This is a genomic window from Variovorax sp. LjRoot290 (assembly GCF_964253985.1).
GTDB lineage: Bacteria > Pseudomonadota > Gammaproteobacteria > Burkholderiales > Burkholderiaceae_C > Variovorax.
This window is the reverse complement of the sequence record NZ_CAXURW020000001.1, coordinates 2,570,706-2,789,986: the sequence shown is the minus strand read 5'-3', so window position 1 is coordinate 2,789,986 and position 219,281 is coordinate 2,570,706. Positions and strand designations below refer to the sequence as shown.

At 67.2% G+C, this 219,281-nt stretch carries 217 protein-coding genes, 2 tRNA genes and 3 pseudogenes (2 of these 222 cut by a window edge); 98 read left to right on the top strand and 124 right to left on the bottom strand.

The genetic code is table 11. The features are described 5' to 3' along the window. The 10 genes in view from ACSQ9A_RS14025 to ACSQ9A_RS13980 are tightly spaced (at most 44 nt apart) and all read left to right on the top strand, a layout consistent with a single transcriptional unit that may run on beyond the window. Window positions 1–484: the 3' portion of a hypothetical protein gene (locus ACSQ9A_RS14025; RefSeq protein WP_436304062.1), read on the top strand. It extends 200 nt beyond the left edge of the window; the window shows 484 of its 684 coding nt (coding positions 201–684); the start codon falls outside the window, past its left edge; the stop codon is at window positions 482–484. Between the two features lie 29 nt (window positions 485–513). Next, window positions 514–882: a hypothetical protein gene (locus ACSQ9A_RS14020; protein WP_244504004.1), complete on the top strand. Its 369-nt coding sequence runs from the start codon at window positions 514–516 to the stop codon at window positions 880–882. Between the two features lie 24 nt (window positions 883–906). After that, on the top strand, window positions 907–1,890 hold the full coding sequence (locus ACSQ9A_RS14015; RefSeq protein ID WP_436304061.1) for a cytochrome D1 domain-containing protein: 984 nt from the start codon (window positions 907–909) through the stop codon (window positions 1,888–1,890). 44 nt (window positions 1,891–1,934) lie between these two features. After that, on the top strand, window positions 1,935–2,480 hold the full coding sequence (locus tag ACSQ9A_RS14010; RefSeq protein WP_093110138.1) for an SRPBCC family protein: 546 nt from the start codon (window positions 1,935–1,937) through the stop codon (window positions 2,478–2,480). Between the two features lie 23 nt (window positions 2,481–2,503). After that, on the top strand, window positions 2,504–3,523 hold the full coding sequence (locus ACSQ9A_RS14005; protein WP_436304060.1) for an AAA family ATPase: 1,020 nt from the start codon (window positions 2,504–2,506) through the stop codon (window positions 3,521–3,523). A gap of 15 nt (window positions 3,524–3,538) precedes the next feature. Beyond that, the gene (locus ACSQ9A_RS14000) at window positions 3,539–4,411 is read left to right on the top strand and encodes a DUF58 domain-containing protein (RefSeq protein ID WP_436304059.1); all 873 of its coding nucleotides are present in this window, start codon (window positions 3,539–3,541) and stop codon (window positions 4,409–4,411) included. Next, on the top strand, window positions 4,408–5,292 hold the full coding sequence (locus ACSQ9A_RS13995) for a calcium incorporation protein MxaA (RefSeq protein ID WP_436304058.1): 885 nt from the start codon (window positions 4,408–4,410) through the stop codon (window positions 5,290–5,292). The genes ACSQ9A_RS14000 and ACSQ9A_RS13995 overlap by 4 nt, the downstream gene beginning before the upstream one ends. A 7-nt stretch (window positions 5,293–5,299) precedes the next feature. Then, window positions 5,300–6,301 (top strand): vWA domain-containing protein, encoded by a 1,002-nt coding sequence (locus ACSQ9A_RS13990; RefSeq protein ID WP_436304057.1) that lies wholly within the window; start codon window positions 5,300–5,302, stop codon window positions 6,299–6,301. Beyond that, window positions 6,298–6,849, top strand: coding sequence for an MxaK protein (locus ACSQ9A_RS13985; RefSeq protein WP_436290370.1), 552 nt, complete (start codon window positions 6,298–6,300; stop codon window positions 6,847–6,849). Before ACSQ9A_RS13990 ends, ACSQ9A_RS13985 begins: the two co-directional genes overlap by 4 nt. Continuing rightward, complete coding sequence (locus ACSQ9A_RS13980) at window positions 6,846–7,844, top strand: vWA domain-containing protein (RefSeq protein WP_436304056.1); 999 nt, start codon at window positions 6,846–6,848, stop codon at window positions 7,842–7,844. Before ACSQ9A_RS13985 ends, ACSQ9A_RS13980 begins: the two co-directional genes overlap by 4 nt. Here the strand turns inward: ACSQ9A_RS13980 and ACSQ9A_RS13975 are convergent. Then, window positions 7,726–8,193, bottom strand: coding sequence for a transposase (locus ACSQ9A_RS13975; RefSeq protein ID WP_436304055.1), 468 nt, complete (start codon window positions 8,191–8,193; stop codon window positions 7,726–7,728). The genes ACSQ9A_RS13980 and ACSQ9A_RS13975 overlap by 119 nt on opposite strands. A gap of 20 nt (window positions 8,194–8,213) precedes the next feature. Here ACSQ9A_RS13975 and ACSQ9A_RS13970 point away from each other — a divergent pair, with 20 nt between their 5' ends. From ACSQ9A_RS13970 to ACSQ9A_RS13955, 4 genes are all read left to right on the top strand, one after another. Beyond that, window positions 8,214–8,540, top strand: coding sequence for an ArsR/SmtB family transcription factor (locus ACSQ9A_RS13970; protein ID WP_212733699.1), 327 nt, complete (start codon window positions 8,214–8,216; stop codon window positions 8,538–8,540). Beyond that, window positions 8,537–9,001 carry an SRPBCC family protein gene (locus ACSQ9A_RS13965; protein WP_436304054.1) on the top strand — a complete coding sequence of 155 codons (465 nt, stop codon included), beginning with the start codon at window positions 8,537–8,539 and terminating at the stop codon, window positions 8,999–9,001. The genes ACSQ9A_RS13970 and ACSQ9A_RS13965 overlap by 4 nt, the downstream gene beginning before the upstream one ends. A 40-nt stretch (window positions 9,002–9,041) precedes the next feature. Then, on the top strand, window positions 9,042–9,455 hold the full coding sequence (locus ACSQ9A_RS13960) for a GFA family protein (RefSeq protein ID WP_436304053.1): 414 nt from the start codon (window positions 9,042–9,044) through the stop codon (window positions 9,453–9,455). 251 nt (window positions 9,456–9,706) lie between these two features. After that, window positions 9,707–10,519, top strand: a complete 813-nt coding sequence (locus ACSQ9A_RS13955; RefSeq protein ID WP_436304052.1) for a class I SAM-dependent methyltransferase — start codon at window positions 9,707–9,709, stop codon at window positions 10,517–10,519. A 298-nt stretch (window positions 10,520–10,817) separates the two neighbouring features. Here ACSQ9A_RS13955 and pqqE read toward each other — a convergent pair whose 3' ends face one another. The 5 genes from pqqE to pqqA all read right to left on the bottom strand — a co-directional run bounded on the left by pqqE (window position 10,818) and on the right by pqqA (window position 14,103). Continuing rightward, on the bottom strand, window positions 10,818–11,963 hold the full coding sequence (gene pqqE / locus ACSQ9A_RS13950) for a pyrroloquinoline quinone biosynthesis protein PqqE (RefSeq protein WP_436304051.1): 1,146 nt from the start codon (window positions 11,961–11,963) through the stop codon (window positions 10,818–10,820). Further along, on the bottom strand, window positions 11,960–12,250 hold the full coding sequence (gene pqqD, locus ACSQ9A_RS13945) for a pyrroloquinoline quinone biosynthesis peptide chaperone PqqD (protein WP_093110149.1): 291 nt from the start codon (window positions 12,248–12,250) through the stop codon (window positions 11,960–11,962). The genes pqqE and pqqD overlap by 4 nt, the downstream gene beginning before the upstream one ends. After that, window positions 12,247–13,011, bottom strand: a complete 765-nt coding sequence (gene pqqC / locus ACSQ9A_RS13940; RefSeq protein WP_436304050.1) for a pyrroloquinoline-quinone synthase PqqC — start codon at window positions 13,009–13,011, stop codon at window positions 12,247–12,249. The genes pqqD and pqqC overlap by 4 nt, the downstream gene beginning before the upstream one ends. 23 nt (window positions 13,012–13,034) lie before the next feature. Further along, complete coding sequence (pqqB, locus tag ACSQ9A_RS13935; RefSeq protein ID WP_436304049.1) at window positions 13,035–13,955, bottom strand: pyrroloquinoline quinone biosynthesis protein PqqB; 921 nt, start codon at window positions 13,953–13,955, stop codon at window positions 13,035–13,037. Window positions 13,956–14,028: 73 nt separating this feature from the next. Further along, the gene (gene pqqA, locus ACSQ9A_RS13930) at window positions 14,029–14,103 is read right to left on the bottom strand and encodes a pyrroloquinoline quinone precursor peptide PqqA (protein WP_010100094.1); all 75 of its coding nucleotides are present in this window, start codon (window positions 14,101–14,103) and stop codon (window positions 14,029–14,031) included. Window positions 14,104–14,226: 123 nt separating this feature from the next. Between pqqA and ACSQ9A_RS13925 the strand changes: the two genes are divergently transcribed. Genes ACSQ9A_RS13925 through ACSQ9A_RS13915 form a run of 3 tightly spaced genes read left to right on the top strand, consistent with a single transcriptional unit; the run spans window position 14,227 to window position 17,292 of the window. After that, on the top strand, window positions 14,227–15,264 hold the full coding sequence (locus ACSQ9A_RS13925; RefSeq protein WP_436304048.1) for an alpha/beta fold hydrolase: 1,038 nt from the start codon (window positions 14,227–14,229) through the stop codon (window positions 15,262–15,264). A gap of 4 nt (window positions 15,265–15,268) precedes the next feature. Beyond that, a complete protein-coding gene (locus ACSQ9A_RS13920) occupies window positions 15,269–16,648 on the top strand; it encodes an ATP-binding protein (protein ID WP_436304047.1) in 1,380 nt (459 codons plus the stop codon). Beyond that, window positions 16,645–17,292 (top strand): response regulator, encoded by a 648-nt coding sequence (locus ACSQ9A_RS13915; RefSeq protein ID WP_093110154.1) that lies wholly within the window; start codon window positions 16,645–16,647, stop codon window positions 17,290–17,292. Before ACSQ9A_RS13920 ends, ACSQ9A_RS13915 begins: the two co-directional genes overlap by 4 nt. 297 nt (window positions 17,293–17,589) lie before the next feature. Here the strand turns inward: ACSQ9A_RS13915 and ACSQ9A_RS13910 are convergent, their stop codons facing one another. From ACSQ9A_RS13910 to ACSQ9A_RS13900, 3 genes are read right to left on the bottom strand one after another with little or no spacing between them, the layout of a single operon-like run. Further along, the gene (locus tag ACSQ9A_RS13910; protein ID WP_436304046.1) at window positions 17,590–18,942 is read right to left on the bottom strand and encodes a DUF5666 domain-containing protein; all 1,353 of its coding nucleotides are present in this window, start codon (window positions 18,940–18,942) and stop codon (window positions 17,590–17,592) included. Next, the gene (locus ACSQ9A_RS13905) at window positions 18,939–19,799 is read right to left on the bottom strand and encodes a DUF6502 family protein (protein ID WP_436304045.1); all 861 of its coding nucleotides are present in this window, start codon (window positions 19,797–19,799) and stop codon (window positions 18,939–18,941) included. The genes ACSQ9A_RS13910 and ACSQ9A_RS13905 overlap by 4 nt, the downstream gene beginning before the upstream one ends. Before the next feature lie 30 nt (window positions 19,800–19,829). After that, on the bottom strand, window positions 19,830–20,033 hold the full coding sequence (locus tag ACSQ9A_RS13900; RefSeq protein ID WP_436304044.1) for a hypothetical protein: 204 nt from the start codon (window positions 20,031–20,033) through the stop codon (window positions 19,830–19,832). Between the two features lie 521 nt (window positions 20,034–20,554). Here ACSQ9A_RS13900 and ACSQ9A_RS13895 point away from each other — a divergent pair. Both ACSQ9A_RS13895 and ACSQ9A_RS13890 read left to right on the top strand, forming a co-directional pair. Next, window positions 20,555–20,890 (top strand): hypothetical protein, encoded by a 336-nt coding sequence (locus ACSQ9A_RS13895; RefSeq protein ID WP_436304043.1) that lies wholly within the window; start codon window positions 20,555–20,557, stop codon window positions 20,888–20,890. 1,249 nt (window positions 20,891–22,139) lie between these two features. Next, window positions 22,140–22,721, top strand: a complete 582-nt coding sequence (locus ACSQ9A_RS13890; protein ID WP_436304042.1) for a hypothetical protein — start codon at window positions 22,140–22,142, stop codon at window positions 22,719–22,721. 634 nt (window positions 22,722–23,355) lie between these two features. On the opposite strand, the gene ACSQ9A_RS13885 is transcribed toward ACSQ9A_RS13890, so the two are convergent. Then, on the bottom strand, window positions 23,356–23,646 hold the full coding sequence (locus tag ACSQ9A_RS13885) for an acyl carrier protein (RefSeq protein ID WP_436290380.1): 291 nt from the start codon (window positions 23,644–23,646) through the stop codon (window positions 23,356–23,358). A 487-nt stretch (window positions 23,647–24,133) separates the two neighbouring features. Here ACSQ9A_RS13885 and ACSQ9A_RS13880 point away from each other — a divergent pair, with 487 nt between their 5' ends. After that, complete coding sequence (locus ACSQ9A_RS13880; protein ID WP_436304041.1) at window positions 24,134–24,433, top strand: hypothetical protein; 300 nt, start codon at window positions 24,134–24,136, stop codon at window positions 24,431–24,433. 328 nt (window positions 24,434–24,761) lie between these two features. Here the strand turns inward: ACSQ9A_RS13880 and ACSQ9A_RS13875 are convergent, their stop codons facing one another. From ACSQ9A_RS13875 to ACSQ9A_RS13840, 8 genes are all read right to left on the bottom strand, one after another. After that, a complete protein-coding gene (locus ACSQ9A_RS13875) occupies window positions 24,762–25,418 on the bottom strand; it encodes an HAD family hydrolase (protein WP_436304040.1) in 657 nt (218 codons plus the stop codon). A 25-nt stretch (window positions 25,419–25,443) separates the two neighbouring features. After that, window positions 25,444–27,345, bottom strand: a complete 1,902-nt coding sequence (gene pabB / locus ACSQ9A_RS13870; RefSeq protein WP_436304039.1) for an aminodeoxychorismate synthase component I — start codon at window positions 27,343–27,345, stop codon at window positions 25,444–25,446. Then, entirely contained in the window at window positions 27,346–27,879 is a 534-nt protein-coding gene (gene fae, locus ACSQ9A_RS13865; RefSeq protein ID WP_093111717.1) for a formaldehyde-activating enzyme, read from the bottom strand. It lies immediately after the preceding gene. Between the two features lie 30 nt (window positions 27,880–27,909). Continuing rightward, window positions 27,910–28,740, bottom strand: a complete 831-nt coding sequence (locus ACSQ9A_RS13860; protein ID WP_436304038.1) for a formylmethanofuran dehydrogenase subunit C — start codon at window positions 28,738–28,740, stop codon at window positions 27,910–27,912. Then, window positions 28,737–29,666: a formylmethanofuran--tetrahydromethanopterin N-formyltransferase gene (fhcD, locus tag ACSQ9A_RS13855; RefSeq protein WP_436304037.1), complete on the bottom strand. Its 930-nt coding sequence runs from the start codon at window positions 29,664–29,666 to the stop codon at window positions 28,737–28,739. The genes ACSQ9A_RS13860 and fhcD overlap by 4 nt, the downstream gene beginning before the upstream one ends. Then, entirely contained in the window at window positions 29,663–31,342 is a 1,680-nt protein-coding gene (locus ACSQ9A_RS13850) for a formylmethanofuran dehydrogenase subunit A (RefSeq protein WP_436304036.1), read from the bottom strand. Before ACSQ9A_RS13850 ends, fhcD begins: the two co-directional genes overlap by 4 nt. Beyond that, complete coding sequence (locus ACSQ9A_RS13845) at window positions 31,339–32,580, bottom strand: formylmethanofuran dehydrogenase (protein WP_436304035.1); 1,242 nt, start codon at window positions 32,578–32,580, stop codon at window positions 31,339–31,341. Before ACSQ9A_RS13845 ends, ACSQ9A_RS13850 begins: the two co-directional genes overlap by 4 nt. 232 nt (window positions 32,581–32,812) lie before the next feature. Next, complete coding sequence (locus ACSQ9A_RS13840) at window positions 32,813–33,541, bottom strand: HisA/HisF-related TIM barrel protein (RefSeq protein ID WP_093111707.1); 729 nt, start codon at window positions 33,539–33,541, stop codon at window positions 32,813–32,815. A gap of 27 nt (window positions 33,542–33,568) precedes the next feature. Between ACSQ9A_RS13840 and ACSQ9A_RS13835 the strand changes: the two genes are divergently transcribed. The 3 genes from ACSQ9A_RS13835 to ACSQ9A_RS13825 are packed head-to-tail and all read left to right on the top strand — an operon-like array spanning window position 33,569 to window position 36,226. Further along, complete coding sequence (locus tag ACSQ9A_RS13835; protein WP_436304034.1) at window positions 33,569–34,555, top strand: ATP-grasp domain-containing protein; 987 nt, start codon at window positions 33,569–33,571, stop codon at window positions 34,553–34,555. After that, window positions 34,542–35,627, top strand: coding sequence for a hydantoinase/oxoprolinase family protein (locus ACSQ9A_RS13830; RefSeq protein ID WP_436304033.1), 1,086 nt, complete (start codon window positions 34,542–34,544; stop codon window positions 35,625–35,627). The genes ACSQ9A_RS13835 and ACSQ9A_RS13830 overlap by 14 nt, the downstream gene beginning before the upstream one ends. Beyond that, window positions 35,627–36,226, top strand: a complete 600-nt coding sequence (locus ACSQ9A_RS13825) for an amino acid kinase family protein (protein WP_093111702.1) — start codon at window positions 35,627–35,629, stop codon at window positions 36,224–36,226. Before ACSQ9A_RS13830 ends, ACSQ9A_RS13825 begins: the two co-directional genes overlap by 1 nt. Window positions 36,227–36,245: 19 nt before the next feature. On the opposite strand, the gene ACSQ9A_RS13820 is transcribed toward ACSQ9A_RS13825, so the two are convergent. Genes ACSQ9A_RS13820 through ACSQ9A_RS13800 form a run of 5 tightly spaced genes read right to left on the bottom strand, consistent with a single transcriptional unit; the run spans window position 36,246 to window position 41,670 of the window. Beyond that, window positions 36,246–36,950 (bottom strand): (5-formylfuran-3-yl)methyl phosphate synthase, encoded by a 705-nt coding sequence (locus ACSQ9A_RS13820; protein ID WP_436304032.1) that lies wholly within the window; start codon window positions 36,948–36,950, stop codon window positions 36,246–36,248. After that, the gene (locus ACSQ9A_RS13815) at window positions 36,947–37,528 is read right to left on the bottom strand and encodes a DUF447 domain-containing protein (protein ID WP_436304031.1); all 582 of its coding nucleotides are present in this window, start codon (window positions 37,526–37,528) and stop codon (window positions 36,947–36,949) included. Before ACSQ9A_RS13815 ends, ACSQ9A_RS13820 begins: the two co-directional genes overlap by 4 nt. 8 nt (window positions 37,529–37,536) lie before the next feature. Then, window positions 37,537–38,973 (bottom strand): DUF6513 domain-containing protein, encoded by a 1,437-nt coding sequence (locus ACSQ9A_RS13810; protein ID WP_436304030.1) that lies wholly within the window; start codon window positions 38,971–38,973, stop codon window positions 37,537–37,539. Then, window positions 38,952–39,605 (bottom strand): flavoprotein, encoded by a 654-nt coding sequence (locus tag ACSQ9A_RS13805; RefSeq protein ID WP_436304029.1) that lies wholly within the window; start codon window positions 39,603–39,605, stop codon window positions 38,952–38,954. Before ACSQ9A_RS13805 ends, ACSQ9A_RS13810 begins: the two co-directional genes overlap by 22 nt. A gap of 19 nt (window positions 39,606–39,624) precedes the next feature. Beyond that, window positions 39,625–41,670, bottom strand: coding sequence for a sigma-54-dependent Fis family transcriptional regulator (locus ACSQ9A_RS13800; protein ID WP_436304028.1), 2,046 nt, complete (start codon window positions 41,668–41,670; stop codon window positions 39,625–39,627). 294 nt (window positions 41,671–41,964) lie between these two features. On the opposite strand from ACSQ9A_RS13800, the gene ACSQ9A_RS13795 reads away from it, so the two are divergent. Then, the gene (locus tag ACSQ9A_RS13795) at window positions 41,965–42,396 is read left to right on the top strand and encodes a dihydroneopterin aldolase (protein ID WP_436306294.1); all 432 of its coding nucleotides are present in this window, start codon (window positions 41,965–41,967) and stop codon (window positions 42,394–42,396) included. A gap of 82 nt (window positions 42,397–42,478) precedes the next feature. Here the strand turns inward: ACSQ9A_RS13795 and fae (ACSQ9A_RS13790) are convergent, their stop codons facing one another. From fae (ACSQ9A_RS13790) to ACSQ9A_RS13710, 17 genes are all read right to left on the bottom strand, one after another. After that, on the bottom strand, window positions 42,479–42,991 hold the full coding sequence (fae, locus tag ACSQ9A_RS13790; RefSeq protein WP_436304027.1) for a formaldehyde-activating enzyme: 513 nt from the start codon (window positions 42,989–42,991) through the stop codon (window positions 42,479–42,481). Window positions 42,992–43,064: 73 nt separating this feature from the next. Beyond that, window positions 43,065–44,003 (bottom strand): triphosphoribosyl-dephospho-CoA synthase, encoded by a 939-nt coding sequence (locus tag ACSQ9A_RS13785; protein WP_436304026.1) that lies wholly within the window; start codon window positions 44,001–44,003, stop codon window positions 43,065–43,067. After that, window positions 44,003–44,938: an ATP-grasp domain-containing protein gene (locus ACSQ9A_RS13780; RefSeq protein ID WP_436304025.1), complete on the bottom strand. Its 936-nt coding sequence runs from the start codon at window positions 44,936–44,938 to the stop codon at window positions 44,003–44,005. The genes ACSQ9A_RS13785 and ACSQ9A_RS13780 overlap by 1 nt, the downstream gene beginning before the upstream one ends. 51 nt (window positions 44,939–44,989) lie before the next feature. Continuing rightward, window positions 44,990–45,997: a methenyltetrahydromethanopterin cyclohydrolase gene (mch, locus tag ACSQ9A_RS13775; protein WP_436304024.1), complete on the bottom strand. Its 1,008-nt coding sequence runs from the start codon at window positions 45,995–45,997 to the stop codon at window positions 44,990–44,992. Next, window positions 45,994–47,145: an ATP-grasp domain-containing protein gene (locus tag ACSQ9A_RS13770; RefSeq protein WP_436304023.1), complete on the bottom strand. Its 1,152-nt coding sequence runs from the start codon at window positions 47,143–47,145 to the stop codon at window positions 45,994–45,996. The genes mch and ACSQ9A_RS13770 overlap by 4 nt, the downstream gene beginning before the upstream one ends. A gap of 14 nt (window positions 47,146–47,159) precedes the next feature. Further along, a complete protein-coding gene (locus tag ACSQ9A_RS13765; protein ID WP_436304022.1) occupies window positions 47,160–48,077 on the bottom strand; it encodes an NAD(P)-dependent methylenetetrahydromethanopterin dehydrogenase in 918 nt (305 codons plus the stop codon). A gap of 36 nt (window positions 48,078–48,113) precedes the next feature. Further along, window positions 48,114–49,169 (bottom strand): beta-ribofuranosylaminobenzene 5'-phosphate synthase family protein, encoded by a 1,056-nt coding sequence (locus tag ACSQ9A_RS13760; RefSeq protein WP_436304021.1) that lies wholly within the window; start codon window positions 49,167–49,169, stop codon window positions 48,114–48,116. Between the two features lie 192 nt (window positions 49,170–49,361). Continuing rightward, complete coding sequence (locus ACSQ9A_RS13755; RefSeq protein ID WP_436304020.1) at window positions 49,362–50,531, bottom strand: acyl-CoA dehydrogenase family protein; 1,170 nt, start codon at window positions 50,529–50,531, stop codon at window positions 49,362–49,364. Between the two features lie 4 nt (window positions 50,532–50,535). Further along, window positions 50,536–51,066: a nuclear transport factor 2 family protein gene (locus tag ACSQ9A_RS13750; RefSeq protein WP_093111676.1), complete on the bottom strand. Its 531-nt coding sequence runs from the start codon at window positions 51,064–51,066 to the stop codon at window positions 50,536–50,538. Next, complete coding sequence (locus ACSQ9A_RS13745; protein ID WP_093111673.1) at window positions 51,063–51,443, bottom strand: VOC family protein; 381 nt, start codon at window positions 51,441–51,443, stop codon at window positions 51,063–51,065. The genes ACSQ9A_RS13750 and ACSQ9A_RS13745 overlap by 4 nt, the downstream gene beginning before the upstream one ends. Beyond that, the gene (locus ACSQ9A_RS13740) at window positions 51,440–52,198 is read right to left on the bottom strand and encodes an SDR family NAD(P)-dependent oxidoreductase (RefSeq protein WP_093111671.1); all 759 of its coding nucleotides are present in this window, start codon (window positions 52,196–52,198) and stop codon (window positions 51,440–51,442) included. The genes ACSQ9A_RS13745 and ACSQ9A_RS13740 overlap by 4 nt, the downstream gene beginning before the upstream one ends. Next, a complete protein-coding gene (locus ACSQ9A_RS13735; protein ID WP_436304019.1) occupies window positions 52,195–54,348 on the bottom strand; it encodes an acetate--CoA ligase family protein in 2,154 nt (717 codons plus the stop codon). Before ACSQ9A_RS13735 ends, ACSQ9A_RS13740 begins: the two co-directional genes overlap by 4 nt. 3 nt (window positions 54,349–54,351) lie before the next feature. Next, a complete protein-coding gene (locus tag ACSQ9A_RS13730) occupies window positions 54,352–55,113 on the bottom strand; it encodes an enoyl-CoA hydratase/isomerase family protein (protein ID WP_436304018.1) in 762 nt (253 codons plus the stop codon). Next, window positions 55,097–56,200: an acyl-CoA dehydrogenase family protein gene (locus tag ACSQ9A_RS13725; protein WP_436304017.1), complete on the bottom strand. Its 1,104-nt coding sequence runs from the start codon at window positions 56,198–56,200 to the stop codon at window positions 55,097–55,099. Before ACSQ9A_RS13725 ends, ACSQ9A_RS13730 begins: the two co-directional genes overlap by 17 nt. Before the next feature lie 9 nt (window positions 56,201–56,209). Then, window positions 56,210–57,397 carry an acyl-CoA dehydrogenase family protein gene (locus tag ACSQ9A_RS13720; protein ID WP_436304016.1) on the bottom strand — a complete coding sequence of 396 codons (1,188 nt, stop codon included), beginning with the start codon at window positions 57,395–57,397 and terminating at the stop codon, window positions 56,210–56,212. A gap of 20 nt (window positions 57,398–57,417) precedes the next feature. Beyond that, window positions 57,418–58,380 carry a flavin reductase gene (locus ACSQ9A_RS13715; RefSeq protein ID WP_436304015.1) on the bottom strand — a complete coding sequence of 321 codons (963 nt, stop codon included), beginning with the start codon at window positions 58,378–58,380 and terminating at the stop codon, window positions 57,418–57,420. An 18-nt stretch (window positions 58,381–58,398) separates the two neighbouring features. Next, window positions 58,399–59,490: an LLM class flavin-dependent oxidoreductase gene (locus ACSQ9A_RS13710; RefSeq protein WP_436304014.1), complete on the bottom strand. Its 1,092-nt coding sequence runs from the start codon at window positions 59,488–59,490 to the stop codon at window positions 58,399–58,401. Window positions 59,491–59,589: 99 nt separating this feature from the next. Here ACSQ9A_RS13710 and ACSQ9A_RS13705 point away from each other — a divergent pair, with 99 nt between their 5' ends. After that, window positions 59,590–60,501 (top strand): LysR family transcriptional regulator, encoded by a 912-nt coding sequence (locus ACSQ9A_RS13705; protein WP_093111657.1) that lies wholly within the window; start codon window positions 59,590–59,592, stop codon window positions 60,499–60,501. Window positions 60,502–60,509: 8 nt separating this feature from the next. Here the strand turns inward: ACSQ9A_RS13705 and ACSQ9A_RS13700 are convergent, their stop codons facing one another. Further along, complete coding sequence (locus ACSQ9A_RS13700; RefSeq protein WP_436304013.1) at window positions 60,510–61,391, bottom strand: SMP-30/gluconolactonase/LRE family protein; 882 nt, start codon at window positions 61,389–61,391, stop codon at window positions 60,510–60,512. Window positions 61,392–61,498: 107 nt separating this feature from the next. Between ACSQ9A_RS13700 and ACSQ9A_RS13695 the strand changes: the two genes are divergently transcribed. Next, the gene (locus tag ACSQ9A_RS13695; protein WP_436304012.1) at window positions 61,499–62,734 is read left to right on the top strand and encodes a CaiB/BaiF CoA transferase family protein; all 1,236 of its coding nucleotides are present in this window, start codon (window positions 61,499–61,501) and stop codon (window positions 62,732–62,734) included. On the opposite strand, the gene ACSQ9A_RS13690 is transcribed toward ACSQ9A_RS13695, so the two are convergent. Next, the gene (locus ACSQ9A_RS13690) at window positions 62,701–63,948 is read right to left on the bottom strand and encodes a DUF1254 domain-containing protein (protein ID WP_436304011.1); all 1,248 of its coding nucleotides are present in this window, start codon (window positions 63,946–63,948) and stop codon (window positions 62,701–62,703) included. The genes ACSQ9A_RS13695 and ACSQ9A_RS13690 overlap by 34 nt on opposite strands. A gap of 217 nt (window positions 63,949–64,165) precedes the next feature. Between ACSQ9A_RS13690 and ACSQ9A_RS13685 the strand changes: the two genes are divergently transcribed. Then, complete coding sequence (locus tag ACSQ9A_RS13685) at window positions 64,166–65,125, top strand: Bug family tripartite tricarboxylate transporter substrate binding protein (protein ID WP_093111651.1); 960 nt, start codon at window positions 64,166–64,168, stop codon at window positions 65,123–65,125. Between the two features lie 14 nt (window positions 65,126–65,139). Here the strand turns inward: ACSQ9A_RS13685 and ACSQ9A_RS13680 are convergent, their stop codons facing one another. Next, window positions 65,140–66,060 carry a LysR family transcriptional regulator gene (locus tag ACSQ9A_RS13680; RefSeq protein WP_436290410.1) on the bottom strand — a complete coding sequence of 307 codons (921 nt, stop codon included), beginning with the start codon at window positions 66,058–66,060 and terminating at the stop codon, window positions 65,140–65,142. A 106-nt stretch (window positions 66,061–66,166) separates the two neighbouring features. Between ACSQ9A_RS13680 and ACSQ9A_RS13675 the strand changes: the two genes are divergently transcribed. Genes ACSQ9A_RS13675 through ACSQ9A_RS13665 form a run of 3 tightly spaced genes read left to right on the top strand, consistent with a single transcriptional unit; the run spans window position 66,167 to window position 70,027 of the window. Next, window positions 66,167–67,876, top strand: a complete 1,710-nt coding sequence (locus ACSQ9A_RS13675) for an acyl-CoA dehydrogenase family protein (RefSeq protein ID WP_436304010.1) — start codon at window positions 66,167–66,169, stop codon at window positions 67,874–67,876. Window positions 67,877–67,914: 38 nt separating this feature from the next. Further along, a complete protein-coding gene (locus ACSQ9A_RS13670; protein WP_436304009.1) occupies window positions 67,915–68,889 on the top strand; it encodes a Bug family tripartite tricarboxylate transporter substrate binding protein in 975 nt (324 codons plus the stop codon). A 7-nt stretch (window positions 68,890–68,896) separates the two neighbouring features. Further along, window positions 68,897–70,027 carry a CaiB/BaiF CoA transferase family protein gene (locus ACSQ9A_RS13665; protein ID WP_436304008.1) on the top strand — a complete coding sequence of 377 codons (1,131 nt, stop codon included), beginning with the start codon at window positions 68,897–68,899 and terminating at the stop codon, window positions 70,025–70,027. Here the strand turns inward: ACSQ9A_RS13665 and ACSQ9A_RS13660 are convergent. Then, window positions 69,996–70,295, bottom strand: a pseudogene (locus ACSQ9A_RS13660) (LysR substrate-binding domain-containing protein); the annotation flags it as partial. The gene ACSQ9A_RS13665 and the pseudogene ACSQ9A_RS13660 sit on opposite strands and share 32 nt — an antisense overlap. On the opposite strand from ACSQ9A_RS13660, the gene ACSQ9A_RS13655 reads away from it, so the two are divergent. Both ACSQ9A_RS13655 and ACSQ9A_RS13650 read left to right on the top strand, forming a co-directional pair. Next, on the top strand, window positions 70,296–70,775 hold the full coding sequence (locus ACSQ9A_RS13655) for a pirin-like C-terminal cupin domain-containing protein (RefSeq protein WP_436304007.1): 480 nt from the start codon (window positions 70,296–70,298) through the stop codon (window positions 70,773–70,775). It abuts the pseudogene before it with no gap. 52 nt (window positions 70,776–70,827) lie between these two features. After that, a pseudogene (locus ACSQ9A_RS13650) lies at window positions 70,828–70,902 on the top strand (isochorismatase family protein); the annotation flags it as partial. Window positions 70,903–71,023: 121 nt separating this feature from the next. On the opposite strand, the gene ACSQ9A_RS13645 reads toward ACSQ9A_RS13650, so the two are convergent. Genes ACSQ9A_RS13645 through ACSQ9A_RS13615 form a run of 7 tightly spaced genes read right to left on the bottom strand, consistent with a single transcriptional unit; the run spans window position 71,024 to window position 78,033 of the window. Next, window positions 71,024–72,304 carry a TRAP transporter large permease subunit gene (locus tag ACSQ9A_RS13645; RefSeq protein WP_436304006.1) on the bottom strand — a complete coding sequence of 427 codons (1,281 nt, stop codon included), beginning with the start codon at window positions 72,302–72,304 and terminating at the stop codon, window positions 71,024–71,026. Next, complete coding sequence (locus ACSQ9A_RS13640) at window positions 72,301–72,897, bottom strand: TRAP transporter small permease (RefSeq protein WP_436304005.1); 597 nt, start codon at window positions 72,895–72,897, stop codon at window positions 72,301–72,303. Before ACSQ9A_RS13640 ends, ACSQ9A_RS13645 begins: the two co-directional genes overlap by 4 nt. Before the next feature lie 36 nt (window positions 72,898–72,933). Continuing rightward, on the bottom strand, window positions 72,934–73,968 hold the full coding sequence (locus ACSQ9A_RS13635) for an L-idonate 5-dehydrogenase (protein ID WP_436304004.1): 1,035 nt from the start codon (window positions 73,966–73,968) through the stop codon (window positions 72,934–72,936). Window positions 73,969–73,977: 9 nt separating this feature from the next. Beyond that, window positions 73,978–74,940, bottom strand: coding sequence for a tripartite tricarboxylate transporter substrate binding protein (locus tag ACSQ9A_RS13630; RefSeq protein ID WP_436304003.1), 963 nt, complete (start codon window positions 74,938–74,940; stop codon window positions 73,978–73,980). A gap of 5 nt (window positions 74,941–74,945) precedes the next feature. Beyond that, window positions 74,946–75,968: a TRAP transporter substrate-binding protein gene (locus tag ACSQ9A_RS13625; protein WP_436304002.1), complete on the bottom strand. Its 1,023-nt coding sequence runs from the start codon at window positions 75,966–75,968 to the stop codon at window positions 74,946–74,948. 38 nt (window positions 75,969–76,006) lie between these two features. Next, window positions 76,007–76,774 (bottom strand): SDR family oxidoreductase, encoded by a 768-nt coding sequence (locus ACSQ9A_RS13620; RefSeq protein ID WP_436304001.1) that lies wholly within the window; start codon window positions 76,772–76,774, stop codon window positions 76,007–76,009. 11 nt (window positions 76,775–76,785) lie between these two features. Next, complete coding sequence (locus ACSQ9A_RS13615) at window positions 76,786–78,033, bottom strand: enolase C-terminal domain-like protein (RefSeq protein WP_436304000.1); 1,248 nt, start codon at window positions 78,031–78,033, stop codon at window positions 76,786–76,788. 265 nt (window positions 78,034–78,298) lie between these two features. On the opposite strand from ACSQ9A_RS13615, the gene ACSQ9A_RS13610 reads away from it, so the two are divergent. The 4 genes from ACSQ9A_RS13610 (at window position 78,299) to ACSQ9A_RS13595 (ending at window position 81,468) form a co-directional block, all read left to right on the top strand. After that, window positions 78,299–79,024 carry a GntR family transcriptional regulator gene (locus ACSQ9A_RS13610; RefSeq protein WP_436303999.1) on the top strand — a complete coding sequence of 242 codons (726 nt, stop codon included), beginning with the start codon at window positions 78,299–78,301 and terminating at the stop codon, window positions 79,022–79,024. An 85-nt stretch (window positions 79,025–79,109) separates the two neighbouring features. Further along, window positions 79,110–79,580 carry a MarR family winged helix-turn-helix transcriptional regulator gene (locus tag ACSQ9A_RS13605; protein ID WP_436290419.1) on the top strand — a complete coding sequence of 157 codons (471 nt, stop codon included), beginning with the start codon at window positions 79,110–79,112 and terminating at the stop codon, window positions 79,578–79,580. A gap of 149 nt (window positions 79,581–79,729) precedes the next feature. Next, window positions 79,730–80,692 carry an alpha/beta fold hydrolase gene (locus tag ACSQ9A_RS13600; protein ID WP_436303998.1) on the top strand — a complete coding sequence of 321 codons (963 nt, stop codon included), beginning with the start codon at window positions 79,730–79,732 and terminating at the stop codon, window positions 80,690–80,692. Between the two features lie 161 nt (window positions 80,693–80,853). Continuing rightward, complete coding sequence (locus tag ACSQ9A_RS13595) at window positions 80,854–81,468, top strand: retropepsin-like aspartic protease family protein (protein ID WP_436303997.1); 615 nt, start codon at window positions 80,854–80,856, stop codon at window positions 81,466–81,468. A gap of 5 nt (window positions 81,469–81,473) precedes the next feature. Here the strand turns inward: ACSQ9A_RS13595 and ctlX are convergent, their stop codons facing one another. Beyond that, window positions 81,474–82,403, bottom strand: a complete 930-nt coding sequence (ctlX, locus tag ACSQ9A_RS13590; RefSeq protein ID WP_436303996.1) for a citrulline utilization hydrolase CtlX — start codon at window positions 82,401–82,403, stop codon at window positions 81,474–81,476. A 14-nt stretch (window positions 82,404–82,417) separates the two neighbouring features. Further along, window positions 82,418–83,467, bottom strand: coding sequence for an ornithine cyclodeaminase (locus tag ACSQ9A_RS13585; protein WP_093107830.1), 1,050 nt, complete (start codon window positions 83,465–83,467; stop codon window positions 82,418–82,420). A 147-nt stretch (window positions 83,468–83,614) separates the two neighbouring features. On the opposite strand from ACSQ9A_RS13585, the gene ACSQ9A_RS13580 reads away from it, so the two are divergent. Further along, entirely contained in the window at window positions 83,615–84,037 is a 423-nt protein-coding gene (locus ACSQ9A_RS13580) for an Lrp/AsnC family transcriptional regulator (RefSeq protein WP_093107398.1), read from the top strand. A 34-nt stretch (window positions 84,038–84,071) separates the two neighbouring features. On the opposite strand, the gene ACSQ9A_RS13575 is transcribed toward ACSQ9A_RS13580, so the two are convergent. The 4 genes from ACSQ9A_RS13575 to ACSQ9A_RS13560 all read right to left on the bottom strand — a co-directional run bounded on the left by ACSQ9A_RS13575 (window position 84,072) and on the right by ACSQ9A_RS13560 (window position 88,203). Continuing rightward, window positions 84,072–85,382, bottom strand: a complete 1,311-nt coding sequence (locus tag ACSQ9A_RS13575; RefSeq protein ID WP_436303995.1) for a methyl-accepting chemotaxis protein — start codon at window positions 85,380–85,382, stop codon at window positions 84,072–84,074. Between the two features lie 113 nt (window positions 85,383–85,495). Further along, the gene (locus tag ACSQ9A_RS13570) at window positions 85,496–85,705 is read right to left on the bottom strand and encodes a hypothetical protein (protein ID WP_436303994.1); all 210 of its coding nucleotides are present in this window, start codon (window positions 85,703–85,705) and stop codon (window positions 85,496–85,498) included. A gap of 54 nt (window positions 85,706–85,759) precedes the next feature. After that, a complete protein-coding gene (locus ACSQ9A_RS13565; RefSeq protein WP_436303993.1) occupies window positions 85,760–87,148 on the bottom strand; it encodes a phenylacetate--CoA ligase family protein in 1,389 nt (462 codons plus the stop codon). A gap of 107 nt (window positions 87,149–87,255) precedes the next feature. Next, window positions 87,256–88,203: an adenylate/guanylate cyclase domain-containing protein gene (locus tag ACSQ9A_RS13560; RefSeq protein ID WP_093107405.1), complete on the bottom strand. Its 948-nt coding sequence runs from the start codon at window positions 88,201–88,203 to the stop codon at window positions 87,256–87,258. A gap of 193 nt (window positions 88,204–88,396) precedes the next feature. Here ACSQ9A_RS13560 and ACSQ9A_RS13555 point away from each other — a divergent pair, with 193 nt between their 5' ends. After that, a complete protein-coding gene (locus ACSQ9A_RS13555; protein ID WP_436303992.1) occupies window positions 88,397–88,840 on the top strand; it encodes a hypothetical protein in 444 nt (147 codons plus the stop codon). A gap of 31 nt (window positions 88,841–88,871) precedes the next feature. Here ACSQ9A_RS13555 and ACSQ9A_RS13550 read toward each other — a convergent pair whose 3' ends face one another. The 9 genes from ACSQ9A_RS13550 to ACSQ9A_RS13510 form a co-directional block, all read right to left on the bottom strand. Beyond that, on the bottom strand, window positions 88,872–89,804 hold the full coding sequence (locus ACSQ9A_RS13550) for an LD-carboxypeptidase (RefSeq protein WP_436290427.1): 933 nt from the start codon (window positions 89,802–89,804) through the stop codon (window positions 88,872–88,874). Further along, window positions 89,801–90,877: a tRNA adenosine(34) deaminase TadA gene (tadA, locus tag ACSQ9A_RS13545; protein ID WP_436303991.1), complete on the bottom strand. Its 1,077-nt coding sequence runs from the start codon at window positions 90,875–90,877 to the stop codon at window positions 89,801–89,803. Before tadA ends, ACSQ9A_RS13550 begins: the two co-directional genes overlap by 4 nt. Continuing rightward, window positions 90,867–91,061, bottom strand: coding sequence for a hypothetical protein (locus tag ACSQ9A_RS13540; protein WP_093107413.1), 195 nt, complete (start codon window positions 91,059–91,061; stop codon window positions 90,867–90,869). Before ACSQ9A_RS13540 ends, tadA begins: the two co-directional genes overlap by 11 nt. Window position 91,062: 1 nt before the next feature. Then, window positions 91,063–91,707, bottom strand: a complete 645-nt coding sequence (locus ACSQ9A_RS13535; RefSeq protein WP_436303990.1) for an FMN-binding negative transcriptional regulator — start codon at window positions 91,705–91,707, stop codon at window positions 91,063–91,065. A gap of 62 nt (window positions 91,708–91,769) precedes the next feature. Beyond that, window positions 91,770–92,081: an ankyrin repeat domain-containing protein gene (locus ACSQ9A_RS13530; protein WP_436303989.1), complete on the bottom strand. Its 312-nt coding sequence runs from the start codon at window positions 92,079–92,081 to the stop codon at window positions 91,770–91,772. Window positions 92,082–92,086: 5 nt separating this feature from the next. Beyond that, a complete protein-coding gene (locus ACSQ9A_RS13525) occupies window positions 92,087–92,602 on the bottom strand; it encodes a GlcG/HbpS family heme-binding protein (RefSeq protein ID WP_093107832.1) in 516 nt (171 codons plus the stop codon). A gap of 117 nt (window positions 92,603–92,719) precedes the next feature. Further along, on the bottom strand, window positions 92,720–93,343 hold the full coding sequence (locus ACSQ9A_RS13520) for a response regulator transcription factor (RefSeq protein ID WP_093107417.1): 624 nt from the start codon (window positions 93,341–93,343) through the stop codon (window positions 92,720–92,722). Further along, window positions 93,340–94,800 (bottom strand): sensor histidine kinase, encoded by a 1,461-nt coding sequence (locus ACSQ9A_RS13515; protein WP_436303988.1) that lies wholly within the window; start codon window positions 94,798–94,800, stop codon window positions 93,340–93,342. Before ACSQ9A_RS13515 ends, ACSQ9A_RS13520 begins: the two co-directional genes overlap by 4 nt. 33 nt (window positions 94,801–94,833) lie before the next feature. Then, window positions 94,834–95,877, bottom strand: a complete 1,044-nt coding sequence (locus ACSQ9A_RS13510) for an aliphatic amidase (protein ID WP_436290431.1) — start codon at window positions 95,875–95,877, stop codon at window positions 94,834–94,836. Between the two features lie 145 nt (window positions 95,878–96,022). Here ACSQ9A_RS13510 and bglX point away from each other — a divergent pair, with 145 nt between their 5' ends. Continuing rightward, window positions 96,023–98,296 (top strand): beta-glucosidase BglX, encoded by a 2,274-nt coding sequence (gene bglX, locus ACSQ9A_RS13505; RefSeq protein WP_436303987.1) that lies wholly within the window; start codon window positions 96,023–96,025, stop codon window positions 98,294–98,296. Window positions 98,297–98,302: 6 nt separating this feature from the next. Here bglX and ACSQ9A_RS13500 read toward each other — a convergent pair whose 3' ends face one another. From ACSQ9A_RS13500 to urtA, 7 genes are all read right to left on the bottom strand, one after another. Continuing rightward, window positions 98,303–98,644, bottom strand: a complete 342-nt coding sequence (locus ACSQ9A_RS13500; protein WP_436303986.1) for a zinc ribbon domain-containing protein — start codon at window positions 98,642–98,644, stop codon at window positions 98,303–98,305. A gap of 14 nt (window positions 98,645–98,658) precedes the next feature. Further along, on the bottom strand, window positions 98,659–99,891 hold the full coding sequence (fmdA, locus tag ACSQ9A_RS13495; RefSeq protein ID WP_436303985.1) for a formamidase: 1,233 nt from the start codon (window positions 99,889–99,891) through the stop codon (window positions 98,659–98,661). A 24-nt stretch (window positions 99,892–99,915) separates the two neighbouring features. After that, on the bottom strand, window positions 99,916–100,605 hold the full coding sequence (gene urtE / locus ACSQ9A_RS13490) for an urea ABC transporter ATP-binding subunit UrtE (protein WP_093107429.1): 690 nt from the start codon (window positions 100,603–100,605) through the stop codon (window positions 99,916–99,918). Window positions 100,606–100,618: 13 nt separating this feature from the next. Beyond that, on the bottom strand, window positions 100,619–101,365 hold the full coding sequence (gene urtD, locus ACSQ9A_RS13485) for an urea ABC transporter ATP-binding protein UrtD (RefSeq protein ID WP_093107431.1): 747 nt from the start codon (window positions 101,363–101,365) through the stop codon (window positions 100,619–100,621). A 9-nt stretch (window positions 101,366–101,374) separates the two neighbouring features. Further along, window positions 101,375–102,580 (bottom strand): urea ABC transporter permease subunit UrtC, encoded by a 1,206-nt coding sequence (gene urtC, locus ACSQ9A_RS13480; RefSeq protein WP_436303984.1) that lies wholly within the window; start codon window positions 102,578–102,580, stop codon window positions 101,375–101,377. Window positions 102,581–102,590: 10 nt separating this feature from the next. Continuing rightward, entirely contained in the window at window positions 102,591–103,505 is a 915-nt protein-coding gene (urtB, locus tag ACSQ9A_RS13475) for an urea ABC transporter permease subunit UrtB (RefSeq protein ID WP_093107435.1), read from the bottom strand. Between the two features lie 160 nt (window positions 103,506–103,665). Next, window positions 103,666–104,928: an urea ABC transporter substrate-binding protein gene (gene urtA / locus ACSQ9A_RS13470; protein ID WP_436303983.1), complete on the bottom strand. Its 1,263-nt coding sequence runs from the start codon at window positions 104,926–104,928 to the stop codon at window positions 103,666–103,668. Window positions 104,929–105,169: 241 nt separating this feature from the next. Between urtA and ACSQ9A_RS13465 the strand changes: the two genes are divergently transcribed. From ACSQ9A_RS13465 to ACSQ9A_RS13455, 3 genes are read left to right on the top strand one after another with little or no spacing between them, the layout of a single operon-like run. Further along, complete coding sequence (locus ACSQ9A_RS13465; RefSeq protein WP_436303982.1) at window positions 105,170–108,550, top strand: hybrid sensor histidine kinase/response regulator; 3,381 nt, start codon at window positions 105,170–105,172, stop codon at window positions 108,548–108,550. After that, on the top strand, window positions 108,534–109,427 hold the full coding sequence (locus tag ACSQ9A_RS13460; RefSeq protein ID WP_093107439.1) for a response regulator transcription factor: 894 nt from the start codon (window positions 108,534–108,536) through the stop codon (window positions 109,425–109,427). Before ACSQ9A_RS13465 ends, ACSQ9A_RS13460 begins: the two co-directional genes overlap by 17 nt. 37 nt (window positions 109,428–109,464) lie before the next feature. Continuing rightward, window positions 109,465–110,517, top strand: coding sequence for a DUF72 domain-containing protein (locus tag ACSQ9A_RS13455; RefSeq protein WP_436303981.1), 1,053 nt, complete (start codon window positions 109,465–109,467; stop codon window positions 110,515–110,517). On the opposite strand, the gene ACSQ9A_RS13450 is transcribed toward ACSQ9A_RS13455, so the two are convergent. After that, the gene (locus ACSQ9A_RS13450) at window positions 110,482–111,072 is read right to left on the bottom strand and encodes a TetR/AcrR family transcriptional regulator (protein WP_436303980.1); all 591 of its coding nucleotides are present in this window, start codon (window positions 111,070–111,072) and stop codon (window positions 110,482–110,484) included. The genes ACSQ9A_RS13455 and ACSQ9A_RS13450 overlap by 36 nt on opposite strands. 111 nt (window positions 111,073–111,183) lie before the next feature. Between ACSQ9A_RS13450 and ACSQ9A_RS13445 the strand changes: the two genes are divergently transcribed. The 5 genes from ACSQ9A_RS13445 (at window position 111,184) to ACSQ9A_RS13425 (ending at window position 115,420) form a co-directional block, all read left to right on the top strand. Then, entirely contained in the window at window positions 111,184–112,206 is a 1,023-nt protein-coding gene (locus ACSQ9A_RS13445; RefSeq protein ID WP_436303979.1) for an NAD(P)-dependent oxidoreductase, read from the top strand. Beyond that, window positions 112,203–113,192: an NAD(P)-dependent oxidoreductase gene (locus ACSQ9A_RS13440; protein ID WP_436303978.1), complete on the top strand. Its 990-nt coding sequence runs from the start codon at window positions 112,203–112,205 to the stop codon at window positions 113,190–113,192. Before ACSQ9A_RS13445 ends, ACSQ9A_RS13440 begins: the two co-directional genes overlap by 4 nt. Window positions 113,193–113,230: 38 nt before the next feature. After that, window positions 113,231–114,367, top strand: a complete 1,137-nt coding sequence (locus tag ACSQ9A_RS13435; protein WP_436303977.1) for an alpha/beta fold hydrolase — start codon at window positions 113,231–113,233, stop codon at window positions 114,365–114,367. Window positions 114,368–114,433: 66 nt separating this feature from the next. After that, window positions 114,434–114,913 (top strand): tetratricopeptide repeat protein, encoded by a 480-nt coding sequence (locus tag ACSQ9A_RS13430; RefSeq protein WP_436290437.1) that lies wholly within the window; start codon window positions 114,434–114,436, stop codon window positions 114,911–114,913. A gap of 30 nt (window positions 114,914–114,943) precedes the next feature. Then, complete coding sequence (locus ACSQ9A_RS13425) at window positions 114,944–115,420, top strand: tetratricopeptide repeat protein (protein ID WP_436290438.1); 477 nt, start codon at window positions 114,944–114,946, stop codon at window positions 115,418–115,420. A gap of 6 nt (window positions 115,421–115,426) precedes the next feature. Here ACSQ9A_RS13425 and ACSQ9A_RS13420 read toward each other — a convergent pair whose 3' ends face one another. Further along, window positions 115,427–116,323: an SDR family oxidoreductase gene (locus ACSQ9A_RS13420; protein ID WP_436303976.1), complete on the bottom strand. Its 897-nt coding sequence runs from the start codon at window positions 116,321–116,323 to the stop codon at window positions 115,427–115,429. 26 nt (window positions 116,324–116,349) lie between these two features. Further along, complete coding sequence (locus ACSQ9A_RS13415) at window positions 116,350–117,090, bottom strand: SDR family oxidoreductase (RefSeq protein WP_093107453.1); 741 nt, start codon at window positions 117,088–117,090, stop codon at window positions 116,350–116,352. A 151-nt stretch (window positions 117,091–117,241) separates the two neighbouring features. Here ACSQ9A_RS13415 and ACSQ9A_RS13410 point away from each other — a divergent pair, with 151 nt between their 5' ends. After that, entirely contained in the window at window positions 117,242–118,135 is an 894-nt protein-coding gene (locus ACSQ9A_RS13410; RefSeq protein ID WP_436303975.1) for a LysR substrate-binding domain-containing protein, read from the top strand. 9 nt (window positions 118,136–118,144) lie between these two features. Here the strand turns inward: ACSQ9A_RS13410 and ACSQ9A_RS13405 are convergent, their stop codons facing one another. Next, window positions 118,145–118,726 (bottom strand): 2'-5' RNA ligase family protein, encoded by a 582-nt coding sequence (locus tag ACSQ9A_RS13405; RefSeq protein ID WP_436303974.1) that lies wholly within the window; start codon window positions 118,724–118,726, stop codon window positions 118,145–118,147. Window positions 118,727–118,731: 5 nt separating this feature from the next. Beyond that, entirely contained in the window at window positions 118,732–120,075 is a 1,344-nt protein-coding gene (locus ACSQ9A_RS13400; RefSeq protein WP_093107458.1) for an MFS transporter, read from the bottom strand. A 174-nt stretch (window positions 120,076–120,249) separates the two neighbouring features. On the opposite strand from ACSQ9A_RS13400, the gene cyoA reads away from it, so the two are divergent. From cyoA to ACSQ9A_RS13360, 8 genes are all read left to right on the top strand, one after another. After that, on the top strand, window positions 120,250–121,308 hold the full coding sequence (cyoA, locus tag ACSQ9A_RS13395) for a ubiquinol oxidase subunit II (RefSeq protein WP_436303973.1): 1,059 nt from the start codon (window positions 120,250–120,252) through the stop codon (window positions 121,306–121,308). 13 nt (window positions 121,309–121,321) lie between these two features. Then, complete coding sequence (gene cyoB, locus ACSQ9A_RS13390; protein ID WP_436303972.1) at window positions 121,322–123,325, top strand: cytochrome o ubiquinol oxidase subunit I; 2,004 nt, start codon at window positions 121,322–121,324, stop codon at window positions 123,323–123,325. After that, window positions 123,318–123,959, top strand: a complete 642-nt coding sequence (cyoC, locus tag ACSQ9A_RS13385; protein ID WP_436303971.1) for a cytochrome o ubiquinol oxidase subunit III — start codon at window positions 123,318–123,320, stop codon at window positions 123,957–123,959. Before cyoB ends, cyoC begins: the two co-directional genes overlap by 8 nt. Further along, window positions 123,956–124,336 carry a cytochrome o ubiquinol oxidase subunit IV gene (gene cyoD / locus ACSQ9A_RS13380; protein ID WP_093107466.1) on the top strand — a complete coding sequence of 127 codons (381 nt, stop codon included), beginning with the start codon at window positions 123,956–123,958 and terminating at the stop codon, window positions 124,334–124,336. Before cyoC ends, cyoD begins: the two co-directional genes overlap by 4 nt. A gap of 29 nt (window positions 124,337–124,365) precedes the next feature. Then, window positions 124,366–125,106, top strand: coding sequence for an SURF1 family protein (locus ACSQ9A_RS13375; protein WP_436303970.1), 741 nt, complete (start codon window positions 124,366–124,368; stop codon window positions 125,104–125,106). Then, complete coding sequence (locus tag ACSQ9A_RS13370; protein ID WP_436303969.1) at window positions 125,090–126,388, top strand: ATP-binding protein; 1,299 nt, start codon at window positions 125,090–125,092, stop codon at window positions 126,386–126,388. Before ACSQ9A_RS13375 ends, ACSQ9A_RS13370 begins: the two co-directional genes overlap by 17 nt. After that, window positions 126,378–126,917 carry a response regulator transcription factor gene (locus ACSQ9A_RS13365; RefSeq protein WP_093107472.1) on the top strand — a complete coding sequence of 180 codons (540 nt, stop codon included), beginning with the start codon at window positions 126,378–126,380 and terminating at the stop codon, window positions 126,915–126,917. The genes ACSQ9A_RS13370 and ACSQ9A_RS13365 overlap by 11 nt, the downstream gene beginning before the upstream one ends. Before the next feature lie 117 nt (window positions 126,918–127,034). Beyond that, window positions 127,035–127,778, top strand: coding sequence for an EAL domain-containing protein (locus ACSQ9A_RS13360; protein WP_093107474.1), 744 nt, complete (start codon window positions 127,035–127,037; stop codon window positions 127,776–127,778). Window positions 127,779–127,782: 4 nt separating this feature from the next. Here the strand turns inward: ACSQ9A_RS13360 and ACSQ9A_RS13355 are convergent, their stop codons facing one another. Further along, entirely contained in the window at window positions 127,783–129,669 is a 1,887-nt protein-coding gene (locus ACSQ9A_RS13355) for a GspE/PulE family protein (protein WP_436303968.1), read from the bottom strand. Window positions 129,670–129,674: 5 nt separating this feature from the next. Beyond that, entirely contained in the window at window positions 129,675–132,815 is a 3,141-nt protein-coding gene (locus tag ACSQ9A_RS13350) for a PAS domain-containing protein (RefSeq protein WP_436303967.1), read from the bottom strand. A 227-nt stretch (window positions 132,816–133,042) separates the two neighbouring features. Between ACSQ9A_RS13350 and ACSQ9A_RS13345 the strand changes: the two genes are divergently transcribed. Then, window positions 133,043–133,321 carry a hypothetical protein gene (locus tag ACSQ9A_RS13345; RefSeq protein ID WP_436303966.1) on the top strand — a complete coding sequence of 93 codons (279 nt, stop codon included), beginning with the start codon at window positions 133,043–133,045 and terminating at the stop codon, window positions 133,319–133,321. Window positions 133,322–133,362: 41 nt separating this feature from the next. Here the strand turns inward: ACSQ9A_RS13345 and ACSQ9A_RS13340 are convergent, their stop codons facing one another. After that, complete coding sequence (locus ACSQ9A_RS13340) at window positions 133,363–134,166, bottom strand: DUF6065 family protein (protein ID WP_436303965.1); 804 nt, start codon at window positions 134,164–134,166, stop codon at window positions 133,363–133,365. 21 nt (window positions 134,167–134,187) lie between these two features. Next, a complete protein-coding gene (locus ACSQ9A_RS13335; protein ID WP_436303964.1) occupies window positions 134,188–135,465 on the bottom strand; it encodes a S8 family peptidase in 1,278 nt (425 codons plus the stop codon). Between the two features lie 654 nt (window positions 135,466–136,119). Between ACSQ9A_RS13335 and ACSQ9A_RS13330 the strand changes: the two genes are divergently transcribed. Then, window positions 136,120–137,319: an IS256 family transposase gene (locus ACSQ9A_RS13330; protein ID WP_436297126.1), complete on the top strand. Its 1,200-nt coding sequence runs from the start codon at window positions 136,120–136,122 to the stop codon at window positions 137,317–137,319. Window positions 137,320–138,082: 763 nt separating this feature from the next. On the opposite strand, the gene ACSQ9A_RS13325 is transcribed toward ACSQ9A_RS13330, so the two are convergent. The 3 genes from ACSQ9A_RS13325 to ACSQ9A_RS13315 form a co-directional block, all read right to left on the bottom strand. After that, on the bottom strand, window positions 138,083–139,219 hold the full coding sequence (locus ACSQ9A_RS13325; RefSeq protein ID WP_436303963.1) for an IS110 family transposase: 1,137 nt from the start codon (window positions 139,217–139,219) through the stop codon (window positions 138,083–138,085). 127 nt (window positions 139,220–139,346) lie between these two features. Further along, on the bottom strand, window positions 139,347–140,615 hold the full coding sequence (locus tag ACSQ9A_RS13320; RefSeq protein ID WP_436303962.1) for a type II toxin-antitoxin system HipA family toxin: 1,269 nt from the start codon (window positions 140,613–140,615) through the stop codon (window positions 139,347–139,349). A 4-nt stretch (window positions 140,616–140,619) separates the two neighbouring features. Beyond that, window positions 140,620–141,309, bottom strand: coding sequence for a helix-turn-helix domain-containing protein (locus ACSQ9A_RS13315; RefSeq protein WP_436303961.1), 690 nt, complete (start codon window positions 141,307–141,309; stop codon window positions 140,620–140,622). A gap of 210 nt (window positions 141,310–141,519) precedes the next feature. Here ACSQ9A_RS13315 and ACSQ9A_RS13310 point away from each other — a divergent pair, with 210 nt between their 5' ends. Genes ACSQ9A_RS13310 through ACSQ9A_RS13300 form a run of 3 tightly spaced genes read left to right on the top strand, consistent with a single transcriptional unit; the run spans window position 141,520 to window position 142,865 of the window. Continuing rightward, complete coding sequence (locus ACSQ9A_RS13310; RefSeq protein WP_436303960.1) at window positions 141,520–142,116, top strand: DUF6088 family protein; 597 nt, start codon at window positions 141,520–141,522, stop codon at window positions 142,114–142,116. Next, on the top strand, window positions 142,109–142,429 hold the full coding sequence (locus tag ACSQ9A_RS13305; RefSeq protein WP_436303959.1) for a nucleotidyl transferase AbiEii/AbiGii toxin family protein: 321 nt from the start codon (window positions 142,109–142,111) through the stop codon (window positions 142,427–142,429). The genes ACSQ9A_RS13310 and ACSQ9A_RS13305 overlap by 8 nt, the downstream gene beginning before the upstream one ends. Before the next feature lie 28 nt (window positions 142,430–142,457). After that, on the top strand, window positions 142,458–142,865 hold the full coding sequence (locus ACSQ9A_RS13300) for a nucleotidyl transferase AbiEii/AbiGii toxin family protein (protein WP_436303958.1): 408 nt from the start codon (window positions 142,458–142,460) through the stop codon (window positions 142,863–142,865). A gap of 506 nt (window positions 142,866–143,371) precedes the next feature. On the opposite strand, the gene ACSQ9A_RS13295 is transcribed toward ACSQ9A_RS13300, so the two are convergent. Beyond that, window positions 143,372–143,956: a TetR/AcrR family transcriptional regulator gene (locus ACSQ9A_RS13295; RefSeq protein ID WP_436303957.1), complete on the bottom strand. Its 585-nt coding sequence runs from the start codon at window positions 143,954–143,956 to the stop codon at window positions 143,372–143,374. 132 nt (window positions 143,957–144,088) lie between these two features. On the opposite strand from ACSQ9A_RS13295, the gene ACSQ9A_RS13290 reads away from it, so the two are divergent. From ACSQ9A_RS13290 to ACSQ9A_RS13260, 7 genes and pseudogenes are all read left to right on the top strand, one after another. After that, window positions 144,089–144,934, top strand: coding sequence for an alpha/beta fold hydrolase (locus tag ACSQ9A_RS13290; protein WP_436306293.1), 846 nt, complete (start codon window positions 144,089–144,091; stop codon window positions 144,932–144,934). A 59-nt stretch (window positions 144,935–144,993) separates the two neighbouring features. Next, complete coding sequence (locus ACSQ9A_RS13285; RefSeq protein WP_436303956.1) at window positions 144,994–145,782, top strand: SDR family NAD(P)-dependent oxidoreductase; 789 nt, start codon at window positions 144,994–144,996, stop codon at window positions 145,780–145,782. 35 nt (window positions 145,783–145,817) lie between these two features. Beyond that, a complete protein-coding gene (gene acuI / locus ACSQ9A_RS13280) occupies window positions 145,818–146,804 on the top strand; it encodes an acrylyl-CoA reductase (NADPH) (protein ID WP_436303955.1) in 987 nt (328 codons plus the stop codon). Between the two features lie 98 nt (window positions 146,805–146,902). After that, window positions 146,903–147,721 carry an alpha/beta fold hydrolase gene (locus ACSQ9A_RS13275; protein ID WP_436303954.1) on the top strand — a complete coding sequence of 273 codons (819 nt, stop codon included), beginning with the start codon at window positions 146,903–146,905 and terminating at the stop codon, window positions 147,719–147,721. A gap of 105 nt (window positions 147,722–147,826) precedes the next feature. Further along, window positions 147,827–148,823: pseudogene (locus ACSQ9A_RS13270) on the top strand (NADP-dependent oxidoreductase). A gap of 132 nt (window positions 148,824–148,955) precedes the next feature. After that, the gene (locus tag ACSQ9A_RS13265) at window positions 148,956–149,780 is read left to right on the top strand and encodes an SDR family NAD(P)-dependent oxidoreductase (RefSeq protein ID WP_436303953.1); all 825 of its coding nucleotides are present in this window, start codon (window positions 148,956–148,958) and stop codon (window positions 149,778–149,780) included. Between the two features lie 107 nt (window positions 149,781–149,887). Continuing rightward, the gene (locus tag ACSQ9A_RS13260; RefSeq protein WP_436303952.1) at window positions 149,888–150,100 is read left to right on the top strand and encodes a hypothetical protein; all 213 of its coding nucleotides are present in this window, start codon (window positions 149,888–149,890) and stop codon (window positions 150,098–150,100) included. A gap of 180 nt (window positions 150,101–150,280) precedes the next feature. Here ACSQ9A_RS13260 and ACSQ9A_RS13255 read toward each other — a convergent pair whose 3' ends face one another. The 3 genes from ACSQ9A_RS13255 to ACSQ9A_RS13245 form a co-directional block, all read right to left on the bottom strand. After that, window positions 150,281–150,484 (bottom strand): type II toxin-antitoxin system RelE/ParE family toxin, encoded by a 204-nt coding sequence (locus tag ACSQ9A_RS13255; RefSeq protein WP_436303951.1) that lies wholly within the window; start codon window positions 150,482–150,484, stop codon window positions 150,281–150,283. Window positions 150,485–150,487: 3 nt separating this feature from the next. Beyond that, on the bottom strand, window positions 150,488–150,772 hold the full coding sequence (locus ACSQ9A_RS13250; protein WP_436303950.1) for an antitoxin of toxin-antitoxin stability system: 285 nt from the start codon (window positions 150,770–150,772) through the stop codon (window positions 150,488–150,490). A 127-nt stretch (window positions 150,773–150,899) separates the two neighbouring features. Beyond that, a complete protein-coding gene (locus tag ACSQ9A_RS13245; RefSeq protein WP_436303949.1) occupies window positions 150,900–151,067 on the bottom strand; it encodes a hypothetical protein in 168 nt (55 codons plus the stop codon). Between the two features lie 285 nt (window positions 151,068–151,352). On the opposite strand from ACSQ9A_RS13245, the gene ACSQ9A_RS13240 reads away from it, so the two are divergent. Then, window positions 151,353–152,378, top strand: a complete 1,026-nt coding sequence (locus ACSQ9A_RS13240) for an IS30 family transposase (RefSeq protein ID WP_436295365.1) — start codon at window positions 151,353–151,355, stop codon at window positions 152,376–152,378. A 52-nt stretch (window positions 152,379–152,430) separates the two neighbouring features. Here the strand turns inward: ACSQ9A_RS13240 and guaA are convergent, their stop codons facing one another. Beyond that, the gene (gene guaA / locus ACSQ9A_RS13235; RefSeq protein ID WP_436303948.1) at window positions 152,431–154,044 is read right to left on the bottom strand and encodes a glutamine-hydrolyzing GMP synthase; all 1,614 of its coding nucleotides are present in this window, start codon (window positions 154,042–154,044) and stop codon (window positions 152,431–152,433) included. Window positions 154,045–154,054: 10 nt separating this feature from the next. After that, the gene (guaB, locus tag ACSQ9A_RS13230; RefSeq protein WP_436303947.1) at window positions 154,055–155,524 is read right to left on the bottom strand and encodes an IMP dehydrogenase; all 1,470 of its coding nucleotides are present in this window, start codon (window positions 155,522–155,524) and stop codon (window positions 154,055–154,057) included. Window positions 155,525–155,673: 149 nt separating this feature from the next. Here guaB and ACSQ9A_RS13225 point away from each other — a divergent pair, with 149 nt between their 5' ends. After that, entirely contained in the window at window positions 155,674–156,192 is a 519-nt protein-coding gene (locus ACSQ9A_RS13225; protein ID WP_093107519.1) for a DUF4124 domain-containing protein, read from the top strand. 125 nt (window positions 156,193–156,317) lie between these two features. Here ACSQ9A_RS13225 and ACSQ9A_RS13220 read toward each other — a convergent pair whose 3' ends face one another. Together ACSQ9A_RS13220 and ACSQ9A_RS13215 are read right to left on the bottom strand one after the other, a co-directional pair. Further along, window positions 156,318–156,650 carry an RnfH family protein gene (locus tag ACSQ9A_RS13220; protein WP_436303946.1) on the bottom strand — a complete coding sequence of 111 codons (333 nt, stop codon included), beginning with the start codon at window positions 156,648–156,650 and terminating at the stop codon, window positions 156,318–156,320. After that, window positions 156,650–157,096, bottom strand: a complete 447-nt coding sequence (locus ACSQ9A_RS13215; protein ID WP_093107523.1) for a type II toxin-antitoxin system RatA family toxin — start codon at window positions 157,094–157,096, stop codon at window positions 156,650–156,652. Before ACSQ9A_RS13215 ends, ACSQ9A_RS13220 begins: the two co-directional genes overlap by 1 nt. Window positions 157,097–157,158: 62 nt before the next feature. Between ACSQ9A_RS13215 and smpB the strand changes: the two genes are divergently transcribed. The 5 genes from smpB to ACSQ9A_RS13190 all read left to right on the top strand — a co-directional run bounded on the left by smpB (window position 157,159) and on the right by ACSQ9A_RS13190 (window position 159,986). Then, complete coding sequence (gene smpB / locus ACSQ9A_RS13210) at window positions 157,159–157,635, top strand: SsrA-binding protein SmpB (protein WP_093107525.1); 477 nt, start codon at window positions 157,159–157,161, stop codon at window positions 157,633–157,635. A 10-nt stretch (window positions 157,636–157,645) separates the two neighbouring features. Then, entirely contained in the window at window positions 157,646–158,221 is a 576-nt protein-coding gene (locus ACSQ9A_RS13205; RefSeq protein WP_436303945.1) for a putative colanic acid biosynthesis acetyltransferase, read from the top strand. A 52-nt stretch (window positions 158,222–158,273) separates the two neighbouring features. Continuing rightward, window positions 158,274–158,783, top strand: a complete 510-nt coding sequence (locus ACSQ9A_RS13200; protein WP_436303944.1) for a sigma-70 family RNA polymerase sigma factor — start codon at window positions 158,274–158,276, stop codon at window positions 158,781–158,783. 17 nt (window positions 158,784–158,800) lie between these two features. Next, window positions 158,801–159,523 (top strand): anti-sigma factor family protein, encoded by a 723-nt coding sequence (locus ACSQ9A_RS13195; protein ID WP_436303943.1) that lies wholly within the window; start codon window positions 158,801–158,803, stop codon window positions 159,521–159,523. A gap of 73 nt (window positions 159,524–159,596) precedes the next feature. Beyond that, window positions 159,597–159,986, top strand: a complete 390-nt coding sequence (locus ACSQ9A_RS13190; protein ID WP_093107533.1) for a COG4315 family predicted lipoprotein — start codon at window positions 159,597–159,599, stop codon at window positions 159,984–159,986. A gap of 3 nt (window positions 159,987–159,989) precedes the next feature. On the opposite strand, the gene ACSQ9A_RS13185 is transcribed toward ACSQ9A_RS13190, so the two are convergent. The 13 genes from ACSQ9A_RS13185 to ACSQ9A_RS13125 all read right to left on the bottom strand — a co-directional run bounded on the left by ACSQ9A_RS13185 (window position 159,990) and on the right by ACSQ9A_RS13125 (window position 176,585). After that, window positions 159,990–160,418, bottom strand: a complete 429-nt coding sequence (locus ACSQ9A_RS13185; RefSeq protein ID WP_093107535.1) for a YXWGXW repeat-containing protein — start codon at window positions 160,416–160,418, stop codon at window positions 159,990–159,992. Between the two features lie 71 nt (window positions 160,419–160,489). Further along, entirely contained in the window at window positions 160,490–161,359 is an 870-nt protein-coding gene (locus ACSQ9A_RS13180; protein ID WP_436303942.1) for a DMT family transporter, read from the bottom strand. A 34-nt stretch (window positions 161,360–161,393) separates the two neighbouring features. Beyond that, complete coding sequence (typA, locus tag ACSQ9A_RS13175; RefSeq protein WP_093107539.1) at window positions 161,394–163,226, bottom strand: translational GTPase TypA; 1,833 nt, start codon at window positions 163,224–163,226, stop codon at window positions 161,394–161,396. Then, window positions 163,223–164,242: a tRNA pseudouridine(55) synthase TruB gene (gene truB / locus ACSQ9A_RS13170; RefSeq protein ID WP_436303941.1), complete on the bottom strand. Its 1,020-nt coding sequence runs from the start codon at window positions 164,240–164,242 to the stop codon at window positions 163,223–163,225. The genes typA and truB overlap by 4 nt, the downstream gene beginning before the upstream one ends. A 2-nt stretch (window positions 164,243–164,244) precedes the next feature. Further along, window positions 164,245–164,616: a 30S ribosome-binding factor RbfA gene (rbfA, locus tag ACSQ9A_RS13165; RefSeq protein WP_093107543.1), complete on the bottom strand. Its 372-nt coding sequence runs from the start codon at window positions 164,614–164,616 to the stop codon at window positions 164,245–164,247. Between the two features lie 21 nt (window positions 164,617–164,637). Beyond that, the gene (gene infB / locus ACSQ9A_RS13160; protein ID WP_093107545.1) at window positions 164,638–167,553 is read right to left on the bottom strand and encodes a translation initiation factor IF-2; all 2,916 of its coding nucleotides are present in this window, start codon (window positions 167,551–167,553) and stop codon (window positions 164,638–164,640) included. A 24-nt stretch (window positions 167,554–167,577) separates the two neighbouring features. Beyond that, window positions 167,578–169,062: a transcription termination factor NusA gene (gene nusA / locus ACSQ9A_RS13155; RefSeq protein WP_093107547.1), complete on the bottom strand. Its 1,485-nt coding sequence runs from the start codon at window positions 169,060–169,062 to the stop codon at window positions 167,578–167,580. A 17-nt stretch (window positions 169,063–169,079) separates the two neighbouring features. Continuing rightward, window positions 169,080–169,694, bottom strand: a complete 615-nt coding sequence (rimP, locus tag ACSQ9A_RS13150; protein WP_436303940.1) for a ribosome maturation factor RimP — start codon at window positions 169,692–169,694, stop codon at window positions 169,080–169,082. Window positions 169,695–169,863: 169 nt separating this feature from the next. Then, window positions 169,864–171,069 (bottom strand): YbfB/YjiJ family MFS transporter, encoded by a 1,206-nt coding sequence (locus tag ACSQ9A_RS13145; RefSeq protein WP_436303939.1) that lies wholly within the window; start codon window positions 171,067–171,069, stop codon window positions 169,864–169,866. A gap of 20 nt (window positions 171,070–171,089) precedes the next feature. After that, the gene (locus tag ACSQ9A_RS13140) at window positions 171,090–172,712 is read right to left on the bottom strand and encodes an ABC transporter ATP-binding protein (protein ID WP_436303938.1); all 1,623 of its coding nucleotides are present in this window, start codon (window positions 172,710–172,712) and stop codon (window positions 171,090–171,092) included. After that, window positions 172,709–173,734 (bottom strand): ABC transporter permease, encoded by a 1,026-nt coding sequence (locus ACSQ9A_RS13135; protein WP_436290467.1) that lies wholly within the window; start codon window positions 173,732–173,734, stop codon window positions 172,709–172,711. Before ACSQ9A_RS13135 ends, ACSQ9A_RS13140 begins: the two co-directional genes overlap by 4 nt. Window positions 173,735–173,744: 10 nt before the next feature. Then, window positions 173,745–174,779 (bottom strand): microcin C ABC transporter permease YejB, encoded by a 1,035-nt coding sequence (locus ACSQ9A_RS13130; RefSeq protein ID WP_093107557.1) that lies wholly within the window; start codon window positions 174,777–174,779, stop codon window positions 173,745–173,747. Window positions 174,780–174,788: 9 nt separating this feature from the next. Next, complete coding sequence (locus tag ACSQ9A_RS13125; protein WP_436303937.1) at window positions 174,789–176,585, bottom strand: extracellular solute-binding protein; 1,797 nt, start codon at window positions 176,583–176,585, stop codon at window positions 174,789–174,791. Window positions 176,586–176,622: 37 nt separating this feature from the next. On the opposite strand from ACSQ9A_RS13125, the gene fabI reads away from it, so the two are divergent. Together fabI and ACSQ9A_RS13115 are read left to right on the top strand one after the other, a co-directional pair. After that, window positions 176,623–177,417, top strand: coding sequence for an enoyl-ACP reductase FabI (gene fabI / locus ACSQ9A_RS13120; RefSeq protein WP_093107561.1), 795 nt, complete (start codon window positions 176,623–176,625; stop codon window positions 177,415–177,417). Between the two features lie 82 nt (window positions 177,418–177,499). Continuing rightward, entirely contained in the window at window positions 177,500–178,417 is a 918-nt protein-coding gene (locus ACSQ9A_RS13115; RefSeq protein ID WP_436303936.1) for a DNA ligase, read from the top strand. 24 nt (window positions 178,418–178,441) lie between these two features. On the opposite strand, the gene ACSQ9A_RS13110 is transcribed toward ACSQ9A_RS13115, so the two are convergent. Continuing rightward, window positions 178,442–178,999, bottom strand: a complete 558-nt coding sequence (locus tag ACSQ9A_RS13110) for a fasciclin domain-containing protein (RefSeq protein ID WP_093107565.1) — start codon at window positions 178,997–178,999, stop codon at window positions 178,442–178,444. 120 nt (window positions 179,000–179,119) lie between these two features. After that, the gene (locus tag ACSQ9A_RS13105; RefSeq protein WP_436303935.1) at window positions 179,120–181,417 is read right to left on the bottom strand and encodes an Orn/Lys/Arg decarboxylase N-terminal domain-containing protein; all 2,298 of its coding nucleotides are present in this window, start codon (window positions 181,415–181,417) and stop codon (window positions 179,120–179,122) included. A 110-nt stretch (window positions 181,418–181,527) separates the two neighbouring features. On the opposite strand from ACSQ9A_RS13105, the gene ACSQ9A_RS13100 reads away from it, so the two are divergent. The 5 genes from ACSQ9A_RS13100 to ACSQ9A_RS13080 all read left to right on the top strand — a co-directional run bounded on the left by ACSQ9A_RS13100 (window position 181,528) and on the right by ACSQ9A_RS13080 (window position 183,992). Beyond that, window positions 181,528–181,953: an NfeD family protein gene (locus ACSQ9A_RS13100; RefSeq protein WP_093107569.1), complete on the top strand. Its 426-nt coding sequence runs from the start codon at window positions 181,528–181,530 to the stop codon at window positions 181,951–181,953. A gap of 30 nt (window positions 181,954–181,983) precedes the next feature. Further along, entirely contained in the window at window positions 181,984–182,913 is a 930-nt protein-coding gene (locus ACSQ9A_RS13095) for an SPFH domain-containing protein (RefSeq protein ID WP_093107571.1), read from the top strand. A 36-nt stretch (window positions 182,914–182,949) separates the two neighbouring features. After that, window positions 182,950–183,040: transfer RNA gene (locus tag ACSQ9A_RS13090), tRNA-Ser, on the top strand. 140 nt (window positions 183,041–183,180) lie between these two features. After that, on the top strand, window positions 183,181–183,477 hold the full coding sequence (locus ACSQ9A_RS13085) for a hypothetical protein (RefSeq protein ID WP_093107573.1): 297 nt from the start codon (window positions 183,181–183,183) through the stop codon (window positions 183,475–183,477). 134 nt (window positions 183,478–183,611) lie between these two features. Next, a complete protein-coding gene (locus ACSQ9A_RS13080; RefSeq protein WP_093107575.1) occupies window positions 183,612–183,992 on the top strand; it encodes a response regulator in 381 nt (126 codons plus the stop codon). Between the two features lie 45 nt (window positions 183,993–184,037). On the opposite strand, the gene ACSQ9A_RS13075 is transcribed toward ACSQ9A_RS13080, so the two are convergent. From ACSQ9A_RS13075 to ACSQ9A_RS13060, 4 genes are all read right to left on the bottom strand, one after another. Beyond that, window positions 184,038–185,252 carry a branched-chain amino acid ABC transporter substrate-binding protein gene (locus ACSQ9A_RS13075; RefSeq protein WP_093107577.1) on the bottom strand — a complete coding sequence of 405 codons (1,215 nt, stop codon included), beginning with the start codon at window positions 185,250–185,252 and terminating at the stop codon, window positions 184,038–184,040. 123 nt (window positions 185,253–185,375) lie between these two features. Next, on the bottom strand, window positions 185,376–185,783 hold the full coding sequence (locus ACSQ9A_RS13070) for a hypothetical protein (protein WP_436303934.1): 408 nt from the start codon (window positions 185,781–185,783) through the stop codon (window positions 185,376–185,378). Next, complete coding sequence (locus ACSQ9A_RS13065; protein ID WP_436303933.1) at window positions 185,783–186,220, bottom strand: DNA polymerase III subunit chi; 438 nt, start codon at window positions 186,218–186,220, stop codon at window positions 185,783–185,785. Before ACSQ9A_RS13065 ends, ACSQ9A_RS13070 begins: the two co-directional genes overlap by 1 nt. Next, window positions 186,217–187,719 carry a leucyl aminopeptidase gene (locus ACSQ9A_RS13060; protein ID WP_436303932.1) on the bottom strand — a complete coding sequence of 501 codons (1,503 nt, stop codon included), beginning with the start codon at window positions 187,717–187,719 and terminating at the stop codon, window positions 186,217–186,219. The genes ACSQ9A_RS13065 and ACSQ9A_RS13060 overlap by 4 nt, the downstream gene beginning before the upstream one ends. 21 nt (window positions 187,720–187,740) lie before the next feature. Between ACSQ9A_RS13060 and lptF the strand changes: the two genes are divergently transcribed. The 6 genes from lptF to ACSQ9A_RS13030 all read left to right on the top strand — a co-directional run bounded on the left by lptF (window position 187,741) and on the right by ACSQ9A_RS13030 (window position 192,751). After that, complete coding sequence (gene lptF, locus ACSQ9A_RS13055) at window positions 187,741–188,838, top strand: LPS export ABC transporter permease LptF (RefSeq protein WP_093107585.1); 1,098 nt, start codon at window positions 187,741–187,743, stop codon at window positions 188,836–188,838. Then, on the top strand, window positions 188,835–189,944 hold the full coding sequence (gene lptG / locus ACSQ9A_RS13050) for an LPS export ABC transporter permease LptG (RefSeq protein WP_093107587.1): 1,110 nt from the start codon (window positions 188,835–188,837) through the stop codon (window positions 189,942–189,944). Before lptF ends, lptG begins: the two co-directional genes overlap by 4 nt. An 8-nt stretch (window positions 189,945–189,952) precedes the next feature. Next, entirely contained in the window at window positions 189,953–190,321 is a 369-nt protein-coding gene (locus ACSQ9A_RS13045) for a sirohydrochlorin chelatase (protein ID WP_093107589.1), read from the top strand. A 63-nt stretch (window positions 190,322–190,384) separates the two neighbouring features. Continuing rightward, entirely contained in the window at window positions 190,385–191,326 is a 942-nt protein-coding gene (locus tag ACSQ9A_RS13040; RefSeq protein WP_093107591.1) for a CysB family HTH-type transcriptional regulator, read from the top strand. Beyond that, complete coding sequence (locus ACSQ9A_RS13035; protein WP_436303931.1) at window positions 191,323–192,483, top strand: pyridoxal phosphate-dependent aminotransferase; 1,161 nt, start codon at window positions 191,323–191,325, stop codon at window positions 192,481–192,483. Before ACSQ9A_RS13040 ends, ACSQ9A_RS13035 begins: the two co-directional genes overlap by 4 nt. 109 nt (window positions 192,484–192,592) lie before the next feature. Continuing rightward, window positions 192,593–192,751 carry a DUF3309 family protein gene (locus ACSQ9A_RS13030; protein ID WP_093107595.1) on the top strand — a complete coding sequence of 53 codons (159 nt, stop codon included), beginning with the start codon at window positions 192,593–192,595 and terminating at the stop codon, window positions 192,749–192,751. Between the two features lie 58 nt (window positions 192,752–192,809). On the opposite strand, the gene hrpA is transcribed toward ACSQ9A_RS13030, so the two are convergent. After that, window positions 192,810–196,685 (bottom strand): ATP-dependent RNA helicase HrpA, encoded by a 3,876-nt coding sequence (gene hrpA, locus ACSQ9A_RS13025; RefSeq protein ID WP_436306292.1) that lies wholly within the window; start codon window positions 196,683–196,685, stop codon window positions 192,810–192,812. A gap of 135 nt (window positions 196,686–196,820) precedes the next feature. On the opposite strand from hrpA, the gene argA reads away from it, so the two are divergent. Next, window positions 196,821–198,167 carry an amino-acid N-acetyltransferase gene (gene argA, locus ACSQ9A_RS13020; RefSeq protein WP_093107599.1) on the top strand — a complete coding sequence of 449 codons (1,347 nt, stop codon included), beginning with the start codon at window positions 196,821–196,823 and terminating at the stop codon, window positions 198,165–198,167. Here argA and ACSQ9A_RS13015 read toward each other — a convergent pair. Genes ACSQ9A_RS13015 through ACSQ9A_RS12975 form a run of 9 tightly spaced genes read right to left on the bottom strand, consistent with a single transcriptional unit; the run spans window position 198,154 to window position 208,775 of the window. Then, the gene (locus ACSQ9A_RS13015; protein ID WP_436303930.1) at window positions 198,154–199,647 is read right to left on the bottom strand and encodes a M81 family metallopeptidase; all 1,494 of its coding nucleotides are present in this window, start codon (window positions 199,645–199,647) and stop codon (window positions 198,154–198,156) included. The genes argA and ACSQ9A_RS13015 overlap by 14 nt on opposite strands. A gap of 10 nt (window positions 199,648–199,657) precedes the next feature. Beyond that, window positions 199,658–201,166, bottom strand: a complete 1,509-nt coding sequence (locus tag ACSQ9A_RS13010) for a M81 family metallopeptidase (protein ID WP_436303929.1) — start codon at window positions 201,164–201,166, stop codon at window positions 199,658–199,660. 20 nt (window positions 201,167–201,186) lie between these two features. Then, window positions 201,187–201,516 (bottom strand): AzlD domain-containing protein, encoded by a 330-nt coding sequence (locus ACSQ9A_RS13005; RefSeq protein WP_093107605.1) that lies wholly within the window; start codon window positions 201,514–201,516, stop codon window positions 201,187–201,189. Continuing rightward, window positions 201,513–202,205: an AzlC family ABC transporter permease gene (locus ACSQ9A_RS13000; protein WP_093107607.1), complete on the bottom strand. Its 693-nt coding sequence runs from the start codon at window positions 202,203–202,205 to the stop codon at window positions 201,513–201,515. Before ACSQ9A_RS13000 ends, ACSQ9A_RS13005 begins: the two co-directional genes overlap by 4 nt. Further along, on the bottom strand, window positions 202,205–203,614 hold the full coding sequence (locus ACSQ9A_RS12995; RefSeq protein ID WP_436303928.1) for an amidase: 1,410 nt from the start codon (window positions 203,612–203,614) through the stop codon (window positions 202,205–202,207). Before ACSQ9A_RS12995 ends, ACSQ9A_RS13000 begins: the two co-directional genes overlap by 1 nt. A gap of 37 nt (window positions 203,615–203,651) precedes the next feature. Then, the gene (locus ACSQ9A_RS12990) at window positions 203,652–205,301 is read right to left on the bottom strand and encodes a dipeptide ABC transporter ATP-binding protein (protein ID WP_093107611.1); all 1,650 of its coding nucleotides are present in this window, start codon (window positions 205,299–205,301) and stop codon (window positions 203,652–203,654) included. 10 nt (window positions 205,302–205,311) lie between these two features. Further along, on the bottom strand, window positions 205,312–206,184 hold the full coding sequence (locus ACSQ9A_RS12985; protein WP_436290479.1) for an ABC transporter permease: 873 nt from the start codon (window positions 206,182–206,184) through the stop codon (window positions 205,312–205,314). Between the two features lie 5 nt (window positions 206,185–206,189). Next, window positions 206,190–207,131 (bottom strand): ABC transporter permease, encoded by a 942-nt coding sequence (locus ACSQ9A_RS12980; RefSeq protein ID WP_093107615.1) that lies wholly within the window; start codon window positions 207,129–207,131, stop codon window positions 206,190–206,192. 18 nt (window positions 207,132–207,149) lie between these two features. Further along, window positions 207,150–208,775, bottom strand: a complete 1,626-nt coding sequence (locus ACSQ9A_RS12975; RefSeq protein ID WP_436303927.1) for an ABC transporter substrate-binding protein — start codon at window positions 208,773–208,775, stop codon at window positions 207,150–207,152. Window positions 208,776–208,951: 176 nt separating this feature from the next. On the opposite strand from ACSQ9A_RS12975, the gene ACSQ9A_RS12970 reads away from it, so the two are divergent. The 9 genes from ACSQ9A_RS12970 (at window position 208,952) to ACSQ9A_RS12930 (ending at window position 218,620) form a co-directional block, all read left to right on the top strand. Next, entirely contained in the window at window positions 208,952–210,367 is a 1,416-nt protein-coding gene (locus ACSQ9A_RS12970) for a PLP-dependent aminotransferase family protein (RefSeq protein WP_436303926.1), read from the top strand. Window positions 210,368–210,375: 8 nt separating this feature from the next. After that, window positions 210,376–211,581, top strand: a complete 1,206-nt coding sequence (gene dapC / locus ACSQ9A_RS12965; protein WP_436303925.1) for a succinyldiaminopimelate transaminase — start codon at window positions 210,376–210,378, stop codon at window positions 211,579–211,581. 21 nt (window positions 211,582–211,602) lie between these two features. Next, on the top strand, window positions 211,603–212,427 hold the full coding sequence (gene dapD, locus ACSQ9A_RS12960; RefSeq protein WP_093107623.1) for a 2,3,4,5-tetrahydropyridine-2,6-dicarboxylate N-succinyltransferase: 825 nt from the start codon (window positions 211,603–211,605) through the stop codon (window positions 212,425–212,427). A 45-nt stretch (window positions 212,428–212,472) separates the two neighbouring features. After that, window positions 212,473–213,621: a PilT/PilU family type 4a pilus ATPase gene (locus ACSQ9A_RS12955; protein WP_093107625.1), complete on the top strand. Its 1,149-nt coding sequence runs from the start codon at window positions 212,473–212,475 to the stop codon at window positions 213,619–213,621. A 15-nt stretch (window positions 213,622–213,636) separates the two neighbouring features. After that, window positions 213,637–214,818, top strand: a complete 1,182-nt coding sequence (gene dapE / locus ACSQ9A_RS12950) for a succinyl-diaminopimelate desuccinylase (protein WP_436303924.1) — start codon at window positions 213,637–213,639, stop codon at window positions 214,816–214,818. Next, complete coding sequence (gene prmB, locus ACSQ9A_RS12945) at window positions 214,815–215,681, top strand: 50S ribosomal protein L3 N(5)-glutamine methyltransferase (RefSeq protein WP_093107629.1); 867 nt, start codon at window positions 214,815–214,817, stop codon at window positions 215,679–215,681. Before dapE ends, prmB begins: the two co-directional genes overlap by 4 nt. Continuing rightward, window positions 215,678–217,639, top strand: coding sequence for an ABC-F family ATP-binding cassette domain-containing protein (locus ACSQ9A_RS12940; protein ID WP_436303923.1), 1,962 nt, complete (start codon window positions 215,678–215,680; stop codon window positions 217,637–217,639). Before prmB ends, ACSQ9A_RS12940 begins: the two co-directional genes overlap by 4 nt. A gap of 25 nt (window positions 217,640–217,664) precedes the next feature. After that, window positions 217,665–218,231, top strand: a complete 567-nt coding sequence (locus tag ACSQ9A_RS12935) for a hypothetical protein (RefSeq protein ID WP_093107633.1) — start codon at window positions 217,665–217,667, stop codon at window positions 218,229–218,231. Window positions 218,232–218,395: 164 nt separating this feature from the next. Beyond that, complete coding sequence (locus tag ACSQ9A_RS12930) at window positions 218,396–218,620, top strand: hypothetical protein (protein ID WP_436303922.1); 225 nt, start codon at window positions 218,396–218,398, stop codon at window positions 218,618–218,620. A 100-nt stretch (window positions 218,621–218,720) separates the two neighbouring features. On the opposite strand, the gene ACSQ9A_RS12925 is transcribed toward ACSQ9A_RS12930, so the two are convergent. Together ACSQ9A_RS12925 and ACSQ9A_RS12920 are read right to left on the bottom strand one after the other, a co-directional pair. Further along, window positions 218,721–219,023, bottom strand: a complete 303-nt coding sequence (locus tag ACSQ9A_RS12925; protein ID WP_139191694.1) for a hypothetical protein — start codon at window positions 219,021–219,023, stop codon at window positions 218,721–218,723. Between the two features lie 245 nt (window positions 219,024–219,268). Then, window positions 219,269–219,281 (bottom strand) — tRNA-Lys (locus ACSQ9A_RS12920); it runs 63 nt beyond the window's last position.

Here is a 219,281-nt window from a genome sequence, read left to right as displayed (position 1 = left end):
CGTCACGGTGGGCCTGAGCGCCAAGGCCGACGGCAGCTGCTGCGATGCCAAGGGTGCATTCCTGAGCGGAGAGCGCAAGCTGCAGGTGCCCGATGTGCCGGCAGCCGCCGGCAACCCCGTCATCCTCTACTTCCTCGAGCATGACGTGCGCGAGATGAAGCGCCTCACCGGGGGCTCCGAGAATCATTTCCGCAAGCGCCTGCGCATGGCGGTCTACCAGGGTGCCGAAGTGCGCGACGCGACGATGCGCTACCAGGGGCGCACGGTCAAGGGCAAGGAGATCGTGTTCAGCCCGTTCCTGGACGATCCGAACCGGCCGAGGTACGAAAAATTCGCGAAGAAGAACTATCGCTTCCTGCTCTCGGCCGCAGTGCCCGGGGGCGTCTATGGCATCCGGACGCAGATCCAGGGCGAAGGCCTGGCCGCCAAGCCCCTCCTCGTCGAGGAACTCCTCATCGAGGGTGCCAAGGCGCCGGCGCGCTAGCGCCACTCTTTCGAAACCTGGCGAACCTCATGAAGAAAACCCTCCGCCTTCTCTGCTTTCTCGGCCTGCCGATGGCCGCGCATGGCGCCGCGCTCGCGAACGATTTCCCCACCGTGGACCGAGTGCTCTACGTGCAGGAATGCATGGCCGCACATCCCGGCACCAGTACCTTCGAGATGATCAACAAGTGCTCGTGCGCGCTCGACGCGCTCGCCAAGGAGGTGAAATACGCGGACTACGTGCAGCTGAGCACCGCGAGCAAGGCCACCACCATCGGCGGCGAGCGCGGCGGCTACATCCGCGATTCGGAAAAGCTGCAGGCCGACATCAAGCGCTACCGCGCGCTCCAGGCCAAGGTGAAAAAGGGCTGCTTCATCGGCCCGGCCAACGGACGCTGAACGGCGCCCGAAAAGCGCACAGCCATGACGGGCACCGCAACACCTGTGCGCCACGGATGGATCGCTGCCTTGATGCTGTGCACTTCGGCCTGGTCCTCGCCCTTCGCCTACATCACCAACCAGGGAAGCCATGACGTGTCCGTCATCGACCTCGCCTCGCAGCAGGTCGTGGCCACCGTCGCCGTCGGCCGGTCGCCGGCCGGCGTGGTGGCGTCCGACCGTGCGGGCCGCGCCTTCGTGTCCAACCCCGACAGCAAGACCATTTCGGTCATCGACATGCGGCAACAGAAGGTCGTGAACACGCTGGCTGCGGGAGACGGCCCGGTGGGCCTCGACATCTCGGGCGATGGCCGGCACCTGTACGTCGCCGACTGGTACGGTGCCCGGCTGCTGGTGTTCGACGCGCGCGGCAGCGGCGCCGCGCCGCCCCTGGCCTCGATTCCAGTGGGCCGGGCGCCCGCCGGCGTGGCCGCGCACACCGACAGCGCCACCGTGTTCGTGGCCGAGCGCGACGACGACAGCGTGGCCGTGATCGACACGGCCAAGCGGCGAGTCCTGGCGCGCGTGCGTGTCGGCAGCCACCCCTTCGCGCTGCTCTACGACGCGCCGCGCGCACGGCTCTACGCGCTCAACGTGCAGAGCGACGACATCTCCGTGATCGACATGCGCGACACGCGGCGGCCGGCCGTCATCGCGACCGTGAAGGTCGGCAAGTCCCCGTACGGCGCGGCACTGGCGCAAGGCGGTGCGCTGCTGTTCGTGACCAACCAGCGCGACGACACCGTCAGCGTGGTCGACGCCGATTCGCTGCGGGTGCGGCGCACCCTCCCCGGCTTCGCCTATCCCGAGGGCATCGCCGCGCACGCGGACCGCGTCTATGTCGTGAACTGGATGGACGACAACGTGCAGGTTCTGGATGCCGGCAGCGGACGCAAGCTCAAGACCATCGCCACAGGGCAGAACAGCCGCGCGTTCGGCGCCTTCATCGGCGCGCCGATCGATCCCTGAGGATTATCAGAGCGACCCTTTTCTCAACCCATCGCAGAACATCCATGCTGACACACGCTCCCGGCCGACGGGCTCTCTCGATCCTCGCCGCGTCCCTGCTTCTTGCCGCATCGGCCTCCAGCCTGGCCCACGGCCCGACGCGCCAGAAGGTGACCGAAAAAGTCACCGTCGAGGCGCCGGCCGACGCCGTCTGGGCCAAGATCAAGAACTTCAACGCGCTGAAGGACTGGCATCCGGCCGTGGCGGAAAGCACCGCCGACAAGGGCAACACCGAAGGCTCGGTGAGAACCCTCAAGCTCAAGGATGGCGGCACGCTCGTCGAGGCGCTCGAAAGCTACGACGACGCGCAGAAGAAGTACAGCTACCGCGCCAAGGACGGCGGTGCGCTGCCGGTGACGAACTACACCTCCACGCTCTCCGTCGTCGCCGACGGCGGCAAGTCCGTCGTGGAGTGGCGCGGCGCCTTCTATCGCGGCTTTCCGAACAACAACCCGCCGCCGGAACTCAACGACGAGGCTGCGCTGAAGGCCGTCACCGGCGTCTACCGCAGCGGACTCGGCAACCTGAAGAAGCTGATGGAATCCAAATAGCGGGCCCGCTCGGAACCAGCACCATGGGCTTTCAAGAACAACTCGAAAACTGGCGCCATCTCGCGCTGCGCGTCGAGGACGAGGTCGCGAAGGCGGTGATCGGGCAGACGCAGACGATCCGCCTCATCAACGTCGCGCTGTTCGCGCGCGGCCACGTGCTGCTCGAAGGCGATGTCGGCGTCGGCAAGACCACGGTGCTGCGCGCCTTCTCGCGCGCCATCGGCGGCGATTTCGAGCGCGTCGAGGGCACGGTCGACCTGATGCCGGGCGACCTGGTCTATCACACCTACGTCGATGCCCAAGGACGCCCGCGCATCGATCCGGGACCTCTGCTGCGCCACGGCGAACGGCTGGTCACCTTCTTCTTCAACGAGATCAACCGGGCCCGGCCGCAGGTCCAGTCGCTGCTGCTGCGTGCGATGGCCGAGCGCACCGTCTCCGCCTTCGACCGCGAGTACAGCTTTCCGCACATGACGGTCTTCGCCGATCGCAACAAGGTCGAGCGCGAAGAGACTTTCGAGCTGGCGTCGGCGGCGCGCGACCGCTTCATGTTCGAGCTGAACATGCCCAAGCCCGCCGACCGCGGCATTCGCCAGTCGCTGGTGTTCGACACCGCATTCCACGACACCGAAGGCCTGATCGACAAGGTGGCGCCGGCCATCCTGCCCTGGGACCGGCTCAACGCCATCGGCGCGCAGGTGCAGCGCACGGTGCGCGCCAGCAAGACCATCGAGCGCTATGTGCTCGACCTGTGGGAGGCCAGCGAGACGCCGCAAAAGTTCGGCATCCGGCTCGACGGCGTGGACATGGATCGCCTGATCCTCGCCGGCGCCAGCCCGCGCGGCATGAGTGCGCTGCTGCGCGCGGCGCGCACCGTGGCCTGGCTCGAGGGGCGCGCGCACCTGGAGCCCGCCGATCTGACGGCTGTGCTGCCTTCTGTGCTCGGGCACCGGATCTTCTTCACGCCGGTCTACGAGCTGCGCCGGGCCGAGCTGTCGGAGGCGCTGGTGATGCAGATCATGGACAAGATCGCCGCGCCTTGAAACATCGAGGCAGCGATGGACCGCGTCGACGAATTCCACTATCGGCTGCCGCTTCGCTTCGGCGGTTGGCGCCCGGGTGCGCAGCGCGGCCTGAGCCAGGGCAGCGGACAGGAGTTCGCCGCGCACCGGCGGCTCTTCGACCATCCCGATCCGCGGCGCATCGACCTGCGCGCCAGCGTTCGCGACGGCCGCGGCGACTGGCTGGTGCGCATCCACCGGCTGCGCGTGGCGATCCCCGTGCATCTGGTGGTGGATGTCTCGGCCTCGATGCATTTCGGTGCCGACAGGCGCAAGCTCGACGTGGTGGCCGATCTCGCCGAGGCATTGGGCTACAGCGCATTCCGCACCGGCGACTCGGTGGGCCTGCTGGCTTTCGACCAGCGCGAGCGCGACGATCTGTTCGTGCCCGCGCGCCACAGCCGCGGCAACGGCAGCCTGATGGCGCGCATGCTGCGCGACTGCCGTGCGGCACCGGGCATGGTGCCGCACGGCAGCGCGCTCGACGGCCTGCGGCGCACGACCGAACGCCTGGTCGGCCGCGGCGGCCTGGTGTTTCTTGCCTCCGATTTCCATTGGCCGGTCACTGCCCTCGGTGAGCTGCTCGATCAGCTGGCGCCGGCCTGCGTCGTCCCGGTGGTGGCCTGGGACCCGGCCGAGACCGAGCCACCGCACGAGCGCGCGCTGGTTGCCCTCAGCGATGCCGAAACGGGCGTGCGGCGCAGCCTGTGGATGCGCGAGTCACTGCGCACGCGATGGCGCGAGGCTGTCGCAACACGGCGCGCCGAACTCAGGACCTTGTTCGACGCGCACGGCATGCCGCCCTTCCATCTGCACGGCAGCTTCGACGCCGAGGCCCTCACACGCTACTTCATGGAGACGGCGGCATGAAGGCCATCCGGGCGGCGGTGATGGCGGTGGCGCTAGGCGCCAGTACCGGTGTTGCGCTGAGTGCCGACCCGGTCGCCGCCACGGTCGAACAGCCGCGCAGCTTCGGCCATGTGCTGGGCGACGTCCTGACGCAGCGCGTGCTGCTCGAGCATGCGGGCCGCCCCCTCCAGGCCGGCGCCCTGCCGGCCGCAGCACGGATCGACCTCTGGCTGGAGCGCAGACCTCCGCGGATCGAAACCGATGCGCAAGGACGGCGCTGGCTGGCCATCGACTACCAACTCGTCAACGCGCCGCGCGCGCTGAGCGCCATTGCGCTGCCGGCAATGAGCATCGCCACTGCCTCGGGCCCGACGCTCGCGCTGCCCGCGTGGGCAGTCAGCATCGCGCCGCTGACGCCGCCGGACGTGTTCGGCCAGGGCGATCTGCAGCCGCTGCGCCCTGACCGCCCGGTCGCTGCGCTTCCGACCGATGCCATCGAGCGGCAGATGAGGCTTTCGCTCGCCACCTTGCTGGGCGTGCTGCTGGCTTGGTTCGCCTGGTGGGCCTGGCGCAACGCGCGGGAAGCGCGGCACCTTCCTTTCGCGCAGGCCTGGCGCGAACTCAAGCGCATCGGCGACCCGGGGAGCGCGCAAGCCTGGCGCGTCGTGCATCGCGCACTGAACACCAGTGCCGGGCACGTGGTCCACGGCGCCAGCCTGCCGCGGCTGCTGGCCGAGGCGCCCTATCTGCGCCCGCTCCAGGCGCGGCTCGAGGACTTCTACCGCGAATCCACGAGGCGCTTCTTCGCCGGCGACGCTGCCGCAGCAGAGAGCGATTCCCCCTACCCGCTCAGACCGCTGTGCCGGGCCCTGCGCGATGCGGAGAAGCGCCACCGGCGCTAGGCGAACCATGCGCTTCGACTTCGCCCAGCTCTGGATGCTCGTTCTGCTGCCGCTCGCGCTGCTGCCGCTGCTGCGCCGGCGCAGCGATACGCTGGACTTCCCGTACCTGGCCTGGCTGCCGGCCGACCGCATCGGCCGCGTCGCGGGTTTCCTCTGGCGCGGCTTCGCGGTCGCAGCCATCGCGCTGACCGTGCTCGGACTCGCCGGTCCCGGGCAGTCGGGCGCCCAGGTGCAGCGCACCGGCCGAGGCGCCGAGGTGCTGATCCTGATGGACCGCAGCAGCAGCATGGATGCGACGGTTCACACCAACGGCCTGCAAACGGCGGGCCGCATGTCGCAGGAGCCCAAAGCCAAGGTCGTGCGTGACCTGCTGAGCGACTTCGTCGCGAAGCGGCCCGACAACCGCTTCGCCTTCATGACCTTCAGCACGGTGCCGATCGCCGTCGTGCCCTTCACGCAGAAGACGGACACGGTACAGGCCGCGCTCGCCGCCAGCGCCATCGGGCGCGGCCTGCCCGAAACCCGCATGGGTGTCGCGCTCCTGGCCGCCATCGAGGAATTCGAAAACCGCAGCTACTCGGGAAGCCGCGTGATCCTGATCGTCTCCGACGGCGGCGCCCAGCTCGACGAGGCCACGCGCCAACGCATCCAGGCAGGCCTCGCGCGCGAGAAGATCGGCCTGTACTGGATCTACGTGCGCAGCGGCCCGAACTCTCCCAACCTCAACACCGGGACGGCATCGGCCTACGGCCTCGGCGAAGAACTGGCGCTGCACCAATTCTTCAAGACGCTGAGCACGCCCTACCGGCTGTACCAGGTGGACGACTCCAACGCCATGGCCGCGGCGATGGCCGAGATCGACCGGCAGCAGAACTTCCCGCTGACCATCCACGAGCGGGTACCGCGGCGCGACCACGGTGGCGCCTTCTACCTTGCAGCGATGCTGTGCTGCGCCGGCCTGCTCGCCTGCCGCGCGCTGCAGCTTCAAAGCTGGCGGGCAAGCCCATGAAGCGACGCACCGTTCACCTGGTCTTCGGCGTTCTGAGCCTGTGCTGCGCGGGCGCGGCGCTGGAGCGGGGCTTGCGTTTGCGACAGACGACGGGCCTCAATGCCGAGATCGCCCGCATCGCCGATGCGCCTGCCGGCAAGGATGCGACGGGGATTCCTCTCCGGTCTGCGCGCGAGCTGCAGCTGGCGCAGGCGCTGGCCCTCTCGAAGGCCGGCAATCACGACGCCGCGCTCAAAGGCTATGCGGGCCTGCTCCAGAATGGCGAACGCGACCTCATCGCGCAGCAGGCGCTCTTCAATCTCGGCAACATGTACCTGCGGCAAGGCCTGGCGCAGCAGACTGGCGCCGAGCCGCTGTTCGAACTGGGCAAGCAGCGATTGCGCGACCTGCTGCGCGCGGCGCCGCAGGACTGGGATGCGCGCTACAACCTGGAGCGCGCGCTGCGCCTGGCGCCGGAAGAGCAGGAAGCCTTTTCCGCCGAGCAGCAACAGTCGGTCGAGCAGCGCCGGGTCCGGGTCCCCGGATTCGTCGCCGGGGACTTGCCGTGAACGCCGCCTGGCGGCGCGTCGGCAGCAGCGGCAGCTGGCCGCTGTTGGCGGCCTTGCTGTTGCTCGCACTGGCGGTCTGGCCGCCGCGTGTGCAGCTGCAGCGCCCGGTGTTCGAGTGGCAGGTCAGCTTCGACATCACGCAGAGCATGAACGTCGAGGACGTCGAACTCAACCATGCTGCGGTCAGCCGGCTGACGCTGGCGCGCGCAGCCATGCGCGATGTGCTGGGTGCGTTGCCGTGCGGTTCCAAGGTGGGCTGGAGCGTCTTCGCGGACTACCGCTCGCTGGTGATCCTCGCGCCGATCGAGGTCTGCAGCCACTACGAAGAGCTGCTGGCCTCGCTCGAACGCATCGATGCCCGCATGCGCTGGGCCAACGCCAGCAACGTCGGCAAGGGCGTGACCTGGGCCGTGCGCGGCGCCAGGACCATCGGCCCGCACACCAGCTTCGTCTTCATCAGCGACGGGCAGGAGTCGCCGCCGCTGCGGGCCAACGAAACACCGCCGATGGTCGACGTCACGCCCGGCGAGGTGCAGGGCTGGCTCGTCGGCGTCGGCGGCGACGTGCCGGTGCCGATTCCGAAGACCGGCAGCAGCGGCGAGCCCGCCGGCTACTGGAAGCCGGAGGACGTGGTGCAGGGCTCCGCCATCGGCGGCACGCAGAACCACGAGCATCTTTCCGAGCTGCGCCAGGACCATCTGCAAGCGCTGGCCAAGCTCGTCGGCGTGAACTACCGGCGCCTGCGCACACCGGACGCGCTGAGGACGGCCATGCTGGACCGCCGCTTCGCACAGAGCCAGGCGGCAGACATTGACCTGCGCTGGATCCCGGCCGTGCTCGCCTTGCTGCTGCTGGCCTGGCGATTCGCGCCGGATTTCAGCCTGCTGCGTCGCTGGCAGCCACTGCGGTTACGCGTCCGCCAAGATCATTCAGATGGGCCGTGTTCTTCTGCAGGCCCCGAAAGCGCACCCTCTGCAAGCCGAACTGGCGCTTGACCACCCGGAACGGGTGCTCCACCTTCGCCCGAATGCTGGCCTTGCGGTGCTCTTGCCTCTGGGCTCGAATCTTCGCTCTGCCCTCGGGCAACTTGGCGATGTCGCTGGGCCGCGCCGCGATGTGCCATTGCAGGTCGTCGCGTTTGACGCGGCCTTGCGCTCCGCGATAGCCGGAGTCGGCCCATACAGCTTCTTCCTTACCGTGCAGCAGATCGGCTACCTGCTCAACGTCTGCCTCATTGGCTGGCGGGCGAACTGGCCTCTGCTTCGGCGAAAGGGAAATCGCCGTCCGGGTTGAACGGGGTTTGGCAGAAGTCAAACAAATTAGCGTTGACTTATTAATTAGCATTCGCTAATATAAATCCCATGATGCAAACCGCCCCCCTCGACACCGTCATGCGCACGCTTGCCGACCCCACCCGGCGGGCCGTCTTCGAGCGGATCGCGCACGCGCACGAAATCAGCGTGGTGGAGTTGACCCAGGGCAGCGGCGTGACGCAGTCCGCCATTTCGCAGCACCTGGGCTCGCTCAAGCGGGCGGGCCTGGTGGTGGACCGCGCGCAGGGCCGCAACGTCTTCTATCGCGCCGACCCCAAAGGCCTGGCGCCGCTTGCCGACTGGATGGGCCACTACGGCGTGTTCTGGCGCAAGCGCTTTGCCGACCTCCGAACCCTCTTGAAAGAAATCGACCCATGAACGACGCCGCCTTGAAATCCGCCACGCAAGACATCGTGGTCGACGAAGTGTTTCCCCACGCGCCCGAGACCATCTGGAAGATCTTGACCACAGGCACGCTGATCGCACGCTGGCTGATGGAGCCGCGCGGCTTCGCGCCCGTGCAGGGCACGCGCTTCACGTACCAGACCAAGCCGGCCGGCGCTTGGGACGGCACCATCCACTGCGAAGTGTTGGAGGTCGTCCCGAACGAGCGCTTCGTCTACGCCTGGAAGGGCGGCCATGAGAGCAACAACGGCTACGGTTCGCGGCTGGACACGCTCGTCACCTTCACGCTGGCCAAGGTCCCGCAAGGCACGCGATTGAAGCTCGTGCATTCAGGCTTCGTGACGCCCACCAACGACACCGCGTTCCAGAACATGCGCGATGGCTGGCGCAAGGTCGTCCCCAACCTGAGCAACTTCGCCAACGGGCCGCACTGACGCGCGACCTCAAACACCACCTTAAGACAGGAGGAAGAACATGAGTGACGCCTATACCGGCGGATGCGCCTGCGGCGCGATCCGCTACGAGATCCCCGGCGACCCGCTGGTGATGATCCACTGCCAGTGCCGCGACTGCCAGCGCATGAGCGGCACCGGCCACGGCTCTTATCTGACCTTCGCCGGCGCCGGCGTGAAACTCACGGGCGATGCTACGCAATGGGACATGGTTGCCGACAGCGGCAACGTGAAGACCCGCGGCTTCTGCCCCCGATGCGGCTCACCGGTCTACCTGGGGTTCTCGGCCATGCCGCAGATCTTCACCGTGCACGCGGCAAGCCTGGACGACCCGAGCCGCTACAAGCCGCAGCTGGTGGCCTACCGCATGCGCGCCCTGGCGTGGGACCACCTCGACCCCGAACTGCTGGCATTCGACAAGATGCCGCCGGGATGAGCGAAGTCGGCGGGACTCGCCGGTATTCGGCGCTCGGGCATGTCGGTCCGATGCAGCTCGAGAACTATCAAGAAACTTAGGCCGGCGTCCACAGAACGGGCGGCAGCGCGCGCTAGCTCTGGTCGGTGAACTACACGTTTTGCCTGTCCGGGTGAGGTCGTCCCAGCTACCCTTCAAAGACGTTGACGTTGCAATCAACAGCGTCATAGCATCTGGCAGGCACTGCGCCCAGCCGTGCGAAGGAACTGCCGATGAACACCACTTCTTCGAGCTTCGTCGCCGCCGAAGGCGATGGCTACGAACAGCTGATGGGCCGTTGGAGCCGGCGCCTCGCGCTGCCTTTCCTGGACTTCGTCGGAACCGCGGACGGCGACCGCGTACTCGATGTCGGCTGCGGCACAGGCCATCTGGCCTTTGCGGTGGCCCGCCGCACCGGCGCTGGCGAAGTGCGGGGCGTGGACATCGCTGAGCCCTATGTCGAACATGCCAGGCGCCACAACCAAGATGCGCGCATCGTCTTCAATGTGGCCGACGCCTGTGCGCTGCCCTTCCCGGAGCAGAGCTTCGACCGCGTTCTCTCGCTCCTGGTCTTGCACTTCGTTCCGGAGGCAGGTAAGGCCATTGCCGAGATGCGGCGCGTCGCCAAGCCTGGAAGTATCGTCGGTGCGGCTGTATGGGACGCGCGTGGCGGCTGGGTCGCCAACCGCTTGTTCTTCGACACGGCCGCTGCACTCGACCTGGAAGCGAGGGCGCGCCGCGCCCGCAACTACACACGGCCGATGACGCGGCCCGGCGAACTGGCCCGGGCGTGGCGCGACGCCGGGTTCAAGAATGTGGTTGAGACGACACTCTCCATCCGAATGGAGTTCGCTTCGTTCGCGGACTACTGGGCGCCCTTCGAGGGCAAGGACGGTCCTGGCGCAGAATACGTCGCCACGCTTGGCCAGGTCGAGCGCGCGCGGCTGCGCGACGCTGTCGAGGCAGCCTATCTCGACGGCGAAGCAGATGGCCGACGCTCCTACGCAGCGCTCGCTTGGGCCGTCAAGGGCACGGCTCCTGCGTAGAGCGCGTCTCTTCGGTGGCAGACCCTGCCAATGGAGAAAAGCGGAGGCCTGCTATCAACTTGCAGGACCCATGCACGGAAGCGTACGCGAAAGAGGCATTGAGACAGTCCTTTCGTCACCTCTTCGCGTCGTCGTAGCAGTCAAGTTCGCATATTCAAACTGCGCTGCGCAGCCAGTTCAAACTGGCCTGGCAGATCTGCGCATAAGCCTGGGCCGGCAGCGACGCCCCTGCCCCCTCCAACGTTGGTCGCGGGTCGACAGCGGCGAAAGAAAGCGGCCCGCGACATGCCGCACGCCCTCACGCACCCGGCGTGACGGGTGCGGCGAGGCGGCGCGAATTGGCGGGATCGCGAAACACCAGCGGATGTTCGACCGGGCCGGCCGGGTCGCGCGCAGCCGCGCGCTGCACCGCCTCCACCACCCGGTGGTGGTCGGGGCTCTTCGCGCACACCGGATCGGCGGCGGCCGCGTCGTTGGCCAGCAGGTAGGCCTGGCAGCGGCAGCCGCCCAGGTCCTGTTCGCGCATATCGCAGCTCGCGCAGGGCTCCTTCATCCAGCCGGTGCCGCGGTAGCGGTTGAAGCCCTCCGAATCGAACCAGATCTCGCGCAGGCTGTGCGCCTTCACGTTCGGAAACTCGAGGCCCGGCAGCATCTTGGCGGTGTGGCATGGCAGCGCCGTGCCGTCCGGTGCCACGGTGAGGAACATGCTGCCCCAGCCGTTGACGCACTTCTTGGCGCGCCCCTCGTGGTAGTCGGGCGCGACGAAGAAGATGCGCATGCGCTCGTCCAGCCGGGCGCGCCAGGCATCGGTCACCTCTTCGGCGTGGCGCAGTTGTTCATGCGTGGGCAGCAGCTGGTCGCGGTTCAAGAAGGCCCACGAGTAGTACTGGGTGTTCGCGAGTTCGAGGTACTCGGCGCCCATCTCGTGCGCCATCTCGATGATGCGGTCGATGTGGTCGATGTTCATGCGGTGGATCACCACGTTCAGCACCATCGGCCAGCCCTGGTCCTTGATGATCTTCGCCACCCGGTTCTTCAACTCGAAGGTCTTGGTGTGCGAGAGGAAGTCGTTCATCTCGCGCGTGGAATCCTGGAACGACAGCTGCACGTGGTCGAGCCCCGCGGCCTTCAACGCGGCGGCGCGATCCGCGCTCAGGCCCACGCCGGAGGTCAGCAGATTGGTGTAGTAGCCCAGCCGCTTGGCCTCGGCGACGATGATCTCCAGGTCGTCGCGCAAGAGCGGCTCGCCGCCCGAGAGGCCGCACTGCACGGCGCCGAGCTCCCGGCCCTCGCGCAGCACCCGCAGCCAGTCCTCGGTGCCGAGCTCGCTGTCCTGCTGCGCGAAATCGACCGGGTTGAAGCAGAACACGCAATGCAGCGGGCAGCGGTAGGTCAGCTCGGCCAGCAGCCAGAGCGGCGGCCCGGGGCGTGGCGGCTGCGTCATGCGTCCCACCGCAGCCAGTTCTGCTGCGCCGCCATCTCGACGAAGCCCCGCACTTCGGGCTCGAGCCCGGTGGTGTCGAAGGCCTGCTCCAGGTCGGCCACGATCGCGGCGATGCTGCTTTCACCGTCGCAGCGCTTCATGATCTCGCCCGCGCTGCCGTTGAGCCGCACCATGCCCTCGGGATAGAGCAGCACGTGGCAGTCCTGCACCGGCTCCCATTGCAGGCGAAAGCCGGGACCGACGCGGGGCCTGCTCTCGGGGGTCAACACTTTCTTGTTCTCGCTCATGCGCTGTTCACGCCGTAGCGCGTCGCCATCGCATCGTTCATGGCCCACAGGATGTCGAGCTTGAACTGCAGCACCTCCAGCGCGCGCTCCTGCAGCGCCCGGGTGTCGAAGTGATCGAGCGTGATTGCCAGGCCCTGCTCGACGTCGCGCCGAGCCTGGCTCACGCGGTTGCGGAAGTAGTCCAGCCCGGCCGGCTCGATCCATGCATAGTGCGCCGGCCAGGTGGCCAGGCGCTGCTTGTGAATCTCGGGCGCGAAGAGTTCGGTGAGCGAGGAGCACACCGCCTCCTGCCACGGCGCACGGCGCGCGAAATTCACGTAAGCATCTACCGCAAAGCGCACGGCGGGCACCACGTGGCGCAGGTCGCGCACCTCCTCGCGTGCCAGTCCGACGGCCTCCGCGAGGCGCAGCCAGGCCTCGATGCCGCCCTCATCCTTCACGCCGCCGAGTTCGAAGCCATCATGGTCGAGGATGCGCTGCACCCAGCCGCGGCGCACTTCCTGGTCGGGGCAGTTCGAGAGCACCGCCGCATCCTTGATCGGGATCGCGATCTGGTAGTAGAAGCGGTTCGCCACCCAGCCGCGGACCTGCTCGGGCGTGGCCCGGCCGCTGTTGAGCATCACGTTGAACGGATGATGGATGTGGTAGCTGCGGCCGCGCTCGCGCAGCCGGACTTCGAATTCCTCGCGGCTCCATGCCGGCGCGCTTTTGTCGCTGTCGGTGGCCGGGCGAACCGGGTCTTGAATCCTGTCGGCATGCATGGTGTGTGTGGGGCTCCGCGCTCTCAGAGCTGGATCGTCATCCCGTCCTCGCAGGCCTCGATGCCCGCGCGCCGCAGCGCGGCATGCTCATCGGAGTCCTCGTCTAGGATGGGATTGGTGTTGTTGATGTGGATCAGCATGCGCCGCGTGCTCGCGGGCAGCCGCGCGAGCCATTCGATCATGCCGCCCTCGCCCGACTGCGGAAGATGGCCGATCTCGCGCGCCCGCTTGGCGCCGACGCCCAGGCGGATCATCTCGTCGTCGGTCCAGAAGGTGCCGTCCACCATGACGACGTCGGCATTCGCCATGGCGTCGAACACCGGCGGCGTGATGGCGCCCAGGCCCGGCGCGTAGAACACGCTCCTGCCGCTCTTGCGGTCGCGAATCGTGACGCCGATGTTGTCGCCGGCAACCGGATGCTCGCGGTGCGGCGAATACGGCGCCGCCTTGCCGCTCAGCGCCAGCGCGCGAAAGACCAGATCGGGCACGCCGGGCACCTCGAAGGCGCTGCCGTCGATCGCGATCGGGCTTCGCGCCACGCCGCAGTAGTGGGACAGCACGCGCAGCACCGGATTGCCCTGGCTCAGGTCTTCCGCCACCGGGTCGGTGCACCACAGCGGCAGCGGCGTGCCGCGCTCGCGCAGCATGAAAAGCCCCGTGGCATGGTCGACCTGCCCGTCGATCAGCACCACACCGGCGATGGCGCTGTCGCGCAGCTTGCGCGCCGGCTGCAGCACCGGGTTGCTGCGGATCTGCTCCAGGATATCGGGCGAGGCGTTGAACAGGACGCCGTCGTCGCCCTCGTCGGGCCGCACGAAGATCGAGGACTGCGTGCGCGGCTTGGCGCGCACCGTGCTTGCGCGCACGCCTGCGCAATTGGGGCAGTTGCAGTTCCATTGAGGAAAGCCACCGCCGGCGGCCGAGCCCAGAACAGTGATGCGCATCGAAGAAGAGAAAAAAGGGGGCGAAACAACCCGCCCCGGGAGTGCCGGGGCGGGTTGTCACGAGGCGCGCAACTCAGCGGGCGCTGACGTACATCGTGATCTCGAAGCCGAAGCGAAGATCAGTGGCCGTCGGGGTTTCCCATTTCATGTGTGTGTCTCCTGGAAGCGTTGCACGGCGCCGGTCGGCCGCCGCGGGGATCCGTGGTGTCCCTGGCGCATCTTGGACTGCGGGGCCGCCGCGCTCCAGCCATGAAATCATGAATCGCACTTCATGATTTTCATGAATAGCGGCGAAGGGGCCGGCGCTTACCATGGCCCCGTGCTCCCTTCTGGCCTGTACCCCGAATCGCCGCCCCTGCGCACCCATGCACTGGCGGTGCCGCACGGCCATGTGCTGCATGTGGAGGAAAGCGGCGATCCGGCGGGCATTTGCGCGCTCGTGCTGCACGGCGGGCCCGGTTCGGGCAGCTCGCCGCTCTTGCGCCGCTTCTTCGATCCGTCGCGCTTTCGCGTGATCAGCGTCGACCAGCGCGGCGCCGGGATGAGCCGTCCGCGCGGCGCGACCGCGCACAACCGCACGGCCGAGCTGCTGCAAGACCTGCGCATGGTGCGCGAGCAGCTCGAGGTGCCGCGCTGGCTGGTGGCCGGCGGCTCCTGGGGAGCCACGCTGGCGCTCGCCTATGCGGGCTTCGAGCCGCAGGCGGTGGCGGCCCTGCTGCTGCGCTCGGTGTTCCTCCCCACGACCGAGGAGATCGAGGCCTTCTTCCAGGACACGCCGGGCCGCGCGCCCGCCGCCTGGGCGCGGTTCGCGGCGGTGGCGCCGGCCGATCAGCGCCACGACATGCTGGGTTTTCTGGCCCGCGCCCTCCAGCAGGCGCCGACCGTCGACAACGCGGACCTGCACCGGCGACTCGCCCTCGCGTGGTGGCGCTGGGAGCAAACGCTGGCCGGCGGCGCGGCCGCGCCATCCGACGGGATCGAACCCGAGCTAGAAATGCTGGACGCGCTGGTGGACCGCTACCGCGTGCAGAGCCACTACCTGATCCACCGCTGCTGGCTCGACGCGCCCCCGCTGCTCGATCGCCTCGGCGCGCTGCCGCAGGTGCCTACCTTGCTGCTGCATTCCCGCGACGACCGCGTCTGCCGGCCGGACGCCGCGCAGGCCGTGCATGAGCGCCTCGTGCACGGCCAGCTTCGATGGGTCGACGGTGCGGGCCACGATCCGGCGCATCCGGCGATGGCCTCTGCGATGGTCGCCGCACTCGACAGCTACGCGCTGCACGGCCGCTTCGGCGCTAGGGCCTGTTAACGACATGACGCTGCGCCTGAAGATCAACCTGATCGTGAGCCTGCTGACCCTGCTGTTCGTCGCCGCCATGCTCGCCCTGCAGCTGCGCGCCATGCGCGAATCGGTGCAGGAGGAAGTGGTGGCGGCCAATCGCGTGGCTGCGCAGCTGCTGAACCGGACGGCGTGGCTCTACGCGGCCCAAGGCACGCCGGCAATGCTGGCTTTCCTGCAGGGCGTCGGCCGCGTGCGCTCCAACGACATCACGCTGCTCGATGACGAGGAGCAAGTGCTGTACAGCTCGCCGACCTCGGTCTACAAGGCCGGCCGCGATGCGCCGCACTGGTTCGCCGGCCTCGTCTCGCCTGCGCCGACGCAAATGTCCATCGCCTTTCCCGGCGGCAAGCTTATCGTGCGTTCCAACGCCTCGCGCGCGGTGCTCGATGCCTGGGACAGTGCCGCGCTACTGATGCTCAGCGCGCTCGGCCTGCTGCTGATCGTCAATGCGCTCGTGTTCTGGCTCGTGGGACGCGCCACACGCCCGTTCGCGGACATCGTGGACGCGCTGAACCAGCTCGAGAGCGGGCGTTTCGATGTCGCGCTGCACGCCCTGCCCGGGACCGAGGCGGCGGCCATCGGCGCCGCCTTCAACCGCATGGTCGGCATGCTGCAGCAGCACATCGAGACCGAGCGGCGGGCAGTGCGGGCGGAGAGCCGCCTGTCCGAAAGCCGCGAACTCGGCCGGTGGGTCGACCAGAAGATCGAACAGGAACGACGGCTGATCGCGCGCGAACTGCACGATGAGCTCGGGCAGTCGGTCACTGCGATGCGCAGCATGGCCTTGTCGATCGCCAAGCGCATGCAGGCACTCGATCCACAGGCAGAGCAGGCGGCGCGGGTGATCGCCGACGAATCGGCGCGTCTCTACACCGCGATGCACGGCATGATTCCACGCCTGACCCCGCTGGTGCTCGACAAGTTCGGACTGGTGGCCGCGCTCGAGGATCTGGTCGAACGCACGCGAACGAGCCACAGCGAAGTACAGATCGAATGGCAGCTCGGGCTCGAACTCGACCGCGTGCCGATGGACACCGACGCGGCGCTCGTGCTGTACCGCGCCGCGCAGGAGGGCATCACCAACGCGCTGCGGCACGGACAGGCGCGCCGGATCGTGCTTGCCTTGCATCGCGACGAAGAAGCGGTGAAGCTCTCGCTCACCGACGACGGGCGCGGCCTGCCGGGCCCTGAAGCCACCCGGGAAACGGGCGCGGGCCACTATGGCCTGCGCTGGCTCGCCGAGCGCATCGAAAGCCTGGGTGGCGAATTGCGCCTGGAACCCGCCGCGCCGAACGGTGCCCAACTGACGGTGCGCCTGCCCTTGCCGGCGGCCGTCGCGGAGAACCCATGACCCAAGCGACCCAAGCAATCCGAGTGATGCTCGTCGACGACCATGCGCTGGTGCGCATGGGCTTTCGCATGCTGCTGGCCGACGCGCAGATCGACGTCGTGACCGAAGCCGACACCGGCGAGCAGGCCTGCCAGGACTATCCGCAGGTGCGGCCCGACGTGGTGGTGATGGACCTGTCGATGCCCGGCATGGGCGGCCTTGAAGCCCTGCGGCGCCTGCTCGCCCACGATCCGAAGGCGCGCGTGCTCGCGCTGTCGGCGCACGAGGACACCGCTCACCCGCGCCGCGTGCTGCGCGCGGGTGCCCTCGGCTACCTGGCCAAACGCAGCGCGCCCGAGGCGCTGATCGCCGCGGTGAAAGCGGTGGCGCGCGGCGAACGCTACATCGACGCCCATACTGCGCAGGCGCTGGCGACAGCGCAGATCGAGGGCGACGCCAATCCGGCCGAATTGCTCAGCGAGCGCGAGTTCTCGGTCTTCATCCAGCTCGCGCGCGGCATGACCGTGGCGCAGATCGCCGCCACGCTGAACCTCTCGATCAGCACGGTCGGCTCGCACCTCTACCGCGTTAAGCAGAAGCTGGGCGCGAGCAACCAGGCGGAGCTGACCTGGGTCGCGCTGCGCTGGGGACTGATCCAGGTCTAGATAGCGCGCGGACGCCGCGCGTTCAAACCTCGGAAGGCGCTCGTGCTCTGCCCGAACCAGCATGTTCATTTCTGATTGCCCGACGACAATGTCACGCCATGACCGTTTTCATCGATAGGCGGAATACCAGCCTTGAGGCTCGAAGGTGAGCGTCGCGGATGCGGCTAGGGTAGGACGGCTTAGGCCAAAGCCGAAGTTCAAGTGGCCGCTTGACCAAGCTCGACAGGCCCTTCGGACATGCGGGATCACTCGGCCAGGTAGGCGTCCACCCATCAGTTCACGCGATCGGTCATGTGCCTATGGATTGAAGCTGACGCGCGTGGCGATCAGCACGCCATCGACGACCTGCGCGCCCTCGACGCTCACGCGCACCCCGTTGCCCAGGTTCGACGCGGTGCCGTTGACGAACACGACGCCCGGGCCGCCGGCATTCACGGGTTGTCCTCGTACCCGGAAGCTCGAGGCGGAGCTGAAGTTGCCGATGGCCCCGATCAGGATGAACGATGCCGGCCCGCCGGTGCCAGGGATATGCCTGATCTTGAGCTTGGTGGCCTTGAGGATGCCGTTGGACATCGTGCCGGCAACGTCCACCTTCACACCATTGCCGACCGAGTCCGCGAGCCCGCCGGTGATCTGCGCGGAAGAGGCGTCCACCGGCGTGCCCAGCACCCGAAGCGAACCCAGTCCCGCGTAGTCGGTGACGACGCCTGCGAGCTGGACCGGCGTGGCGTTCGCCGTCGGCACCGGGTACCACCACTGCACGAGGGTGGCAGGCAGGCGGCCCGGCAGGGCGGTGCTCGCACGCACGCGCACGAGGGTGCCGTTGGCAGGCGGGCGCCCGTCGGGGCTGCCACTCAGGGCCGCGACGCTGTAGTCGACAACGAAGCTGCCGAGCGTGAAGGTGCGTCGTGCCTGATCGAGGTTCTGGACCGTGCCGGTGAGGATCGGTGCCGAGGGGCCGTGTTGCTCCACGCGCGTCGCACGCAGCACGCCGGGTGCCGCCGGCAGGCCCCAGACCTGCAGCGTCGTGTTGGGTGCGATGGCAGCAAGCCCGCCCGCATCGGCCCAGACGGTGGCGTTGTCGGTGGTCACCGTGGTGCCCATGATGACGAAGCTGCCCTGCGTCAGATCGACCGATGAAAGCGGGCCGCGAATATCGGCAGCCGAATCGACCCGGCGGGCCGTGCCGCTCGTGAAGTCGGCGTTGACCGGCCCGCTGACCTTCACGCTCATGCCCAGCTGCAGGGATGCGGCATCCTCGAGGTTGATGACGGCGGTGTCCGTGTCGTAGCGCAGTCCGCTGACGATGATGCTGCCGGCGCCATCGACCCCGCCGATGCCGGCCGCATCGGCGGTGCTCACGCCGGTGCCGCCGGAGCCCACGCCCGAGCCACTGTCGCCGCTGGAGGCCGTCGAGGTGCCGTTCGAGCCGCCGCCGGCGCCGGAGCTGCCCGAGCTGCCGCCGCCCTGGCCGTCGCCTGCTCCGCCGGCGGGGCTGCCCTCGCCACTGGGAATCAGTCCGCCACTGAATCCCGCGCTGCCGGCACTCCCGAAAGCTGCGCCGCCGCCACCGCCTCCACCGCCGCCGCAAGAAAGCAGCAAGCCGATCAGCAGTGCCAAAAAGCCGTTGCGCAGCAAGGTGCTCGTCATGCCTTTCTTCGCGATCGTTTGGAGGGAGCGGGGGCCGACTTTTTAGCGTACTCGGGTGTGCCGTTTTCGTAGTAGGTGTAGATGCCGATCCTGATGCGACCCGAAGCTGTCTTTTCGGCCTCGTCGAAGGCGCGCGTCATCTCCCGGGTCAACTCGCCGTGAAGTTCGTTCCACCGCTCGCGCACGAGCTCGTGGATGCGTTCGCAGTCCTCCAGCGCAATCCCGGTTGCGAATACCGATCGTTCGAGCAAGGGCGGCTCTGCGCCGAGCGTGTTGGCCACGCTCGCGAGCAGGTGGTCGCGCGTGTTGTCGCCCAGGAAGGCGAGCATCGTCTTCAAGTCCTTCGCCGGAACGAAGGCGGTGGCGTTGAGCTCGGCGCGGCCCTCGTGCTCGATCGCCATGTTCAAACGCACCAGCTCGTCGAGGATGGTGCGGTGGTGCACGTTGCCACGGCTGGCGCGCCGGGCGACGGTTTCGAACGATGACGCCGGGGCTTCGGCCACGATGGGCAGGGACCGGTGCGCAGGGTCCTCGTCGATCATGTGCAGCCACAAGGTCAGGGTCTTGGCCGCAGCCGACATCCCGGTGTGCGGCAACGGATCTTCCGCTTCACGCACCATGGCAGTCACCGCCTTGCGGTTCAAGCCTGTCGTCACCGACAGCTGACTGATGTTCGGCTCGGCGCCCTTGGATTTGAGCCAAGCGCTGCGCGCTTCGTCAACCAGCACGTCGCGCAGCAGTTCCTCCAGGTGGGCATGCTTGACGCCGAAGGCCAGCGCGAGCCTGACCAACGGCCGCATGACGCGTGCGCAAGCCGAGAGGACCCAGGAGAGTTGGCCTTCTGTCGTCTGCGTCATCTGTCGCAGATCGATCGACGCCGGGCTTGATCACGCTTGGCGTCTTTCGATCCAGTGGGTTTCGTGGCCATGAAGTCTGTCTCCCAGCGCTGCAGCCTGTTGCAGCCTCTCTCTATTGCGAGGCGTGTCAGGAACCCACAAGCCGCCGTTGACCTGGGTAGGAGCTTCCCGCAGCACCTTGTCAGTCCAGCGCAGCCTGATCTCGAACAGCGCGCGCAAGGTTTGGTGCGACACGTGGATCCTTGGACGGGGTGAGATCGGCGTTAACACCCAGTTACCAACTGGACCAGCGACATCCGCCGAAGTCTTACAAAAGTCCTCGCCACTATAAGACAAGAGTAGTACAAATGTGAAGCCTTCACATTTGCCGCGCCGTCGCAGGAGAGCGAGATGTCAAAGTCTGTCACACGCAGAAAGGGCCCGCTAGCGAGGAAGAGGCGCCGTCTTGCTGCACTGCGGCACCGCGGCGCGCGGGCACGAAGGTCCATCGAACCTTGCGAGCGAAGTGCCCGCAGGGCAAGGGCTGCGGCGGTGCGGGTCCGCAAGGCAGTTCAGGGCCGCATCGTTCGAGCGTTCCGAAAGCAGATCGAAGGTTCGGGCGCCGGTCCCGACGACACCGACCTACTGATGTTTGCAAGGATCGCCGTCGCCGAACACCGATTGGGGCGAAGCCTGGCTCAAGCCAAAGCGCAACGCTACCGCGGCGCGCGGGCGCACACCGAACCCGCAACCGTCCTTCGTCCAGGAGCGCATCAATGACAGCCGCTGCCGTTTTTGTTGCCGAGACTAAGAGTCCCTCTTCGAGCGTTGCCTTCGGCAACCTCATCGATCTCGCAAGATTGCAAGCAGGCACCTCGGCGGAAATCTGTGAGGCCTGCAGCACCATCAACACGGGCTCCGCGCGCTTCTGCAAATGCTGCTCTCACAAGCTGCCTGCGTTCTATGCAGCCAGCAAGAATTCGGGCGAACAGGTACCGCCGCCGAAGCCGCCGCGTGGCCTCTCGAAGCGGGCATGGGCCATGGACTTCGTGGCGTTCTGGGTCGTGATCAATTCGCTCGTGATCATCACGAAGTTCATCCCTATTCTGTAGCGCCCCAAGCGCTGCTGTCCTGTCCGGGGGAATGCCGGTATGACGAAGTTCTGTGAGTCGTGCCACACGCCCAACAGGGACCGCGCCAGGTACTGCTGCGGCTGTGCCGGCAAGTTTTCGGGCATTCGCTCGGGCACGACGACCTTCGACACTACCGTCAGCGAGCCGCGCTGGCTGCAAACGGCTTCGCCCTCTTTGTTGCCATTGAACGCTGCTGTTCTGAAGCAGAAAAGTCAGCGCGCGCCGAGACGCATCGGCTTTATCCCCGTGCCGCACGGCGTCGACGTCTCCATCGTCTGGCTGTTGATCGTCCTGGCGCTGTTGTATGGAGCCTTCGTCTTCTGGTACTTGGGCCGTTCTGCGATGAGCGGCCCGACGCTTTCGAGCGCGATCTCGTCTCTGCTGCAGTCGGCCAACCTGCCCACGGAACGAACGGAAGCGCCTCCGTCGCAATCGCCCCTCGTGCCGGTGGGCCCGTCGACGGCAACTTCTCCCCCGCCTTCTGCCGGCTCTGTGAACCGCGCGGCGAAAGCTGTTCCCCAGCCGCCTGCAGCCTCTGTGGATCAGACGATGGCCACTGCTGCGCCGCCGGCGGCGCCTGCGGACCAAACAGTGGTGGTCACTCAATCGGCCGCGCCGGCAACGGAAGGCGCAAAGCAGCCCGAATCGCCGCACACTCCATCAAGCGTGCCTGCCCAGGATGCACCGACTGACTCGGTCGCCCAAGACGACCTCGCTCCGCAGCAGGCTCCAACAACCGTGATGACGGTCCGCATTTCGCCTAGATCGGCGCGTGTCGCACCGACGCCGACACCGGGGCCGGTGCCAAGAGTGCAACAACCCCCAGAGCCCAGAACTGCCAGGACAGACGCGTTCGAAGCCAAGGCTGCCACGCCGGCCACTTCGGCACCGGCACCGGCGCCTGCCGTGGCGCTGGTGAGGCCGCCTGCTGCTGAAACGCATCTCAGCGTCGGCGACGCGCGGCCATTGGCGCGTCCAGATACACGGTTCCAAGCCGCCGCTCCTCCTGCGGCACCAAGAAGCTCGGCTGCATGCGACCGGTACAACCCCTTTGGGGAGGCGCCTTGCTTCAACACCAGGAACGCAAGTCAGTTGGTGCGATCGCCCCTGGTCGGGGGCTCAGGGTCACCTCCGGGGGCGACCGGTTTTTCTGGCGCGGCCAACTCAGCTGTGATCCCCAAAGGTTCGGGCGGAGGCGGGACCGTTGGAATAGCCAGCGCAGACCCGGGTGGTAGCGGCGCCGGCGGCGGAGGTGCTGGTGTTGGCGCAGGCGCTGCTGGCGCAGGTGGCGGCGGCGCAGGTGGCGGCGGCGCAGGTGGCGGCGGTGCAGGTGGTGGTGGCGCAGGCGGTGGTGGCGCAGGCGGTGGCGGCGCAGGCGGTGGCGGCGCAGGTGGTGGCGGCGCAGGCGGTGGCGGCGCAGGCGGTGGCGGCGCAGGCGGTGGCGGCGCAGGTGGTGGCGGCGCAGGCGGTGGTGGCGCAGGCGGTGGTGGCGCAGGCGGTGGCGGCGCAGGCGGTGGCGGCGCAGGCGGTGGTGGCGCAGGCGGTGGTGGCGCAGGCGGTGGCGGCGCAGGCGGTGGCGCAGGCGGTGGCGGTGGTGGTCCCGGCAGCGGCGGTGGTGGTCCCGGCAGCGGCGGTGGTGGTCCCGGCGGCGGCGGTGGCGGTCCCGGCGGCGGTGGTGGTGGTCCCGGCGGCGGCGGTGGCGGTCCCGGCGGCGGTGGTGGGCCTGGCAGATAAGGGCCAGCAGAAGCGACCGTCGCGCCCAGCTCCACAGGTTCCGCAGGATGAATGGTGCGCCGGACCGACCAAGTAGGCGGCGTCCTGCGGGGTGCACCGAACCCTTCCGATGCGGTTGCACTGGAGGAAGGTCAAGCTAGCGTTTCGAGTTCGGGAAAGCCGGAAACGGACACCCCGAACGCGCGGAGGCTCTGCCCAGAGACGAAAGTCCGGGCAGGGCTTCTTGTAGCGAACCTAGCTCCACAGGCTACAGCTCGGGCCGGTCATGGACCGTGTTGGACTGCAATCATTCAGCCGTCAGGGCGTCAAGTCACGATCTCCCAATGGACCGCGTCCTGACGAAATGTGGCGCACTGGAGCACGCGTCGAAGCTTGTCGATTGAATGCGCGCCGCAGCCACCAAGTGGGCGGCAAACCAGGCAACTGAGCAAGTCATGGCAGCGCGGAACTCGGCGCCAGGCCTCCCGTTAGTCGCGACTGCAGCCTTTGAGCTCATGGTGCCTATTTCGCCTTCAGGTAGGCACGAACCTTGGGCGCGCCATGCGCGGCTCAACTTGCCCTCCGCGAGCAGCGCGGGATGGCCCCGCCGTGGAGAGTTCGACCTCTATCTCACCGACGACGGGCTTGCTGCCATCAACGAGCCCTGGCCTCGCCAAGAGGCAGCGTTCGAGCGATGACGGATATGCCGCTATTGACGGCGACCTCGGCTGTCACTTGGCTTGCGTCATCCGGATCTTGTCGTCGACTACCGCCGCGAGCCCGGCCAGCGTGTCCACGCTGTTCGTCTCGTCATCCGCAATAGAGATGGAGAAGCGGTCTTCGATCGCGAACACGAATTCGATCAGCGTCAGCGAATCGAATCCCTTGTCGCGCAGGGGCGCGTGTGGTTCGAGCGCTGCCGCTTCGCTGCCGTATAGCTTGAGGATCAGATCCCGAAGTTCGTTCAGCGAACTTGGGCCCGAGCTCACGTCAACCATGGTGTTGTTCAGTGACGAGTCCATGCGTATTCCCGGTCAAGTACATCTTGGCACCTATGTGAAGAGTATGTGAAAAGTTCACATCCGCCGAATATTGCCGTACATTGCGCCTGATGCGACGTAAGACAGCACGCTCTTACGTGGGGGACAGCCCCAACCGACGGAAAGGAGAAAGCCAGGTGTCCCGTAAAGCACGTGCCCTCATCGAAATCAGGCTGCGGCGCTCGAACGACGTAGTCCAGCAAGAGACTGTGGCCGTTGTCCATGAGCTGTGGCGGCCGGACACACCTCATAACCGGGAAAAATTGGCCTTCGTTGCACACCGGGGAAATCGTCTCTTTGGTAACGATACCCACTGAGTCGAACGACGATTGGCATGACCGTCGTTCGCGCCGTTGCATGCCCGTGACCACATCCTAGAGGTGGTCCGGCTGCCGCCGGCAGCTGACTCTTGGTACAGCGTTGCCCCAACTCCGAGTTGCAGCTCGTGCAGCTTCCCAGGGAGATCAATATGAACAATGAGATTCAGAGGAAATTCGACTATCGAGGCGCGGTCATCACCATCGAGGTGACTGGTGATGGCGAGCAGATTTCCGCGCATGCCGATGTCCATCGGGGCGGCGAGTTCGCGGGCCGGGTCGCGTTGACCACGAGCCAGGCCGAACGGGAGATCATTTTTGACAAGCTCGACTGCAAGGCGAAGAAGCTCGTCGACGGCCAACAAACGGGATGCGACGACAGCCAGCGGCCATTGGCTCCTCTTTCCATAGCGGCGCATGGTCATCCTCGTCCGCACAGCCTCATGGACTGACAAGACGCTGATCGACTGCGGGCGCTTCTATCTGGGCCGAGCGCACGCCTGACGGCTCGTCTTCGCGACGTGAAGCCAGACGCTGTACTACCGCAGCACGCCATCCGAGCTCCCGCGCCGAGCTTTGGCGGAAGGTTCGAGACGCGATCGCGCCGCTCAAGGCCGCCAAGCTCCGCCTGGTTCATTCCAGTTCCCGCCCAGGCTGATGTGCAATCAAGGGGGCCGCGACCATGTGCTGGAGGGACTGACGTTGAGAGTTCACGGCGAAGGCCGGCTCCTGGCCGACTGTAGCCGGTCGCGCTGCCGGAGGACTCCCGACATCGGCCCTTCAGGCGCGTTCGAGAATTTCCCAGCCGGCATGCAGGGCCAGGGCGCGCAGGCGCTCGTCCGGGCACACCGCCACCGGATCCGAGACCGCGTCCAGGAGGGGCAGGTCGCTGATCGAGTCGGAATAGAACCACGACTGCTCGAGGGCCTCGAGGCTCATGCCTCGCGCGGCCAGCCACCGGCTCACATGCATCAGCTTGTGGGCGCCGAAGCAGGGGTCGCCGTTGATCGCCCCGTCGAGCGCATCGTTGACGACCAGCGACTGCGTCGCCAGCACGTCGGCAACGCCGAACAGCCGGCCAAAGGGCTCGGCGATGAGCCAGGTGGTGGCGGTCACGATGGCGCAGAGGTGGCCCGCGTCCTGGTGCCTGCGCACCAGCGCGCGCATCGCCTCGGGCACCTGCGGCGCCATCTCGGCCTCGAACTCGCTCGCCCATTGCCGCAGCACGGCGAGGCCGAAGCGCGCCAGCGGCGCGACGCTGATGCGATGCAGTTCGCGGATGTCCAGCGTGCCGGCCACGTACTGCTGGCAATAGCCCAGGTAGACCGACTCCGCATCCGCCGGCAGGACGCCGCGCGCGATCAGGAAGCGCGTCCAGGCCATGCCGCTGTCGAACGGAATCAAGGTGTGGTCGAGATCGAACAGCGCCAGCTTCATTTCCGGGCCGGGATCGAAACGCGCATCACGCCGCCGAAACCTCATGCGCCTGGAGCTGGAGCTGCGCCGGCAATGCGCCCCGCAGCGCGTTGCACACCACGAGCGCCTGCGCCGCCTGCAGGTCTTCCCGGCGCAGCGTGCGTTCGGCGGCGCGCCACGCGGGATCTTCCAGCAGCACCTCGCGCATCACGCCGGGCAGCGCGCCGTCGTCAAGCGGCGGCGTCCACCATCGCCCATCGATGCGCGCGAACAGTGTGCTGCGTCCGCCTTCGGCGAGCCGGCCGTCGGCCGTGAAGAACAGGCTGTCGAAGGCGCCGGCGCTTTCTGCGGCACGCACGCCGGCGTCGTAGTGCCGGCGCAATGTGGTCTTGTGCGCAGCCAACGGGTTCGCATCGGGCAATCGCTCGTCGGCGATCAGCAGCTTCACCGCGCCGCCGGCCAGGGGCGCCAGCGGTGCGTGCGTGAGACGAAGCCGCCCGTCATGCGCCAGCGCCAGGCGCAGGCGCGAGGGCTGCCGCGGCGCGAGTGCCGGCAGCGCGTCGCGCAAGGCCACGAGCGATGCGTCGCGGTCGAAGGCGAAGCCCAAGGAGCGGGCGCTGCGCGCCAGCCGCGCCAAGTGTCGCTCCAGGTGCCGGATGCCTTCTGGGGTGGCATGCATGGTCTCGAACAGCTCGAAGCCGGGGTCGAGGCCGGTGAGAAAGCGGGCCTTGAGCCGGCACTCTTCGAACTCGTCGGCAGCGCGGCTGTCCTGCACGATGCCGGCGCCGATGCCCAGCCGCAGCGGCCGCGACTGCCCGGCCTCGGCGCCGAGCGTCAGGGTGCGGATCGCCACCGACAGGCAGAAGTCGCCGATGCGCGCGCCGTGCGCCGGCGCATCGACCCAGCCGATGGCGCCGCAGTAGAGCCCGCGCGGCGTGCTCTCCAGTGCGGCGATCCATTCCATCGTGCGGTGCTTGGGTGCGCCGGTGATGGAACCGCAGGGAAACACCGCGCGCAGCAGCTCGGGCATGCCGACCTCGGCGCGCAGCCTCGCCTGCACGGTCGAGGTCATCTGGAACACCGTGGCGTAGGGTTCGACGGCGAACAGCGCCGGCACCTTCACCGAACCGATGCGCGCCACGCGGCCGATGTCGTTGCGCAGCAGGTCGACGATCATCACGTTCTCGGCGCGGTTCTTGGGGTCCACCGACAGCAGGCGCGCCATCTCGCTGTCGCCCTCGGGCGCGCCGCCGCGCGCCGCCGTGCCTTTCATCGGACGCGCTGTCAGCACGCCGGCATCGTGGCGCAGGAAGAGTTCGGGCGAGCACGAGAGCACGTGCGTGACATCGCCCTCCTCCTCCTTCTCGCTCTGCGGCAAGGCGATCAGCGCGCCGTAGGCCACGGGCTGGCGCGCGCGCAGCCGCCGGTACAGGCTCACGGGCGAACCGTAGCTTCGGCCTTGCAGGCGGTAGGTGAAGTTGACCTGGTAGGTCTCGCCCGCCCGGATGGCGGCGTGAATGCGCGCGATGGCATCGGTGAAGGCGGCCTCGTCTAAGCTGGACACGAGCTCCATCACGCCGGCTGCCTGCGGCTCGCCGGCTTCGGACGATTCGCTCTGTTCGCGCTCCGCGAGCCAGGTGGCGACATCGTCGGCCGAGAGCCTCGCGCATTGGCGAAACATCAGCACCCGCAGCGCCGAAGCATCTTCCGATGCGAGCCGCGCCTGCCCGGCATGCAGCAGCTTGGCACCCCACTCGTAATCGGCCAGAAGGACCGCGTGCAGGCCCTGCCGCAGATCGGCATCGACCTGGTCCCACACGGTGTCGAGACTCGCCGGGTCGGTGCACCGGTGCTGGCGGACATAGCCGGTGTACAGCCGGCTGGTCGGCCGCTCGCGCGTCGAGGCGCAGTCGTCGAGCAGCGCGAAGCTGAGACAGTCCCTAGGCATTCAGCTCCAGTCGTCCATGTCGTGCTTGATCCGGTGGCGGTTGGCGATCAGTTCGTCCACGGTGGGCTCGTTGTTCAACGCGCGCCGGATCGCGAGCTTGGTGGCCTCGTAGTTGGTGCGATACATGTCTTTCTTGTCGAGATTGTCGTCCCTGGCGCATCGCGGATCGATCCACACCAGGCTGATGATGCACAGCTCGTTGGCCAGGTCCTTGGGAATGATGCCCTCGATCAGGCAATCGACCACCGCGTCGGCGGTCGCGCTTTGCACCACCCCGCCGAAGAGCTCGATGTTGGCCGAATCCTTGAGCGTGACCTTGGGCACCATGATGGTCGCCGGTCGCACGAGCTGGTTGCAGGCGCGAATCGCGAACATCGCCGTGTGGCCCTTGCTCTGCGCCATCATGCCGGCGAAGGCGGCGCCCACCGGCCCGTCGACAAGGCCGATCAGGATCTCCGGCATGGCATCGGTGAACTGGCCGTCCTTGGCGAGCACGGTGGCCTCGCCGGCGTGGAAGAGATGGGGATGCGTCACAGAAACTCCAGATGTTAGAAGAGCCGTGGGTCACGGGTTCACGTAGATCAGCTCGCCCTTGCCATCGGCTGCGAGATCGCCCAGATGGCGCTCGATGCGGCGCGCTGGCAGTTCGCCGAAAGCTCCGCCATGGCGCGCCAGATCGCGCGCCAGCAAAGCCCAGAACACGGGGGTCGCGGCGCGATTCGCCACGAAGGTCGGCATCGTCTCGACGCCGATCGGCACGGCCGCGCCGGGCCCCGCAAACACCACGCTGCCGCGACGCATGCCATGGCCCGCATGGACGCCGACACGGCCACCCACGGCGATGGTGCCCGCGACCATGCGCGAACCGAGGAAAGCCCCCACGTCGCCATGGACCAGGGCGGTGCCGCGCCGCATGCGGTCGCCGAAGCGCTCGCCCGCATTGCCGCGGACGATAAAGGTGCCGCCGCGCATGCCGTCCATGCTGCCGGGCAAGGTGCTGGCGGCGAAGTCGCCGACATCGCCCTCGACGGTGAGCGTGCCGCCCGCCATTTCGCAAGCAGCCAGCAGGCCTGCGCGGCCCTCGATCTGCAGCTCGCCCGCGCGCATGCAGCCGCCCGCATAGTCGCCGGCATGGCCCTCGACGCGAATGCGGCCGCTGTCCATCTGCCAGCCGATGCGGTCGAAGCGTTCGAGACTGCCTTCGAAATGCAGCACGCCCTCCTCGCGCGGCGCGATGTCGAAGAGTTCCGCCAACGCCAGCGTCGTGTTGCCATGGCCGACCGGCAGCCGCTCGACCTGCTCGATCGGGAGCCCTGCAAGCACGGCCGGCGTGATGCCGCGCAGATCGACGCGCAGCGCAGGCGCCTGCCGCAGCCTGAAATGCCACCCGCTCATTGGTCATCTCCCGCGGCGAGCAGCCTGCGCAGATGGAAGTGGAACGGACCCAGCTTGCCGCCGTAGTTGCCGGCGGAAATGCGCAGCAGTCCGCCGGGCTGTCCGATCGCCACGGCGGCCTCCATGCCCACGCGCATGGCCGCGCCCACGTCGGCCTCCGTCAGGCCATCGATCACGATCTCCATCACGCAACCGATCTGCTGCGCCGGCCCGCCGTGCGCCAGTTCGCTATGCGCCACCAAACCTACCAAGGTGGGGCAAAAGGCGTCGTTGGTCGACGCGCTGAGCGCCGGGTACTTGCTGCCAACCTTGGAGCCCGAGCGCACCACGCCGCCGGGGAAGGGCATGATGACGTTGGGCAGCTGCTTCATCGCCGCCACCGCGGCCTCGGCCACGGCCAAGGCCGCATCGGTATCGCGCGCCAGCAGCAGCAGGTTGCCGCCGCCGACGGCCTTGACCACCGCCGTGGTTTCCTGCGCGACGAACTCGCCGTCCATCACCGGCACGCGCCAGTAGCGAACACCGGCGATCACCTTGCTGGTCTGCCAGCCGTCACCGAAGAAGCGCAGGTTCTTGCCCAGGGCCACGGCTTCGCCCTCCGCGATGCCGGCGAACACCGCCGTCGTCGGGCAGGTCAGCACACATTGGCCGACACGGCGTTCGATCTGCTTCGCCAGCTCCTTGCCCGACATCGAGAAGATCAGCACCGCAATGCCCGGCCGGCCATCGGGCGTTTCCTCGGGCGCCAGTTCGCGCTCGATGCCGGCTTCGCAGCCGCAGGCGATCACCGAAGTCGCGAAGCCGGTGGCCGACACCGCCGCGTGGCGCGCCCAGACGGGGTTGTGCGCCGTGATGACGATGCGCGTGGCCTTCATCGGGAATGCCTCGGCGAAGCCGTCGTCGATCGCGACGCCGTTGACGATCATGAGGTCCCCTCGAAACAGGCCGCCGGCAGCAGGCGCCCACCGCGGCAGCACTGGCACAGTTCGTCGTGGCCGATCGCGAGGTGATCGAAGTTGACCGACCCTTGCGCGGCGAGGTGCCGGCGCAGCCGTTGCTCGATGCCGCGGTCGTACTCCGGCGCGACGAAGTGGGTGCCGCCCACGGGCACCGCCGTCACGCGGCCGGCGCGCGATACCAGGACGCCGTCCTTGAACACGTACGCGGGCGTCGCGAACATGGCCTCGCGGTTGCCGTCCTCGCGGTACACCGCGATGTCGGCTGCCGCGCCCGCGCCCAGGTGGCCGCGGTCGCGCAGGCCCAGCAGGCGGGCGGGACCGGCGCGCGTCATGATCGCAATCTCGTAGAGCGACAACTCGCGCGTGATCGAGCGCAGCGCGGCGTGCGCAGCCACCTCGGGATGCAGCTTGGCCAGTTGCTCCTCCCGAAAGCTGCGGTCCATCAGCAGGCGGATCAGGTGCGGATAGCTGGTGAACGGGCCGCCGTTGGGATGGTCGGTGGTCAGCACCACGCGCCATGGGTCGTCGACCAGCAGGAAGATCTCCAGCCCGATCACCCACTGCAGCGCATTCACGTAGCTCTGCTCGCGATACCGGAAGGGCACTACGCCACAGCCTGCCTCGCATTCGATGTCGGCACCGATCCATTTGCGTGGATCGGCCAGGCCCGACTGCGCGTGCTGCCGCATGGTGTCGCCGGAGGCCGTGACGGTCTGCCCGAACATGATCTGCCCGACGTCGATGCTGACGTTCTTGTGCGCGTTCACCACCTCCGCGAGTTGCAGGGCGGCCGAGGAGAACTTCTTCGGCCCCTCGGTGCCATAGGCATGGAACTGGATGTGCGTCAGGTGTCCGGGCAAGCCCTCCAGCGCGGCGATGGTGTCCAGCGTGGACTGGATATTGCCGGCCACCCCGAGGTTGCTGCCGTGGATGTGCAGCGGATGCGGCACCCCCAGCTCGCGCAGCGCGCGCGCCAGCGTGTGCACCACCTGCCTGGGCGTGATCTGCCAGTGCACGTGGTTCTCGTCGACGTCGAGCTTGCGCTGGTTGAACTTGAAGGCCGAGATGCCGCCGGGGTTCACCACCTTCACGCCCATCGCCTTGCTGGCGTTGATGGTCCAACCGGCGTAGTCGCGGATGCGTTCGAAATCCCAGCGCTCGGCCAGCATGCGCAGGAACAGCTCGTCGTTGCCGAGCATCACGTAGGCGCCATGGTCGAGGATCGGCGTGTCGCCCATTTCCATGTGCGTATGGCGCGCATTGCAGGCCATCATGGCTGGCTCGAAGGCGGCCGTGTAGCCCATCTCGACGTAGCGGTAGCCGGTGGCCAGCGTGCCGGGCGTGCAGGTGCCGCAGGAGGCCATCTCGAGCGCGTTGTCGGGCAGCGCAAGAGGGTTGGCGTTGGCCCGATGGTCTTCCGGCATCAGCATGCGCGCGAGATTGACCTTGCCGCCGCCGATGTGGGTGTGCATGTCGATGCCGCCGGCCATCACGATGCAGCCGCTCGCGTCGATGTCCTCGGTCGCGGCGCCATGCGGCGCCGGCTCGACGATGCGGCCCTCGCGCACATGAAGATCGCGCACCTCGTCGCACCCGTTCGCCGGATCGATGACGCGGCCGCCGCGCAGGCAAAGGGTCGTCATTGCGCAAGCCCTCGCCTCAGTGCCCGTACCGACTGGGTCAGGCGCCGGACGACGTCGCTCACGCTGGGCAGCCCGTCGTCGTACAGCGGCCGCAACGGCAGCAGGACCGAGCCGTCGGTGCGGAAGAGATGGCCGCCGGACCCGATGCCCGGCGTCGACACGGGGATGAACACCAGCTCGCGGGCAGGCATCGCTTCCTGCTGTAGCCGCATCTGCGGATGGCCCAGGACGATGCGCGGCAGGTCCACCGGCGGCGGCCCGGGTTCGGGGCCGAAGCTCGACACCCACAGCAGCGTGTCCACCGCGCCATCGGCCAGCAAGCGCTCCGCATCGAAGCACAGCGGCTCATGCTCGAGTCCCGCAGGCCCGGCACGCGAGCGCAAAGGCAGGCCGGACAGCCAGGCGAACACCTGGTTCACGGTCGCGGCGCCGTCGTCGCCGCCCAGCGACAGCGAGGCCGCGCGCGTGCTGCGGTTGAGTGTGGCGACGATGCGCTGGATGCCTTCGACGATCAGCGCGCCGTGGGCGGGCAGGCATCCGGGCTCGTACACCAGCACCGCATAGCGGGCTGCATGCAGACGCTCCGACAGTGCTGCGAGGTCGGCCGGCACGCGCGCATCGTCCGCAGCGAGACGGCCGGCCACGAGCGCCGCGAGCAGCGCCACGGTGTCGAACAGATCGCCGTGCAGCGGCAAGATCTCGGTGCGCGCGCCCTCCGGCCCGCCCACGCCGCAGCGGCGGAAGAATTCCGGATAGCGCGGCGTGGGCTCCCCGGTCATGCAGACGATGAGGTCGGCCCGGGTCCTCACTTCGGCCAGCGTGGTCGAGAAGCCGCCGCGATCCTGCAGCGCGCGCAGGCCGTGCATCAGCGCCGGTCCGCGGGCCGGGTCGCAGATGGCACCCGTTTCGCAGGCCAGCGCATAGAGTGCCCGGGCGCCCGCGACATCGGTGCCGAGGCCGCCGAACAAGGGCTGGCGGCTGGCCGCGAGCAAGGATGCGGCGGCGGCCAGCGCGGTATCGAGATCGCAGTCGCGGCCGTCGACCCGCGGCCGCTCGGTTGCGGCCGCGCCGCCGAATGCGGCCAGCGCACTGCGCGCGCGCGGGCACTCGCTGCCGGTCAGCCTGGGCGGCGTGCCGGGCGGCCCGAGCTCCACGCCGAAGCTGTCGCACAACAAGGGGCAGAAAGGACAGGTCCACGGGGCTTGGCCGGGCTGCGCGCTTGCGTCGACTGGAGTCATGGGCAGGCAACCACGCAAAGCACGTGCCATTCACCCGCCAGGCGAGCCGTGCCTGGACGAAGCCCGGCTGACACACACGTTATGAGACAGAGTGTTGCGCTTTCGGGCGGTCAATGCGCGCCGGCAAGCGCCGATGGCAGGGCGCGCGAGCCGCTCGCGGGATGGCACGGTTCGTGTGTGCAGGGCGCTGATGGCATGCCCCCGAACCTTCCTCCCACCGGGCGTCCTCGGTTCAGCGCCGCATCCGCGGCAGCTGCAGGTCGTGCAGCGCGCTGGCCACGAGCCAGGCATCGGCGCCCGCCGCGCTGGCGCGCGCCAGGTCGTCCTCGCTGCGGATGCCGCCTGCACCGATCAGCATGGCGCGCGGCGCCAGGCGGCGCACCTCCTGCAAGGTCTCCAGGTCCGGCCCGGCGCCGGAGCCGACGCGCTCGAGCGTCATCACGATCAGCCGCTGCGGCCACAACTCCACCGCGTCCCAGCAGCCGGCGGCGTCGAGGCGCTGGCCGTCGCGCCGGTCCAGCGACAGCGCGGCCCGGACTTCGTCTTCACCGGCGCCGTTGCCGAAACAGCGCGCCAGCGCCTCGCGCGAACGCAGGGATTCGCTGCCATACACGAACACGATGCGCGAGGCGAACGGTGCCAGCTGGCGGCGCAATGCCTGGCCGGCCGATGCATCCGCCAGGCCCGCGTCCAGCCAGAGCTCGATCTCGGGCAGCGCCTGCAGCAGATCGACCAGCACCGCAATCTGCGTGGCCCGGCCCTGCAAGGCATCGAGGTCGGCCACGTACAACTGCCGCGCCGCACAGTGATCGCACAGGATGCGCGCCACCGTCACCGGATCGCTGCTGGCGCACAGCGCCGACACGATCGGCCGGTACGCTTGCCGGTCGCCGCGCACGGCACGCACCACCTGGCCTTGCAGCAGGTCGATGACGGGGATCAGGTTCAATTCGGAGATCATGGGTAAGCACCCGGAAGGAGGATGGAAATGACGACACGCGTGTTTGTTTACGAGTATCTCAGCGGCGGAGGCTGGACCGACTACGGCGATGACGCGGCGGCCGACGAGCTGCTGCCGCTGGGGCTGTCGATGCGCGATGCCATGGTCGCAGACCTGATGCGCGTTCGCGATTGTTCCGTGTCGGCGGCCACCTGCGTCCCCGTGAACACCCTGCCCGCCCGCGCCGCGCCGCTGCGTCCGCTCGCGGGCGAATCGGCCTTCGCCTTCGTGGCGCGGCAGAGTGCGCTGCACGACATGGTCTGGCTGGTCGCGCCCGAGACGGACGGCCTGCTGGCGCGCTTCCAGCGCATCGTGGGCGATGCGCGCTGGCTGGGCTGCAGCGCCGAAGCCATCGAACTCACCGCCGGCAAACACGCCACGCTCGTGCACCTGGCCGCGCACGGCGTGACGACACCACTGGCCTTCGAGCATGCGCCCGAGATCGAGCGCTGGGTGGTCAAGCCCGACGACGGCGCGGGCGGCGTGGCCACCCACGTGCACACCCGCCGCGCGGCTGCGCTCGAGGACCAGGCCCGGCGCGCGCAGGCCGGCGCGGCCGTCACGCTCGAGCCCTGGGTCGAAGGCGAGGCCCTGAGCCTGTCGCTGCTGTGCACAGAGCAGAATGCCGAGATGCTGAGCGTCAACCGCCAGCGCATCGCGCTCGATGCGCAAGGCAGACTTTCCTTCGAAGGCGTGACGGTCGATGCGCTGGGCCGCGACGATCCGCGCACGCGTCCCCTGGCCACCTTGGCCATGCAGGTGGCGCGCGCCATCCCGGGCCTGCGCGGTTTCGCCGGCATCGACCTGGTCTGGCATCCGCAGCGCGGGCCGGTGGTGATCGAGGTCAATCCACGCGTCACCTGCGCCTATGTCGGGCTCTCGGCGGCCCTGGGCCGCAACCTGGCGGCTGAACTGGTGGCGAGCCGCTTGCACGGCGACACCCAGGATCGGGAACTTGCGCGTGCCCACGTCTGAACGCACCACCATCGGGTGGGACATCGGCGGCGCACACGTCAAGGCCTGCCTGCTGCAAGGCGGCGAGGTCGTCGACGTGGCGCAATGGGGGTGCCCTCTCTGGCAGGGCCTGGACCATCTGGTGCGCGCATTGCAAGCCGCGCGCACGCGCTGGCCCGCGCTCGAGGCCGCGCAGCATGCCGTGACCATGACGGGCGAGATGGTCGATCTGTTCCCCGACCGCGAGGACGGCGTTCGAAGCATTGCCGCCACGCTGGCGGCCGCGCTGCCGGTTCCGCCGAGCGCGCTGCATTTCTTTGCCGGCGATGCCGGCTGGTGCGCCGCCGCGGAGGTTGCCAGGCAATGGGAGTGCGTTGCCTCGGCCAACTGGCTCGCGACGGCGCGGCATGCCGCGCTCACGCTGCCGGAGGGCGTGCTGGTCGACATCGGCAGCACGACCACCGACCTGATCGCGTTCGGCAACGCGCGCGTGCTGACCACGAGCCGCAGCGACGCCGAACGCCTGGTGAGCGGCGAGCTGGCCTACCACGGCGTGGTGCGCACACCCCTGTGCGCACTGACCCAGCGCATCACATGGCGCGGCCATGCGCGCCATGTGATGAACGAATTCTTCGCCACGACCGCCGACGTCTACCGGCTCAGCGGCGAGCTGGATCCGGCGCACGACCTGCACCCGAGCGCCGACAACGCCGCCAAGAGCCTGCCGGCGACGCGCCAGCGTCTCGCACGCATGGTGGGACTGGACGAACGCGATGCTGCCGCCGATGAATGGCTCGATCTGGCACGGGCTTGGCGCAGCGCTCAGCTCGAAGCACTGGCCGCGCAGTTGCGCCGCGTGCTGGCCGCGCATGCGCTCTCCCGTGAAGCCGTGATCGTCAGCGCGGGCTGCGGCGCCTTCCTGGTGCCCGAGCTCGCAGCCGCAGCCGCCGAAGCGGCCCCGCGACGGCTCGCCGCCTATGGCAGCGATGTAGCCAAGGTGGCCCGCCAGGCGGCGGCGGGCACCGCGGGCTGGGCGCAAGTGTGCGCTCCGAGTGTCGCGGTGGCGGCGCTGTTCGAACGGGAGCACGACTGATGTGGGTCGTCAAGATCGGCGGCAGCCTCTGTGCCGACCCGGTGCTGCTGGAGTGGCTGGATCTGCTCACGCAGATCGGCGGCGGCCGCGTGACGATCGTCTGCGGCGGCGGCAGCTTCGCCGACGAAGTGCGACGCGTCCAGGCGCACTGGCAGTTCGATGACCTGGCCGCCCACAACATGGCGGTGCTGGCGATGGCGCAGACCGCCTACCAGTTGCACGCGCTGAATCCCACACTGCAACTGGCCGCGCGCAGGACCGACATCCCCGATCTGCTGCACCAGGGAAAGACCGCGCTGTGGCTGCCCCTCGAGCTGCGGCGCGACCAGCCGGACGCACGCACCGGTTGGGACGCCACCTCCGACACCATCGCGCTGGACCTGGCGAAGCACCTCAACGCCGAGCAGCTGGTGATGGTCAAGTCCTGCGCCATCGACCCGGGGCTGACACTGGCCGAGCTGGGTGATACCGGTGTGGTCGACCCGCAATTTGCCGAGCTGTCCGACGACGCAGCCTTCCCGATCACCTTGCTTCACAAGAGCCAGGTGGCGACCATGCGCGCGCTGCTGCTGGGCGAAGCCACCTACGCTGCGCGCTGAGCGCCGGCGCAGGAGAAGATCAAGCGGGCATGGGCTCGTCGACGGCCTGCCCGTGCAGCAGCGCGGCCAGCGCCGCCAGCCGCTGCGGGCACAGCGCCGTCTTGCGGTCGCCAACGCAAACGGCACTGCGAAAGCCCGCGAAATCGGGCGCCAGCGCCTGCAGCAAGGGAATATGCGTCGTGCGCAGCGCGCCCGCCAGCCCGACCAGCCGGCCCGAGGCGCGCACCAGCGCCAGAAAGTGGCGCAGGTCCGCCATCGGGACCGCATCGAACAGGCTGCCGGCCTGCTTGTCGGCGGTGTCGGCCATGAGCGCCGGAAACTCGAGCCCACAGGCATGCGCGACCAGCGCAGCATCCAGGCCGCGGTCGGCAACGAAGACCGGCACCACCGGCCAGTCGCAGGCCGCCAGCGCGTCGAGCACGGCGAACGCCTCCGGCCCCCGCTCGATGCCGACCTTGACGTAGTCGACGCCGCAGGCGCCGACGGCCTCGACCTGAGCGCGGATGCGAGGCAGCGCTTGCATCGGCAGGTCGCCGATGGTCGCGCTCACGGGCCGTGCGATGTCGTGCGCTCGCAATGCACTCACAATGGCGGCGATCGTCGCCACCGGCAAGCCGCCCAATGCGCCCTCGCCGGGCTCCTTCAGGTCGATGAAGTCGGCCCCGCCGCGTGCCGCGAGCAGGGCCTCCTGCACGCTGCGGACACTCACGAGCATGCGCGTCATGATGTCCGCTCCTGCGCGCGGGCATGGTGCTGCGCGACCGCGGCGCGCAGCCATTCCCACGCTTCGCGCTCCTCGGGTCCGGCAGTCTTGTCGATCGCGATCTGCAGATAGCTCATTTCGGTTTCCACTTTCTCGGGTGCCAGCATATGCAGGCGACTGACCAGCACGGCCCCTTCAATCACCGCGGCCTGGGCGCGGTTGAAGCCGGCGAAGGGTGCGTGCGTGGCCTCGTGCACGGACATCATGCGCAACACCGGCCGCTGCGCGTCGTCGCGGCGCTCGGCCAGCTCCAGTTCGACGTGGCGCAGCGCACAGGCCAGCCGCACGCCGTCGATGCGGTCGGCCGCATGCGTGGGCCAGAGCTTGCGGCCGGTCACGCAGCCAGCGAACACGCGGGTGTCGCACACGATGTTGAGTACCGCACGGCCGGTGGCCACGATGTTGTCGTGCGTGGTGGAGGGCTTGAACGGCATCAGCACGATGCCGCCTTCCTGGTACCGAACTCCCATCGGCGCCACATGCGCCAGCCCGCCGGGCGCCACGGTAGTCACCACGGCTTCGAAGATCTGGTCGTTCATGGGAGTGCTCATGGCCCGGGCTCGGCCGCATTGGTTGTCGGCGCCTTCATGGTGCTTCCCGGCGCGCACCAGCGCGCCAGGTCTTCGGTGGCCCGCGGCGCGGCGCAGCCCCAGTCCAGCGGCTGGTCCTGCACGTAGCGCTTGCCCAGCTGCCAGGCGATCTCCGCGCGCGCCAGCTCGACACCCATGTAGAAGGCATGGTCCGCATCGTCTTCCAGCTTGAGCTGCGGCCAGAGTTCGAAGGCGCCCTGCCCCAGGCGCATGCCGTCGCGGTTGTACACGTGCAGGCCGAGGGGCGAGATCTGCACGCGGAAGTTCGGGTCGCGCACCTGCGCGGCGATCTCGCCGATTTCTTCCGGCGTGTCGGGAAACGGATGCTTGGCGTGCACCGTCATCAGCGCGTCGCTCATGCCCTTGGGCAAGGTGCCGTGCTGAGCCGCCGCATGCATGATGCGGCGCGCCCAGTCGGCCTCGCACACCGCGCGGCGCGCATGCTGACTGACCTGGGTCGTCAGGACAGCGGCAACGTTCAGTTCGGCGGCGATGCCGAACAGCACGGCATTGATGCCGCTCGTGTCGGCCTCGGTGAGCTCGGTCAGGTTGCCGACGCCGAGCATGATCGGCGCGTCGGGAAAACGCGCGCGCAGCCGGTGGTAGCGCACGATCGAGGCGGTCAGCCCGAACGGTATCGGATCGAGGATCGAATCCGCCAGGAAGGCGCGCCCGCGGCGCTGCATCTGCACCACCGCTTCGTACAGCGACTCCTCGTCGGCCGGAACGCGCGGGATCAGCACCGGCGTCGCGGCGACCTCGTCGGCGATCCACAGGCTGTCCAGCGTGAGGCTCAGCAGATAGTCGGCGCCGGCCTTGCCGCCGCGCAGCAGTTCCTGTGAATCGCTCGAATCGACGCTGACCTGGAAGCCGGCGGCCTTCAGCGCCTGCACGCTCTCGGCCAGATGATCGAAGCGCGTCTCGGGCAGGCAACCGAGGTCGATGACGTTGGCGCCGTCTGCAGCCAACCGCTGCGCCCGCTCGATGATCTGCGCCACCGACAGCCGCGGCGCATCGACGATCTCGGCGAAGATCGCAACCTGGTACTCGTTCAGGTCGATGTGCTGCGCAGCCCGGTTGAAGTGGCGCGGCAAGTCCTTCAACTCCTGCGGACCGCGCTCCACCGGAACGCCGTAATGAAGACTCAAGGCCTCGACATCGCCACGGCAGCGGCCCGGCACGATGATGCGATCGGCACGCCGCTTCTCGCCTTCGCCTTCGCTCAACACGGGCGCCGCCACGCGGCGGCGGATCAGGTCGGCCGTCATGAGCGCCGCCACCTGCAGCCCGATCTCTCGCACTTCCCATGTGAACGGGGCCGCCTCGATGCCGGCCAGCACCCGCGTGAGGCTGGCTTGGGCGAGGCGCCCGGTCAGGAAGACGATGTGTTCCATGCGAGAGAGAGTTCCTTCAGTCGTGCATCGAGCACGGCTTCAAGTTCGGCCGGTGAAGAGACCACCCGGCAGAAGTCGATGCCGCGCAGCCGCTCCACGTTGTCCAGTTCGATGCGCCGCGGGCGCAGCGTCACCCAGTCGTGCGGCGACTTGGTGACCACCACCGGTTCCGTATCGCATGCAAACACGATGCCAGGGATGCCGAGCTTGCCGGCCTGGGCGAACATGTTGGTCGGCAGCGTATCGCTGATGCCGAACGCGCACTTGGCCACCGTGTTGCTGGTCGCCGGCGCGACCACGACGGTGTGATAGATGTCGTCGTAGAGCATGCCCACCGGCACGCCGCTGGCCGTCTTGTCGCGGAACACGCGAAAGCGCGGTTTCAGCGTCTCGATGTGCAGCTTGTAGATCGGCAGCACTTCCTCGGCAGCGGCCGAGAGGAACAGGTCCACCGCCGGCAGCCGCGCCGCGAGCGCGAGCGACTCCTCGAGGAAATGACCGGAGCCGGTGATGCACCAGGCCAGGCGCGAACGCGGCGGCGCTGCAGGCAGCTGCGGCTCGCCGGCTTCGAGAGCCAGGCCGGCGCCGCGCGGGTCGATGGCGACCGCATCGGAGCGCCCCAGATTGGCCATGGCCGATGGATGCGCGGACTCAGTCCGGCGGGGAGATCTCGATGTGGAGCTTGTGGAGTTTTCGGTACAAGGTGTTGCGGCTGACATCGAGCGCCTTGGCGACGTTGCTCACGTTCCAACGATGCTGCTCCAGCATCTGCAACAGTACCTGCCGCTCGTTGGCCTGAATCGGGTTGAGTTTGACCGCGGGCGCAGCGTCGGCAGATGCCGTGTTCGCCTCGGCATCCATCGCCTCGGCGACGGCGGGCAGCGCAGCATGGGCGTGCAGGGACGACGGCGCCTGCCTCGCCGCGAGCGAAGGCAGGTGCTCCCTCGTGATGGTCTTGCCGTCGGCCAGCGCGGCCGCGGTGCGCAGCACGTGGCGCAGCTGCCGCAGGTTGCCGGGCCATGGATGGGCCATCAGCAGGCGCTCGGCCTCTTCGCCCAGCCTGCACGCACTGCCGCCTTCGTCCGCCAGCACGGCCTGGATCAGCTCGCGCTTGTCGCTGCGGTCGCGCAAGGGCGGCAGGTCCAGCTCGATGCCGGCCAGCCGGTAATAGAGGTCCTCACGGAATCGGCCTTCGCGCACCAGGCTCGGCAAATGGCGATGGCTCGCGCTCACGAGCTGGAAGTCCACAGGATGGGTTTCCTCGGTGCCGAGCGGCGTCACCTGGCGCTCGTCGAGCACACGCAGCAGGCGGGCCTGCAACTCCAGCGGCATGTCGGCGATCTCGTCGAGAAACAGCGTGCCGCCATCGGCCTGCAGGATCTTGCCGCGTCGTCCGCTGCGCTGCGCGCCGGTGAAGGCGCCGGCCTTGTAGCCGAAGAGCTCGGATTCGATCAAGGTTTCGGGCAGGCTTGCGCAGTTGACGGCGACGAAGGCGCCCTCGGCATGCGGACTGGTCTCGTGGATCGCTCGCGCGAAGACCTCCTTGCCGGAACCGGTCTCGCCGCACAACAGCACCGGGGTGCGGCGCGCTACCACGCGCCGCGCGGTGTCCAGATGGGCCACGAGCCGCGCGTCCTTGAAGGTGCGGATGATCGGCGCGCCACGCCCGGCAGACACTCGCGACGGCACGCGAAAGCCTTCGCCCTGCGCCTCGTCCAGTGCCACGATGCCCATGCCCGCCACACGCGCACGCGCGGGCGTGGAAGCGTCCGACGCCGGCCGGCGCGCCACCGCGAAGAAGCGCAGCGCCGCCTTGGCGCGGTAGGCCACGACCGGGTGGAAGGAGGAGGACAGGCTGCGCTGCAGGATGTCTTCGAGCGAGGTCTGGAACAGGTCATCGATGCGCTGGGAACGAATCTCGTCCATCGATTGCAGGCCGAGCTGGAACAAGGCGCTGCGGTTGGCCGCAAGAATGCGCCCGTCCTCTCCGACCGCGAGCTTGCCCTCGTGCAGCGTGTAGACGAATTCGGGCCGGCTGTGGAAATGCAGCGGATGCGCATTCGAGAAACGCTTGTCGATGAGCCGGTTCTCGATCATGCGCGCCGTCATGCCCAGCAGGACCAGCACATGCTGCTGCATCAGGCTGGAGCGGCTGGTCACGTCGAGCACCGCGATGATCTCGCCGGTCGGATCGAGCACCGGCACCGCCGAACAGGTCAGCTGCGTGAACTGGCTGAAGAAATGCTCTTCCCGCCGCACGGAGATCGGATGCGCGGCCGCGAGGCAGGTGCCCATGCCGTTGGTGCCGGCTTCGGCTTCGCCCCACATGCCGCCGGCATGCAGGCCCATCGGCTCGACCTCGGCAGCGAACTCGGGCGAAGACACCATGTGCACGATCACGCCGTCGGTATCGGTCAGCACCACGGCGGACTCGGGGTCCGCGAGCTGCTGATAGAGCGTGGTCATCTCGTAGCGTGCGCATTCGATCACGTCGGCATGCTGGTTGCGCCGGCTTTGCAAGGCCGCAGACTCAATCACCACCGGTTCGCGCGCGCGCCCTGGGTCGAGCTGGTACTGATTCAGGCAGCGGCTCCACGAGCGCGTGACCAGATCGTTGCCCTCCTCGTGAAATCCACGTCTCACGACATCGAGCACACGGTCGGCGTGTCGATCACCTTGCCGCGGCATCAATGTCATTGGAGTTCTCCGGCGCGTTCCATCGTGTCTCCTTGGTTGGCTCATTGTTGTGCTTGCCGGCATGCCGCGCACCCGGTGAAACACCGAGCCGGGGCAGCGCCGGAGCAGGTCCGTTCACTGGCCTGCATTTTGCGTTGATGAATCCCGCATGGGGGGCTTGACTCGCCAGCGGACACACTTTCAAACACATTCGAATTCACCTGGAGACATCACTTGAACACCAGCCTGCGTCCCTCCATCGACCACCCTTCCAATGTCTCCCAGGTCTCCGACACCGCCGATGCGACTGCACCGATGGACCTGATCTTCATCGAGGGCTTCAACGGCGAGACGGTGATCGGCATCCACGAGTCCGAACTGCACCGCCCGCAGCCGCTCCTGATCGACGTGTACGCAGGCGTGCCTCGCGCGCATGCCTGCGACACCGACTGCATCGGCGACACGATCGACTACAGCGTCGTGCGCGAACGCCTGCACAGGCTCCTGGTCGAACACCGGCTGCAACTGCTCGAGGCTTTCGCCGAGGCCATCGCCGACATTCTCATCGACGAATTCCGCGCGAGCTGGGTTCGCGTCAAGGTCGTGAAGCCGCGCAAGTTCGACGACGTGCAATCGGTCGGCGTTCAGATCGAGCGCCACGCGCCGACGTACCGCACGTCGAGATCGGCTCACAGCGCGACGGTGCTGAAGTTTCTCGCCAGCGGCATGGTGCCCGCCAAGCGCTGAGCGCGCCGCGCCTCGCTCCGAGGCGAAGGAAAAGAAGCCGGCCCGGTTCACGCGCCGGCTTCTTCTCGTTAGTGCTTGCGGCCTACAGGTGCGCCGCGAACGGATGCGCAGTCGTGCCCTTCTTGTCCACCACTTCGGCGGCTGTGGGCGAGCCCGAAACGGCGCGCTGGATCGCCTCGCGCGTCGCCTGGTAGTTGTAGTCCTGGATCTTCTTGTCGTCGTCGGCGAGCCAATGGATGAATACGCCGACGCACAGGAACAGGTTGTCCGCCTCGGCCATGGGGATGGTGCCATCCTCGACGCTGTCGACCACCGCCAGCGCCACCCCGCGCTGCGCCGGTCCGAACATCTGCACCGCCTGCTTGGCGCCCTTGATGGTCACTTTGTTGAACATCACGGTCGCCGGCTTGGTTAGCAGGTTGGGGGCCACCACAGCGAGCAGCGAGGTAAAGCCATCCTTGTTGTTGGTCAACGCGTGGGCGAAGGCGGTTTCAGCGGCGCTGCCGCGCGGGCCGATGATCAGGTCGATGTGGGCGACTTCATTGCCCTCGCCGACGAGCGATTCGCCCACCATCAGTCGATCGATTTTTGCCATGGTTTCGGGTCTCCTCTAAGGTGATACGGTCGTTACGACACCGGCCAGGATGACCAGCGCAATGTCATGGGTATCACGATCCGTGCCATCCGTTCGCTGCTTCGCGCGCGGGCGTCGCGCACGAGCCGATCCAGCCCGCAAGCAGCAGCGCCGCCACCGTGAAATCGGCGCTCGTCCCCGGGTTGATGCGTGCGGCCTTCAGTGACAGATCCCAACCGGCGAAGTCGGGCTCGGCATCGAGCACGGCGCCTGCGCGCTCGCGCTCACGCCAGGCCTGCGCCGCCGTCATGACAGTCTGTGCCACGCGCTCGCCGTGATTTCGCACAATGTGTGAATCCGCAAAGCCGCTCAGGCAAGCCAGGTAAAGCCGTTGGACGGAAGCCACAGTGGCGGCATCGGGCGGCGCCTCGCCGTCGACCGGCCCTTCGCCGCAAGTCATGCCGTGGACCGGCGCCTGGAAGGCCAGTGCAAACAGATCCGCAAAGCCGTCGCGGTACTGCCGCGCGATGAGATCGCGCTCCGCAGCCAGCGCCATCGCAGCACGCAGGTCGATGCTCGGATCGTCGTGCACATCCTCCGCCGGGGCGTTTCCCAGGCCGCCGGGGCGCGCGCGCGCAATCGCGCGATAGGCCGCGCGTGCATCATCGATGTCGAGCGCGGCCAGCACGGACTCGACCGCAGCATGCAAGGCCGCACAGGTCGTGGCGCCGGGGTGGCGCTCCATGGCCAGCGCGATCGGCGCGCACAGCAGCAGGATGCCGAGGTTGGTGTTGCATCCGGCGACCGCCCAGGTCGCGGTCACGGCGCGCTCGATGCGCCCGCCCACACGCAAGCCGGGTTCGAACAGCGCGCCCGCCGCCGCTTGCGCGCTGGCGATGAACATCGAGGCCTCCATGCCGTGCCCCGGAGAGACGAGGCTGACGTTGCCCGGCTTGCGCACCGCGACGTCGAGCCAGCAGGCCCGCAGGAAGCAGGCCCGGGCCCTTTCGATCGCCGCCTGCTGCGCGCTCATCAGGCGCGGCGCTCCGGAGCCACGCCCTCCTCCAGGCGGCGGCGCGCCTGCGCCATCTTGCGGTCCAGCAAGTCGTCGACGATGGCCCCGGCGATGTTGAAAGCCGTCACGCGCTGCAGCCCCTGCCAGGCAGCGACGCCATTGACTTCCAGCACCTGGATCGGCGGCCCGCTCGCCGCTGCGATGAGGTCCACGCCCGCGTAGTCCATGTCCAGCGCGAGCGCGGCGCGTTCGGCCAGCTGCGCGAGCGGCTGCTCCAGTTCGGCAGGCTCGCAGCGCGCACCCTGGGCCACGTTGTGGACCCAGTGCGCGCTCACGCGCCGCATCGCGGTCAGCGCGCGCCCGCCCACCACCAGCACGCGCCAGTCGAAGCCCGGCGCAGCCACCGGCGGAACGAAGCGCTGCAGATATGCCAAGCCCGCGTAACGTGCGTCGGTGTCGGGCATCGGGTGATGCACGCCGTCGACCTCGCCCACCAGCTGCAGGTCCTTGCCCTGCGAGCCGAACAAGGGCTTGAGCACCAGCGCATGGCCCGCAGCCGTCTCGCGCATCGCAATGCGCCGGGCCTGGGCCGCCGATTCCGTCGCCCAGGTGGCGGGGGCCGGAATGCGCGCGGCATGCAGCAGCAGGCTGGTCATCGACTTGTCCACCGAACGCTCGATCGCGCGGGCATCGTTGTAGACCGGCACGCCCAGCTCGCGCAGCGCGTGCAGCACGCCAAGGCGCTTCGTGACCTGCTCGAAACTGCCGCCGGCAATGCCCCGGACCAGGACCGCGTCGGGCAGTTCGCGCCCGTAGCCGGGAATGACCAGGCCATGCCATGCCGCAGTGGTGTCGATCTGGCAGGCCGCCAGGTCAACGCAGCGCCCTACCGCACCGCGCGTGCGCAGCGCGGCTTGCAGCTGGCGCGTGTGCCAACCGATTTCGTCACTCATGATGACCACGCGAATGGTCATGGGCTCACCCCGCGCATGCGATCCATCATTTCAGGCCTCCTGCAGCCACAGGCGCTGCAGCAGCGCCATGTCGGACGCCCCGCCGTGCCAGGTGTTGCCGCTGTCGAGATTGCTGACCCATACCTCGGCCGGGGCGAACAGCGCGCCATCGATCTTGTAGAAGTCGTACGCCACCTCCTTGAAGATCTCCGCGAACGAACGCCCGTAGTCGCGCGAGTTGCGCGAGGGCAGCGCACGGGCCAGCGCGCGGGCCGCGTCGTCGTCGCCGCGCACCGTCAGATGCACGCGGCCGCCGTACAGGATCGCGTCGTTGGTGCGCCCCATGGCCTCGACGCCATCGCTGCTGGGCGACGGCAGCGGAGCGCTGGCGTCGCCATCGACGATGTCCGCCAGCGCATAGCCCAGTTCGTGCGCCTTGTGCAGCGCCACTTCGAGCACGCGCGCCACCACCTGCGTGGTGCCCGCGAGACTGGTGGTGGGCGTGAGGATCAGCGTCAGCGCCTGCGCGGGCAGGTCGCAGTCGCGCAGCAGCTTGTCGACCACGATCTTCGGCGGCGTGCGATCGACTTCCAGCACGAGCACGCCGAAGTCCGCGCGATCGCGGTAGCCCAGCTCGGCGAAGAGTTTTTCCTTGACCGCCAGCGCGCGCGCCGGACCGGAGCCGAGCGAGAAGAACTTCTTGCCGCCGGTCTCCTCCTTGGTCGCCGACAGGCTCCAGCCCGCGTACTGGCTGCCCAGGCATGCCAGTACCGGCTGCGAACTGCGCACGTCGAGCCAGGTCGGCCAGCCTTCGGCGCTGCCGCCGCTGCGCAGGTGCACATGCCCCAGTCCACCCATGCAGATCTCGCCGATCCGCAGCCCGGCAGCCACGCTGCCGCGCGCCTCGATGCCGGCATCGACGATGTGGACCCCGGTGTCGTCGCGGCGCACATGCAGGCCCAGCGCATCGGCATCGGCCAGCAGGCGTTCGACCAATGGCTGCGCCAACAGGTTGACGCTCAGGCCCGCGGCCGCCGCCGGCGAGGAAGTGTTGCTCATGCCAAGGTCTCCAGTGATTGCAGCAGCCGCTCGCGGCCTTCGTTCAAACGCGTGCGAACCTGCTGGGCGCTGCTTGCGCTCGCCGTCAGGGTGCACACGGGGTCGTCGATGCCGAAGCGCTGGCCGGCATCGGGGAGGTCGCGGATGCCGGGCCATGCGGCGAGCCGCTGCGCTGCCGGCGCGTCCAGCTGCAGGGCTCGCGGCGCGAACACGATCTCCATGCCTTCGACATCTTGCGCAGGCAAGGGCGTTGCCGGCGGCAACTCCCCGTCCATGCAGGCTCGCAAGTGCGCCTGCATCAGGCCCGGCGAGCCGGCCGGCCGACGGTAGAGGCTCATGCTCGCCGGCGGCCTCGGATTGACTTCCAGCACGCCGATGGCGTCGCCGTCGCGCATGAAATCGAGACTGCACAGGCCGCAGAGCTCGAACTCCGCGGTGAGCGCCAGCGCGATGGCCGTGACGCGGCGCGCCATGTCGGCCGCTACGGGGACCGGGCCGACCGCGCCGCAAAAAACAAAAGGCCGCGCGCCGAAACTGCGCACGCTCAGTTCGTTGAAGCCGAGCACATGGACATCGCGTCCATTGGCGATGAAGGTGGCCGACATCGGCAGCCCCGGCATCTCGCGCTGGTAATAGCGGTGCGCGCTGGGCCGCTCGTCCTTCGGCCAGGGCGCGCGGCGAACATGCCAGCCGCCGCAGCCATGTGCATCCTTCATCAACCACCCTGCAGGATTCTCGGGAGGCTCGAAGCTCACCTGCGGATGCGGCATGCGCTCGGCCGCGAGAAAGCCGAAGAACACCACCGGATCGCGCAGGCGGCGCACCGCGGCCGCTGCAGTGCCGATCAGCGGCAGTATGGCCGCGCCCTGTTCGAGCAACGCGGGCTCCCCCTCGAAACCGCTGCCCGCCACCCATCCCACGACCGGCCCCCCGCCTTCACGTTCGCGCGCCAGCTCGCGCAATGCGGCCAGGACTCGCGCTGCATCGATGTGCAGGCTTCCGGGCGCACCGATCGGCAGCCAGCGCGAAGCGGCGCGACGCGTGTCGACGTCACCGAACAGATCGAGCGCGACCACGTCGAAGCCGTCGTGCGCTGCCGCCTCGGCCATGGCACGCGCGGAGATTGCGGCGACTGCGAGCGTGCGCATCGCGCGAGCGCGCCTCACGCCGTCTTGCCGGCCTGCTCGGCCAGGAAGGCGCGGGCAACCGCGAAGGCCTCGGGGAAGCTCAGCACCTGCGCCTTCTCGGCCTCGCACATCTGCACCAGCAAACGATGCTGCGTCTGGTACTTGACGTTGCCCACCGCCAGCGCGCCGATGCCGACGGCCTGCGTGCCGGCCAATGGCTTGGCGTCGTCCATCACACCGACGCCGGCGATGCCTTCGGGCGGCACGGCATTCACGTCGGCCGCGACCTTGAGCCGGGTGGCGACGCCGAGCGCCTCGTTCGATACCACCTGAACGCCGGCCGCCGCGCAGGCCAGCAGCACATCGGCCTCGGCGATGGACCTGCGCACCGCGGCCGGGTCGCCGCCGGACAGGCCGTGCAAGGTCACGCCGAAGCGCCGCCCGGTTTCCTGAGCGGCTTCCTCAGCCGCGTCGATGCCGTTGCGGCTGGACAGAAAGACCTCGGCGCCGGCCTGCGCGGCGATCACGCCGGCCACGCGGCCTACCGGGCCCGTGCCGCCCAGAATCACCACGCGCTGGCCTTCCAGACCTTGGGGCTGGTGGCGCTTCAAAGCGGCCTCGACACAGGCCACCATGGCCGCGGCGGTGGTGTAGGCGCCGCTCGGATCGGCCATCAGCGAGACGACGAAGGGCTTGACCATCGAGGTCCTCGCGCGCTCGAGCATGTCGGCGGCCAGCTGCGCATCGCGTCCGCCGATGAAGATGCCGGTGCGTGCGACGCCCTTCGGCCCGCGCGAAAAAATGGTGTCCTGCGTCAGTGCAGTGATGCGATCGAGGTCCACCTCGCAGTAGGGCACGATGATCTGATAACCCGCATCCGCCGCCATGTTGATGTCGAAGGGACTCATCTGGCGGCCGGGCGTGAACATGTGGAGGATGCGGGGACGTTCCATGGGAGCTTTCGGTGTGGATGGTTGTCTGCGGCGTGTTCAATCGATGCGCGGGTCCGAGCTGACTTCGCACACCATCGCCGCGTGGTTGCGGCCGGACACGATGCGCAGCTTCAGATGGGCGTCGACCTGACCGGCTGCCTGCGCGGCTTCGACCAGCGCTTCGGCGCGCGCTTGCGAAGGCAGGATGGCGAAACCCGTGGGACCCCACGAGCTTTGACCGATCGCGGCCGACGGCCCGGTCTTCGCATCGCGGCTCGCCTCGGCGATCCACTGCATCAGGCGGCCGACCGCCGGGCTCGTGAAGGCACCGCCCTGCGCCGGCGCGAAGTGCTCGCCGAGCAGCTGCTGCATCCGGCGGATGCCTGCGGCGAACGGCGCGAATTCCGCGCTCGCCGCCCCCGGCAGGATGCGCATCAGGACCTGGTGGCAGATGTCGGCGGCGCTGGCCTGCGGCAAGGGCGGCAAGGCGGCAATGGCCTTCTTTTCCGCGCTGCCCGACAGGCCCCGATGCGAGGGGTCCTGGGCCACGACGATGCGCCACGCCTCGGGGAAGGCAACGCGCGACAGCAGCGGCGCGGGCAGGCCGTCCGTGCCGGGGCCGCCATCGACGAGCAAGCCTCCGGCGTCGAAGCCCGCGATCCCGACGCCCGATCGCAGGCCGCGGCCGAGCCACTGCGCCAGCGTGGCGGTGTTCAGATCCAGGCCATGCCAGTGCGCGAAGGCCCGACCGATGGCGCACGCGAGCTGTGTGCCGGAGCCGAAGCCCGCGTGAGGCGGCAACACCTGCCGCAGCCGCAGGGACAGCGGCGCATGGCGGCCGCTGCGCTGGCGCAGCAACTGCAGGAAGGCGCCGGCGCGATCGAGTTCCGCTTGCGCGGCCGGCGTATCCCCCGTCATGCGGTCCGAGGCCGCCGCTGCCAGCTCGACCTCGGTCGTGAAGCCATCGATCACCAGCCCAAGGCTGCCGAACGCGCGCCCCAGCGAGCCGGCGGGATCGAGAAAGCCCAGATGCAGCCGCCCGGGCGCGTCCACGCACACCGTACGCACGCTCAGGTGGGGCCTGGAAGCAAGGGCGGTGTCGGGTGGGGTCATGGGCGGTGTCGTGCGACGAAACGAAGGTTGGACCTGCTTGTCAAAGCAAGGGCCGTTCCGCCGGCACGCCCACAGGGCCACACCGCGCCTTGGCTCGTGGTGCGCGCCGCTGATGTCCCAGGACTGGAACAGTGTGTCACACGCTGCGGTAGCAGCGGCGACGAAGCTCCCTTTCAGGCCCGACCTGGTAGTTCATGACCCAACCGCGTCCTGTGCGGCCAGTGCGATGGTTCGCTTGGCAATGTTGACGAGGTGGATCTGACTCGTTCCCTCGTAGAGCCGGAACAGGCGCACATCGCGGTAGAAGCGCTCAGCCACATTGCCGGCCATGTAACCGCTGCCGCCGAAAACCTGCACGGCCCGATCTGCGACACGGCCGCACATCTCGGAGGCGAACAGTTTGCACATGGACGCTTCCATCGTGACGTCGGCGCCGTCGTCCCGCTTGCGTGCGGTCTCGAGCACCAGCGCACGCGCCGCATGCACCTCCGTGTTGCTCTCGGCGATCATCTGCTGCACCAGCTGGAACTCGCCGATCGGCTGCCCGAACTGGTGGCGCGATTGCGCGTGCTTCGCCATTTCCTCGACGAGCCGGATCGCGGGACCGGTGCACAGGGCGGCGAGGTTGATGCGCTGCTTGTTCAGCGTCTTCATGGCGGTGCGGAAGCCCTGCCCTTCGATGCCGCCGACGATGGCGGAGGCTGCAACCCTGACCCGGTCCAGCACGACCTCGCCCACCGGGGAGCCATGCTGGCCCAGCTTGCGATAGGGCGCCGAAGTCGACAAGCCCGGTGTGCCCCGCTCGACGAGAAATGCGGTGATGCCCTTGGCGCCTTTCGCGTCCGGGTCCGTCCTGGCGAAGACGGTGAACAGGTTGGCGATCGGTGCATTGGTGATGAAGCATTTCTTCCCGGTGATCAGGAAGCTGTCGCCGTCGCGCACCGCGACCGTCTTCTGTGCCGTCGCGTCGGAGCCGGCTTCCGGCTCGGTCAACGCGAAGCAGCCGGTCATCTCGCCGCTGGCCAGCCGCGGCAGGTAGGTCTTCTTCTGCCCGGGCGTCCCGTCGACCACGATGGACTCCGACGCGATGCCGGTGTTGCCGCCGAAGCGCGCCCGGAACGAGGTCGCCACCTGCGAGACCTCGATGTTCACCAGCGACAACTCCTCCGTGCTCAGGCCGGCGCCGCCATAGGCCTCGGGGATGCTGTGGCCGAACAGCCCGATCTCGCGCATGCGCTGCACCAGCGCCTCGGGGATCTCGTCGTTGCGGTCGACCTCCTCCTCGAGGGGCAGGCACTCGGCGCGGACGAACTGCCGAACTTCGGCGAGCAGGGCCGAGAATTTTTCCGGGTTGCGGATCACGTGTCTATCCGACGCGGACTTCCCGCAGCAGCGCGTACACCGAATCCCCGGGCGCTGCGCAACCCACCGGCTGTCGCACACCGAACAGGGCCTCATCGGCAAGCGCGAGCTCCGGGCGCTCGCGCTCCTCGATCCAGTCGTACACGACCGTCCTGGCGGCGATCCGCCACTCGCCGTGCCGGCGTTCGAAGCGGTCGACGTAGCGTCCGCACAAGAAGGTCTGCTTGGAGTTCCCGGCAGGAGCCTGCAGCGCAAGAAAATAACTCTCCACCGCAGCGACACCATCATGCAGCTCGATGGAGACATTGCTCACCTGGTGCACGCGCCGGCCGCCCAGGCGCAGGCGTTGCAAGGCCTGATCGATGAAACCCGTGGCGCTGCCGTTCCAGGCGCCGTGGCAATCCGTGGCGTCCTCCCAGTAGGCGGATCGCAGCGCCGCCTCGTCGGCACGGTCGATGCCGCGGCAGTAGCGATTGAGGCACTCCCGGATCGCCTCGCGATCGAGCAGGGCCTGCAGCTGCGCAGCGGAGCTCATTGCGCCGGGGTGGCCGCGCGCTTGAACAGCTGCACGACGTTGCCTTCGGGGTCGCGCAGCGACATCACCGCACCGTGCGCCCCCATGTCACGGATGCCGAGCACCTGGCCGCCCGCGCCGGCGATGCGTTCCTCGGCCCCGGCGAAGTCCTCCACCTCGAACACCATCACGAGCCCGGACCTCGCCGGCGCCGCTTCTTCCTTGCACGCCACGGCCACACTGGTGTTGCCCACGCCGTACTGGAACCAGCGGTCCTTGTCCCGGAACTTGAGCTTGAGCCCCAGCGCGGATTCGTAGAAGGAATGCAGTTCGACCGGCCGCTGCGCCACCACGTACACGTTCTGCAGCCGTTTGGGAGCGCTGTCCGTCGCGCTCACAGCGAAGTCTCCGACGCGCCGCCGTCCAGGCGCAGCACATCCGCGCTGATGAACCGGGAGCCGTCGCCGGCCAGGAAGCAGATCGCGTCGGCGATGTCTTCCACCGTGCCGAGCCGGCCGAGCGGCGTGCGCGCGATACGCTTCGCATCGAGTTCCGCGTTGCGGTGCTTCGCCGTGCCTTCGGTCGGCACCGCACCCGGCGCGACCGCATTGACGCGGATGCCGCGCGCGCCCAGGTCGGCGGCCGCGGCCCGGGTGATCCCGAGCACGCCGGCCTTGAGGCCGCTGTACACCACCGACCGGGCCGGCGACTTGAAGGCAGCGATGGACGCCACATTGATGATGGAGCCGCCGCGCTCCGGGTCCATCGCCTCGGCGGCGGCCTGGATGCCCCAGATCACCGACTTGAAGCCGATGTCGACCATGCGGTCCATCACCTCGGGCGTGATCTCCGCCAGCGGCTGGTAGCGCACCCAGGCGGCGTTGTTGACCATCACGTCGAGCCGCCCCGCGTCACGCGCGAAGCGCAGCACGGCTTCGCGCATGCCGTCGCGGGTGGAGACATCCTGCGCCAGGGGCATCGCCTTGCCGCCCAGCCGATGAATCTCGGCAACGGTTTCTTCGACGAATTCCTGCTTGAGGTCGTTGACGCCGACGGTGGCGCCGAGCCGGGCCATGGTCAGCGCCGTGGCCCGGCCGATGCCGTGGCCGGCGCCGCTGATAAATGCCACGCGGCCTTCGAGAGAGGGATTCATGGATTGCCTTTCGTTTCCGGCACCAGCAGCGCATCGAGCGCGAACGCGCCCTGCCCCTGGTCCATCACCACCAATGGATTGATGTCGATCTCCGCGACGACATCGGCGTGCTGCGCAGCGAATTGCGAGAGCGCCGCGACGGCGCGCGCCGCCGCCGCCACGTCCGCCTTTGCCCGGCCGCGCGCGCCGTCGAGCAAGGGGAAGGCCCTGAGCGAGCGCAGCATCTGCGTCGCCTGCTGTTCGGTCACGGGCGCGATCTGCAGAGCCACGTCACGCAGCACCTCGGCAAAGATTCCGCCCAGGCCCACCATCACGACCGGCCCGAAGACCGGGTCCTTCTTGGTCCCGAGGATCAGTTCGATGCCGCCCTGCGCCATCTGCGCCACCAGCACGCCAGCGATCCGGGCTTCTGGCGCCTTCTGCGCGACGCGCGCCAGCAGGCTGTCGTACTCGGTCGCGAGTTGCGCCTCCGAGCGCACGCCGACCACGACGCCGCCGACCTCGGTCTTGTGCGGAATGTCGGGCGACACGATCTTGAGCACAACCGGAAATCCGATTTCGCGCGCCGCCGTCAGCGCCGCATCCCGGCTGGCCGCCGTGACTTCCTTCAGCACGGGAACGCCCGCCTGCGCGAGCGCCGCCTTGGCGCTCGCCTCGTTGGCGAATGCTTCTTGCGGCAGCGCATCGGTCGAAGACAAGGTCGCTGCCGTCGCGGCCTGTTCGCCCCGCGTACCGAGCCGCACCAGCGCCGCCAGGGTCGAGCAGGCCGCGTCGATGGTTTCCACCGTGGGGAAGCCCATCCGGTTCAGTTGCGCGATCGTGTCGCGCGGCGCTTTGCAGCACAGCAGGATGAGCCGCGACGGATGGTCTAGCCGCACCTGCTCCAGCGCGGCGATATACACGTCGCGCAGCCGCGGCATCTGGAAGGCATAGGCGGACTGCAGGATCACCGCATCGCACACGGGGTCTTCCGCCACCGCGGACAGCACCTGGACCAGCAACTCCGGCCGGCTCGACACCTGCGCGGTCATGTCGACCGGATTGCCGGGCGATGCGTACGGCAGCGCCGAGAGGATGCGCTCCTGCGCGCGCGCCGAAAGCTTCGGCAGATCCAGGCCCTGGGCGCTGGCCGCATCGGCCATCAGCACTCCGAAGCCGCCGGAGGCCGTCACCAGCGCGGCGCGCTTGCCCTTCGGCGCGCGGGCAGTGCCAACCACCGAGACGGCGTGGCCAACGTCCAGCAACTGTTCGATGCTCGGCACCCGGATGGCGCCGCCGTTGCGCAGCACCACGTCGAACACCGCGTCCGAACCGGCCAGCGCGCCGGTGTGCGAGGCAGCCGCTTCGCTGCCGGCGTGGGACACGCCGACCTTCAGCACGATGATCGGCTTGCCGGCCTCGCGCGCCATCGCCAGCGCCTGCACCAGCTTGCCCGCGTTGCGGCAGGTTTCCATGCAGCACAGGATCACCGAGGTGGCCGGGTCGGTGGCCAGCGAGGCGATGCCGTCGGCGATGTCCACGTCGCATTCGTTGCCTGTGGTGAGCAGGCGGCTGATGCCGATGCCGCGATCGACAGCGAGCCGCATCGTGTAGCTGCCGAGGTTGCCGCTCTGCGACACGATACCGACGTGGCCCGCGGTGGGGAACGCCGACTCGAGCGCCACCGAAAAAGTGGCGATGCTCTTTTCCGCGACACCAATGGAGCCCAGGCAGTTCGGGCCGACCACGCGCATGCCTGACGACCTGGCGACCTTGCCGATCTCGGCCTGCAGCCGGCTGCCCGCTTCACCCATCTCGGAGAAGCCGGAGGAGAGGATGACCGCCGCGCGCACCCCGCTCCTCGCGCAGTCCTTGATCGCCTCCAGCACGCTCTCGGGGGGAACCGCCATCACGGCCAACTCCGGTGCCTCCGGCAGGTCCGCCACGCTCGCATAGGCCTGAAGCGACTGCACCGTGCCGCCCTTGCGGTTGATCGGATAGATCGCGCCGCGGTAGCCGTACTTCAGGAGGAACTGCAGCGGCCGCCCGCCGATCTTGGTCACGTCCTCCGACGCGCCGAAGATCGCGATCGAACGCGGCTGGAACAGCGCGTCCAGACCCCTTCCCACTTCCACGACTTCCACGACTTCCGCGACTGCAACGACGGTCATGGCTCAGCGCCCCTTGTAGACAGGCTGGCGCTTTTCCAGGAAGGCCTGGCGCGCTTCCTTGGCGTCCTCGGTCTTGGACAGCGCCATGGTGATGTTCTGCTCGAAGCGGTAGCCGTCGCGCTGCGGCATCAAATCCATCATGTTGGCGGCCTGCTTGGCGTAGGCCAGCGCAAGCGGGCTCTTGGATGCCATCTCCTGCGCGAGGCGCAGGGCCGCGGGCAGCAGCTCGTCCGGCGGCAGCACTTCGTCCAGCACGCCCCGGCGGTACAACTCGGCGGCGGGCACGCGCATGCCGGTGAAGAACATGCGACGCGTGAAGGAGCGGCCGAACATGGTTCGCAGCATCGACACCCCACCGGCCAGCCCCACGTTGATCTCCGGCATCGCGAAGCTCGCGTCCTCGGAGGCCAGGAAGATGTCGCAGGCGGCCATCAGGCCGAAGCCGGCGCCCAAGGCCGGACCATTGACGGCGGCGATCACCGGCTTGGCACACTCGCGGATCGCGTTGCCGGTCTCCCGCGTCAGGCGGTTATGGCCGAGGAAGTCGCCGGCCTTCTCCGGGTCCGGCCGATCCTTCAGGTCGGCGCCGGAGCAGAAATACTTGCCCGTGCCGGTGAGGATGGCCACGCGGATGTCGGCGCGTTCGGAGACCTCGTCGAACACATCGATCAGGCGCTGCCGCGTCGCGCGGTCCAGTGCGTTGACCGGCGGCTTGTTCAGCCGCACGACGGCGATGTGCTCGGAAACTTCAAGGCTGACGTTCATGGTGAACTCCTGGAAAGGTTGGTTGCGGCGCGAGCAGCCGCGCCGCATGCGTGAGGCGGTCGCCGTAGCGGAATTCGGAGGCGAGCAGGCGCTGGGCGAGGCGCGTGGCCAGGACCTCCTCGCTCACGCCCATGCCGCCATGCATCTGGATGGCGCTTTCAGCGCAGGTGCGGGCGGTTTCCGCCAGCGCCACCTTCATCAGGCGCAGGGTGCGGCGCAGGTCAGCCGCGTCGCTGTCGTATTCCTGGAAGGCGTGCATCAGCAGACCCTTGGCGCCGAGGTAGCGCACGTACATGTCGGCCGTGCGGTGCCTGAGCACCTGGAAGGACGACAGCGTCACGCCGAACTGGCGCCGCTCCTTCAGGTGGTTCACGGTCTGCTGGATCAGCGTGGCCAGCGCGGCCACGGTGTCCGTCGCCGTCAGCAGGAGGGCCGCGTTGTCGGCCTGGACCAGCGCGCGCTGAGCCTCGGCGCCGCGCGCGATGCAGGCCAGCGCCGGCTCCCTCAGGTGCTCCAGCCGGAAGTCGGCGCCGCGCCGCCCTTCCATCGTCCGGTAAGTTGTCGTGGGCGCGGGGATGCGCTCCTTGTCGACCAGGAAGATCGCCGCCTCGCCCGTCCCCTGCAGCACCGCGGGCACGAGATAGTGCGTGGCGGCCAGCGACACATCGACGCCCTGGACCACGCCGGTCAGCTCGCAGCCGATGTCCAGCTGCTTCGCCTGCACCGCGATGTCGTCCAGCGATGCGGACAGCGCGGTCAGCGGCGCGATCTTCGCGCTGCCCTCGCACACGGCTTCTAGCCAGCGCGCAGAAGCTTCGGGCGCCGCAGCCTGCAGCAGGATGGGCGCGACGGCACAGGTCTCCACCACCGGCAAGTGCAGCCCGTGCGTAGCGAGGCCTTCGACGATGGAGGCAAGGTCGGCCAGCGCGCCGCCGACGCCGCCGGACTCTTCGGGCACGACCGTACAGGCCCAGCCCATTTCCCGGATCGGGTCGGTCTCGGCGAAGTCCTGTGTCGCGGCGTGGTCCTGCGCGAAGCGGTCGGCCGCATCGAGCAGCATGCCGGGAAACAATGGCGTGAATGACATGGACACTTTTCAGGCTCCCAGCAATTCGTTGGCGACGACGTTGCGCTGCACTTCGGAGGTGCCGCCGGCAATCGTTCTCGACCTCGTGAACATGTAGTTCTGCACCCAGGTGGCGCCGGGCACGCCCTCGCCGTCATGGGCGAGGAAGCGGTGGGCCGCCTCCGGCCCGACCGCATCGAGCGCGATGGAGGTCAGGCGCTGGGCGACGTCGCTGCACATCAGCTTGATCACCGACGGCTGCACGCCGAGCGGACGCTGGTGCTTCAGGTCGTCCGTCGCATGGGCCAGGATGACGCGCGCACCCTTGACGTCGGCTTCGGCCAGCAGCAACCGGTAGCGCAGGTTGCTGAAATCACGGCGCCCGACGGCGGCCTTCGCAGCCTCTTCCACCACGCGCGTGACTTGCCTTCGCACCAACTCCAGCCGCGCGACGTTGGCGGGCGGCAGGCGCTCGCGTTCCAGCAGGTACTTGGCGCAGGTCCAGCCCTTGCCGGCCTCGCCGATCAGGTTGGCGGCGGGCACACGCACCTCGTCGAAGAACACCTCGTTCAGATGGTGCCAGCCGTCGATGGTGCGGATCGGGCGCACCGTGATGCCCTTGCTGTCCATCGGCACCAGGATCAGCGAGATGCCGTCCTGCTTCTTCGCCTCCTTCGAGGTGCGCACCAGCATGTAGATCATGTTGGCTTCGTGCGCGTGCGAGGTCCAGATCTTCTGGCCGTTGATCACGTAGTCGGTGCCGTCCAGCCGCGCGCTGGTGCTGAGCGAGGCGAGGTCCGAGCCCGAGCCCGGCTCCGAGTAGCCCTGGCACCACCAGTCGGAGCCGTCCAGGATGCGCGGCAGGAAGCGCGCCTTCTGCTCCTCCGTGCCGAAGCGGATGATGACGGGGCCGATGTGGCCCAGACCGTGGTGGTACAGCGGCGGGCAATCGGCCTCGGCCATCACCTCCTCGAAGATCAGCCGCTGCTTGATGTCCCAGCCGGTGCCGCCGTATTCGCGCGGCCAGCTGGGCGCGCCCCAGCCCTTCTCATGGAGGATCTTCTGCCACCCCATGTACTCGCGCTTGGTGACCTTCTGGCCCGCTGCGACGACGGCGCGGATCTCCGGCGGGCAGGCGCGGCGGGCAAAGTCCTCCAGCTCGCGGCGGAACGCGGCGTAGGCATCCGCCTCGCCATCGGCGATTTCGGTGTTCGACATGTTGTCTCCTGTCCTGTTTTCTATGAGCGGCTGGGCTCGGCGGCCACGTCGCCGCCCGTGCGCAGCTTCGTGATCAGCTCGTCCAGAGCGGCAGCGGCCCCGTCCGCGTCACGCTGCCGAAGGCAGAGCACGACCTTGCGCCGAAGCGGAAACAAGTCCGGCCGCGGCCGCACCGGGACCACGTGCGTCAAGCGCTCGCGCAGGATGGTGGTCATCGTCTGCGCCATGAGCATGAGGGCTTCGTTGTGCCCGGCTGCCGCGATGGCAGAGAAGAAGCGACTGGCCGACTCGATGCGTTGCGCGAGCGAGTCCGTGGCCTGATGCCGCTCGATGCCGTCGACGGCGGCCTCGATCGCATCGATCTCGCCTTCGGTGGCGCGCTCGCACGCCAGCCGCAGCAGCGTCCCATACAGCGTGCGATAGGCTTCGTCGAGATCGGCCGAGCCGAGCCGCCCCTGGATCACCAGCGTGCGAAGCGACTCCGCCAGCATCATGTAGGCACCCTTGTAGAACACCAGCGCCTGGTCGGCGGGGCCTCCGCTCATGTGCTTCACTTCTCCGATGAAGACGTCGTGGTCGCCGGCCTCATGACGGGCGTGGACGCTGCACTCGAAGCTTGCCAGGCAGTCTTCGATGATCGGCATTCCGAGAGGCCCCGAGCGCCAGGCCACGCCCTCGAACTTGTCCGCGATCTTGCTCGAGGCAAAACGACTCGACAGCGCATCCTGGCGCTCGGACAGGATGTTGATGGCGAACGCATCGGCTTCGGCGAACGCACCCAGCAAGCTGCTTGCCTTGCGCAGACTGAACAGCACCAGCGGCGGCTCCAGCGATACCGAGCTGAAGGAATTGCAGGTCAGGCCTGCGGGCCGTCCGTCGGCGGCACGCGTCGTGATGATCGCCACCCCCGTCGGAAAGCAGCCGAGCAGCTGTCGAAACAGCGTCGGTTCGATGGCATCGCGGTGCAAGGTCGTGCTACTCATGGCGTACGCCTGCGCGCCTCAGGCGGCGGCGACCTCGGTGGCCGGCTTGGCCACGTGCGGCGGGTCGTTGGCGATCTCGCGCTGCACGGCGGGCATGATGACCTTGGCCCACAGTTCCAGGTGCTTCAGCATCGTCGGGTGGTCGAAGTCACCCATCTGCGTCTGGAAACAGTAGTGCACGGGCTTGATGGCGCGGATCTCGCGCACCACCCGCTCGATCACCGTGTCCACCGAGCCCACGGGCAACAGGGCACGCATCTCGTCCAGGGTCGGCTCGCCTTCCGCCATCGTCTCGGCCACCTGGTAGTCCTCGGCGATCTGCGCCGTGCGGCGCTTCAGGCTGAGTGCCACGCGGCGCTGGTAGCGGGCGCAATCGAGGTAGCGATCCACTTCGGCCTTGTTTTCGCTGGCGTAGGCCGCGCGCAGCACGCCGACCGGCACCTGGGCCGGGTTCTTGCCTTCACCCAGGGCCACCTTGTCGATCAAGGCGCGGGTGGCCTGCAGCTTCTCCACGCCGCCGTCGCCGCCGGAGACGAACACGTGGTGGTCGCCACGCACGGCGCGGGCAAGGAAGGTCGGGTCCACGCTGGTCACCCACAACGGCGGCATCGGCTGCTGCACCGCGCGCTGGCTGATCGCGCTCTCGGGCTGCTGGTAGAACTGGCCGTCGTAAGCGAACTTCGGCTCCTTCAGGCCCAGCTCCAGCATGTCCAGCATCTCCAGCGTGCGCTGCTTGGAGGTCTCCAGCGAAACGCCGAAGCGCTCGAACTCGAAGTGCTGGTAGCCGGAGCCGATGCCCAGGTTCAGGCGGCCGTCGGACAGCTGGTCCACCATCGCGACGTCGGCGATCAGGCGGGCTGGGGTGTACAGCGGTGCGACGACAATGCCGGTGCCCAGGCGAATGTCGCGGGTGACGGCGGCGCAGTGCGCGATCATCGTGAGCGGCGACGAGCACATGCCGTAGTTGCTGAAATGATGTTCTGCGAACCAGGCGCCGCCGAAGCCCAGTTCGTCCGCCAGCCGCGTCTGCTCCACGGCATCGCGCAGGATCTGGTGAGAGGTTTTGTGCTTGTTTCGCTGCTGCATCAGAATGAAGATTCCGAAATCCATGACGAGGCTCCTGGTTGGCTTGGTTGCGTGGAGCGATCTTAGGAACGGAGTGCCTGCGCCGCGCACCACGCCGCGCACACCTTCTTTGCGTTTTCTGAAATGAAGGCCCTCGATTCGCTGCGGATCTTCGTGACGACCCTGCGGAAGGGAAGCCTCTCGGCCGCGGGGCGCAGCCTGAGTCTTTCGCCCGCCACCATCTCGCGCCGCATCAGCGCGCTGGAGGAAGAGCTGGGGGTGCAACTGGTGGACCGCACCAGCCGCAAGCTCAAGGTCACCGAGGCGGGACAGGCCTTCCTCGGGCGCGCGGAGGTGGTGCTGGAGGCGATGGCGGAGGCGGAGGAAGCCGCGCGCAGCTCGAAACTGCTGCCCGAGGGCCGTCTGCGCATCCACTCGCGCACGCAGATCGGCCTGCGCGTGATCGCGCCGCTGCTGCCGCGCTTCGCCCAGCGCCATCCGGACATCCAGCTGGAGTTCGAACTCTCCGAACACCCTGTGAACCTGGTGGAGCACGACTTCGACATCGACATCCGCACCGGCGAGTCGACCGATTCGAGCTTCGTGATCAAGCGGCTGCTCAGCAGTGACGAAGTGCTGGTGGCCAGCCCATCCTTCATGAAGGTGCACAAGCGCATCCGCCACCCGCGCGACCTGCCGGAGGTTCGCTGCCTCACCTACCGTCGCGAGCACGAGGCCACCACCTGGAAATACATCGACGAACAGGGAGAACAGCAGGAGCTGGTGATCCAGGGCGTGTTGAGCTCGAACAACGGCGAACTGCTGCGGCTGGCCGCCATCGGGGGCATGGGGATCGCGCTGCTGTCGGAGCCCACGGTGCGCAGCTGCATCCAGGACGGCTCGCTGTTGCGGCTCCTTCCCGATTACCGGTTCGCGGTGCGCGGGTTCTCCAACGGCATCTACGCAGTGTTCCGCCAGAGCCGCGCGCTGCCGCTGAAAGTGCGCGCCTTCGTCGACTTCATCGCCGAGGCGCTGCGCGAAGGCGACGCGGCCTGAGGCCGGTTTCAGTCCGCGAAGCGGTGCGCCGGCATCCCGGCGGCGGGCATCCCGCTCAGCTCGAACAGGCCGCCGTCCTGCGGCAGGAGTCCCGCGAGATGCGTGCTCCTGGAGATCGACGTGACATAGGCCACTTCGAACTGCGGGCCGCCGAAGCACAGGCTGGTCGGATGCGTTGCCGGCAGTTCCACCATCCGGTCGAGCCGTCCGTCGGGGGCGAAGCGAGCCATCTTCCCGATCCGCGTCAGCACGGTCCAGACGAAGCCCTGAGCATCCACGGTCGCGCCGTCGGGGCCGGATCCGTAACCCTCGGTCTGCACGAAGACGCGCTGGTTGAACAACGGACCTTCCGGCGCGTAGTCATAGGCCCAGATCGTGCGGACCGTGCTGTCGGCCACGTAGAGCGTGCGGCCGTCGAGGCTGAAGCAGGGGCCGTTGGTCAACCCGAACCCGCCCGCAATGCGCTCCACGCAGCGGTCGGGCCGCAGCCGGTACAGGCCGCCGAGGACAGCGTCGCCCGGCTGGCGGTTGATGTGCATGGTGCCGGCGATGAAGTTGCCCCAGGGGTCGCATTTGCCGTCATTGAGGCGCACGTCCGGGTGATCGATGTCGATGCGCGCCAGGATCTCCAGCTTGCGCGTGGCGAAGTCGTAGCGAGCGAAGCTGTTCTTCAGCGCCGCGACCACCGAACCGCTCTCGCAAGGTGCAATCGAGCCGACCGGCGCGGGCAGGCCGTGTTGCTCGGCCTCCCCGGTGGCAGGCCACAGCCGCCGTAGCGTTCCCGCCAGCGAGTCGATCCAGCAGACGGCATGCGCGCGCGCATCCCAGCACGGGCTTTCGCCCAGCAGGTCCTTCGTCTCGCCGACCCTTCGAATCTCCACGGTCATCATGGGGTCGAAGTTTGGCGACGATCCGGCACAGGCGGCGGCGCGCCCTGCAAAGCAGCTTTGCAGTTCCTGCGTTCCCGTGGTCCCACTCGGCTCCTAGAGTCGCCCGGATGAACGAACGAGCCGCTCCTCCCCCGCCCCTGCAGGGCATTCGCGTCATCGAACTCGGCAACTACATTGCGGGCCCCGGCACCGCGATGACGCTGGGCGACCTCGGCGCGAAGGTGGTCAAGATCGAATCGCTGGAAGGCGACATGGCGCGCCACACGGGCCACTTCGGCCACGCCATGCTGCGCGCCTACAACCGCAGCAAGAAGTCGATCGCCCTGGACCTGCGCAATCCGCGCGGGGTGGAGATCGCGCTGCGCCTGATCGAGCGTGCCGACGTGGTCGTGCAGAACCTGCGGCCGGGCGCCGCCGAGGCACTCGGATTGGGGGCCGATGCATTGCGCGAGATACAGCCGGGGCTGGTCTACGTCTCGATCAGCGGCTTCCCCGCGGGCGCGCCCTCGCGCGACCGGCCCGGCTACGACATCGCGGCGCAGGCGGAAAGCGGCCTGATGTCGGTGACCGGCGAGCCGCAGGGCCTGCCGCAGAAGGTGGGCGCCACCATCATCGACACGGCCACCGTGCAGGTGGCGGCGCAGGCGATCCTGGCTGCGCTCTTCCGGCGCGTGCGCACCGGCATCGGCGAAACCATCCGCATCTCGCTGCTGGAAGTGGCGCTGAACCTGCAGCTGCCGAACTGGAGCGACTACCTGGCGCGCGGCGTCGAGCCCACCCGCAGCGGCGACGGCCAGCCGCTGAGTGCCCCGGCGGCAGACATCTTTCGCACGCACGACGGCATGGTCGTGGTCTCCGCCTACGTGCAGGCGCACTGGGTGCGCCTGTGCGAAACCATCGGTTCCCCCGCGCTGGCGACGGACCCGCGCTTCCTCACCAACGAGCTCCGCGTCGCGAACCGGCCGGCCATGAAGGAGGCCGTGAGCGAACGGCTTTCGCGCTACGGCACGCGCGAGTGCGTCGACCTGCTCACGCGCAACAACATCGTGGTGGGTGTCGTGCGCAGCTACAGCGATGCCCTTGCGGGCGAAGACTTCCGGGCCAGCAGCATGGTCATCGAGGCTGCGCCGAACGGGGATCGCCCTGGCTATCGCAGCTTCGGCCTGCCCTACGACCTGTGCGACACGCCGCGCCTCCAGACCCAGGCCGCACCGGCCCACGGCGCGCACACCGAGGAATTGCTGCGGGAGGCGGGATTGAGCGACGCCGAGATCGCGGCTCTGCGCGAGGCCGGCGTCGTGAAGGCCGATCAGTCCACCCGCTCCACTGGCGGCAGCTTGTAGCGCCCCTCCAGCAGGCGCTGCTGCGGGTGGTACATCCGCAGGATCAGGTAGAAGGGGGCGTCCGGCGCTGGCAACCAGTTCGACCCGGGCGTGGCAGGCCGCCGGTGGCCCACGTGGATCGTCAGTGCGCCGTCCGTGTCCCGCTCCAGGCCGCTGCGGCTGCCGAGCGCATGCCGGCCGAACGGATGAGCGGCCAGGAAGCGGTCGTCGCCATACACCGTGATGGACCAGAACGCATCCACCGGCAGGTCGCCGCCGTCCTCGAACCGGATGCGGTATGCATTGCGCCCGTGCAGCAGCTCGCCGTGCCGGTCGTAATCGGCCGGCGCGTAGATCGCCTCGTCCGCGGCCAGCGCGCCGATGCCTTTCCAGGCGGTGGCTGCGCGCAGCATATAGTCGTTGCCGAAGCGGCCCAGGCGGGTGGAGAAGCGCCACGGCGCCTTGGATGCGGTGTGGGTGTGGCCTTCGATCAGCGCCATGCCTTCGCGATACGCCCCGCGCAAGCCCTCGATCGCGGCGCCGCGCAACTCGGTGAGCACGCCATCGGGTGGCAGCGCGATGTTCGCGGCAGTGAGCAACTCGAGAGGCGCGCGCTGCGACGGCGGCGGCGGAAAGTCATTGAACGCCCGCGCCAGGTTGGAAAAGAAGTCGAGCGCCGCATCTCCCGTGTCCTGCCACTGTGCCAGGCTCGCGAACGGCGCCGGCGCGGGCGCGCCGTGCAGCCGGAACCCGGCTTGCATCGCACGCGCCGCAGGCAGGTCCGCCTCGCCGTCCACGATCACGCGGCCGAGCAGCCACACCAATGCGGAAGGACAACGAACGGCGATCGTGCCTGCCGCTGCGAGCGACTCCGGCGCGTCCGGGCCCAGGAGTGCATAACGAGCGCCCTCGGCGGGCACGTTGCGCGTGCCGAGGTTCTGGAAGTTGTTGGTGTAGACATCCAGGAGCTCCACGACGAAGAAGCGGCTGCGCGCCGGGATCTCCAGCACCACGGGCCCATGGCGAAGGTCCAGCAAGGCGTTGCTGTAAAGCAGGTCGACGGTCGGCGTGTTGAAGTCGCGGTCGCTGTGGGTCCACTGCCGCGTGCTGTGCGCGATCGTGTTGAACGGCGCCCGACCATGGCCCGGCTTGCCGGACATCGCCTGTCGCCGGCAGGTCTGCAGCGCCTCCAGCAGCGGATAACCAGCGATCACGGCCGGCAGCGCGGCCTGCATGGCCCACCGGGCCTGGATGGATGACGGCGTCGCCGGAACTGTGGATGTCATTCGATGAAGTGAACCAACGGATGGACGCAGGATAGGCCGCGCAGGCCTGCCCCGCGTGCACGACATACAAAGCAGCTTTTCATTCCCTGCACGTCCGCGCGCTGTACCCGACCATAGACTGAGTCCAGGATTTACCTGCCCCTCCGAGGGGACAAAAGGAGACAAAGTGAGCTATCGGAAATTCATCTCGGGACTGCTGTCCGGACTGGTCGTGGCGCTGGGTTCGGCCCAGGCGCAGACGGCCACCAAGATCGTCGTTCCCTTCGCCGCCGGTGGCGGCACCGACCAGTACGTCCGCATCCTTGCGGCCGAACTGACGAAGCGCGGGACCCAGGTCATCGTGGAAAACAAGCCCGGCGCCAGCGGAATCGTCGCCGCAGACTACGTGGCGAGGTCGCGCCCGGACGGGCTCACCGTGCTGGTGTCGTCGCTGGGAACCCTGGCGAACAACACCGTCCTCTACGAGAAGCTGCCCTACGATCCCAACAAGGACTTCGCGCCGGTCACGCAGATCGCCTACCAACCGGCGATCATCGTCGGCCGGGCCGACCTGCCGTACACCAACATCAAGGAGATGGTCGCGTACGCCAAGGCCAACCCCGGCAAGATCAACCGCGGCTCCCCGGGCGCGGCGATCCTGACCAACCTCGCTCCCATGAGCTTCGAGAAGGCCGTCGGCATCAGTACAACCCATATCCCCTTCAACGGCGATGCCCCCGCCGTGCAGGCTCTGCTCGGCGGCCAGATCGACATCCATGGGACGTCCATCACCGGCTCCTTGCCGCATATCCGCAGCGGCAAGCTCCGCGTGTTGGGCGTGATGGACAGCCGCAGGCTGCCGCAGGTGCCCGAGGCGCCGACGTTCAAGGAGATGGGCTACGACTTCGACGCCACGCTGTGGTACTCGCTCTCGGTGCCGTCCGGCACGCCGAAAGACGTGATCGACCGTCTGAACAAGGCCGTCAACCAGGTGATCGCCGACCCGGAGTTCATCACCAAGGCCCGCGCCATTGGCATGGAGCCGCGCGGCGGCACGCCCGAGGAACTGGCGAAGTTCGTGCGCACGGAGCACGATCGCTGGGTCCCGCTGCTCCAGAGCCTGAACCTGCCCAAGCAAGTCCACTAGGTGATTCAAAGGCCTCAAAGGCCGCCCGGGGGCGACGCTCCCGATTGGCGACGCGGACCCAAGCTCCGCGCCACTTCATCGAGCAGCCGCGGCACCAGCACGTTCTGCGACGACGCGAGCCATACGCCGTAGGCCTCCGACGACGTGCTCGCGCCCTCCAGCGGACGAAACACCGCCCCCGGCAGCGCGCAATGGCGCATCGCGTCGGGCACCAGCGCCACGCCCATGCCCTGCGACACCAGCGACACCACGGCCAGCCAATGGCGCACCTCCTGGCGCACCTCGGGCCAGAAGCCGGCGTCGGCGCAGATCGACAGGATGCGCTCGTGGTAGTCGGGCGATGCGCTGCGCGAGAACAGAACGAAGGACTCGTCGCGCAGGCCGGCGAGCGCGACCTTGCGCTTCTTCGCCAGCCGGTGCTGGGCCGGCAGGCAGGCGACGAAGGGCTCGGACACCAGCAGCCGGCACTGCAGTTCGGCCGGAACGCGGCGTGTGTGGACGAAGCCGACGTCCAGGCGATCATGCAGAAGCTCGGCCATCTGTTCGCCGGAGTTGAGCTCGGCCAGCGTCACGCGCACCGCCGGATGCGCCGCCTGGAAGCGCGTCAGCGCCTGCGGCAGCCCGCGGTAGAGCATGGCGCCGACGAAGCCGATGCGCAGCCGCCCCGCGGATCCTTGCGCCACGTGCCGCGCCTCCATCCGCGCCTCGTCCGCATCGCGCAGCAGCGCGCGCGCCGAGGCCTGCAGCGTCTGGCCCGCGGCGGTGAGGCGCACCGCCTTGCTGTTGCGCTCGAAGAGCTGCGCGCCGACCGATTCCTCCAGCTGGCGAATGGCCACGCTCAGCGGCGGCTGCGAGATCGCCAGCCGCCGTGCGGCCCGGCCGAAGTGCAGCTCTTCGGCCAGGACGATGAAGTAGCGCAGGTGGCGAAGCTCCATGGCGAGGTCCCTTCAACAATAGCCAGATCAGATCGATCAAGACCAATTTGATATTAGACAAGAATCGTCGCCGCACCAAGAATGCGGGAGAACAAGGAGACAAGCCATGCCCAGCCACGCTGCGACCGCCGACGGCACTGCCGTCCATCCCGTACCCGACCGCCACGGCCGGAGCCTCTACGCCGACGACACCGAACTGCACAGGCTGCTGGCGCTCTACCTGCCGGCCGACCTGCTGGCGCACATGCAGCCGCACTTCGAGCGCCTTGGGGCCCTGGCCGGTGGCCGGCTCGACGAGCTCGCGCACACCGCAGACCAGAACCCGCCCACGTTGACGCTGCGCACCCGCACCGGCATCGACGACCCGCGGGTCTACAAGCACCCGGCGTACGTCGAGATGGAAAGGCTCGCGCTGAGCGAGTTCGGCCTCGCCGCGATGTCGCACCGCGAGGACACGCTGGGATGGAAGGGCCGCATGCCGCCGCTGGTCAAGTACGTGCTGACCTATCTCTTCGTGCAGGCCGAGTTCGGCCTGTGCTGCCCGGTGTCGATGACCGATTCGCTGGCGCGCACCCTGAAGAAGTTCGGCAGCCTCGAGCTGGTCGATCGCTTCATGCCGCGTTTCCGCTCGCTCGACTTCGACACGCTGGCGCAGGGCGCGATGTTCATGACCGAGCAGGCCGCGGGCTCCGACATCGCCGCCACCGAAACCCGCGCCTGGCAGGACGAAGAGGGCCAGTGGCGCCTGGGCGGCGACAAGTGGTTCTGCTCCAACCCCGACGCCGACTTCGCGATGGTGCTGGCGCGCGTCGACGGCGGCCCGCCGGGCATGAAGGGCGTGTCGCTGTTCCTGCTGCCGCGCCGTCTCGACGACGGCAGCGCCAATCGCTATCGCATCCTGCGGCTGAAGGACAAGCTGGGCACGCGCTCGATGGCCAGCGGCGAGATCCGGCTCGAAGGCGCCCTGGCCTACCTGGTGGGCGAGCAGGGCCGCGGCTTCGTGCAGATGGCCGACATGGTGAACAACTCGCGCCTGTCGAACGGCGTGCGCTCGGCCGGCCTGATGCGCCGCGCGGTGGCCGAGGCCGAGTACATCGCGCATGAGCGCCGCGCCTTCGGCAAGCGGCTGGAAGACATGCCGCTGATGCAGCGCCAACTGCAGAAGCTGCGGTTGCCAGCCGAGCAGGCGCGCAGCATGGTGTTCCAGACCGCCCAGGCGCTGGCGCGCTCCGACGGCGGCGAGACCGCCGCCTACCCGCTGCTGCGCATCCTCACGCCGCTCATCAAGTTCCGCGCCTGCCGCGATGCGCGCAAGGTCACGGGCGACGCGATGGAAGTGCGCGGCGGCTGCGGCTACATCGAGGAGTGGGCCGACCCTCGCCTGCTGCGCGACGCGCACCTGGGCTCGATCTGGGAAGGCACCAGCAATATCGTCGCGCTCGATGTGATCCGCGCGGTGAAACGCGAAGGCTCGCTGCCGGTGCTGCAGGCGCACTTCGAGGCGCTCCTTGATGACGCGCCACTCGCGCCTGCCTTTGCCGCCGCGCTGCGCGATGCGCTCGCGCGCGCCGCCGCGCTGGCCTTGCTCGCCGCCGCAGACGGCGGCGACCGCCTCGCGCGGCAGGCGGCGTCGGCGCTCTACCACGTGGCGAGCGCCATCGCGATGGCCTGGGAAGGCGCGCGCGGCGGCTCGGCACAGCGCATCGAATGGGCGCAGCTCGTGCTGCTGCACCGCGTGCTGCCGCGCGACCCGCTGGCTGCATCGGAGCTGCCGCGCGAGTGGAGCGTTGATTCGCCAGCGGCCCTCACGGCCTGACCCCTTCTTACCCACACAACGACGGAGACAACAAACCCATGCGACTTCTCGCCACACTCGTGCTCGCCAGCGCCGCGGCCCTGCCCTTGCTGCCTGCGGCACAGGCTGACACCTTTCCCGACAAGCCCGTCACGCTCGTGATCCCGTTTCCGCCGGGCGGCCCGACCGACGCGATGGCGCGCACGCTTGCCGCGGAGATGAAGGACCGCCTCGGCCAACCCATGATCGTGGAGAACCGCGCGGGCGCCGGCGGCAACATCGGCGCCGACTACGTCGCGCGCGCCACGCCCGACGGCCAGACGCTGCTGTTCGGCACCTCGGGACCGTTGGCTATCAACGCCAGCCTCTACCGCAAGGTGAGCTACGACCCGGTGAAGAGCTTCGCACCGGTGATCCAGGTCGGCCATCTGCCGAATATCCTGGTGGTGAACCCCGCCGTGCCGGCGAAGAACGTGAAGGAACTGATCGCCTACGCCAAGGCCAACCCCGGCAAGCTGAGCTACGCCTCGTCGGGCAACGGCGCGTCGTCGCACCTGGCCGGCGTGCTCTTCAACACCTCGGCCGGCGTCGACCTGCAACACATCCCGTACAAGGGCACCGGGCCTGCGTTGAACGACTTGCTGGGCGGCCAGGTGAGCATGAGCTTCACCGACGTGCTCACCGCCCTGCCCTATGTCAAGGCCGGCAAGCTGCGCGCGCTGGGCGTCACGACGGCCGAGCGTTCGCAGGCGCTGCCGGATGTGCCGACCGTCGTCGAGCAGGGCGTGCCCGGATACGACGTGAGCGTCTTCTTCGGCATCGTCGCACCGGCCGGCACACCGCCCGAGCGCATCGCCAAGCTCAACCAGGCCTTCGTCGAGGTGCTCGACACGCCCAAGGTGAAACAGCTCTTCGCCTCGCAGGGCCTGGAGCCGGCGCCCGCCCACACACCGCAGCAACTGGGCAAGTTCATCCAGGCGCAGATGGGCAAGTGGGCCGGCGTGGTGAAGCAGTCCGGCGCGCAACTCGACTGACACCGCCATGAACGCATCGCTTTCCTCCGCCGGCGCGCTGGCCGGCATCCGCGTGCTGGACATCTCGCGCATCCTCGGCGGGCCCTACTGCGGTCAGATCCTCGGCGACCACGGGGCCGACGTGCTCAAGGTCGAGCCGCCGCAAGGCGACGACACACGCACTTGGGGCCCGCCGTTCAAGGATGGCGTGGCTTCGTACTACCACGGGCTCAACCGCAACAAGCGCACGATGCACCTCGACCTCGGCAGCGCCGAAGGGCGCGAGGCGCTGCTCGCGCTTGTGGCCGAGGCTGACGTACTGATAGAGAACTTCAAGACCGGCACGATGGAGCGCTGGGGCATCGGCTACGAGACTCTGGCGCAGCGCTTCCCGCGGCTTGTGTGGTGCCGCGTGTCGGGCTTCGGCTCCGACGGCCCGCTCGGCGCCCTGCCCGGCTATGACGCCGCGGTGCAGGCGATGACGGGCATCATGAGCATCAACGGCGAGGCTGACGGCGGGCCGCTGCGCGTAGGCCTGCCGGTGGTCGACATGGTGACGGGCCTCAATGCGGTGATCGGTGTGTTGCTGGCGCTGCAGGAGCGCCAGCGCAGCGGGCGCGGGCAGTTCGTGGAGGCGGCGCTGTACGACAGCGGCCTGTCGCTGCTGCACCCGCATGCGGCAAACTGGTTCGTCGACGGCAAGGCGCCGAAGCGCACCGGCAATGCGCACCCCAACATCTACCCCTACGACGCGCTGGCGACCGGCACCGAACCGGTTTTCGTGGCGGTCGGCAACAACGGACAGTTCGCGGCCTTCTGCCGCTGCATCGGGGTGCCCGAGCTGGCGGACGATCCGCTGTACGCCACCGCCGGTGCCCGTTCCGTGAACCGCGAAGCGCTGAAGGCAAGGCTCGAAGCCGCGATGAAGGGCTTCGACGGCAACGCGCTGGTCGACACGCTGATGGCCGCCGGCGTGCCCGCCGCGCCGGTGCTGCCGGTCGACGCGGCGCTGGCGCATCCACACACAGCGCACCGCGGCATGGTGGTGGAGATGGCCGGCGGCTACCGCGGCATCGGCGCGCCCGTCAAGCTCGGCCGCACACCGGCGACGTATCGCCACGCGCCGCTTACTCCGGGCGAGGGCTTTGAAGCGCGCTGAGATTCACTCGTCGGGTGGCCCGCGGCTTCGAGGTCGGGCGAGCTTGCTGCCCCAAACGCTCCTGCAGGAACTCGAGAAAGCGCTGCGTCTTCGCCGGTAGCAAACGGGTCTCGGTGAGTGCGTAGACGGGCGTCGGGTTGGCCTGCCACCCTGGTAGAACCCGTCGCAAGCGACCGGCCACCACATCCTCGGCGGCCACCTCCTCCAGGCAGCAGTATCACGCCCAAGCCAGGGTCGCCAAGCGCCGGAACATGGCGACGCTGTTGACTTGATCGACCCCTTCCTGGGAATCGACCATGCGTGGATGAGTGCTCCCACGTTCCCGCCGCATCCGCACGCCGGCTTCTCCGCGGTGACCTACCTGTTCCTCGATTCGGAGACTGGCATTGCCAACCCCGATTCGCCGGGCAACAGCACGCTGATCCAGCCGGGCGGAGGCGCAGGCGCCGAACTGCAGCTGCTGTTGGCCGCGGGACAGCGAGCCTACGTCATGCCGATCAACGGCCGCGCGGAGGTCAATAGTGAGAGCTTCGGCCTCGACAACCTCAGTGTCCCGATCCTTCCTGCCGCGACCGAAGCGACGACGCACAAGCTCGTCGCCAAGCCTGGCGGGGCCAAGGTCGCAGTGTTCATCGGCGAACCACTGCACGAACCCGTGCTTTCGAACGGGCCCATGGCTTTTGCGAGCCAGGAGAGTCTGACTGCGGCAACCGCCGCTTACCAACGTGGCGATTTGGGGAGGCTGTAACAGGTCGCCACACACCCGGGGCGTGGCCCCATCACTACCTAGGAAATACACCATGAAGTTTGAACGATTCACTGCCGACGACGCCGCCTTGCTGCTGATTGACCATCAGGTCGGCACCATGGGCTGGCAGCCAATCGCTGAGCGCTGCTCGAGCCGCAGCGATTGGCATGCAGTCTGCTCTGGTTGTGATGTTTCAGTAGGTTGTTCAACGTCCGCTTGTTCCCCGTGGATGGCGCCGTGCAGCCACTTCAGCCGCCGAACCACTTGGCCGGCACGGTGACGAGTTGCGGGAACAGCACCATCAGGAACAGGATCGCGAACTCGGCCGCCATGAAGGGCAGCACGCCCCTGGTCACATCGTCCATCTTCATGCGCCCGACACCGGCTACCACGTTGAGCACGGTTCCGACCGGCGGCGTGACCAGGCCGATCGAGTTGTTGATGATGAAGAGCACACCGAAGTAGACCGGGTCGATGCCCGCCTGCTTGATCACGGGCATCAGCACCGGCGTCAGGATCAGGATGGTCGGCGTCATGTCCATCGCCGTGCCGACGATCATGCACAGCACCATGATCGCGATCAGCAGCATCGTCTTGTTGCCCATGAAGGGCTCGAGCAGCCCGATTACCTTGCCCGGCAGATCGGCCACCGTGATCAGCCACGCCGACACCAGCGCGGCCGCCACCAGGAACATGATGACGGCCGTGGTCTTGGCGGCACTCACGAACACGGCGTACAGCTGGCCGACCTTTAGTTCGCGGTACACCACCGTGGCGACGAAGAAGGCGTAGACCGCCGCCACCACGGCCGCCTCGGTCGGCGTGAATACGCCGAAGCGCAGGCCCACCAGGATGATCACCGGCAGCATCAGGGCCCAGGTCGCCTGGCGCAGCGCCGTCCAGATCTCGCGCGCCGATTTGCGCGGCGGCGGCACGATCTTTTCCTTGCGCACCAGGAACATCCAGGTGAGCCAGAGCGAAGCACCGATCAGGATGCCGGGGAAGATGCCGGCCAGGAACAGCTTGGAGATCGACACGTTGGCTGCGACGCCGAAGATCACGAAGGCGATCGACGGCGGGATCACCGGCCCGATCACGCCCGAGGCCGCGATGAGTCCGCCGCAGCGCGCTTTGTCGTGGCCGGCGGCCACCATCATCGGCAGAAGCAGCGCCGTGAGCGCGGCCGCATCCGCCACTGCCGACCCCGACAGGGCCGACAGCAGGATGGCTGCGAGGATCGCCACGTAGCCCAGCCCGCCCCTGATGTGGCCGACGAGGGCCAGCGCGACGTCGATGATGCGCTTGGACAGGCCGCCCACATTCATGATCTCGCCGGCCAGCATGAAGAAAGGTACGGCCAGCAGCGGGAAGCTGTCGGCGCCGTTGACCACGTTCTGCGCCAGGATCTGCGCATCGAACAGGTCCAGGTGCCACATCAGCGCCACGCCGGTGGCCAGGAGCGCGAAGGCGATCGGGATGCCCAGCGCCATGGTGCCGAGCAGCGCGCCGAGGAAGATGGCGACGGTCATGTCCTGCTCCTGGCCTGCTCGTTGGCGGCAGGCGCCGACTCCGCGTTCTGTCGCGCCAGCTGCGCCTGGAGTTCCTCGAATTCGGCGGTCTCCTCCGACTCCTTGACCATCACCAGTTCGTCGTCGCGCAACTGCCCGCTCAAGGTGCGCCACAGCTCGCGCAGCAACAGCACACCTGCCGACACCGCGAACACGACGCCGGCAAGATAGAAGATGCCGATGGAGGCACCCGTCACCGGCGCCTCGACCTCCCAGTTGATCTTGACCTGTGCCAGGCTGCCGGAGAAGAGCAGCCAGGTGACGTACAGCATCAGCAGCTGGCCCAGGACCAGGCAGACTTTCTTGCCGGCCACCGGCAGACGCGAGACGAGCATGTCGCTGCCGAGGTGCCCGTGCTCCTTCAGCGCGACGATGGCGCCGAGAAACACCAGCCAGACGAACAGCCAGCGCGACACCTCTTCCGACACGGTGATGCCGGTATTGAACGCATAGCGCAACACCACGTTGCCGAACACCAGCACCACCATGATCGCGAGCGCCAGCGCGACCAGCGCATCGAGCAGCTTGCAATAGCCATTGATCAGTCGGTTCATCGACGTCCCCTCATGACGCGCCGTGCGCGCCCGGTTTCATTCAAAACTGAGCAGCACCTTCATGGCCTGCGAGCGATCGGCCGCCAGCGCAAAGGCGCGCGCCGAGTCGCGGTAGGACAAGGTCGCCGAGATCAGCGGCTTCACGTCGACCAGCCCCTTGTTGAGCAGCTCCACCGCCACCGCGAACTCCTCGTGGAAGCGGAAGGCCCCGCGCAGGTCGAACTCCTTGGCCACGATGGTGTTGATCGGCAGCGTCATCTCGCCGCCCAGCCCCAGCTGCACGATGATGCCGCGCGGGCGCAGCGCATCGAAGGCGCCGACCAGCGCACGCTGGTTGCCGCTGGCTTCGAACAGCACGTCGAAATGCCCCTTGTCGGCCGTGAAGCGCGCCAGGCCATCGGGCTCCTCGGCAACGTTGACCACTTCGTCCGCGCCGACCTTGAGCGCCTTGCCCAGCGTGTGCGCACCGACGTCGGTGGCCACGATGTGGGTGGCGCCCGCGCGCCGCGCCGCGATGATGGCCAGCGCGCCGATCGGCCCGCAGCCGGTGACCAGCACGCTCTTGCCCAACAGCGGCCCCGCGCGGCGCACCGCATGCAGCGCCACCGACAGCGGCTCGGCCATCGAGCCCTCGCCGTCGCTCACCGTGTCGGCCAGCCGATGCGCCTGCCAGTGCTCCACCACGATCTGCTGGCGGAAGGCGCCCTGCACGTGCGGCGTGCGCATCGCGCTGCCGTAGTAGCGCATGTCCAGGCAATGGTTCTGCAGGCCCTGCTGGCAGTAGCGGCAGAGGCCGCAGGGCCGGCTCGGGCTGATGGCGACGCGCTCGCCGGCCGCGAAGCTGCCTGCGCCGGCGCCCACGGCCTCGATCACGCCGGCCACCTCGTGGCCCAGCACCATCGGCTCCTTGATGCGGATGGTGCCGAAGCCGCCATGCTGGTAGTAGTGCAGGTCCGAGCCGCAGATGCCGCCGCAGCGCACGCGCACCTGCAGCTGGCCGGGGCCGAGTTCGGGGGTGTCGACTTCTTCGACGCGCAGGTCGCCGGGGGCGTGGATGACGAGGGCTTCCATGCGGGCGCCCTACTTCTTGATCTCGACGGTCGCCAGCAGCGACTTGAAATAGGTCGATTGGCTATTCATGAAGGCCTGGAACTGTTCGCCATCCATATAGGCCGGCTGCAGGTTGGCCTTGGTCAAGGCTTCGCGAAACGCGGGGTCCTCGGAGGTCTTGCGCGCCGCCTCGCGCAGGTACCGCACCACCTCGGGCGGCGTGCCCGCAGGCACGCCCAGGCCACGCCAGGTGCCCAACACCAGGTCCACGCCCTTCTCCTTGAAGGTCGCGACCTTTTCGTAGGGGGCCGCGAGCCGGCCTTCGGCCATGGACACCAGGACGCGGACCTTGCCGGCCGCCACGTGCGAACCGATCTCGGCCGGGCTCACGACGATCGCATCCACATGGCCGCCCGCCAGCGCGAGCACGCTCGGTGCGGCGCCCTGGTAGGGCACATGGTTGAAGCGCACGCGTGTCTTCTGTTCGACGGCGGCGGCCGCGAGGTGCCAGATGGTGCCGGTGCCGGCGTTGCCCATCGACACGGCGCCGTCCTGCTTTCTCGCGGCGGCCAACAGGTCGTCGATCGACTGCCATGGCGAGTCGGCGCGCACGGCGATCAGGCCCGGATCGCCATTGAGCCGCGCAACGGCGATGAAGTCGGCGGTCGTGACCTTGGTCATCCCGAGGTGCGGAATGATCGCCAGCTCGGAGATCAGCACGCCGATCTTGTAGCCGTCGGCTGGTGCGCGCTGCACTTCCGTCATGCCGATGCCACCACCAGCACCTGGCTTGTTGGTGACGACGAAGGGTTGCGGCACGCTCTTCTTGGCAGCTTCGGCGAAGAGCCGGGCCATCACGTCCGTGCCGCCACCCGCCGACGAGGGCACGACGATCTCGATAGGCCGGCTCGGATAGTCCGCGGCCGGCGCGACAGGGGACCACAGCGTCGCCGCGATCGCGGCGATGGCGCCAAGAATGTTTCGGGTGTTCATGGTCTTCACTTTCCGGAACGAATGCGTTCCACCTCGGCCGTCATTTCCTTGCCCAGTTCGCCTGTCGTCTGGCGATGCTTGTCGATCACCGGCTTGAGCTTGTCGCGCATCCGTGCACGTTCCTGCGCCGAGACTTCGGTGATCACCATGCCCCGGCTCTTGAGCGTGTCGAGCGCCTTGGCATCCAGCTCGCGCGACACCTGGCGCTCGTAGCTCTTCACCTCGTTCGCCGCGTCCGTCAGCACCTTGCGCTCATCGGCCGACAACTGGTCCCAGAACTTCTTGCTCATCAGCACGAGCAGCGGCGAGTACGCATGGCGCGTGGTGGAGGCGTACTTCTGGACCTCGTAGAACTTGGTCACCTCGACGGAGATGAACGGGTTCTCCTGGCCGTCGACGGCCTTCTGCTCGAGGGCCGAATACAGTTCGGGGAAAGGCATCGGCACGGCGTTGGCGCCCATCGCATTGAAAGACTCGATGAACACCGGAATCTGCTGCACGCGGATCTTCAGTCCCTGGATGTCCTCGAGCTTGGCGATCGGCCGCTTGCTGTTGGTCAGGATGCGAAAGCCATGATCCCAGTAGGACAGGCCGACCAGCCCTTTGGCAGGCAGCTTGTCGAGCAGCTTCTTGCCGACCGGGCCGTCCAGCGCGGCGTCGACCTCCTTGAAGCTGTCGAACAGGAAGGGCGTGTCGAAGACGCCGAACTCCTTGTCCATGCCGGTCAGAAGGCCGGGCCCCATCATCGACATCTCGATGGTGCCGCCCTGCATCGCCGATGCCACCACGGCTTCACCACCGAGCGTGCCGCTGCCGTAGAGCTTCACGTTCAGTTTGCCGCCGCTCTTGCTCGCGACCATCTCGGCAAAGCGCTTGGCGCCGATCCCGTGCGCCGAGTCCGCCGTGTTGGCAAAAGCGAACTTGATGTTGCGCTCCTTGATGTCCTGCGCAAAGGCCGTGCCCGCGGCGCCGACGCAGGCGCCGGCAACGGTCAATCCAACAACGACCGCGCGAATGCTTCGTTTCATCGACTGTCTCCTGAATGGAATGTGTAGTTTGGGAACGCTTAGAGAACGGAAACCATGCCGCCATCGACGTAGATGATCTGGCCGCTGACGTAGTTGGAAGCGCTGGACGCCAGGAACACGGCCACGCCCACCAGTTCGTCGGGGCGGCCCCAGCGACCGGCCGGCGTGCGGCCCTTGACCCAGGCATCGAAGCTCGGGTTGTCGATCAAGGCCTGGTTCATGTCCGTCAGCATGTAGCCGGGCCCGATGGCGTTCGCCTGGATGTTGTGGCCGGCCCATTCGGCAGTCATGGCGCGCGTCAGCATCTTGATGCCGCCCTTGGCCACGGTGTAGGGCGCGACGGTTGCGCGCGCCAGTTCGCTGGTGAGCGAGCCGATGTTGATGACTTTGCCGCGGCCGCGCGGGATCATGCGGCGGGCCGCCTCGCGGCCGACAACGAAGGCGCTGGTCAGATTGGTCTCGATCACGCGGCGCCAGTCTTCCGTCGCGAGCTCGACCATGGGCTTGCGGAACTGCACGCCGGCGTTGTTCACGAGGATGTCGATCTCGATGCCGGCCGCGTCCAGCTGGTCGAACGCGCCGACCACTGCGCCCTCGTCGCAGACGTCGAAGGCATATGCCTCGACCGCATAGCCCTTGCCGCGCAGCGCTGCGGCCGAATCGGCCAGCCGTGCCGCATCGACGCCGTTGAGCACGATCCGTGCGCCGGCGGCGGCAAGGCCCTCGGCGATGGCGAAGCCCAGGCCGCGCGAGGAACCCGTGACGAGCGCGGTGCGGCCCATGAGATCGAAGAGTTGAATGGACATGGTCTCTGTTCCTAGGGCGTTTGAAGCGTTCCGTCGGCCAGACGCGTTTGCGTCCATGTGGTCACGACGTTCTCGCACGGGTATTTGCGGGCTTCCTCTTCGTCGATGTCGACGCCGAGGCCCGGCTTGTCGTTTGCGTAGACGTAGCCGTTCTCGAACGCCGGCAGGCCCGGAAAGACGTCGAGCAGCGCATCGCGCGGCCCCTTGAGTTCCTGGATGACGAAGTTGGGCGGCTCCGTGCCCGACCATTCCTGCACGCCGAAATTGCGCGCCGCCAGGTCGATGTGGATGTTGGCCGCGTGGCCGAGCGGTGACATGTCGCCCGGGCCGTGCCATGCCGTTCGCACGCCGAACTGTTCGGCAAAGAGCTGGAGCTTCCTGCCGGGCGTGATGCCGCCGATCTGGCTCAGGTGGACGCGGATGTAGTCGATCAGCTGGTCGGTGATCAGCGTCTTCCATTCAGACGGGTTGTTGAACAGCTCGCCCTGCGCCAGCGGGATGCGGGTCTTGTCGCGCAGCTGGCGCAGCCACTTGCCCTCTTCGAGCGCAATCGCATCCTCGAGAAAGAACAGATCGAACCGCTCCATCTCGCAGGCGAACTGGATTGCCTCGATCGACTTCAGCCGCTCGTGCACGTCGTGGCAGAGCGAGACGTCGAAGCCCACCTTCGCTCGGATGCCTTCGAACAGCTTGATCGTGTCGCGCATGTACGTCCTGCTGTCCAGGTAGATGCCATGCGCAGCACCCCTCGGCGCCGTCGCGGGGGCCGGTCCGAAGGCGCCGCCGCCGTAGCCGCCGCTCTGGCAGCGGATGTGGGTGATGCCCTGCTCCCGGTACTTCTGGATGTTGTCGCAGAGCTCGGCCAGGTCCCGGCCGTCCGCATGCCGATAGATCGGCACGCCCTCCCGGCACTTGCCCCCGAACAGCTGGTAGAGGGGCATGCCGGCCATCTTCCCCTTGATGTCCCATAGCGCCATGTCGACGCCCGAGATGGCGTTGTTCTCGATCGGTCCGTTGCGCCAGTAGGCGTTCTGGTGCATCAGCTGCCACAGCTCCTCGATCGCGCTCACGTCCCGCCCGATCAACAAGGGCCGGAGGTATTCCTCGACCAGGCATTGCACGGCCAGATGCCGATAGGAGAAGGTCGCGCAGCCGAGGCCGTACAGCCCGGCCTGGTTGGTTTCCACCTTGACGACGAGGAGGTTGATCCCCTCCGGGGCCGTAAGGATGACTTTGACGTCTGAGATCAGGGTTGCCATGACAAAAAGAATACTGTGATATTTCACAAAAGTTCTTCGTGTTTACCCTATTCACACCCATCCCACCCTTCGGCAGTCGTTCATTGGAGAAAACGACGCTATCTCTGCAGAAAATCTTGAATATCAGGCTATGCTTACCATGGAACGTGCGATGGGCACGGACCCCCTTCAGACCACGAGCCGCATGCCTTCAACCACCCGTCCGCGACCGCGTCTGGCCGCAAAGAGTGCTTCGGTCCAGGACCCGTCTCGCCGACGAAGTTCGGTGAGCCTCTCCGACCTGGCCTATGCGCGCATCGAAGAACTGCTGGTCTGCTGCGAACTGAGGCCGGGACTGTTCCTGGCGACGCACGATCTGCAGGGGATGGTCGGCTTCGGTCGTACGCCGGTTCTTCAGGCCGTCAATCGGCTGGCCGCCGATACGCTGGTGCACGTGACGCCACGACATGGCTTGCAGATCGTGCCGGTCGACCTTACGCGCGATCGCGTCCTGCTGCGCTTGCGGCGCGACATGGAGCGTTTCGTGATCCGGTTGGCCACCGAGCGATCCGGTTCTTCACAGCGCAACCAGATGCTGCATCTCAAGCGCCAGTTGGCCGAACACAGGGACGGCATGACGCTCGAGCAGTTCAACGTGGTGGATCGGCGCATCGACCAGCTCTTTCTCGCGGCCGCCGGCGAACCTTTCGTCGAAAGCACGCTGCGGCCGCTGCACACCATCTTCCGTCGCATCGGCTGGATCTATCACACGCATGCGGAGCGGGGTGCCAACTTGCAGGACACGGTGGACGCGCACATTGCCGTCCTTGATGCAGTCGCCACTGGCAATGTTGATGATGCGATTTCGGCCTCCGATCGCCTGGTGGACTTTGTCGAAGGGATGTTCGAAGTGCTTGAGCGTGAAGTCGAGCCGGCGCTTCTGGACTGCCGGCTTGGCGAACTGGACGAGACATTCTTGCGATCGGACTCCTCCCATAGGGAAGGTACGTAAGCCACCTTCAATCGATAGGACGACTTCTCTCGGCAGCACGAATAAATATCTTGCTATTAGATAGTGTGCTATTTATAATTCGCCCATGGCAAGCAAATCACCCGTCGCAGCCCCCTCCGAGGCGTATTCCCTGGCCCTGGAGCAACAGCTTTGCTTTGCGCTCTACTCGACCATGCTGGGCTTCAACAAGGTCTATCGTGGATTGTTGAAGGACCTCGGCCTGACATACCCGCAGTATCTGGTCATGCTGGTGTTGTGGGAGCGCGACCGATTGACGGTGTCCGAGATCGGGGAACAACTGTTTCTGGAGTCGCCCACGCTGACGCCGTTGCTCAAGCGTCTCGAGTCGGCGGAGCTCATCGATCGGCGTCGCTCGACATCGGATGAAAGGCAAGTCGTCGTGTCGCTGACGAGCAAGGGGCGCGCTCTGCGGGCTCGAGCGAAAGCGGTTCCCGCGTGTGTCGCTTCCGCCGCCCGGTGTTCGGCGGATGAGTTGCGCTCGATGCGCGAGCGACTGCTGGAGATACGGACGAACTTGTTCAAGAACGCCTCCTGAACACATCGTGACGGGCACAGCACTGTGCCCTTCTTTCCGGCATATACATAGCACACGATTTACTTGTACACGTTTTACATGGCGGCGTCGCGCACCGACATGCACCCCAAGACGCGAAACCTTGAAACCAACCTCCAACGAAGCCTGCTATGAAGACTCTTTCCAAAATCGTCGCCTTGTCCATCATCAGCCTGGCCGCGAGCACAGCGCTGGCAGCCGCCGACAAGCCGGAAACCGCACAGCCTCGTGGCAGCAAAGTTCCGGCCAGCGCTCAAGCCAAGCCGGCCGGCAGCTACATCACCACCAAGGACGGTACGCAGATCTACTACAAGGACTGGGGCTCGGGCCAACCCGTGGTCTTCAGCCATGGCTGGCCGCTCAACTCCGACAGCTGGGAATCGCAGATGCTTTTCCTGGCCTCGCAGGGCTTGCGGGTCATCGCGCATGATCGCCGCGGCCATGGCCGTTCCAGCCAGCCCTGGAACGGCAATGACATGGACACCTATGCCGACGACCTCGCCACCCTGATCGAGAAGCTGGACCTGAAGAACGCAGTGCTGGTCGGCTTTTCGACCGGCGGCGGCGAAGTGACGCGCTACATCGGCCGTCACGGCACGAAACGTGTGGCCAAGGCGGTGCTCGTGGGTGCGGTTCCCCCGCTCATGCTGAAGACGCCGGCCAACCCCGGCGGCCTGCCGATCGAGGTGTTCGACGGCATCCGCGCCGGCTCGATCGCGAATCGCTCGCAGCTCTACAAGGACATCGCCTCGGGCCCGTTCTTCGGCTTCAACCGGCCGGGCGCCAAGCCTTCGCAGGGACTCATTGATTCATTCTGGATGCAGGGGATGATGGGCGGCCACAAGAACACCTACGACTCCATCAAGGCGTTCTCGGAAACCGACTTCACCCAAGACCTGAAGAAGTTCGACGTGCCGACGCTCATCGTTCACGGTGACGACGACCAGATCGTGCCGATCGACGCGTCCGGCCGCGCATCGGCCAAGCTGGTCAAGGGCGCCAAGCTGATCGTCTATCCGGGCGCCCCGCATGGTCTCACCGACACGCACAAGGATCGTCTCAACAACGACCTGCTCGCCTTCATCAAGGGCTGATCAGCGCCAGGCATGCCCGCGCCGTCGGTGCGCGGGTGATCCGTTCATAAGACCGTCGATCGCCTCCAACGAACCGTTCAGCCGACGTGGAATTTGGATGACGCTGCGCCGCTACCGGATGAAGCATTGTCTGAGACTGTTGATCAGAGCGAGGTCACGCCATGTCGAAGCACTCGAAATCCAAACAGGCGCTGCGATATCTCGGAGCACAAGCGGCGATTGCCCTCGGCGTCATGAGCATGCACCCGGTTGTCGCGGCGGAATCCATCTTCAAATGCGGCAAGACCTACACGAACGTGCCGCCCAGCGCGCGGCCGGCGCAGCCTCGGTCCGATGCCTGCGTACTGGTCGACACCGCAGATCAGCCCAAGGGAAAGACGACAAACATTGCAGTCGACGGATCCCGGCAGATCACCGTTCCCGTCGGCCAGGACGGCCGCTTCTGGATTCATGGCTCCGTCAACGGCTTCCCCGTGCGCTTCGTGATCGACAAGGCCGCCACGGTCAATGCCGGCGTCGCCGTGACCGAAGACTTCGCCGCACGGGCAAACCTGATCGGAGGTTCCCCCGCGCACATGCAGACGGCCGGGGCCGTCATGGATGCGCGTCGCATCGAGCGTGTGCCCATGACCTTCGGGCCCTTCAGCGTGCCGCAGGCCACCGTGGTCGTGGGCTCGCTGGGCCGCAAATCGACGGACGCCCTCCTCGGCCGGGAACTGCTGTCGCTCTTCGACGTCACTGCCAACGACCGTGAACTGACGATCGTGGGCAGATAGAGCGATCACGCGCCCCTCAGAGACAGGTGGATGCCGGCGATCATGCAGCGCACCGAGCCGCCCGCCATTTCGATCGTCGGCACCGACAGGGGAACGAGCCGGGCCGAGCGCTGGATGGTCGTCTTCTGCTGAGCGGTGAGGCTCTCGAGGGCCCGCTGCGACAGCGCCAGGATCCGGCCGTCGCGGCCCGACAGTTCGATCGCGTTGCCGGCGAAGTCGGCGATCTGCCGGGCGCTCAGCGCAATGACCTCGCGCCCCGACTCCTGCAGCCGGGCGCGCAGTTCGGCGGCCCTTCGCTGGTCGGGAACCATGTCGAAACCCACCATCGCAAACTCCGTCGCCACGCACATCAGCACATTGGTGTGATAGATCGGGCGGCCGGCCTCATCCGCCGTATCGAACAGCATCGGCTCGAAGTTGAAATGGGTGCTGAAGCGCTCCAGCGCCACCGGATCGGCACGGTTCGAGCGCGCCGTGTAGGCCACGCGCGCAAGGTGATCGAACACCATCGCGCCGGTGCCTTCGAGGAACAGGCCATCCTGCTCCAGACCGGAATAATCGATCACGTCCTGCACGCGGTACCTGGACTTGAGCATCTCGATCACGTCGGCACGGCGTTCGCGGCGGCGGCTCGGCGCGTGCATCGGATAGATGGCGACGTGCCCGCCCGGATGCGTGGAGAACCAGTTGTTGGGAAAGACCGAATCCGGCGTGTCGCGGTCTCCCTGGTCTTCGAACAGGTGCACGCGCACGCCTTCGGCTTCGAGGCGCTCCACGGCGGCCGTGACCTCGCGATGCGCTGCGCCGCCCACGGCCTGCGCGGCCTCCTTCGCGGCCAGGCTCTGGAACGCGTTGTCGGCGGCGGTTTCCGGGTTCGGCGTGAACCGGTGCGGGCGGACCATGACCACGGCGGCAGGCGCCTGGATGGAAGGCATGGCGATGAGCCCGTTCATGCGACGCGGCGCATGACGGCATGCGAGGCGCCGCTGCGCGTATGGCGGAACAGGTCCTTCGGATCCTCGGCCCAGGGCACCAGCTCGACGCTCATGCCGAGATTGCGCTTCTCGGTCTGCGCGTGCACGTAGCGCAAGGTCGAGTAATCCTCCAACGCGAAGCCCACGGAGTCGAACACCGTGACCTGGTCAGCGCGCTGGCGGCCCGTTTCGGTGCCGGCGAGCACGCGCCACAGGTCGACGACCGGGAAGTCCTGCGGCAACTGCTGGATGTCGCCCTCGATGCGCGTCTGCGGCTCGTATTCGACGAACACCTGAGCATTTCGCAGAACGTCGGCGTGCAGTTCGGTCTTGCCCGGGCAGTCGCCGCCGATGGCGTTGATGTGCATGCCCGGCTCGATCATTCCGGGCGTGAGGATCGTGGCGTAAGCCTTGTCGGCGGTGACGGTCGTCACGATGTCGGCGCCGCGGACCGCCTCGGCGGTGGAACCGGCGCGAATGATCTTCAGAGACGGGTACGCCGACAGATTGCGGACCAGCTTGTCCGTCGCACGGGCGTCGACGTCGTAGACGGCGATCTCCTCGATGCCCAGATGGCTGTGGAAGGCGAGCGCCTGGAACTCGCTTTGCGCGCCGTTGCCGATCAGCGCCATGCGGCGCGCATCGGGCCGTGCCAATGCGCGCGCCGCCACGAGCGAGGTCGCGCAGGTGCGCAGCGCGGTGGCGACGGTCAGTTCCGACAAGAGCACCGGGTAGCCGGTCTCGACCTCGGCCAGCACGCCGAAGGCCATGACCGTGTACAGGCCACGCGTGGTGTTGCTCGGATGGCCGTTGACGTACTTGAAAGCGTAGCGCTTGGCGTTGGACACCGGCATCAGTTCGATGACGCCGATCTCCGAGTGATTGGCGACGCGGGCGGACTTGTCGAACTCGGGCCAGCGCACGAAGTCCTGCTGGATGGCATCGGCGAGCTCGCCGATGAAGCGGGGCACTCCAATGTCCTGAACGAGGCGGGACATGGTGGGGACGTCTACGAAGCGGGTCATGAAGGGCTCCTGGAAATTGCGATTGCTGCGCGCAGCCATGCCGCAATTGTTCCGTCGCGGGGTGCCATAATGAACCATCCAACTTGGCAAATTCCTCTTAGAGGATTACATTTTGCTAAGTAGAAATAGCACTTTGAAGATCTGACAATGGACGACACCGACCGCCAACTCATCGCGCTGCTGCGCGACAACGCGCGCATGTCCGTGGTTGCGCTGGCAAAGAAGCTGCGCGTCGCCCGGGCCACGGTGCAGAACAGGATCGCCAAGCTGGAGAGCGACGGAACCGTCGTCGGCTACACGGTGCGCTTGCGGCCGGAGGCGGAGGCCCATCGCATCCGGGCGATCACGAGCATCGAGGTCGAGGGCCACCACGGGCCCGATGTGCTCAAGAAGCTGCGCGGGCATCCGAATGTCGTTGCCTTGCACACGACGAATGGCCGCTGGGACCTGATGGCCGAGTTGCGTGCCGACACCCTGGAGGCGTTCGACAAGGTGCTCAATGCCATCCGCTCGATTCAGGGCATCTCGAACACGGAGACGAGCATCTTGCTGTCCACGCACAAGCTGTAAGCGCGATCAAGGCCATCGGCTGGCAGCTGCGGGTCTAGAAGGTCTCCCAGTCGCCGCTGCCGGCTGGCGTGCTCGTGGCGGCCAGTTGCTTGCGCTGCGGCGCGGCAATGGCCCGCCGCGCCGGTGGCTGTGCCGGCCGCACCGGCTGGACGACAGGCCGCGTTTGCACCGGCATCGGCTTGGGCTGGGCCACGACGGGCTGTTCGTCGTCGTCGAGCTTGAAGGTGCCGACGACCTGCGAGAGGTTCCCCGCCTGCTCCTGCATCGATTGCGCCGCAGCCGCGGCCTCTTCCACCAGCGCCGCGTTCTGCTGCGTCACCTGGTCCATCTGCGTGATCGCCTGGTTGATCTGCTCGATGCCCTGCGTCTGCTCGTGGCTCGCCGCCGTGATCTCGCCGATGATGTCGGTCACCCGCTTCACGCTGCCCACGATCTCTTCCATGGTCTTGCCGGCTTCGCCGACCAGTTGGCTGCCGGCATCGACCTTGCCGACTGAATCGTCGATCAGGCCCTTGATTTCCTTGGCCGCGGCGGCCGAGCGCTGCGCGAGGTTGCGCACTTCGGAAGCCACCACCGCAAAGCCACGGCCCTGCTCGCCGGCACGCGCGGCTTCGACCGCTGCGTTCAAGGCCAGGATGTTGGTCTGGAAGGCAATGCCGTCGATCACGCCGATGATGTCGACGATCTTCTTGGACGAGGCATTGATCGAGGCCATGGTCTGGACCACCTGGCTGACCACATCGCCGCCCTTGACCGCCACCTCGGAGGCCGAGAGCGCCAGTTGATTGGCCTGGCGCGCGTTGTCCGCGTTCTGCTTGACGGTGGAGGTCAGTTCTTCCATCGAGGCCGCGGTCTGCTCCAGCGAGCTGGCCTGCTCCTCGGTGCGCGAAGACAGATCCTGATTGCCGGCAGCGATTTGCCTGGATGCCACCACGATCGAGTCGGTCGACGCCTTGATGCGGGTCACCACGTCGGTCAGGGTGTCCTCCATTTCGCCCATGCCGCGCAAGAGGCGTCCGAAATCGCCGCCGCGCTCGGTTTCGAATTCCTTGCTGAGGTCGCCCGAAGCCACGGTCTCCGCGATGAAGATCGCTTCGCCCAGCGGCTGCATGATGCTGCGCGCGAGCCAGAGGGTGCAGCCGACGCCCGCCAGCAGGGCGACGAGCCCGAGGCCCAGCATGAGGTTCTGCGTCGAATCGATACGCCGCGCGAGTTCCGGGGTGATGGTGCCGCTGCCAGCGATGTCCTGGAGGCACGCGATGCCGATCGCGACCCCTGTCGCCATCAACAGCAACACGATCCCGAACCCCATACCCAGTTGGGTACTGATCTTCCAATTGCGCATGTGCTTTCCCCGTCGCGGCCGCCAAACTGGGCCGGGTTGTCAGGCATATCGGCAGCGCGGAGCCGAAACTTGAGGGGCTCAGGCCTAGGTATAAACCCGAGGTTTCGGGCGCCCTACGCGTCCAACGGCACGCCGCCGCCGAAACGGGCCACCCATTGGTCCCACAGGTCCTGGTTGACGCTGGCGAACGGCCGTTGCCAGGCGGTCAGCATCTGGAGCTGGAAGTTCTGAGCCTGCATCAGGCTCTCGATGAAGGCGGCCTGCCAATCGAGGACGGGCTGAAAGTTGCCGTAAGGGATGGGAAATGGACTCGCGATGGTCATGCCGGTCTCCATGTTGGATGCGTGGACCAAGCCTAGTGGATGCCGCCCCGTGCTTCAAGCATGCGCGCCGACCACCCGCTGCACCTTGCCGCTGCGGCCGCGGCGTCCCGTCTCGCCGCTTCGGCAATGGATGTGCACGCCGGCCGCGCCTTGCCGCACCAGAAAGGCCGAGAGTGCCGCCCGGGCGCGCCGCAAGCTCGTGTCCGCGGCCTTGCCATGCAATCCCGTGCGCAGCAGCAGGTCGCAAGGCCCCTGCTGCTCGAGCTGGAAGTCGAACAGGCCCGCATCGTCTTCCAGCACCGTGCTCACGGCCAGCGGCAGGATGCGCACCATCCGCGCACCGGGGCGGCCAAGCCGCAGCGTGTCGTCGTTGCGGCCCTGAACCTCGATCACCGGATGATGGGAGCCGCAGGCGCAAGCCGAAGCGCGCTGCGTGACGCGGTCGCCCAGGTCGTAGCGGATCAGCGGCTGCACGTGGTTCGCGAGGTTGGTCAGCAAGGTGGTCGCGCCGGCCTCACCGACGGGCACCTGGCGACCACCTTCGTCGACCGATTCGAGGATCGCCCAGTCGCAGTTCAGATGCAGGCTGCCGCAACGGCATTCGGCGGCGAGCGTCAGGAACTCCGAGGCGCCGTAGCTGTCGACCACCCGGCAGCCCAGGGCCTGTTGCAGGAAATCGCGCGTCGCCGTCGAGAGGTCTTCGCCGCCGGTCCACAGCTCGCGCGGCGCCGTCTCGAGCCGGCCGGCAAGGCGCTCCTCCGCCAGCAGCACGGCCACGCTCGGATAGGTGGCGATGACAGCGGGTGCCAATGCATTCAGTTCTGCCACCAGCTTGCCGGCGGGCTGCAGGAACGAGATGCCGCGGAGGCTGCCGGCCAGCGCAGGATTCAGCCGCCGCAGCCGCTCGATCGACACCGTGCTGGCGAAGTGGCCGCAGGTCGCACCGACGAAGGCGATGCCTTCGCCGACGGACCACGGGTCCATCATCCGCTGAAGCGGCCGCAGCACCGGCCGCCGCCAAAATTCGAGCGCGTCGTACACCGCCATCGCCCGGGCGTCCTGCACGAAGACGGCCGGCTCGCCGCTGCTGCCCGAGCTCTCCCACACCACGTAGCGGCCGAGGAAAGGGTCCGCGATGCGAGAGCGGTCGGAGGCGAAGCGGCGCAGCGCATCGAGCCGCAGCGCGGGATCGGTGACCCAGTCATCGAACCGGCGCATCAATTCGGCCTTCTGCGCAATCGGCAGCTCTTCGAGGCGCAGGCGCGCCGGATCGCGGCCCGCGAGCAGCTTGCGGTACAGCGCCGATCCGCGCGCTGCGGACCTCAGCAGATCGGCCAGACGCCGCGCCCGCCGGCCCGCCAGCGCCTCTGCGCTCGCATGCGAGGCCACGGCCACGTCGGCGGCGACAAAGCTCGTGAGCCAGGGATCGAAGGGCGGCAGCATGGCGCGGCGGAGAAAGAGGCCGCCATGGTGGACGCACTCGCCGGCAATGCCAAGAAGATTCGCGCGCGGCGCGATGCCGGCAGGGGTTTAGGGCCTGTTAGCAGGCCCTACCGCAGGTCGCGGCGCGCCAGCAACACGTTGCCGCCGGTGGTGTTGAACGAGATGGTCGGTGCGCTGAAGTCGCTCAAGGGTGCACCGAGCCCGATTTCGCCGCTGCCGTGCAGCACGCATTCGTCGCGCCGCAGCGCGATCTCGCCGCTGGCGCCGGCCGTGCCGTGAAAGCGGACCCAGGTGCCGTAGGTGCTGACGTCGACCAGCACGCAACTGCCCTGCCGCGCTTCGATGCGCGCGTGCAGCCGCGACACGCGCGGATCGTTGACCACGAACTGGGCTTCGTCGACGCGCCCCAGATGGATAGGCAGCTCCGCGGCGCGAAACATCGAGCGCACGTCCAGCCATGCGAGTTCGATCTGCCCGAAGGACGAATCGGCGCCTCGCGCCGGCGGCGCCAGGGAGGCCGGCATCGTGAGGAACTCCGAGACCTCGTCCTGCCAGTCGATACGGTGGACGATCGGCATCTCGTTCTTGCCGCGGATGTTGATCGGGCCGAGGCTGCGGTGGCGTACCTCGCCGCCCACCAATTCGTCGATGACCGACTCCGTGGCCCAGATCTGGCTCGGGCCGGCCAGATCGCTGAGCCGCGAAGCCAGGTTGACCGCGTCGCCATAGCAGTCGCCGTCGACTTCGACCACCTCGCCGCTCGCCACGCCGATCTGAAGCTCCATCCTGAGCGGTGCGGGCCAGGTCTGAAGCCGCTTCTGGTGGTTGCGCTGGAGTTCCAGCACGGCCCGGGTGGCGGTCGCACCATTGGCGAATATCGCAAAGACGCCATCGCCCAGCGATTTCACGACGCGGCCGCCGTGCGCCTCGCAAACACCCCCGATCCACTGAATCAGTCTTGTGACAGTGTCAGTTGCACGTGCATTCCCCATGGCCTCGAAGACCCGGGTGCTCCCCGTCAGGTCAGCAAAAACGACAGTGGGGTGGGCGCTCATTGTGTGCAATTTTTGGTAGCTCTCGCCGAGGGATTATGTCAAAGCATCAGAAAAACGCCCTTTCAGCATGTCAAATCGACCGGGAAGCCGCTACGCCTGTTGCTTTTTCATTTCGATACAGGCGCTTGGCGCTCATTTCACCCGTCAAGTAGAACTTAGGTATCAATTCTTCGACCAGTGCATGAACTGATTCGTGAAGTATGTTGTTTTTGAACATGAAATGATGTTTCCACACTTGTGTGGCGTCCTGCGCGGCTTTAACGTAGCAACCCTCAAGGCCTCCGGCAAAACGCCTTCGTCTTTCATGGTGTCACTTAGCAGTTTCTTCCGCTTTCTGTCGTTCCCGAGCCTCGGCTTGCGCCGCTCGGCGGACCGTCAGATGGGCCAGATCCGTACTGCGATGCTGTCGCTGCTGCAAGTCCACGGCGGCCATTCCGTTCAGCGGGTTGCCCAGCGCGTTCGCTTTGCCGGCGATCTCGAGGCGCTCTGGTACCTGCGCCAGGACGTGCTGACCGCGCTGAGCGCGATCGATGGCGAGGTCGCCGCCCGCCGCCAGATGAGACAGATCAACCGCCTGTTCAAGGGCGGCCTGCCCGGCGCGATGGGGCCCAGACCGCACCACCGCATCACCACCTGATGGGCTGTTGCATAGCAGCCTTTTTCTTTTTTCAATGCGCGTGCCGGTGTCCCCACACCATGAAGACGTCGCGTGCGTCTGCCGCCAGTTCCACCTTGGCCCCCACGGGCAACAGCACCTTCGTCGGCACATGACCGAAGGGTAGGCCCGCCAGCACCGGTACCTTGATCAGTTCGCGCAGCCGTGAAACGACGGTCTGCATGCTGAAGCCGCGATCGTGCGGCACTTTCTTGGCGCCGGTGAACTGCCCGAAGATCACCGCCTTCTGACGGCCCAGCACGCCCGCGTGGCGCAACTGGTCGAGCATGCGTTCGACGCGGTAGGGATGCTCGTTCACGTCTTCGAAGAAAAGCACGCCCTTGTCGATCTGGGGAAAGTACGGCGTGCCCAGCAGGCTGGTGAGCACGCAGAGATTGCCGCCCCACAGCACCGCATCGTGAATGCCGCGAAAGCCCGGCATCGCCGCGGCATCGCGCGCCGGCATGCGCCAGCCTGTGCCTTCGCCCCGCCCGCTCAGCAGATCGTCGAAGCAGGCTTCCATGATGTCGTCGGCGCCATCCTCGGCACCGAAGTCCTCGCCGAGCGCGGGGCCGGCCCAGCTCACGGCGCCGGTTTTCACGAGAAGCGCGTTCTGCAGGGCCGTGAAATCGCTCAGTCCCACGAACTCGGTGCCGCGCTCGATCGCGCGGGTCACGGCCTTGTAGGGGATGGCATCGAGGATGCGCGTGAGCCCATAGCCGCCGCGCGAGATCAGCGCCACGTCGGCGCGGCTGCCCGCGGCGCGCGCGATGGCGGCCAGGCGGGTGGCATCGTCGCCGGCAAAGCGCTGATGGCTGTCGAGCGCGGCTTCGTCCAGTTCGACTTCATGGCCCAGCGCCTGCAGGCGCTTCACGCCGCGCCGGAATGCGGCCTTGTTGCGAACCGCGCTGGAGGGCGAGTAGATGTAGATGTGTTTCTTTTTCACGGGGCGAAGTATCCCATTGCCTCCTGTGCCAGCCGGGACGCCTGTGCTGCGTCAGGGCCCGAGACGCCCCGCGGAGTCGGGCCCAGGACACGCAATGCGGCTTCGTATCCGCGGTCGGGAAAGGGCGCGCGCCATGCGTCGGCCACGGGCTCGCCGGCGTCGGGCGCCAGCAGCGCCAAGGGAAAGCGCGCGGGCATGGCAGCGCGCAGCAGCGACGCGAGTTCGGAAGCGCCGGCGCTGTGCACCAGGACCAGCGGGCCGGGCTGCAGGCGCTCCAGCCATTCGAGCAGCACGTCGCGATGCCAGGTCCATTGGTGCACGGCCTCCCGTTTGGGCTTGTCGCTTTGGCCGAAGCCGATCAGGTCGGGCGCCAGCACGCGCAGCGTCTGCAAGGCCGCGAGATGGCGGAAGAAGTAGCTCCATTCGCCCGGTCCGTGCAGGCAGAGGCAGGTGCAAGCGGCGCCACTCGGCCCTTCGTCCAGGTAGTGCATGCGCAAGCCCTGCAGACTCGGCAGATCGCTCACGTAGTTCGGCGCGAAGCTGTAGCCGGCGAGCGCGCCGAAGCGTTCGACCGGCGTGCGCAAGGCATCGTCGCGCAGGGGTTCGGCCGCTTCGCGCGCCGCGCTGCGGCGGCCCTTGAAGAAATCCTGCAGCAGATCGCCGCATTCCGCTGCAAGCACGCCGCCCTGCACGTGCGTGCGATGGTTGAGTTGGCTCTGCGCGAACAGGTCGAGTACCGATCCCGCGGCACCGGTCTTCGGATCGGCCGCGCCGAACACGACGCGGGCCAGCCGCGCATGCAGCATCGCGCCGGCGCACATGGCGCAGGGCTCGAGCGTCACATAGAGCTCGCAGCCGTCGAGGCGATAGTTACCGAGCGCCGTACCGCCCGCGCGCAGCGCGTTCATTTCGGCATGCGCGCTGGGGTCGTGCTGCGCGACCGGCGCGTTGCGTCCGCTGGCAACGAGCCGGCCGTCCTTCACGAGCACCGCGCCCACCGGCACTTCGCCGGCCTCGGCCGCCAGCCGCGCTTCGGCCAGCGCGAGCTGCATCCAGTGCGCGTCATTTGTCATCGGTCAGGGGGCGCGGCTGCTGCATCGCGGCGTCCAGCGATTGCTTGAACTGCTCTTGGACCTGCTGGCTTTGCGTGCGTGCGTCGGCGGCCGGTGCGCCCGCGACGCCGCCCATCTGCTTCCTGGCCAGCAGCCCGACGATGGCGAGCGCGAGCACCAGGCCGATCAAGCCGAGGGCGCGCATCTCAGCCTTCCTCCGTCTGCGCCGCGCCGGTCTTCATGCCGAGCCGCTGCATCCACGCGGCCAGCGCCTGTTCGTCGGGCGTGCCCTCGCTGTAGCGCGCGTGCATGGCGGCATGCGATTCGCGCCGGTGCTGGTTGAGCTTGACCTTGCACTGCAATGCCGTCACCTGCAGCTCGAAGCCGACGATGCCGTTCAGCATCTTGTTCTGGAACTCCTCACCGAGTTCGCGCCACTGCTGGGCGTAGGCCGGCTCGTGCTGGCCGATCAAGCGCTTGAGCAGCGCATCTTTTTCAGCTGGCGTCTCGATCAGCCGGGCCTGGACCGTGCAATGCACCGCCAGGTAGTTCCAGGTCGGCACGCGCGCGAGGTCGGGGTAGACCGAGGGCGACATGTAGGCATGCGGCCCCAGGAAACTCACCAGCGCCTGCGGCCGCGCCTGCAGGTAGCGCCAGTGCGGATTGGGCTTGGCGCAATGGCCAAAGAGTGCGAAGCCGCCCTCCCCGCGGTCGTCGAGCACCAGCGGCAGGTGCGAGACGTAGGGCAGCCCGTCGTCGTCGGTCGAGATCAGGCTGGCGAAAGGATGCGCGCGCATCAGTTCCGCGGCGATGGCACGGTCTTGCGAATTGAACTGGGGTGGCATGTACATGGAGCGGCCCTGCATCGAGGATCGCCCGATTGTCCCCGAGCCGGGGGCCCGTTCGCAGGCCCCTACTTTGCGCCCGCGGCCTTGAGCTTTTCGTCGAGCCTCGCGCCGGCCTTGGCCAGCAAGCGGATCGCCTCGCGCTGGCGCGCATGCGTCGCCACGTGCAAGGGCGTGTGGCCGCGACTGTCGCGCGCATCGAGAGCGGCGCCGCCCTCGATGAGCGCTTTCAGCCGCGGCAGGTCGCCGCGCCACGCCGCCTGGTGCAAGCCTTCATAGGCCAGCACCTCTGCGGCGGCCGGCGGCATCTGCGCCGCCGCAGGCGGAGCCAGGCCGCCCGCGGTCAGCACGAGCGCAGCGAAGACAAGGACGGCCTTCATCGCCTTCAGCCCAACTGCGCCTTGACCTTCTCGATCCCCGCGTTGGCGCACTGCTCGTCCAGGTGACCACCCGGCGCGCCACCGACACCCACGGCGCCGATGACTTCGTTGCCGGCCTTGATCGGCACGCCGCCGCCGAGCAGCAGGAAGCCGGGGATGTTCACCAGGTTGGCCGCGCCGGGGTTCTTCTGTGCGTTCTCCATCATCGCCAGCGTCGGCGCCTTGGCCGAAGCCGAGGTCCAGGCCTTGCGCTCGCTGGCGCCCACGGTGTGCGAGCCCGCGTTGTCGGCGCGCTGCACCGCGCGCACCACGCCGGCGCGATCGACCACCGTGGCCGCCACCGAATAGCCGTTGGCCGCGCAGGCTGCCACGGTCGCCGCGGCGAGCTGGTTCGCGAGTTCGAGCGAGATGTTCTTTTCGCTGCGGACGGCGGGGCTCGGCGTCTGGGCTTGGGCCTGGGCGCTCATCGCGGAAGCGGCGAGCAGGACGGCGAGGCTGCCGAGGCGAAGGGTCGAATGCATGTAGGTCTCCGAAAGGGGTTGATCGATTTGCGCCGGCGCCTTGCCGGCCGCAACGCAACTGTAGAAACAGGCCCTTCGAAGGAACATTCGTACGGCTACGCCGGCCGCTCCGTAGAACTACGGAGTGCTGTCGACGAGCGCTGCGTAGCGCCGGATCAGCTGCGCCAGCGAATCGCAGCCGAGCTTGGCGAACAGGTTGGCGCGATGCGTCTCGACCGTGCGCGGCGACAACGCGAGCGCACGCGCGATCTCCTTGTTGGTGAGTCCGGCCACGATGAAGCCCAGCACCTCGCGCTCGCGTTCGGAGAGCTGGGCATGGCGCTCGCGCGCCGCCTGGTCGGCCTGCGCCCGTTCGCGCGAGCGGATGTGCTGGCGCACCGCGTGCTGCAGCGCCTCGAGCAGCTGTTCGTCGTCGACCGGCTTCTCGAGGAACTCCGCCGCGCCGGCCTTGAAGGCGCGCCGGCACATCTCGACCGTGCCGTGGCCGGTGAGCATGATCACCGGCTGGTCGACGCCCTGGGCGATCAGCGTTTCGAGCAGCGCGAGGCCGCCGATGCCGGGCATGCGCACGTCGAGCACGATGGCGCCGATGCCGCCGCGGTCGAAGCCCTCGAGGAAGGCCTGCGGATCCGCCCAGCCTTGCGTGCGCAGGCCCACCGTGCCGATCAGCAGGGCCAGGCTCTCGCGCACGGCGAGGTCGTCGTCGATCAGGTGGATGAGCGGAGAGAGCGGCTCGTTCATGACGAAAGCGGCAAGCGCAGCGTGAAGCGGGCACCGCGCGGCGCGGCCGCTTCCGCGGCCAGCGTGCCGCCCACGCTCTCGGCCAAGGTCTGGCACAAGCTCAGGCCCAGTCCCAGGCCGCCTTCGCGCGTGCTGAAGAAGGGCTCGAAGATGCGCGGCAGGATCTCCGGCGCAATGCCGCGCCCGTTGTCGCTCACGGTCAACACACCGTATGCGCCGTTGCGAACCACGGTGAGCCGCAGTTGCCGCTCGCCGGCCGGCAGTTCTTCGAGCGCCTGCAGCGCGTTCATCAGCAGGTTGTGGACGATCTGCTCCAGTGCCACCGGCTCGGCCCGTACGCTCACCGGCGCCTGTGCCGCACCGTCGAAGGCCGGCGCGATCGCGCGCCTGTCGAATTCCGGGCCGAGCAGGTGCAGCCCGTTGCGCACCACCTCCTGCAGGATCACCGGCCTGGCCTCGGTCGCATGCCCGGGGCGCTCGATCACGCGGCGCAGGCGCGCCACCACGTCGGCGGCACGGCGCGCCTGTTCGGCGGCCTGCTTCATCGCCGCGCGTGCGGTGTCGAGCTCGGGCGGGTCGTCGTCGAGCAGCCGGCGCGCGGCCTGCGTGTTGGCGAGCACCGCGGTCAACGGCTGGTTGAGCTCGTGCGCCATGCCCGCCGCGAGCTCGCCGAGCGCATTGAGGCGCGCGACCTGGCCGAGCCGCAGCAGCTCTTCGGCACGCCGCCGCTCGATGCGCTGGCGCCGCAACGCGTAGCTGCCGGCCAGCACCACCGCCATCGCGAGCGCCCAGGCGGCCATCCAGGCCCAGGGCAGTTCGCGCCATGAGACCTGGCGCTGCGCCGCCAGGTCGAAGGCCTGGCTTTCCGAGGCCAGCACCTTGCGGAAGCTGAAGGGCCAGCCCTGCGAGGCCGCGGGCTGTCCGGCCTGCAGCACGAACTGCTGGCCCGCATGCTCGAGCACCACGCGCACCGGGCTCTGCTTCGGGTCCATCGGCCAGTCGCGCCAGGGCACGGTGCTCGCGAGGTCGATGTCGAGCGCATAGCTGGTCGGCTCGGCGCCGATCACGAGCCGGTAGCGGCCGTTCGCGAAGTCCTGCGTTGCAAGCTCGGGGCGCCGCAGTTCGCGCGACTTCGCCTCGGCCGCCGCCAACGGAGGGTCGGCCCAGGCCGCGCCGGCATCGCGCCGCTGCACGCCGAGGATCGAGGGGTAGACGGACGGCAGGCGCTGCTCCGAGCGGGCCCCGTCCGGCGCGGTTTCCAGCAATGCGAGCGTGGCCAGTACCGCGTCGTACTGCACCACCTGCTGGCTCATGAGGCGGTGCGCGATGCGCCCGTTGGCCTCGAACTCCTCATGGAGCTGCCGGAGTTCGGCGCGCGCGATCCAGACCGCACCGGCGCCGGCGAGCAGCAGCCATGCGAGCCACCAGCCACCCTGCGTACGCAACCATTGCCTCATGGCGCGGATTGTGCCCGCGCCGGCAGCGTGTCTTCAGCGATAGAGGTTGGCGGTCTCCTCGTTGGGGATGCCGTCGATCGGCGCTTCGGCGGTGCCGACCGTGGAGCGCGTGAGTGCCTCGACCCTCTCGCGCGTGGCCTGCGGGTCGGCGATCCATTGCGCGTAGAAGTCGTAGGGGCAGTCGGCCACGCCCTTGTCGCCTTCGTGCGAATTGAGGATGCCGGTGTAACCGCGATGCAGCAGCTTGAACAGGTGGTTCTCCGACTGGCCGTTCTTGCGGAAGTCGCGGATCAGGCTTTTCGACAGCGCGGCGTACTGCACGCCCATTTCCTCTTCGCCGCACTCGCCGAGCGTGCGGCCGTCGAAGCCGATGATCGCCGAGTGGCCGAAGTACGAGTACACGCCGTCGAAGCCGGATGCATTGGCCACCGCCACATAGGTGTTGTTGGCGAAGGCCATCGCCTTCGAGATCAGGATCTGCTGTTCCTTGGCCGGGTACATGTAGCCCTGGCAACGCACGATGAGTTCTGCCCCCTTCATCGCGCAATCGCGCCAGATCTCGGGGTAGTTGCCGTCGTCGCAGATGATGAGGCTGATCTTCAGGCCCTTGGGACCCTCGCTCACGTAGGTGCTGTTGCCCGGGTACCAGCCCTCGATCGGCACCCAGGGCATGATCTTGCGGTACTTCTGGACGATCTCGCCCTGGTCGTTCATGAGGATCAGCGTGTTGTAGGGCGCCTTCTTCGGATGCTCCTCGTGGCGCTCGCCGGTGAGCGAGAACACGCCCCACACCTTGGCCTTGCGGCAGGCGGCGGCGAAGATCTCGGTCTCGGCGCCCGGCACCGTGGCCGCGTTCTCGTACATCTCGGTGCTGTCGTACATGATCCCGTGCGTGCTGTATTCGGGAAAGATCACCAGGTCCAGCCCCGGCAGGCCGGTCTTCATGCCCTCCACCATCTTCGCGATCGCCTTCGCGTTCTCCAGCACCTCGGCGCGCGTGTGCAGACGCGGCATCTTGTAGTTGACGACCGCGACGCCGACGGTGTCCTTGCTGCTCGAAATATCGCCGTGAATCATGATCGGTCCTTGTCTGTGGCCATGGATGCGATCCATTCTGCGAAGCCGGCGGACGGCGGCGAATACGTTGATTGACGTAGGGACAGCCGGGGCCCGAGAGCCCGACGATTTTCCGAGCCATTCGGCTCACGCGAAAATGCGGGCAATGAGCGTCTGCAGATTCCCCCGCCTCGTCTTCGCCCTCCTCTTCCTTCTCGCCTGCATCACCGGTTGCGCCACGGGCCCCACGCCCGGCGGATTGACCCCGATGTCGATTGCGCGCGTCGAGTCCCTCATCGTGCGCATGACGGTGGAAGAAAAAGTCGGCCAGCTGAGCCTCTACGCGCCCGCGGGCATCGACATCGTGGCCAATCCGCAGGCCGCGCGCCAGAGCCAGGAGCAGCAGCTGGCCGACATCCGCGCCGGCCGCGTGACCGGCCTCTTCAACAACGCGGGCCTCGAAGGCAAGCGCCGGGCGCAGCAGGCTGCGGTCAACGAGTCGCGCCTGGGCATTCCGCTCCTCTTCGGCGCCGACGTCATCCACGGCTTCCGCACCGTGTTCCCGGTGCCGCTCGCGGAGGCGGCCAGCTGGGAGCCGGCCCTGGCCGAACGCACGGCGCATGCATCCGCCGTCGAGGCCACGGCCGACGGCTTCCGCTGGACCTTCGCGCCGATGGTCGACATCGCGCGCGACGCGCGCTGGGGCCGCGGCGTCGAGGGCGCCGGCGAAGACGTCTACCTGGGCCGCCAGTTCGCGGCCGCGCGGGTGCGCGGCTTCCAGGGCAAGGACCTCGGGCGCGCCGATGCAATGCTCGCCACGCCCAAGCACTTCGCCGGCTACGGCGCGGCCGAGGGCGGGCTCGACTACAACACGGTCGATCTCTCGGAGCGCACGCTGCGCGAGGTCTACCTGCCGCCCTTTCGCTCGGCCATCGATGCGGGCGCGCTGTCGATCATGAGCGCCTTCAACGAGATCGGAGGCATCCCCTCGAACGCCAACCGCAACCTGCTGACCGGCGTGCTGCGCGGCGAATGGGGCTTCCAGGGCTTCGTCGTTTCCGACTACACCGCCGACGAGGAACTCATCGCGCACGGCTTCGCGGCCGACGGGCGCGAAGCCGCCAAGCGCGCCTTCCTCGCGGGCACGGACGTCAGCATGCAGAGCGGCCTGTACATGCAGCACCTGCCCGGCCTGGTGGCCTCGGGCGAAGTGCCGATGTCCCGCCTCGACGACGCGGTGCGCCGCGTGCTGCGGATCAAGCTGCGGCTGGGCCTGTTCGACCAGCCCTTCCGCGGGCTCGAAGACGCGGCCAGCCCGCGCTTCGACAGTTCCGCGCACCAGGCGCTGGCGCGCGATGCTGCCGGACGCTCGATCGTGATGCTCAGGAACGACGGCGACGTGCTGCCGCTGTCGAAGTCGGGGCAACGCATCGCGCTCATCGGCCCCTTTGCCGGTGCCTCCGACCTGTTCGGGCCCTGGATGGTCTTTCCCGGCCAGGCGTCGCCGGCCGGCATCGAGGAGGCGATCCGGAATTCGCTCGCCTCGCCCGAACTGCTCACAGTGGTGCGCGGCTCGGACGTCGATGCGCCGATCGCGGGCGGTATCGACGCCGCAGTCGCTGCGGCGCGCGAGGCCGATGTCGTGGTGCTTTCGATCGGCGAGAACGAGCAAATGTCGGGCGAGGCCCGTTCGCGAAGCGACATCGAGATCCCGCGGGCGCAGCAGGAGCTCGCCGACGCTGTCGCAGCCACCGGCAAGCCGGTGGTCGTGCTGCTGCGCAACGGGCGCGCGCTGGCGCTCAGGGGCGCGGTGCGCAATGCGCGCGCGATCCTGGTCACCTGGTTCCTCGGTTCGCAGACCGGGCCGGCCATCGCCGACGTGCTGTTCGGCGACGTCAATCCCTCGGGCCGGCTGCCGGTGAGTTTTCCGCAGACGCCGGGCCAGGTGCCCTACTACTACAGCCACAAGCGCACCGGCCGGCCGCAGCTCGCCGATGCGCCGGCCACCTTCTACAAGGCACGCTACCTGGACGCGAGCAACGATGCGCTGTTCCCCTTCGGCCACGGGCTGGGCTATGCACGCGTGCGCTACCAGGGCCTGGAACTGAGTAGCCCGGGCCGCATGGCCTGGGACGGCACGCTGACCGTGCGCGCGCGCATCACCAACACCGGCAAGCGCGAGGCCGAGGAAGTGGTGCAGCTCTACATCGGCAACCGCGCCGCCAGCGTCACGCGGCCGGTGCGGGAGCTCAAGAGCTTCCGCAAGGTGCGCGTGCCAGCGGGCCAGACGATGGCGGTCGAGTTCACGCTCTCGCGCGCCGACCTGATGTTCATCGGCCAGGACCTGCAGCCCACGGTGGAGCCCGGCAACTTCGACCTGTGGGTCGGACCGTCGGCGGTCGGTGGCCTGAAGACCAGCTTCAGGCTGGCGCCCGAGTGAAGCGCTTCAGTGACTGATCATCCAGGGCCGCTTCGAGGGAAAGGTCTTGGCGCCGTTCGGTGCCTTCACCGTGGCGCCTGAGCGCGCGCTCGAGCAGCAGCCACAGCCGGCCGGGTGCCTGAGTCGCGCGTAGTCGCGCGAGATTCGCGGTTCGTGCGAGGCGCGTTCGTTGGTCTCGATCGCACGCCGCGTGCTGCCGGCCATCAGAGCCAGCTGTGGCGCATTCGCGAACACGCGCGGCGAGGCCTCGCCGCAATGCGGGCAGGCCGCAGGCTCGTTGCGTGCCGCCAGCGGGCGAAAGGCGTCGAAGCCGCCGCAGCGGCTGCAGGCGTAATCGTAGGTGGGCATCGATTCCGCCCGCCTCAGCGCAGGTCGTGCGACAGCGGCATGTCGATCGAGCCGTCGATCATCTTCGTCGGCCCTGCCGCGTTCGGATTGATGTCGAAGTCGAAGATCTGCGTCGGCAGCCAGAGCGTGGCGCAGGCGTTGGGCACGTCGACCACGCCGCTGATGTGGCCCTGCACCGGAGCCGTGCCGAGGATCGAATAGGCCTGCGCGCCCGAATAGCCGAACTTCTTCAGGTACTCGATGGCGTTCAGGCAGGCCTGGCGGTAGGCGATGTGCACGTCCAGGTAGTACTGCTTGCCGGCCTCGTCGACCGAGATGCCCTCGAAGATCAGGTAGTCGTTGTAGCTCGGCGTGATCGGGCTGGGCTTGAAGATCGGGTTCTTGATGCCGTACTTGGCCATGCCGCCCTTGATCAGGCTGACCTTCATGTGCACCCAGCCGGCCATCTCGATCGCGCCACAGAAGGTGATCTCGCCGTCGCCCTGGCTGAAGTGCAGGTCGCCCACCGAAAGGCCCGCACCATCCACGTACACCGGGAAGAAGACCTTGGAGCCGCGCGACAGATCCTTGATGTCGCAGTTGCCGCCATGCTCGCGCGGCGGCACGGTGCGCGCGCCCTCGGCGGCGGCCTTGGCCCTCGCCTCGCCCGTCATCTTGCCCATGTGGGCGGTGGCGGCGAAGGGCGGGTTGGCCAGGCCCGGCACGCGCTCCGGGTCGGTCGCGATGAAGTCGATCTCGCGCTTGTTCCACACGTCCAGCATCGGTTTGTCCGGCAGGCAGCCGATCAGGCCCGGATGGATCAGGCCCGCGAAGTTGACGCCCGGCACATGGCGCGAGCTGGTGAACATGCCCTTGAAGTCCCAGATCGACTTTTGTGCTTCGGGGAAATGGTCGGTGAGGAAGCCGCCGCCGTTCTTCTTCGAGAAGAAGCCGTTGAAACCCCAGAGGCTGTCTTGCTTGGCGCCGATGTCCAGCAGGTCCACCACCAGCAGGTCGCCGGGCTCGGCGCCCTTCACGCCCACCGGGCCCGAGAGGTAGTGCACGGTGCTCAGGTCGATGTCGCGCACGTCGTCGGCGCTGTCGTTGTTCTTGATGAAGCCGCCGGTCCAGTCGAAGGTCTCGAGGATGAAGTCGTCGCCCGGGTTGACCCAGCATGCCATCGGGATGTCCGGATGCCAGCGGTTGTGGATCATCTCGTTCTCGGTGGGCGACTGGGTGAGGTCGACCTTGATCAGGGTGTCGGTCATGCGTGCTCCTTCTTTGGGGTTCGGTTAAACGGAGAGGTAGGCCTTGATGTGGTTCACGTCGGTCTTGTCGCGCGCGGTTTCGTGGACCAGGCGGCCGCCTTCGATCACGAACAGCCGATCCGCGACGTCCAGCGCGAAGCTCAGCACCTGTTCGGACACGACGATCGTGATCTGCCGCATCTTTCGGATCTCGTTGAGCGCCTTCGCGATGTCCTTGATGATCGAAGGCTGGATGCCTTCTGTGGGCTCGTCGAGCAGCAGCACCTTGGGTTCGGTGACCAGCGCGCGAGCGATGGCCAGCTGCTGCTGCTGGCCGCCCGAGAGGTTGCCGCCCTTGCGCCGCTTCATGTCGAAGAGCACCGGGAAGAGCGCGTAGATCTCCTCGGGAATGCGCTTGACCTTGGCGTTCTCCAGGCCGGTCTGGATGTTTTCCTCGACCGTCAGCGTCGGGAAGATCATGCGGCCCTGCGGCACGTAGGCGATGCCCTTGGCCACGCGGCGGAAGCTCTCGTCGCGCGACACGTCCTGGCCCGCGACCTCGATCCTTCCGCTCTTGATGGGCAGCACGCCCATCAGGCTCTTGAACAGCGTGGTCTTGCCCATGCCGTTGCGGCCCATGATGGCGACGGTCTCGTTGGCCCTGGCCTCGAAGGAGATGCCGTGCAGCGCCTCGCTCTGGCCGTAGGCGACGTGAAGGTCTGTCACTTGGAGCATGGGTCTCTTTCTCTCAATGACCGAGGTAGACGTCGATGACTTTCGGGTCGGCCTGCACCTTCTCCATCGGCCCTTCGGCCAGGATCTTTCCCTGGTGCATCACGGTCACCTTGTGCGCGATCTGCTTGACGAAATCCATGTCGTGCTCGATCACGATCACCGCGCGGTTCCTGCAGATGCGCTTGAGCAGCTCGGCCGTCAGCTCGCGCTCGCGCGCGCTCATGCCGGCGATGGGTTCGTCGAGCATCAGCAGCTCGGGCTCCTGCATCAGCAGCATGCCGATCTCGAGCCACTGCTTCTGGCCGTGCGAGAGCAGGCCGGCTTCGGTATGCAGCTTGCCGGCCAGGCCGATGTCATCGGCCACCGCCTGCACCTTGGCCTTGACTTCGTCGTCGCACTGGAAGGCCAGCGCACCGAACACCGAGCGCCCCTTGGGGAAGGACACCTCGAGGTTCTGGAACACGCTCAGGTTCTCGTAGATCGAGGGGGTCTGGAACTTGCGCCCGATGCCCAGGCGCACGCGCTTGTGCTCGGCCATCTTGGTGAGCTCGGTGTTCTGGAATTTGATGCTGCCGCTCGTGGCCCTGGTCTTTCCGCAGATCAGGTCGAGCAAGGTGGTCTTGCCGGCGCCGTTGGGGCCGATGATCACGCGCAGCTCGTTGCGATCGATGTAGAGCGTGAGATCGTCGATGGCCTTGAAACCGTCGAAGGAGACGCTGAGGTCTTCCACTGCGAGCGCGAAGTCGGTGTTGCTGCTCATGAAGAATCCTCAGGCGCTCTGGCTGCCGACACCGTCGGGCAGCGAGGGTTCATCGACGGTGCGGCTCGCCTTCGGCGGCGGCTCCGGATAGTGGGCCTGCGCGGCGGCCAGCTGCTCGGCATGCAGTTTCCGCTCGGCCGCGCGGCGCAGCCACCAGGGCTTGATATGGCTCTCCCACAGCCCGGCCAAGCCCATCGGGAAGGCCAGCGTGACGCCGATGAAAAGCGCGGCCATCAGGAACAGCCACAGATCCGGAAAGCTCTCGGAGAAGAAGGTCTTTCCCGCGTTCACCAGCAGCGCGCCGTACACCGCGCCTACCAGGCTCATGCGCCCGCCGACGGCCGCGAAGATCACCATCTCGATCGAGGGCACGATGCCGACGAAGGACGGCGACATGAAGCCCACCTGCAGCGCGAACATCGCACCGCCGATGCCCGAGAGTGCGGCGGCCAAGCAGAAGGTGAAGACCTTGAAGTTCGAGACGTCGTAGCCCGAGAAGCGCACCCGGTCTTCCTTGTCGCGCATGGCGAGCAGCAGCGTGCCGAGCTTGCTCTTCTGGATCCACAGGCACAGCAGGATGCTGGCCATCAGCAGGCCAACGCAGAGGTAGTAGAGGATGTACTTGGCGCTGTCGGTGCGCGTGTCCCAGCCCAGCACCGTCTTCAGGTCGGTCATGCCGTTGACGCCGCCGGTGTAGCCCTGCTGGCCGATGATCAGCACCGACAGGATCAGCGCCACCGCCTGCGTGATGATCGCGAAGTACACGCCGCCCACGCGGCGCTTGAACATCGCGAAGCTGATCAGCCAGGCCAGCGCCGTCGGCACCGCGATCACTAGGATCACCGTCAGCGGCAGGCTCTTGAAGGGCAGCCAGAGCATCGGCAGCTCGGTGATCTGGTTCCAGTCCATGAAGTCGGGGATGCCCGGCGTCGACTGGATCTTGGTGGTCTCGGGGTCCGAGGCCTCCAGCTTCAGGAACATCGCCATCGCGTAGCCCCCGAGCCCGAAGAAGACGCCCTGCCCCAGGCTCAGCACGCCGCCGTAGCCCCACACCATCACCAGGCCGACGGCGACGAAGGCGTAGGTGAGGTACTTGCCGACCAGGTTGAGGCGGAAGATATCGAGCGTGGCCGGCAGCACGACCGCCAGCAGGACCGCCAGCACGATCACGCTCCACAGGCCCGAGCGCTTGAACGAATCGAAAAGCGAAGTCATGTGAGAAGTCCTAGCGCCGCACCTTGACGGCAAAGAGACCTTGCGGGCGCATCATCAAAATCAGCACGATCAGCGAGAGCGTGAGCACCTTGGCCATCGAGCCGGTAATGAAGAACTCCGAGATCGACTGTGTCTGCGCGATGCCGAAGGCCGACACCACCGTGCCCAGTAGGCTGGCCGCGCCGCCGAAGGTGACGACCAGGAAGGCGTCGACGATGTAGAGCTGGCCCGAGGTCGGCCCGGTCGAGCCGATGGTGGTGAAGGCTGCGCCCGCCACGCCGGCGATGCCGCAGCCGATCGCGAAGGTCAGGCGGTCGGTCTTCCTGGTGTCGATGCCGGTCGCGTTGGCCATCTGGCGATTCGCGACCGTGGCGCGCACGCGCAGGCCCCAGCGGCTTCGGTGCAGCGCGATCAGGATGCCCGCCGTCACGAAGGCGGTGAGCGCCAGCACGAAGAGGCCGTTGATCGGGATGTCCAGCCCCTCGGCCGGCGCCCACGAGCCCATCAGCCACTCGGGCAGCGTCGGGCTCACTTCCTTGGGCCCGATGCCGGTGCGGAAGATCTGCTGCAGCCCGAGGCTGATGCCCCAGGTGGCCAGCAGGGTGTCCAGCGGGCGCTTGTAGAGGTGCCGGATCAGCCCCCACTCCACCAGCCAGCCGGCGATGAAGGCGAACACGAAGGCCATCACGATGGCGAGCGGGAAGTAGTACGGCAGCAAGGCCGGCGCATGCGCCTCGGTGAGCGTCGAGCCCAGGTAGATCGTGTAGGCCCCGATCGTCATGAACTCGCCGTGCGCCATGTTGATGACGCCCATCTGGCCGAAGATGATCGCCAGCCCCAGGCCCATCAGCAGCAGCACCGCGAACAGGCTCAGGCCCGCGAAGCCCTGCATCAGGCCGATGTTCAACATGTCCGAAAAGTTCATGTCACTGATCCCGTTGAAAGCGTAGGACGCGGGCGACACTCGCGGCAAGCGAAGCGAAGCCCGTTCGGGAGACACCGCGGAACCGGCTTTGCCGAGCCACCGGTGTCGCCCCCTTGAGGGGGGAGGCGGCTACACGAAGTGAGCAAGCAACGGGGGTGGGCTACTGATAACCCTTGGGGAACGGATCCGGCTTAATGAGCTCGCTCGACTCCGCCACCACCTTGAAGCTGCCGTCCGGCATACCCTGCCCGATGCGCGCCTTGCTCCACAGGTGGTGGTTCGGGTCCAGCTTCACGTAGCCTTCGGGGGCGGTCTTGAGTTCGATGCCCGGCGAAGCGGCGACCACCTTGTCGACGTCGAAGCTGCCGGCCTTCTCGACCGCGGCCTTCCAGAGCCAGGGCCCGAGATAGCCGGCCTGCGTGACGTCGCCGATCACCGAGTCCTTGCCGTACTTGGCCTTGAAGGCGGCGACGAACTTCTTGTTGTTGTCGTTCGGCAGCGTCTGGAAGTACTTCATCGACGAATAGAAGCCGGCGAAGTTCTCGCCGCCCACGCCCGTCATCTCGTCCTCCGTCACCGCCAGCGTCAAGAGGAACTGCTTGTCGCCGCTGATGCCTGCGGCCTTGAGCTGTTTGTAGAAGGCGACGTTGGAGCCGCCCACCACCGCCGCGAAGATGCAGTCCGGCTTGGCGACCTTGATCTTGTTGATCAGCGAGTTGAAGTTGGTGTGGCCCAGCGGGTAGTACTCCTCGCCCTTGACCGAACCTTTCTGGAAGTTCTCGATGTGCTTGCGCGCGATCTTCATCGAGGTGCGCGGCCAGATGTAGTCGGAGCCGACCAGGAAGAAGGTCTTGGCCTTCTTCTCCTTCGCGCCCCAGTCCAGCCCCCAGATGATCTGCTGCGTGGCTTCCTGGCCGGTGTAGATCACGTTCTTGCTCTGCTCCAGGCCTTCGTAGAAGGTCGGGTAGTACAGGAGGCCGTTCTCCTTCTCGAACACCGGCAGCACCGCCTTGCGCGAGGCCGAGGTCCAGCAGCCGAACACGGTCGCGACCTTGTCGTTGACCAGCAGCTTCTTCGACTTCTCGGCGAAGGTCGGCCAGTCGGAAGCGCCGTCTTCCTTGATCACCTTGATCTTGCGCCCGAGGATGCCGCCCATGGCGTTGATCTCGTCGATGGCGAGCTGCTCGGCCTGGATCGAACCGGTCTCGGAAATCGCCATCGTGCCGCTGGACGAATGCAGCTGGCCGACCGTCACTTCGGTGTCGGTCACCGCGAGCTTGGTGGTGTTCACCTTGGCCGTCGGGAATTGCTGGCCGAAGGCGAGGCCACCGAGGCCCAGCATCGGCAGCGCGGCGGCGCCCTGGATCAGGCGGCGGCGCTGCAGCAGCAGCGACTCGGGGGAGGCGTTGGGGTCACGGGACATATCGAACTCTCCAGGCGGGTTGTGAAAAGGCTTTGGGTTGCTGCGCACCACCGCTGTGCATCCAGCCGGCGGTGCGACCAGCACCATGGCCGCCACTCTAGGAAGAGGACCCGGCGATCCGAATACGTCAATCAACGTATCGGGGCCCGCGCCGCCCGGCGCCACACTGCCCGCCTTGCCCACGGCCCAGCAGGAGCGCTTCTTGCAACGCATGCCTTCCACTGCCGAGCGCCGGAACACCATGCAATCTGTGACAGGCCAGAAAATCTTCAGGATTCGCCGCGACTACAACGCCTGGGTCGCCGACGAAACCCTGGAGGACTACGCGCTGCGCTACACGCCGCGCAGCTTTCGCAAGTGGTCGGAGTTCCGGGTCGCCAACACGGCCTTCGGCGCCACCTCCTTCCTCGCGCTCGAAGCCATCGGCGGCACCATCGCGCTGAGCTACGGTTTCTCCAACGCGGTGTGGGCCATCCTGGTGGTGGGCCTCATCACCTTCCTCACCGGCCTGCCGATCGGCTACTACGCAGCCAAGTACGGGCTGGACATGGACCTGCTGACGCGCGGCGCCGGCTTCGGCTATCTCGGCTCCACGCTGACTTCGCTCATCTACGCGAGCTTCACCTTCATCTTCTTCGCGCTGGAGGCGGCCATCCTCGCGCTCGCGCTGCAGCTCTACTTCGGCTGGCCGCTGCCGGCGTGCTACCTGGTCTCGTCGCTGGTGGTGATCCCGATCGTGATGTACGGCATCACGCTGATCTCGCGGCTGCAGCTGTGGACGCAGCCGATCTGGATGGTTCTCTTCGTCTGCCCCTACATCGCAGTGCTGCTGAAGAACCCGCAGGCCTTCAGCGATTTCACCAGCCTCTCGGGCCGCATTTCGAGCAGCAGCGGCTTCGACGCCATCATGTTCGGCGCCGGCGCGACAGTGGCCTTCTCGCTGGTGGTGCAGATCGGCGAGCAGGTCGACTACCTGCGCTTCCTGCCGGAGAAGACGCCTGCCAACCGTCGCCGCTGGTGGGGCGCGGTGCTCGTCGCCGGCGCCGGCTGGATCGTGCCGGGCATGCTGAAGATGCTGGGCGGCGCCTTCCTGGCCTTCCTGGCACTGCAGCATCAGATCCCGAGCGAGCAGGCGGTCGAGCCGACGCAGATGTACCTGGCCGGCTTCGGCTACGTGTTCGGCAACCCGGCCTGGGTGCTGGGCGCGACCACGCTCTTCGTGGTGGTGTCGCAGATCAAGATCAACCTCACCAATGCCTATGCGGGCTCGCTGGCCTGGTCGAACTTCTTCGCGCGCCTCACGCACAGCCATCCGGGCCGCGTGGTCTGGCTGGTGTTCAACGTGATGATCGCGGTGCTGCTGATGACGCTGGGCGTCTTCGCTGCGCTCGAGAACGTGCTAGGCCTCTACAGCAACCTCGCCATCGCCTGGGTCGGCGCGCTGGTGGCCGACCTGGTCATCAACAAGCCGCTGGGCTGGAGTCCGAAGCACATCGAGTTCAAGCGCGCGCACCTCTACGACATCAATCCCGTGGGGCTTGGCGCGATGCTGGTGGCCGCGGTGCTGGGCATCGTGGCCTATGCCGGCGCGCTGGGTCCGCTGGCCCAGGCCTTCTCGCCCTTCATCGCGCTCCTGACCGCCCTCCTCGTCTCGCCGCTGCTCGCCTGGTGGACGCGCGGGCGCTACTACCTCGCGCGCAGCGGCGACACGCCCTGGGCGCCGGGCCAAAGCGTGAAGTGCTCGGTCTGCGAGAACGCCTTCGAATCGGAGGACATGGCCCATTGCCCGGCCTACAACGCGCCGATCTGCTCGCTGTGCTGCACGCTGGAGTCGCGCTGCCACGACCGCTGCAAGACCGGTTCGCGCGCGGCCGAGCAGGTCAACACCTGGTTGACGGCGCTGCTGCCGCCCGCGCTCTCGGCACGGCTCAACTTCCGCGTGGCGCGCTATCTGGTGGTGGCGAGCTCCTTCATCCTGCTGCTGGCCGTGATCATGGGCGTGGTGTACGAGCAGCAGCTGATCCAGAGCACGGTGGAGCGCGGCGCGCTGCGCGATGCCTTCCTCAAGGCCTTCGCGCTGCTCTCGCTGGCCGCGGCGCTGGGCGCCTGGTGGGTGGTGCTCGGCAGCGAAAGCCGCGAGATGGCGCAGGAGGAATCGAATCGCCACAACCACCTGCTCACGCTGGAGATCGAGGCGCACCAACGCACCGACGCCGCGCTGCAGGCGGCCAAGGACGCGGCCGAGGCCGCCAACCAGGCCAAGACGCGCTACGTGGCCGGCATGACGCACGAGCTGCGCACGCCGCTCAACAGCATCCTCGGCTACTCGCAGATCCTGTTGAAGGAGGACGGCAAGCAGATCCCGCCGCGCGACGCGCTGCAGACCATCCACCACAGCGGCGAGCACATGCTGAGCCTGATCGACGGCCTGCTCGACCTGGCGCGCATCGAAGCCGGCCGGCTGCAGCTGGAGCGCATGCCGCTGCCGCTGCCCGAGTTCCTCGACGAGGTGGTGCGCATGGTGCGGCCGCAGGCCGAGGCCAAGGGCCTGGCCTTCGTCTTCACGAAGAGCGGGCGGCTGCCGGCCTGGGTGCAGGCCGATGCCAAGCGGCTGCGGCAGATCCTGATCAACCTGCTCGCGAACGCGGTGCGCTTCACCGATGCCGGCACGGTCACGCTGCACGTCGATGCGCGGCGGCAGGTGCTGCGCTTCGACGTCGTCGACACCGGCATCGGCGTGGCGCCGCAGGACCACCAGCGCATCTTCCTGCCCTTCGAGCGCGGCGCCGCGGGCCGCCAGCGCGGCGAACCGGGCACCGGACTGGGCCTGACCATCACCGGCCTCTTGACCTCGCTGATGGGCGGCGAACTCACCTTGACCGCGAGTTCGGCCGCCGGCAGCACCTTCAGCGTGCGGGTCTACTTGCGCGAGGTGCCCGATCCCGGACCGCAGGCCGAGCCGCAACGCCAGATCTCCGGCTACTTCGGCCCACGCCGCACGCTGCTGGTGGTGGACGACCAGCCGGTGCAACGCCAAATGCTGGCCGGCATGCTGGCGCCGCTGGGCTTCGACGTGCGCGAGGCCGCCAGCGGCACCGAGTGCCTCGACAGCCTGCGCGAGCACGTGCCCTCGGCCATCCTGCTCGACATCAGCATGGACGACATGGACGGCTGGCAGACGGCCGCCCTCGTTCGCGCCGCCGGCTTCGACGCGGTGCCGATCGTGATGGTCTCGGCCAACGTGTTCGAGAACCAGGGCGAGCGACTGCGCATGGCCGGCTGCCAGGCCTTCATCGGCAAGCCGGTGATCGAGTCCGAGCTGATCATGACGCTGGAGCGCCACCTCGGCCTGGAATGGATGGTGCCCGGCCATGCGCCGCCGCCGGCCGAAGCCGCGCCGCCGCCGCAGCTGGGCCTGCCGGAAGACGCACGCACCGAGCTGATGAGCCTGGTGCAACTCGGCCACGTGCGCGGATTGCAGCGCGCGCTCGACCGCCTCGCGTCCGAAGACGCGACGCTGGCCGCCAGCTGCAGCTACCTGCGCCGCCTGGTCATGCGCTTCGAGCTCGAGGATTTCAAGAAAGCCCTTTCGGAGGATCTGCTGCATGTATCCAACCCCTGAAAGCGAACGGCCCGTGGTGCTGGTGGTCGACGATGCGCCGAGTAGCCTGGGCGTGCTGTGCGACACGCTGGAGGCCAGCGGCTACACGGTGCTGGTGGCCGGCGACGGCGAGTCGGCGCTGCGCCTTCTGGAACTGGTGGTGCCCGACGCGATCCTGCTCGACGGCCTGATGCCGGGCTTGTCGGGCTTCGACACCTGCCGGCGCATCAAGGCCAACGCGGCGCTGGCGCACATCCCGGTGCTCTTCATGACCGGGCTGTCCGAAACGCCGCACGTGGTCGAAGGCTTCGAGAGCGGCGGCGTCGACTACGTGGTCAAGCCGATCCGCGCGCAGGAGGTGCTGGCGCGCCTGCACACGCATGCGCGCAACGCCCACATCGCGCGCATGGCGCGCGACGCGGTCGACGTGGCGGGCATGGGCGTGGTGCTGATCGACGCGCAGGGCCGCGTGGCCTGGCGTTCGCCGCAGGCCGCGCTGTGGCTGCATGCGCTGGGCGAGCCTTCGGCGCCCGGCCAGCTGCCCGCGGCGCTGGACCCGGTGCTCGCGGGCGGCGCGAGCGTGGTGCTTTCGACCTTGGCAGGCACGCGCCTGTCGGTGCGCAACCTGGGCACCGCGACGCTGGGCGAAACGATGCTGCTGCTGGCGCCGCACAAGGAAGGCGCCGCCGGCACTTCGCGCCTGGCCGATGCGGCGCTGACGCCGCGCGAGACCGAGGTGCTGTCCTGGCTCGCCAAGGGCAAGACCAACCGCGACATCGGCGAGATCCTCGGCATGAGCCCGCGCACGGTCAACAAGCACCTGGAGCACATCTTCGAGAAGCTGGGCGTCGAGACGCGCTCGGCTGCGGCGGCGTTGGCCAGCGGGCAGCTGGGCTAGGGCTTGCTGGAGAATGTGGCGCTCGCCCTGCCACACGATGCAAGACTCGCTTTTCGACGACCCGAACGAACCCGCGCCCGCTTCGCCCGCGCCGAAGAAGCGCGCAGGCCAGGCTGCTGCGGCCAAGGTCCAGCCCGCGCCGTCCGATGCGGCGCAGCAGGCGCTAGCGAAGGCGCTGCCGCCGCAACTGCGGCTCGGCACCTCTTCCTGGTTCTTCCCGGGCTGGGCCGGACTGGTCTGGGACGGCGAGTACGAGCAGTCGGTGCTGTCCAAGCACGGGCTCAAGGCCTATGCGCAGCATCCGCTGTTGCGCACCGTCAGCGTGGACCGCAGCTTCTACCGCGCGCTGTCGGCCAGCCAGTTCGCTGCCTACGCGCAGCAGGTGCCGGAAGACTTCCGCTTCGTCGTCAAGGCACCGAGCGTCGTCGCCGATGCGCTGGTGCGCGGCGAGGACGGGCGTGGCATGCAGCCCAATCCGGCCTTCCTCGATTCGGCATTGGCGGTGCAGGATTTCGTGCAGCCGGCGCTCGACGGCCTGGGCGCCAAGATCGGCGCGCTCGTGTTCCAGCTCAGTCCGCTGCCGTCGTCGATGCTGTCGCAAATGCCTGAGTTGTTGCAGCGCCTGCGGCACATGCTGCAGGCCTTGCCCGCGCTGCGCCCGAGCGCGCCGGACGGCGTGATCGCGGTCGAGGTGCGCAATCCCGAGTTCCTGACCCCGGCCTTCGCCGACGTGCTGCGCGAGGCCGGCGCCACCTACTGCCTCGGCCTGCATCCCAAGATGCCGCCGATCGGCGAGCAGTTGCCGGTGCTGCGCGCGCTGTGGCCGGGCCCGCTGGTCTGCCGCTGGAACCTGAACCGGCTGCACGGCGCCTACGGCTACGAGGAAGCCAAGCAGCTCTACGAGCCCTTCGACAAGCTCGTGGACCCGGACCCCGAGACACGCGGGACGCTGGCCCGCGTGATCGCCGCCACCAGCGGCGCGGGCCATGCGGCCTACGTGACGATCAACAACAAGGCCGAGGGGTCGGCGCCGCTGTCGGTGCTGGCGTTGGCGCTATGCCTTGGCAGCCAGCCAGCAGACGATCAATGAGGCCAGGCTCGCCGCCGCCGCGGCCTCGTCGATGCGCCCGCGGACCATGTCGCGCGCGATCGCGTCGCCGGCGCCGATGATGCCGACGCAGCGCAGGCGCAATTCGTCCTCGGGCAGCCTCGAATAGGGCGCGAGCGCATCGCGGTAGAGAGCGACGTAGCTGTCGATCAGCTCGCGCTGGAAGGCTTCCATCTCCTCGTCGCCCTTGAGCGCGGCCGAGATTGCGTGCCATTCGGGTCCCACCGAAGTGAAGCAGTTCATGTAGGCGGTGCTGACCACCCGCGCCACCTCTTCCAGCCGGCGCGGCGTTCGTTCGAGCGCGAGCAGCAGCGCCGCGACCTGGCGGTTGTCGATCTGCTCGTAGAGCGCGATCAGGAGGCCCGAGCGTGTCTTGAAATGTTCGTAGGCGATCGGCTTGCTCACGCCCGCGCGCTCGGCCAGGTAGCCGAGCGTGAGGGCGTCGGTGCCCTGCTCCCGCACGATGGCGAGCGCGGTCTCGAGCAGCTGTTCGCGGCGCTCGGCCTTGGACAGCTTTTTGGGCAAAGGGTCGTTCATGGGGCGGGCTTGACAGCGTCTTCGGCCTGGATTCTACTTTCCGTAACTTACCAATAGTAAGTTACTTGACGTAGATTGCATCTTACCCAATCCCAGACAGGAGTTCCCACCATGCCAGCGCGTTCAACAAAACCCGTGCTCATCATCGGCGGCTCGGGCGTCGTCGGCGCCCAGGCCGCGAAGGCCTTGCGCCGCCTGCACCCCGAACTCCCCATCTCCATCGGCGGGCGAAACCTGGCCAGGGCCGAGGCGGTGGCGCGAGAAATCGGCCATGCAGACGCGGTGGCGATCGACCTCGCGCGCGCCGACCTGGGCCAGCCCGCCGGCAAGCGCTACAGCGCCATCGCGATGTTCCTGAAGGACGACACGATGCATTCGCTGGACTATGCGCAGGCGAACGGCCTGCCCTACCTCAGCGTCTCCAGCGCCAGCTTCGAGATCGGCCCCGAGGTGGCCTGGTTCATCCGCAGGCCGGCCAGCGCACCGGTGCTGATGGCCAGCAACTGGCTGGCCGGCGTGGCCACCTTCGCAACGCTGCAGTTCGCGGCCGGATTCGAGCGCGTCGAGACGATCGAGATCTCACTGGTACTCGACGAGCAGGACATGGGCGGTCCGGCGGCCTACGTGGACTACGAGCGCATCACGCAGGCCGCGGCGAGCGCGCAGATCCTGAAGAACGGGCAGTGGATGTGGGCCACCGGCGAAGACGCCGCGCGCCGCTTCAAGGACTCGGAAGGTGTCGAACAACAGGGCCAGGCCTACGCGCCGCTGGACGTGCTGAGCCTGGGCGCCGCCACCGACGCCCATTCGATCCGCGTGGACCTGGCCGTCGGCGAAAGCGCCTCGCGCCGGCGCGGCGAGCCCTTCTCCACAGAGATCATCATCGAGATGAGCGGCCGGCTGAAGAGCAACGGCCAGCCGGGCCGCACGCGCCATGTGCTGGTGCATCCGGGCGGCCAGGCGCCCGTGACGGCCGTGGGCGTGGCGCTCGGCATCGAGCGCCTGCTCGGCCTGGCCGGCGGCGCCGCGGCGCCGCCGGGACTCTACCTGCCCGACGTGCTGATCGAGCCGGGCTATGCGCTTCGGCGCCTGCAGGAGGCCGGCTTGCAAGTCGTCGAGGGAGGCCTGACATGAAGCCCGTCCTGTTCATCGGCGGCTCCGGCCTGGTGGGCAGCCGGGCCGTGCGCACGCTGCGCCAGCTCCAGCCGGACCTGCCGATCGCGATCGGCGCTCGGGACATGGACAAGGCCGGTGCGCTCGCACGCGAGATCGGCGGCGCCGGCGCCGTGATGATCGGCCTGGCCCGCAGGGACCTTGGCCTGCCGGCCGATGCAGGCTACAGCGCCGTGGTCGTGCTGCTGAAGGACGCTGGCCTGCACTCGATGCGGTTTGCCCAGGCCCGCGGCCTGCCCTATGTGTCCTTCTCCGATTTCGTGTTCGACATCGGGCCGGAGGTGGCGCTCCATGTTCGCAAGCCGAACAGCGCGCCCATCCTGTTGCTGGGCCAGTACCTGGGCGGCACGGCGGCGCTCGCCGCGCTGCATTTCGCGCGCGAGTTCCGCCGCGTCGATTCGATCGCGATCGGCGGGCTGCTCGATGCCGACGACCTCGGCGGGCCGGTTGCGCAGGCCGACATCGAACGCCTGGGCCACGGCACGCCGCGCCCGCTGCTGCGGCATGAAGGCCGCTGGCTGTGGGCGAACGAAGCGCAGGCGAAGCGCCGCTTCGTCGATGCCGACGGCGTCACGCACGAGGGGCAGGCCTACCCGCTGCTCGACGTGGTGAGCCTCGCGGCCGCGACCGGCGCGCCGTCGATCCGGGTCGATCTCGCCCTCAGGGAGGGCCGGCGCCGCGCGGCGCCCTCGCACGAGGTGATCGTGGAGATCGCGGGTGAGCAGCAGGGTGGCCGGCAAGGCGTCACGCGCCACGCGCTGATCGACGGCGACGTCTACTCGGGCCTCAGCGCGCGCGGCGCGGCCCTGGCGGTCGAGCGTCTGCTCGGCCTGGCCGGCGGCTCGGCGGTCGTGCCGGGGCTTTACGACCCCGAGGAGTTGCTGGATCCGGCCTATGTGGTCGAGCGGCTCCAGGGCTTCGGCACGGAAATCCGGCGCTTGCCTTAGCCGGTCCGGCCGGGTACCGGCCATCTGGTCGATTGACCATGGGAGACAAACGTCCTCAACTAAAGGCTGTGCAGAAATCGAGTTATTTATCCGCCGCCGGCCCGCCGCGCCCGCGACAGGAAATCCGCTTCGCGCGCGGCCATGACCGGGTGCAGCTGGCCTATGCGATGTCCGGCAGCGGCCCGCTGCTGATCAAGGCCGCGACCTGGCTGTCGCACCTGGAGTACGACTGGGAGAGCCCGGTCTGGCGCCACGTGCTGCACGGGCTCTCAGCCAACGCCACCTTCGTGCGCTACGACGAGCGCGGCTGTGGCCTGTCGGATTGGGAGGTCGACGATCTCGGCTTCGACAGCTGGCTGAGCGATCTCGAAACCGTGGTCGACGCGCTGAGCACCGAGCGCTTCGGCCTGCTCGGCATCTCGCAAGGTGCGTCGATCGCGATCGCCTACGCGGCGAAGCATCCGGATCGCGTCAGCCACATGGTGCTGCATGGCGGCTATGCGCGCGGGCGCCTGGTGCGCAGCAACACGGCCCTGCAGCGCGAAGAAGCCGAGATGATGTGCAAGCTGGCCGAACTGGGCTGGGGCAAGGAGGACGCGTCGTTCCGCCAGTTCTTCACCAGCCAGTTCATTCCGGGAGGCTCGGCCGAGCAGCACCGCTGGTTCAACGAGCTGGAGCGCATCTCCAGCTCGCCCGCCAACGCCGCGCGCTTCATGCGCGAGTTCAACCGCATCGACGTCACGCATCTGCTGGCCGAAGTGCGCTGTCCCACCTTGGTGCTGCACAGCATGCGCGATCTTCGCGTGCCCTTCGTCGAGGGTCGGCTGATCGCGAGCGGCATCCGCGGTGCGCGCTTCGTGCCGATCGACAGCGGCAACCACCTGCTGCTCGACGAGCCCGGCTGGGCGCATTGGCTCGCCGAGGTGCGCAGATTCCTGCCCACCGCTGCGCCGGCGCACGACCCGGTGTTCGATGCGCTCACCGGCCGCGAGCGCCAATTGCTCGAACTGCTGGCCCAGGGCCGCGACAACGCCCAGATCGCAGCGACGCTAGGCCTGTCGGAAAAGACGGTGCGCAACCACCTGACCAGCGTGTTCGCCAAGCTGGAGGTCGACAACCGGGGCCGCGCGATCGTGCTGGCGCGCGACTCGGGCTTCGGCAAGCTGACCGCGTGATGCACCGCGCCGGCGATGGCGCAAATCTTCAAGACCAGGCCGGCGCCGCTGCCTATTCTCGGCAGCATGACCAAGACGACCTTCAGCCTCGCCGCCTGCATCCTTCTCGCCGCGCTCGCGATGCACCAGAGCGTGCATGCCGTGGACTCGGCATCGCTGCCGGCGTCGATCCGCCTTGCGAACGCGAGGGCGCTGATCGAAGCCAAGGACTGGAAAGGCGCCATCGCGGAACTGCAGGGCGTGGACGCCCCGAACAATGCCGACTGGAACAACCTGATGGGCTTCAGCCTGCGCAAGGCCAGGACGCCCGACTATGCGGCCGCAGAACGCTTCTACGACACCGCGCTGCGCATCGAGCCCAGCCACCGCGGGGCGCTCTCGTATTCCGGCGAGCTCTACCTGGTGCTGGACAAGCTGCCCAAGGCGGAGCAGCGGCTGACGACGCTGAAACTGGTCTGCAACAACGCATGCTTCGAACAGGAGCGGCTCAGCCAGGCCATCGAGCGCTACAAGGCAGCCGGCAACAAGTACATCCCCGAGCCCTGAGATCTGCCGCGGCGCTGCAAAATGGCGCCCATGAGGATGCTCCATCGATTCGCCGCCTGCGTCCTGCTCGCCGCCCTCTCGCTGCAGCCGGCGCTCGCGGCCGATACCGACTCGACGCCGCCCGCGCTTCGGCTGGCGGCCGCCAGGGCGCAGATCACGGCCAAGAACTGGCCGGCGGCCATTGCCGAACTCAAGCGGGTGAACGACCCGCGCAGCGCCGACTGGAACAACCTGATGGGCTATAGCCTGCGCAAGAACAAGTCCGCACCGGACCTGGAAGGCGCGGAGCACTTCTACGACGCCGCCCTGCGCATCGACCCCAACCACCGCGGCGCGCTCGAATATTCGGGCGAGCTCTATCTCGTGAAGGGCGATCTGCCGAAGGCCGAGGAGCGCCATGCGCGGCTGGTGAAGCTGTGCACCGTGCCCTGCGAGGAGCTCGATGACCTCAGCAAGGCGATCGAGAAGTACAAGGCCGCGGGCGGCAAGTACGTTCCGGAGGAATAGCCGCTCTCAGGCCCGGATCGCGGGCTCGAGCAGGTCCGCGATCCCGATACGCGCCGCGAAGGCTTCGCGCACGCGCTCGGCCACTTCGGTCACGGCACCCGCGCCGTCGTCGATGAAATCAATCACCGAGCGGAACGGCCGCTCGCCGGCCGGCAGCCCGATGATGCGCGCGATCTCGTCCGCCACGGCTTGCGGGTCGGCATGCGCGGGCATCAGTGCGCTGAGCTTGGCGCCCACCTGGTCCATGAGCCCGTCGTAGCGCGCGTAGGCCGCCACGGTCGCCGCATCCGCCGGCTTGCCCGCACTCGGGAAATGCGCGGTGCCGCTGGTGAAGGCGCCGGGCACCACGATCGAGGTCTCGATGCCGAAGCGCGCGAGTTCGTAGGACATCGTGACAGCCAACGAATCCATCGCCGCCTTGGCTGCCGCATACGGCCCCATGAAGGGCGGGAAGCCGCCACGCACCGTGGTGCTGCTGACCCACAGCACGAGCCCGGACTGCCGGCCGCGCATCACGGGCAGCACGGCCTTGTTGACACGCTGCGTGCCGAGCACGTTGGTGTCGAACACCTTGACCATCTCCTCCGGCGTGAAGGCCTCGGTCGGCCCGACCACGAGATGGCCCGCGTTGTGGACGACGACGTCGAGCCGGCCCTGTTCGCCGACGATGGTCGCAACCGCTTCGTCGGCGGAGGCCTGCGAGAGCACGTCGAGCTCGATCGCGCGGATGTCGTGGCCGCCTGCAAAACCCCAGTCGCGCAGCTCGCGCACGCGCGCTGCGTTGCGGCCGGCGATGTCGCGCATGCTGGCGTAGACGACGTGGCCCTGCGCCGCGAGCGCGCGGGCCGTGAGATGGCCGATGCCGGTGGAGGCGCCGGTCACGAGGATGACGGATTTCTTCATGGTGTTGCTTTCTGTGTGAGAGGAGTTCAGACCAGGCCGCCGTTGGCGCGCAGGGTCTGGCCGTTGACCCAGCCGGCCTGCGGGCCGACGAGCAAGGCCACCGTGTTGGCGATATCTTCGGGCGTGCCCAGGCGTTCCAGCGGCACGGCCTTGGCGAAGCGCTCGACGGCTTCGGGCGACTTGCCGTCGAGGAACAGCGCGGTGGCCGTGGGGCCCGGCGCGACGGCGTTGACCGTGATGCCCTTGCCGCGCAGCTCCTTGGCGAGGATGTTGGTCATGACCTCGATCGCGGCCTTGGTCGCGCCATAGATCGCATAGCCCGGCAGGCCGAGGCCGATCACGCTGGTCGAGAAGTTGAGGATGCGCCCACCGGTCTGCAGGCGCGTCGTCGCCTCGCGCATCGTGTTGAAGCTGCCCTTGACGTTGACCGAGAACAGCCGGTCGAAGGTGGCGTCGTCGGTGTCGGCCAGCTGCGGCAGCGCCGGCGGCATGACGCCGGCGTTGTTGACCAGCACGTCGACGCGGCCGTAGGCGGCGATCGCTTCGTCGAAGAGGCGGCGCGCCGCGGCCGGATCGGCCACGTCGGCCTGCACCGCGACGGCCCGGCCGCCGGCGGCGGCGATGCCGTCCACGACCTTGGCGGCTTCCTGTGCGTTGCCGGCGTAGTTGACGACCACGGCATAGCCGTCGGCGGCGAGGCGGCTGGCGATGGCGGCGCCGATGCCGCGGGATGCGCCGGTGACGATGGCGACTTGCGATGTGTTCATGGCTGAGCTCCTGGAAGGGTTGGTTGAGGGCTGGTCCGCTTGCTTCTTCGCGGGTCAGTGGGATGGATTGTTCTGTTTAACCAGAAGCAGATAAATGCAGTAGATTCGCCATCACTGTCCAAAAATCACAAACAATCAAGGAAGGCTGAAGATGGACCGCCTCGATGCCATGCGCGTCTTCGTCCGCATCGTCGACCTGCAGAGCTTCACGCGCGCGGCCGACGACCTGCAGCTGCCGCGCGCGACGGTCACGCACACCATCCAGCAACTCGAAAAGCGCCTCGGCGCACGCCTCCTGCACCGCACCACGCGGCATGTGAGCGCCACGCTGGATGGCGAGGCCTACTACCAGCGCTGCCAGCAACTGCTGTCGGATTTCGAGGAATCGGAGTCGGTCTTCCGCAGTTCGGCGGCCAAACCCAAGGGCAAGCTGCGCGTCGACCTGCAGGGCACGCTCGCCATGCATTTCCTGCTGCCGCACATCGGCGAGTTCTTTGCGCGCTACCCCGACATCGAAGTCGAGATCGGCCTCGGCGACCGGCTGGTGGACCTGGTGCGCGAAAGCATCGACTGCGTGCTGCGCGCCGGCGAGCCGCGCGAGTCGAGCATGGTGGGCCGGCGCGTCGCACTGCTCGAGCAGGTGACCTGCGCCAGCGCCGCTTATCTCGAACAATTCGGCGAACCCCGCACGCCGGAGGAGTTCCGGGCCCACCGCGCGGTCAACTATGCGAGCGGCAGCGGCAAGGTGCTGCCCTTCGAGTTCATGGTGGACGGCGAGCGGCGCACGATGCAGTTGCGCGGCTCGGCGACGGTGAGCCATGCCGATGCCTACGCGGCTTGCTGCGCGGCCGGCCTGGGCTTCGCGCAGATGCCGCGCTATCACGTGGAACGGGAGCTCGCGGCCGGGACGCTGCGCGAAGTGCTGGCCGAGTTCCGGCCTGCGCCGATGCCGGTGTCGGTGATGTATCCGCATCACAGGCAGCTGTCGCCGCGCGTGCGGGTCTTCGTGGACTGGGTCGCGGACCGGATGCAGCGCGGCGGCTGAACTCCGCGCTCAGCCGCCCAAAGGCAAGCGCGCCAGCACCTCGTGCCGGCTCTGGCCGATCAGGCTGCGCACGAGAACGAACTCGTGCGCGGTCCAGGTGATGGACTCGATCGGTCGCGCGGCGACGTGGCGGTCGTCGTACAGCAGCGTCAGGTGCGGCGTGTAGTGCTCGCGGCCGCCGTGACCGAGGCCGATCTGCGCCATCGCGCGGTCCAGGGCTTGCTGCAGCGTCTTCACGGTCACCAAGCCGTCTTCGCCCAGCAGCACCAGCGGCATGTTGCGTGCCTTGCGCGAGAAGCTGCCGACGCGGTCGAAGCCGAGCTTGAAGGACGGCATGGCGGTCACCGCTTGCGCGACCCTGACCGACGCGTCGGCAAGCTCCTGCGGAAAGCGCGCAAAGGTGCCCACGACGTGCAGCGTCACATGGAAGCGCTTTGCGCCGAGCGGCTTGCCCTTCAGCCCGAAATCGCTCTGCAGATCGCGCACGAGCTTCTCGATGCGCGCGATGGCGGCCGCGTCAGGGAGCAGCGCAAAGAACAGCCGGTCGGTCGACGGTGGCCGAGCTGCCACGCCGTCGAACGATGGCTGCACGGGCGTCACGGCTGCTCGCGGGCCTCGAGCGCGCGATTGATGCCCAGCGCCGCCAGCGTGCACGCCGCGCCGGACAGCAGATAGACGCTGACGTAGGCGAGCCCGAAGTGCGCCGACAGGCCCAGCGCCACCAGCGGTGCGAACGCGGCGCCGATGAGCCAGGCCAGGTCCGAGGTGAGCGCAGCGCCGGTGTAGCGGTACTTGGAGATGAAATTGGAGGTCACGGTGCCCGAGGCCTGGCCGTAGGACAGGCCCAGCAGCACGAAGCCGACCAGGATGAAGACGTCCTGGCCCACGGTGCCGCCGTCGAGCAGGATCGGCGCGAAGCCGCTGAAGACCGCGATCAGGATCGCGAGCGCGCCCAGCGTCTGGCGCCGACCCACGCGGTCGGCGATCCATCCGGAGGCGACGATGCCGCCGGCCGCCAGTACCGCGCCGACGATCTGGATGCCGAGGAATTCGGTGATGGACTGCTCCGAATACAGCCGGATCCACGACAGCGGGAACACGGTGATCAGGTGGAACAGCGCATAGCTCGCCAGCGCGGCGAAGGCGCCGATCAACAGGTTGGAACCCTGCGCGCGGACGAGCTCGACCACGTCGGTGGGTTCCAGCTCCTGCTCGTCGAGCAACACCTCGTACTCGTGCGTGACCACCAGCCGAAGGCGCGCGAACAGCGCCACCACATTGATGGCGAAGGCCACGAAGAAAGCGTAGCGCCATCCCCACGAAAGGAAGTCGGCCGGCGACAGGCTGGCATACAGGAAGGCGAACAGACCGCTGGCGATGATGAAGCCGACCGGCGCGCCGAGCTGGCCCAGCATCGAATACCAGCCTCGGCGGTTCGGCGGCGCGTTGAGCGCCAGCAGCGAGGGCAAGCCGTCCCAGGAGCCGCCCAGCGCGAGCCCTTGGCCGATGCGGAAAATCGAGAGCAGCACGATGGCCGCGAAACCCGCGGTCTCGTAACCGGGCAAAAATGCGATGCCGACGGTGGAGGTGCCCAGCAGGAACAGCGCCATGGTCAGCTTGGTGCCGCGCCCCCAGCGGCGCTGGACCGCCATCGAGATCACGGTGCCGAAGGGCCGTGCGATAAAGGCGAAGGAAAAGATCACGAAGGCGTAAAGTGTTCCTTCCAGCAGGTCCTCGAACGGAAAGAACAGGGCCGGGAACACCAGCACCGACGCGATGCCATAGACGAAGAAGTCGAAGTACTCGGATGCGCGCCCGATGACCACACCGACCGCGATTTCCCCGGGCGCCACCTTCGAATGGTCGGCAGTGATGAGGCGAGCATCCCTCTCGAGGGTCTCGGACGAGGGTTCGGAAGGGGCGTGGCTGATGCTGGACATCGTGCGTGCTTCGGGTTCAGGGGGGGCTTGCAAGGTCGCTCAGGGTCGCATCAGATGCGGTTTTACGCCATAGGACAAAACGTCCAATCGCCAAACAGGGTCGATGGACGTACATTTTGCGCTCATCCGCAATCCGCGTTTTCCCGCGGCCTACGTTTTTTCCTCGCTCCAGGCATGCCACTCCTCAAGACCCTTCGCGGACCGGCCCTCCTCGTGCTCGCTGCCCTGCTGGCGGGCTGCAACATGGTGGTGCTGAACCCGTCCGGCGACGTGGCCGCCCAGCAGGGCCGGCTGATCGTGGTGTCCACGATGCTGATGCTGCTGATCATCGTGCCGGTCATCGCCCTGACCTTCTTCTTCGCCTGGAAGTACAGGGAGTCCAACACCGAGGCCACCTACAAGCCGGACTGGGACCATTCGACGCAGCTCGAACTGGTGATCTGGGCCGCGCCGCTCCTGATCATCATCGCGCTCGGTGCGCTGACCTGGATCAGCACGCACACGCTGGACCCCTACCGGCCGCTCGACCGCATCGACTCGCGACGTCCGGTGCCCGATAACGCGAAGCCGCTGGTGGTGGAGGTGGTGGCGCTCGACTGGAAATGGCTGTTTCTTTATCCGGAGCAAGGCATCGCCACGGTCAACGAGGTCGCGGCGCCGGTGGACGTGCCGATCCAGTTCCGGATCACGGCTTCGTCGGTCATGAACTCCTTCTACATCCCCGCGCTCGCCGGCCAGATCTATGCCATGCCCGGCATGGAAACCAAGCTGCACGCGGTCATGAACAAGGCCGGCACCTACGAAGGCATCTCCGCCAACTACAGCGGCGCCGGCTTCTCGGGCATGCGCTTCAAATTCCACGGCATGAGCCGTGCCGACTTCGATCGCTGGGTGCAGAAGAACAAGGCCGAAGGCCAGGCGCTCAGCCGCGAGGGCTACATGCAGCTCGAACGCCCGAGCGAGCGCGAGCCGGTGCGCCGCTACGCCAGCGTGGCGCCGGGCCTGTACGACGCCATCGTCAACCGCTGCGTGGAGCCCGGCAAGATGTGCATGAAGCACATGATGGCGCTCGATGCCAGCGGCGGCGCAGGCCGCGGCGGCTTGTCCCCGCTGGCCATGACGACCGTACCGCGCGGCGAGCAAGGCCAGCCGATGCGCACCCTCGCCGCTGAAATCTGCACCATCGACAACCCGACCGGGGCGCCGCTCGCCGTCCGGACGACGATCCAGTAATCCGTTCATCACGATGCCCGACCATCCCGATCTGACCAAGCTCGTCTTCGGACGCCTCACCTGGGAGGCGATCCCCTACCACGAGCCGATCCTCATGGCGACCTTCGTCGCCGTCGTGCTGGGCGGCCTCGCCCTCCTGGGCGCGCTGAGCTACTACCGCGTCTGGGGCACGCTGTGGCGCGACTGGATCACCAGCATCGACCACAAGAAGATCGGCATCATGTACATCGTGCTCGGCCTGGTGATGCTGCTGCGCGGCTTCGCCGACGCGATCATGATGCGGCTGCAGCAGGCGATCGCCTTCGGCGACGCGGCGGGCTACCTGCCGCCGCACCACTACGACCAGGTCTTCACGGCCCACGGCGTGATCATGATCTTCTTCGTCGCCATGCCGCTGGTCACCGGGCTCATGAACTACGTCGTGCCGCTGCAGATCGGCGCGCGCGACGTGGCCTTCCCCTTCCTCAACAACTTCAGCTTCTGGATGACCGCGAGCGGCGCGGTGCTGGTGATGATGTCGCTGTTCGTCGGCGAGTTCGCCAAGACCGGCTGGCTCGCCTATCCGCCGCTGTCCGGCATTGCCTACAGTCCCGACGTCGGGGTCGACTACTACATATGGTCCTTGCAGGTCGCCGGGGTCGGCACCTTGCTGTCGGGCGTGAACCTGATCGCGACCATCGTGAAGATGCGTGCGCCCGGCATGACCCTGATGAAGATGCCGGTCTTCACCTGGACCGCGCTCTGCACCAACGTGCTGATCGTGGCCGCCTTCCCGGTGCTCACCGCGGTGCTGGCGCTGTTGTCGATGGACCGCTACGTCGGCACGAACTTCTTCACCAACGAGCTCGGCGGCAATCCGATGATGTACGTCAACCTCATCTGGATCTGGGGCCATCCGGAGGTGTACATCCTGATCCTGCCGGTGTTCGGCGTGTTCTCGGAGGTGGTGTCCACCTTCAGCGGCAAGCGCCTGTTCGGCTATGCGTCGATGGTCTACGCGACGGTGGTGATCACCATCCTCTCGTACCTGGTGTGGCTGCACCACTTCTTCACCATGGGGTCGGGCGCCAGCGTCAATTCCTTCTTCGGCATCACCACGATGATCATCTCGATCCCGACGGGGGCGAAGATCTTCAACTGGCTGTTCACGATGTACCGCGGGCGCATCCGCTTCGAGGTGCCGATGCTGTGGACGATCGGCTTCATGGTCACCTTCGTGATCGGCGGCATGACCGGCGTGCTGCTCGCGGTGCCGCCGGCCGACTTCGTGCTGCACAACAGCCTGTTTTTGATCGCGCACTTCCACAACGTGATCATCGGCGGCGTGGTGTTCGGCGCCTTCGCCGGCATCACCTACTGGTTCCCGAAGGTCTCCGGCTTCAAGCTCGACCCGTTCTGGGGCAAGTGCTCGTTCTGGTTCTGGCTGACCGGCTTCTACTTCGCCTTCATGCCGCTGTACGTGCTCGGGCTGATGGGCGTCACGCGCCGGGTGAGCCATTTCGAGGATGCGTCGCTGCAGATCTGGTTCCAGATCGCCGCCTTCGGCGCCTTCCTGATCGCCTTGGGCATTCTCTCCTTCCTCATCCAGCTGGTCGTCAGCTTCCGCAAGCGCGAATCGCTGCGCGACACGACGGGCGACCCGTGGAGCGGCCGCACGCTGGAGTGGTCCACCTCCTCGCCGCCGCCGGCCTACAACTTCGCCTTCACGCCGCGCATCCACGACAACGACGCCTGGTGGGACATGAAGCAGCGCGGCTACGAGCGGCCGCTGGAAGGCTTCACCCCGATCCACATGCCGAAGAACACCGCCGCCGGCTTCGTGCTGGCCATGCTCAGCGCCGCCATGGGCTTCGCGCTCATCTGGCACATGTGGCTGCTGGCCGGCGTGTCCTTCGCCGCGCTCCTGCTCGCGACCATCATCCACACCTTCAACTACAAGCGCGACTATCACATCCCGGTGGACGAGGTCGTCCGCACGGAAGGCGATCGCACCCGACTCCTGGCCGGCCATGTCTGAGATCACCGTCCCCTCCCCCCACGGCGCCGTGAGCGCCGCACCGAACCCGCTCTTCCACGTCGTGGACGAGCACCATCCCGAGAACGGCACGCTGCTCGGGTTCTGGCTCTACCTGATGAGCGACTGCCTGGTCTTCGCCTGCCTGTTCGCGATGTACGGCGTGCTGGGCCGCAGCTATGCAGCAGGCCCCTCGGGTGCCGACCTGTTCGAGCTGCCGCTGGTCGCGCTCAACACCTCGCTGCTGCTGCTGTCGTCGATCACCTACGGCTTCGCGATGCTCGAGATGCTGAAGAAGCGCACCGGCGCGACGCTGGCCTGGCTGGCCTTCACCGGCCTGCTGGGCGCGGGCTTCATCGGCATCGAGCTCTACGAGTTCGCGCACCTGATCCACGAAGGCGCCGGCCCGCAGCGCAGTGCCTTCCTGTCCTCCTTCTTCACGCTGGTGGGCACGCACGGCCTGCACGTGACTTTCGGCATCGTCTGGCTCGTCACGCTGATGATCCAGGTCGGCAAGCACGGGCTGATCCCCGAGAACCGGCGCAGGCTCCTGTGCCTGTCGATGTTCTGGCACTTCCTGGACGTCGTGTGGATCGGCGTCTTCACCTTCGTCTACCTGATCGGATCATTGTCATGAGCGATGCGCACGACGTTCACGAACACGACCCGCACGTCGAAGCGGACCTGCACATCAGCCTCAAGGGCTACCTGACCGGCTTCATCCTGTCGGTGATCCTGACCGCCATCCCCTTCTGGCTGGTGATGGGCAAGGTGTTCGACAAGCCCGGCCTCACGGCCTTCGTCATCCTGGGCTTCGCGGCCGTGCAGATCGTGGTCCACATGATCTACTTCCTGCACCTGAACGCCAAGTCGCAGGGCGGCTGGAACATGCTCGCGCTGATCTTCACGATCGTGCTGGTCGTGATCACGCTGAGCGGCTCGCTGTGGGTGATGTTCCACCTCAACCACAACATGATGCCGGCCTCGATGCACGAGATGCGCAACGCGCCTTGAGCGCAACGCGTTCCAGGCCGGCACTGGCGATGCTCGCCGTTGCCGGCGCCCTGCTCTTCATCCTGTTCCTGGCCTTGGGCACGTGGCAGCTCGAGCGGCGCAGCTGGAAGCTCCAGCTGATCGATCGCGTCGAAGGGCGCGTGCATGCGCCGCCGGCGGATGCACCCGCGCCCGCGCAATGGCCGCGCGTGAATGCGGCCGACGACGAATACCGGCACGTGCGGCTGACCGGCCGCTTTCTCCACGAGCGTGAAACCCTGGTCCAGGCCTCGACCGTGCTCGGCGCCGGCCACTGGGTGCTGACGCCGCTGCAGACCGCGCAGGGCTCGGTGGTGCTGGTCAACCGCGGCTTCGTGCCGCCGCAGCGGCGCGAGCGCGCGAAGCGCACCGACGGTGAAGCGGCGGGCGAAGTCAGCCTCATCGGCCTCTTGCGCATGACCGAGCCCGGCGGCGGCTTCCTGCGCCGCAACGATCCCGCAGCCGATCGCTGGTTCTCGCGCGACGTGCAGGCCATCGCCGCGGCGCGCGGCCTGGCGGAGGTGGCGCCCTTCTTCGTGGACGAGGATGCGCCTGCGCCGCAGCCGGCGAATGCAGCGGCCGAACCGCGCTGGCCGGCCGCCGGCTTGACGGTGATCGCCTTCCCCAACAACCATCTGGTCTACGCCATCACCTGGTATGCGCTGGCCCTCATGGTCGCGGGCGCGGCCTGGCTGGTGGCGCGCACGGAGCGCATCGCAACGAGAGCAAAGAGGGATGCAGCAGAACACTGAACCCGGCGACTCGGCAGGCCTGAAGAACATGCAGCAGCTGATCCAGCTGCGCTGGATGGCCGTCGGCGGCCAGATCCTGACCATCGCCATCGTCCACTTCGGCTTCGGCATCCGCCTGCCGCTGGACCACATGGGGGCGGCGCTGGCTTTTCTCGTGGCCTTCAACCTCTTCAGCCTGCTGCGCTGGCGCCGGCGGCAGGAGGTCGCGGACGGCGAGCTCTTCATCGCACTCCTGGTCGACGTCGGCACGCTGACCGTCCAGCTCTATCTCAGCGGCGGCGCCACCAACCCCTTCATCTTCCTGTACCTGCTGCAGGTCAGTCTCGGCGCCGTGCTGCTGCGCCCCGGCTACACCCGCACCATGGTCGCCGTCACCGCCGCCTGTTTCATGGGCCTGACCTTCGTCCATCGCCCGCTGGCGATTCCTATGGACAATGCGCGCGGGCTCGCCAGTCCGTACATCCAGGGGCTTCTGATCTGCTTCGCGCTCAACGCGGCGCTGCTGGCAATCTTCATCACGCGCATCAGCCGCAACCTGCGGGCGCGCGACGCGCACCTGGCGGACCTGCGCCAGCGCGCCGCCGAGGAGGAGCACATCGTGCGCATGGGCCTCTTGGCCTCCGGCGCGGCCCATGAACTCGGCACGCCGCTGGCGACGCTGTCGGTGATCCTCGGCGACTGGCAGCGCATGCAGCCCTTTGCCGCCGAGCCCGAGCTACGGCAGGAGATCGAGGAGATGCAGGCCCAGGTGGCGCGCTGCAAGACCATCGTGAGCGGCATCCTGCTGTCGGCCGGCGAAGCGCGCGGCGAGTCGCCGGTGCAGACCACCGTCCGCGCCTTCCTCGACGGCCTGGTCGCGGAATGGCGCACCACGCGCTCGCCCGGCGCGCTGGCCTACGCCAACACCTTCGGCGACGACCTGCCCATCGTCTCGGACTCCGCGCTCAAGCAGACCATCTACAACGTGCTCGACAACGCGCTCGAGGCCTCGCCGGGCTGGGTCGGCCTCGATGCGGCGCGCGATGGCGACGATCTGGTCCTGACCGTGTCCGATGCCGGCCCGGGCTTCGCACCCGGGATGCTGGCGCAGCTGGGCAAGCCTTATCAGTCAAGCAAGGGGCGCCCCGGCGGCGGCCTGGGCCTGTTCCTGGTCGTCAACGTGGCGCGCACCCTGGGCGGCAGCGTGGCGGCGCACAATCGGCCGGAAGGTGGTGCCGCCGTGACACTGCGCCTGCCGCTGGCGGCGATCCAATTCGAGGAGATCGCAGGCAATGGAAACTGACGAACGACTGCTGCTCATCGTCGAGGACGATGCGGCCTTTGCGCGCACCCTGTGCCGCTCTTTCGAGCGCCGCGGCTACACGGTGCTGCAGGCCACGGCCGCCGAGCAGGTGACGGAGATCCTGAAGACCCACTCGCCAGGCTATGCGGTCGTCGACCTCAAGCTCGCCGGCGGCGCCTCCGGGCTGGCCTGCGTCCAGATGCTGCATGCGCACGACGCGCAGATGCTGATCGTCGTGCTCACCGGCTACGCCAGCATCGCGACCGCCGTGGAAGCCATCAAGCTCGGTGCCTGCCACTACCTGGCCAAGCCCTCCAACACCGACGACATCGAGGCCGCCTTCGGCCGCGCCGAGGGCGATGTTGAGGTCGAACTGACCGAGCGCTCGACCTCGATCAAGACGCTCGAATGGGAGCGCATCCACGAAACGCTGGCCGAGACCGGCTTCAACATCTCCGAAACGGCCCGGCGCCTCGGCATGCATCGGCGCACGCTGGCGCGGAAGCTCGTGAAGCAACGGGTGAAGTAATACCAAGGTGCGACTTTTCGCTCGCCTGTGGTCACTTTGTATTTTTGCGCCACCGGACTACACAGGCTCGCCAGCACAATGCAGCCTCTACCAACACCGCCTGCGAGGTCCATGCCAGTGACAGCCGAAACAACCGCCGTTGCCGACTCCCCTGGCTTCGACTCGGGGTTCACGATGGCCTTCCAGCCGATCGTCGACCTCGCCCGGCGGGAAATCTTTGCCCATGAAGCGTTGGTGCGCGGCCTGTCCGGAGAAGGCGCGTCCGAAGTGCTTGGGCGCGTGGGCCCGCAACAGCGCTTTGCCTTCCACGAAGCCTGCCGCGTGCGGGCCATCGAGATGGCCTCGGCGCTGGGCATGGAATCCAAGCTCAGCCTTAACGTCATGCCCAACGACGTGGCCGGGCAGGAAGAATGCTTTCGTACCGCCATGGCAACGGCCAAGCGCTGCAACTTTCCGATCAACCGCCTGATGTTCGAGATCACCGAGGGCGAGCGCGTCGAGGACCTGCCCGGTCTCGCGGCGGCCTTCCGCACCTTCAAACGCTACGGCTTCACCTCTGCCATCGACGACTTCGGCTCCGCCTACGCCGGCTTCGAGCTCCTCGCGGCCTTTCAGCCCGATGTGGTGAAGATCGACATAAGCCTGGTGCGGGACATCCACATCGATCCCGTCCGGGTGACCATCGTGAAAGGCTTCGTCGCCACCTGCGAGGAGCTTGAAATCAGGGTGATCGCGGAAGGTGTCGAAGCTTCGGAAGAAGTTCGCGTGCTGCGCGCGCTGGGCGTGGATCTGTTCCAGGGCTACCTGTTTGCCAGGCCTGCCGTCGCGGCGTTGCCGTCCGTGGCATGGGACGCCGCGTGAGCCTTCACACGTTGCTGGTCGCGCGCACTTCCTCGATCGTCGTTTGCCCTGAAAGAACCTTGGCGATGCCGTCCTGACGCAGGGTGCGCATGCCTTCGCGCAGCGCCGCTTCCTGCAGTTCTTCCGCGCGAGCGCCGTTTTGCACCAGGCGGCGCAGCGTTTTCGACATCACCATCAGCTCATGGATGCCGACGCGTCCCTTGAACCCGGTGTCGTCGCAGTGCTTGCATCCGGCGCTCGCGAAGCGCATGAGCCGCCCATCGCGGGCATGGCGGCGCTGCCAGGAATTGAGCACGGCCTCCCGTTCGGCCGGCGAATCCTTCTTCGCGAACGCGTGCAGGTAGTCGGCCAGCAGTTCCTCGGTCTCTTCCGGGCTCGCGGGGCGGCTGCTGATGCAGTGGGTGCAGAGGCGGCGCACCAGCCGCTGCGCCAGCACCGCCAGCAGCGAGTCGGCAAAGTTGAAGGGGTCCATCCCCATGTCCAGGAGCCGCGTCACGGTTTCGGGCGCGCTGTTGGTGTGCAGGGTCGAGAGCACGAGGTGGCCGGTCAGCGATGCCTCGATCGCGGTCTTGGCGGTTTCCTCGTCCCGGATCTCGCCGACCATGATCACGTCCGGATCTGCGCGCACGAAGGCCCGCAAGGCCTTGGCGAAGGTCCAGTCGATGCGGGGGTTGACCTGCACCTGCCGCAAGCCCGCCTGCGTGATCTCTATCGGGTCTTCGGCGGTCCAGATCTTTCGTTCCGGCGTGTTGATGTGCATGAGCGCCGAGTGCAGGGTCGTGGTCTTGCCCGAACCGGTGGGGCCGACGCAGAGCACCATGCCGTAGGGGCGCTCGACCGCCGCGGTGAAGCGCGCAAGATTGCGCTCCGAAAGCCCGAGCTGGTCCAGCGCGACGGGCTTGGCCGAAGCAAGAATGCGCATCACCACGTCTTCCAGGCCGTTGCTGGTCGGGACGGTCGCCACGCGCAGTTCGATGTGATGCTGCGGCGAGAACTTGGCGAAATTGATCTTGCCGTCCTGCGGCTTGCGCTTCTCGCTGATGTCGAGGTCGCACATGATCTTCACGCGTCCGACGATCGCGTTGCGGTAGCTGGATGGGAGTTCCAGATAGGTGTAGAGCCTTCCGTCGCGGCGAAAACGGATGCGGGTTTTCTCCTGCCCCGGATAGCTCTCGATATGGATGTCCGACACGCCCTCGCGGTGCGCTTCGAGAATCATGCTGTTGATCATCCGCACCAGCGAGTTGTCCGATTGCTCGATCGGCGCCTCTTCGTCGACCGGAGGCGCGCGGCCTTCCTTCTCGAGGGTCTCCAGCAGTTCGCTGGTGCCGGCCAGGTCGAAGTCGATGGCCATCGGGTCGGCAGCTGCCGAGCGTCCGTCCGCCGGCGCGCCGATCTTCTCGTACGCCTTGTGCAGCACGCCGTCCAGGTCGCCGCACTGTCCGAGCACCGGGACCACCTTCATCTCGGCGATGAACTCCACTTCGTCGATGGCGGCATGCCGGCCAGCCGGATCGTCGAGCGCGAGGATGAGACGCCCCTCGTGAATCATCAGCGGCATCACCTGCAAGCGCCGCGCGACGCCATGGCTGATCTTGCGCAGGGCTTCGGCAGCGACCGGGAACAGATGCAGATTGACGAGGGGGTAGCCCATCTTTCGCACCAGCGCAGTCTGCAGCTGGGCACGGCTGACCACACCCATGCGCACCAGGGTCTCGCCCAGCGGCACGCTGCGATCGAGCTGCTGCTGCGCCAATGCGGCGCTCAACTGTTCGTCCGTGACCATGCCCAGGGACACCAGCGCCTGACCTATCCGCACGATCGGCATGCGGCCTTGCGCTGCGATCTCTTTCAACAACTGCTCTGGCGTAACAACTTCGGCAGACGGCATGGCCTCTAGCTCCTGTTCGATTGGCGCTGGGGATTCTGGGCCACCCCGGCGAAATTGTCAGCGGAGAACTCGAACCTGTTGCGCCCGGCCGCCTTTGCGCCATAGAGCGCGGCGTCCGCAAGCGCCAGCAGTTCTTCGGCCGTGACGGAAGAATCGGTCGCTTCATGAAATGCGATGCCGATGCTCGTCGTGACATCCAGCAGCCGGCCATCGACCTGGAACTCCGGAGCGTTGACCCGTCCGACGATCTTCCGCGCCACCGCCGCGGCCGCCTCCTGCGTGCTCGGGTTCTCGAGCACGATGACGAATTCGTCGCCGGCGAGCCGCGCCACGGTGTCGGTGCTGCGCACGCTGGCCAGCAGGCGTCCTGCGTATTCGCTCAGTACCTCGTCGCCAGCCGCGTGGCCGAGCGTGTCGTTGATCGATTTGAAATGGTCGATGTCCAGAAACATCAGCGCGATGGTGCTGCCCGTGCGCCTGGCACGCGCAATGGCGTTCGGCAGATACTCGTTGAAGGCGAGCCGGTTCGGCAAGCCGGTCAGCGTATCGACCCGCGCCAGCTCGATCAGCTGGCGCTCCACCTGCTTGAGCGCAGTGATGTCCAGGCTGAGCGAGAAAATGCCATGCGTCGAGCCGTCGACGCCGATGTGGGGCACGTAGATGACGTGGGTGATGCGATCGAAATCCTCTCTCTTGGTCTTGGCTTCAAATTCGACACGCTCGCCCGCCAGCGCACGCTCGAGCATGGCCTTGCGGGCCAGGTACAGCTCGGGGCCTGCCACGTCGCGGATATGGCGGCCCACGAGCGCGGACGGATCGAGTCCCAGCCATTCGCGGTAGGTCGCGTTCGCGAAAGTGATCTTCTGCTCGCGGTCGATGTACGTGATCAGCGCCGGCAGGTTGTCCGTGATGGTGCGCAAGCGCATTTCGCTTTCAGCCTGGCGCAGCTCCGCTTCCTTCAGCGCGGTGATGTCGAAGGTCATCAGGTAGAAGCCCAGCACCTGCCCCTGCAGATCCTTGTCCGGGATCAGATTCACCTGGAAGTAGCCGTCCTTGCCGCGAAGCGGCGCCTGGACTGGAAAGCGCACCGCCTTTCCTGCCAGCACCATGGGAATGTGCGGCACGTGCTGCGCGTACACCTCCTCGCCCACCGCGGACCGCAAGGTCACGCCGTCGAGCGGACCATCGCCCAAGCCGGCCATCTGCCGCGCCCGACTGTTGCCGAAGTGGCAGTTCTCCTCGCGATCGAAATAACCCACCAGCGCCGGAATGCTGTCGGTGACGTCGCGTAGCCGCTTCTCCTGCTCGCTGAGCGCCTTGCGTACCCTGACCTCGTCGGTGATATCGAAGGTCATTGCGAACACGCCCTGCACCATGCCGACATCGTCCTGGTCGGGGATGTAGTGGGCCTTGTAGGTCCGGTCGCCGATGCCCAGCGCCGAATCGCCGCTTTTTTCGACGATCACGGTTTCGCCCGCGAGCGCACGGCGGTAGTAAGGCTCGACCACGGCGAAGTCCGCCTTCCCGCGAACCTCGGGCATCAACCTGCCGGCCATCGCGTCGTTCTTGTGCAGCGCCTTGATGTGGGCGTTGACAAAGGTGTACCGCAACGAAGCGTCGACGTGCGAAACCAGTGCCGGAATGCTGTCCGCAATGGTGCGGATCTGCGCCTCGCTGTGCGCGAGACTGAGCTCGATGCGCTTGCGCTCCGTCACGTCGGAGGTCATCGCGTAGTAGCCGCGGACCGATCCCGATCGATCGCGATCCGGGATGAGATCGGTCTGGAAAAAACGCGCCTGCTCGCCGCCCCTCACCGAGCCTCTTCGCTCGAAAGTCACGGGCTCGCCGGCCAACACCCGCTGGAGGTAGCGGTCCGGAATGACGCTGTCGTCCGCGCCGTGCATGCCTTGCGCGGGTTGGCCGACGAGCTCGGATGCGCTGCGGCCCAGCTTGTCGCACAGGCGGGCATTCACGAAGCCGAAGCGTCCATGGGCATCCACATGCGACACCATGGCGGGGAGGTGGTCGGTGATGTCGCGCAGGAATTTTTCGCTGGATTGCCGCTCTCGCATCAGCTCGTCGAAGGTTCGCGAAAGATCGCCGATCTCATCGCGCGGGTAACTGCGTGGCGTTGCAACTTCGGCGGGTGCGGCTTGCGCATCCCGCATGTGCCGGTGCAGTTCCGTCAGCGGCTTCAGCTGGCGTCGCACGACGACCAGCGCCAGCGTGCCCGCCAGCAGGGCAAGCACGAGCGCCCCGCCCCAGGCCGCGCGCTCGATGGCATCGATCCGGGCGAAGGCCTCCTGGCGCGGATACATCGAGCCCAGAACCCAGTTGGCGTGGCGGATGCGCTTGAAGGCGTACAAGCCATGCACGCCGGCATCGTTGAGCCCCTCGGTCTTGCCCTCGAAGCCCCCGATCGCGCGATCGATTTCAGGGTTGCCAGCGTCCTCTGCGCTGGAGCGGTTCAGGACGCGCGCCTCGCGGGGATGGTCGACCACGACGCCGTCCGTGGTCGTGATGAACAGGTAGCCGGTCTCGCCGAACTTGATGTCGGCGAGCGAGCCCAGAATATTCCGTTCCTTCAGGTTGATGGAGCCCGAGATCACGAACTGCACGCCTCCGGTACCGTCCATCACGGGTTCCGTGATCGCCACCTGCGCCAGGCCGTTGATCCGGTTGCGGTACGGTTGCGAGATCACGCCGGCCATGGATCTGACCGTGTCCGAAAAATACGCACGGTCCTTGATGTTCAACCGGCCGATCTGTTGCGCGCCGTTGAAGTTGGCCACCAGATTGCCATCGAGGTCCAGGAGGGCGACGTTGTCGAAGGCTGCTCGAAGGGACTCGTGTTGTTTCAGGAAGGCCTGCAGCGGCGCACCGTTCGTGAATCCCTGCGTCTCCACGCTTTCGGCGAAGGTCTTCAGCAGGGTTCGCCGGCTCGCGAACTTCTGGTCTACCGCCTCCGCAATGGTCGATACGCGCGCGAACTGCTCGTTCGCAATCGACGCCTGCATGCTGGCCTTGACCAGGTGCAACGCGATCGTCGCAATCGTGAACGTGGCTGCCAGCACCACCGCAGCGACGCCCAGACTCAGGCGCGTATTCAGGCTGATGCGGCGGTTTTTTAGAACGGATGGATTCATTCGATAGGCGAGCCGGCGCACCGACGTGGCAGGAGCTTCCCTGATCTGCGCTGCGCAAGCAAGCAGGGAGCATTCCTGAATACCAATGATCTACACCACACTTCGAAGACACGCGACTCGCCGCATGGTTGCGCGCTGCAGGTCCAGGTCAAAGCCAGCTCGAGCAACCCGACTATTCTTGGCGGGGATAGCATGGATCCGCCAGCCCCGCCAATCAGATCGCCGCGATGAAACACCCTCTCGAACCGCGCACGGCCTCAGTGCTCACCCGCTTGGCTGTCAGGCATCCAAAGCTGAAGCTCCAGTTCATCGTCACGCTCGCGCCCGGCGCGAAGGCGGCCGATGTCGTGCCGTTTGTAGCGACGCAAGAGATCGAAGTGATCCGCATGGTCGCCGGCGAGATGACGGCACGCCAGGTACTGGACCTGGCGGCGCATCCGATGGTGGAGTGCATCGAGTACGACGGACTGGCCGAGGCGCTCGATGCGTTCGCTGACGGCGGCTGAGCCCGTCGCTCTTCCCATCGCGTCGTTGTGCCGGCATGGGCTCAAGGTCCGGCGCCGTTGCTCTGAGCCTCGAAGAGTCGGCCCTGCTCGCTGCGCGCAAGCCTCCGATAGGCGCTGCGATCGCGGCCATGCGCGATGTGCCATTGCAGCAACTCGTTGTGCAGCGCGTGGGCCGTGCTGCCGTCGCGCGGAAGTATCTCGGGATCGACGCGACGGGCGGCGCGGGCGACAAAATTCACCTGAGCGACGGTGTCGCCGGCGCGCACATGCAGCGATCCTTCGGCAGGCCGCAGCAACACCAGGTTCACTGGATGCGCGTACCAGTCGGTCTCGACCAGGCCGACGTGCATTGCCACCGGCACCGGACGGTTGATCGGCTGGCCGAAGAAGCTGTCCACCTGCGGCGGCGTGCGCAGCAACCAGGGCAGGTGCAACTTGAACAGGTGCGCCTGGTCTTCACGATCGAAGAAACTCAATCCGGGATGCACCGGGCGTATCTCGCGGCGCTGCCCTTGCTCGTCGTCGAAAGGCAAGGCGTCGAAGGTGAACGCATTGCCTGTGAAGCGGCTTGACGGCCGGTCGCACACGTAGAACGTCCGTCGGTCGCCGGCGACATCGGCCGCGGGTGGCGGCCTGAAGGCGCGCGCGAGCGGCGGCACCTCAGCCGGCAGGCACAGGCCGAAGTCGAACGGCGCAGGCACCAGCAGGCCGAGCCCGGCGGCCGCGGTAAACGGCAGGCACTGCTCCTGCACGCCGTAGCCTGGGCGTCCAGGTGACCGGGAGGCCGCCTGCGCGCGCCGCGGCAGCGGCGCGTCGGGCACCAGCGGAAGGATCAGCACCTGCATCGGCTGCTGCGTCGCCGCGCCTCAGGGCCGCAACTGAACCGCTGGCGCCGGCACCACCGCCAGTGCGGCCTGGTCCACGTCGACGCGGCCGTAGCCGTACTGCGAGTCCCAGCCCGGGTTGCCGAGGTTGTCGGCGCTCGCCCCGAGCAGGTTCCATATCTGCACGTTGGTGGCGAATCGGTGCGCGCCCCAGATCACTGCCGCAGCGCCGGCGACATGCGGGCAGGCCATGCTGGTGCCGCTCTTCTGACCGTAGCCGCCGCCGGGCACGGTGGACAGCACCTGCACGCCCGGCGCGCAGATCTCGACCTCCGGCCCGCGGCTGCTGAACGGCGCGATGACGTTGTTGCTGTCGATCGCCGAGACCGCGACCACATTCCTGTAGCGCCCCGGAAAGCCCACCGAAGTCGGCTGGCCGGCCGGCGGCGGTCCGGCGTTGCCGGCTGCCGCGACCAGCAGCACACCGGCGTTGAACGCGGCGTTGCAGATCGCTTCAAGCGCCGCTGGCGCGCTGCTCGCGCCCAGACTCATGCTGACGATCTGCATCTTGTTCTGGATCGCCCAGTTGATGCCGGCGATGATCCAGCTGAACTGGCCGCTGCCGCTGTTGGCCAGTACCTTGATCCCATAGAGCCAGGCCTCAGGTGCCACACCGACGACGCCGGCGCCGTTGATCACCGCAGCGATGGTGCCTGAGCAGTGCGTGCCGTGGCTGTTGCCGTCCATCGCCGTTTCGCCCGGCACGAAGCTGATCGCGCTGCGCACGTTCGGCCGCAGATCCGGATGGTTCCAATCGATGCCGGTGTCGAGCACCGCGACCTTGATGCCGCGACCGCGCGAGCAACCCCAGGCCGGCACCGCCTGGATCTGCGAGACGCCGATCGGCACCGTCTCGGCCTGCACCGACGGCTGCCCCTCGAACACCAAGTTCTGCAGCGGGAGCGCATGGGCCCAGCCGTCGTCTTCGACCGCGGAGACGTCGGGGTTGCTCTTCAGCGCCTTGATCTCGCTATCCGACAGCTTCAACGTGACGATCGGTGCCTCGTAGAGGTTGATGTCGAAGCCGATGCTGTCGCTCTCGATCGATGTCGGCAGGCCCGGGGCGCCGACGGTGAACGCGTCGGCGCCGGCGACATCGTAGATGAAAAGGTTGCCGGCGCGTGGACAGCTCGAGGCAAGGATCTCCATCTTGTCGGCCGACTTGTTGCGCCGCGTCTCCTTCGGCTTGAAGGTCACGATGACCGACTTGCGCGCGTCGCCGTCAGAGGACGACGCTGTACTCCTCTTGGTCTTTGCCATGGTCAGGTACTCCTCGGGTGGTTCTTCACGGTGGCGCTCGGGGTAAGACGCCTCAAGTCAGGTTAGTCGGCCGTTCGGGTGTGCGCGTCCACAAGACGATGGAGACCCCCATCCATGGGCTGAAGGAAGCACTCCGCAGCGCAGCCACTATTCTTGAATCAATCGTTTGGATACGGTTGAGGGCGCGATCCAATAGTCCTCAATAGATGCCAATCATCCCGATCGATGCGCTGGAGTAGCCGCCCGCAAACCGAGTCCATCTCCCGCGCCAGCAAAAGCGTTCGTTTTTCGACGGTAAAAGTGACGGTAAAGTACGATGCCCCGACCTCTCAAAGCAAGCATCCATGCGGGTTTTCGGTCATCGGAAATCATTGAGTGGGAATGAATTGAGGTTCTTTGGGGCCTGTCCAGGCGTCCTCCGCCCCTCGCACAGCGTGTCGTCCGAGTGTCGGGGGAGCCGGAAGCCTCAGTCATGCAGAGTTGATGTCCCGGGAAGTGGTGTAAGTCTTCTTTCACTCGCTGCGCGGCAAGGCGCGTAGGGCGTAGCCCGAAGCGGCTTGCCGCGCAGCGACCGCTCCCTTCGGGGGTGGCCATCGTGAAGTCCGGATAAGTTTGGGGTGCGACCCACCAAACCTGTCCATAAAGGAAATCACAATGACCACCGCCACTATGGCATTAGCCGAGCTCGCCGAGAAGGGAGCCGACGTCGACGTCCTGCGCCAGATGGTGCAGTTCATGGCCCAGCGCCTGATGGAGCTCGATGTCGACGGCCGCTGCGGCGCCGCCTACGACGAGAAGAATCCCGCCGAACGGCTCAACAGCCGCAACGGCTACCGCGAGCGCACCTGGGACACGCGCGCGGGCAGCGTCGAGCTGAAGATCCCCAAGCTGCGCCAGGGCAGCTACTTCCCCGAATTCCTGGAGCCCCGGCGCACCGCCGAGAAGGCGCTCACGGCCGTCATCCAGGAAGCCTACGTGCAAGGCATCTCCACCCGCTCGGTGGACGACCTGGTCAAGTCGCTCGGCATGAGCGGCGTCTCCAAGAGCCAGGTCAGCCGCCTGTGCGGCGAGCTCGACGAGCGCGTCAACGCCTTCCTGGGGCGTCAGATCGAGGGCGACTGGCCCTACCTGTGGATCGATGCCACCTACGTGAAGACGCGCGAGGCCGGGCGCATCGTGAGCGTGGCGGTGATAGTGGCGGTGGGCGTGAACACCGACGGCCAGCGCGAGGTGCTGGGTTTGAAGGTCGGCGCCTCGGAGGCCGAGCCCTTCTGGACCGAGTTCCTGCGCAGCCTGAACCGTCGAGGTCTTCGCGGTGTGAAGCTCGTGATCAGCGACAGCCACGAGGGCATCAAGGCGGCCGCCGCGAAGGTGCTGAAGGCCACCTGGCAGCGTTGCCGGGTGCACTTCATGCGCAACGCTCTGGCGCATGCCGGCAAGACGCAGCGGCGCATGGTCTCGGCCGCCATCGGCACGGTGTTCGTGCAGGACTCGGCCGATGCAGCGCGCGCGCAATGGCGGTCGGTGGCCGATCAGCTCCGAGACAAGTTCCCCAAGCTCGGCTCGCTGATGGACGACGCGGAGAACGACGTGCTGGCCTTCATGACATTCCCACGGGCGCACTGGACGCAGATCTACTCGACCAACCCCCTGGAACGGCTGAACGCCGAGATCAAGCGACGCACGAACGTCGTGGGCATCTTCCCCAACGACGCCTCGATCACGCGGCTCGTCGGCGCCATGATGCTCGAGCAGAACGACGAGTGGTCCCTCAACCGGCGCTACATGCAGTTGGAGGGCTTGCAGACCCTGAGCGATACTGCGCCCACTCGGCTGTCCGCAGTGGCACGCTGAGTACCGTGCAGCTCAGCCTTCTCCGGGCTGTGGAGCTACACCACGGAATGGGACGCGACCCATGCAGATCGGACTGGACGCCCATCTGCGGATTCCGGCTGAGTGAATGTGCGAACGACACGGTCAAACAGAGAAAACAATATCTCGATTCCATAGCCAAAGACGAATGGAATGAAGAGAGGAGGCAACGCGAGATTCCCCGAGCGAACGGCGCGGCGATCATTGTTTCGGTTGTGGTGTACCAAGCGAGCCTTTGCTGCGCTTGCTGCGGTTACATAACTCTAGAGTTGGCGCCGTGAAGTGACACCACAAAACGAGTGGAGAGTCGGCAGGTTGCGATTCAACGAACGCCGAGGTTTGTAACAGCATTCTGCACATCTTCGGCTTCCCTTCTATGGGGACTCTTTTGTCAAGCCATTTTTTTGATCAACAGTCTTTCATGGCGGCGGCCTCCCGGGTGTTGCTGAGCGGATGAGACAGTTGAGCCGTGGCATTGGTAACGCATCCTGATCCGAGGTCGGGGTGTTCCGAGCGTTCGAGCCAATGCTCGGACGACCTTCTATCCGTGCAGGGCGTGAACGCCCTGCACCTCATGCTGCATGCGCGCGAAGCACACTGGCAATACCCCCGTTACCGAGGCGCCCCATCTTTCGTGACGGTCACTTCTACGCAGTGACCCTGGGAAGCCGCGGGCGCGTCGACCTTTGATCCCGATGAATGCGTTCCTTGGGCTGCGTGCGTTGGAGCAAAGCTGCTCGGGAATTCAGGCAGCGGCTGGCTTAAGCGCGGCACCGGCAGGAATCTCGCCGGACTGCAAATAGCGCCACAGTGCGATCGCCAGTCTCCTCGCCAAGGCGATGATGCCTACGCGACGCATGCGCTTGCCCCCGCCAGCGAAGCGCCGGTTGAACCACTGGGTCAGGGCGCTGTCGGGCTGCAGGCGCAGCCAGCTCCAGGCGAGTTCGACCAGCAACGCGCGCGCTCGCTTGTTGCCCGCCTTGCTGATGCCTTGCTCGATCTGGCTGTCGCCGCTGGCATAAGGCGTGGGTGCCAACCCCAGGCAGCCGGCGAGCTCGCGCCGGTTGGCGAAGTGCCGCCAGCCGAACAGCTCCTTGTCCAGCACCCAGGCACTCTTGCGTCCGATGGCGCGCAGCTGGGTCAGCTGGGCCACCAGCGGGTGCCGGCCGGCCTCCACCTCTTGGCGCTGCGCAGCCTCCAATACCTTCACCTGCTGCTTGACCAACGACAGCCTTGCGTGCTCGCGCTCGATCTCGGCGCGCAAGACAGGCGGCACCTGCTCGCCATGACGGGTCCACCAGGCGGCCCAGTCGCGCCCGCCGATGATGACGTGCGGGCGCAGGTTCTGCAGCACCAGCAGCGAGCTGATGCGATTCGTGTGTGAGGTGCGCTCCTGCGTCAGCCGGGCGAGCTCGCGGTGCGTGCGGCGCGCGTCTTCGTCCTCGGGCGTGGGCTCATGCACCACCGACCACACGCGCTCGCCGCGATGGTGGCGCAGCAGCATCGCCAGAAGCTTGTCGCCATCGATCCGGTCGGTCTTGGCCCGCCTGGCGTGCCGGTTCACCTCGATGCTCGCGGAGTCGACCACGATGTTGTCGACACTCTGCTCGATCAGCCAGCGGTGCAGCCACCAGCCGTCGCGCCCGGCTTCGTAGCAGGCGTGCACCGTGGCCTGCGGCTCGAGCTTGCAGCGCTCTCGGGCCTGGCCGATGCAGTGCGTAACGGCGGCCGTGTCGCCGGCGTCCACGGTGTACCGGCTCGCGCCGCGGTGGCCATCGCTCGCTGTCAGCTTCCAGGCCTTGTCGCCGAGCTCGAAGCTCATGTACAGATCGCCCTGGATCGCCGTATCCTCACGTTGTGGGACTGCTTGGGTTGTCGACATTTCCATCTCCTTTGCCAAGAAGTTAAGGAAATCCCGTTGTAGCTAAACGGGTCTCTCTCGGGTAGTCCCACATAGCATCTTTCCGGGACACTGGGTGCTGTTCTGCCAAGGCTAGCAGATGGTCTGATCAGCCAGCGAGCTGGAACGCTGGAGCCATTCGCTCCTGCTCTCGAACACGAATTTTCAGGCTGTCGGCGATCTTGGGCCACTGCTTCACCACGGCCTGGCTGCGCGACACCATCTCGTCGGCCAGCTTCTTGGAGACCCGAAAGTATGGCGCCACCGAACGCGCCAGATCGAGATCCATCGCGTTGTCGGCCTCGCTGACGTTGAGCTTGAGGCCTTGCGCCTCGGGCACAGGATTCATGTCGTAGGCATTGGACAGGCGCCAGCCCTTGCCGGGCACGAGGATGAAGCCGTGGTTGCGCAGGTGATCGTCGGTGTTGGAGACCAGCATGTTGAACACGATGCGCGACCACAGCTCGCGCAAATCGGCGACAGTGTGCGCGCCGTGATCGATCAGCACGCGGGCGATCTCCAGATAGCTCGCACCTGTCGATGCATCGTCGCCATCCAAGCGGCCGGTGAGCGTCATCGCCGAGGCGAAGTGAAGCCGGCCGTCTGACGTACGGTCGAAGCGCTTCACCAGGAAGGTGTGGTGCGGGCTCGCGAATTTGCGTGCGAGGCTTTGTGGCACGGCGAGGCCGCAGCCCTTCGCGAGGGTCTGCACCACCAGTTCCCAGGCGCCCACGTCGTGCTCGTCGCGTAGGCTCGGGAATTTGGCAATCCACAACTGCCCCTGTGGATCGACCACGCTGGCCTTGGGCCGCGCACCGCCGAGCGAGCCGCCGGGTGCGATCAGCATGCGCAGCCAGTCGTCGCCCGCCGCAGAGGTGTTGTCCTCATCGCGCTCCAGCGCCAGGCTGGCCGCTTCCAGTTCGCGCAGTTGCACGAATGGCGGCGCTGCCGCGCCGTGCTGGTTGTCCAGAAAATCGCCGGCGTCATCAAGTCGCAAGCGCAGCGCCCCGGAACGATAGGCGTCGTGCACGCCCAGCAGGTAGTCCGATTCATGCAGGCGCACGGCCTTGCCCACCTGCCCTGCCCGCTGCGCGCGCTCTAGCCGGCGGCGCATCAGCGACCTGCCCCAACGATCCGGGCTCGCATCGGCGAACACGCCGAAGGTCTCGTGACCCTGCGGCGGGTGCTGCCGGCCCTCGAAGAGGCCCAGCCGGGGATCCAGGTGCAAGTTCCCGGCGGCGGGGTGGGCCAGCGCCGCGGCGTCGAACTCAAACTCGAAAACCTCCCGGCCTGCTCCGCGCCTGGCATGCAGCCACCCCAGCCGTAGCGGCTCTGCGAGGCCGACCCAGTCCGCATAGACGGCGATGGTCGCTGCCATGGGCTCAACGCCCTTTCTTCAGCGACACCGAGGGGTCAATCAAGCCAGCAAGTGCATCGGCGCTGGCGAAGCCGCTCTTCTTGATCCAGTCCCGCGCGTCCTCAGAAGGCTTGAGCAGCTTCTTGATTTGCCTGTTGGGGGCATCCAGCCGGTCCACGGCTTCACGCAGGTGCGCGGACGGCATGGCGGCCAGTGCCTTGCGCATCTGTGTTTCCGGCAGTGCTTCAAGTGCCTTGCGCATCTGCTCGCTGGGCAGGGAATCGAATAGCTTGCGCAGTTGTTCTTGCGGTGAGCTTTCGATGGCATGGCGAAGCTCCGCCGCGGCGCCAGCAACCGGCACCGGCCTCTTGGCCGTCGCCGGCCGTTTGGCTGACGGCGACAAGCTTGGTCGTGTTGTCTTGGTGTGCGCGGGCAGCTGCGCATCCTGGAGCTCGCGACCCACAGGGTCGGCCTTACCGAGCAAGTCGAGGTCTTTTTCGATGCCCAGCACTTGCATGACGGCGAGGTAGGCACCCATGGTCACCCCCGACCCGCCGCGCTCCAGGCTGCGCAGCGTCATGGGCGCCATCCCGGCTCGCTCGGCAACCTGCTTGGCCGAGAGCCGCCGGCGCAGCCGCGCCAGGCGCAGGCGGCCGCCGAACTGACGTAGCAGTTCATCGGTGGCTGGGAGCAAAGGGGCTGTCTTCTTGGCCATGAAGCCGATATTCTAGGTGTTTTTGGCAAAAACAGCCATAATATTTACACACTTTCCGAAGCAAGATCACATCTTTCTTAAGAAAGTGCAATATTCCGGCATTATTTTCAGAAAAACGCTATAATTATGGCATCTAGTAGAGACCCAGGCCCCAGTCTGCGGCGGCTGAATGTCAGAAACTGCGCTACATTTCTGATAGGGGTCACGATTGTGAGCAGCCTGCCTGAATCCATCCTGTTGCATGCCCAGTCCCTTTCGGAGGGAGGCGTGCTGTCGCCCAAAGAGTTCTTGCACCTTGGCAGCCGGGCGGCCGTTGATCAGGCGCTGTGCCGCCTCACCAAGGAAGGCAAGTTGCTGCGCGTCGCGCGTGGAACCTACGTCACCCCGGTGTCGAGTCGATTTGGCACGCGTGCGCCTGCGCCAGAGAAAGTCGTGCAGGCGTTAGCCGCGCAAAGTGGTGAAGTTGTGACGCCTCACGGTGCCAACGCTGCCAATGCGCTAGGCCTGACCCAGCAGGTGCCGATCCGCGAGGTCTACCTGACCTCCGGTCGCACCCGAAAGCTCAAGCTGGGGCGCTCCGAAGTCACGGTCAAGCATGCTCCGCGTTGGATGCTCGCGTTGGGTTCTGGCCAGGCCGGTGCGGCGATACGGGCTTTGGCATGGATGGGGCCGAATCACGTGCGCGAGTCGTTGGCAGCGCTGCGGCGCACGCTCCCTCCTTCCGAGTGGCGGACATTGACCTCTGCGCGCGCTGCCCTGCCCTCCTGGATGGCGCGCGCCATCGGCGAAGAAGCGCTTCGTGGCTGAGCACTACTTCGCCCTCAGCAAGGAGGACCAGGGCGAAGTCATCGAACAGGCCCGCGAGAAGACTGGCAGGCCCACGCACCTGCTCGAAAAGGATGTGTGGATCGTCTGGACGCTTGGCGCGCTGTTCGAGTCGGCGCTTGCCGCCGACCTCACCTTCAAGGGCGGAACCTCGCTCTCGAAGGCCTACAAGATCATCGACCGGTTCTCCGAAGACCTTGACCTCACGTACGACATCCGCAGGCTGATCGCGGATCTCACGGGCGGCGAGGAATTCCTGCCGGCAAGCCGGCAAATGGAGCAAGGCCGTTCGTGACCGGCTGCCGGGGTGGATCGCCGGCGAAGTGCAGCCGATTCTTGAGCGGGCCCTGGAGCTGGCGAAGCTGGATGCCAAGCTGGAGATCGCGGGCGCCGAGCGCGACAAGCTCCTACTCCACTACCCGGCGGTCAAGCAGGGGACTGGCTACGTAGCGCCTGTCGTCACGCTGGAATTCGGCGGCCGGGCGACTGGTGAGCCCCACGAGGTCGTACCTGTGGCATGCGACATGGGATGGCCAGGTCAACGGCGTGACGGCGTGACGTTTCCGACTGCGTCCCCTTTGGTGATGAGCGTCGCACGAACCTTCTGGGAAAAGGCCACCGCAACCCATGTCTACTGCGCGCAGGGACGGATTCGTGGCGAGCGGTACGCGCGACACTGGCATGACTTCCCGGTCATATTTGGTGAAACGGCGATATTCGCTGTCCAGTGAATATTGCTTCAGGCTTCACCGCGTACCGAGTTGAGTCTGCGGTCTGAGGCCCACGCTTCGTGCCGAGGGTTGCGTGAGCAGTTGACGGTAAAAATCCATCGTTGATTTAGGTGTGGACTTCTACCGTCAAAAGTACCGTCAGAAAAAATCGCTGCTCTCGTCGGGAATCTCGTTTCCAAGACTAGCCTGCCAACGAAAAAGAGCATGGCATTCAACGACTTAGAGTTTGGGAAGCCGCAACTGACGTCGTATTCACGATCATCGGCAGCCTTCTCTAAGCTATTGATTCATATAGGTAATTCGACGCCCCTCACTCCCACTCCATCATCAACAGGCCGTCCAAACCCGCATGGTCCAAGGACTTGGCTGTGATCGACATGGATCTTTACCGTCGCTTTTACCGTCAGAAGCGATTTCATGCTCGGCCATGGTGTCCTCCTGAAACGGGTGCAGAGAGGTCAAAAATCAGGCACGTCGTGGTCGCGTCCGCACACGGAGTGCGTCAACTACGCATCAAGGGGAGCCGATAGCCTCGACAGGACTGCCGCCCGGCAGACATCCAGAATTTCATCGGCGAGTGACGAGTCGTCGGGACACGCCCGCGACAGCACTATTGCGCCGATCACCTGCGCAAGGACGTCGATCCGCTTGGCGCGCATGTCGTCTCCCCGATCGCCCTCTTCCGGCACGCCGCACTGGTTTGCCAGGTTCGTCAGCAAGCTTTCAACGCCGGTCGCAAAAGCCATCTTGATCGACTCCGGCTGACGCGCAGCGTCTCCGCATAGCGCGGCCATCGTGCAACCTTCACCCCGAGCGTCGCGATGCTCTCGGGACAGGTATTGCTTGACGACTTCTGCCGCATCGACCCCTTTGGCTTTGGCGGCCGATTGCGCAAAACCACAGGTCGCCGCTTCCGCCAGCAGGTCGGCCTTGGACCCGAAGTGCTTGTAGAACCCACCATGGGTAAAGCCGGCGACTGCCATCAAGTCCGCAATCCCCACCCCGTCGTAGCCACGCTCGCGAAACAGCGCAGAGGCCGTCTCGACAATGCGCGCCCGGTTCGCCTGTGCCTGCGCTTTGGTGACCTTCATGTCCAGGATCTCTCTAGATATGCCATCAGTGAAGTCGTGAATATACATTGATGTCAATCATCATCAAAGTCCTTGACAACAAAGATGATGATCGACATCATTAAGCCAACTTACCTTGGAAGGCTTCCGGATATGAGCGACACCCACCTGACCGCCCCCACCCGCTTCGTCGAAGTGGATGGCGACAAATTCGCCTACCGCCGCTGGGGCAACACCTCCGGCGAACAGCCCCCTCTGTTCTTCGTCCAGCATTTCCGCGGCGGGCTGGACCACTGGGATCCCCTGTTGACTGATGGTCTGGCCGCAGGTCGCGAAGTCATCCTCTACAACGGTCGTGGCATTGCCTCATCGACCGGCACGCCCCGCAACCGGATCGAAGACATGGCAGACGACATCGCCCTGGTAATCCGAGCGCTGGGCCTGTCCCGGGTCGATCTGCTCGGTTTCTCGATCGGGGGCTTCCAGGTGCAGGAGGTCGCACTGCGTCACCCGCAACTGGTTCGCAAGCTCCTTCTGCTCGGCACCGGACTGCGCGGCGGCGATCCGAAGATGGAGCCCAGGGTGCTGGAAGTCGCGCCCAATCCCGTGCCAACCGCGGATGACTTCCTCTACCTGTTCTTTGGCCGCTCGGAGGCTGCCAAGCAGGCGGGCCTGGCCTTCTGGGAGCGCCGTCACCAGCGCGTCGACCAGGACCCGCCCAGTTCCATGGCGGTCGCTCAAGCCCAGACCGAGGCGCACGCCGCCTACCTCCAGCCATTGCCGGGTGCGAATCCCTATGCCTTCCTGAACGCCATCACGCAGCCGACCCTGGTGCTCAACGGCGTCCACGACATCATGATCCCCACGATCAACTCCTGGCATCTGTCGCAGAACATTCCCAACGCGCAGCTGTTGATCTACCCCGACGCCGGACATGGCGCGCAGTTCCAGCATCCCGAGCGCTTCCTCCAACACGCGATCCAGTTTCTGGAGGAGTGATGCCACCCGCATCCCCTTTTCCTGCCTGACCAACGACCTTTTCGATCAAGAGAAAACACATGACCTCCCATTCCACTGTTCTCATCACGGGCGCCTCGACCGGCATTGGCGCCATCTATGCCGACCGCTTCGCACGCCGCGGCCACGACCTTGTACTGGTGGCACGCGACAAGGCACGCCTGGAAACGCTCGCTGCGCGCCTGCGTGCGGAAACCGGCGCTGCCGTCGATACCCTCCCGGCCGACCTGACCCAGCCTGGTGATCTGGCCATAGTCGAGGCGCGCCTGCGCGAGGACGCCAGGATCGAAACCCTGATCAACAACGCCGGGGCCGCGCTGTCCGGCCAATTCATCGACCAATCGACAGCCGATGTCGCCCGCCTGATCAGCCTCAACACCGTCGCACTGGCAAGGCTGGCGAGTGCCATCGCCCCGCGCCTGGTGCAGGCCGGCAAGGGCGCGATCGTCAACATCGGCTCGGTGGTCGGCCTGGCGCCCGAGTTCGGCATGTCGGTCTACGGTGCGACCAAGGCCTTCGTGCTGTTCCTGTCCCAGGGGCTGAGCCTGGAGCTCACGCCCAAGGGTGTCTACGTGCAGGCGGTGTTGCCTGCCGGCACTCGTACCGAGATCTGGGAGCGCGCGGGCATCGACAGTAGTGCGATGCCTGATTTGATGGCGGCGGATGAGCTGGTGGATGCCGCGCTGGCCGGATTCGACCGCCGTGAACTCGTGACTATCCCGCCGCTGCATGATGCCGCGCGCTGGGAGGTGCTGAACACGGCACGTCAGACCCTGCTCGCGGACATCCGGCAGGCCCATGTGGCAGAGCGCTATCGAACCGCCGCCTGAAACGGCAAAAAGCTCCAGAACGGAACGGACGGCACATGACATTCAAGGCACTGCTCGCCAGCAAGACCGGCGACACCATTTCAAGCAGCCTGGTCGACTTCAAGGACGAAGATCTGATGCCGGGCGACGTCACCGTCGCGGTCGAGTACTCGACGGTGAATTACAAGGACGCGATGGCGCTCAGTGGCCGGTCACCGGTCATTCGCCAGTTTCCGCTGATTCCGGGCATCGACTTTGCCGGTGTCGTCGAGTCATCGACCTATCCCGGCCTCGTCGCTGGCGACCGTGTGCTGGCGACCGGTTGGGGACTGAGTCAGACGCACCACGGTGGCTTCGCGCAGAAGGCGCGGGTGAGCGGTGATTGGCTGGTCAGGATCCCGGAGGTCTTTTCGACCCGGGATGCCATGGCCATCGGCACCGCCGGGTTCACCGCCATGTTGTCCGTGCTCGCACTGGAGCATGGCGGCCTGACGCCCGAGCGTGGCGACATCCTGGTGACCGGTGCCAATGGCGGCTCCGGGTCGGTGGCGATCGCACTGCTGTCGGGCCTGGGCTATCGCGTGATCGCCTCGACCGGGCGTCTCGATGAAGCCGATTACCTGCGCGAACTGGGCGTGGCGGACGTCATCGACCGCCACACCCTGTCCGAAGCGGGCGCACCGATCGCCAAGGAGCAATGGGCCGGGGCCATCGATTCGGTCGGCAGCCATACGCTGGCGAACGTCCTGGCGCAGACCCAGTATCGCGGGGTGGTCGCGGCCTTCGGCCTCGCACAGGGCGCGGATCTGCCGGCATCCGTTCTGCCCTTCATCCTGCGCAACATCACCCTCGCAGGTATCGACTCGGTCAATGCGCCCCAGCCTGTGCGGCTGCAGGCGTGGTCGCGTCTGGCCAGCGACCTGGATCTGGGCAAGCTTGCACGGACAACCAAGGTGATTGGCCTGGCAGAGGTTCCTGAAATCGCCAGCCAGGTACTCGCAGGGAAGGTTCAGGGGCGCACCGTTGTCGATGTGAATGCGTGACCGCCAATCCGGTGGCACCTCGCCCCCTCGATTCTCCGCACCACACGAAACCCCTTGAAGAGACGATGACCCCTACCGACGAGCACCCAGGATTGAGCATGCCCTACATCGACACCGCCACCCGATCGATCGATGTCGACGGGACTGCATTCGCGTACCGTGACCTTGGGCCGCGCAGTGGCGTGCCGCTGGTTCTGCTCAATCTCCTCGACAATTTCGACCCGCGTATCGTCGATGGGCTTTCCCGCAGGCATCGCATCATCGCCATCGACTACCGGGGAATTGGCGCTTCGGGCGGAACGGCACCTGTGACCATCGATGCGATGGCACGGGATGCGATCGCACTGATCCACGCACTGGGTTTCGAGAAGGTCGATCTGCTTGGCTTCTCCCTCGGAGGATTCGTGGCGCAGGACATCGTGCTGAAAGCCCCCGGCCTGGTGCGCCGACTCATCCTGACCGGTACGGGGCCGGCAGGCAGCAAAGGCATCGACCAGGTAGGGGCGGTCTCCTGGCCGCTGATAGCCAAAGGCTTGTTGACGCTGCGCGATCCAAAGACCTACCTGTTCTTCACCTCCACGGCCAATGGCCGGCAAGCCGCGAAGGCCTTCCTGGAGCGACTGAAGGAGCGCAAGGCGGATCGGGACAAGGGGCCGACGCCCAGTGCCTTCCTGCGGCAGCTGAAGGCAATTAAGGCCTGGGGCCGGCGGGTGCCCCAGGATCTGGGCGGCATCCGCATCCCTGTGCTGATCGCCAATGGCGACAACGACATCATGGTTCCGACCGTGAACAGTCATGACATGGCGCGTCGCATTCCCGGCTCGCAACTGGTCATCTACAAAGACGCCGGGCATGGCGGGATCTTCCAGTACCACGGCGAGTTCGTGCCCAAGGCGCTGGCCTTCCTCAATGACTGAGCGGCGGCATCCTTGGCGACCCGCTTCAGGCCGCCTTTCCCGATCGCACCCTGCGGCGCGGGGCTGAAAACCCATTCAATAAAGAACTCTGGAAAAAAGTCCCCCATGAAAGCTTTCATCATCGATCGTTACGGAAAGAGAGAAGTTGGCGGCATCGGCGAAATGCCCGACCCCGAGGTCCGGGACGATGACGTCCTGATCCGGATCCACGCGGCGAGCATCAATCCCCTGGACTCGAAGATCAAGAGCGGCGAATTCAAACTGATTCTTCCCTACCGCCTCCCCTTGATCCTTGGCAACGACTTGGCCGGAACGGTCATGCGGCGCTCGCGTTCGCAGCTTCAAGCCCGGTGATGAGGTCTATGCACGCCCTGACGACGATCGCATCGGCACCTTCGCCGAGTTCATTGCCGTCAAGGAATCGTCGCTGGCGCTGAAGCCCGCGAATCTCAACATGGTCGAAGCCGCCTCCCTTCCTCTGGTGGCCCTGACGGCCTGGCAGACACTGGTCGAGACCGCCAAGCTGAAAAAGGGGCAGAAGGTGCTGATCCATGCCGGCTCCGGCGGCGTAGGCACCATCGCCATCCAGCTTGCCAAGCATCTCGGGGCGTTCGTGGCCACGACCACCAGTACGGCCAACATCGCCTGGATGAAGGCCTTGGGCGCGGACGTCGTCATCGACTACAAGCAGCAGGACTTCGCCACGGTGCTTCGTGGCTACGACGTGGTGCTGAACAGCCTCGGCAGCGACGAGCTGAACAAATCCGTCCAGGTTCTCAAGCCGGGCGGACATCTCATCTCCATCTCCGGGCCGCCCACCCCGGCGTTCGCCGTCGCGCGAGGACTGGCCTGGCCGCTCCAACAAGTGCTGCGCCTGCTGAGTTTCGGCATCAGGAAGAAGGCGAAGAAGAACGGGGGCGAATACACGTTCGTATTCATGCGGGCCGATGGGGCGCAGTTGCGCGAGATCACGACCCTCATCGAATCAGGCGCAATCCGCCCGGTCGTCGACAAGGTATTCCCGTTTCAGGACACCCACAAAGCGTTGGCCTACGTAGACGGTGGTCGCGCCAAGGGCAAGGTCGTGGTGCAAATGATGTAGCTGCCGCACTTGCCTGCGCTGGCGTCTTCGATCAGGCCCTTGTCCAACCTGGACAGGCCATCGTATGGCGCGACGCGCAAACCTTGCAGGCCTTGGAGTTCCTTGGCCGCTCCACACGACAAGGAGAACGATTTGAATACACACACAACCGTCAACATCGGCAAGCGCGCGCTGGTGACCGGCGCATCCAGCGGCATTGGCGCGGCAATCGCGCGTGAGCTCGCGGCGCTCGGCGTTGATCTCGTGCTGACGGCGCGGCGCCGCGACGCACTCGACGCGGTCGCCGCGACCTGCAAGGGCGTGAAGGTCGAGATCGTCACCGCGGATATCGGCAAGCCCGATGCCGCGCGCGCGCTGTGGGACGCCGCGATCGCCAGCGGCCCGATCGACATCCTGATCAACAACGCCGGGTTCGGCTATTTCCGCCGGTTCGACGAGGTCGACTGGGCGCGCGACGCGGAGCTCGTCCAACTCAACATGACTTCGCTCGTCGCGCTCGCGCGGTGCTTCGTCGACGCGCGCAAGGCTAGTACCGGACCCGCGCATATGGTGAATATCGCGTCGACCGGCGCGTACCAGTCAGTACCGAACATGGCGCTGTACGCCGCGTCGAAGGCGTTCGTCCGCAACTTCAGCGAGGGCCTCCATGACGAGCACCGCGGCACGCCGCTGTCGGTGACCTGCATCTGCCCTGGCGGCACAGAAACCGCGTTCCACGCCGCGTCTGGCGGGGGCGACTACTCGTGGATCGCGAACGCGTCGACGAAAAGCGCGGAGTTTGTGGCGCACGCCGCGATCCGCGCGATGCTGCGCGGCAAGCGCACGGTTGTGCCCGGACTGTTCAACAAGCTGTCGTGCTTCGGCGTGCGTTTCTTGACGCGGCGGTTCGCGTCGCGGGTGGCGACTCAAGTGCTTGGCAAGCCGCGGTTGGCACTGCCGGCGCGAAAAATGACTTGAGACCGCGGGGAACTATCGTAGACAACTGCATGGGCATTTGCTCCGGATCGCTCCAAGAGCAGCGCGCTGCGCGCTTGCCAACATGGAGCAACTCTCACGTGTACCCGATGACTATTGCCGTCAAAAATACCGTCAAAAAATTAGCTGCTCACGTCGGTGATTTTCGTTTTCGAGACGGGGCTGCCAGCAAAAAGGGTATGGCCTTCAACAACTTAGCGTTTGGGAAGCCGCCATTGACGTCGCACGCAGAATCATTGACGGATCTCTCTAAGCTATTGATTCATATAGGTAATATCGGCGCCCTCACTCCCACTCAATGATTTCCGAGGGCCGGAAACCCGCGTGAGCACTGCCTTTCGTAGTCCGAGTCATCGTGCTTTGCCGTCACTTCTACCGTCAAAAACCGAGCGCTTTTGCTGGCCTCCGATCACGACCGGGTCGGCGGCCACAGGCGAGCGGTATGCACCAAGGTCAATATCCAGATGGTATCGGCCCGCACCTCATAGACCAGCCGATAGCTCTCGTGTGGAATCAACTCGCGGGTGCCCGGGGGCCCGTCCCAGCAGGGGGTGCTCGGCCAGCCGGCCGACAGCTGCCGAGAAAATCTCATCCATGCGGATAGCGGCGAGCGGATTGTCCTGAGCGATGAAGTCGACGATGTCGGCGCGGTCTTGCTCGGCGGACAAGGTCCACAGGACCCTCATGCGTCAGCCGCCGGCTTTGGCCCGCAGTGCAGTGCGACGGGCAGCAAAGCGGGCCTCGACATCGGCGTCACTGGCGTATTGACCGGATGCGATCTGCGCGCGCGCCGTGTCGACCTTGGCGCGTAGGAACGAGTCGTACTCACGGGCCTGCCGTTGACGCTCGACGAACTCGCGCATCAGTTCGCGCACCACCTGCGACGCCGGGCGGTGGCTGGCTTCGGCCTCAGCCATGAAGGCGTCGCGCAGCTCCGGCTCCAGCTTCATGGTGAACATGGCTTCTTTGGACATGACCGGCTCCGGAAACATTGATATCAACGAAGTATATACAACGTCGATACTTCCTGTCACGCTACGTCGCCGATAGTGGTCTGCCCGCTCGCTCCAATTCAAGCGCACCTGAATCTGCATCAGCGCATCAAAGCAGGCTTTCGTTCGGCACGGTGCCGGCCTCGACGGACGGTGGGGACGGTTGCTGCTGCGCCCGCCATTCGATGCCGTGCGATTCGAGCAGCGCGATCAGCCGGCCGTTCTCCGCGCGCAGCGTGGTGAGCTCATCACTGTCCGCCATCGCCAGCGCCAGCACGCGGCCTCGTTCTGCGCGAGCGAATGGCGGTAAAAAATCGGCGTCAATCCAGCAACGCTGGGATGCCGTCAGAAATACCGTCAGAAGTAGCGCTGCATTCTTCGCTGATCACTTTCGGAAGGGTTTTTGCTGCAACAAAAAGCCCATATCTTTCAACAACTTAGAGTTCTCGAGAAGCACCATTGATGTCGTGCTCACGGACATCGAAACTCGATCTAAGTCATTGATTTATATAGGGGCGGCCTCAACTCTGAAGTGCAACACCTCATCGCATAAGGTGTGCACATGAATGAACGAACAAGGTACCAGCAGCTTCAACCCGAGGACCGGATGACGATGGCGAGCATGCGTCAACAGGGTTCGAGCATGCGGGCCATGGCCCGCATGCTCGGGCGCTCGGCGTCCACCATCAGCCGGGAGTTGGGGCGCAACACGCTGGCCGAGTTGCCCTACACCTCGCACTCGGCGCAGGTGAGCAGCCAGGGGCGGCGCCAGGCCGCTCGTCCGACACGCAAGCTCGACATGCAAGGTGTTGGTTGGGGCGTGGTACTGACCCTGCTGGACTGGAGGTGGTCACCCCAGCAGATCGCGGGTACCCTGAAGCGCGTATTCCCCAACGAGCCCGAGCGCCACGTGTCCCACGAGACCATCTACAACGCCATCTACGCCCAGCCACGCGGCGAGCTTCGACGTCAGCTCATTGCCTGTCTGCGCCGCGGGCGCAGCACTCGCATGCCGCGCACCCGAGGCGACGATCGCCGCGGCCAGATCCCGGACATGGTCAGCATTCACGTGCGCCCGCCCGAGGTGGACGACCGCGTCATGCCAGGTCACTGGGAAGGCGACTTCATCAAGGGCGCTGGCAACCAGTCCTCGGTGGGCGTGCTGGTTGAGCGCACCAGCCGTCTGGTGCTCCTTGCCAAGATGGACGACGCCACGGCCGCCTCGGCGCTCGCGGGCTTCTCTGCAAAGCTGAATTCGATTGCCGAGCCGCTGCGCCAGAGCCTGACCTACGACCAGGGCAAGGAGATGTCGCGTCATGCTGACCTGGCAGCGCAGACCGGCGTGAAGGTCTACTTTTGCGACCCGCACAGTCCGTGGCAGCGTGGCACCTGCGAGAACACCAACGGGCTGTTGCGCCAGTACCTGCCCAAGGGCACCGACCTGAGCCTGTTCAGCCAAGACGAACTCGACGCGATCGCCGACAGCATGAACAACCGCCCTCGCGCCACTCACGCGTGGCACTCGCCCCTGGAAGTGTTCGCAAGAACGCTCGCCTCGGCCCATCAACCGCCAGCGTCAATCCACTGACGCAACCCTGTTGCGCTCCAGACTTGAAACCGCCAGGCATTATCCGCGCCCCTCACTCCCACTCGATCGTCGCCGGCGGCTTGCTGCTCACGTCGTAGGTCACGCGGTTGATGCCGCGGACCTCATTGATGATGCGGCCCGATACCTTCTTCAGCAAAGCGTAGGGCAGCTCGGCCCAGTCGGCAGTCATGAAGTCGCTGGTCTGCACGGCGCGCAGCGCGACCACGTAGTCGTAGGTGCGGCCGTCGCCCATCACGCCCACGCTCTTGACCGGCAGGAACACGGTGAAGGCCTGGCTGGTCAGGTCGTACCAGCTCTTGCCGCTGGACGGGTCCTTGAAGTTGCGCAGCTCCTCGATGAAGATCGCGTCGGCGCGGCGCAGCAGGTCGGCGTATTCCTTCTTGACCTCGCCGAGGATGCGGACGCCCAGGCCCGGCCCGGGGAAAGGATGGCGGTACACCATCTCGGGCGGCAGGCCGAGCGCGACGCCGAGCTCGCGTACCTCGTCCTTGAACAGGTCGCGCAGCGGCTCCAGCAGCTTCAGGCCCAGCTGCTCGGGGAGGCCGCCCACGTTGTGGTGGCTCTTGATCGTGACGGCCTTCTTGCTCTTGGCGCCGCCGGACTCGATGACGTCGGGATAGATGGTGCCCTGGGCCAGCCACTTGGCGCCCTTGGCCCCGGCGCTGGTGAGCTTGGCCGCTTCCTGCTTGAAAACGGTGACGAATTCGCCGCCGATGATCTTGCGCTTGGCCTCCGGGTCGCTCACGCCGGCCAGCTTGCCGAGAAAGAGCTCGCTTGCATCGACGCGGATCACCTTGGCGTGCAGCTGGCCGACGAACATGTCCATCACCTTGTCGCCTTCGTCGAGGCGCAAGAGGCCATGGTCGACGAACACGCAGGTCAGCTGGTCGCCGATGGCGCGATGGATCAGCGCGGCGGCCACCGAGGAATCGACGCCGCCCGAGAGGCCGAGGATGACTTCCTCGTCGCCCACCTGCTTGCGGATCGCCTCTACCGCCTCGGCGATGTGGTCGCGCATCACCCAATCGGGCTTGGCGCCGCAGATGCCGAGCACGAAGCGTTCGAGGATCGCCTTGCCCTGCTGCGTGTGCGTGACTTCGGGGTGGAACTGCAGGGCGTAGAAATGCCGGTCTTCGTCGGCCATGCCGGCGATCGGGCAGCTCTCGGTCGAGGCCATCAGCTTGAAACCCGGCGGCAGCTCGGTGACCTTGTCGCCGTGGCTCATCCAGACGTTGAGCATGCCGTGGCCTTCGTCGGTCGTGAAGTCGGCGATGTCTTTCAGGAGCTCGGTGTGGCCGCGCGCGCGCACGGCGGCAAAGCCGAACTCGCGCTTGTGGCCGCCCTCGACCTTGCCGCCCAGCTGGTGCGCCATGGTCTGCATGCCGTAGCAGATGCCGAGCACCGGCACGCCGAGCTCGAACACCGCCTGCGGCGCCTTGTCGGTCGTCTCTTCGTAGACGCTTGCGTGACTGCCGGAGAGGATGACGCCCTTCAGGCTGCCGTCCCTCGCGTACTCGCGCACCCATTCGTCGGTGACGTCGCAGGGATGGACTTCGGAGAGCACATGCGCTTCGCGCACGCGCCGTGCGATCAGCTGGGTGACCTGGGAGCCGAAATCGAGAATCAGGATTTTTTGGTGGTGCATGAGAGGCCGATCACTCCGCGCGGTAGTTGGGCGCTTCCTTGGTGATCTGCACGTCGTGCACGTGGCTTTCCCGAATGCCCGCGGTAGTGATCTCGACGAACTCGGCCTTGTTCTTCATGTCCTCGATGGTGGCGCAGCCGCAGTAGCCCATGCTGGCGCGCAAGCCGCCAGACATCTGGTAGACGATCGAGACCATCGAGCCTTTGTAGGGCACACGGCCCTCGATTCCTTCGGGCACCAGCTTGTCCGCGTTCGGGTTGCCGGTGGTCGATTCCTGGAAGTAGCGGTCGGCGCTGCCCTGCTGCATGGCGCCGATCGAGCCCATGCCGCGATAGCTCTTGTAGCTGCGGCCCTGGAACAGCACGATCTCGCCCGGCGCCTCTTCGGTGCCGGCGAACATGCCGCCCATCATCACGGTGCTGGCGCCGGCGGCGATGGCCTTGGCGATGTCGCCCGAGTAGCGGATGCCGCCGTCGGCGATCAGCGGGATGCCGCTGCCCTGCAGCGCGGTGGCGACGTTGTCCACCGCCATGATCTGCGGCACGCCGACACCGGCCACGATGCGCGTGGTGCAGATGGAACCGGGGCCGATGCCGACCTTGACCGCGTCGGCGCCCGCATCGGCCAGCGCGCGGGCGGCATCGCCGGTGGCGATGTTGCCTCCGATCACGTCGACCTGCGGATAGTTCTTCTTGACCCAGCGCACGCGCTCGATCACGCCGGCGCTATGGCCGTGGGCGGTGTCGACCACGATCGCGTCGACGCCGGCCTTCACGAGCGCCTCGACGCGCTCCTCGGTGCCCTCGCCCACGCCGACCGCGGCGCCCACGCGCAGCCGGCCGCTGGCGTCGCGCGCGGCGTTCGGGAAACTGGTCTGCTTGGTGATGTCCTTGACGGTGATCAGGCCCTTGAGCTCCCAGGCGTTGTTGATGACCAGCAGGCGTTCGAGCTTGTGCTTGTTGAGCAGCGCCTTGGCCTCGGCGAGCGTGGTGCCGTCGGGCACGGTGATGAGCTTCTCGCGCGGCGTCATGATCTCGCTCACCGGCACGTCGTAGCGGTTCTCGAAGCGCAGGTCGCGCCCGGTCACGATGCCGACCACCTTGCCGCCGTCGAGGACCGGAAAGCCCGAGATGCCCAGTTCGTCGGACAGCTGCATGACCTGCAGCACGGTGTGCGTGGGCGTGATCACCACCGGATCCCGCAGCACGCCGGATTCGTAGCGCTTCACCTTGGCCACCTGCGCAGCCTGCTCGGCGGCGGTGAAGTTCTTGTGCACGATTCCGATGCCGCCCTCTTGCGCCATCGCGATGGCGAGGCGCGCTTCGGTCACGGTGTCCATCGCCGCGGAGACCAGCGGCAGGTTCAGTGTGATATTGCGGGAGAGTCGGGTGGCGAGGGAGGTGTCCTTGGGCAGGACCTGGGAGAACGCTGGCACCAGCAACACGTCGTCGAAGGTGAGCGCTTTGCCGAGAAGGCGCATGGGTGAAGCTCCAAAAGACGGATTGTAACGATGGCTCGGTACTTACCCGGGCCAAAGGTGAATCGGCTTGCGGCACGAATACCGTTGTTACGTTGCAAAAACGCCATCGAGTAAGTTGCAAAACGTAAGGCGGCGCTAAACTGCCGGCCATGAAAATCGCGCACTTGCTCGTACTCGGATCGGCCTGCCTGTTGCTGTCGATGGGCGCCAATGCCCAGTGGCAGTGGATCGACAAGGACAACAAGAAGGTCTTCAGCGACCAGGCCCCGCCGCCCGAGATTCCGGACAAGAACATCCTGCGCCGGCCGGGTGCGCCCTCCTCGCGGCCGAACTTCAGCCCTGCACCGGCAACTCCCGAGGCCGATGCCGCTGCTGCGCCCCGCGTTGCCGCCAGCGGCGCCAGGCCCAGCGGCGTGGACAAGGAACTCGAGGAGAAAACGCGCAAGGCCGAGGAAGCGGAAAAGGCCAAGAAGGCCGCCGAGGCTCAGAAGATCGCCCAGGCCAAGGCCGAGAACTGCCAGCGGGCGCGCCAGGCCAAGGCCACCTTCGACAGCGGCATCCGCGTGGCCCGCGTGAACGCCCAGGGCGAGCGCGAGATCATGGACGACAAGGCGCGGGCCGCCGAGCAGGAGCGCCTGCAGTCGGTGATCGGCGCCGACTGCAAGTAATAGGCTCGCCCCCAGGCTTCGCGCACTTCGTGTCGCTTCGCCAACCCCCTTCCGGGGGCAACACCAGCGGCCCGGGGAAGCCGGTTCCGCGGTGTTTCCCGCCTGATCTCCCGCACACCCCGAGCCTAGTACCCGGCCTTGCCGCCCTTGCGGCGGCGCGCGAACAGGCCCGTTCCGCGTGCGCCCTGTTTCTTGAATCGCTCGCGCCGTGCGACCTTGGGGTCCACCGTGAGCGGGCGGCAGAGCTCGATGCGGTCGAGGTCTGCCAGAGCCTGATCCCATGCCACCGCATGGCCCCAGATTCCGGGCTGCATCGCCTGCCAGTCGAGCTGCGGGAATTGAAGCGGCAGATGGCTTTCGCGCACCGCATCGCGCACTGTCGCGCCTTCGGCCACGCCCAGCACCTCTTCGAACACCTCGCGCGGCGCCGGCGAGTACGCCACGGTCACCTGCAGCATCAGATCTTGTCGTAGATGTGCTCGGCGCGCTTGACGAAGGCCTCCACGAGGTTGGATGCGACCTTGTCGAACACCGGCCCGACCAGCGCCTGCAACGCGAAATTGCTGAAGCCGTAGCTGAGGTTGAGCTCGACGCGGCAGGCCCGCTCGCCCGCCTCGCCCACCGGGGTGAACTTCCAGACGCCGTCGAGGTTGGAGAACGGTCCGTCGACCAGCTTCAAATGGACCTCGCGGCCCGGCACATGGGTGTTGCGGGTGGTGAAGCTGTGGTGAAAACCGCTGAAAGCGAGGCCGACTTCGGCCGTCATGCCGGCGGCGTCGTGCTCGATCACCTTGGCCTTGTCGCACCAGGGGAGAAACTCGGGGTACTTCGTCACGTCAGTGACCAGGGAGTACATCTCTTCGGCGCTGTACCAGATCAGGATGGACTTGTGGACTGTTTTCATAGAATCGGCACAGCGTGCGCGACGGATTGTATTGAAGCCATGCAGCCCTCACCTGACACACCATGGCCACAAAAAAACAAGACACCTCCTCCCGGATCGCGGACAACAAGAAGGCCGCGTACAACTACTTCTTCGAAGAACGCTTCGAGGCCGGCATGGTGCTGGAGGGCTGGGAAGTCAAATCGCTGCGCGAAGGCAAGGTGCAACTGACCGACGGCTACGTCGTGATCCGCGACGGCGAGCTGTTCGTGATCGGCTGCCAGATCAACCCGCTGCGTTCGGCCTCGACGCACATCACGCCCGATTCGGTGCGCACCAAGAAGCTGCTGCTGCACAAGGAGCAGATTCGCCGCCTCGTGGGCAAGGTCGAGCAGAAAGGCTACACGCTGGTGCCGCTCAACCTGCATTGGAAAGCGGGCAAGGTGAAGTGCGAGATCGCGCTGGCCAAGGGCAAGGCCGAGCACGACAAGCGCGACACTATCAAGGACCGCGAAGGCAAGCGCGAGGTCGAGCGGGCCATGAAGAGCCGCAGCCGCTGAAGGAAGCACCATGGCGCTCCAACCCCTCGACGCCGCGCGCGTCAACCCGCTCGAAGGCGGCCCCAGTTTCTCGCTTTCCAACCGGCTGGTGCGCGCGGCCTGGAACCTGAGCTGGGCGCTGCTCGCCTCCTGGACGCCGCCGCAGATGCGCTTCTGGCGCCGCTTTCTGCTGAAACTCTTCGGCGCGCAATTGGGCGAATCCAGCGACGTGCGCGGCAGCGCGCGGGTCTGGTATCCGCCGAATCTGCACCTGGCCGATCGCGCGATGCTGGCTGAACGGGTCATTTGCTACAACATGGCGCCGATCCGGCTCGAGCGCGCCGCGCTGGTCTCGCAGGGCGCACACCTGTGCGCAGGCAGCCACGACATTTCCTCTGCGAGTTTCCAGTTGACGGCGAGCCCGATCACCATCGGCGCCGACGCCTGGATCGCGGCAGAAGCCTTCGTCGGGCCCGGTGTGGAAGTGGGCGAAGGCGCGGTGCTGGGCGCCCGCAGCGTCGCCTTCCGCTCCCTGGATCCCTGGACGGTGTACGGCGGCAACCCTGCCAAGCCGATCAAGCGGCGAGTGCTGCGCAGCGAGCACTGAATTTTTTTGGGCACGGTGGAATAAACCGCGCCCCCACGGCGTTAGTGCAGCGATGGATTCACGCGCGCTCGTCGACCACATCCCCAGCCTCAGGCGCTATGCGCGCGCGCTGACGGGCGACGCCTGGGCCGCGGACGACCTGGTGCAGGACACGCTGGAGCGCGCCTGCAGCAAGTGGCGCTTGTGGATCGTGGGCAGCGATCTGCGGGCTTGGCTCTTCACGCTCATGCACAACGTGTTCGCGAGCCAGGTGCGGCGCGCACCGCCGCGCGCCACGGTGGACATCGATGATGTGGCGCATGAATTGAGCAGTGGCGACGGTCATCGCGACCGGACCATCGACCTGCAGCGCTGCCTGCTGCGCCTGCCCGAGGAGCAGCGCGCCGTGCTGCTGCTGGTGGCGCTCGAAGACCTCTCCTACGCGCAGGTCGCCAGGATTCTGGATGTCCCCGTGGGCACCGTCATGTCGCGCCTCTCGCGGGCCCGGGTCCGGCTTCAGGACCTGATGGAAGGGACCGAGTCGCCGGCATCGGGCCGCCCCGGTCTGCGCCGCCTCAAGTAGCCCGCATCTCATCCGCCATGAACAGCCCCACGCCGCCTCCCGACACCGACCAGCTCGCCTGGCGAGCCCAGCGCGACGCGCTGCGCGAACTGCATCGCGAAGTGCTCGACGAACCCGTTCCCAAAGCGCTGCTGGCGGCGGCCGGGCATCTAGATGATCGCCGGGCCCGACAGGCGCGCTGGATGCGTTGGGGCGGGATGGCTGCGGGCGTGCTGATCGCCTTCGCCGCCGGCTGGGTCGGCAACCACCAATGGTCGGCGTCGCAGCAGACCGGCGCCGCGCTGGCCCGCGCGCCGGCCACGCGCGAGTTCGTGCATGCCGCCTCGGTGGCGCACGCGGTCTATGCGCCCGAGAAGCGGCATCCGGTCGAAGTGGTCGCTGCCGAGCAGCAGCACCTCGTCCAGTGGCTCTCCAGGCGGCTCGACAAGCCGCTCAAGGTGCCGGATCTGTCGGCCGAGGGCTACGCGCTCGTGGGCGGCCGTCTGCTGCCGGGCAGCGAGGGGGCAAGGGCACAGTTCATGTTCGAGCGCGCCGACGGCGAGCGCGTGACCCTCTACATCGGCAGCCTGGGCAGCGCCGCCGGGCCGGCACAGGCGGGCGAAACGGCGTTCCGCTACTCGGCGGACGGTCCGGTGCCGAGCTTCTATTGGGTCGATCGCGGTTTCGGCTATGCATTGGCGGGCAAGCTGCCGCGCGATGCGCTGCTGGGCCTCGCCGGCGTGGTCTACCGTCAACTATGAACAAAAGGCCCGGGCGCTAGACTGCCCCGGCCGTATCGGCTTTTGCGATTTTTTAACCGAAGGAGAAAACTTCATGAAACTGCTCAGCGCTTCGATTCTTGCGGCCGCCCTGCTCGCCGGATGCGGCAGCATGTCCAGGACCGCATCGGCGCCGGACACCCCGACCCGTACCGCCGATGGCGTGCTGGTCGGCCCCACCGGCATGACGCTCTACACCTTCGATCGCGATACCGCCGGCAGCGGCAAGTCCACCTGCAACGGACCCTGCGCCACCAACTGGCCGCCGCTGATGGCGGCCGACACGGCCAAGCCGATGGCCGCCTACACCATCGTCGTGCGCGACGACGGCAAGAAGCAATGGGCCTACAAGGGCTGGCCGCTCTACTACTGGGTCAAGGACACCAAGGCCGGCGACAAGACCGGCGATGGCGTCAACAACGTCTGGAAGGTGGCGCGCCCCTGAGGCTCAGCAGCGGCCCTTCTTGGCCTGTCCCGGCGGGCAGTGATGGCCGCCGGGGCCGTGATCGTCATGCCGGCCATGACGTTCATAGCGATCGTCGTCGTGGTCGCGGTGCTTGCCGCCCTTGCTCTTCCAGTTGGGCTCGACCCAGCGCCAGCCGCCGTCGGCGCGTACCCAGCGGCCCGGCGCGTAGACATGGTCGGGGCGCGCCGGCTCCCAGTAGCCCTGGCGCCAGCCATACGCGTCCTGGTGGTATTGCCAATGGCCGGCCACCCAGACGTAGCCGACGCGTGGCGCCGGCACGCGCTCGAAGCGAGGCGCCGGCGGCGCCACGGCAATGAGGCCCGGCACATGGATGTTGACCGACACCTGGGCCGCGGCGCCCAAGGATGCCGTAGCCAGCGCACCGGCCAGCAGGAACGTGGAAAGTCGCATCGATATCTCCCTCTTGAAATGGAAGTCAAACGGCCCTGGGTTTGCACCGGACATCGGTAGAAGTCCCAAGTCTAGTGGGTCCCCGGCAAGGGTATAGCAGCCGCGCGGCGGTCACGCAGCCCGAGCAGTTCGTTGAACACCAATGCGCCGATCACGAGCGCACCGCCTGTCAGCACGCTCGGCGCCGGCTCCTCGCCGGCCCCGATCCAGGCCAGCGCGATGCCGAAGACGATTTCCAGCAGCGCGAGCAGCGCCACCTCGGGCGCCTTCAGGATGCGCGCGCAGACCACCGACAGCGCACACGGGATCGCGAGCTGGAACAAGCCAAGGAAGGCGAGCAGGCCCAGGTCGTGCGCATTGGCCTGGAGCGGCCAGGCCAGCGGCAGCGTGAGCAGCGACGAGACCGCGGCGCCGAGCAGCACCGAGGGGACCAGGTCGATGTCGCGGCCCTTGGCATGCGCATGCTGAACCACGGTCCAGTTGCAGGCGCCGGCCAGCGGCACGCACAGCGCCACCAGCGTGCCGGCCAGCAGGCCGTCGCCGAGCTGGGTGCCGTACATCCAGCCGATGCCCAGGCCCGCCACCACGATAGCGGCCCAGGTGCGCGCCGGAAGCCGGTGGCCGATGAAGACCCGCGCCGCGAGCGCGGTGAAGAGCGGCCCCAGAGCCATGGTCACCAGCACGTTGGCCACGCTGGTCAGCGTGAGCGCCACCATGAAGGCGGTGAACATCACGCACCAGCAGACGCCCGAGATCCACAACGCGCGGCCGCCGTCGCGGATCTTCGAGAACACTGCGCGTCCCTGCCAGAGCGGCAGGATCACGAGCAGGGCCAGCAGCGTAAAGAAGCTGCGCCAGAAGGTGATCTCGAAGCTGCGCGCCTGTTCGAGGTGGCGCGTGACCACGCCCGCCGTCGCCCACATGAGGGTCACGGCGACCATCAGCCAGACCGCGCGGCCGTGAGACAGCGCGGCTCTAGACTGTGTCGCGGCTGGCGCGCTTGCGCTCATGTTCCTTCAGGAAGCGCTTGCGCAGGCGCACGCTCTTGGGCGTGATCTCGACCAGTTCGTCGTCCTCGATGAATTCCACGCCGTATTCGAGCGTGAGGTCGATCGGCGGCGTGATCTTGATCGCGTCTTCCTTGCCCGAGACGCGGAAGTTGGTGAGCTGCTTGGTGCGCGTGGCATTGACCACCAGGTCGTTGTCGCGGCTGTGGATGCCGACGATCATGCCTTCGTAAACCGGGTCGTTCGCCCGCACGAACATGCGGCCGCGATCGTCCAGCTTGCCCAGCGCGTAGGTGAAGATCTCGCCGTCGTCCATGGAAATCAGCACGCCGTTCTTGCGGCTGCCGATGTCGCCCTTGTGCGCCTCGTAGCTGTCGAAGATGTTGGAGATCAGGCCCGAGCCGCGCGTCAGGTTCAGGAACTCGTTGGTGAAGCCGATCAGGCCCCGCGCCGGAATGCGGTACTCCAGGCGCACGCGGCCGCGGCCGTCCGGCTCCATGTTGACCAGCTCGCCCTTGCGCTCGCCCAGCGCCTGCATCACGCCGCCCTGGTGCTGGTCTTCGATGTCGGCGGTCACCAGTTCGATCGGCTCGTGCTTGACGCCATCGACGTCGCGGAACACCACGCGCGGCTTGGACACAGCCAGTTCGTAGCCTTCGCGGCGCATGTTTTCCAGCAGGATGGTCAGGTGGAGTTCGCCGCGGCCCATCACTTCGAAGATGCCCTCCTCGTCGGTTTCCTTGACGCGCAGCGCCACGTTGTGCTGCAGCTCCTTCTGCAGGCGGTCCCAGATCTGGCGGCTGGTGACGAACTTGCCTTCGCGGCCGGCCAGCGGGCTGGTGTTGACGCAGAAGTTCATCGTCAGCGTCGGCTCGTCGACCCTGAGCATGGGCAGCGGCGCCGGATTCACCGGGTCGGTAACGGTCACGCCGATGCCGATGTCGGCAATGCCGTTGATCAGCACGATCTCGCCCGGGCCGGCTTCGGTGGCCTGCACGCGTTCCAGGCCCTGGAAAGTCAGCACCTGGTTGACGCGGCCTTTGACGGACTTGCCGTCCGGACCTTCCATCACGACCACGTCCATCATGGGCTTGATGGTGCCGGCGTTGATGCGACCGACGCCGATGCGGCCCACGAAGGTCGAGAAGTCGAGCGCGGAGATCTGCAGCTGCAGCGGCGCGGCGGGATCTCCCGCATGGGCCGGCACGTGCTTGAGGATGGTGTCGAACAGGGCCGACATGTCGGGGCCCCACTGCTCGCCGTGTTCGCCCTCTTCCAGCGACGACCAGCCGTTGATGCCCGAGGCGTAGACCACGGGGAAATCGAGCTGTTCATCCGTCGCGCCGAGCTTGTCGAACAGGTCGAAGGCGGCGTTGACCACATAGTCGGGGCGCGCGCCGGGCTTGTCGACCTTGTTCACCACCAGGATGGGCTTCAGACCCAGGGCCAGGGCCTTCTTGGTCACGAAGCGGGTCTGGGGCATGGGGCCTTCCTGGGCGTCGATCAGCAGCACCACGCCATCCACCATGCTGAGCGCACGCTCCACCTCGCCGCCGAAGTCGGCGTGGCCGGGGGTGTCGACGATGTTGATGTGCGTGCCCTTCCAGGTCACGGCGCAGTTCTTGGCCAGGATCGTGATGCCACGCTCCTTTTCGATGGCGTTGTTGTCCATCACGGTGTCGACCACTTTCTCGTGTTCGGCGAAGGTGCCGGACTGGCGCAGCAGTTGGTCGACCATGGTGGTCTTGCCATGGTCCACGTGGGCGATGATGGCGATGTTGCGAATCTGGTTGGTGCTCATGGTGTCGCTTCGGTCAAAAGTGTCTGCTGGATTTCGATGGGGTTCAGCAAGCGCCCCGGGATCAGTTCGCCGGCCGTGACGTGCGCCGTGCCGAGGAATGCTCTTTCATCCGTTCGCGCTGAGCTTGTCGAAGCCTGCGCCGGCCCTTCGACAAGCTCAGGGCGAACGGGGGTGTGCGACGGCGCGGGCCCGAAGACGGCGACCTCCGCTGCGTCGGGCCAGTCGCCGCGACGGCGCAGGCCCGAAAGAAAGCGTGCCGCATCTTCGGCGCCGAGCGTGACGCTCGTGTGGCCGGCCACCAGGGCTTCGGTCGGCAGCAGCCGCGCCAGGCGCTCTTCCTCGCCCATGGCTTCCAGCGCTTCCAGCGTCACGCATTGCGAGACGTCGAAGCCGCCGGTGGCGATGCGGCGCAAGGCGGTGAGATGGGCGCCGCAACCGAGCGCTTCGCCGATGTCTTCGCCGAGCGTGCGGATGTAGGTGCCCTTGCTCACGGTTGCGAGGATGCGGATCTGGTCGTCTTCCACGCGGCCGAGCGCCAGCTTGTGGATCGTCACGTCGCGTGCGGCGCGCTCGACCTCGATGCCGTCGCGTGCGTATTCGTAGAGCGCCTTGCCGTCCTTCTTGAGCGCGCTGTGCATCGGCGGCACCTGGCGGATCGGACCGGTGAATTGCGCTTCGACGCGCACCAGGTCCTCGGCCGTCACGGCCACGGGACGCTCGGCGATCACCCCGCCTTCGGCATCGCCCGTGGAGGTCTTGATGCCGAGCCGCGCGGTCGCCTCATAGGTCTTGTCGGCATCGAGATGCAGCTGGCTGAACTTGGTCGCCGCGCCGAAGCACAGCGGCAGCACGCCGCTCGCGAGCGGATCGAGGGTGCCCGTGTGGCCTGCCTTTTCGGCGCGCAGCAGCCACTTGGCCTTCTGCAACGCCTGGTTGCTGGAAAGACCCAGCGGCTTGTCGAGCAGCAGCACCCCGTGCACAGGGCGCCTCTGCACCCGTGTGCGTGGCGCGTTCATCTTCAGTCGTCTTTGGAACGTGAAGCGACGGCCTGCGCAATCAGCGCATTCATGTCGGCGGCGCGCTCGGTCGTGCGGTCGAACTGGAAATGCAGCGTGGGCACGGTGTGGATGTGCAGGCGCTTGAAGAGGCCGTTGCGCAGGAAGCCCGCGGCCTGGTTCAGCGCTTCGGTGGTTTCCACCGGGTCGCCGACGAGCAGGCTGAAGAAGACCTTCGCATGCGCGTAGTCGGGCGTGACCTCGACCGCCTGGATCGTGACCATGCCCACCCGCGGATCCTTCAACTCGCGCGCGATCAACTCCGTCAGATCGCGCTGGATCTGATCGGCGACCTTGAAGGCGCGGTTGGGGGCAGCGGCTTTTCTCTTGGGCATGGCCAGGGTCGCATCGGGCGCTTACAGCGTCCGGGCGATTTCCTTGATCTCGAAGAACTCCAGCTGATCACCTTCCTTGATGTCGTTGTAGTTCTTGAGCTTGATACCGCACTCGAAGCCTTCGCGCACTTCGCGCACGTCGTCCTTCAGGCGCTTGATCGAGTCGATCTCGCCGGTGTAGACGACCACGTTGTCGCGCAGCAGGCGGAAATGCGCGCTGCGGTTGACCGAACCCGCAGTGACCATACAGCCCGCGACCGTACCGATCTTGGACGCCACGAAGACGGTGCGGATCTCGGCCGAGCCGATGACCTCTTCGCGCCGCTCCGGTGCCAGCATGCCGGCCATCGCCGTCTTCAGCTCGTCGACAGCGTCATAGATGATGCTGTAGTAGCTGATGCCGACGTTGTTGCCTTCGGCCAGCTTGCGCGCACCGGCATCGGCGCGCACGTTGAAGCCGATGACCATGGCCTTGGAGGCGATCGCGAGGTTGATGTCCGACTCGCTGATGCCGCCCACCGCGGCGTACACGACCTGCACCTTGACCTCGTCGTTCGAGAGCTTGAGCAGGGACTGCGCGAGCGCTTCCTGCGAACCCTGCACGTCGGCCTTGATGATGATCGGCACCATCTTGACTTCGCCGGCGCTCAGGTCCGAGAACATGTTCTCGAACTTGGCAGCCTGCTGCTTGGCCAGCTTGGTGTTGCGGAACTTGCCCGCGCGGTAGGTCGCGATCTCGCGCGCGCGGCGCTCATCGCCCATCACCATGAACTCGTCGCCGGCCTGCGGCACTTCGGTCAGACCCTGGATCTCGACCGGGATCGAGGGGCCGGCCGTCTTGATGGTCTTGCCGTCCTCGTCGAGCATGGCGCGCACGCGGCCGAAGGTCGAGCCGGCCAGCACCACGTCGCCGGTCTTGAGCGTGCCGGACTGCACCAGCACGGTGGCAACCGGGCCGCGGCCCTTGTCGAGCTGCGCTTCGATGACCAGGCCCTTGGCCGCGGCATCCACCGGCGCCTTGAGTTCCAGCACTTCGGCCTGCAGCAGCACCTGTTCGAGCAGGTTGTCGACGCCCTGCCCGGTCTTGGCGGAGACCGGGACGAAGGGCGTATCGCCGCCGTACTCTTCGGGCACCACTTCCTCGGCCACCAGCTCCTGCTTGACGCGCTCGAGGTTGGCATCGGCCTTGTCGATCTTGTTGATCGCGACCACGATCGGCACACCCGCCGCTTTCGCGTGCTTGATGGCTTCCTTGGTCTGGGGCATGACGCCGTCGTCCGCCGCCACCACCAGGATCACGATGTCGGTGGCCTGCGCACCGCGGGCACGCATGGCGGTGAAGGCCTCGTGGCCCGGGGTGTCGAGGAAGGACACCATGCCACGCTCCGTCTGGACGTGGTAGGCGCCGATGTGCTGCGTGATGCCGCCGGCTTCCCCCGCGGCGACCTTGGCGCGGCGGATGTAGTCGAGCAGCGAGGTCTTGCCATGGTCGACGTGGCCCATGACGGTCACGACCGGTGCGCGCGGCAGCGCTTCGGCGTTCTGCGCAGACACGTCCTCGTCGGTGAAGGCTTCCGGATCGTCCAGCGCGGCGACCACCGCGGTATGGCCCATGTCCTCCACGATGATCATCGCGGTGTCCTGGTCCAGCGACTGGTTGATGGTCGCCATCTGGCCGAGCTTCATCAGTTGCTTGATGACTTCCGACGCCTTGACGGCCATCTTGTGCGCGAGTTCCGAGACCGTGATGGTTTCGGGCACGTGCACTTCGAGCACGCGCGCCTCCACCGGCGCGGCCTGCACGCGTTCTTCCTGGCCTCCGCGGTCGTTGCCGCGGCGCCCGCGCGGGCCTCCGCGCCAGTTGCCGCGGCCGACACCGCCGCTGGCATCGCCGCGGGTCTTGATTTCCTTCTTCTTGGCCGTGTCGCCGGCCCAGCTCGACGAGAGCTTGGCCGACTTGACTTCCTTGCCGGCGCCGGCGGCGCCGGGTGCCGTCGTGCCGGGCGCAGCCGGCGCCGCCGTGCGGGCGGCGGGCGTGGCCGGCTTGTGCAGCGTTCCCTTGACCGCGGCCTTGGCTTCAGGCGCAGGCTTCTCGGGTGCCTTGTGCGGCACCAGCACGCGCGCCGGTGCATTCATCATGGCGCGGATGGCTTCCGCCTCGGCCAGGGCCTTGCGGCGGCGCTCGTCGAGATCCTTGGCGCGCACGGCTTCCTCGTCGGCACGGGCCTTCGATTCGGCGGCCGCCTTGGCCTTGGCGTCTTCCTTGACCTGGGCGGCGGCAGCCTCGGCAGCGGCCTTGCGGTTGCTCACCGCCGGTGCTTCCTCGGGCGCTTCGGGCGCACCTTCGGTCACGGTGGCGGGCTTCTCCGCGGCCTTCTTGCTGCGGGCAGCCTTGGCTTCCTGCTCGGCCTGTTCGGCGCGCTCGATCTTTTCGCGTTCGCGCGCTTCGGTTTCCTCGCGCAGGCGACGCTTCTCGACCAGTTCTTCTTCCTGGCGGCGGATCAGTTCGGCCTGGCGGCGCGCTTCTTCCTCGCGGCGTGCGAGTTCGGCTTCGTCGATGCGCGGCGCGGCGGGCGCGGCGGCGGCCGGCGCCTCGGCCGGCTGCTGCGCCGGCTCGGGCGTGGCCGGGTGGCCCTCGTCGCGCTGGATGAAGGTGCGCTTCTTGCGCACCTCGACCTGGATCGTGCGCGCGCGGCCGGTGGCGTCGGCCTGCTTGATCTCGCTGGTCGACTTCTTGGTCAGCGTGATCTTCTTGCGCTCGGGCTCGACCGTGCCGTGGCTGGCCTTCAGGAAGCCGAGCAGGCGCTGCTTGTCGGCCTCGGTGAGCGCGTCGGTCGGGGCGGCCTTGGCCACCCCCGCGCTCTTGAGCTGGTCAAGCAGGATTTCGGGAGTCTTCTTGAGCTCGTTCGCGAACTCGGCGACAGTGGTACTGGACATATTGGTTTCGTGCCTCCATGACCGTCACTCTTGGCCTGCGAACCAGTGTTCGCGGGCTTTCAAGATGAGGTGCTTGGCGTCATCGGCGCTCTGGCCGGTGATCTCGGTGAGTTCATCGACCGCAAGGTCGGCCAGGTCGTCGCGGGTGTGCACACCCGCCTCGGCCAGTTTCGGAATGAGTTCAGGATCGAGTCCTTCGAGGTCGCGCAAATTCTGCGAGACGCTCTCGACGTTCTCTTCCCTGGCGATTTCCATCGTGAGGAGCGCATCCTTGGCGCGCGAGCGCAGTTCGTTGATCGTGTCCTCGTCGAAGCTCTCGATCTCGAGCAGCTCGGAAATCGGCACGTAGGCCACTTCTTCCAGGCTGGTGAAGCCCTCGGAAATCAGGATGTCGGCGATTTCCTCGTCGACGTCGAGCTTCTCCATGAAGAGCTTGCGGCTGGCGTCGGTTTCGCTCGCCTGCTTCTGGGCCGACTCGTTGGCGTCCATGATGTTGATCTTCCAGCCGGTCAGGTCGGAGGCAAGCCTCACGTTCTGGCCGCCGCGGCCGATCGCGATCGCGAGGTTTTCCTCGTCGACCACCACGTCCATCGCATGCTTTTCCTCGTCGACCACGATCGACGACACGTTGGCCGGCGCGAGCGCGCCGATCACGAACTGGGCCGGGTCTTCGCTCCACAGCACGATGTCGACGCGTTCGCCGGCAAGCTCGTTGGTGACCGCGTTGACGCGCGTGCCGCGCACGCCGACGCAGGTGCCGATGGGGTCGACCCGCTTGTCGTGCGAGAGCACGGCGATCTTGGCGCGCGAACCGGGGTCGCGGGCGCAGCTCTTGATCTCGAGCAGGCCTTGCTCGATCTCGGGCACTTCCTGGCGGAACAGCTCGATCATGAACTCGGGCGCCGCGCGCGACAGGATGATCGGCGCGCCGCGCAGCGTGAGGTCGACCTCCATGATCATGGCCCGCACGCGGTCGCCGTTGCGCAGGTTTTCCTTGGCGATCATCTCGCTGCGGCGCAGCCGCCCTTCGACGCGGCCGGCCTCGACGATGATGTCGCCCTTGTCCAGCCGCTTGACGGTGCCGGTGAAGATCTTCTCGCCGCGCGACATGAAGTCGTTGAGCAGCATTTCGCGCTCGGCGTCGCGGATCTTCTGCAGGATCACCTGCTTGGCCGCCATCGCGCCGATGCGGCCGATCGGCACCGATTCCACCGATTCCTCGATGTACTCGTCGACCTCGATGTCGGGCATCTCTTCCTTGGCTTCGAACAGCAGGATTTCCTGGTCGGGCAGCTGCAGGCCGGCCTCATCGGGCACCACGTGCCAGCGGCGGAAGGTCTCATAGTCGCCGCTGTCGCGATCGACCGCGACGCGGATGTCCACGTCGCCCTGGTAGAGCTTCTTGGTGGCTTGCGCCAGGGCAGACTCGACCGCGCCGAAAACGACGTCGCGTTCGACGTTCTTCTCGCGCGAGATCGCATCCACCAACATCAACATTTCGCGATTCATGCCACCACTCTCCTTGTTCATTCCGACACCGTCGTGTCGGGTTTGGGCCTGCGCCCCTTGAAATCCACTATCGGCGCAAGCCGCGCCTCGCGCAGCTCGTCCAATGCAAAACCCAGCGCCTGCAGGGGTGCAGGCGCGCGCTTCTTGCTGATCTTCTGACCGGGCTTCGGCTCAGGTGCATCGCTCCAGACGATCTGCCACCCCTGCGCGCCATCGGCCCCTGCGACCCGCTCCAGCGTGCCGCGAAACTTCTTGCGGTTGGCCGCCACCTGGCCGGCCGCCGCCGCGCCCATGGGCGCCTTCAGCGTGATGTCGATCACCTCGCCTGCGAAACGTTCGAAATCCTGCTCATTGCGCAGCGGTCGGTCAATACCCGGCGAGGACACCTCGAGCCGCTTGTAGTCGACGCCGTCCACCTCGAGCGCGAACTGCAGCTGGCGGGTGACCTTCTCGCAGTCTTCGACGGTGACGAAAGGCTCCGGCGCACCGGCTGCAGCTGCAGTCTCAGAAATGGGGCCACTCCAGGGCAAATCAATCGTCACGCGCAGCAGTCCTCCGGCCGAGCGTTCGATCTCGACCAGGTCGTAGCCGAGCCCGGCCACGGTTTGTTCCACTGTCTGCTGCAATGCCACGTGTCTGTATGCGCCTTCTGGTGTGCCCCCGATGCCGCCCCCCGCCTGCCTGCTTGCCCGCCTGCGGCATCGAGAAATGCTTCGACCAATAAAAAACGGGCGGTGAGTACCCGCCCGTTTGGTCGTGAGCCTCGAATTATATGCCAAACACGTGTAAGAACGTCGGTTTCTAGGTGGTCAAAGCGCCTTCCGGCCGCTGCGACCGCCACCAGACCAGCGCAAAAAGCAGGGCACCGAACGCCAGCACCGCCGCAGCCACCAAAAGCGGCACCGTGAACGAGCCGGTGCGCTGCGCCAGCGGCGCCGCAAACAGTGGCCCGAGGATCTGGCCGACGCCGTAGGAAGCCGTTGCATAGCCGATCAGCCCGGCCGCGGCGTTGCCGCGCAGCCGCCGCGCATCCCGCATCGCGAACAGGGTGATGGTGGTGAAAGGCATGCCCAGCAGCAGGCTGCCCAGGGTGAAGCCGATGATGGTGGGCCAGGCTACGGAAAGCACGACGCCCAGCGCCTGCAGCGCATAGGCGATCGCCAGCAGCAGCCGGTTGTCCCAGTGGACCGGCGCCCGCGCACCGATCAGGGCGCCCGGAACGATCGCCAGGCCGAACAGGGGCCAGAAAAAATCGGGCCAGGGCGAGCCCGGCAAGGCCTGGCGCGCGATCACCGGGAGGAAGGTCGCCGTGATGATGTAACCGAAGCCCGCCAGGCCGTAGAGCCCGACCAGCCAGCGCGCATCGTTGCGCGCGGCGGCCGATTCAGCCTCACTCGGTGCCGCGGCGGTGGCGGCCGGCGACGCTGCGTGCGCGCTTTCGCCGTCGCTGAAGATGCGCCAGATCACGGCGATCAGGACCAGCGACAGCAGGCCCAAGCCAATCCAGCCGGCCTCCGAGCCCCAGCGCCCCACTGCGCCGCCCACCAGACCGGTGACCGCAATGCCGACGCCCGGCCCGGCGTAGATCACGCCCTGCAGCGTCGGGGCGCCTGTTTCCGCCAGCCTCCGCAGGCCCCAGCCGGAGGCGAAGACGAAGGTCCAGGCGCTCATGACGCCGGCCGCCGTCCGCAGCACGCCCCAGGCGCTGAAGTTGTCGCACAGGCCCATGCCGAGCAGCAGCGCCGCGGTGGCGACCAGCGCTCCGCGGACCATCGTGGCCGGCTTGAGCCGGATCGCCGCGCAGGACAGCGCGCCGACGAAGTAGCCGAGGTAGTTGAGCGAAGCCAGCACCCCACCCGCCTGCAGATCCAGCTTGCCCTCGTGCAGCATGATCGGCAGCATGGGCGTGAAGGCGAAGCGGCCCAGCCCCATCGCCACCGCCAGGCTCACCATGCAGGCGAGCGCTGCGCGCCAGGCGCCGCGCCGGTCGCTTCCGATCGCCGACATTTCGTGCTCTCCGTCTTTCTCTAATCTGCCAGCGCTGCAGCGACCAGCTTCTGCGTGTAGGGATGTTCGGGTGCATCGAGCACGCGCTCGACGCCGCCCGATTCGAGGATCGCACCGTCCTTCATCACGATGACCTGGTGCGCCATCGCGCGGATCACCTCGACGTCGTGCGTGATCAGCAGATAGCTCAAGCCGCGCTCACGCTGCAGTCGCTGCAGCAGACCCAGCACCTGTTTCTGGATCGTGACATCGAGCGCGCTGGTGGGCTCGTCGAGCACCAGCAGCTTCGGGTCGACGATCAGCGCCCGCGCGATCGCCAGACGCTGGCGCTGTCCGCCCGAGAACTCGTGCGGATAGCGGTCGAGCAGCGAGGGGAACTGCGCCTCGCTCAGGCCCACGTCGGCCAGCGCGGCCAGTGCGCGCGTACGCCGGGCCGCGGTGTCGAGGCCTGGCGCGTGCACCGTCAGGCCTTCGCCGACGATCTGTTCGACCGTCATGCGCGGCGAGAGCGACGAGAACGGATCCTGGAACACGACCTGCATCTGGCGGCGCAGCGCGCGGTCGCTCGCGCCGCCGGCATTCCAGCGCTGGCCGGCAACGCCGAGGCTTCCGCCGTACTTGAGCAGACCGAGCGCGGCGAGCGCAAGGGTGGATTTGCCCGAGCCCGATTCGCCGACGACACCCAGCGTCTCGCCCTGCGCAATGCGGAAATCGGCGCCCTGCACCGCCACGAACTCGCCCTTGCGGAACCAGCCGGCCACCCCGGGCCGCGAGACCGGATAGCTGACGCGCAGCGCCTTGGCTTCGAGCACCGGTGGCGCACCCTTCGCCTCCGCGGGAACGGGCGGCACGTCGCGCGTCGGCCGGCTGTCGATCAGCTTGCGGGTGTAGGCATGCTGCGGCGCGCCGAACACGGTCGAAACGGCGCCCTGCTCGACGATGTGGCCGTCCTCCATGACCGCCACGCGGTCGGCGAAGCGGTGCACCAGGTTGAGGTCGTGCGTGATCAGCAGCACGGCCATGTGGTGCTTGCGCTGCAACTCGGCCAGCAGTTCGAGGATCTGCGCGCGCACCGTGACATCGAGTGCGGTGGTCGGCTCGTCGGCCAGGAGCAGGCGCGGCTTGCAGGCCAGCGCCATCGCGATCATCGCGCGCTGGCGCTGGCCGCCCGAGAGCTGGTGCGGAAACGCCCTCGCCCGCCGCGCCGGTTCCGGAATGCCGGTGTCGGCCAGCAACTGCACGGCGGCTTCCTGCGCGGCGCGCGCCGGCATGCCTTCGTGCAGCTCGAGTACCTCGGCGATCTGGTCGCCCACGGTGTAGAGCGCGTTGAGCGCGGTCATCGGCTCCTGGAAGATCATCGCGATCTCCTTGCCACGGATGCCGCGCAGCCGGGCTTCCGGCAGCGACAGCAGCTCGCGCGTTGCACCTCCGCCCTCCCCGCCGGCAAAGCTTGCGGCACCCGAGATATCGGCGTTCTGCACCAGCCGCAGCAGGCTCAGCGCCGTGACGGTCTTGCCCGAACCCGATTCGCCGACCAGCGCCAGCTTTTCGCCTTCAGCGATGGCGAAGTCGATGCCGTGCACGACCTCCTTGCCGCCGAAGGCGACGCGCAATCCGCGGACGTCCAGAAGTGGCCGGCTCATTTTTCGGCCTTCCGCGGATCGAGCGCATCGCGCAGCGCGTCGCCCATGAAGGTCAGCAGCATCAGCGTGAGCACCAGCACGCCGAAGGTGGAGAGCGAAATCCACCAGGCATCGATGTTGGCCTTGCCCTGGCTCAGCAGTTCGCCGAGCGAGGGCGTTCCCGGCGGCACGCCGAGGCCCAGGAAGTCGAGCGAGGTGAGCGCCAGGATCGCCGCGCTCATGCGAAACGGCAGGAAGGTGACGACCGGCACCATGCTGTTGGGCAGGATGTGGCGCCACATGATCTGCAGATTGCCGACGCCGAGCGCGCGTGCGGCGCGCACGTAGTCCATCTGCCGGTTGCGCAGGAACTCGGCGCGCACGTAGTCCGACAGGCCCATCCAGCCGAACAGGCTCAGGAGGATCAGCAGCAGCGCGACGCTGGGGGCGAACACGGCGCTGAAGATGATCAGCAGATACAGCTCCGGCATCGAGCCCCAGATCTCGATGAAGCGCTGGAACGCGAGGTCGGTCTTGCCGCCGAAGAAGCCCTGGATCGCGCCCGTGACGATGCCCAGCACGACGCCGATGACGGTCAGCGCCAGCGCGAACAGCACGCTCACGCGGAAGCCGTAGATCAGCTGGGCCAGCAGGTCGCGGCCGCGATCGTCGCTGCCGAAAAAGTTTTCACTGGAAGGCGCGGCCGGGTTCGGCGATTTCGCGAAGTAGTTGAGCGTCTTGGGGCCGTAGGGGTTGGGCGCGTAAATCGCCCAGTTGCCGCCTTGTGTGATGCGCTCGCGGATGAAGGGATCGAGGTAGTCGGCCGGCGTCTCGAAGTCGCCGCCGAAGGTCTTTTCGGAGTAGTCGCGCAGCACCGGGAAGTAGGTCTGCCCTTCGTAGCGCACCACCAGCGGCTTGTCGGTCGAAAGCAGTTCGGCGAACAGGCTCAGCACCACCAGGACGGTGAAGAGCACGAGGCTCCAGAAGCCGAGCTTGTTGCGCTTGAAGCGCATCCAGGCCCGGCGGCCGGGCGAAATGGTCACGGGGCTGCTGTTAGTCAAACTTCACCCTCGGATCGACCAGGACGTAGCAGAGATCGGAAATCAGCTTGGTCACCAGCCCGATCAGCGTGAAGAGATAGAGCGTGCCGAGCACGACCGGGTAGTCGCGCCGGATCACGCTCTCGTAGCTCAGGAGGCCGAGCCCGTCGAGCGAGAACAGCGTCTCGATCAGCAGCGAGCCGGTGAAGAAAGCGCCGATGAAGGCGGCCGGGAAGCCGGTGATGATCGGAATCAGTGCATTGCGAAACACGTGCTTCCACAGCACCTGGCGCTCGGCCAGGCCCTTGGCGCGCGCGGTCAGCACGTACTGCTTGCGGATTTCCTCGAGGAAGGAGTTCTTGGTCAGCATCGCTGTCACGGCAAAGCTGCCGAGCACCATCGCCGTCACGGGCAGCGCGATGTGCCACAGGTAGTCGATCGCCTTGGCGCCCCAGCTCAGGCTGTCCCAGTTGGGCGAGGTCAGGCCGCGCAGCGGGAACCACTGCAGCTGCCCGCCGAAGACCACCAGCAGCGCCACGCCGAGCACGAAGCCCGGAATGGCATAGCCGATCAGCACGATCAAGGTGGTGACGAAATCGAATCGCGAGCCGGCCCGCACGGCCTTCGCCACGCCGAGCGGGACTGCGATGAGGTAGCTGATGAAGAAGGTCCACAGACCCAGACTGATGGAGACGGGCAGCTTCTCCTTGACCAGTTCCCACACATCCTTGTGCTGGTAGAAGCTGGTGCCCAGATCGAAGCGCGCGAAGGACTTGAGCATCAGCCAGAAACGCTCGGCGGGCGGTTTGTCGAAGCCGTAGAGCTTCTTGATCTCCTCGATGCGCTTTTCGTCCAGACCTTGGCGGCCGCGGTAGCCCGCGCCGGAACTGGCTGCGCGTTCGCCGCCCGAGTCGCGGCCCTGCAGCTGCGCCACCATCTGCTCGACCGGGCCGCCCGGCACGAACTGCACCGTGACGAAGGTCAGCAGCAGCACGCCGAAGAGCGTGGGCACCATCAGCAGCAGGCGTTTGAGGATGTAGCTGGCCATATGACGGCTTCACTTGTTGGCAGGCGATGCCCACCAGGTGCTCATGGCCCAGGCATCGGCTTGGTAGTAAGGCGGGATCACATCCGGCAGCACGAAGGGCCGGGGCCGGTAGCCGATCAGGAAGGCGTCGCCGTAGTACTGCGGCACCGAGTAGTAGCCGTGCGAGAGCACGCGGTCGAGCGAACGCATCGCGGCGCTCAATTCGGGCCGCGTGGTGGCGCCGACCACCTTCTGCAGCAGCGCATCGACCGCGGGATCGGCGATGCCCCAGATGTTCGAGGAGCCGTGGGTGGCGGCCGCCTTGGAGCCGAAGAATTCCAGCAGCTCGCCGCCCGGCGCCGTGGTTCCGGGCAGCCGCACCGAGGTCATCTCGAAGTCGAAGTTGTCCATGCGCTGCTGCGAGAGGGAGAAGTCCACCGTGCGAAAGCTCATCTGGATGCCGAGCTTCAGCAAGGCCGTCTGCAACGGCGTCACGACGCGGATCAGCGAAGGCTGGTCGTTCAGAAACTCGATGGTGAAGACCTCGTTCTTGTCGTTGCGCAGGGCACCGTCGCGGTAGGTCCAGCCGGCCTCGGCCAGCAGCGTGCGCGCGCGGCGCAGGTTCTCGCGCAGGCTGCCGGGTGGCGCGGTACTCGGCGAGATCACGGCCGGCCCGAAGACTTCGGGCCGCAGCTTGCTGCGCAGCGGCTCGAGCAGCGCCAGTTCGTCCGGCTTGGGGAGCCCTTCGGCATGGAACTCGCTGTTCGGGTAGTAGCCCTGCACGCGCTTGTACAGGCCGTAGAAGAGCTGCTTGTTGAGCCACTCGAAATCGAAGGCGAGTCCGATGGCCTGCCGCACGCGGATGTCCTTGAACTTCGGGTTGCGGACATTGAACACATAGCCCTGAAAGTCGCCCGGGTTCTGGTTCTCGAACGCACGCTTTCGGATCTCGCCGGACGTGAACTGCTTGCCCGTGTACTGGCGCGCCCAGTTGCGTGAGGTGAACTCGCGCATGAAGTCGAACTCGCCCGCCTTCAGCCCTTCGAAGCGCGAGGTGTCGTCCAGGTAGATCTTGAAGGTGACGCGGTCGAAGTTGAAGAAGCCCTTGCGCACCGGAAGCTCGGCCCCCCAATAGTTCGGGTCGCGCGTGTAGGTGATGTCGCGGCCCATGCGCGGGTTGGCGATCTTGTACGGCCCCGACGCAATCGGCACCTCGGTCGTGACCTGGTCGAAAGGCTTGCCGGCGCCCCAGGCACGGCTGAATACCGCCATTCCGCCCACGACCAGCGGCAGCTCGGGATTGGGGCTTGCGAAGTCGAAGCGCACCGTGCGCTCGCCGATGCCCGTGGCGCTCTTCACCTCGGCGTAGATCGTGCGGAACTGGGGTGCCGCCAGCGGCCCCGTGAGCGTGGTGAAGGAGTGCACCACATCGGCCGCGAGCACCGGCGAACCGTCGTTGAAACGCGCTTTGGGATGAAGGCGGAAGGTGACGGACCGCTTGTCGGGCGCCACCTCGACGTCCTCGGCCAGCAGGCCGTAGGCCGTGGTCGGCTCCTCCGAGTTGCCGGTCAAGAGGCTCTCGAACATCAGGTTGCCGAGGCCTGATGGCGCCGTGCCCTTGAGCGTGAACGGATTGAACTTGTCGAAGTTGGTGGGCCGCGTCGGCGGCACCATGCGGATCTCGCCGCCCTTGGGCGCATTCGGGTTCACATAGCTGAAATGCGTGAAACCCGGCGCGTACTTGACGTCCCCGAACTGCGCGTACGCATGGGCCGCCCACGAGGGGGCTGCCGAGAGCGCCAACACCAGAAGCAGCCAAGCTCGCATGCGAGAATTCTGCACAAGATTTTCACGAGGTCGCTTTATGGGCTTTCTTTCCGGCAAAAAATTCCTGATCACGGGCGTGCTGAGCAACCGTTCCATCGCCTACGGCATCGCCAAGGCCTGCCATCAACAGGGCGCCGAACTCGCGTTCAGCTACGTCGGCGAGCGCTTCAAGGATCGCATCACCGAGTTTGCGGCCGATTTCGATTCGAAGCTCGTCTTCGACTGCGACGTGGGCGACGATGCCCAGATCGCCAAGCTCTTCGCCGATCTCTCGCAGACCTGGCCCACCTTCGACGGCTTCGTCCACAGCATCGGCTTCGCGCCACGCGAAGCGATCGCGGGCGATTTTCTCGACGGCCTGTCGCGCGACGCCTTCAAGGTCGCGCACGACATCAGCGCCTACAGCTTCCCGGCAATGGCCAAGGCGGCCCTGCCCTATCTCAACGACAAGTCGGCGCTGCTCACGCTGACCTACCTGGGCGCGCTGCGCGTGCTGCCCAACTACAACACCATGGGCCTGGCCAAGGCCTCGCTCGAGGCCTCGGTGCGCTACCTCGCCGAGTCGCTGGGCCCCAAGGGCATGCGCGTGAACGGCATCAGCGCCGGCCCGATCAAGACGCTGGCGGCCAGCGGCATCAAGGGCTTCGGCAAGATCCTCTCGGTGGTGGCCGAGGTGTCGCCGATCCGCCGCAACGTGACCATCGAGGAAGTGGGCAACGTGGCCGCCTTCCTGATGAGCGATCTCGCCAGCGGCGTGACGGCCGAGATCACCTATGTCGACGGCGGCTTCAGCCACGTCGTCGGCGGCATCGCCGAGCCGGCCGCGGGCTGAGCCTGGTCCAACCGGCGCAAGCCGCCGGCAGCACCTCTCACAATCCCCCGGCTTGTCAATAAAACATGGCGGGGAGTCGATCATGAGTTTTCGCATTCATTCAGGCCGCGCCTTGCAGGCGCCTGCCGAGCTGTCGCGCCGAGCGCTCCTGCTCGGCGCCGTGGCCGCCACATGCACCTTGTCGGCCCCGTCCGGGGCCTTGGCGCGCGACACAGCGGCCCCGACGCTGATGCTCGCCGAGGTGTACCGCCCCGGCATGCCACTCGACGACCATTGGGTCAGCGAGAAGTACGACGGCGTGCGCGGCTACTGGGACGGCAAGCAGCTCTGGACGCGCGGCGGCGAACGCATCGTCGCGCCGGCCTGGTTCACCGCCTCGCTGCCCGCCGCGCCGATGGACGGCGAACTGTGGGCCGGCCGCGGCCGCTTCGCGCAGGCGGTGTCCACGGTGCGCAGCCAGACGCCGAACGACGCGGCATGGCACGAGCTGCACTTCATGGTCTTCGATCTGCCGGCCCAGCCCGGCGACTTCACGGCCCGTCTCGCCGTCTTGCGAAAACTGCTGCCGATCACGGATGCGCCCTGGCTGGTGCCGGTCCCGCAGCAGCGCGCGACGACGCACGAGTCGCTGCAGGCGCTGCTCGACAAGACGGTGCGCATGGGCGGCGAGGGCTTGATGCTGCACCGGGGAGCTTCGCTCTACCGTGCCGAACGCAACAGCGATCTGCTCAAGCTCAAGCCCTACGACGATGCGGATGCGCGCGTGCTGGCGCATGTTCCCGGCCGCGGCAAGCATGCGCGCCGAATGGGCGCGCTGCTGGTCGAGACGCCCGAGGGCAAGCGCTTCAGGCTCGGCAGCGGCTTCAGCGATACCCAGCGCAACGAGCCGCCGGCCGTCGGCAGCTGGGTGAACTACCGCTACAACGGCACGAGCCCCGGCGGCCTGCCGAGGTTCGCGCGCTTTCTGCGGGTGCGGGAAGACCTCGCGTCCTCGTCCTGACCGAGGCTCCCGCGTGCTGCTGCCTTACTTGGGCAGCAGCACCTTGTCGACGACGTGGATCACGCCATTGGATTGGTACACGTCGGCCGTGCTCACGGTGGCCCAGCCGCCGTTCTCGTCGCCGACCATGATCTTGCCGCCGCTCGCCTTGGCCGTCAGCGTGCCGCCGGCGGCGGTCTTGAGCGTGGCCATGCCCTTGCCGTCCATGATCTGCCCGCCGAGCGCGGCGGCGTCCAGCCTGCCGGGTACCACGTGGTAGGTCAGGACGGCCGTGAGCTTGCCCTTGTTCTCGGGCTTGAGCAGCGTGTCGACCGTGCCGGCGGGCAAGGCGGCGAAGGCCGTATTGGTCGGCGCGAACACCGTGAACGGACCCGGACCCTTGAGGGTCTCGACCAGGCCGGCGGCCTTGACGGCCGCAACCAGGGTGGTGTGGTCCTTCGAGTTGACGGCGTTGTCGATGATGTCCTTGGTGGCGAACATCGGCGCGCCGCCGACCATGACCTGCGCGACGGCCGAGGCCGCTGCAGCGGCCATCGTGACAGCCAGGGTGAGGGATGCAAGGCGATGGAATCTACGGTTCATGAATAGCTCCTCTGGGATTGAAGCCGCCGCAGAAAGCGCGACGGCTGCAACCAATACGAGGAGCTCGCCGAAGCGGATTCAAAGCACCGCGCGCAATCCTGCGCCGTGGCTGATCCTTCTTCAGTCGGCGTTGCGGACGCAGTCCGCGTAGTAGCGCTTCTTGCCGTTCTCGTCGATGCGCGCCACCAGGCCGTGGATGTCGGTCTCGAAGCCCGGGCATTCGGTGTTGAACTGCCGCGCGAACTTGAGGTAGTCGACGATCTTCTTGTTGAAGACCTCGCCCGGGATCAGGAGCGGAATGCCCGGCGGGTACGGCGTGATCAGGCTGGTGGTGATGCGGCCTTCGAGCTCGTCGATCTCCACGCGCTCGGTCTTGCGGTGCGCAATGTGCGCGTAGGCGTCGCTCGGCTTCATCGCCGGCGTCAGGTCGCTCAGGTACATCTCGGTCGTGAGGCGCGCGACGTCGTAGCGCGCATAGAGCTGGTGGACGTGCTGGCACAGGTCGCGCAGGCCGAGGCGCTCGTAGCCCGGATGCTGCTGGCAGAACTCGGGCAGGATGCGCCACATCGGCTGGTTGCGCGCGTAGTCGTCCTTGAACTGCTGCAGCGCGGTGAGCAGCGTGTTCCAGCGGCCCTTGGTGATGCCGATGGTGAACATGATGAAGAAGCTGTAGAGCCCCGTCTTCTCGACGATCACGCCATGCTCGGCCAGGAACTTGGTGACGATGCTGGCGGGAATGCCGGTCTCGGCAAACTTGCCCTGCAGGTCCAGGCCCGGCGTCACGATGGTCGACTTGATCGGGTCGAGCATGTTGAAACCGTCGGCCAGCTTGCCGAAGCCGTGCCAGTTGCGCGAACCGTTCTTGCCGTTCGTGCCGGTGCGCGATTCGCCTTCCATGATCCAGTCGCTCGCGCGGCCGATGCCCTCTTCGACCAGCTTCTCGGGTCCCCAGACCTTGAACCACCACTCGTCCGCGCCGAACTCGGCTTCGACCTTGCGCATCGCGCGGCGGAAGTCCAGCGCCTCGAGGATGCTCTCTTCCACCAGCGCGGTGCCGCCGGGCGGCTCCATCATCGCGGCCGCGACGTCGCAGCTGGCGATGATCGCGTACTGCGGGCTGGTCGACGAATGCATCAGGTAGGCCTCGTTGAAGAGGTCGCGGTCGAGCGCGCGGTTCTGCGAATCCTGCACCAGCACGTGGCTGGCCTGGCTGATGCCGGCCAGGAGCTTGTGGGTCGACTGCGTCGCGAACACCAGCGACTCCTTGGGACGCACGCGCCGCTTGCCCATGGCGTGGTAGGCGCCGTAGAACGGGTGGAAGGCTGCGTGCGGCAACCAGGCCTCGTCGAAGTGCAGCGTATCGACGTAGCCGTCGAGCATGCCCTTGATGGTTTCGGTGTTGTAGATCACGCCGTCGTAGGTCGATTGCGTGAGCGTCATCACGCGCGGCTTGACCCGGTCGGCATCCACGTGCGAGAGCAGCGGATTGGCGCGGATCTTGGCCTTGATGGCCGACGGCTCGAATTCGCTCCGCGGGATCGGGCCGATGATGCCGAAGTGGTTGCGCGTCGGCTTCATGAAGACGGGGATAGCGCCCGTCATGATGATCGCGTGCAGCACCGACTTGTGGCAGTTGCGGTCGACCACCACCACGTCGTCGGGCGCCACCGTGTGGTGCCACACCATCTTGTTGCTGGTGCTGGTGCCGTTGGTCACGAAGAAGCAGTGATCGGCATTGAAGATGCGCGCCGCATTGCGCTCGCTGGCCGCCACCGGGCCGGTGTGGTCCAGCAGCTGGCCGAGTTCCTCGACTGCGTTGCAGACGTCGGCGCGCAGCATGTTCTCGCCGAAGAACTGGTGGAACATCTGGCCCACCGGGCTCTTCAGGAAGGCCACGCCGCCCGAGTGGCCCGGGCAATGCCAGGAGTACGAGCCGTCCTCCGCGTAGTCGATCAGCGCCTTGAAGAACGGCGGCTGCACGCCTTCGAGGTAGCTCTTGGCTTCGCGGATGATGTGGCGGGCCACGAACTCCGGCGTGTCCTCGAACATGTGGATGAAACCGTGCAGCTCGCGCAGGATGTCGTTCGGGATGTGGCGCGAGGTCTTGGTCTCGCCGTAGATGTAGATCGGCACGTCGGCGTTCTTGCGCCGCACCTCGCCGATGAAGTTGCGCAGGTTCAGCACGGCCGGGTCGAGGTCGGGGCCGACGGTGAACTCCTCGTCGTCGATCGACAGGATGAAGGCGCTGGCGCGGCTTTGCTGCTGGGCGAACTGGCTCAGGTCGCCGTAGCTCGTGACGCCCAGCACCTCGAAGCCTTCTTTCTCGAAAGCCTGCGCCAGGGCGCGGATGCTGAGCCCCGAGCTGTTCTCGGAGCGGAAGTCCTCGTCGATGATGACGATGGGAAAGCGGAATTTCATGAGCGCGGCTCCGGACTGGCAAATAGGCGCGAAGTGTACGGAATTCAGATGAAGGAATTGATCGGCTTTTGACTCAGAATGTCGTGCCTTCAATAAAGAGAGGAGTCGTCATGGCGAGTTCCACCGTCTGGTGGTTGATTGCGGGAGGGGCCATCGTGCTGGAGCTGCTCTCCGGCACGGTCTACCTGCTGCTGCTGAGCGCGGGCTTCGCTGCGGCGGCGGTGGCGGCCCATGCGGGCGCCAGCCTGACCACCCAGCTGGTGGTCGCGGCGGTGGTGGGGGTGGGCGCCGTGCTCATCTGGCACATCATCCGCCGTCGGCGGCCGGCCGAGCCGCCGACCGCCGCCAACCGCGACGTCAACCTGGATATCGGCGAGAGCGTCTACGTCGACGCCTGGAATCCCGACGGCACCGCCACCGTGCGCTACCGCGGCGCGCAATGGACCGTGGTGCCCCGCGCCGGAAGCACGCCGTCGATCGGCGAGCACCGCGTGGCCGAGGTGGTCGGCAGCCGCCTGGTCGTCGACAAGATCTGACAAGAAGCAAGAACCGAAAAGGAAGCATTCATGGAACTCGCAGTCCCCCTCGTCATCCTGGTCATCGCGATCATCGTCATCAGCCAGTCGATCAAGTTCGTGCCGCAGCAGAACGCCTGGGTGCGCGAGCGCCTGGGCAAGTACCACAACACGATGACCCCCGGACCCAACTTCCTGATCCCCTTCATCGACAAGGTGGCCTACAAGCACAGCCTGAAGGAAATCCCGCTCGACGTGCCGAGCCAGATCTGCATCACGCGCGACAACACGCAGCTGCAGGTCGACGGCATCCTGTACTTCCAGGTGACCGACCCGATGCGCGCGAGCTACGGCTCGTCCAATTACATCGTGGCCGTCACCCAGCTCGCGCAGACCTCGCTGCGCAGCGTGATCGGCAAGCTCGAGCTCGACAAGACCTTCGAGGAGCGCGACATCATCAACGCCCAGGTCGTGGCCGCCATCGACGAGGCCGCGCTGAACTGGGGCGTGAAGGTGCTGCGCTACGAGATCAAGGACCTGACGCCGCCCAAGGAAATCCTCCAGGCCATGCAGCGCCAGATCACGGCCGAGCGCGAAAAGCGGGCGCTGATCGCGGCCTCCGAAGGCCGCCGCCAGGAGCAGATCAACATCGCCACCGGCGAACGCGAAGCCTTCATCGCTCGCTCCGAGGGCGAGAAGCAGGCGCAGATCAACAACGCGCAGGGCGAGGCGGCAGCCATCACCGCGGTGGCCCAGGCGACCGCCGGCGCCATCGAGCGCGTGGCGGCCGCGATCCGGCAGCCGGGCGGCGAACAGGCCGTGCAGCTCAAGGTGGCTGAGCGCGCGGTCGATGCCTACGGCAAGGTCGCGGCCGACGCCACGACCACGCTGATCGTGCCGAGCAACATGACCGAGACCGCGGCGCTCATCGCCTCGGCGATGCGCATGGTGCAGGCCGGAAAGACATCGGGCACCGCCTGAGATCGATTCGTCCCCGCTGCTACAATCGCGGGCTTCGGAGCGGTGGATGAGCGGTTTAAGTCGCACGCCTGGAAAGCGTGTGAGGGTTAATAGCCCTCCGCGGGTTCGAATCCCGCCTGCTCCGCCAGGAAAAACCGATTCAGTTCCCTCCCATCGCACATGGGAGTCGTCGTGAAAGCCCCGTACCCGGGGCTTTTTCGTTTGGGGGTCGTCGGGCGACAGAGTACCATCGCCTTACTTTTTTCCATCCCCAGAGAAGGAGCTCGGATGGCCGGACAAAGCAAACCGGATCGGGCCGCAGCGCCGCTCGATCAGGCCCTGGACAAGACCGAAGCGGTGGCTGCCGAGGTGCAGCGCGCATCCGATGACCTGGCCGTCATCAACACGGTGCTGGAACAGGAGCTTCCGGACGAAGTGCAGGTGGGCGACGTCGCACAGGCCATCGAGCACACCGGCCAGCTTGAAAAGAAGCTGGCCGAGTCGGCCGAGACGCTCGCCGAAGTCAACGCCACCTTGGCGGAGGAGATCGAGAAGCGTACCGAACGAGAGCGCGACGCCGGCTGATGCATTCGCTCGCGGTTGGCAGTCGAGCGTCCGTCTGCTTTCTCCTACGCAATGAGTTGGCGGCTGTCGCTAGGAACCCGGCAGGCCTCCCGCGCTAGGCTGGCATTCCCACAGCCCGGAAACCCGGAAACCACATGGCCCTCTTCACCTTCCTCGTCGAAGACAACAGGACCATCCGGGACAACCTGATTCCGGCCCTGGAGGATCTGGCGCATGCCCGGATCGTCGGCGCGGCCGAGACCGAGAAGGACGCGACCGATTGGCTGGCCTCCCATGCGAGCGAATGGCAGTTGTTGATCGTGGACCTGTTCCTCAAGGAGGGCTCCGGCCTGGGCGTGCTGCGCAACTGCAGGGAGCGCACGCCACTACAGCGCGCCGTGGTCCTCAGCAATTACGTCAACGCGGACATCCGCGCACGCTGCATGGCGCTCGGTGCGGACGCCGTGTTCGACAAGTCGAAGGAGCTCGATGCCTTCTTCGACTACTGCAACGATGCCAGCCGCTCGACAGCATGAAAAAAGGGCCCGAAGGCCCTTTTTTCATGCTGTCGAGCGGGCTTCTCAGCTCGCTCCGCGCACCACGGCGATCTGCGTACGCGCACCACCCTTGTAGGTGTAGAGCGTCAGTGCACCGTTCTTGATGTCGCCCTTTTCGTCGAAGGCGATCGGGCCGGTCACGCCCTTGTACTGGACCTTGCCGAGTTCGGGCAGGTACTTGGCCGGGTCGGAAGAACCGGCCTTGACCATCGCTTCGGCCAGCACGTTGACCGCGTCGTAGACGTACGGCGCGTAGATCTGCACTTCGACGCCGTTCTTGGCCTTGAACTTGGTCTTGAAGTCTTCGAGCGGCTGCTTGAAGTCGCCTTCGACACCGCCTGCTTCCGCGCAAACGACCATTTCCTCGCCGATCGCATCGCCGGCCAGCTTGGCCAGTTCGCCGGTGCACAGGCCGTCGCCGCCCATGAACTTGACGTTCATGCCGAGCTGCTTGACCTGCTTGAGCATCGGGCCGCCCACCGCGTCCATGCCGCCGAAGAACAGCACGTCGGGCTTGGCACCCTTGAGCTTGGTCAGGATGGCGTTGAAGTCGGTCGACTTGTCGGTCGTGAACTCGTGGCCGACGATGTTGCCGCCGGCGGCCTTGGCGGCCTTCTCGAACTCTTCCGCCACGCCCTGGCCGTAAGCGGTACGGTCGTCGATCACGGCGATGTTCTTGCCCTTCAGCGTTTCGACCGCGTACTTGCCCAGCGTGCCGCCGAGTTGCGTGTCGTCAGCCACTACGCGGAAGGTGGTCTTGAAGCCCTGGCGGGTGTACTTGGGGTTGGTTGCCGAGGGCGAGACCTGCGGAATGCCCGCATCGCTGTACAGCTTGGAAGCAGGGATCGAGGTGCCCGAGTTCAGGTGGCCAACCACGCCGTTGACCTTGCTGTCGACCAGCTTCTGGGCCACTGCGGTGCCCTGCTTCGGGTCACCCGCGTCGTCTTCTGCCAGCAGTTCGAACTTGGCAACCTTGTCGCCGATCTTGAGGCCCTTGGCATTGAGGTCTTCGATGGCCATGCGCGCGCCGAATTCGTTGTCCTTGCCGAGGTGGGCAATGGCGCCGCTCGTGGGGCCCACGTGACCGATCTTCACCACCAGTGCATCGGCCGGAGGTGCGGCAGGCGCGGGTGCCGCTGCAGTCGGTGCGGGCGCGGCGGGCGCAGCTGCTTCTTCCTTCTTGCCGCAAGCCACGAGCGTGAGAGCAGCCAGTGCGACCGCAGTCCATTTCAATTGCATGGGAACCTCCAGAACATTGATAAATAAGAGTACATAGCGGTCTATCGATCCGCGTGCGAAGACTCAGCAAGTTCCGCGCCGCAGGACCCGTAGCGCCCCCGCGCTTTCGACCTGGCGCGCAGTTTAGCCCAAGCTTTGTGCGCCAAATGCTGGCGTAGACCCTGTGTTGTCAGAAAGCTCCTGGGCCAGCGCTTCGCTCACCAAAGCACGCAGCACGGTCTCTATTTCGCCGCGCAAACGCGGGATCATGGTGTCGAGCTGCTGCTGAACGGCAACTGACACGGCGTCGCTCACGCGCTCCTCGAGCGACAGGTCGATGCGCTGCAACACGCGGTGCAGCAACTGCTCTTCGAGCCGGAAGGCGTCGGCCTCCGACAGCAGCGCCTGGGGGTCCAGCGCGACCGCTTGCGAGGGCTCGGGCACTGCAAGTGCGACCGGCTCCGGCAGGGGCTCGGCACCGGGCGCAGGCTCGGGCGGCAGCTCCAGCACGGTCGTCAGCGTGGGCACGAAACGCGGAGGGGTGCGCTGCATCAGGCGGTACTCCCGGCAAAGTCATGGCGCTGGATCGCATAGCCGCGTTCCGCGTAGTGCCGCCAGCGCTTGCGGCCCGCGAGCCGGTCGGCGTCGTCGGCGCTCACGATGTCGATCAAGCGCTCGAAGCGTTCGAAGCCAGCGGGCAGTTCCGCACCCAGGTTCACCAGCACCTGCTGATGCGGCAGCGGCGCAGCGGCGCTTTCGGCCAGCACGACCGGCGAACGCGCCACCGTGTGCGGCTCGCCGTCGCTGCGGCAATGGGCGATGAACTCGGTCGGCGCAAAGGTCCACAGGGCCAGGTCGACCGCATCCAGCAACTGGGGATCAGCCACCACCACCACACGCGCGCCGCGCGCGCCCACGGCCTTGCGCAGCAGCCGGCAGGCGTAGTTCACCTTGTCCGGCGTGTTGAAGTGGAAGTCGATCTCGGTCACGTTGCCGACCGGGTCTTGGCGCTCTTGCGGGACTTGCGCGGCGCTGTCTTCACGGCCGCCTTGCGGGCCCGTTCCAGCAAATAGGTCAGCAGCAGCCCGACCGGCCGCCCCGTCGCGCCCTTGGCCGCACCGCTCTTCCAGGCCGTGCCCGCAATGTCCAGGTGGGCCCATTGGAAATCGCCCGCGAAGCGCTGCAGGAACTTGGCGGCGGTGATCGCCCCGCCCGCGCGGCCGGCGATGTTGGCCACGTCGGCGAAATTGCTCTTGAGGCCCTCGGCGTAGTCCTCGTCCAGCGGCATCCGCCAGCAACGGTCCTGCGCTTCTTCGCCGGCGGCTTCGAGCGCAGCGGCCAACGTGTCGTCGCTGGCAAAGAGACCGCTGCGCACGCCGCCCAGCGCGATCACGCAAGCGCCGGTCAGGGTGGCGATGTCGATCACCGCAGCCGGCTCGAAGCGCTTGGCATAGTTCAGCGCGTCGCACAGGATCAGACGGCCTTCGGCATCGGTGTTAAGCACCTCGATGGTCTGGCCGCTCATGCTGGTGACGACGTCGCCGGGCTTGACCGCGCGGCCGTCGTTCATGTTCTCGCACGACGGAATCAGCCCGACCACGTTGAGGGCGGGCTGGATGTCGCCGAGCGCGCGGAACACGCCGAGCACGCTCGCGGCGCCGCACATGTCGAACTTCATCTCGTCCATCTCGGCCGCCGGCTTGAGCGAAACGCCGCCGGTGTCGAAGGTGATGCCCTTGCCGACCAGGACCACCGGCGCCTCATCCTTGGGCGCGCCCTGGTAGCGCAGCACGATGAAGCGCAAGGGTTCGGCCGATCCCTGCGCGACCGCGCTGAACGCCCCCATGCCGAGCTTCTCCACTTCCTTCGGGCCCAGCACTTCGCACTTCACGCACGGCAGCGCGGCCAGCTTGCGCGCCGCATCGGCCAGCAGCGAGGGGGTGCAATAGTTGCCGGGCCGATTGCCCCACTCCTTGGCCAGTTCGATGCCCGCGACCATGGCCGTGGCCTCGTCGAAAGCTTCTCGCAGCGGCCCCGCCTCCGTGACGCCGAAGCCCAGGTAGCGGATCGAGCGCGGCTCGGCCTTGGACTTGGAGGTCGTGTAGACGTAGCTCGCGTCGGCGGCCGCGGCGATCGCGCAACGCAGACCGGCAGCGTCCGCGGCCTGCGCGAAGACGATGAGGACGCGCCTGGGGTCGCCGGACTTGGCCGCATTGACCGCGGCAAGCACACCGGCGCGCACCGACGCAGGCTTGCCGTCGCCCACCGAAGCCAGCACCACGCGCGGCGCCGCGACGTGCGCCGCGCGGTACAGCGCCAGCAGCTTGCCGGCCTTGTCGGGGAGGTCGCCGGCCTTGCGGGCCTCGGCGATCAATGTGGCGATGGCATCCTTGGAGGGGGTGGTGCCGGCGGCAACGAGCACGATCAGCACATCGGCTTTTTCGGCGGCAGCCTGAGCGGTGGAGAGGGTCTTGAGTTGAAAGTCCATAATCCTTTTTTTCCCTCGACGATGTTATTCCATTCCTCTTTACGCAAGGAGCTGTCCCGCAGCTTCGGCGCCACCCTCGTGGTTCTGGCCACCATCGTGATGACCATGATGCTGATCCGCACGCTCGGACTGGCATCGCGGGGCAGCGTGAATCCGTCCGAGGTCTTCCTCGTGATGGCCTACACGGTGCTCGGCTACATGCCGACGATCCTGAGCCTCAGCCTGTTCATCTCGATCGTCGGCACCCTGTCGCGCATGTACCGCGACAGCGAGATGGTGATCTGGTTCTCGAGCGGGCGCGGCCTGGCGGATTTCGCGCTGCCGCTGTTCCGCTTCGCCTGGCCGGTGCTGCTGCTGATCGCCGTGTTCGCGCTGGTCGGCTGGCCATGGGCCAACTCGCAGACCCAGGGGATGCGCGAACAGTACCAGCGCCGCGGCGACATCGAGCGCGTGTCGCCCGGCGAGTTCCGCGAGTCGGCCGGGCGCAACCGCGTGTTCTTCATCGACAAGGACACGCCGGATGGCGCCACCGCCACGAACGTTTTCATCTCCTCGATCGAGCGCAACATGCAGATCATCACATCGGCCCGCAGCGGCCGCATGGAAGACATCGGAGAAGCGCGCTACCTCATGCTCAGCAATGGCCAGCGCGTCTCGCGGACATTGGATGGGCTGGAGCTCAAGATCAGCGAGTTCGACACCTACGGCGCCAAAGTCGGCGGCGACGAGGGGGTCTCGACGGACACGAGCCCGGTGCGCACCCGCACCACGCTGACCCTGCTGCGGGAACCGAATACGGCCAATCGCGGCGAACTGGCCTGGCGCATCGGCATGATGCTCGCGGCCATCAATTTCGTGCTGCTGGCGCTGACCCTGACGAGTGTGAATCCGCGCGTGGGCCGCAGCGGCAATCTGCTCTTCGCGTTGTTCGCTTTCGTCCTCTACTACAACATGCTCAATCTCGGCCAGAACTGGGTGGGCTCCGGCCGCTACAGCATGGGCGGCTTCATGCTGGCGCTGCACGGCGGCGCGCTGCTGCTCGGCCTGCTCTGGCTTGCCAAGCGACACTTCAACTGGGGCCGCCCGCGCCTGCGGCCCGCAACGCCACCCCACGCGTGAAAACCATCCGTCGACTGATCTACGTGGAGGTGCTGAAGGCCGTGGCCTTCGTCACCCTCGGCTTCCTGAGCCTGTTCTTCTTCTTCGACTTCGTTGACGAACTGCAGTCGATCGGCAAGCCGGGGAGCGGCGCCTACGGGGCCGCCCAGGCCCTGGTCTTCGTGACGCTGCTGATCCCGAGCCACCTGTACGAGCTGCTGCCGATCACCGTGCTGATCGGCACCATCTTCGTGATGGCGCGGCTCGCGCAGAGCTCCGAATACACGATCCTGCGCACCAGCGGTCTCGGGCCCTGGCGCGCGCTGCGCACGCTGCTGCTGCTGGGACTTGGCTTCGTGTTCCTGACCTTCGCTGTCGGCGACTATGTCTCGCCGGCTTCGGACCGGACTGCCCAGCTGCTCAAGTCGCGCTACCAGGGCGTCTTCACGCTCGCAGGCAACACGGGCGCCTGGCTGAAGGAAAAGCAGGGCGACATGTCCTACGCGGTCAACGTGGTCTCGATGGCGCGCGACGGCACGCTGAAGGATCCGCGCATCTTCGAGTTCGACGGCAACGGCTTCGTGACCTCGCAGACCACCGCATCCTTCGCGCGCATCCTGGATGGCCATTGGGCGCTCTTCGGCGTCGAACGGCAGCAGTACGACACGCGCAACGCGGCAGACCGGGCCCGCATCGTCACCACCAAGATTGCGGCGCTGGACTGGCCGAGCTCGCTCACGCGCGAGATGGTGTCGGTCGCCCTGCTGCGTCCGGACCGCATGCGCACGCTCGACCTGTTCGAATACATCCAGCATCTCAACGCCAACGGCCAGACCGCGCAGCGCTACGAGATCGAGTTCTGGCGCAAGGTGTTCTATCCGCTGTCCTGCCTCGTGATGGTGGTGCTCGCCCTGCCCTTCGCTTACCTGCATTTCCGCCAGGCCGGCATCACGGCCTACGTGTTCGGCGGCGTGATGATCGGCATCAGCTTTTTCCTGTTGAACAACGTGTTCGGCTACCTGGGCAACCTCAGCAACTGGTGGCCCTGGATCACGGCGGCGGCGCCCGGCCTGATCTACACGGTGATGTCGCTGGCCGCTTTCAGCTGGCTGGTGCTGCGGCGGTAGCGGCCCTGATGACGGCCGCGACAGGCATCGTTCTCTTTGCGCACGGCTCGCGCGACGAGCGCTGGCGTGCGCCGGTGGAGGCCGTGGCGCGTCGCGTCGCGGCGCTCGATCCCTCGGCCCGTGTCGCCTGCGCCTACCTCGAATTGGTGGCGCCGGACCTGCGCACCGCGGCGGCAGAGCTGATCGCCGGCGGGGCCGGCGCCATCCGCGTGGTGCCGCTCTTTCTCGGCATGGGAAAGCATCTGCGCGAAGACCTGCCCGGCTTGCTCGACGCGCTGCGTGCCTTGCATCCGGGGGTCGTCTTCTCGCTCGCGCAGGCCGTCGGCGAAGAGCCGGAAGTGATCGATCTGCTGGCTCGCGTGGCACTCAAATCCTGAACTTGCGGTGCTTTCGATAGACATCGAAGGCATAATGAATTCCGAATTAAGACGGAATTTGTTATGAATCTTCACCAGTTCAAATTCGTGCAGGAAGCGGTTCGGCGCAACCTCAATCTGACTGAAGCGGCCAAGGCGCTTCACACCTCGCAGCCCGGTGTGTCCAAGGCCATCATCGAACTCGAGGAAGAACTGGGCGTGGAAATCTTCGCGCGCCACGGCAAGCGCCTCAAGCGCGTGACCGAACCCGGCCAGCATGTGCTCGCAAGCATCGAACTGATCATGCGCGAGGTCGGCAACCTCAAGCGCATCGGCGAGCAGTTCAGCGCCCAGGACAGCGGCACGCTTTCGATCGCCACCACGCACACGCAGGCGCGCTACGTGCTCCCGGTGCCGGTGGCGAAGCTGCGCGAGGCCTATCCCAAGGTCAACGTGAGCCTGCACCAAGGCTCGCCCGACCAGGTGGCGCGAATGGTGATCGACGAGATCGCGGAGATCGGCATCGCGACCGAATCGCTGTCCGACTACGCCGATCTCGTGACCATCCCCTGCTACGAATGGCAGCACGTGCTCGTGCTGCCCAAGGAGCATCCGCTCGCGAGCAAGGAGCGCATCTCGCTCGAGGACATCGCGGCCGAGCCGATCATCACCTACCACCCTTCCTTCACCGGCCGCACGCGCATCGACCATGCGTTCGCGCACAAGAAGCTCACGCCGCGCATCGCGCTCGAGGCCATCGACTCCGACGTCATCAAGACCTATGTGCGGCTCGGTCTCGGCGTCGGCATCGTGGCCGAGATGGCGGTGCGCGACGATTCCAATGCCGATCTCGTGGTGCGGCCGATGGGCCATGTGTTCGGCACCAACATCGCACGCGTCGCATTCAAGCGCAGCGCCTACCTGCGCAACTTCGTCTTCAAATTCGCCGAGCTGCTCTCCGACCGGCTCGATCGCAACCTGATCGCCAAGGCCTTGAGCGGTCATCACCAGGACTACGAGCTGTGAGCATCGCCCGCACCCCCGACGTCAAGACCAAGCTGCCTACCGTCGGCACGACCATCTTCACCGTGATGTCGGCGCTCGCCGCCGAGAAGAAGGCAGTGAACCTCGGCCAGGGTTTTCCGGATTTCGACTGCGACCCGAAGCTGCTCGAAGCCGTCACCCGCGCGATGGCGGCCGGCCACAACCAGTACCCGCCGATGCCCGGCATCCCCGCCCTGCGCGAAGCGATCGCGGCGAAGATCTCGACGCTCTACGGGCACAGCTACGACCCGAACACTGAGATCACCATCACCGCCGGCGCAACGCAAGCGATCATCACGGCGATCCTCGCGGTGGTGCACGCGGGCGACGAGGTGATCGTGCTCGAGCCCTGCTACGACAGCTACGCGCCCAACATCGACCTGGCCGGCGGCACCGTGGTGCGCGTGCCGCTCACGCCCGGCAGCTTCCGCCCCGACTTCGACAAGATCGCGGCCGCGATCACGCCGCGCACGCGCGCCATCATCGTCAACACGCCGCACAACCCCAGCGCCACCGTGTGGACCGAAGCGGAGATGCGCCGCCTCGAGGAACTGCTCGCGCCCACCGACGTGCTGGTGATCAGCGACGAGGTCTACGAGCACATGGTCTACGCCGGCGCGCGCCACGAAAGCGCGGCGCGTTTCCCGGGCCTCGCGGCGCGCACCTTCATTGTCAGCAGCTTCGGCAAGACCTACCACGTGACCGGCTGGAAGGTTGGCTACGTGGCCGCGCCAGCGGCGCTCAGCGCCGAGTTCCGCAAGGTGCACCAGTTCAACGTGTTCACCGTGAACACGCCGATGCAGCATGCGCTGGCAAGCTACATGGCCGACCCCGCGCCCTACCTCGAACTGCCGGCCTTCTACCAGCACAAGCGCGACCTGTTCGCGGCCGGCCTGGCCAGGACGCGGCTCAAGCTGCTGCCCAGCGCCGGCACCTACTTCCAGTGCGTGGACATCAGCGAGGTCAGCGACCTCGGCGAGTCCGACTTCTGCCAGTGGCTCACGAGCGAGATCGGCGTCGCCGCGATTCCGCTCTCGGCCTTCTATGCCGACGGTTTCGACCAGCGCGTGGTGCGCTTCTGCTTCGCCAAGAAGGACGAGACGCTCCAGACAGCCATCGACCGACTGGCGCGGCTCTGACACGAACGGTAGGAGAGTCCTGACCGCCGGAGGGCGCGCCTTCCGGCGATGGATTCGCCTGCCGATGCCGAGCATGGACTCCTCCATACAAAAGACCTAGGAGAAATCCATGTCGCTCTCAATGATCCTGCTGATCGTTCTGATCCTGCTCCTGGTCGGCGCGTTGCCGAGCTGGGGCTACAGCCGCAGCTGGGGCTATGGCCCGAGCGGCGGCCTGGGTCTGGTGCTGCTGGTGGTGATCGTGCTGCTCCTCATGGGGCGCATATAGGTGGCACGAACGCTTGAAAGCAAAGCCCGCTTCGGCGGGCTTTTTTTTGGGTCCGCGCTCAGCTTTCGAGTTGCACCCACAGCTTGTCGAGCCGCTTGACGCTGACCGGCTGCGGCGTGCGCAGCTCCTGCGCGAAGAAGCTCACGCGCAACTCCTCGAGCAGCCAGCGGAACTCGCTCATGCGTTCGTCGAGCGCGCCCTTGCGCTCGGCCAGGAGGCGCCAGTAGCGCTGCTCCTGCGGCCGCAGCTCCGCGAGCCGCTCTGCATCCCGCGCCGGGTCGGCCCGCAGCTTGTCGAGCCTGAGGGTGATGGCCCTGAGGTAGCGCGCGAAGTGCGCAAGCCGCGGCCAGGGCGTGTCGGCGATGAAGCGCTTGCCGACCAGGCGCTGCAATTGCTGCGCCGCGTCGGCCGTGGCGGCGGGCTGGATCTTCGTGTCCTTGATCTTGCGCACGGCGAGCGTGTACTCGGCAAGGATGGTGCCAGCCAGCCGCGCGACCTCGTTGGCGATCAGCGTGAGCCGCCCGCGGCCCTCGTCCACGCGCTGCTTGAACGCCGCCTCGTCGGCCGGCAGCGGCTCCTGCAGAAAGGCCCGCTCGAGCGCCACGTCGACGATCTGGGCGCGCAGTTCCTCCGCCGTGCCGAGCGGCATGTAGGCGACCGCCATCTTCTGCAGGTCGGGGATGTTCTTCTCGAGGTACTTGAGCGCATCCTTCTGCTGCAGTGCGAACAGGCGGCGCAGGCCGGCACGATGCTTCGCGGCGGCCACCGCCGGTTCGTCGAAGACCTCGATCGTCACCGCGTCGCCGCCGTCGACCAGGGCCGGAAAGCCGATCAGCGACTGCGCGCCGCGCCGCACTTCCATCAGCTCCGGCAGCTCGCCGAAGGTCCATGCCGTGTAGCGCTGGCCTGCCGGCAGCGCGGGCGCCGCCGGCGCCTTGGCCGCGGCCTTGTTCTCGGCCGGCGCAGGTGCATCGGGCTTCTCGACGGACGCCTTGACGTTGAGTCCCGCCAGCGCCTGGAACGCGCCGCGCGCCTGCGCGCCCAGCTCCGCCTTCAGCGCGCCGAGGCTGCGCCCCATGCCGAGCTGGCGGCCGTGCTCGTCGACCACGCGCAGGTTCATGAACAGGTGCGGCGGCAGCATGTCGAGCTTGAAGTCGGTCCGCTTCACGTCGAGGCTGGTCTGCTCGCGCACGCGTTTCAGCAGCGCATCGGTCAGCGAACCGTGGCCGAAGACCTCGGGTGCGGCCAGCTGCTCCGCGAGGCGCGCGGCCGAGTCGGGCAAGGGCACTAGGCGGGCGCGCGGCTTCTGCGGCAGGCTCTTCAGCAGCGCCTGCACCTTGTCCTTCAGCATGCCGCTCACCAGCCATTCGCAGCGTTCCTCGCTGACCTGGTTCAACACGAAGAGCGGCACGGTGACCGTCAATCCATCCTTGGCATCGCCGGGCTCGTGCAGGTAGGTCGCGGCGCAATCGACGCCGCCCAGCCGAATCGTCGGCGGAAAGGACTGGGTCGTGATGCCGGCGGCCGTGTGCCGCATCAGCTCCTCGCGCGTCAGGAACAGCAGCCGCGGCTGCTCCCTCGACGCTTGCCGGTACCAGCTCTCGAAAGCGAGGCCGCTCGACACATCGGGCGGCAGCTGGGCGTCGTAGAAGGCGTAGATCAGCTCGTCGTCGACCAGCACGTCCTGCCGGCGCGACTTGTGCTCGAGACCCTCGACCTCGCGCACCAGCTTGCGGTTGGCGGCGAGAAAAGGCAGCTTGCTTTCCCACTGCCCGCCGACCAGCGCCTCGCGGATGAAGATCTCGCGCGCGGCCACCGGGTCGACCTTGCTGAAGTCCACGCGCCGCCCGCTATAGACCACCAGCCCGTAGAGCGTGGCGCGCTCCAGCGCCGCGACCTGCGCGCCCTTCTTCTCCCAGTGCGGGTCGAGCAGCTGCTTCTTGAGCAGATGGCCCGCGACCTGTTCCAGCCACTGCGGCTCGATGTTCGCGATGCCGCGGCCGAAGAGGCGCGTGGTTTCGACCAGCTCGGCCACGACGATCCAGCGGCCGGGTTTCTTCTTCAGATGCGCGCCGGGATGGCGGTAGAACTTGATGCCGCGCGCGCCGAGATACTCCGAAGCCTGTCCTGAGCCTGTCGAAGGGTCCTCCAGCTTCCAGCCGATGTTGCCGAGCAGGCCGGAGAGCATCGAAAGGTGGAGCGGTTCGTAGCCCGCCGGCTCGCTGTTGATGCGCCACTTGTGCTCGGTGACTACCGTGAGCAATTGCGAATGGATGTCGCGCCACTCGCGCACGCGGCGCACGTTGATGAAGTTTTGCCGGAGCAGCGATTCGTACTGGCGGTTGCTGAGCTTGTGGGTGTCGCCATGGCCGCCGCGCGCGTCGTTGATCCACTTCCATAACCGCAGATACCCGCTGAACTCGCTCTTCTCGTCGTCGAACTTCGCATGCGCCTGGTCGGCCTGCTGCTGCGCCTCCATCGGCCGATCGCGCACGTCCTGCACCGACAGCGCGCTCGCGATCACCAGCACCTCTTCGAGCGCGCCGCGCGTGCGTGCCTCCAGGATCATGCGGCCGACCCGCGGATCGAGCGGCAGCCTGGCCAATTCGGCCCCCATCGGCGTGAGCTCGTTCGCGTCGTCGACCGCGCCGAGCTCGTTGAGCAGCTGGTAGCCGTCGGCGATCGCGCGCCGCTGCGGCGCTTCGAGAAAAGGAAAGCGCTCGACGTCGCCCAGCCGCAGCGACTTCATGCGCAGGATCACGCCGGCCAGCGAGGAGCGCAGGATCTCCGGATCGGTGAAGCGCGGCCGGCCTTCGAAATCCTTCTCGTCGTAGAGCCGGATGCAGATGCCGTCGGCGACCCGGCCGCAGCGCCCCGCACGCTGGTTGGCCGCGGCCTGGCTGATCGGCTCGACCAGCAGCTGTTCCACCTTGCTGCGGAAGCTGTAGCGCTTGACGCGCGCGGTACCGGCATCGATCACGTAGCGGATGCCCGGCACCGTCAGCGAGGTCTCGGCGACGTTGGTGGCCAGCACGATGCGGCGACCGGTGTGGCCGTCGAAGATGCGGTCCTGCTCGGCCTGCGACAGGCGTGCGAACAACGGCAGCACCTCAGCGCTGCGCATCAGCGGCTGATGGCTCAGATGCTTGCGCAGGTGGTCGGCGGCCTCGCGGATCTCGCGTTCGCCGGGAAGGAAGACCAGGATGTCGCCGGCGTTGTGCGGATCGCGCCAGAGCTCGTCGACGCCCTCGGCGATGGCATTGGTGAGGTCGTAGTCGCGCGACTCCTCGAAGGGGCGGTAGCGCTGCTCCACCGGGAACATCCGGCCCGAAACCATGATCGTGGGCGCAGGAGTCATTGGCCCCCACGCTCCGCGCTGCGCGTCGTCGCTGCCCCCCGAGGGGGTCGCGCCCGCCTTGGGGCGGCCCGGCGCCGGGCGGGCCGACGCGAAATGCCGCGCGAACCGGTCCGCATCGATGGTGGCCGAGGTCACGATGACCTTGAGATCCGGCCGCCGCGGCAGGATTTCGCGCAGGTAGCCGAGCAGGAAATCGATGTTCAGCGAGCGCTCGTGCGCCTCGTCGATGATCAGCGTGTCGTAGGCCTTGAGCAGCGGATCGGTCTGCGTCTCGGCCAGCAGGATGCCGTCGGTCATCAGCTTGACCGAGGCGTCGCGCGCCAGCCGGTCCTGGAAACGCACCTTGAAGCCGACCACCTCGCCCAGCGGCGTCTTGAGCTCCTCGGCGATGCGCTTGGCCACCGACGATGCGGCGATGCGCCGCGGCTGCGTGTGGCCGATCAGCCGGCCCTTGCCAGGGGGCGCGTTGAGCTTGCCCCGACCCAGGGCCAGCGCGATCTTGGGCAACTGCGTGGTCTTGCCCGAACCCGTCTCGCCGCAGACGATCACGACCTGGTTCGCCTCGATGGCGGCCATGATTTCGTCGCGCCGGGCCGACACCGGCAGGGATTCTGGAAACTCGATTCGAAGTGGGGACGAAGACAAGGCTGGCAGTTCGGGGAAAATCGTCGATTATCTTGCGCCCGAACTTTCGCCTGCCCTACCCCGCCAATGTCCACCGTCTTCAATTTCACCTTCGTCCCCTGGTTCCGCTCGGTGGCGCCCTACATCCACATGCACCGCGGCAAGACCTTCGTGGTCGCGATGGCGGGCGAGGCCATCGCGGCCGGCAAGCTGCCCAGCATCGCGCAGGACCTGGCGCTGATCCAGAGCATGGGCGTCAAGGTGGTGCTGGTGCACGGTTTCCGGCCGCAGGTCAACGAACAGCTGCGCGCCAAGGGCCACGAGGCCAAGTACTCGCACGGCATGCGCATCACCGACGAGGTGGCGCTCGACTGCGCGCAGGAGGCGGCCGGACAGCTGCGCTACGAGATCGAGGCCGCCTTCAGCCAGGGCCTGCCGAACACGCCGATGGCCGGTTCCACCGTGCGCATGATCTCGGGCAACTTCATCACCGCGCGGCCGGTCGGCGTGGTCGACGGCGTCGACTTCCAGCATTCGGGCCTGGTGCGCAAGGTCGATGCCGCCGGCATCCGCCGCGGGCTCGACTTCGGCGCCATGGTGCTGATGTCGCCCTTCGGCTTCTCGCCCACCGGCGAGGCCTTCAACCTCACGATGGAAGAAGTCGCGACCAGCGTGGCGATCTCGATCCAGGCCGACAAGCTGATCTTCCTGACCGAGGTTCCAGGCATTCCGCAGGACACCAGCCAGCCCGTCAGCGAGGACAACCCCATCGACACCGAGCTGCCGCTCGACAGCGCCAGGAAGCTGCTGGCCTTCTTGGCGCCGCCCCAGACCCCGACCGACACGGCCTTCTACCTGCAGCACTGCGTCAAGGCCTGCGAGGCGGGCGTGGAGCGCAACCACATCATCCCCTTCTCGGTGGACGGCTCGCTGCTGCTCGAGGTCTACGTGCACGACGGCATCGGCACCATGGTGATCGACGAGAAGCTCGAATCGCTGCGCGAGGCGACGGCGGACGACATCGGCGGCATCCTGCAGCTCATCGAACCCTTCGAGCGCGACGGCACGCTGGTCAAGCGCAGCCGCACCGAGATCGAGCGCGACGTCGGCCAGTACACGGTGATCGAGCACGACGGCGTGATCTTCGGCTGCGCGGCGCTCTACCCCTATCCTGAGGCGAAGACCGCGGAGATGGCGGCGCTGACAGTCTCGCCCCAGTCGCAGTCGCAAGGCGACGGCGAACGCATCCTCAAGCGCGTCGAGCAGCGCGCCAAGGCCAGCGGGCTGGAAAGCATCTTCGTGCTGACCACGCGCACCATGCACTGGTTCCTGAAGCGCGGCTTCCAGCAGGTCAACCCCGACTGGCTGCCCGAGGCGCGCAAGCGCAAGTACAACTGGGACCGCAAGAGCCAGGTGCTGGTCAAGAAGCTGTAGCCGAATAAGAAGGCTCGTCGAACGGATACAGCGGTCGCGCGAGCCGCTCGAACGGGAACAGCGAATAGTCCGAACTGGTGACACCCGGGCTGTCGCACTCCACCAGCCCGGCGGCGATGGGCACGAAGACCGGCCGGCAGTACATGCGCGACTTCAGCAGCAGGAAGCGCGCACGGCGCGGATCGAGGCCGACGCTTTCGAAGGTGCCCAGGTCCCAGGGCTCGTGCGTGCGCTCGGTGACGACGATCTGCGCCGCGCCGATGTCGAACACCGCCGAGCGGCCCATGCAGGCGCGCTGGCCGGTGTAGGTCGGCCCCGTGATCACGTACTCCCCGTCGGTGAGCGCGCGCACGGTGCCGCGCAGCCGCACCGGCGGCGTGCTGCGGCCGATCTGCACCAGCGGGCGCTTGTGGCCGAGCAGCAGCTCGATCTCGGCGCCGACGCCGGCCTCGGCGCATTGCGCGACCGCTTGCGGATCGCACAGCAGGCCGGCCTGGATGCCCTGCATGCCGGCCGCAAGCGCCGCCATCAGCACGTCCATGGTGTCGCAGCTGCCGCCCGACATGCAGTTGTCGCCGTGGTCGAGCAGCAGCACCGGCCGATCGGCCTGCACCGCCAGCTTGCAGGCGCGCGCCAGCGATTGCGCCAAGGGCTCGGACCGATAGACGAAGTCCGCACGCGCCGCCCAGATGCGCTCCGCCAGCGCGGCCGCCACCCGGTCGGCCGCTGCGGCGTCGCCGTCGCCCACCACCACGACGCTGATGCAAGGGTTCGGGATGTCGGCCAGGCTGAAGCCGGCGAGGATCGAGACTGCGGCCATGCCATCGGCTTCCGCCGCGCGCGCCGCCGCGACCGCGTCGCGCATCGCGCCTTCGGCGGTGGCGCTGCGCAGCGTGTGCGTCATCAACGGCAGCCGGCGCCAGGCCAGCACGGGACGGCAAAGTCCGTCCAGCTTGGTGAACAGCAAGCGTCCTGCGTGCTCGCCGGTCTCGTACATGTCGACATGCGGATAGGTCTTGAAGCTCACGATCACGTCGGCGTGGTCGATCATCTTCTGCGTCACGTTGCCGTGCAGGTCGAGCGCCACGGCAACGGGCACGCCCGGCGCGGCAGCCCGAATGCGCGCCAGCAGATCGCCCTCGCCGTCGTCGCTGCCTTGGGCGACCATCGCGCCGTGCAGATCGAGCAGCACGGCATCGCAGCCGGGCAATGCGTCGACGATGCAGTCGCAGATCGCGGCGTACGCGGCCGCCTCCACTCGGCCGCTCGGGTTGGCCGATGCCGAGATCGGCGTCACCATCTCCGCGCCCCTTGCCCGCGCCAGGTCGATGAAAGCCGACATGGCGGTGCGCCCGCCCTCGGCCTCGCGCCGGGCGTCGATGCCATACAGCGGCCCCTTGTTGCCGAAGGCTGAAAGCGGCGTGGGCACCGGCGAGAAGGTGTTGGTCTCGTGGTTCATCCGGGCGATGAGGACTTTCATGCTGCGCTCCTCAATCCGGCACCCGGGGCGATGTCGATGCCGCCAGCCGGGTCCATGGCAGGTCCGACGGATCGGCGGACATCGGGCCCGGCGCGCGCGCCACCAGGATCTCATGCGCGATCGGCGCGAAGTCGGCGCGGAAATGCACCGAGCTCTTGTTGACGAGAATCTTCATCTGTTCCGGCTCGATGCCCACGCAGCGGTACAGCGCGCGGTCGAGCATCTGCTTCTTGCCGCTGGCGACCACGACCAGCACGCCGTCCACGTCCAGGCAGGCGCAAGGCCCGAGCCGGACTCGCACGCCCGTCATCATCGGCCCCTGCAGCACGATGCCGCCTTCATGCAGCGCGCGCACCGTGCATTCGGCTTCCACCGGCGGGTCGCTCCATTGCCCCGACCAGGTGGGTACCGAGCGGCCCAGCGCCAGGCGCAGGCGCGCGCCCCGCCCCGCGGCATGCGCCGCCGCGGCGGACTCGGGGTCGTACAACAGCCCGAGCGCTACCTGCTGTGGAAAGCGCTGTCCTGCGCCCGCGCGAAGCAGCGCATGCAGCATGCCGGTGGTGTTGCTGTCGGCGCCGGCGCCGGGGTTGTCCTGGGTGTCGGCGATGACCACCGGGCGTGCGGCCGGCCCCGCCAGTTCGATGGCCTGGGCCACGGCATCATCCGGCGTCCAGGTGGCTACGCGCCAGCGCGCTGCCGGCTCGCAGATGTCGGTGTACAGCGTGTCCACCACGGCTTGGGCCGCGTCGCCGTAGGCCCAGACCATCGGCCCGCACTCGGGGAAATCGGCCGCCGGAAAACCCATCGCCACGCTGGCGATGGTGGCGTGGCGTACGTCCAGCCCGGGCAGCTGACGGTAGACCGCACCGGCCGGCTCGATCATGGTGCAGCCGGCGTTGATCGGGATCAGGAAGGGGATGCGGCGCGCCGCGACAGGCTCGCGTGCGCCACGCGCGAGGCGCCGTTCCAGCAGCTGCGCGGCCAGCCGGCCGGTCGCTTCGGTGTCCACGTGCGGATAGGTCCGGTAGGCCACCAGCGCATCGGCCAGCTCGAGCATTTGCTGCGTCACGTTGGCATGCAGATCCAGGCTGGCGACGATCGGCATCTCGGGCCCGACCAGCGCGCGCAGGCGCGCCAGCAGCTCGCCCTCGGCGTCGTCGACGTGTTCGGCCACGGCGGCACCATGCAGGTCGAGGTAGATGGCATCCAGTCCCGGCCCGGCCAGCGCGCTGCGCGCCGCCTCGACGATGGTGCCCGCGATGCGCTCGAAAGCGTCGCGCGTCACCTGCGCCGAGGGCGTGGCGCCGGCCCAGCAGGACGGCAGCAGTTGCCAGCCGCGCGCCTGCGCCTCGGCGATGAAGCCGCCCGCCGGCAGGCTGGAGCCGGTGAAGCGCTCCAGCATCGCCGGCCCTTGCGCATAGGCCGGGAAGCTGTCGCCGCGCAGAAAGGCGGCCCAGTCGGCACGTGTCGGAGCGAAGGTGTTGGTCTCGTGCTGGAAGCCGGCGATCAGGATGTTCATGGGTGTCCTTGTGTGAAGTGCTACCAGCCCAGCCCGAGCCGCAGTGCAAGCAGCACGGCGGCGCCGACGAAGATGGTACCGGTGATGTCGCGCCGCCATGCGTACCAGGCGGTCGCGGCGGCGACCGCAAACCAGCGCGCATCGCGCCAGTCGGTCGGCAGGTGGCCTTGCGACAGCAGCACCTCAGGCACGACCACGGCCACCAACGCCGCGAGCGGCGCGTGCCGCAGGCTGCGCTGCAGCCAGGCCGGCAGGCGCGGCTCGCGGCGCGGCAGCAGGAACACGCCGCGCGTGAGCACCGTCACCGCCACCAGCGCGAAGACGGCGATCCAGGCGTGCAGGTTGCTCATGCGAGACGGCCCGCGCGTCGGTCGGCCCAAAGGCCCGCGGCCATTGCCGCGGCGATCGCGACGGCCACATTGAGGCCCAGCGGCAGCGGCCAGGCCAGCAGCGCCACCGCGCCGGCCACGGCGGCCGAGAGCCAGGCCGCGCGGTCAGACAGCATCGGCAGCGCCAACGCGAGCAGCGCCAGCACGCCGACGAAGCGCAGCCCCCACTCGACGGGAATCGCATCGGCCAAAAAGATGCCTGCGAGCGAGGACAACTGCCAGACGGCCCAGTTCGTCAGCGCAAGCCCGAGGAAGTACGGCAGCTGCCCGGCCGCGGGTCGCGGATGGCGCTGCACGAAGCGCGCATAGACCGGATCGCCCGCGAGATAGCCCAGCAGCAACCGGTGCCCGAGCGGAAGCCGGCCGAAGTAGTGCCGCCAATGCACGCTGAAGACCACGAAGCGCACATTCAGCATGCCGGCGGTCAGCACGATCACCCACAAGGGCGCGCCGGCCATGATGAGCGGCACGCAAGCCAGCTGCGAGGCGCTGGCGAACACGCCCAGCGACATCGCGAGCACCACCGGCAGCGCGAGCCCGCTCTTGGCCATCGCGACGCCGGTGGCCAGACCCATCGCGACGGTGCCCAGCGCAGGGCCGGCGATCGCGCGTGCGCCCTGCACGAACTCCGGCTGCCAGCGCACTGTCATCAGCGTTCGAGCGGGATGGCGGGCCAGGGGCGCTGGGCCGGACGCATCGATTCCCAGGCCCGCGCGATCTGCAGCACGCCGAGATCGTCGAAGCGGCGCCCCGCAATCTGCAGGCCGATCGGCACGCCGTTGCTGTCGTAGCCGCAGTTGACCGAGGCGGCCGGCTGCTCGCTCATGTTGTAGGGCAGCGTGAAGCCGATGTGGTCCATCGCGGTCGCGACATCGTTGGTCGGGTAGGCCCATTCGGCCGCGAAGCTGGTGTTGGGCGACACGGGCGAGATCACGTAGTCGTAGGGCTGCGTGGCGGCTACGGTTGCGGCGCGGGTCTTGAATGTTTGGGCGTAGCCATGGAAGGCGGTTTCGCCCGTCAGGCCCAGCCCGGCCTCGGCCCAGGCACGCACGATGGGCAGCAGCTTCGCACGCTTGTCCGCCGCGAGCGCCTGCACGTCCATGCCCGAGCGGATGCGCCAGAAGGTGTCGACGCCATGCAGCATCTCGTCGTTCATCCAGGGCGTCATGGGTTCGACGACGGCGCCGGCGGCTTCGAACAGCTTCGCCGCCGCCTCCACCGCCGCGCGCACCTGCGGTTCCACCGGCATGCCGCAGCCGGCGTCGAGCAAGAGGCCGATGCGCAGCCCGCGGATGTCGCGCTCCAGGTCCAGCCAATCGATCTGCGCCGGCGGCAGGCTCATGTGGTCGCGCGCGTCGGGCTGGGACAGCACGGCCATCATCAGCGCCGCGTCGGCGACGGTGCGCGTCATCGGGCCGGCGACGCGGCCCATGTAGGGCGGGTCGATCGGGATGCGGCCCAGGCTGGGCTTGAGCCCGGCCACGCCACACCAGGCGGCCGGCAGACGCACCGAGCCGCCGATGTCGGTGCCGATGTGCAGCGGCCCGTAGCCGGCGGCTGCGGCCGCACCGGCGCCGGCGCTCGAACCGCCGGGATTCTTGTCAGTGTTCCACGGGTTGCGCGTCAACGGATGGAAGCTCGACAGGCCCGAGGACAGCATGCCGTACTCCGGCATCGTGGTCTTGCCGAGGAACACCGCGCCGGCCTCGCGCATCCTGGCCGCCGGCGGCGCATCGGCCGCGGCGGGCACGAGTTCGGTCGCGGCCGTGCCCAGCGGCACCGGCACGCCGCGGGTCGCGATGTTCTCCTTGATGGTGGCCGGCACGCCGTCGAGCGTGACGCCGCCGCGGGCCAGCGGCGTGCCGGCTCGCCAGCGCGCTTCGGAGGCGCGGGCCATGGCCCGCGCGCCCTCGGGGTCGAGCGCATAGGTGGCCTGCAGCCGCGGCTCGCAGCGTGCGATCTGGTCGAGCACGGCCTGCGTGACTTCGACGGGCGAGAGCGTGCCGCTCTTGTAGGCAGCGATCATCTCGAGCGCCGGGAGTGCGTGGAGTTCTGTCATGAGAGGGTGGTTCTCTGTTTCTGAAGGAATCGATGGTTCAGGCCGCCAGCGGACTGCGCGCCAGCTCCGCGCGCGGCGCGGCGGCCAGCAGGCGCTGCGTGTAGTCGTGCTGCGGCCGGCGGAACACCTCGCCGGTGGCGCCCTGTTCCACGATGCTGCCCTGGCTCATCACGATCACGCGGTCGCACAGCTGCGCGGCCACGCGCAGGTCGTGCGTGATGAACAGGATGCCCAGGCCGAGGTCGCGCTGAATCTCGCGCAGCAATTCCAGGATCTGAGCCTGCACCGAGACGTCGAGCGCCGAGACGGCCTCGTCGGCCACCAGCACCTGCGGCTGGCAGGCAATGGCGCGCGCAATCGCCAGGCGCTGGCGCTGGCCGCCCGAGAACTGGTGCGGGTAGCGCTCGAGCCCGGCGCGCGGCAGCTGGATGCGGTCCATCAGCTCTTCGGCGCTGTGGCGCGCCTGCTGCCGGTCCATGCCGAAATTCATCGCGCCCTCGACGATCGAGGAGCCGACGGTGCGGCGCGGATTGAGCGAGCGGTTCGGGTCCTGGAACACCACCTGCACGCGCGAGCGCAGCGGGCGCAGGCGGCCCTCGGGAAGCTGCTGCACCTCGGCATCGCCCCAGTGCACGCTGCCTTCGCTCGGATCGATCAGACGGATCATGCAGCGCGCGAAGGTCGACTTGCCCGAGCCGGACTCGCCCACCACGCCCACGGTCTCGCCGCGGTGCACGGCCACGCTGGCGTCGCGCAGTGCGGTGTTGTGCCTGGCACGGCCCATCCAGTCGCGCCGCGCGTAGGTCTTGCCCACGCCGCGGCCCGCGAGCATCGGTGCGCCGCCCGGCAGGTCGCGCGGCGGCGGCGGCGTCATGCCGGGCACCGCGTCCAGCAGCATGCGCGTGTAGGCCTCGCGCGGCGCGCGCAGCACCTGCTCGCAGAGGCCCTGCTCCACCACCTTGCCGCGGTGCATCACCATCACGTCGTCGGCGATCTCGGCCACCACGCCCATGTCGTGCGTGATGAAGAGCACCGCGCTGCCCTGCTCGGCCTGCAGTTCGGCGATGAGCTTGAGGATCTCGGCCTGCGTGGTCACGTCGAGCGCGGTGGTGGGCTCGTCGCAGATCAGGAGCCGCGGCTTCAGGATGATCGCCATCGCGATCACGATGCGCTGGCGCTGGCCGCCCGAGAGCTGGTGCGGATAGCTTGCGAACATGCGCGCCGGGTCCGGCAGGCGCACGCGCTCGAAGATGGCGAGGATGCGCGCCTTGCGCTCGGCCGCATTCCATGCCGTGTGGGTACGCAGCAGCTCGTCCACCTGCTCGCCGCAGCTGTGGACCGGATTCAGCGCGGTCATCGGCTCCTGGAACACCATGCCCATGCCGGTGCCGCGCAGTTCGCGCAGCCGCTTGTCCGACACGTAGCGCCCGCCGGCCAGCAGCATCTCGCCGGCCAGCGAGATGCGGCCGGCCCCGACGCCGAGGCCCTTGGCAAGCAGGCCCATCACGGTGGTGGCGAGCACCGATTTGCCGGAGCCCGATTCGCCGACGATGCACAGCGTGCGGCCGGCCTCGATGCGCACGCTCAGGCTCTCGATGGCATAGGGCCGGTCGGCATCGGCCGGCAGCGCCACCTGGAGGTTTTCGACCAGCAGCACGGGCACCGCGGCTTGGGGTTGGGTGGTCATGCGGCCGTCCTCAAACGCGCTTGGAGAACTTGGGGTCCAGCACGTCGCGCAGGCCGTCTCCCAGCAGATTGATGGCCAGCACCGTGGGCACCAGGAACAGGGCCGGGAACAGCACGTTGCCCGGCGCCTGCGAGAACAGCACGCGCCCCTCGGCCATGATGTTGCCCCAGGTCGGCACGTCGGCCGGCAGGCCCAGGCCGAGGAAGCTCAGGATGGCCTCGGTCAGCACCGCCGAGGCGGCGATGAAGGTGCCCTGCACGATCAGCGGCGCCAGCGCGTTGGGCAGGATGTCGCGCCAGAGGATCACGGCATTCGACGTGGCCAGTGCGCGCGCCGCCTCGACGAAGGGCTCGTCGCGCAACCCCATCACCAGCGCGCGCACCAGCCGCGTCACGCGCGGCACCTCGGGCATGGCGATGGCGAGGATCACCGTCGGCAGGCTGGCGCCGAGCACCGCCACCAGCGTGATCGCGAGCAGCACCGCGGGGATCGCCATCAGGCCGTCCATGATGCGCATCAGCACCGCATCCACCGCCCGGAAGTAGCCGGCCAGCATGCCCAGCAGGCAGCCGAACACGATCGCCGCCGCCGCGGTGAAGATGCCCACCACCAGCGAGATGCGGGTGCCGTAGAGCACGCGGCTCCAGATGTCGCGGCCGAAGTTGTCGCTGCCCATCCAGAAGGTGTGCTGCAGCTCGCGCCCGTCGGGCAGCGTGACCAGGCCGGCGCTGCCGGCCGGCACCGAAACGTAGCTCGGATCCATCGCGGCCGGATCGAAGGTGCCGAGCCAGGGCGCCGCAGCGGCCAGCACGACCAGCACCGCGAGCACGATGACGCCCCCGCGCACGGCGCCGTTGCGCCAGAGTTTGCCTAGAGTGCCCATGGTGGTCAGTAGCGGATACGGGGGTCGAGGAACAGGTAGCTCAAGTCGACCAGCAGGTTGACCAGCACATAGAGCAGCGCGAAGAACAGCACCACGCCCTGCAGCACCGGGAAGTCGCGGTTGAGCACCGCGTCGACCGTCAGCTGGCCCAGGCCCGGAATGGCGAACACGGTCTCGGTCACCACCACGCCGCCGAGCAGCAGCGCGGCGCTGACGCCGATCACCGTCACGACCGGCACCGCCGCGTTGCGCAGCGCGTGGTGCTTGAGCACCTGCAGTTCTGTGATGCCCTTGGCGCGGGCGGTGCGGATGTAGTCCTCGGTCAGCGCCTCGCTGACGGCCGCGCGCGTCACGCGCGCCAGCAGCGCCACGTAGGTCACGGCCAGCGTCAGGCAGGGCAGCACCAGTTGCTGCAGCCAGGGCCCGACGCCGCCCGCGAGGCGCCTGTAGCCCTGCACCGGAAACCACTGCAGCTTGAGCGCGAGCACATAGATCAGCAGGTAGCCGACCACGAACACCGGCACCGAGAAGCCGGCCACCGAGAAGGCCATCACCGCCTTGTCGAGCCAGCCGCCCATGCGCCAGGCCGCCAGCGTGCCCAGCGGCAGCGCGATCGCCACCGCCAGCAGCAGCGTGCCGCCGGCGAGCGAGAGCGTGGGCTCCATGCGTTGCGCGATCAGCGTCAGCACCGGCTTGTTGAGGAAGAAGGAGAAGCCCAGGTCGCCGCGCAGCACGCCCTCGCCCCAGAGCAGGAACTGCGTCCACAGCGGCCGGGTGAGGCCGAGCTGCTCGCGGATGCGGTCGAGGTCTTCGCTGGTGGCGCTGTTGCCGCCGATGACGGCCGCCGGATCGCCGGGGGTGAGGCGCACGATCATGAAGACCGCGATCGCCACCACCAGCAGCACCGGCAGCGTGGCCAGCAGGCGCTTGGCAAGAAAGCTGAGCATGGATGGACGCCGGCGGCCTTATTGCTTCTTGATGTTCCAGTACACCTGCGCACCGGCCGGCACCAGGCCGCTCACGCCCTTGCGCACGGCGGCCGGCTGGCTGTACTGGCCCACCGGGACGTGCGTCACCGTTTCGAAAGCGCGCAACTGCGCCTGCTCGGCCAGCTTCTTCTTGTCGGCCTCGGTCGCGGCCTTGGCGAACTGGGTCTTGATGTCCTGGAGCTTGGCGTCGTCCTGCCAGCCGAACCAGCCCTTGTCGCCGGCCGCGTTCATCATCGCCATGGTCAGCGGGTTGAGGATGTCGGACGAGGTCCACGATGTCATGAACGCATTCCAGCCGCCGGCGGAAGGCAGGTCCTTCTTGGCGCGGCGCGCCACCAGGGTCTGCCAGTCCATGGTCTGCAGGTCGACCTTGAAGCCGGCCTGCTCCAGCTGCTGCTTGGCCACCAGCGGCAGCTTGGCGATGGCGGCGAGATCGGTCGGGCGCATCAGCACCACGGGCTCGCCCTTGTAGCCGGCCTCCTGCAGCAGCGCCTTGGCCTTCTGCGGATTCGCCACGCCGCTGTAGTCGCCGGTGTTCGTCGACTCGAAGGGCGTGCCGCAGGGGAACATGCTCTTGCAGTAGCGCGTGAGGCCGGGCGCGCCCACCTGCGTCTTGAGGAAGGCTTCCTGGCCCATCGCGATCATCGCGGCGCGGCGGATCTTCTCGTTGTCGAAGGGCGCGTGCAGGAAGTTGAAGCGGAAGATGAACTGGTTGCCGGCCGGCTGCGCATCGATCAGCTGGATGTCGGGGTTGGTGCGCAGCGAGGCGTACTGCTCGAAGGCCGGCTGCTCGAGGATGTCGGCCTCGCCGTTGATCAGCGCATTCATCTGCGTTTGCGCGTCGCGGATGATGAGCCACTCGACGCGATCGACGTAGACCTGCTTGCCGCCGGTGGTGCCCGAAGGTGCTTCGGCGCGCGGCTTGTACTTGGCGTTCTTGACGAACACTGCGCGTTCGCCGGGCCGGAACTCGTCGGCCTTGAAGACGAAGGGGCCGGAGCCGATCGTCTCCTTGATCTGCGTGTCGCCGGGCGTGTCGGCCACGCGCTTGGGCATGATGAAAGGCACGTTCGCCGAGGGCTTGCCCAGCGCTTCGAGCACCAGGCCGAAGGGCTCCTTCAGCACCAGGACGAAGGTCTTGGCGTCGGGCGTCTCGTACTTGTCGGTGACCTTGGCGAGCTGGCCGCCGAAGGTGTCGCGGCTCGCCCAGCGCTTGAGCGACGCGACCACGTCCTCGCTGGCGACGGGCTTGCCGTCGTGGAACTCCAGCCCGTCGCGCAGCGTGAAGGTCCAGGTCTTGCCGTCCTTCGAGACGCTCCACTTGTCGACCATCTGCGGCTTGATCTTGCCGTCGATGTCGGTGCCGAACAGCGTGTCGTAGATCATGTAGCCGAAGTTGCGCGAGATATAGGCCGTGGTCCAGATCGGGTCGAGCACCGTGATGTTCGAGTGCGGAATGATCTTGAGCGTCGAGGACTGCGCCAGCGCCGGCACGGCAGCGCTCGCGGCCAGCGCAGCGGCCACGCACCAGGCGGCCTGCCGGCGCGTGAAGGCGCCGGCGATGCCGCCGGCAAGGGAGCGCGTGAAATTCAGCTTCTGCATGTGCATTTCCCGATGGATGAGACGAGCCGCCGATTGAGTCAGGGAATGCGCGAAGTGGATATATACAGTTCGTGCGATGTGCGCTATATCAGCATGCACGATCACGAGACTGAGCAACGCGGTGCACGCCCATATACAGTGCACCGACCCGTACCCCACCCTGGATGAACGCACCGATGATTTCCATTGACGGCACCCGGCCCGTACCGCTGGTGCGGCAGGTCTACGAGGCGCTGGTCGAGAAGATCGACAAGGGTGCGCTGCCCCCGGGCACGCGGCTCGCATCGGTGCGCGCGCTGGCCGGCGAATGCGGCATCAGCACCATGACCGTGACCAATGCCTACAGCCGGCTGGTGGCCGAGGGTTATGTGGAGGCGCGGCCAGGCAGCGGCTACTTCGTCGCCGCGAACCGCAGCCGCACCGCGATGCAGCAGCGCCGCAAGCCCTTCGTCGGCCATACCTCGGTCGATTCGCTGTGGCTGATACGGCGCGTCTATGAGGACGACAGCACGCTGCTCAATGCCGGCTGCGGCTGGCTGCCGCCCGACTGGCTGCACACCGACGGCGTGCGCCAGGCGCTGGCGGGCCTGGCGCGCAAGAAGTCCGCCGGCCTGGCGAACTACGGCACGCCCTACGGCTACCTGCCGCTGCGCCAGCAGATCCAGATCCTCTTGGCCGCGCGCGCCGTCGACGCCACGCCGCACCAGATCGTGCTCACCCATGGCGCCACGCAGGCCTTGGCACTCGCCGGCCGCTGCCTGCTGCAGCCGCGCGACACGGTGCTGGTGGACGACCCGGGTTCGACCAACTTCTTCGCCACCCTGCGATCGCTCGGCGTGCGCCTGATCGGCGTCGAGCGCAAGCTCGACGGCCCCGACCTCGTGGCCCTGCAGGCGCTGGCGCAGCGCCACCGGCCCAAGGCCTTCTTCATCAGCACCCACCTGCACAACCCCACGGGCAGCCAGTGTTCGCCGGCCGTGGCCTACCAGATCCTGCGGCTGGCCGAGCAGTACGACTTCCGCGTGGTGGAGAACGACGTCATGGCCGGCCTGGAACCGCCCGGCGCCACCAGCCTGGCGAGCCTGGACCAGCTGCGCCGCGTGATCTACGTCGGCAGCTTCTCCAAGACGATCTCCCCCAGCCTGCGGGTGGGCTTCGTCGCCAGCAGCGAGGAGTTCGCGGAAAAGCTCATCTACGAGAAGATGGTCAGCAGCCTCACCAGTTCCGAACTGGGCGAGAAGCTGGTGCATGCGGTGCTGGTCGAGGGGCGCTTTCGCGCCCATATCGCCCGGCTGGCCGCACGGCTCGGCGCCGCGCAGAACGCGGTGTGCGATGGCCTTGCGGCCGCGGGCCTGGAGGTGTTCACGCGGCCGGCGGGCGGTCCGTTCCTGTGGGCCCGTTTTCCCTCCGAGGACGTCGACGTGCTCGCCGTGGCCCAGCGCGCCGTGGCTGCAGGCATCATGCTGGCGCCCGGCTACCTGTTCCGGCCCGGCCAGCAGCCGACGCCATGGATGCGATTCAACGTCGGCTACGCCGACGATCCGCGTCTCTACGCCTTTCTTGCGGCTGAAACGCAGGCGGGCCCGCGATAATCGCAGCCATGAACCCCCTGCTCGCCAAGCTGCAGCCCTACCCCTTCGCGCGATTGCGCGAACTGTTCGCCGGCATCACGCCGAACCCCGCCTTCGAGCCGATCAGCCTCGGCATCGGCGAGCCCAAGCACGCGACGCCGTCCTTCATCAAGGATGCATTGAGCAACAGCCTCGATACGCTGGCGGTCTACCCCGCGACAGCGGGCGAGCTGCCCTTGCGCGAGGCCTTCACCGGCTGGGTGCGGCAGCGCTACGGCCTGGCGCTCGATCCGGCAACGCAGGTGTTGCCGGTCAATGGCTCCCGCGAGGCGCTGTTCTCTCTGGCGCAGACAGTGGTCGACCCCACGAAGACGCCGGCGCCGGTGGTGCTCTCCCCCAATCCGTTCTATCAAATCTACGAAGGCGCGGCCCTGCTGGCAGGCGCCGAGCCCTATTACGTGCCGAGCGTGGCGGCGCGCAACTTCGCCGTCGACTGGGACAGCGTGCCGACCGAGGTCTGGGCCCGCGCGCAGCTGGTGTACGTCTGCTCGCCCGGCAACCCGACCGGCGCGGTGATGCCGCTTGAAGAATGGAAGAAGCTGTTCGCGCTGGCGGACCAGCACGGCTTCGTCATCGCCTCCGACGAGTGCTACAGCGAGATCTACTTCCGCGACGAGCCGCCGCTGGGCGGACTGGAAGCCGCAGCCAAGCTGGGCCGCGACGACTTCCGCAACCTGGTGGCGCTGACTTCGCTGTCCAAGCGCAGCAACGTGCCCGGCCTGCGCAGCGGCTTCGTCGCCGGCGACGCATCCATACTGAAGAAGTTCCTGCTGTACCGCACCTACCACGGCAGCGCGATGAGCGGCGCGGTGGCGGCGGCCAGCATCGCGGCCTGGAGCGACGAAAGCCATGTGGTCGACAACCGCGCGCAGTACCGCGCCAAGTTCGCAGCCGTGACGCCGCTGCTCGAGCCGGTGCTCGATGTGCGCCTGCCCGATGCCAGCTTCTACCTCTGGGCGGGCGTGCCGGCAGTGTGGAACGGCGACGACACCGCCTTCGCCCGCGAGCTCTACGCTCAATACAATGTGACGGTGTTGCCGGGCAGCTACCTGGCGCGCGATGCGCAAGGCGCCAACCCCGGCCGGGGCCGCATCCGCATGGCGCTCGTGGCCAGCACCAAGGAGTGCGTGGAGGCCGCGCAGCGCATCGTCCAGTTCGTTCAACGGGGCCGCTGAGCCCTCTTTCATCGATTCCACATGACCCAACAACTCCAGCAGACCATCGACGCCGCGTGGGAAGACCGCGCCAACATCTCCGCCACCAGCGCCCCGAAGGAAGTTCGCGATGCGGTCGAGCATGTGATCGCCGAGCTCAACAACGGCAAGCTGCGCGTCGCCACCCGCGAGGCCGTGGGCCAGTGGACGGTGCACCAGTGGATCAAGAAGGCCGTGCTGCTGTCCTTCCGCCTCAAGGACAACGAGCAGATGCAGGCCGGCTCGCTCGGCTTCTACGACAAGGTGCCGACCAAGTTCTCGCACCTCTCGGCCGGCGAGCTGAAGGAAGCCGGCGTGCGCATCGTGCCGCCGGCGGTGGCGCGCCGCGGCAGCTACATCGCCAAGGGCGCGATCCTGATGCCCTCCTACGTGAACATCGGCGCCTACGTCGGTGAAGGCACCATGGTCGACACCTGGGCCACGGTCGGCTCCTGCGCCCAGATCGGCGCCAACGTGCACCTCTCGGGCGGCGTCGGCATCGGCGGCGTGCTGGAGCCGCTGCAGGCCGGCCCGACCATCATCGAGGACAACTGCTTCATCGGCGCGCGCTCCGAAGTGGTCGAAGGCGTGGTGGTCGAAGAGAACTCGGTGCTGTCGATGGGCGTGTACATCGGCCAGAGCACGCCGATCTACGACCGCGCGACCGGCGAAGTGACTTACGGCCGCGTGCCGGCAGGCTCGGTGGTCATCAGCGGCACGCTGCCCAAGGACAACGGCAAGTACAGCCTGTACGCTGCGATCATCGTGAAGCGAGTGGACGCGCAAACCCGCGCCAAGACTTCGCTCAACGACCTGCTGCGCGACTGAACACTTCGTTCTTAACCAACAACACAACGCCGAGGAGAAATGCCGATGAAGACGATGGAGCGAATTCTTCGCCTGATGGCCGAACGCAAGGCGTCCGACATCTACCTCTCGGCGCACTCCCCGGCGCTGATCCGCATCAACGGCAACTGCCTGCCCATCAATGCGCAGGTGCTGCCGCCGGAGGCGCCGCTCGCCCTGCTCTCCGAGGTGGTGAATGCGGAGCGCATCGCCGAACTCGAACGCACCGGCGAGCTCAACACGGCGATCGCGCTCGAGGACGCGGGCAACTTCCGCATCAGCGCCATGCGCCAGCGCGGCAGCTATGCGGTGGTGGTGCGGCACATCGCCTCGGTCATCCCGTCCTTCGCCGAGCTGAACCTGCCCGAGATCCTGAAGACGCTGGTGATGGAGAAGCGCGGCCTGATCCTGATGGTGGGCTCCACCGGCGCCGGCAAAAGCACCACGCTCGCCTCGATGCTCGACTTCCGCAACGAGAACGCGACCGGCCACATCCTGACGGTCGAAGAGCCGATCGAGTTCACCTTCACCAACAAGAAGTCGATGGTGAACCAGCGCGACGTCGGCAGCGACACGCAGTCGCTGCAGATCGCGCTCAAGAACGCGCTGCGCCAGGCGCCGGACGTGATCCAGATCGGCGAGATCCGCGATCGCGAGACCATGACGGCCGCAATCGCCTACGCCCAGTCGGGCCACCTGTGCGTGGCCACGCTGCATGCCAACAACAGCTACCGCGCGCTCAACCGCATCCTGAGCTTCTACCCGGTCGAGGTGCGCGCCACGCTGCTGGGCGATCTCGGCGGCGCCTTGCGCGCGATCGTCGCGCAGCGCCTGCTGCGCACGCCCGACGGCGCCCGCATGCCGGCGCTCGAAGTGCTGCTTAACACGGCGCTGGTGGCCGAGCTCATCGGCAAGGGCGACTTCTCGGGCGTCAAGGAAGCGATGGAGCAGTCGATGGCCGAAGGCTCGCAGACCTTCGAAGAAGACATCGCCCGGTTGATCACCGACGGCTTCATCACCCGCGAGGAAGGCCTCGCGCAAGCCGACTCCCCGACCAACCTGATGTGGCGCCTGCAGAACCGCGCCGCGCCGGCGGCACGCCGCGAAGACCGCGCGCTGCTCGACCAGGTCGACGAACCCACCTTCACGGACATCACGCTCGACGTCCGTCACTAGCCCTTTTCTCTTTCAATGTCCCGAACGCTGCAACTCGCCGAACAACTGATCTCCCGCCCCTCGGTCACCCCAGACGATGCGGGCTGCCAGCAGATCCTCGGCGAGCGGCTGGCGCGGCTCGGCTTCCGGCTCGAAAGCATCGAAAGCGGCCCGGCCGACTTTCGCGTGACCAACCTCTGGGCCGTGCGCCCCGGCGCTGCCGGGCCGCAGGCCACGCGCACCGTGGCCTTCGCCGGCCACACCGACGTGGTGCCCACCGGCCCGCTCGAGCAGTGGAGCAGCCATCCGTTCACGCCCACGCACCGCGACGGCAAGCTCTACGGCCGCGGCGCCTGCGACATGAAGACCTCGCTGGCGGCCTTCGTCGTCGCGATCGAGGACTTCCTGGCCACGACGCCCGATCCGCGCCTCACGCTCGCCCTGCTGCTCACCAGTGACGAGGAAGGGCCGGCGCTCGATGGCACCGTGGTGGTCTGCAGCACGCTGGCCGCGCGCGGCGAGCGCATCGACTACTGCATCGTCGGCGAGCCGACCGCGGTCGAGCGCTGCGGCGACATGATCAAGAACGGCCGGCGCGGCACGATGAGCGGCAAGCTCACCGTCAAGGGCGTGCAAGGACACATCGCCTATCCGCATCTGGCGAAGAACCCGGTCCACGCCTTTGCGCCGGCGCTGGCCGAACTGGTCGCGATCAACGCGGCCGGGGGTTGGGACGCCGCTGCCAATGCCTATTTCCAGCCGACCAGCTGGCAGATCAGCAACATCCACGCCGGCACCGGCGCCAGCAACATCATTCCCGGCGCGGCGGTGATCGATTTCAATTTCCGCTTCTCGACCGAATCGACGCCCGAATCGCTGCAACAGCGCGTGCGGGCCGTGCTCGATACGCACGGCCTCGACTACACGCTGGCCTGGACCATCGGCGGCCTGCCCTTCCTGACCACGCCGGGCGAACTGGTCGGCGCGGTGCAGCAGGCCATCCGCGACGAGACCGGCATCGAGACCGAGCTGTCGACCAGCGGCGGCACCAGCGATGCGCGATTCATCGCCAAGATCTGCAAGCAGGTGGTCGAACTAGGCCCCGTCAACGCGAGCATCCACAAGATCGACGAGCACATCACCGTCGCCGAGATCGAGCAGCTCAAGAACATTTACAAGCGCACGCTGGACCGGCTCGAAACGCTGCAAGGCGTATGAGCAGCGTCATCGAATTGATCGAGGCCGGCGCCACGCAGCTGGCCGATGCGGGCGTGGCCTTCGGCCACGGCACCACCAACGCCTTCGACGAAGCCGCCTGGCTGGTGCTGTGGCGCCTGGGCCTGCCGCTGGACGACCTGGATGCGGTCGCCGATCGCGCGGTGGCGCCGGCGGATGCAGCGCGGGTGGCCGACGTGCTGGCGCAACGGATCGCGACGCGCAAGCCCGCGGCTTATCTGACCAAGGAGGCCTGGCTGCAAGGCGTGCCCTTCTACATCGACGAACGCGCCATCGTGCCGCGCAGCTTCATCGCGGAGCTGCTGGCCGATGGCAGCATCGATCCCTGGCTCGGCGAACACACCCGGCGCGTGCTGGACCTGTGCACCGGCAACGGCAGCCTCGCGGTGCTGGCGGCGATGACCTATCCGGAAATCAGCGTCGACGCGGCCGACCTGTCGACCGCGGCGCTCGAAGTGGCGGCCATCAACGTCACGCGCCACCAGCTCGATGCGCGCATCACGCTCGTCGAATCCGATGGCCTCGCAAAGGTGCGCGGCCCCTACGACCTGATTCTTTGCAACCCGCCCTACGTCAATGCGAAAAGCATGGCCGGGCTTCCCGCCGAATACCGCGCCGAGCCCGAACTCGCGCTGGCCGGCGGCGCCGACGGCATGGACTTCATCCGCCGGCTTTTCGCCGACGCACCGGCGCGCATGAGCGAATCCGCCGTGCTGGTGCTTGAAATCGGCAACGAGCGCTCGCACTTCGAGGCAGCGTTCCCGCAGCTCGAAGTGGTGTGGCTCGCCACCAGCGCGGGCGAAGACCAGGTATTGCTGGTCCCGCGCGAATCACTTCTTCAATGATCACTCTCAAAAACGTCATCCTGCGCCGCAGCGCCAAAGTGCTGCTCGACGGCGCCAGCGTCACCATCAACCCCGGCGAGAAGGTCGGGCTGGTGGGGCGCAACGGCGCCGGCAAGTCCACCTTGTTCGCGCTGTTCAACGGCACGCTGCACGAGGACGGCGGCGACTTCGCCTCCCCAAAGCAGTGGCGCCTGGCGCAGGTCGCGCAGAACATGCCCGAGACCGACGAGTCCGCCACCGACTTCGTGGTCGGCGGCGACACGCGGCTCACCGAGTTGCGCGAAGCCCTCGCCGTCACCGAAGCCGCCCATGCAGCCAACCCCGACGATCACGACATCGGCATGGACCTGGCGCATGCCTATACCGACCTGGCCGACGCCGGCGAGCACGATGCCGTGCCGCGCGCACAGGCGCTGATCCTCGGCCTCGGCTTCAAGGCGCACGAGCTCGACCAGCCGGTCAACAGCTTCTCCGGCGGCTGGCGCATGCGCCTGCAGCTGGCCCGCGCGCTGATGTGCCCAAGCGACCTGCTGCTGCTCGACGAGCCGACCAACCACCTGGACCTGGACGCCCTGGTCTGGCTCGAAGCCTGGCTGCAGAAGTACGCCGGCACGATGATCGTGATCAGCCACGACCGCGAGTTCCTCGACGCCGTGACCGACGTGACGCTGCACATCGAGCACGCCAAGCTCACGCGCTACGGCGGCAACTACAGCGCCTTCGAGACCTTGCGTGCCCAGCAGATGGAGCTGCAGCAGTCCGCCTTCGCCAAGCAGCAGGACAAGATCGCCCATCTGCAGAAGTTCATCGACCGCTTCAAGGCCAAGGCCAGCAAGGCCAAGCAGGCCCAAAGCCGCGTCAAGGCGCTGGAGCGCATGGAAAAGGTCGCGCCGCTGCTGGCCGAGGCCGACTTCAGCTTCGAGTTCAAGGAGCCAGGGAACATCCCGAACCCGATGCTCTCGATCAGCGATGCGAGCTTTGGGTACCTGATTGAGGACGAGCCGCCCAAGACCATCCTGCGCGGCGTCAACCGCTCGGTGCTGGCCGGCCAGCGCATCGGCATCCTGGGCGCCAACGGCCAGGGCAAGTCGACCCTGGTCAAGACCATCGCGCGCGAAATGGGTGCGCTCGCCGGCACGGTGACCGAGGGCAAGGGCCTCAACATCGGCTACTTCGCGCAGCAGGAGCTCGACGTGCTGCGCCCGCAGGACACGCCGCTCGAACACATGGTGCGCATGGCACGCGAGCTTGGCTCGAGCGTCAAGGAGCGCACCGGCGAACAGGACCTGCGCGGCTACCTGGGCAGCTTCAATTTCAGCGGCGACATGGTGAAACAGGCGGTCGGCACCATGAGCGGCGGCGAGAAGGCGCGCTTGGTGCTGGCGATGATGGTCTGGCAGCGGCCCAATCTGCTGCTGCTCGACGAGCCGACCAACCACCTGGACCTGGCCACCCGCGAGGCCCTGGCCGTGGCGCTCAACGAGTTCGAAGGCACGCTGATGCTGGTGAGCCACGACCGGGCGCTGCTGCGCTCGGTCTGCGACGAGTTCTGGCTGGTCGGCCGCGGCGTGGTGACCGATTTCGACGGCGACCTCGACGACTACCAGCGCTACCTGCTGGACGAGGCCAAGCGCCTGCGCGAAGAGGCCAAGTTGGCGACGCGCGAGGCTGCTGCCGTCGTCGAAAAGGCCGCACCCTCTCCCCAGGCGGCGGCCCAGGACCGCCAGCAGCGCAGCGAGCAGGCGAAGCCGATCAAGCGCGAGCTGGCGCAGATCGACGAGCGGCTCGCCGCCGCCGGCACCGAAAAGGCCTCGCTCGAAGCGCGGCTGGCGAATCCGCTGCCCGCGCCTGAGATCGCCGAAGCCGGCAAGCGCTTGAAGACGCTGAACGACGAGATCGGACAGCTCGAGGAGCGCTGGCTGGCGCTGTCGGACCGGCTCGAGGCGCTCGCGGCCTGAGCTGGCGTGATAGGCTGCGCCGAATATGCCGTCGGCCATCGAACTCGCTCAGGGTGATCCGCAGCTGATCGCGGCGATCCGGCGCAGCCGGCGCCTGCTCGGCCGCAAGGCGCTGATCGCTGCCGCCGCGAGCGCGGTGCCGCTTCCCGGCGTCGATTGGGCCGCCGACGCGGCACTGCTCTCGCGGGTGGTGCCCCAGATCAGTGCGGAATTCGGCCTCTCGGCGACCCAGATCCAGCGCCTGGCGCCCCATCAGCGCGAGCGCGTGCAACAAGCGGCCGCCGCCGTCGGCGCCCTGCTGGTGGGCAAGCTCGTGACCCGCGAATTGCTGATCAAGCTGGCCCGCCACGCCGGCATCCGCCTGACCGCGAAGCAGGCCACCAAGTACGTGCCCATCGCGGGCCAGGTCGTCTCGGCCGCGCTGGGCTACGCCGCCCTGCGCACGTTGGGCGAGCTGCACATCAAGGAGTGCGTGCAGGTGGCGCAATCGGTCCGGCACCTGCTCCCGCCACCCGAAGGCGCGCCGCGGGCTGAAGAGCCGGCAGCCTCGTCCCGCATCCGCCAGACATGGAATCGCCTCCGCTTGCACTGAAAGGGGGCGTGCCTTTGCCCCCACAGGGAGTTGGACTAACACGCCGCAGAATCCGGCGCAATCGTGCTGACGGGTGATAATGCGCCCAAAGCAACGGAGAGCCCCCGACCGATTTAGGGGCAAGCCCCAAAGGCCAAACAGGGACCACGGTGGGAGATCGAAAGATGAATGAGACAGACCTCGCGACATCGATAGAGCGACTCATGGCCCGGGTCGACTACTACCTGCACTGCGAGCTGGATGAAGAGTACGACCACGACCGCCCGGACACGGCGCGCCGTCAGTTGGAGGCGGCCTTGCGGCAGGAGCTGCTGCGTGCGAGCGCCGTCGGCATCGTTTCAGCGATCTCGAGCACTCACCCGGCGCTGGGCGGCAACGAGGCGGCCTGAACCCCTGAAGTTCCCAAGGAAATCAAGCGCTTAGCCTAAGAACCGTTCCGCAATTCGCTTCCCGAAGAGGTCCGCAAGCCAACAGGCATGCGGGCCTTTCTTATTTGACCGGCTTTTGCAACGCGTCCGCGAACTTCAAGACGTTCTTCGATATGGTCTCCATGATCTGCCGGTCTTCAATAAGGCTGCCGAGTTGCTGATGAAGCTGCAGCAGCGCTGGGGTAGGCATCACGATGGTTTGAACCGGCTTCGGCACCTCACCAGATCGAGCCTCAGCCCCGAAAATGAGCTTGGAGACAAACGGTCCGACGGCAATTTGCGCGATCTGATCCACATACACGGTCGAAGGAGACTGCAGGACCGGTTCCGTCAGGGTGGGTTTCGGTGGCGTTGGTATGTTCATCTTGAGGGTCCTACCGGACTTGTTCGTCAACAAATGGCTGCGTAAAGAGCCGGGCGACTGAGATCCTCCGCGCTGTCAAGTGCGAGCGCGCTGAAGTTCTGCGAGAGCCTCGAGGGATTCGGGACGTGCGTCCTTCATGCTCATGAAAGGGTGCGCCCTCTATGCCAAGTTGCGGAACAACTTCAGGAATCGCGGAACAGCGCTATAAAAGCAATAGCGCCGGTTCCAGCAACAGAGCGGCTTGGTGGTAGGACGTAC

Excerpts from the sequence above, each read along its gene's own strand:
- ACSQ9A_RS13665 (WP_436304008.1), top strand. The coding sequence starts at position 68,897 with ATGAACGCATCGCTTTCCTCCGCCGGCGCGCTGGCCGGCATCCGCGTG.
- ACSQ9A_RS13750 (WP_093111676.1), bottom strand. The coding sequence starts at position 51,066 with ATGAGCTCCGCTGCGCAGCTGCAGGCCCTGCTCGATCGCGAGGCGATC.
- ACSQ9A_RS13695 (WP_436304012.1), top strand. The coding sequence starts at position 61,499 with ATGAACGAACGAGCCGCTCCTCCCCCGCCCCTGCAGGGCATTCGCGTC.
- cyoB (WP_436303972.1), top strand. The coding sequence starts at position 121,322 with ATGCCCGACCATCCCGATCTGACCAAGCTCGTCTTCGGACGCCTCACC.
- ACSQ9A_RS13250 (WP_436303950.1), bottom strand. The coding sequence starts at position 150,772 with ATGTCCAAAGAAGCCATGTTCACCATGAAGCTGGAGCCGGAGCTGCGC.
- urtB (WP_093107435.1), bottom strand. The coding sequence starts at position 103,505 with ATGAACTTTTCGGACATGTTGAACATCGGCCTGATGCAGGGCTTCGCG.
- ACSQ9A_RS13285 (WP_436303956.1), top strand. The coding sequence starts at position 144,994 with ATGACCTCCCATTCCACTGTTCTCATCACGGGCGCCTCGACCGGCATT.
- ACSQ9A_RS13325 (WP_436303963.1), bottom strand. The coding sequence starts at position 139,219 with ATGTCGACAACCCAAGCAGTCCCACAACGTGAGGATACGGCGATCCAG.
- ACSQ9A_RS13820 (WP_436304032.1), bottom strand. The coding sequence starts at position 36,950 with ATGACGCGCATGCTCGTGAGTGTCCGCAGCGTGCAGGAGGCCCTGCTC.
- tadA (WP_436303991.1), bottom strand. The coding sequence starts at position 90,877 with ATGACAAATGACGCGCACTGGATGCAGCTCGCGCTGGCCGAAGCGCGG.
- ACSQ9A_RS13985 (WP_436290370.1), top strand. The coding sequence starts at position 6,298 with ATGAAGCGACGCACCGTTCACCTGGTCTTCGGCGTTCTGAGCCTGTGC.
- ACSQ9A_RS13825 (WP_093111702.1), top strand. The coding sequence starts at position 35,627 with ATGTGGGTCGTCAAGATCGGCGGCAGCCTCTGTGCCGACCCGGTGCTG.
- ACSQ9A_RS13565 (WP_436303993.1), bottom strand. The coding sequence starts at position 87,148 with ATGCTGCCGCCCTTCGATCCCTGGCTCACGAGCTTTGTCGCCGCCGAC.
- urtC (WP_436303984.1), bottom strand. The coding sequence starts at position 102,580 with ATGACTTCGCTTTTCGATTCGTTCAAGCGCTCGGGCCTGTGGAGCGTG.
- ACSQ9A_RS13965 (WP_436304054.1), top strand. The coding sequence starts at position 8,537 with ATGAACGACGCCGCCTTGAAATCCGCCACGCAAGACATCGTGGTCGAC.
- ACSQ9A_RS13255 (WP_436303951.1), bottom strand. The coding sequence starts at position 150,484 with ATGAGGGTCCTGTGGACCTTGTCCGCCGAGCAAGACCGCGCCGACATC.
- ACSQ9A_RS13845 (WP_436304035.1), bottom strand. The coding sequence starts at position 32,580 with ATGACTCCAGTCGACGCAAGCGCGCAGCCCGGCCAAGCCCCGTGGACC.
- ACSQ9A_RS13030 (WP_093107595.1), top strand. The coding sequence starts at position 192,593 with ATGTCGCTCTCAATGATCCTGCTGATCGTTCTGATCCTGCTCCTGGTC.
- ACSQ9A_RS13340 (WP_436303965.1), bottom strand. The coding sequence starts at position 134,166 with ATGCAGGTGCTGATCCTTCCGCTGGTGCCCGACGCGCCGCTGCCGCGG.
- ACSQ9A_RS13200 (WP_436303944.1), top strand. The coding sequence starts at position 158,274 with ATGGATTCACGCGCGCTCGTCGACCACATCCCCAGCCTCAGGCGCTAT.
- ACSQ9A_RS13415 (WP_093107453.1), bottom strand. The coding sequence starts at position 117,090 with ATGAACACATCGCAAGTCGCCATCGTCACCGGCGCATCCCGCGGCATC.
- ACSQ9A_RS13010 (WP_436303929.1), bottom strand. The coding sequence starts at position 201,166 with ATGAACATCCTGATCGCCGGCTTCCAGCACGAGACCAACACCTTCGCT.
- ACSQ9A_RS13955 (WP_436304052.1), top strand. The coding sequence starts at position 9,707 with ATGAACACCACTTCTTCGAGCTTCGTCGCCGCCGAAGGCGATGGCTAC.
- ACSQ9A_RS13915 (WP_093110154.1), top strand. The coding sequence starts at position 16,645 with ATGACCCAAGCGACCCAAGCAATCCGAGTGATGCTCGTCGACGACCAT.
- fhcD (WP_436304037.1), bottom strand. The coding sequence starts at position 29,666 with ATGATCGTCAACGGCGTCGCGATCGACGACGGCTTCGCCGAGGCATTC.
- ACSQ9A_RS13630 (WP_436304003.1), bottom strand. The coding sequence starts at position 74,940 with ATGAACACCCGAAACATTCTTGGCGCCATCGCCGCGATCGCGGCGACG.
- ACSQ9A_RS13595 (WP_436303997.1), top strand. The coding sequence starts at position 80,854 with ATGTCGAAGCACTCGAAATCCAAACAGGCGCTGCGATATCTCGGAGCA.
- ACSQ9A_RS13530 (WP_436303989.1), bottom strand. The coding sequence starts at position 92,081 with ATGAAGGCCGTCCTTGTCTTCGCTGCGCTCGTGCTGACCGCGGGCGGC.
- ACSQ9A_RS13705 (WP_093111657.1), top strand. The coding sequence starts at position 59,590 with ATGAAGGCCCTCGATTCGCTGCGGATCTTCGTGACGACCCTGCGGAAG.
- ACSQ9A_RS13005 (WP_093107605.1), bottom strand. The coding sequence starts at position 201,516 with ATGAGCAACCTGCACGCCTGGATCGCCGTCTTCGCGCTGGTGGCGGTG.
- ACSQ9A_RS13970 (WP_212733699.1), top strand. The coding sequence starts at position 8,214 with ATGCAAACCGCCCCCCTCGACACCGTCATGCGCACGCTTGCCGACCCC.
- ACSQ9A_RS13785 (WP_436304026.1), bottom strand. The coding sequence starts at position 44,003 with ATGAGCGCGCAGCAGGCGGCGATCGAAAGGGCCCGGGCCTGCTTCCTG.
- ACSQ9A_RS13330 (WP_436297126.1), top strand. The coding sequence starts at position 136,120 with ATGACCACCGCCACTATGGCATTAGCCGAGCTCGCCGAGAAGGGAGCC.
- ACSQ9A_RS13885 (WP_436290380.1), bottom strand. The coding sequence starts at position 23,646 with ATGGACTCGTCACTGAACAACACCATGGTTGACGTGAGCTCGGGCCCA.
- cyoA (WP_436303973.1), top strand. The coding sequence starts at position 120,250 with ATGCCACTCCTCAAGACCCTTCGCGGACCGGCCCTCCTCGTGCTCGCT.
- ACSQ9A_RS13400 (WP_093107458.1), bottom strand. The coding sequence starts at position 120,075 with ATGTCCAGCATCAGCCACGCCCCTTCCGAACCCTCGTCCGAGACCCTC.
- ACSQ9A_RS13130 (WP_093107557.1), bottom strand. The coding sequence starts at position 174,779 with ATGGCCAGCTACATCCTCAAACGCCTGCTGCTGATGGTGCCCACGCTC.
- infB (WP_093107545.1), bottom strand. The coding sequence starts at position 167,553 with ATGTCCAGTACCACTGTCGCCGAGTTCGCGAACGAGCTCAAGAAGACT.
- truB (WP_436303941.1), bottom strand. The coding sequence starts at position 164,242 with ATGAACGCGCCACGCACACGGGTGCAGAGGCGCCCTGTGCACGGGGTG.
- ACSQ9A_RS13670 (WP_436304009.1), top strand. The coding sequence starts at position 67,915 with ATGCGACTTCTCGCCACACTCGTGCTCGCCAGCGCCGCGGCCCTGCCC.
- ACSQ9A_RS13430 (WP_436290437.1), top strand. The coding sequence starts at position 114,434 with ATGACCAAGACGACCTTCAGCCTCGCCGCCTGCATCCTTCTCGCCGCG.
- ACSQ9A_RS12995 (WP_436303928.1), bottom strand. The coding sequence starts at position 203,614 with ATGACAGAACTCCACGCACTCCCGGCGCTCGAGATGATCGCTGCCTAC.
- ACSQ9A_RS13770 (WP_436304023.1), bottom strand. The coding sequence starts at position 47,145 with ATGCGCACGCTCGCAGTCGCCGCAATCTCCGCGCGTGCCATGGCCGAG.
- ACSQ9A_RS13045 (WP_093107589.1), top strand. The coding sequence starts at position 189,953 with ATGACGGCCGCGACAGGCATCGTTCTCTTTGCGCACGGCTCGCGCGAC.
- ACSQ9A_RS13125 (WP_436303937.1), bottom strand. The coding sequence starts at position 176,585 with ATGCGAGCTTGGCTGCTTCTGGTGTTGGCGCTCTCGGCAGCCCCCTCG.
- guaA (WP_436303948.1), bottom strand. The coding sequence starts at position 154,044 with ATGCACCACCAAAAAATCCTGATTCTCGATTTCGGCTCCCAGGTCACC.
- pqqE (WP_436304051.1), bottom strand. The coding sequence starts at position 11,963 with ATGACGCAGCCGCCACGCCCCGGGCCGCCGCTCTGGCTGCTGGCCGAG.
- ACSQ9A_RS13570 (WP_436303994.1), bottom strand. The coding sequence starts at position 85,705 with ATGACCATCGCGAGTCCATTTCCCATCCCTTACGGCAACTTTCAGCCC.
- ACSQ9A_RS12925 (WP_139191694.1), bottom strand. The coding sequence starts at position 219,023 with ATGAACATACCAACGCCACCGAAACCCACCCTGACGGAACCGGTCCTG.
- ACSQ9A_RS13960 (WP_436304053.1), top strand. The coding sequence starts at position 9,042 with ATGAGTGACGCCTATACCGGCGGATGCGCCTGCGGCGCGATCCGCTAC.
- ACSQ9A_RS13990 (WP_436304057.1), top strand. The coding sequence starts at position 5,300 with ATGCGCTTCGACTTCGCCCAGCTCTGGATGCTCGTTCTGCTGCCGCTC.
- ACSQ9A_RS13620 (WP_436304001.1), bottom strand. The coding sequence starts at position 76,774 with ATGTCCATTCAACTCTTCGATCTCATGGGCCGCACCGCGCTCGTCACG.
- prmB (WP_093107629.1), top strand. The coding sequence starts at position 214,815 with ATGAGCAGCGTCATCGAATTGATCGAGGCCGGCGCCACGCAGCTGGCC.
- ACSQ9A_RS13455 (WP_436303981.1), top strand. The coding sequence starts at position 109,465 with ATGCAAGACTCGCTTTTCGACGACCCGAACGAACCCGCGCCCGCTTCG.
- ACSQ9A_RS14020 (WP_244504004.1), top strand. The coding sequence starts at position 514 with ATGAAGAAAACCCTCCGCCTTCTCTGCTTTCTCGGCCTGCCGATGGCC.
- ACSQ9A_RS13765 (WP_436304022.1), bottom strand. The coding sequence starts at position 48,077 with ATGGAACGTCCCCGCATCCTCCACATGTTCACGCCCGGCCGCCAGATG.
- ACSQ9A_RS13315 (WP_436303961.1), bottom strand. The coding sequence starts at position 141,309 with ATGGCCAAGAAGACAGCCCCTTTGCTCCCAGCCACCGATGAACTGCTA.
- ACSQ9A_RS13320 (WP_436303962.1), bottom strand. The coding sequence starts at position 140,615 with ATGGCAGCGACCATCGCCGTCTATGCGGACTGGGTCGGCCTCGCAGAG.
- ACSQ9A_RS13225 (WP_093107519.1), top strand. The coding sequence starts at position 155,674 with ATGAAAATCGCGCACTTGCTCGTACTCGGATCGGCCTGCCTGTTGCTG.
- ACSQ9A_RS13205 (WP_436303945.1), top strand. The coding sequence starts at position 157,646 with ATGGCGCTCCAACCCCTCGACGCCGCGCGCGTCAACCCGCTCGAAGGC.
- ACSQ9A_RS12930 (WP_436303922.1), top strand. The coding sequence starts at position 218,396 with ATGAATGAGACAGACCTCGCGACATCGATAGAGCGACTCATGGCCCGG.
- guaB (WP_436303947.1), bottom strand. The coding sequence starts at position 155,524 with ATGCGCCTTCTCGGCAAAGCGCTCACCTTCGACGACGTGTTGCTGGTG.
- ACSQ9A_RS13100 (WP_093107569.1), top strand. The coding sequence starts at position 181,528 with ATGGCGAGTTCCACCGTCTGGTGGTTGATTGCGGGAGGGGCCATCGTG.
- ACSQ9A_RS12990 (WP_093107611.1), bottom strand. The coding sequence starts at position 205,301 with ATGACCACCCAACCCCAAGCCGCGGTGCCCGTGCTGCTGGTCGAAAAC.
- ACSQ9A_RS13840 (WP_093111707.1), bottom strand. The coding sequence starts at position 33,541 with ATGATCTCCGAATTGAACCTGATCCCCGTCATCGACCTGCTGCAAGGC.
- ACSQ9A_RS13615 (WP_436304000.1), bottom strand. The coding sequence starts at position 78,033 with ATGGCAACCCTGATCTCAGACGTCAAAGTCATCCTTACGGCCCCGGAG.
- ACSQ9A_RS13675 (WP_436304010.1), top strand. The coding sequence starts at position 66,167 with ATGCCCAGCCACGCTGCGACCGCCGACGGCACTGCCGTCCATCCCGTA.
- fabI (WP_093107561.1), top strand. The coding sequence starts at position 176,623 with ATGGGCTTTCTTTCCGGCAAAAAATTCCTGATCACGGGCGTGCTGAGC.
- ACSQ9A_RS13920 (WP_436304047.1), top strand. The coding sequence starts at position 15,269 with ATGACGCTGCGCCTGAAGATCAACCTGATCGTGAGCCTGCTGACCCTG.
- ACSQ9A_RS13575 (WP_436303995.1), bottom strand. The coding sequence starts at position 85,382 with ATGCGCAATTGGAAGATCAGTACCCAACTGGGTATGGGGTTCGGGATC.
- ACSQ9A_RS12940 (WP_436303923.1), top strand. The coding sequence starts at position 215,678 with ATGATCACTCTCAAAAACGTCATCCTGCGCCGCAGCGCCAAAGTGCTG.
- ACSQ9A_RS13115 (WP_436303936.1), top strand. The coding sequence starts at position 177,500 with ATGAGTTTTCGCATTCATTCAGGCCGCGCCTTGCAGGCGCCTGCCGAG.
- ACSQ9A_RS14005 (WP_436304060.1), top strand. The coding sequence starts at position 2,504 with ATGGGCTTTCAAGAACAACTCGAAAACTGGCGCCATCTCGCGCTGCGC.
- ACSQ9A_RS13585 (WP_093107830.1), bottom strand. The coding sequence starts at position 83,467 with ATGACCCGCTTCGTAGACGTCCCCACCATGTCCCGCCTCGTTCAGGAC.
- ACSQ9A_RS13185 (WP_093107535.1), bottom strand. The coding sequence starts at position 160,418 with ATGCGACTTTCCACGTTCCTGCTGGCCGGTGCGCTGGCTACGGCATCC.
- ACSQ9A_RS13275 (WP_436303954.1), top strand. The coding sequence starts at position 146,903 with ATGCCCTACATCGACACCGCCACCCGATCGATCGATGTCGACGGGACT.
- ACSQ9A_RS13240 (WP_436295365.1), top strand. The coding sequence starts at position 151,353 with ATGAATGAACGAACAAGGTACCAGCAGCTTCAACCCGAGGACCGGATG.
- ACSQ9A_RS13195 (WP_436303943.1), top strand. The coding sequence starts at position 158,801 with ATGAACAGCCCCACGCCGCCTCCCGACACCGACCAGCTCGCCTGGCGA.
- ACSQ9A_RS13810 (WP_436304030.1), bottom strand. The coding sequence starts at position 38,973 with ATGGAACACATCGTCTTCCTGACCGGGCGCCTCGCCCAAGCCAGCCTC.
- ACSQ9A_RS13560 (WP_093107405.1), bottom strand. The coding sequence starts at position 88,203 with ATGAGCGCCCACCCCACTGTCGTTTTTGCTGACCTGACGGGGAGCACC.
- mch (WP_436304024.1), bottom strand. The coding sequence starts at position 45,997 with ATGAGCAACACTTCCTCGCCGGCGGCGGCCGCGGGCCTGAGCGTCAAC.
- hrpA (WP_436306292.1), bottom strand. The coding sequence starts at position 196,685 with ATGGCCGCCATCGAGGCGAACCAGGTCGTGATCGTCTGCGGCGAGACG.
- ACSQ9A_RS13700 (WP_436304013.1), bottom strand. The coding sequence starts at position 61,391 with ATGATGACCGTGGAGATTCGAAGGGTCGGCGAGACGAAGGACCTGCTG.
- ACSQ9A_RS13835 (WP_436304034.1), top strand. The coding sequence starts at position 33,569 with ATGACGACACGCGTGTTTGTTTACGAGTATCTCAGCGGCGGAGGCTGG.
- ACSQ9A_RS13910 (WP_436304046.1), bottom strand. The coding sequence starts at position 18,942 with ATGACGAGCACCTTGCTGCGCAACGGCTTTTTGGCACTGCTGATCGGC.
- ACSQ9A_RS13905 (WP_436304045.1), bottom strand. The coding sequence starts at position 19,799 with ATGACGCAGACGACAGAAGGCCAACTCTCCTGGGTCCTCTCGGCTTGC.
- ACSQ9A_RS12980 (WP_093107615.1), bottom strand. The coding sequence starts at position 207,131 with ATGCTCAGCTTTCTTGCCAAGCGCCTGCTGGCCACGCTGCCGGTGCTG.
- dapC (WP_436303925.1), top strand. The coding sequence starts at position 210,376 with ATGAACCCCCTGCTCGCCAAGCTGCAGCCCTACCCCTTCGCGCGATTG.
- acuI (WP_436303955.1), top strand. The coding sequence starts at position 145,818 with ATGACATTCAAGGCACTGCTCGCCAGCAAGACCGGCGACACCATTTCA.
- argA (WP_093107599.1), top strand. The coding sequence starts at position 196,821 with ATGTCCACCGTCTTCAATTTCACCTTCGTCCCCTGGTTCCGCTCGGTG.
- ACSQ9A_RS13335 (WP_436303964.1), bottom strand. The coding sequence starts at position 135,465 with ATGGCAAAGACCAAGAGGAGTACAGCGTCGTCCTCTGACGGCGACGCG.
- ACSQ9A_RS13365 (WP_093107472.1), top strand. The coding sequence starts at position 126,378 with ATGGAAACTGACGAACGACTGCTGCTCATCGTCGAGGACGATGCGGCC.
- ACSQ9A_RS13110 (WP_093107565.1), bottom strand. The coding sequence starts at position 178,999 with ATGAACCGTAGATTCCATCGCCTTGCATCCCTCACCCTGGCTGTCACG.
- ACSQ9A_RS13640 (WP_436304005.1), bottom strand. The coding sequence starts at position 72,897 with ATGAACCGACTGATCAATGGCTATTGCAAGCTGCTCGATGCGCTGGTC.
- bglX (WP_436303987.1), top strand. The coding sequence starts at position 96,023 with ATGAGCGTCTGCAGATTCCCCCGCCTCGTCTTCGCCCTCCTCTTCCTT.
- ACSQ9A_RS13000 (WP_093107607.1), bottom strand. The coding sequence starts at position 202,205 with ATGACAGTGCGCTGGCAGCCGGAGTTCGTGCAGGGCGCACGCGCGATC.
- smpB (WP_093107525.1), top strand. The coding sequence starts at position 157,159 with ATGGCCACAAAAAAACAAGACACCTCCTCCCGGATCGCGGACAACAAG.
- ACSQ9A_RS13295 (WP_436303957.1), bottom strand. The coding sequence starts at position 143,956 with ATGAAGGTCACCAAAGCGCAGGCACAGGCGAACCGGGCGCGCATTGTC.
- ACSQ9A_RS13095 (WP_093107571.1), top strand. The coding sequence starts at position 181,984 with ATGGAACTCGCAGTCCCCCTCGTCATCCTGGTCATCGCGATCATCGTC.
- ACSQ9A_RS13925 (WP_436304048.1), top strand. The coding sequence starts at position 14,227 with ATGATTTTCATGAATAGCGGCGAAGGGGCCGGCGCTTACCATGGCCCC.
- rbfA (WP_093107543.1), bottom strand. The coding sequence starts at position 164,616 with ATGCCCAAGAGAAAAGCCGCTGCCCCCAACCGCGCCTTCAAGGTCGCC.
- pabB (WP_436304039.1), bottom strand. The coding sequence starts at position 27,345 with ATGCCTAGGGACTGTCTCAGCTTCGCGCTGCTCGACGACTGCGCCTCG.
- ACSQ9A_RS13080 (WP_093107575.1), top strand. The coding sequence starts at position 183,612 with ATGGCCCTCTTCACCTTCCTCGTCGAAGACAACAGGACCATCCGGGAC.
- ACSQ9A_RS13540 (WP_093107413.1), bottom strand. The coding sequence starts at position 91,061 with ATGCGCGCCCTCGGCTTGATCGGCCTGGTGCTCGCGCTCGCCATCGTC.
- ACSQ9A_RS13015 (WP_436303930.1), bottom strand. The coding sequence starts at position 199,647 with ATGAAAGTCCTCATCGCCCGGATGAACCACGAGACCAACACCTTCTCG.
- urtD (WP_093107431.1), bottom strand. The coding sequence starts at position 101,365 with ATGAGCAGCAACACCGACTTCGCGCTCGCAGTGGAAGACCTCAGCGTC.
- ACSQ9A_RS13720 (WP_436304016.1), bottom strand. The coding sequence starts at position 57,397 with ATGTCGAACACCGAAATCGCCGATGGCGAGGCGGATGCCTACGCCGCG.
- ACSQ9A_RS13815 (WP_436304031.1), bottom strand. The coding sequence starts at position 37,528 with ATGAACGACCAGATCTTCGAAGCCGTGGTGACTACCGTGGCGCCCGGC.
- ACSQ9A_RS13040 (WP_093107591.1), top strand. The coding sequence starts at position 190,385 with ATGAATCTTCACCAGTTCAAATTCGTGCAGGAAGCGGTTCGGCGCAAC.
- ACSQ9A_RS12935 (WP_093107633.1), top strand. The coding sequence starts at position 217,665 with ATGCCGTCGGCCATCGAACTCGCTCAGGGTGATCCGCAGCTGATCGCG.
- ACSQ9A_RS12975 (WP_436303927.1), bottom strand. The coding sequence starts at position 208,775 with ATGCAGAAGCTGAATTTCACGCGCTCCCTTGCCGGCGGCATCGCCGGC.
- ACSQ9A_RS13440 (WP_436303978.1), top strand. The coding sequence starts at position 112,203 with ATGAAGCCCGTCCTGTTCATCGGCGGCTCCGGCCTGGTGGGCAGCCGG.
- ACSQ9A_RS13635 (WP_436304004.1), bottom strand. The coding sequence starts at position 73,968 with ATGGAAGCCCTCGTCATCCACGCCCCCGGCGACCTGCGCGTCGAAGAA.
- ACSQ9A_RS13515 (WP_436303988.1), bottom strand. The coding sequence starts at position 94,800 with ATGAGGCAATGGTTGCGTACGCAGGGTGGCTGGTGGCTCGCATGGCTG.
- ACSQ9A_RS13520 (WP_093107417.1), bottom strand. The coding sequence starts at position 93,343 with ATGAACGAGCCGCTCTCTCCGCTCATCCACCTGATCGACGACGACCTC.
- cyoD (WP_093107466.1), top strand. The coding sequence starts at position 123,956 with ATGAGCGATGCGCACGACGTTCACGAACACGACCCGCACGTCGAAGCG.
- pqqD (WP_093110149.1), bottom strand. The coding sequence starts at position 12,250 with ATGAGCGAGAACAAGAAAGTGTTGACCCCCGAGAGCAGGCCCCGCGTC.
- ACSQ9A_RS13780 (WP_436304025.1), bottom strand. The coding sequence starts at position 44,938 with ATGAGTGACGAAATCGGTTGGCACACGCGCCAGCTGCAAGCCGCGCTG.
- ACSQ9A_RS13180 (WP_436303942.1), bottom strand. The coding sequence starts at position 161,359 with ATGGTCGCCGTGACCCTCATGTGGGCGACGGCGGGCGTGGTCACGCGC.
- ACSQ9A_RS13680 (WP_436290410.1), bottom strand. The coding sequence starts at position 66,060 with ATGGAGCTTCGCCACCTGCGCTACTTCATCGTCCTGGCCGAAGAGCTG.
- ACSQ9A_RS13580 (WP_093107398.1), top strand. The coding sequence starts at position 83,615 with ATGGACGACACCGACCGCCAACTCATCGCGCTGCTGCGCGACAACGCG.
- ACSQ9A_RS13995 (WP_436304058.1), top strand. The coding sequence starts at position 4,408 with ATGAAGGCCATCCGGGCGGCGGTGATGGCGGTGGCGCTAGGCGCCAGT.
- ACSQ9A_RS13735 (WP_436304019.1), bottom strand. The coding sequence starts at position 54,348 with ATGACCGTCGTTGCAGTCGCGGAAGTCGTGGAAGTCGTGGAAGTGGGA.
- pqqB (WP_436304049.1), bottom strand. The coding sequence starts at position 13,955 with ATGCGCATCACTGTTCTGGGCTCGGCCGCCGGCGGTGGCTTTCCTCAA.
- ACSQ9A_RS13895 (WP_436304043.1), top strand. The coding sequence starts at position 20,555 with ATGACAGCCGCTGCCGTTTTTGTTGCCGAGACTAAGAGTCCCTCTTCG.
- typA (WP_093107539.1), bottom strand. The coding sequence starts at position 163,226 with ATGAGCACCAACCAGATTCGCAACATCGCCATCATCGCCCACGTGGAC.
- ACSQ9A_RS13600 (WP_436303998.1), top strand. The coding sequence starts at position 79,730 with ATGAAGACTCTTTCCAAAATCGTCGCCTTGTCCATCATCAGCCTGGCC.
- ACSQ9A_RS14000 (WP_436304059.1), top strand. The coding sequence starts at position 3,539 with ATGGACCGCGTCGACGAATTCCACTATCGGCTGCCGCTTCGCTTCGGC.
- ACSQ9A_RS13710 (WP_436304014.1), bottom strand. The coding sequence starts at position 59,490 with ATGGATTTCGGAATCTTCATTCTGATGCAGCAGCGAAACAAGCACAAA.
- pqqC (WP_436304050.1), bottom strand. The coding sequence starts at position 13,011 with ATGCATGCCGACAGGATTCAAGACCCGGTTCGCCCGGCCACCGACAGC.
- ACSQ9A_RS13730 (WP_436304018.1), bottom strand. The coding sequence starts at position 55,113 with ATGAACGTCAGCCTTGAAGTTTCCGAGCACATCGCCGTCGTGCGGCTG.
- ACSQ9A_RS13060 (WP_436303932.1), bottom strand. The coding sequence starts at position 187,719 with ATGGACTTTCAACTCAAGACCCTCTCCACCGCTCAGGCTGCCGCCGAA.
- lptF (WP_093107585.1), top strand. The coding sequence starts at position 187,741 with ATGTTATTCCATTCCTCTTTACGCAAGGAGCTGTCCCGCAGCTTCGGC.
- ACSQ9A_RS13450 (WP_436303980.1), bottom strand. The coding sequence starts at position 111,072 with ATGAACGACCCTTTGCCCAAAAAGCTGTCCAAGGCCGAGCGCCGCGAA.
- urtE (WP_093107429.1), bottom strand. The coding sequence starts at position 100,605 with ATGCTCCAAGTGACAGACCTTCACGTCGCCTACGGCCAGAGCGAGGCG.
- ACSQ9A_RS13465 (WP_436303982.1), top strand. The coding sequence starts at position 105,170 with ATGCAATCTGTGACAGGCCAGAAAATCTTCAGGATTCGCCGCGACTAC.
- ACSQ9A_RS13355 (WP_436303968.1), bottom strand. The coding sequence starts at position 129,669 with ATGCCGTCTGCCGAAGTTGTTACGCCAGAGCAGTTGTTGAAAGAGATC.
- ACSQ9A_RS13140 (WP_436303938.1), bottom strand. The coding sequence starts at position 172,712 with ATGAGCCGGCCACTTCTGGACGTCCGCGGATTGCGCGTCGCCTTCGGC.
- fmdA (WP_436303985.1), bottom strand. The coding sequence starts at position 99,891 with ATGACCGACACCCTGATCAAGGTCGACCTCACCCAGTCGCCCACCGAG.
- ACSQ9A_RS12985 (WP_436290479.1), bottom strand. The coding sequence starts at position 206,184 with ATGGGCACTCTAGGCAAACTCTGGCGCAACGGCGCCGTGCGCGGGGGC.
- ACSQ9A_RS13375 (WP_436303970.1), top strand. The coding sequence starts at position 124,366 with ATGCTCGCCGTTGCCGGCGCCCTGCTCTTCATCCTGTTCCTGGCCTTG.
- ACSQ9A_RS13625 (WP_436304002.1), bottom strand. The coding sequence starts at position 75,968 with ATGAAACGAAGCATTCGCGCGGTCGTTGTTGGATTGACCGTTGCCGGC.
- ACSQ9A_RS13725 (WP_436304017.1), bottom strand. The coding sequence starts at position 56,200 with ATGTCATTCACGCCATTGTTTCCCGGCATGCTGCTCGATGCGGCCGAC.
- ACSQ9A_RS13085 (WP_093107573.1), top strand. The coding sequence starts at position 183,181 with ATGGCCGGACAAAGCAAACCGGATCGGGCCGCAGCGCCGCTCGATCAG.
- ACSQ9A_RS14015 (WP_436304061.1), top strand. The coding sequence starts at position 907 with ATGACGGGCACCGCAACACCTGTGCGCCACGGATGGATCGCTGCCTTG.
- ACSQ9A_RS13345 (WP_436303966.1), top strand. The coding sequence starts at position 133,043 with ATGAAACACCCTCTCGAACCGCGCACGGCCTCAGTGCTCACCCGCTTG.
- ACSQ9A_RS13510 (WP_436290431.1), bottom strand. The coding sequence starts at position 95,877 with ATGATTCACGGCGATATTTCGAGCAGCAAGGACACCGTCGGCGTCGCG.
- ACSQ9A_RS13370 (WP_436303969.1), top strand. The coding sequence starts at position 125,090 with ATGCAGCAGAACACTGAACCCGGCGACTCGGCAGGCCTGAAGAACATG.
- ACSQ9A_RS13105 (WP_436303935.1), bottom strand. The coding sequence starts at position 181,417 with ATGAAATTCCGCTTTCCCATCGTCATCATCGACGAGGACTTCCGCTCC.
- ACSQ9A_RS13500 (WP_436303986.1), bottom strand. The coding sequence starts at position 98,644 with ATGCCCACCTACGATTACGCCTGCAGCCGCTGCGGCGGCTTCGACGCC.
- ACSQ9A_RS13760 (WP_436304021.1), bottom strand. The coding sequence starts at position 49,169 with ATGACCCCACCCGACACCGCCCTTGCTTCCAGGCCCCACCTGAGCGTG.
- ACSQ9A_RS13715 (WP_436304015.1), bottom strand. The coding sequence starts at position 58,380 with ATGAGTAGCACGACCTTGCACCGCGATGCCATCGAACCGACGCTGTTT.
- ACSQ9A_RS13800 (WP_436304028.1), bottom strand. The coding sequence starts at position 41,670 with ATGACATTGATGCCGCGGCAAGGTGATCGACACGCCGACCGTGTGCTC.
- ACSQ9A_RS13215 (WP_093107523.1), bottom strand. The coding sequence starts at position 157,096 with ATGAAAACAGTCCACAAGTCCATCCTGATCTGGTACAGCGCCGAAGAG.
- ACSQ9A_RS13350 (WP_436303967.1), bottom strand. The coding sequence starts at position 132,815 with ATGAATCCATCCGTTCTAAAAAACCGCCGCATCAGCCTGAATACGCGC.
- ACSQ9A_RS13075 (WP_093107577.1), bottom strand. The coding sequence starts at position 185,252 with ATGCAATTGAAATGGACTGCGGTCGCACTGGCTGCTCTCACGCTCGTG.
- ACSQ9A_RS13525 (WP_093107832.1), bottom strand. The coding sequence starts at position 92,602 with ATGCATTCGACCCTTCGCCTCGGCAGCCTCGCCGTCCTGCTCGCCGCT.
- ACSQ9A_RS13435 (WP_436303977.1), top strand. The coding sequence starts at position 113,231 with ATGGGAGACAAACGTCCTCAACTAAAGGCTGTGCAGAAATCGAGTTAT.
- ACSQ9A_RS13420 (WP_436303976.1), bottom strand. The coding sequence starts at position 116,323 with ATGAAGAAATCCGTCATCCTCGTGACCGGCGCCTCCACCGGCATCGGC.
- ACSQ9A_RS13975 (WP_436304055.1), bottom strand. The coding sequence starts at position 8,193 with ATGCTAATTAATAAGTCAACGCTAATTTGTTTGACTTCTGCCAAACCC.
- ACSQ9A_RS13850 (WP_436304036.1), bottom strand. The coding sequence starts at position 31,342 with ATGACGACCCTTTGCCTGCGCGGCGGCCGCGTCATCGATCCGGCGAAC.
- ACSQ9A_RS13860 (WP_436304038.1), bottom strand. The coding sequence starts at position 28,740 with ATGAGCGGGTGGCATTTCAGGCTGCGGCAGGCGCCTGCGCTGCGCGTC.
- fae (WP_436304027.1), bottom strand. The coding sequence starts at position 42,991 with ATGGCAAAAATCGATCGACTGATGGTGGGCGAATCGCTCGTCGGCGAG.
- ACSQ9A_RS13145 (WP_436303939.1), bottom strand. The coding sequence starts at position 171,069 with ATGTCGGCGATCGGAAGCGACCGGCGCGGCGCCTGGCGCGCAGCGCTC.
- ACSQ9A_RS13795 (WP_436306294.1), top strand. The coding sequence starts at position 41,965 with ATGGACCTGATCTTCATCGAGGGCTTCAACGGCGAGACGGTGATCGGC.
- ACSQ9A_RS13740 (WP_093111671.1), bottom strand. The coding sequence starts at position 52,198 with ATGAATCCCTCTCTCGAAGGCCGCGTGGCATTTATCAGCGGCGCCGGC.
- nusA (WP_093107547.1), bottom strand. The coding sequence starts at position 169,062 with ATGAATCGCGAAATGTTGATGTTGGTGGATGCGATCTCGCGCGAGAAG.
- ACSQ9A_RS13410 (WP_436303975.1), top strand. The coding sequence starts at position 117,242 with ATGGACCGCCTCGATGCCATGCGCGTCTTCGTCCGCATCGTCGACCTG.
- ACSQ9A_RS12970 (WP_436303926.1), top strand. The coding sequence starts at position 208,952 with ATGATTTCCATTGACGGCACCCGGCCCGTACCGCTGGTGCGGCAGGTC.
- ACSQ9A_RS13460 (WP_093107439.1), top strand. The coding sequence starts at position 108,534 with ATGTATCCAACCCCTGAAAGCGAACGGCCCGTGGTGCTGGTGGTCGAC.
- ACSQ9A_RS13445 (WP_436303979.1), top strand. The coding sequence starts at position 111,184 with ATGCCAGCGCGTTCAACAAAACCCGTGCTCATCATCGGCGGCTCGGGC.
- ACSQ9A_RS12955 (WP_093107625.1), top strand. The coding sequence starts at position 212,473 with ATGAAGACGATGGAGCGAATTCTTCGCCTGATGGCCGAACGCAAGGCG.
- ACSQ9A_RS13880 (WP_436304041.1), top strand. The coding sequence starts at position 24,134 with ATGAACAATGAGATTCAGAGGAAATTCGACTATCGAGGCGCGGTCATC.
- ACSQ9A_RS13875 (WP_436304040.1), bottom strand. The coding sequence starts at position 25,418 with ATGAAGCTGGCGCTGTTCGATCTCGACCACACCTTGATTCCGTTCGAC.
- ACSQ9A_RS13690 (WP_436304011.1), bottom strand. The coding sequence starts at position 63,948 with ATGCAGGCCGCGCTGCCGGCCGTGATCGCTGGTTATCCGCTGCTGGAG.
- ACSQ9A_RS13220 (WP_436303946.1), bottom strand. The coding sequence starts at position 156,650 with ATGCTGCAGGTGACCGTGGCGTACTCGCCGGCGCCGCGCGAGGTGTTC.
- ACSQ9A_RS13535 (WP_436303990.1), bottom strand. The coding sequence starts at position 91,707 with ATGTACATGCCACCCCAGTTCAATTCGCAAGACCGTGCCATCGCCGCG.
- urtA (WP_436303983.1), bottom strand. The coding sequence starts at position 104,928 with ATGTCCCGTGACCCCAACGCCTCCCCCGAGTCGCTGCTGCTGCAGCGC.
- ACSQ9A_RS13260 (WP_436303952.1), top strand. The coding sequence starts at position 149,888 with ATGACTATTGCCGTCAAAAATACCGTCAAAAAATTAGCTGCTCACGTC.
- ctlX (WP_436303996.1), bottom strand. The coding sequence starts at position 82,403 with ATGCCTTCCATCCAGGCGCCTGCCGCCGTGGTCATGGTCCGCCCGCAC.
- ACSQ9A_RS13605 (WP_436290419.1), top strand. The coding sequence starts at position 79,110 with ATGGCAAGCAAATCACCCGTCGCAGCCCCCTCCGAGGCGTATTCCCTG.
- ACSQ9A_RS13070 (WP_436303934.1), bottom strand. The coding sequence starts at position 185,783 with ATGCAGCGCACCCCTCCGCGTTTCGTGCCCACGCTGACGACCGTGCTG.
- ACSQ9A_RS13645 (WP_436304006.1), bottom strand. The coding sequence starts at position 72,304 with ATGACCGTCGCCATCTTCCTCGGCGCGCTGCTCGGCACCATGGCGCTG.
- dapD (WP_093107623.1), top strand. The coding sequence starts at position 211,603 with ATGACCCAACAACTCCAGCAGACCATCGACGCCGCGTGGGAAGACCGC.
- ACSQ9A_RS14010 (WP_093110138.1), top strand. The coding sequence starts at position 1,935 with ATGCTGACACACGCTCCCGGCCGACGGGCTCTCTCGATCCTCGCCGCG.
- ACSQ9A_RS13290 (WP_436306293.1), top strand. The coding sequence starts at position 144,089 with ATGAGCGACACCCACCTGACCGCCCCCACCCGCTTCGTCGAAGTGGAT.
- ACSQ9A_RS13425 (WP_436290438.1), top strand. The coding sequence starts at position 114,944 with ATGAGGATGCTCCATCGATTCGCCGCCTGCGTCCTGCTCGCCGCCCTC.
- ACSQ9A_RS13805 (WP_436304029.1), bottom strand. The coding sequence starts at position 39,605 with ATGGCCAATCTGGGGCGCTCCGATGCGGTCGCCATCGACCCGCGCGGC.
- ACSQ9A_RS13190 (WP_093107533.1), top strand. The coding sequence starts at position 159,597 with ATGAAACTGCTCAGCGCTTCGATTCTTGCGGCCGCCCTGCTCGCCGGA.
- cyoC (WP_436303971.1), top strand. The coding sequence starts at position 123,318 with ATGTCTGAGATCACCGTCCCCTCCCCCCACGGCGCCGTGAGCGCCGCA.
- dapE (WP_436303924.1), top strand. The coding sequence starts at position 213,637 with ATGTCCCGAACGCTGCAACTCGCCGAACAACTGATCTCCCGCCCCTCG.